Annotated in this window: 242 protein-coding genes, 1 tRNA gene and 9 pseudogenes (1 of these 252 cut by a window edge); 144 read left to right on the top strand and 108 right to left on the bottom strand. The window is 32.6% G+C overall.

The window, feature by feature from the left end; genetic code table 11:
- The 5 genes from RVY88_RS01250 to RVY88_RS01230 all read left to right on the top strand — a co-directional run.
- A protein-coding gene (locus RVY88_RS01250; RefSeq protein WP_162167515.1) for an ABC transporter substrate-binding protein crosses the window boundary here: on the top strand, positions 1-715 show its 3' portion. It extends 329 nt beyond the left edge of the window; the window shows 715 of its 1,044 coding nt (coding positions 330-1,044); the start codon falls outside the window, past its left edge; it ends in the stop codon at positions 713-715.
- Positions 696-1,676: a FecCD family ABC transporter permease gene (locus tag RVY88_RS01245; RefSeq protein WP_011732117.1), complete on the top strand. Its 981-nt coding sequence runs from the start codon at positions 696-698 to the stop codon at positions 1,674-1,676. Before RVY88_RS01250 ends, RVY88_RS01245 begins: the two co-directional genes overlap by 20 nt.
- Entirely contained in the window at positions 1,667-2,440 is a 774-nt protein-coding gene (locus RVY88_RS01240; protein ID WP_002849862.1) for an ABC transporter ATP-binding protein, read from the top strand. The genes RVY88_RS01245 and RVY88_RS01240 overlap by 10 nt, the downstream gene beginning before the upstream one ends.
- 87 nt (positions 2,441-2,527) lie before the next feature.
- Positions 2,528-3,061 carry a hypothetical protein gene (locus tag RVY88_RS01235; protein ID WP_002849861.1) on the top strand — a complete coding sequence of 178 codons (534 nt, stop codon included), beginning with the start codon at positions 2,528-2,530 and terminating at the stop codon, positions 3,059-3,061.
- Between the two features lie 48 nt (positions 3,062-3,109).
- A complete protein-coding gene (locus RVY88_RS01230; RefSeq protein ID WP_162167514.1) occupies positions 3,110-3,553 on the top strand; it encodes a GNAT family N-acetyltransferase in 444 nt (147 codons plus the stop codon).
- A 61-nt stretch (positions 3,554-3,614) separates the two neighbouring features.
- On the opposite strand, the gene ppa is transcribed toward RVY88_RS01230, so the two are convergent.
- From ppa to aspS, 3 genes are read right to left on the bottom strand one after another with little or no spacing between them, the layout of a single operon-like run.
- Positions 3,615-4,133 carry an inorganic diphosphatase gene (gene ppa, locus RVY88_RS01225; protein ID WP_002849859.1) on the bottom strand — a complete coding sequence of 173 codons (519 nt, stop codon included), beginning with the start codon at positions 4,131-4,133 and terminating at the stop codon, positions 3,615-3,617.
- A 4-nt stretch (positions 4,134-4,137) separates the two neighbouring features.
- On the bottom strand, positions 4,138-4,713 hold the full coding sequence (locus RVY88_RS01220) for an adenylate kinase (RefSeq protein WP_038453794.1): 576 nt from the start codon (positions 4,711-4,713) through the stop codon (positions 4,138-4,140).
- A complete protein-coding gene (gene aspS, locus RVY88_RS01215; RefSeq protein ID WP_002849857.1) occupies positions 4,710-6,464 on the bottom strand; it encodes an aspartate--tRNA ligase in 1,755 nt (584 codons plus the stop codon). Before aspS ends, RVY88_RS01220 begins: the two co-directional genes overlap by 4 nt.
- A gap of 178 nt (positions 6,465-6,642) precedes the next feature.
- On the opposite strand from aspS, the gene RVY88_RS01210 reads away from it, so the two are divergent.
- The 14 genes from RVY88_RS01210 (at position 6,643) to mrdA (ending at position 18,426) form a co-directional block, all read left to right on the top strand.
- The gene (locus tag RVY88_RS01210) at positions 6,643-7,506 is read left to right on the top strand and encodes an NAD(+) kinase (protein ID WP_010401859.1); all 864 of its coding nucleotides are present in this window, start codon (positions 6,643-6,645) and stop codon (positions 7,504-7,506) included.
- A complete protein-coding gene (locus RVY88_RS01205; protein WP_134867457.1) occupies positions 7,496-9,019 on the top strand; it encodes an AAA family ATPase in 1,524 nt (507 codons plus the stop codon). The genes RVY88_RS01210 and RVY88_RS01205 overlap by 11 nt, the downstream gene beginning before the upstream one ends.
- Positions 9,020-9,084: 65 nt before the next feature.
- Positions 9,085-10,332: a diguanylate cyclase gene (locus RVY88_RS01200; protein ID WP_002849855.1), complete on the top strand. Its 1,248-nt coding sequence runs from the start codon at positions 9,085-9,087 to the stop codon at positions 10,330-10,332.
- Positions 10,329-11,093 carry a TatD family hydrolase gene (locus tag RVY88_RS01195; RefSeq protein ID WP_002849854.1) on the top strand — a complete coding sequence of 255 codons (765 nt, stop codon included), beginning with the start codon at positions 10,329-10,331 and terminating at the stop codon, positions 11,091-11,093. Before RVY88_RS01200 ends, RVY88_RS01195 begins: the two co-directional genes overlap by 4 nt.
- A gap of 8 nt (positions 11,094-11,101) precedes the next feature.
- Positions 11,102-12,316, top strand: a complete 1,215-nt coding sequence (locus RVY88_RS01190) for a lytic transglycosylase domain-containing protein (RefSeq protein WP_042960308.1) — start codon at positions 11,102-11,104, stop codon at positions 12,314-12,316.
- A 46-nt stretch (positions 12,317-12,362) separates the two neighbouring features.
- Positions 12,363-13,082, top strand: a complete 720-nt coding sequence (locus tag RVY88_RS01185) for a septal ring lytic transglycosylase RlpA family protein (RefSeq protein WP_002849852.1) — start codon at positions 12,363-12,365, stop codon at positions 13,080-13,082.
- Complete coding sequence (hisB, locus tag RVY88_RS01180) at positions 13,083-13,655, top strand: imidazoleglycerol-phosphate dehydratase HisB (RefSeq protein ID WP_162167513.1); 573 nt, start codon at positions 13,083-13,085, stop codon at positions 13,653-13,655. It abuts the gene before it with no gap.
- Positions 13,652-14,140, top strand: coding sequence for a KdsC family phosphatase (locus RVY88_RS01175; RefSeq protein WP_002849845.1), 489 nt, complete (start codon positions 13,652-13,654; stop codon positions 14,138-14,140). Before hisB ends, RVY88_RS01175 begins: the two co-directional genes overlap by 4 nt.
- Positions 14,119-14,652, top strand: coding sequence for a hypothetical protein (locus RVY88_RS01170; RefSeq protein WP_128973651.1), 534 nt, complete (start codon positions 14,119-14,121; stop codon positions 14,650-14,652). Before RVY88_RS01175 ends, RVY88_RS01170 begins: the two co-directional genes overlap by 22 nt.
- Positions 14,634-15,101: an LptA/OstA family protein gene (locus RVY88_RS01165; RefSeq protein ID WP_162167512.1), complete on the top strand. Its 468-nt coding sequence runs from the start codon at positions 14,634-14,636 to the stop codon at positions 15,099-15,101. The genes RVY88_RS01170 and RVY88_RS01165 overlap by 19 nt, the downstream gene beginning before the upstream one ends.
- Positions 15,102-15,104: 3 nt before the next feature.
- A complete protein-coding gene (gene yihA / locus RVY88_RS01160) occupies positions 15,105-15,701 on the top strand; it encodes a ribosome biogenesis GTP-binding protein YihA/YsxC (RefSeq protein WP_002849842.1) in 597 nt (198 codons plus the stop codon).
- Positions 15,702-15,707: 6 nt separating this feature from the next.
- The gene (locus tag RVY88_RS01155) at positions 15,708-16,166 is read left to right on the top strand and encodes an N-acetyltransferase (protein WP_011732112.1); all 459 of its coding nucleotides are present in this window, start codon (positions 15,708-15,710) and stop codon (positions 16,164-16,166) included.
- Entirely contained in the window at positions 16,133-16,621 is a 489-nt protein-coding gene (locus RVY88_RS01150; RefSeq protein WP_065844367.1) for a hypothetical protein, read from the top strand. Before RVY88_RS01155 ends, RVY88_RS01150 begins: the two co-directional genes overlap by 34 nt.
- Positions 16,618-18,426, top strand: a complete 1,809-nt coding sequence (gene mrdA / locus RVY88_RS01145; protein ID WP_317051240.1) for a penicillin-binding protein 2 — start codon at positions 16,618-16,620, stop codon at positions 18,424-18,426. Before RVY88_RS01150 ends, mrdA begins: the two co-directional genes overlap by 4 nt.
- 1 nt (position 18,427) lies before the next feature.
- On the opposite strand, the gene RVY88_RS01140 is transcribed toward mrdA, so the two are convergent.
- From RVY88_RS01140 to RVY88_RS01110, 7 genes are read right to left on the bottom strand one after another with little or no spacing between them, the layout of a single operon-like run.
- On the bottom strand, positions 18,428-18,691 hold the full coding sequence (locus tag RVY88_RS01140) for a FlhB-like flagellar biosynthesis protein (RefSeq protein ID WP_042960315.1): 264 nt from the start codon (positions 18,689-18,691) through the stop codon (positions 18,428-18,430).
- Between the two features lies 1 nt (position 18,692).
- Positions 18,693-20,540 carry a hypothetical protein gene (locus RVY88_RS01135; protein WP_162167511.1) on the bottom strand — a complete coding sequence of 616 codons (1,848 nt, stop codon included), beginning with the start codon at positions 20,538-20,540 and terminating at the stop codon, positions 18,693-18,695.
- On the bottom strand, positions 20,521-21,693 hold the full coding sequence (locus RVY88_RS01130; protein ID WP_049752896.1) for an MFS transporter: 1,173 nt from the start codon (positions 21,691-21,693) through the stop codon (positions 20,521-20,523). The genes RVY88_RS01135 and RVY88_RS01130 overlap by 20 nt, the downstream gene beginning before the upstream one ends.
- A gap of 40 nt (positions 21,694-21,733) precedes the next feature.
- Entirely contained in the window at positions 21,734-22,189 is a 456-nt protein-coding gene (locus tag RVY88_RS01125; protein WP_011732107.1) for a hypothetical protein, read from the bottom strand.
- The gene (locus RVY88_RS01120; RefSeq protein WP_011732106.1) at positions 22,179-22,466 is read right to left on the bottom strand and encodes an AtpZ/AtpI family protein; all 288 of its coding nucleotides are present in this window, start codon (positions 22,464-22,466) and stop codon (positions 22,179-22,181) included. Before RVY88_RS01120 ends, RVY88_RS01125 begins: the two co-directional genes overlap by 11 nt.
- Positions 22,463-23,734, bottom strand: coding sequence for a glutamate-1-semialdehyde 2,1-aminomutase (gene hemL / locus RVY88_RS01115; protein WP_162167510.1), 1,272 nt, complete (start codon positions 23,732-23,734; stop codon positions 22,463-22,465). Before hemL ends, RVY88_RS01120 begins: the two co-directional genes overlap by 4 nt.
- On the bottom strand, positions 23,731-24,087 hold the full coding sequence (locus RVY88_RS01110; protein WP_011732105.1) for a c-type cytochrome: 357 nt from the start codon (positions 24,085-24,087) through the stop codon (positions 23,731-23,733). The genes hemL and RVY88_RS01110 overlap by 4 nt, the downstream gene beginning before the upstream one ends.
- A gap of 78 nt (positions 24,088-24,165) precedes the next feature.
- Between RVY88_RS01110 and folD the strand changes: the two genes are divergently transcribed.
- The 20 genes from folD to RVY88_RS01010 all read left to right on the top strand — a co-directional run bounded on the left by folD (position 24,166) and on the right by RVY88_RS01010 (position 41,116).
- Complete coding sequence (gene folD, locus RVY88_RS01105) at positions 24,166-25,017, top strand: bifunctional methylenetetrahydrofolate dehydrogenase/methenyltetrahydrofolate cyclohydrolase FolD (RefSeq protein WP_010402657.1); 852 nt, start codon at positions 24,166-24,168, stop codon at positions 25,015-25,017.
- A complete protein-coding gene (gene lepB, locus RVY88_RS01100) occupies positions 25,014-25,871 on the top strand; it encodes a signal peptidase I (RefSeq protein ID WP_002849827.1) in 858 nt (285 codons plus the stop codon). Before folD ends, lepB begins: the two co-directional genes overlap by 4 nt.
- A complete protein-coding gene (locus RVY88_RS01095; RefSeq protein WP_162167509.1) occupies positions 25,864-26,508 on the top strand; it encodes a site-2 protease family protein in 645 nt (214 codons plus the stop codon). Before lepB ends, RVY88_RS01095 begins: the two co-directional genes overlap by 8 nt.
- Positions 26,509-26,562: 54 nt before the next feature.
- Positions 26,563-27,009: a ribose 5-phosphate isomerase B gene (rpiB, locus tag RVY88_RS01090; RefSeq protein WP_002849823.1), complete on the top strand. Its 447-nt coding sequence runs from the start codon at positions 26,563-26,565 to the stop codon at positions 27,007-27,009.
- The gene (locus tag RVY88_RS01085; RefSeq protein WP_002849821.1) at positions 27,003-27,335 is read left to right on the top strand and encodes a membrane protein; all 333 of its coding nucleotides are present in this window, start codon (positions 27,003-27,005) and stop codon (positions 27,333-27,335) included. Before rpiB ends, RVY88_RS01085 begins: the two co-directional genes overlap by 7 nt.
- Positions 27,336-27,348: 13 nt before the next feature.
- Complete coding sequence (apt, locus tag RVY88_RS01080) at positions 27,349-27,897, top strand: adenine phosphoribosyltransferase (protein WP_162167508.1); 549 nt, start codon at positions 27,349-27,351, stop codon at positions 27,895-27,897.
- 2 nt (positions 27,898-27,899) lie between these two features.
- Entirely contained in the window at positions 27,900-28,511 is a 612-nt protein-coding gene (locus RVY88_RS01075; RefSeq protein ID WP_002849819.1) for a DedA family protein, read from the top strand.
- Positions 28,492-29,964 carry a leucyl aminopeptidase gene (locus RVY88_RS01070; RefSeq protein WP_065844363.1) on the top strand — a complete coding sequence of 491 codons (1,473 nt, stop codon included), beginning with the start codon at positions 28,492-28,494 and terminating at the stop codon, positions 29,962-29,964. The genes RVY88_RS01075 and RVY88_RS01070 overlap by 20 nt, the downstream gene beginning before the upstream one ends.
- Complete coding sequence (ychF, locus tag RVY88_RS01065) at positions 29,964-31,067, top strand: redox-regulated ATPase YchF (RefSeq protein WP_162167507.1); 1,104 nt, start codon at positions 29,964-29,966, stop codon at positions 31,065-31,067. Before RVY88_RS01070 ends, ychF begins: the two co-directional genes overlap by 1 nt.
- A 211-nt stretch (positions 31,068-31,278) precedes the next feature.
- Positions 31,279-32,007, top strand: a complete 729-nt coding sequence (locus tag RVY88_RS01060; protein ID WP_162167506.1) for an amino acid ABC transporter ATP-binding protein — start codon at positions 31,279-31,281, stop codon at positions 32,005-32,007.
- A gap of 15 nt (positions 32,008-32,022) precedes the next feature.
- Complete coding sequence (locus RVY88_RS01055) at positions 32,023-32,817, top strand: transporter substrate-binding domain-containing protein (RefSeq protein ID WP_024305174.1); 795 nt, start codon at positions 32,023-32,025, stop codon at positions 32,815-32,817.
- The gene (locus RVY88_RS01050) at positions 32,817-33,506 is read left to right on the top strand and encodes an amino acid ABC transporter permease (RefSeq protein WP_002849816.1); all 690 of its coding nucleotides are present in this window, start codon (positions 32,817-32,819) and stop codon (positions 33,504-33,506) included. The genes RVY88_RS01055 and RVY88_RS01050 overlap by 1 nt, the downstream gene beginning before the upstream one ends.
- Before the next feature lie 2 nt (positions 33,507-33,508).
- Positions 33,509-34,171 carry an amino acid ABC transporter permease gene (locus tag RVY88_RS01045; RefSeq protein WP_002849815.1) on the top strand — a complete coding sequence of 221 codons (663 nt, stop codon included), beginning with the start codon at positions 33,509-33,511 and terminating at the stop codon, positions 34,169-34,171.
- Between the two features lie 399 nt (positions 34,172-34,570).
- Positions 34,571-37,348 (top strand): nitrate reductase catalytic subunit NapA, encoded by a 2,778-nt coding sequence (napA, locus tag RVY88_RS01040; RefSeq protein WP_162167293.1) that lies wholly within the window; start codon positions 34,571-34,573, stop codon positions 37,346-37,348.
- Between the two features lie 2 nt (positions 37,349-37,350).
- Complete coding sequence (gene napG / locus RVY88_RS01035; protein WP_002849813.1) at positions 37,351-38,103, top strand: ferredoxin-type protein NapG; 753 nt, start codon at positions 37,351-37,353, stop codon at positions 38,101-38,103.
- Positions 38,100-38,885: a quinol dehydrogenase ferredoxin subunit NapH gene (gene napH, locus RVY88_RS01030; RefSeq protein WP_002849812.1), complete on the top strand. Its 786-nt coding sequence runs from the start codon at positions 38,100-38,102 to the stop codon at positions 38,883-38,885. The genes napG and napH overlap by 4 nt, the downstream gene beginning before the upstream one ends.
- Positions 38,882-39,415 carry a nitrate reductase cytochrome c-type subunit gene (locus RVY88_RS01025; RefSeq protein WP_002849811.1) on the top strand — a complete coding sequence of 178 codons (534 nt, stop codon included), beginning with the start codon at positions 38,882-38,884 and terminating at the stop codon, positions 39,413-39,415. The genes napH and RVY88_RS01025 overlap by 4 nt, the downstream gene beginning before the upstream one ends.
- A 2-nt stretch (positions 39,416-39,417) precedes the next feature.
- The gene (locus RVY88_RS01020) at positions 39,418-39,888 is read left to right on the top strand and encodes a 4Fe-4S binding protein (RefSeq protein ID WP_002849810.1); all 471 of its coding nucleotides are present in this window, start codon (positions 39,418-39,420) and stop codon (positions 39,886-39,888) included.
- Positions 39,885-40,784 carry a hypothetical protein gene (locus tag RVY88_RS01015; RefSeq protein ID WP_162167292.1) on the top strand — a complete coding sequence of 300 codons (900 nt, stop codon included), beginning with the start codon at positions 39,885-39,887 and terminating at the stop codon, positions 40,782-40,784. The genes RVY88_RS01020 and RVY88_RS01015 overlap by 4 nt, the downstream gene beginning before the upstream one ends.
- Positions 40,781-41,116, top strand: a complete 336-nt coding sequence (locus tag RVY88_RS01010) for a chaperone NapD (RefSeq protein WP_002849808.1) — start codon at positions 40,781-40,783, stop codon at positions 41,114-41,116. Before RVY88_RS01015 ends, RVY88_RS01010 begins: the two co-directional genes overlap by 4 nt.
- A gap of 38 nt (positions 41,117-41,154) precedes the next feature.
- Here the strand turns inward: RVY88_RS01010 and RVY88_RS01005 are convergent, their stop codons facing one another.
- Genes RVY88_RS01005 through RVY88_RS00970 form a run of 8 tightly spaced genes read right to left on the bottom strand, consistent with a single transcriptional unit; the run spans position 41,155 to position 47,522 of the window.
- Positions 41,155-41,946, bottom strand: a complete 792-nt coding sequence (locus RVY88_RS01005) for a phosphatidylserine decarboxylase (RefSeq protein ID WP_011732099.1) — start codon at positions 41,944-41,946, stop codon at positions 41,155-41,157.
- Positions 41,943-43,052, bottom strand: coding sequence for a metallophosphoesterase (locus RVY88_RS01000; RefSeq protein ID WP_011732098.1), 1,110 nt, complete (start codon positions 43,050-43,052; stop codon positions 41,943-41,945). The genes RVY88_RS01005 and RVY88_RS01000 overlap by 4 nt, the downstream gene beginning before the upstream one ends.
- On the bottom strand, positions 43,049-44,353 hold the full coding sequence (gene brnQ, locus RVY88_RS00995; protein WP_162167291.1) for a branched-chain amino acid transport system II carrier protein: 1,305 nt from the start codon (positions 44,351-44,353) through the stop codon (positions 43,049-43,051). The genes RVY88_RS01000 and brnQ overlap by 4 nt, the downstream gene beginning before the upstream one ends.
- Before the next feature lie 8 nt (positions 44,354-44,361).
- Positions 44,362-44,973 carry an ATP phosphoribosyltransferase gene (gene hisG, locus RVY88_RS00990; protein WP_010400265.1) on the bottom strand — a complete coding sequence of 204 codons (612 nt, stop codon included), beginning with the start codon at positions 44,971-44,973 and terminating at the stop codon, positions 44,362-44,364.
- On the bottom strand, positions 44,961-45,593 hold the full coding sequence (locus RVY88_RS00985; protein ID WP_162167290.1) for a type III pantothenate kinase: 633 nt from the start codon (positions 45,591-45,593) through the stop codon (positions 44,961-44,963). The genes hisG and RVY88_RS00985 overlap by 13 nt, the downstream gene beginning before the upstream one ends.
- A complete protein-coding gene (locus tag RVY88_RS00980) occupies positions 45,580-45,906 on the bottom strand; it encodes a hypothetical protein (protein WP_002849781.1) in 327 nt (108 codons plus the stop codon). Before RVY88_RS00980 ends, RVY88_RS00985 begins: the two co-directional genes overlap by 14 nt.
- Before the next feature lie 6 nt (positions 45,907-45,912).
- Complete coding sequence (locus RVY88_RS00975) at positions 45,913-46,920, bottom strand: hypothetical protein (RefSeq protein ID WP_002849780.1); 1,008 nt, start codon at positions 46,918-46,920, stop codon at positions 45,913-45,915.
- 2 nt (positions 46,921-46,922) lie between these two features.
- Positions 46,923-47,522 (bottom strand): hypothetical protein, encoded by a 600-nt coding sequence (locus tag RVY88_RS00970; RefSeq protein WP_225893264.1) that lies wholly within the window; start codon positions 47,520-47,522, stop codon positions 46,923-46,925.
- 182 nt (positions 47,523-47,704) lie between these two features.
- Between RVY88_RS00970 and gatC the strand changes: the two genes are divergently transcribed.
- Genes gatC through RVY88_RS00925 form a run of 9 tightly spaced genes read left to right on the top strand, consistent with a single transcriptional unit; the run spans position 47,705 to position 54,971 of the window.
- Positions 47,705-47,992, top strand: a complete 288-nt coding sequence (gene gatC, locus RVY88_RS00965; protein ID WP_002849777.1) for an Asp-tRNA(Asn)/Glu-tRNA(Gln) amidotransferase subunit GatC — start codon at positions 47,705-47,707, stop codon at positions 47,990-47,992.
- Positions 47,993-47,995: 3 nt separating this feature from the next.
- The gene (locus RVY88_RS00960) at positions 47,996-49,057 is read left to right on the top strand and encodes a type IV pilus twitching motility protein PilT (protein WP_002849776.1); all 1,062 of its coding nucleotides are present in this window, start codon (positions 47,996-47,998) and stop codon (positions 49,055-49,057) included.
- Positions 49,057-49,632, top strand: coding sequence for a CvpA family protein (locus tag RVY88_RS00955; protein WP_002849774.1), 576 nt, complete (start codon positions 49,057-49,059; stop codon positions 49,630-49,632). Before RVY88_RS00960 ends, RVY88_RS00955 begins: the two co-directional genes overlap by 1 nt.
- A 3-nt stretch (positions 49,633-49,635) precedes the next feature.
- The gene (locus RVY88_RS00950) at positions 49,636-50,100 is read left to right on the top strand and encodes a Fur family transcriptional regulator (RefSeq protein WP_002849768.1); all 465 of its coding nucleotides are present in this window, start codon (positions 49,636-49,638) and stop codon (positions 50,098-50,100) included.
- A 13-nt stretch (positions 50,101-50,113) separates the two neighbouring features.
- Positions 50,114-51,625, top strand: coding sequence for a lysine--tRNA ligase (gene lysS, locus RVY88_RS00945; RefSeq protein WP_238389021.1), 1,512 nt, complete (start codon positions 50,114-50,116; stop codon positions 51,623-51,625).
- Positions 51,622-52,866 (top strand): serine hydroxymethyltransferase, encoded by a 1,245-nt coding sequence (locus RVY88_RS00940; protein ID WP_002849766.1) that lies wholly within the window; start codon positions 51,622-51,624, stop codon positions 52,864-52,866. The genes lysS and RVY88_RS00940 overlap by 4 nt, the downstream gene beginning before the upstream one ends.
- Entirely contained in the window at positions 52,866-53,408 is a 543-nt protein-coding gene (locus tag RVY88_RS00935) for a DUF1882 domain-containing protein (RefSeq protein WP_002849765.1), read from the top strand. Before RVY88_RS00940 ends, RVY88_RS00935 begins: the two co-directional genes overlap by 1 nt.
- Before the next feature lie 10 nt (positions 53,409-53,418).
- On the top strand, positions 53,419-54,186 hold the full coding sequence (locus tag RVY88_RS00930) for an SPOR domain-containing protein (protein WP_162167289.1): 768 nt from the start codon (positions 53,419-53,421) through the stop codon (positions 54,184-54,186).
- A complete protein-coding gene (locus RVY88_RS00925) occupies positions 54,186-54,971 on the top strand; it encodes a shikimate dehydrogenase (protein ID WP_162167288.1) in 786 nt (261 codons plus the stop codon). Before RVY88_RS00930 ends, RVY88_RS00925 begins: the two co-directional genes overlap by 1 nt.
- Positions 54,972-54,986: 15 nt before the next feature.
- Here RVY88_RS00925 and recR read toward each other — a convergent pair whose 3' ends face one another.
- Genes recR through RVY88_RS00910 form a run of 3 tightly spaced genes read right to left on the bottom strand, consistent with a single transcriptional unit; the run spans position 54,987 to position 57,464 of the window.
- Positions 54,987-55,556, bottom strand: coding sequence for a recombination mediator RecR (gene recR / locus RVY88_RS00920; protein WP_002849761.1), 570 nt, complete (start codon positions 55,554-55,556; stop codon positions 54,987-54,989).
- Entirely contained in the window at positions 55,537-56,796 is a 1,260-nt protein-coding gene (locus RVY88_RS00915; protein WP_011732094.1) for an ArsS family sensor histidine kinase, read from the bottom strand. Before RVY88_RS00915 ends, recR begins: the two co-directional genes overlap by 20 nt.
- A complete protein-coding gene (locus RVY88_RS00910) occupies positions 56,793-57,464 on the bottom strand; it encodes a response regulator transcription factor (RefSeq protein WP_002849759.1) in 672 nt (223 codons plus the stop codon). Before RVY88_RS00910 ends, RVY88_RS00915 begins: the two co-directional genes overlap by 4 nt.
- Positions 57,465-57,658: 194 nt before the next feature.
- On the opposite strand from RVY88_RS00910, the gene dnaJ reads away from it, so the two are divergent.
- Entirely contained in the window at positions 57,659-58,747 is a 1,089-nt protein-coding gene (dnaJ, locus tag RVY88_RS00905) for a molecular chaperone DnaJ (RefSeq protein WP_002849758.1), read from the top strand.
- Positions 58,748-58,778: 31 nt separating this feature from the next.
- On the opposite strand, the gene rpsR is transcribed toward dnaJ, so the two are convergent.
- The 6 genes from rpsR to RVY88_RS00875 all read right to left on the bottom strand — a co-directional run bounded on the left by rpsR (position 58,779) and on the right by RVY88_RS00875 (position 63,904).
- Positions 58,779-59,039 carry a 30S ribosomal protein S18 gene (gene rpsR, locus RVY88_RS00900; RefSeq protein ID WP_002849757.1) on the bottom strand — a complete coding sequence of 87 codons (261 nt, stop codon included), beginning with the start codon at positions 59,037-59,039 and terminating at the stop codon, positions 58,779-58,781.
- A 12-nt stretch (positions 59,040-59,051) separates the two neighbouring features.
- Positions 59,052-59,681, bottom strand: a complete 630-nt coding sequence (locus tag RVY88_RS00895; protein WP_002849756.1) for a single-stranded DNA-binding protein — start codon at positions 59,679-59,681, stop codon at positions 59,052-59,054.
- A 21-nt stretch (positions 59,682-59,702) separates the two neighbouring features.
- On the bottom strand, positions 59,703-60,089 hold the full coding sequence (gene rpsF / locus RVY88_RS00890; RefSeq protein WP_002849755.1) for a 30S ribosomal protein S6: 387 nt from the start codon (positions 60,087-60,089) through the stop codon (positions 59,703-59,705).
- A 92-nt stretch (positions 60,090-60,181) separates the two neighbouring features.
- A complete protein-coding gene (locus tag RVY88_RS00885) occupies positions 60,182-61,174 on the bottom strand; it encodes a DNA polymerase III subunit delta (protein WP_024305204.1) in 993 nt (330 codons plus the stop codon).
- A complete protein-coding gene (locus RVY88_RS00880; RefSeq protein ID WP_038453733.1) occupies positions 61,167-63,095 on the bottom strand; it encodes an RNB domain-containing ribonuclease in 1,929 nt (642 codons plus the stop codon). The genes RVY88_RS00885 and RVY88_RS00880 overlap by 8 nt, the downstream gene beginning before the upstream one ends.
- Positions 63,092-63,904, bottom strand: coding sequence for an HDOD domain-containing protein (locus tag RVY88_RS00875; protein ID WP_162167287.1), 813 nt, complete (start codon positions 63,902-63,904; stop codon positions 63,092-63,094). The genes RVY88_RS00880 and RVY88_RS00875 overlap by 4 nt, the downstream gene beginning before the upstream one ends.
- A 146-nt stretch (positions 63,905-64,050) precedes the next feature.
- Here RVY88_RS00875 and ilvC point away from each other — a divergent pair, with 146 nt between their 5' ends.
- The 5 genes from ilvC to RVY88_RS00850 are packed head-to-tail and all read left to right on the top strand — an operon-like array spanning position 64,051 to position 68,230.
- Positions 64,051-65,073 (top strand): ketol-acid reductoisomerase, encoded by a 1,023-nt coding sequence (ilvC, locus tag RVY88_RS00870; protein ID WP_162167286.1) that lies wholly within the window; start codon positions 64,051-64,053, stop codon positions 65,071-65,073.
- Entirely contained in the window at positions 65,074-66,237 is a 1,164-nt protein-coding gene (locus tag RVY88_RS00865) for a divergent polysaccharide deacetylase family protein (protein WP_011732090.1), read from the top strand.
- Positions 66,221-66,988, top strand: coding sequence for a DNA-processing protein DprA (locus tag RVY88_RS00860; protein ID WP_065843754.1), 768 nt, complete (start codon positions 66,221-66,223; stop codon positions 66,986-66,988). Before RVY88_RS00865 ends, RVY88_RS00860 begins: the two co-directional genes overlap by 17 nt.
- Entirely contained in the window at positions 66,985-67,359 is a 375-nt protein-coding gene (ruvX, locus tag RVY88_RS00855) for a Holliday junction resolvase RuvX (RefSeq protein WP_162167285.1), read from the top strand. Before RVY88_RS00860 ends, ruvX begins: the two co-directional genes overlap by 4 nt.
- 7 nt (positions 67,360-67,366) lie before the next feature.
- Positions 67,367-68,230: an RsmB/NOP family class I SAM-dependent RNA methyltransferase gene (locus tag RVY88_RS00850; protein ID WP_038453728.1), complete on the top strand. Its 864-nt coding sequence runs from the start codon at positions 67,367-67,369 to the stop codon at positions 68,228-68,230.
- Here RVY88_RS00850 and RVY88_RS00845 read toward each other — a convergent pair.
- The 5 genes from RVY88_RS00845 to hemW are packed head-to-tail and all read right to left on the bottom strand — an operon-like array spanning position 68,216 to position 72,792.
- Positions 68,216-69,460 carry a hypothetical protein gene (locus tag RVY88_RS00845; RefSeq protein ID WP_011732089.1) on the bottom strand — a complete coding sequence of 415 codons (1,245 nt, stop codon included), beginning with the start codon at positions 69,458-69,460 and terminating at the stop codon, positions 68,216-68,218. The two genes, RVY88_RS00850 and RVY88_RS00845, sit on opposite strands and share 15 nt — an antisense overlap.
- Before the next feature lie 9 nt (positions 69,461-69,469).
- Complete coding sequence (gene queA, locus RVY88_RS00840) at positions 69,470-70,489, bottom strand: tRNA preQ1(34) S-adenosylmethionine ribosyltransferase-isomerase QueA (protein WP_002849734.1); 1,020 nt, start codon at positions 70,487-70,489, stop codon at positions 69,470-69,472.
- Positions 70,486-71,241, bottom strand: a complete 756-nt coding sequence (tatC, locus tag RVY88_RS00835) for a twin-arginine translocase subunit TatC (protein ID WP_002849731.1) — start codon at positions 71,239-71,241, stop codon at positions 70,486-70,488. The genes queA and tatC overlap by 4 nt, the downstream gene beginning before the upstream one ends.
- Positions 71,241-71,696 carry a Sec-independent protein translocase protein TatB gene (tatB, locus tag RVY88_RS00830; RefSeq protein ID WP_002849729.1) on the bottom strand — a complete coding sequence of 152 codons (456 nt, stop codon included), beginning with the start codon at positions 71,694-71,696 and terminating at the stop codon, positions 71,241-71,243. Before tatB ends, tatC begins: the two co-directional genes overlap by 1 nt.
- 55 nt (positions 71,697-71,751) lie before the next feature.
- Complete coding sequence (gene hemW / locus RVY88_RS00825; protein WP_162167284.1) at positions 71,752-72,792, bottom strand: radical SAM family heme chaperone HemW; 1,041 nt, start codon at positions 72,790-72,792, stop codon at positions 71,752-71,754.
- A gap of 114 nt (positions 72,793-72,906) precedes the next feature.
- On the opposite strand from hemW, the gene RVY88_RS00820 reads away from it, so the two are divergent.
- The 16 genes and pseudogenes from RVY88_RS00820 (at position 72,907) to RVY88_RS00745 (ending at position 87,146) form a co-directional block, all read left to right on the top strand.
- A complete protein-coding gene (locus RVY88_RS00820) occupies positions 72,907-73,377 on the top strand; it encodes an RNA pyrophosphohydrolase (protein ID WP_002849725.1) in 471 nt (156 codons plus the stop codon).
- Positions 73,377-74,591: an aspartate kinase gene (locus RVY88_RS00815; protein ID WP_002849723.1), complete on the top strand. Its 1,215-nt coding sequence runs from the start codon at positions 73,377-73,379 to the stop codon at positions 74,589-74,591. The genes RVY88_RS00820 and RVY88_RS00815 overlap by 1 nt, the downstream gene beginning before the upstream one ends.
- On the top strand, positions 74,591-75,133 hold the full coding sequence (locus tag RVY88_RS00810) for a HobA family DNA replication regulator (protein WP_011732088.1): 543 nt from the start codon (positions 74,591-74,593) through the stop codon (positions 75,131-75,133). Before RVY88_RS00815 ends, RVY88_RS00810 begins: the two co-directional genes overlap by 1 nt.
- An 8-nt stretch (positions 75,134-75,141) precedes the next feature.
- The gene (locus RVY88_RS00805) at positions 75,142-75,759 is read left to right on the top strand and encodes a DNA polymerase III subunit delta' (RefSeq protein WP_162167283.1); all 618 of its coding nucleotides are present in this window, start codon (positions 75,142-75,144) and stop codon (positions 75,757-75,759) included.
- On the top strand, positions 75,756-76,898 hold the full coding sequence (folP, locus tag RVY88_RS00800; RefSeq protein ID WP_010403161.1) for a dihydropteroate synthase: 1,143 nt from the start codon (positions 75,756-75,758) through the stop codon (positions 76,896-76,898). Before RVY88_RS00805 ends, folP begins: the two co-directional genes overlap by 4 nt.
- Positions 76,899-78,836 carry an NAD-dependent DNA ligase LigA gene (gene ligA / locus RVY88_RS00795; protein WP_065843749.1) on the top strand — a complete coding sequence of 646 codons (1,938 nt, stop codon included), beginning with the start codon at positions 76,899-76,901 and terminating at the stop codon, positions 78,834-78,836.
- Positions 78,833-79,534 carry a TlyA family RNA methyltransferase gene (locus tag RVY88_RS00790; protein ID WP_147543025.1) on the top strand — a complete coding sequence of 234 codons (702 nt, stop codon included), beginning with the start codon at positions 78,833-78,835 and terminating at the stop codon, positions 79,532-79,534. The genes ligA and RVY88_RS00790 overlap by 4 nt, the downstream gene beginning before the upstream one ends.
- Positions 79,503-80,384 carry a bifunctional riboflavin kinase/FAD synthetase gene (locus RVY88_RS00785; RefSeq protein WP_002849713.1) on the top strand — a complete coding sequence of 294 codons (882 nt, stop codon included), beginning with the start codon at positions 79,503-79,505 and terminating at the stop codon, positions 80,382-80,384. The genes RVY88_RS00790 and RVY88_RS00785 overlap by 32 nt, the downstream gene beginning before the upstream one ends.
- The gene (cmoA, locus tag RVY88_RS00780) at positions 80,381-81,085 is read left to right on the top strand and encodes a carboxy-S-adenosyl-L-methionine synthase CmoA (protein WP_002849711.1); all 705 of its coding nucleotides are present in this window, start codon (positions 80,381-80,383) and stop codon (positions 81,083-81,085) included. The genes RVY88_RS00785 and cmoA overlap by 4 nt, the downstream gene beginning before the upstream one ends.
- 105 nt (positions 81,086-81,190) lie before the next feature.
- Positions 81,191-82,203, top strand: a pseudogene (locus RVY88_RS00775) (ABC transporter substrate-binding protein).
- Between the two features lie 10 nt (positions 82,204-82,213).
- Positions 82,214-82,942, top strand: a pseudogene (locus RVY88_RS00770) (esterase-like activity of phytase family protein); the annotation flags it as partial.
- Positions 82,943-83,104: 162 nt separating this feature from the next.
- Positions 83,105-83,909: pseudogene (locus RVY88_RS00765) on the top strand (alkaline phosphatase family protein).
- Positions 83,906-84,748 (top strand): ABC transporter permease, encoded by an 843-nt coding sequence (locus tag RVY88_RS00760; RefSeq protein WP_162167282.1) that lies wholly within the window; start codon positions 83,906-83,908, stop codon positions 84,746-84,748. Before RVY88_RS00765 ends, RVY88_RS00760 begins: the two are co-directional and overlap by 4 nt.
- Positions 84,745-85,524 carry an ABC transporter permease gene (locus tag RVY88_RS00755; protein WP_162167281.1) on the top strand — a complete coding sequence of 260 codons (780 nt, stop codon included), beginning with the start codon at positions 84,745-84,747 and terminating at the stop codon, positions 85,522-85,524. Before RVY88_RS00760 ends, RVY88_RS00755 begins: the two co-directional genes overlap by 4 nt.
- A gap of 1 nt (position 85,525) precedes the next feature.
- Positions 85,526-86,527: an ABC transporter ATP-binding protein gene (locus RVY88_RS00750; protein WP_317051239.1), complete on the top strand. Its 1,002-nt coding sequence runs from the start codon at positions 85,526-85,528 to the stop codon at positions 86,525-86,527.
- On the top strand, positions 86,511-87,146 hold the full coding sequence (locus RVY88_RS00745) for an HAD family hydrolase (protein WP_162167280.1): 636 nt from the start codon (positions 86,511-86,513) through the stop codon (positions 87,144-87,146). Before RVY88_RS00750 ends, RVY88_RS00745 begins: the two co-directional genes overlap by 17 nt.
- Before the next feature lie 47 nt (positions 87,147-87,193).
- Here the strand turns inward: RVY88_RS00745 and RVY88_RS00740 are convergent, their stop codons facing one another.
- From RVY88_RS00740 to rpsO, 3 genes are read right to left on the bottom strand one after another with little or no spacing between them, the layout of a single operon-like run.
- Positions 87,194-87,781: an aminotransferase class IV family protein gene (locus RVY88_RS00740; RefSeq protein WP_162167279.1), complete on the bottom strand. Its 588-nt coding sequence runs from the start codon at positions 87,779-87,781 to the stop codon at positions 87,194-87,196.
- Positions 87,747-88,664 (bottom strand): aminodeoxychorismate synthase component I, encoded by a 918-nt coding sequence (locus RVY88_RS00735; protein ID WP_162167278.1) that lies wholly within the window; start codon positions 88,662-88,664, stop codon positions 87,747-87,749. The genes RVY88_RS00740 and RVY88_RS00735 overlap by 35 nt, the downstream gene beginning before the upstream one ends.
- Positions 88,665-88,690: 26 nt before the next feature.
- Positions 88,691-88,963: a 30S ribosomal protein S15 gene (rpsO, locus tag RVY88_RS00730; RefSeq protein WP_002849698.1), complete on the bottom strand. Its 273-nt coding sequence runs from the start codon at positions 88,961-88,963 to the stop codon at positions 88,691-88,693.
- Between the two features lie 171 nt (positions 88,964-89,134).
- On the opposite strand from rpsO, the gene RVY88_RS00725 reads away from it, so the two are divergent.
- From RVY88_RS00725 to RVY88_RS00710, 4 genes are read left to right on the top strand one after another with little or no spacing between them, the layout of a single operon-like run.
- Positions 89,135-89,539 (top strand): Rrf2 family transcriptional regulator, encoded by a 405-nt coding sequence (locus RVY88_RS00725; RefSeq protein ID WP_002849697.1) that lies wholly within the window; start codon positions 89,135-89,137, stop codon positions 89,537-89,539.
- A gap of 2 nt (positions 89,540-89,541) precedes the next feature.
- Positions 89,542-91,713, top strand: coding sequence for a flagellar biosynthesis protein FlhA (gene flhA, locus RVY88_RS00720; RefSeq protein ID WP_024305211.1), 2,172 nt, complete (start codon positions 89,542-89,544; stop codon positions 91,711-91,713).
- 9 nt (positions 91,714-91,722) lie between these two features.
- Entirely contained in the window at positions 91,723-92,739 is a 1,017-nt protein-coding gene (locus tag RVY88_RS00715; RefSeq protein WP_002849695.1) for a DHH family phosphoesterase, read from the top strand.
- On the top strand, positions 92,736-92,969 hold the full coding sequence (locus RVY88_RS00710) for a hypothetical protein (RefSeq protein WP_002849694.1): 234 nt from the start codon (positions 92,736-92,738) through the stop codon (positions 92,967-92,969). Before RVY88_RS00715 ends, RVY88_RS00710 begins: the two co-directional genes overlap by 4 nt.
- Positions 92,970-93,138: 169 nt before the next feature.
- Here the strand turns inward: RVY88_RS00710 and RVY88_RS09165 are convergent, their stop codons facing one another.
- On the bottom strand, positions 93,139-93,285 hold the full coding sequence (locus tag RVY88_RS09165; RefSeq protein ID WP_011732079.1) for a hypothetical protein: 147 nt from the start codon (positions 93,283-93,285) through the stop codon (positions 93,139-93,141).
- 368 nt (positions 93,286-93,653) lie between these two features.
- On the opposite strand from RVY88_RS09165, the gene RVY88_RS00700 reads away from it, so the two are divergent.
- The 3 genes from RVY88_RS00700 to dnaK are packed head-to-tail and all read left to right on the top strand — an operon-like array spanning position 93,654 to position 96,879.
- Positions 93,654-94,442: an HrcA family transcriptional regulator gene (locus RVY88_RS00700; RefSeq protein ID WP_002849691.1), complete on the top strand. Its 789-nt coding sequence runs from the start codon at positions 93,654-93,656 to the stop codon at positions 94,440-94,442.
- Complete coding sequence (locus RVY88_RS00695) at positions 94,439-94,960, top strand: nucleotide exchange factor GrpE (RefSeq protein ID WP_011732078.1); 522 nt, start codon at positions 94,439-94,441, stop codon at positions 94,958-94,960. Before RVY88_RS00700 ends, RVY88_RS00695 begins: the two co-directional genes overlap by 4 nt.
- Positions 94,961-94,998: 38 nt before the next feature.
- A complete protein-coding gene (gene dnaK / locus RVY88_RS00690; RefSeq protein WP_011732077.1) occupies positions 94,999-96,879 on the top strand; it encodes a molecular chaperone DnaK in 1,881 nt (626 codons plus the stop codon).
- Between the two features lie 152 nt (positions 96,880-97,031).
- Here the strand turns inward: dnaK and ppk2 are convergent, their stop codons facing one another.
- Positions 97,032-97,862, bottom strand: a complete 831-nt coding sequence (gene ppk2, locus RVY88_RS00685; RefSeq protein WP_011732076.1) for a polyphosphate kinase 2 — start codon at positions 97,860-97,862, stop codon at positions 97,032-97,034.
- A 133-nt stretch (positions 97,863-97,995) separates the two neighbouring features.
- On the opposite strand from ppk2, the gene dsbD reads away from it, so the two are divergent.
- The gene (dsbD, locus tag RVY88_RS00680) at positions 97,996-99,744 is read left to right on the top strand and encodes a protein-disulfide reductase DsbD (protein ID WP_162167277.1); all 1,749 of its coding nucleotides are present in this window, start codon (positions 97,996-97,998) and stop codon (positions 99,742-99,744) included.
- A gap of 35 nt (positions 99,745-99,779) precedes the next feature.
- On the opposite strand, the gene RVY88_RS00675 is transcribed toward dsbD, so the two are convergent.
- From RVY88_RS00675 to RVY88_RS00635, 9 genes are read right to left on the bottom strand one after another with little or no spacing between them, the layout of a single operon-like run.
- On the bottom strand, positions 99,780-100,838 hold the full coding sequence (locus RVY88_RS00675) for a GGDEF domain-containing protein (RefSeq protein ID WP_167497340.1): 1,059 nt from the start codon (positions 100,836-100,838) through the stop codon (positions 99,780-99,782).
- On the bottom strand, positions 100,780-101,856 hold the full coding sequence (locus tag RVY88_RS00670; RefSeq protein ID WP_167497339.1) for a GGDEF domain-containing protein: 1,077 nt from the start codon (positions 101,854-101,856) through the stop codon (positions 100,780-100,782). Before RVY88_RS00670 ends, RVY88_RS00675 begins: the two co-directional genes overlap by 59 nt.
- 47 nt (positions 101,857-101,903) lie before the next feature.
- Positions 101,904-102,254: a nitrous oxide-stimulated promoter family protein gene (locus RVY88_RS00665; protein ID WP_162167276.1), complete on the bottom strand. Its 351-nt coding sequence runs from the start codon at positions 102,252-102,254 to the stop codon at positions 101,904-101,906.
- A gap of 52 nt (positions 102,255-102,306) precedes the next feature.
- On the bottom strand, positions 102,307-103,029 hold the full coding sequence (gene kdsB / locus RVY88_RS00660; RefSeq protein ID WP_317051238.1) for a 3-deoxy-manno-octulosonate cytidylyltransferase: 723 nt from the start codon (positions 103,027-103,029) through the stop codon (positions 102,307-102,309).
- Positions 103,026-104,768 (bottom strand): threonine synthase, encoded by a 1,743-nt coding sequence (thrC, locus tag RVY88_RS00655; RefSeq protein ID WP_080736717.1) that lies wholly within the window; start codon positions 104,766-104,768, stop codon positions 103,026-103,028. The genes kdsB and thrC overlap by 4 nt, the downstream gene beginning before the upstream one ends.
- A complete protein-coding gene (gene argB, locus RVY88_RS00650) occupies positions 104,765-105,607 on the bottom strand; it encodes an acetylglutamate kinase (protein ID WP_002849668.1) in 843 nt (280 codons plus the stop codon). Before argB ends, thrC begins: the two co-directional genes overlap by 4 nt.
- A gap of 25 nt (positions 105,608-105,632) precedes the next feature.
- Positions 105,633-106,577 (bottom strand): tetraacyldisaccharide 4'-kinase, encoded by a 945-nt coding sequence (locus RVY88_RS00645; protein ID WP_011732071.1) that lies wholly within the window; start codon positions 106,575-106,577, stop codon positions 105,633-105,635.
- Positions 106,570-107,703, bottom strand: coding sequence for a DegT/DnrJ/EryC1/StrS family aminotransferase (locus RVY88_RS00640; RefSeq protein WP_002849665.1), 1,134 nt, complete (start codon positions 107,701-107,703; stop codon positions 106,570-106,572). Before RVY88_RS00640 ends, RVY88_RS00645 begins: the two co-directional genes overlap by 8 nt.
- Positions 107,704-107,716: 13 nt before the next feature.
- On the bottom strand, positions 107,717-108,463 hold the full coding sequence (locus RVY88_RS00635; RefSeq protein WP_002849663.1) for an NAD+ synthase: 747 nt from the start codon (positions 108,461-108,463) through the stop codon (positions 107,717-107,719).
- Between the two features lie 90 nt (positions 108,464-108,553).
- Between RVY88_RS00635 and RVY88_RS00630 the strand changes: the two genes are divergently transcribed.
- Entirely contained in the window at positions 108,554-109,144 is a 591-nt protein-coding gene (locus tag RVY88_RS00630) for an MBL fold metallo-hydrolase (protein WP_002849661.1), read from the top strand.
- On the opposite strand, the gene RVY88_RS00625 is transcribed toward RVY88_RS00630, so the two are convergent.
- Genes RVY88_RS00625 through RVY88_RS00615 form a run of 3 tightly spaced genes read right to left on the bottom strand, consistent with a single transcriptional unit; the run spans position 109,137 to position 110,672 of the window.
- The gene (locus RVY88_RS00625; RefSeq protein WP_002849653.1) at positions 109,137-109,646 is read right to left on the bottom strand and encodes a PaaI family thioesterase; all 510 of its coding nucleotides are present in this window, start codon (positions 109,644-109,646) and stop codon (positions 109,137-109,139) included. The genes RVY88_RS00630 and RVY88_RS00625 overlap by 8 nt on opposite strands.
- A gap of 11 nt (positions 109,647-109,657) precedes the next feature.
- Positions 109,658-110,506 (bottom strand): tRNA 5-methoxyuridine(34)/uridine 5-oxyacetic acid(34) synthase CmoB, encoded by an 849-nt coding sequence (gene cmoB / locus RVY88_RS00620; protein ID WP_162167274.1) that lies wholly within the window; start codon positions 110,504-110,506, stop codon positions 109,658-109,660.
- Positions 110,490-110,672, bottom strand: coding sequence for a hypothetical protein (locus RVY88_RS00615; RefSeq protein WP_010400361.1), 183 nt, complete (start codon positions 110,670-110,672; stop codon positions 110,490-110,492). Before RVY88_RS00615 ends, cmoB begins: the two co-directional genes overlap by 17 nt.
- 63 nt (positions 110,673-110,735) lie before the next feature.
- On the opposite strand from RVY88_RS00615, the gene RVY88_RS00610 reads away from it, so the two are divergent.
- Positions 110,736-112,010, top strand: a complete 1,275-nt coding sequence (locus RVY88_RS00610; protein ID WP_011732069.1) for a M28 family peptidase — start codon at positions 110,736-110,738, stop codon at positions 112,008-112,010.
- Positions 112,011-112,064: 54 nt separating this feature from the next.
- Here RVY88_RS00610 and hpf read toward each other — a convergent pair whose 3' ends face one another.
- The 12 genes from hpf to RVY88_RS00550 form a co-directional block, all read right to left on the bottom strand.
- Positions 112,065-112,595, bottom strand: a complete 531-nt coding sequence (hpf, locus tag RVY88_RS00605; RefSeq protein ID WP_002849646.1) for a ribosome hibernation-promoting factor, HPF/YfiA family — start codon at positions 112,593-112,595, stop codon at positions 112,065-112,067.
- A gap of 43 nt (positions 112,596-112,638) precedes the next feature.
- Positions 112,639-113,118 carry a hypothetical protein gene (locus RVY88_RS00600; RefSeq protein WP_162167273.1) on the bottom strand — a complete coding sequence of 160 codons (480 nt, stop codon included), beginning with the start codon at positions 113,116-113,118 and terminating at the stop codon, positions 112,639-112,641.
- The gene (locus RVY88_RS00595; protein ID WP_317051237.1) at positions 113,118-113,753 is read right to left on the bottom strand and encodes a hypothetical protein; all 636 of its coding nucleotides are present in this window, start codon (positions 113,751-113,753) and stop codon (positions 113,118-113,120) included. The genes RVY88_RS00600 and RVY88_RS00595 overlap by 1 nt, the downstream gene beginning before the upstream one ends.
- A gap of 70 nt (positions 113,754-113,823) precedes the next feature.
- Positions 113,824-114,045, bottom strand: a complete 222-nt coding sequence (locus RVY88_RS00590; protein WP_317051236.1) for a prepilin-type N-terminal cleavage/methylation domain-containing protein — start codon at positions 114,043-114,045, stop codon at positions 113,824-113,826.
- A complete protein-coding gene (locus RVY88_RS00585) occupies positions 114,045-114,719 on the bottom strand; it encodes a type II secretion system protein (protein WP_042960395.1) in 675 nt (224 codons plus the stop codon). The genes RVY88_RS00590 and RVY88_RS00585 overlap by 1 nt, the downstream gene beginning before the upstream one ends.
- A gap of 27 nt (positions 114,720-114,746) precedes the next feature.
- Positions 114,747-115,133 carry a flagellar assembly protein FliW gene (fliW, locus tag RVY88_RS00580; protein ID WP_002849638.1) on the bottom strand — a complete coding sequence of 129 codons (387 nt, stop codon included), beginning with the start codon at positions 115,131-115,133 and terminating at the stop codon, positions 114,747-114,749.
- 109 nt (positions 115,134-115,242) lie between these two features.
- Positions 115,243-116,346 (bottom strand): L-rhamnose mutarotase, encoded by a 1,104-nt coding sequence (locus tag RVY88_RS00575; RefSeq protein ID WP_002849637.1) that lies wholly within the window; start codon positions 116,344-116,346, stop codon positions 115,243-115,245.
- 25 nt (positions 116,347-116,371) lie between these two features.
- Complete coding sequence (fucP, locus tag RVY88_RS00570; protein ID WP_162167593.1) at positions 116,372-117,571, bottom strand: L-fucose:H+ symporter permease; 1,200 nt, start codon at positions 117,569-117,571, stop codon at positions 116,372-116,374.
- 10 nt (positions 117,572-117,581) lie between these two features.
- Positions 117,582-118,358 (bottom strand): SDR family oxidoreductase, encoded by a 777-nt coding sequence (locus RVY88_RS00565; RefSeq protein WP_002849635.1) that lies wholly within the window; start codon positions 118,356-118,358, stop codon positions 117,582-117,584.
- A gap of 20 nt (positions 118,359-118,378) precedes the next feature.
- Positions 118,379-119,626 carry a UxaA family hydrolase gene (locus RVY88_RS00560; protein WP_238389042.1) on the bottom strand — a complete coding sequence of 416 codons (1,248 nt, stop codon included), beginning with the start codon at positions 119,624-119,626 and terminating at the stop codon, positions 118,379-118,381.
- Between the two features lie 265 nt (positions 119,627-119,891).
- Positions 119,892-120,779 (bottom strand): dihydrodipicolinate synthase family protein, encoded by an 888-nt coding sequence (locus tag RVY88_RS00555; protein WP_002849634.1) that lies wholly within the window; start codon positions 120,777-120,779, stop codon positions 119,892-119,894.
- Between the two features lie 226 nt (positions 120,780-121,005).
- Positions 121,006-121,773 carry an IclR family transcriptional regulator gene (locus tag RVY88_RS00550; protein ID WP_011732064.1) on the bottom strand — a complete coding sequence of 256 codons (768 nt, stop codon included), beginning with the start codon at positions 121,771-121,773 and terminating at the stop codon, positions 121,006-121,008.
- A gap of 147 nt (positions 121,774-121,920) precedes the next feature.
- On the opposite strand from RVY88_RS00550, the gene RVY88_RS00545 reads away from it, so the two are divergent.
- From RVY88_RS00545 to RVY88_RS00520, 6 genes are all read left to right on the top strand, one after another.
- Positions 121,921-122,568 (top strand): outer membrane protein assembly factor BamD, encoded by a 648-nt coding sequence (locus tag RVY88_RS00545; RefSeq protein ID WP_002849630.1) that lies wholly within the window; start codon positions 121,921-121,923, stop codon positions 122,566-122,568.
- Positions 122,569-122,576: 8 nt separating this feature from the next.
- Positions 122,577-124,973: an endopeptidase La gene (gene lon, locus RVY88_RS00540; RefSeq protein ID WP_002849628.1), complete on the top strand. Its 2,397-nt coding sequence runs from the start codon at positions 122,577-122,579 to the stop codon at positions 124,971-124,973.
- Positions 124,974-125,238: 265 nt separating this feature from the next.
- The gene (locus tag RVY88_RS00535) at positions 125,239-127,227 is read left to right on the top strand and encodes a TonB-dependent receptor domain-containing protein (protein ID WP_162167594.1); all 1,989 of its coding nucleotides are present in this window, start codon (positions 125,239-125,241) and stop codon (positions 127,225-127,227) included.
- Between the two features lie 256 nt (positions 127,228-127,483).
- Positions 127,484-128,926, top strand: a complete 1,443-nt coding sequence (locus RVY88_RS00530) for a catalase (RefSeq protein WP_144686245.1) — start codon at positions 127,484-127,486, stop codon at positions 128,924-128,926.
- Positions 128,927-129,037: 111 nt separating this feature from the next.
- Entirely contained in the window at positions 129,038-129,556 is a 519-nt protein-coding gene (locus RVY88_RS00525) for an ankyrin repeat domain-containing protein (RefSeq protein WP_002849623.1), read from the top strand.
- Positions 129,557-129,700: 144 nt separating this feature from the next.
- Positions 129,701-130,138: a hypothetical protein gene (locus RVY88_RS00520; protein ID WP_011732063.1), complete on the top strand. Its 438-nt coding sequence runs from the start codon at positions 129,701-129,703 to the stop codon at positions 130,136-130,138.
- A gap of 62 nt (positions 130,139-130,200) precedes the next feature.
- On the opposite strand, the gene glnA is transcribed toward RVY88_RS00520, so the two are convergent.
- The 3 genes from glnA to RVY88_RS00505 all read right to left on the bottom strand — a co-directional run bounded on the left by glnA (position 130,201) and on the right by RVY88_RS00505 (position 132,986).
- A complete protein-coding gene (gene glnA / locus RVY88_RS00515; protein WP_002849620.1) occupies positions 130,201-131,628 on the bottom strand; it encodes a type I glutamate--ammonia ligase in 1,428 nt (475 codons plus the stop codon).
- Positions 131,629-131,716: 88 nt separating this feature from the next.
- Complete coding sequence (locus tag RVY88_RS00510; RefSeq protein ID WP_002849619.1) at positions 131,717-132,496, bottom strand: histidinol-phosphatase; 780 nt, start codon at positions 132,494-132,496, stop codon at positions 131,717-131,719.
- 413 nt (positions 132,497-132,909) lie between these two features.
- Positions 132,910-132,986 (bottom strand) — tRNA-Arg (locus RVY88_RS00505).
- A 496-nt stretch (positions 132,987-133,482) separates the two neighbouring features.
- On the opposite strand from RVY88_RS00505, the gene RVY88_RS00500 reads away from it, so the two are divergent.
- The 9 genes from RVY88_RS00500 (at position 133,483) to RVY88_RS00460 (ending at position 140,846) form a co-directional block, all read left to right on the top strand.
- On the top strand, positions 133,483-134,217 hold the full coding sequence (locus RVY88_RS00500) for a hypothetical protein (RefSeq protein ID WP_011732062.1): 735 nt from the start codon (positions 133,483-133,485) through the stop codon (positions 134,215-134,217).
- On the top strand, positions 134,214-135,470 hold the full coding sequence (locus tag RVY88_RS00495; RefSeq protein ID WP_002849617.1) for a peptidase U32 family protein: 1,257 nt from the start codon (positions 134,214-134,216) through the stop codon (positions 135,468-135,470). The genes RVY88_RS00500 and RVY88_RS00495 overlap by 4 nt, the downstream gene beginning before the upstream one ends.
- Positions 135,471-135,611: 141 nt before the next feature.
- Positions 135,612-136,109 carry a 5-(carboxyamino)imidazole ribonucleotide mutase gene (purE, locus tag RVY88_RS00490; RefSeq protein WP_011732061.1) on the top strand — a complete coding sequence of 166 codons (498 nt, stop codon included), beginning with the start codon at positions 135,612-135,614 and terminating at the stop codon, positions 136,107-136,109.
- Positions 136,110-136,120: 11 nt separating this feature from the next.
- On the top strand, positions 136,121-136,591 hold the full coding sequence (locus RVY88_RS00485) for a DUF3972 domain-containing protein (RefSeq protein ID WP_011732060.1): 471 nt from the start codon (positions 136,121-136,123) through the stop codon (positions 136,589-136,591).
- Between the two features lie 46 nt (positions 136,592-136,637).
- The gene (glyQ, locus tag RVY88_RS00480; RefSeq protein WP_162167617.1) at positions 136,638-137,495 is read left to right on the top strand and encodes a glycine--tRNA ligase subunit alpha; all 858 of its coding nucleotides are present in this window, start codon (positions 136,638-136,640) and stop codon (positions 137,493-137,495) included.
- Entirely contained in the window at positions 137,492-138,214 is a 723-nt protein-coding gene (locus RVY88_RS00475) for a Nif3-like dinuclear metal center hexameric protein (protein WP_162167618.1), read from the top strand. Before glyQ ends, RVY88_RS00475 begins: the two co-directional genes overlap by 4 nt.
- Positions 138,215-138,231: 17 nt before the next feature.
- Positions 138,232-138,945: a zinc ribbon domain-containing protein gene (locus tag RVY88_RS00470; protein WP_162167619.1), complete on the top strand. Its 714-nt coding sequence runs from the start codon at positions 138,232-138,234 to the stop codon at positions 138,943-138,945.
- Positions 138,942-140,072: a lipid IV(A) 3-deoxy-D-manno-octulosonic acid transferase gene (waaA, locus tag RVY88_RS00465; RefSeq protein ID WP_024305186.1), complete on the top strand. Its 1,131-nt coding sequence runs from the start codon at positions 138,942-138,944 to the stop codon at positions 140,070-140,072. The genes RVY88_RS00470 and waaA overlap by 4 nt, the downstream gene beginning before the upstream one ends.
- Before the next feature lie 9 nt (positions 140,073-140,081).
- A complete protein-coding gene (locus RVY88_RS00460) occupies positions 140,082-140,846 on the top strand; it encodes an RluA family pseudouridine synthase (protein WP_162167620.1) in 765 nt (254 codons plus the stop codon).
- A gap of 57 nt (positions 140,847-140,903) precedes the next feature.
- Here the strand turns inward: RVY88_RS00460 and RVY88_RS09160 are convergent.
- Positions 140,904-141,284: pseudogene (locus RVY88_RS09160) on the bottom strand (methyl-accepting chemotaxis protein); the annotation flags it as partial.
- A 1,893-nt stretch (positions 141,285-143,177) separates the two neighbouring features.
- On the bottom strand, positions 143,178-144,581 hold the full coding sequence (locus tag RVY88_RS00450) for an SLC13 family permease (RefSeq protein ID WP_011732054.1): 1,404 nt from the start codon (positions 144,579-144,581) through the stop codon (positions 143,178-143,180).
- Between the two features lie 318 nt (positions 144,582-144,899).
- On the opposite strand from RVY88_RS00450, the gene ffh reads away from it, so the two are divergent.
- The 7 genes from ffh (at position 144,900) to RVY88_RS00415 (ending at position 148,816) form a co-directional block, all read left to right on the top strand.
- Positions 144,900-146,246: a signal recognition particle protein gene (ffh, locus tag RVY88_RS00445; protein ID WP_010400988.1), complete on the top strand. Its 1,347-nt coding sequence runs from the start codon at positions 144,900-144,902 to the stop codon at positions 146,244-146,246.
- Positions 146,247-146,316: 70 nt separating this feature from the next.
- Positions 146,317-146,544 carry a 30S ribosomal protein S16 gene (rpsP, locus tag RVY88_RS00440; RefSeq protein WP_002849606.1) on the top strand — a complete coding sequence of 76 codons (228 nt, stop codon included), beginning with the start codon at positions 146,317-146,319 and terminating at the stop codon, positions 146,542-146,544.
- A 5-nt stretch (positions 146,545-146,549) separates the two neighbouring features.
- On the top strand, positions 146,550-146,795 hold the full coding sequence (locus RVY88_RS00435; RefSeq protein ID WP_002849604.1) for a KH domain-containing protein: 246 nt from the start codon (positions 146,550-146,552) through the stop codon (positions 146,793-146,795).
- Positions 146,785-147,315, top strand: a complete 531-nt coding sequence (rimM, locus tag RVY88_RS00430) for a ribosome maturation factor RimM (protein ID WP_002849602.1) — start codon at positions 146,785-146,787, stop codon at positions 147,313-147,315. The genes RVY88_RS00435 and rimM overlap by 11 nt, the downstream gene beginning before the upstream one ends.
- A gap of 3 nt (positions 147,316-147,318) precedes the next feature.
- On the top strand, positions 147,319-148,017 hold the full coding sequence (gene trmD / locus RVY88_RS00425) for a tRNA (guanosine(37)-N1)-methyltransferase TrmD (protein ID WP_002849600.1): 699 nt from the start codon (positions 147,319-147,321) through the stop codon (positions 148,015-148,017).
- On the top strand, positions 148,014-148,370 hold the full coding sequence (gene rplS, locus RVY88_RS00420; protein WP_002849599.1) for a 50S ribosomal protein L19: 357 nt from the start codon (positions 148,014-148,016) through the stop codon (positions 148,368-148,370). The genes trmD and rplS overlap by 4 nt, the downstream gene beginning before the upstream one ends.
- A gap of 107 nt (positions 148,371-148,477) precedes the next feature.
- Positions 148,478-148,816, top strand: a complete 339-nt coding sequence (locus RVY88_RS00415) for an AraC family ligand binding domain-containing protein (RefSeq protein ID WP_002849598.1) — start codon at positions 148,478-148,480, stop codon at positions 148,814-148,816.
- A 1-nt stretch (position 148,817) separates the two neighbouring features.
- On the opposite strand, the gene RVY88_RS00410 is transcribed toward RVY88_RS00415, so the two are convergent.
- From RVY88_RS00410 to alaS, 4 genes are read right to left on the bottom strand one after another with little or no spacing between them, the layout of a single operon-like run.
- Complete coding sequence (locus RVY88_RS00410; protein ID WP_251149185.1) at positions 148,818-150,755, bottom strand: transglycosylase domain-containing protein; 1,938 nt, start codon at positions 150,753-150,755, stop codon at positions 148,818-148,820.
- Complete coding sequence (gene maf, locus RVY88_RS00405) at positions 150,752-151,297, bottom strand: septum formation inhibitor Maf (RefSeq protein WP_002849596.1); 546 nt, start codon at positions 151,295-151,297, stop codon at positions 150,752-150,754. The genes RVY88_RS00410 and maf overlap by 4 nt, the downstream gene beginning before the upstream one ends.
- Positions 151,297-151,791: a hypothetical protein gene (locus RVY88_RS00400; protein ID WP_002849595.1), complete on the bottom strand. Its 495-nt coding sequence runs from the start codon at positions 151,789-151,791 to the stop codon at positions 151,297-151,299. The genes maf and RVY88_RS00400 overlap by 1 nt, the downstream gene beginning before the upstream one ends.
- Entirely contained in the window at positions 151,788-154,325 is a 2,538-nt protein-coding gene (gene alaS / locus RVY88_RS00395; protein ID WP_162167429.1) for an alanine--tRNA ligase, read from the bottom strand. Before alaS ends, RVY88_RS00400 begins: the two co-directional genes overlap by 4 nt.
- Positions 154,326-154,542: 217 nt before the next feature.
- On the opposite strand from alaS, the gene RVY88_RS00390 reads away from it, so the two are divergent.
- Positions 154,543-154,752 (top strand): alkylphosphonate utilization protein, encoded by a 210-nt coding sequence (locus RVY88_RS00390; RefSeq protein WP_038453548.1) that lies wholly within the window; start codon positions 154,543-154,545, stop codon positions 154,750-154,752.
- 31 nt (positions 154,753-154,783) lie between these two features.
- Here RVY88_RS00390 and RVY88_RS00385 read toward each other — a convergent pair whose 3' ends face one another.
- Complete coding sequence (locus RVY88_RS00385) at positions 154,784-155,704, bottom strand: AEC family transporter (protein WP_162167430.1); 921 nt, start codon at positions 155,702-155,704, stop codon at positions 154,784-154,786.
- 118 nt (positions 155,705-155,822) lie between these two features.
- Between RVY88_RS00385 and rmuC the strand changes: the two genes are divergently transcribed.
- Positions 155,823-157,130, top strand: a complete 1,308-nt coding sequence (rmuC, locus tag RVY88_RS00380) for a DNA recombination protein RmuC (RefSeq protein ID WP_011732048.1) — start codon at positions 155,823-155,825, stop codon at positions 157,128-157,130.
- Positions 157,131-157,233: 103 nt separating this feature from the next.
- The gene (locus RVY88_RS00375; RefSeq protein ID WP_410494520.1) at positions 157,234-158,283 is read left to right on the top strand and encodes a type II asparaginase; all 1,050 of its coding nucleotides are present in this window, start codon (positions 157,234-157,236) and stop codon (positions 158,281-158,283) included.
- A 36-nt stretch (positions 158,284-158,319) separates the two neighbouring features.
- On the opposite strand, the gene RVY88_RS00370 is transcribed toward RVY88_RS00375, so the two are convergent.
- Positions 158,320-158,796: a DUF4405 domain-containing protein gene (locus RVY88_RS00370; RefSeq protein WP_162167432.1), complete on the bottom strand. Its 477-nt coding sequence runs from the start codon at positions 158,794-158,796 to the stop codon at positions 158,320-158,322.
- A 109-nt stretch (positions 158,797-158,905) separates the two neighbouring features.
- Between RVY88_RS00370 and RVY88_RS00365 the strand changes: the two genes are divergently transcribed.
- The 9 genes and pseudogenes from RVY88_RS00365 to RVY88_RS00325 all read left to right on the top strand — a co-directional run bounded on the left by RVY88_RS00365 (position 158,906) and on the right by RVY88_RS00325 (position 164,727).
- Complete coding sequence (locus RVY88_RS00365) at positions 158,906-159,520, top strand: LysE family translocator (RefSeq protein ID WP_011732046.1); 615 nt, start codon at positions 158,906-158,908, stop codon at positions 159,518-159,520.
- An 8-nt stretch (positions 159,521-159,528) separates the two neighbouring features.
- Positions 159,529-160,128 (top strand): LysE family translocator, encoded by a 600-nt coding sequence (locus RVY88_RS00360; protein ID WP_162167433.1) that lies wholly within the window; start codon positions 159,529-159,531, stop codon positions 160,126-160,128.
- 42 nt (positions 160,129-160,170) lie between these two features.
- Positions 160,171-160,650: a 3-isopropylmalate dehydratase small subunit gene (locus RVY88_RS00355; protein ID WP_002849579.1), complete on the top strand. Its 480-nt coding sequence runs from the start codon at positions 160,171-160,173 to the stop codon at positions 160,648-160,650.
- Positions 160,651-160,674: 24 nt separating this feature from the next.
- Positions 160,675-161,745 carry a 3-isopropylmalate dehydrogenase gene (gene leuB / locus RVY88_RS00350; protein WP_002849578.1) on the top strand — a complete coding sequence of 357 codons (1,071 nt, stop codon included), beginning with the start codon at positions 160,675-160,677 and terminating at the stop codon, positions 161,743-161,745.
- A complete protein-coding gene (locus RVY88_RS00345) occupies positions 161,742-161,993 on the top strand; it encodes a hypothetical protein (protein WP_002849577.1) in 252 nt (83 codons plus the stop codon). The genes leuB and RVY88_RS00345 overlap by 4 nt, the downstream gene beginning before the upstream one ends.
- Before the next feature lie 179 nt (positions 161,994-162,172).
- A pseudogene (locus RVY88_RS09155) lies at positions 162,173-162,337 on the top strand (CiaD-like domain-containing protein); the annotation flags it as partial.
- The gene (locus tag RVY88_RS00335; protein WP_002849575.1) at positions 162,297-163,403 is read left to right on the top strand and encodes a CCA tRNA nucleotidyltransferase; all 1,107 of its coding nucleotides are present in this window, start codon (positions 162,297-162,299) and stop codon (positions 163,401-163,403) included. The pseudogene RVY88_RS09155 and the gene RVY88_RS00335, both read left to right, overlap by 41 nt.
- Positions 163,400-164,278, top strand: a complete 879-nt coding sequence (locus tag RVY88_RS00330; protein ID WP_162167434.1) for a phosphatase — start codon at positions 163,400-163,402, stop codon at positions 164,276-164,278. The genes RVY88_RS00335 and RVY88_RS00330 overlap by 4 nt, the downstream gene beginning before the upstream one ends.
- Positions 164,279-164,280: 2 nt before the next feature.
- Positions 164,281-164,727: a GatB/YqeY domain-containing protein gene (locus RVY88_RS00325; RefSeq protein WP_002849571.1), complete on the top strand. Its 447-nt coding sequence runs from the start codon at positions 164,281-164,283 to the stop codon at positions 164,725-164,727.
- 3 nt (positions 164,728-164,730) lie between these two features.
- Here the strand turns inward: RVY88_RS00325 and RVY88_RS00320 are convergent, their stop codons facing one another.
- The 14 genes and pseudogenes from RVY88_RS00320 to rplI all read right to left on the bottom strand — a co-directional run bounded on the left by RVY88_RS00320 (position 164,731) and on the right by rplI (position 178,632).
- Positions 164,731-165,726: a methyl-accepting chemotaxis protein gene (locus RVY88_RS00320; protein ID WP_410494519.1), complete on the bottom strand. Its 996-nt coding sequence runs from the start codon at positions 165,724-165,726 to the stop codon at positions 164,731-164,733.
- Positions 165,727-166,013: 287 nt separating this feature from the next.
- On the bottom strand, positions 166,014-166,529 hold the full coding sequence (locus RVY88_RS00315; protein WP_002849568.1) for a PAS domain-containing protein: 516 nt from the start codon (positions 166,527-166,529) through the stop codon (positions 166,014-166,016).
- Between the two features lie 63 nt (positions 166,530-166,592).
- The gene (locus RVY88_RS00310) at positions 166,593-167,834 is read right to left on the bottom strand and encodes a type II secretion system F family protein (protein WP_002849567.1); all 1,242 of its coding nucleotides are present in this window, start codon (positions 167,832-167,834) and stop codon (positions 166,593-166,595) included.
- The gene (locus RVY88_RS00305; protein ID WP_002849566.1) at positions 167,831-169,627 is read right to left on the bottom strand and encodes a GspE/PulE family protein; all 1,797 of its coding nucleotides are present in this window, start codon (positions 169,625-169,627) and stop codon (positions 167,831-167,833) included. Before RVY88_RS00305 ends, RVY88_RS00310 begins: the two co-directional genes overlap by 4 nt.
- Before the next feature lie 12 nt (positions 169,628-169,639).
- Positions 169,640-170,542 (bottom strand): CDC27 family protein, encoded by a 903-nt coding sequence (locus RVY88_RS00300; RefSeq protein WP_317051235.1) that lies wholly within the window; start codon positions 170,540-170,542, stop codon positions 169,640-169,642.
- Between the two features lie 19 nt (positions 170,543-170,561).
- Entirely contained in the window at positions 170,562-171,377 is an 816-nt protein-coding gene (locus RVY88_RS00295; RefSeq protein ID WP_002849562.1) for an ATP-binding protein, read from the bottom strand.
- Positions 171,374-172,905 (bottom strand): annotated as a pseudogene (gene mshL / locus RVY88_RS00290) (pilus (MSHA type) biogenesis protein MshL). The gene RVY88_RS00295 and the pseudogene mshL overlap by 4 nt, the downstream one beginning before the upstream one ends.
- Positions 172,883-173,299 carry a hypothetical protein gene (locus RVY88_RS00285; protein ID WP_002849559.1) on the bottom strand — a complete coding sequence of 139 codons (417 nt, stop codon included), beginning with the start codon at positions 173,297-173,299 and terminating at the stop codon, positions 172,883-172,885. Before RVY88_RS00285 ends, mshL begins: the two are co-directional and overlap by 23 nt.
- Complete coding sequence (locus tag RVY88_RS00280) at positions 173,278-173,907, bottom strand: hypothetical protein (RefSeq protein ID WP_010404260.1); 630 nt, start codon at positions 173,905-173,907, stop codon at positions 173,278-173,280. Before RVY88_RS00280 ends, RVY88_RS00285 begins: the two co-directional genes overlap by 22 nt.
- The gene (locus RVY88_RS00275; RefSeq protein ID WP_162167437.1) at positions 173,907-175,394 is read right to left on the bottom strand and encodes a hypothetical protein; all 1,488 of its coding nucleotides are present in this window, start codon (positions 175,392-175,394) and stop codon (positions 173,907-173,909) included. The genes RVY88_RS00280 and RVY88_RS00275 overlap by 1 nt, the downstream gene beginning before the upstream one ends.
- Before the next feature lie 67 nt (positions 175,395-175,461).
- Positions 175,462-176,331, bottom strand: a complete 870-nt coding sequence (gene era, locus RVY88_RS00270; protein ID WP_162167438.1) for a GTPase Era — start codon at positions 176,329-176,331, stop codon at positions 175,462-175,464.
- On the bottom strand, positions 176,328-177,650 hold the full coding sequence (gene hslU / locus RVY88_RS00265; protein ID WP_011732037.1) for an HslU--HslV peptidase ATPase subunit: 1,323 nt from the start codon (positions 177,648-177,650) through the stop codon (positions 176,328-176,330). Before hslU ends, era begins: the two co-directional genes overlap by 4 nt.
- Positions 177,647-178,189, bottom strand: coding sequence for an ATP-dependent protease subunit HslV (gene hslV, locus RVY88_RS00260; RefSeq protein WP_002849553.1), 543 nt, complete (start codon positions 178,187-178,189; stop codon positions 177,647-177,649). The genes hslU and hslV overlap by 4 nt, the downstream gene beginning before the upstream one ends.
- The gene (gene rplI / locus RVY88_RS00255; RefSeq protein WP_002849551.1) at positions 178,189-178,632 is read right to left on the bottom strand and encodes a 50S ribosomal protein L9; all 444 of its coding nucleotides are present in this window, start codon (positions 178,630-178,632) and stop codon (positions 178,189-178,191) included. The genes hslV and rplI overlap by 1 nt, the downstream gene beginning before the upstream one ends.
- A gap of 174 nt (positions 178,633-178,806) precedes the next feature.
- On the opposite strand from rplI, the gene RVY88_RS00250 reads away from it, so the two are divergent.
- Positions 178,807-179,823 carry a bifunctional 3,4-dihydroxy-2-butanone 4-phosphate synthase/GTP cyclohydrolase II gene (locus RVY88_RS00250; RefSeq protein WP_002849550.1) on the top strand — a complete coding sequence of 339 codons (1,017 nt, stop codon included), beginning with the start codon at positions 178,807-178,809 and terminating at the stop codon, positions 179,821-179,823.
- A gap of 66 nt (positions 179,824-179,889) precedes the next feature.
- On the opposite strand, the gene RVY88_RS00245 is transcribed toward RVY88_RS00250, so the two are convergent.
- Complete coding sequence (locus tag RVY88_RS00245; protein ID WP_144686267.1) at positions 179,890-180,348, bottom strand: methylated-DNA--[protein]-cysteine S-methyltransferase; 459 nt, start codon at positions 180,346-180,348, stop codon at positions 179,890-179,892.
- A gap of 148 nt (positions 180,349-180,496) precedes the next feature.
- Here RVY88_RS00245 and RVY88_RS00240 point away from each other — a divergent pair, with 148 nt between their 5' ends.
- Positions 180,497-183,055 carry a bifunctional aconitate hydratase 2/2-methylisocitrate dehydratase gene (locus RVY88_RS00240; protein ID WP_038453509.1) on the top strand — a complete coding sequence of 853 codons (2,559 nt, stop codon included), beginning with the start codon at positions 180,497-180,499 and terminating at the stop codon, positions 183,053-183,055.
- Positions 183,056-183,161: 106 nt separating this feature from the next.
- Here the strand turns inward: RVY88_RS00240 and RVY88_RS00235 are convergent, their stop codons facing one another.
- The 3 genes from RVY88_RS00235 to RVY88_RS00225 form a co-directional block, all read right to left on the bottom strand.
- Positions 183,162-183,398, bottom strand: a complete 237-nt coding sequence (locus tag RVY88_RS00235) for a hypothetical protein (protein ID WP_238389031.1) — start codon at positions 183,396-183,398, stop codon at positions 183,162-183,164.
- 188 nt (positions 183,399-183,586) lie between these two features.
- Positions 183,587-183,832, bottom strand: a complete 246-nt coding sequence (locus tag RVY88_RS00230; protein ID WP_162167440.1) for a cache domain-containing protein — start codon at positions 183,830-183,832, stop codon at positions 183,587-183,589.
- Positions 183,833-183,836: 4 nt separating this feature from the next.
- On the bottom strand, positions 183,837-183,977 hold the full coding sequence (locus tag RVY88_RS00225) for a hypothetical protein (RefSeq protein WP_317051234.1): 141 nt from the start codon (positions 183,975-183,977) through the stop codon (positions 183,837-183,839).
- Between the two features lie 1,067 nt (positions 183,978-185,044).
- Between RVY88_RS00225 and RVY88_RS00220 the strand changes: the two genes are divergently transcribed.
- Positions 185,045-185,419: a group III truncated hemoglobin gene (locus RVY88_RS00220; RefSeq protein WP_162167441.1), complete on the top strand. Its 375-nt coding sequence runs from the start codon at positions 185,045-185,047 to the stop codon at positions 185,417-185,419.
- Positions 185,420-185,488: 69 nt separating this feature from the next.
- On the opposite strand, the gene RVY88_RS00215 is transcribed toward RVY88_RS00220, so the two are convergent.
- Entirely contained in the window at positions 185,489-189,001 is a 3,513-nt protein-coding gene (locus RVY88_RS00215) for a DUF3519 domain-containing protein (protein WP_162167442.1), read from the bottom strand.
- Between the two features lie 90 nt (positions 189,002-189,091).
- Between RVY88_RS00215 and RVY88_RS00210 the strand changes: the two genes are divergently transcribed.
- From RVY88_RS00210 to RVY88_RS00155, 13 genes and pseudogenes are all read left to right on the top strand, one after another.
- Positions 189,092-189,679, top strand: coding sequence for a restriction endonuclease subunit S (locus RVY88_RS00210; RefSeq protein ID WP_011732033.1), 588 nt, complete (start codon positions 189,092-189,094; stop codon positions 189,677-189,679).
- A 5-nt stretch (positions 189,680-189,684) separates the two neighbouring features.
- Positions 189,685-191,190: a type I restriction-modification system subunit M gene (locus tag RVY88_RS00205; RefSeq protein ID WP_011732032.1), complete on the top strand. Its 1,506-nt coding sequence runs from the start codon at positions 189,685-189,687 to the stop codon at positions 191,188-191,190.
- Positions 191,191-191,212: 22 nt separating this feature from the next.
- The gene (locus tag RVY88_RS00200) at positions 191,213-191,428 is read left to right on the top strand and encodes a hypothetical protein (RefSeq protein ID WP_002849539.1); all 216 of its coding nucleotides are present in this window, start codon (positions 191,213-191,215) and stop codon (positions 191,426-191,428) included.
- A complete protein-coding gene (locus tag RVY88_RS00195; RefSeq protein ID WP_162167443.1) occupies positions 191,418-191,876 on the top strand; it encodes a restriction endonuclease subunit S in 459 nt (152 codons plus the stop codon). The genes RVY88_RS00200 and RVY88_RS00195 overlap by 11 nt, the downstream gene beginning before the upstream one ends.
- Positions 191,873-191,944 (top strand): annotated as a pseudogene (locus RVY88_RS09150) (restriction endonuclease subunit S); the annotation flags it as partial. The gene RVY88_RS00195 and the pseudogene RVY88_RS09150, both read left to right, overlap by 4 nt.
- A gap of 60 nt (positions 191,945-192,004) precedes the next feature.
- The gene (locus RVY88_RS00190) at positions 192,005-192,661 is read left to right on the top strand and encodes a restriction endonuclease subunit S (protein ID WP_162167444.1); all 657 of its coding nucleotides are present in this window, start codon (positions 192,005-192,007) and stop codon (positions 192,659-192,661) included.
- A 235-nt stretch (positions 192,662-192,896) separates the two neighbouring features.
- A complete protein-coding gene (locus RVY88_RS00185; protein WP_134867693.1) occupies positions 192,897-193,211 on the top strand; it encodes a hypothetical protein in 315 nt (104 codons plus the stop codon).
- A complete protein-coding gene (locus RVY88_RS00180) occupies positions 193,211-194,134 on the top strand; it encodes a hypothetical protein (RefSeq protein ID WP_317051233.1) in 924 nt (307 codons plus the stop codon). Before RVY88_RS00185 ends, RVY88_RS00180 begins: the two co-directional genes overlap by 1 nt.
- On the top strand, positions 194,131-195,024 hold the full coding sequence (locus RVY88_RS00175; RefSeq protein ID WP_238389035.1) for a type I restriction endonuclease: 894 nt from the start codon (positions 194,131-194,133) through the stop codon (positions 195,022-195,024). Before RVY88_RS00180 ends, RVY88_RS00175 begins: the two co-directional genes overlap by 4 nt.
- Positions 194,939-197,203, top strand: coding sequence for a type I restriction endonuclease subunit R (locus RVY88_RS00170; protein WP_238389036.1), 2,265 nt, complete (start codon positions 194,939-194,941; stop codon positions 197,201-197,203). The genes RVY88_RS00175 and RVY88_RS00170 overlap by 86 nt, the downstream gene beginning before the upstream one ends.
- Positions 197,196-197,861, top strand: coding sequence for a M48 family metallopeptidase (locus RVY88_RS00165; RefSeq protein ID WP_002849535.1), 666 nt, complete (start codon positions 197,196-197,198; stop codon positions 197,859-197,861). The genes RVY88_RS00170 and RVY88_RS00165 overlap by 8 nt, the downstream gene beginning before the upstream one ends.
- Before the next feature lie 131 nt (positions 197,862-197,992).
- Positions 197,993-199,063: a flavodoxin-dependent (E)-4-hydroxy-3-methylbut-2-enyl-diphosphate synthase gene (gene ispG / locus RVY88_RS00160; protein ID WP_038453491.1), complete on the top strand. Its 1,071-nt coding sequence runs from the start codon at positions 197,993-197,995 to the stop codon at positions 199,061-199,063.
- 4 nt (positions 199,064-199,067) lie between these two features.
- Positions 199,068-200,456 (top strand): replicative DNA helicase, encoded by a 1,389-nt coding sequence (locus tag RVY88_RS00155; protein WP_024305236.1) that lies wholly within the window; start codon positions 199,068-199,070, stop codon positions 200,454-200,456.
- Between the two features lie 59 nt (positions 200,457-200,515).
- On the opposite strand, the gene RVY88_RS00150 is transcribed toward RVY88_RS00155, so the two are convergent.
- Both RVY88_RS00150 and tgt read right to left on the bottom strand, forming a co-directional pair.
- Entirely contained in the window at positions 200,516-201,247 is a 732-nt protein-coding gene (locus RVY88_RS00150; protein ID WP_002849533.1) for a CorA family divalent cation transporter, read from the bottom strand.
- A complete protein-coding gene (tgt, locus tag RVY88_RS00145; protein ID WP_162167534.1) occupies positions 201,244-202,368 on the bottom strand; it encodes a tRNA guanosine(34) transglycosylase Tgt in 1,125 nt (374 codons plus the stop codon). The genes RVY88_RS00150 and tgt overlap by 4 nt, the downstream gene beginning before the upstream one ends.
- A 37-nt stretch (positions 202,369-202,405) precedes the next feature.
- On the opposite strand from tgt, the gene RVY88_RS00140 reads away from it, so the two are divergent.
- The 4 genes from RVY88_RS00140 to trmA are packed head-to-tail and all read left to right on the top strand — an operon-like array spanning position 202,406 to position 206,794.
- Entirely contained in the window at positions 202,406-203,833 is a 1,428-nt protein-coding gene (locus RVY88_RS00140) for a COG3400 family protein (protein ID WP_011732027.1), read from the top strand.
- Positions 203,834-203,835: 2 nt separating this feature from the next.
- Complete coding sequence (locus RVY88_RS00135; protein WP_162167535.1) at positions 203,836-204,945, top strand: ankyrin repeat domain-containing protein; 1,110 nt, start codon at positions 203,836-203,838, stop codon at positions 204,943-204,945.
- Positions 204,942-205,688 carry an SDR family NAD(P)-dependent oxidoreductase gene (locus RVY88_RS00130; protein WP_162167536.1) on the top strand — a complete coding sequence of 249 codons (747 nt, stop codon included), beginning with the start codon at positions 204,942-204,944 and terminating at the stop codon, positions 205,686-205,688. The genes RVY88_RS00135 and RVY88_RS00130 overlap by 4 nt, the downstream gene beginning before the upstream one ends.
- Positions 205,689-205,690: 2 nt before the next feature.
- Entirely contained in the window at positions 205,691-206,794 is a 1,104-nt protein-coding gene (trmA, locus tag RVY88_RS00125; RefSeq protein ID WP_038453486.1) for a tRNA (uridine(54)-C5)-methyltransferase TrmA, read from the top strand.
- Between the two features lie 25 nt (positions 206,795-206,819).
- On the opposite strand, the gene RVY88_RS09145 is transcribed toward trmA, so the two are convergent.
- From RVY88_RS09145 to RVY88_RS00095, 7 genes and pseudogenes are all read right to left on the bottom strand, one after another.
- Positions 206,820-207,170 (bottom strand): CZB domain-containing protein, encoded by a 351-nt coding sequence (locus RVY88_RS09145; RefSeq protein WP_230454705.1) that lies wholly within the window; start codon positions 207,168-207,170, stop codon positions 206,820-206,822.
- A 66-nt stretch (positions 207,171-207,236) separates the two neighbouring features.
- Positions 207,237-207,524: pseudogene (locus RVY88_RS09140) on the bottom strand (methyl-accepting chemotaxis protein); the annotation flags it as partial.
- 590 nt (positions 207,525-208,114) lie between these two features.
- On the bottom strand, positions 208,115-208,342 hold the full coding sequence (locus RVY88_RS00115) for a YdcH family protein (protein ID WP_002849526.1): 228 nt from the start codon (positions 208,340-208,342) through the stop codon (positions 208,115-208,117).
- Between the two features lie 61 nt (positions 208,343-208,403).
- Positions 208,404-209,591, bottom strand: a complete 1,188-nt coding sequence (argJ, locus tag RVY88_RS00110; protein WP_162167537.1) for a bifunctional glutamate N-acetyltransferase/amino-acid acetyltransferase ArgJ — start codon at positions 209,589-209,591, stop codon at positions 208,404-208,406.
- Positions 209,584-210,714, bottom strand: a complete 1,131-nt coding sequence (locus RVY88_RS00105; RefSeq protein WP_011732024.1) for a potassium channel family protein — start codon at positions 210,712-210,714, stop codon at positions 209,584-209,586. Before RVY88_RS00105 ends, argJ begins: the two co-directional genes overlap by 8 nt.
- Positions 210,715-210,733: 19 nt before the next feature.
- Entirely contained in the window at positions 210,734-210,925 is a 192-nt protein-coding gene (gene rpmB, locus RVY88_RS00100) for a 50S ribosomal protein L28 (protein ID WP_002849521.1), read from the bottom strand.
- Between the two features lie 96 nt (positions 210,926-211,021).
- Positions 211,022-211,795, bottom strand: a complete 774-nt coding sequence (locus tag RVY88_RS00095) for a MetQ/NlpA family ABC transporter substrate-binding protein (RefSeq protein ID WP_038453479.1) — start codon at positions 211,793-211,795, stop codon at positions 211,022-211,024.
- Positions 211,796-212,082: 287 nt separating this feature from the next.
- On the opposite strand from RVY88_RS00095, the gene thiD reads away from it, so the two are divergent.
- Positions 212,083-212,874, top strand: coding sequence for a bifunctional hydroxymethylpyrimidine kinase/phosphomethylpyrimidine kinase (gene thiD, locus RVY88_RS00090; RefSeq protein ID WP_002849517.1), 792 nt, complete (start codon positions 212,083-212,085; stop codon positions 212,872-212,874).
- Between the two features lie 58 nt (positions 212,875-212,932).
- On the opposite strand, the gene RVY88_RS00085 is transcribed toward thiD, so the two are convergent.
- The 3 genes from RVY88_RS00085 to RVY88_RS00075 are packed head-to-tail and all read right to left on the bottom strand — an operon-like array spanning position 212,933 to position 217,157.
- Entirely contained in the window at positions 212,933-213,574 is a 642-nt protein-coding gene (locus RVY88_RS00085; protein WP_002849515.1) for a methionine ABC transporter permease, read from the bottom strand.
- On the bottom strand, positions 213,571-214,539 hold the full coding sequence (locus RVY88_RS00080; RefSeq protein WP_002849512.1) for a methionine ABC transporter ATP-binding protein: 969 nt from the start codon (positions 214,537-214,539) through the stop codon (positions 213,571-213,573). The genes RVY88_RS00085 and RVY88_RS00080 overlap by 4 nt, the downstream gene beginning before the upstream one ends.
- On the bottom strand, positions 214,536-217,157 hold the full coding sequence (locus RVY88_RS00075) for a valine--tRNA ligase (RefSeq protein ID WP_162167538.1): 2,622 nt from the start codon (positions 217,155-217,157) through the stop codon (positions 214,536-214,538). Before RVY88_RS00075 ends, RVY88_RS00080 begins: the two co-directional genes overlap by 4 nt.
- A 174-nt stretch (positions 217,158-217,331) precedes the next feature.
- On the opposite strand from RVY88_RS00075, the gene fumC reads away from it, so the two are divergent.
- Positions 217,332-218,729: a class II fumarate hydratase gene (gene fumC / locus RVY88_RS00070; RefSeq protein ID WP_162167539.1), complete on the top strand. Its 1,398-nt coding sequence runs from the start codon at positions 217,332-217,334 to the stop codon at positions 218,727-218,729.
- Between the two features lie 66 nt (positions 218,730-218,795).
- Here the strand turns inward: fumC and RVY88_RS00065 are convergent, their stop codons facing one another.
- Entirely contained in the window at positions 218,796-219,668 is an 873-nt protein-coding gene (locus RVY88_RS00065; protein WP_317051232.1) for a hypothetical protein, read from the bottom strand.
- Between the two features lie 283 nt (positions 219,669-219,951).
- The gene (locus tag RVY88_RS00060; RefSeq protein ID WP_011732019.1) at positions 219,952-220,137 is read right to left on the bottom strand and encodes a hypothetical protein; all 186 of its coding nucleotides are present in this window, start codon (positions 220,135-220,137) and stop codon (positions 219,952-219,954) included.
- 148 nt (positions 220,138-220,285) lie between these two features.
- Here RVY88_RS00060 and RVY88_RS00055 point away from each other — a divergent pair, with 148 nt between their 5' ends.
- Positions 220,286-222,325, top strand: a complete 2,040-nt coding sequence (locus RVY88_RS00055) for an ATP-dependent helicase (protein ID WP_162167541.1) — start codon at positions 220,286-220,288, stop codon at positions 222,323-222,325.
- Positions 222,326-222,393: 68 nt separating this feature from the next.
- Here the strand turns inward: RVY88_RS00055 and RVY88_RS00050 are convergent, their stop codons facing one another.
- Positions 222,394-223,179, bottom strand: a complete 786-nt coding sequence (locus RVY88_RS00050; RefSeq protein ID WP_011732016.1) for a class I SAM-dependent methyltransferase — start codon at positions 223,177-223,179, stop codon at positions 222,394-222,396.
- A gap of 346 nt (positions 223,180-223,525) precedes the next feature.
- Here RVY88_RS00050 and RVY88_RS00045 point away from each other — a divergent pair, with 346 nt between their 5' ends.
- The gene (locus RVY88_RS00045; RefSeq protein WP_042960580.1) at positions 223,526-223,915 is read left to right on the top strand and encodes a rhodanese-like domain-containing protein; all 390 of its coding nucleotides are present in this window, start codon (positions 223,526-223,528) and stop codon (positions 223,913-223,915) included.
- 39 nt (positions 223,916-223,954) lie between these two features.
- On the opposite strand, the gene htpG is transcribed toward RVY88_RS00045, so the two are convergent.
- The gene (htpG, locus tag RVY88_RS00040; RefSeq protein WP_002849500.1) at positions 223,955-225,802 is read right to left on the bottom strand and encodes a molecular chaperone HtpG; all 1,848 of its coding nucleotides are present in this window, start codon (positions 225,800-225,802) and stop codon (positions 223,955-223,957) included.
- 228 nt (positions 225,803-226,030) lie between these two features.
- Between htpG and RVY88_RS00035 the strand changes: the two genes are divergently transcribed.
- The 6 genes from RVY88_RS00035 (at position 226,031) to RVY88_RS00010 (ending at position 230,365) form a co-directional block, all read left to right on the top strand.
- Positions 226,031-226,732 (top strand): RICIN domain-containing protein, encoded by a 702-nt coding sequence (locus RVY88_RS00035; RefSeq protein WP_002849499.1) that lies wholly within the window; start codon positions 226,031-226,033, stop codon positions 226,730-226,732.
- A gap of 8 nt (positions 226,733-226,740) precedes the next feature.
- The gene (locus RVY88_RS00030; protein WP_002849498.1) at positions 226,741-227,535 is read left to right on the top strand and encodes a cytolethal distending toxin subunit B family protein; all 795 of its coding nucleotides are present in this window, start codon (positions 226,741-226,743) and stop codon (positions 227,533-227,535) included.
- Positions 227,536-227,544: 9 nt separating this feature from the next.
- Entirely contained in the window at positions 227,545-228,096 is a 552-nt protein-coding gene (locus RVY88_RS00025) for a toxin (RefSeq protein ID WP_002849497.1), read from the top strand.
- Between the two features lie 286 nt (positions 228,097-228,382).
- Positions 228,383-229,000, top strand: coding sequence for an RICIN domain-containing protein (locus RVY88_RS00020; protein WP_002849490.1), 618 nt, complete (start codon positions 228,383-228,385; stop codon positions 228,998-229,000).
- 9 nt (positions 229,001-229,009) lie between these two features.
- Positions 229,010-229,804 carry a cytolethal distending toxin subunit B family protein gene (locus tag RVY88_RS00015; RefSeq protein WP_002849489.1) on the top strand — a complete coding sequence of 265 codons (795 nt, stop codon included), beginning with the start codon at positions 229,010-229,012 and terminating at the stop codon, positions 229,802-229,804.
- Positions 229,805-229,813: 9 nt separating this feature from the next.
- Positions 229,814-230,365: a toxin gene (locus tag RVY88_RS00010; protein WP_162167542.1), complete on the top strand. Its 552-nt coding sequence runs from the start codon at positions 229,814-229,816 to the stop codon at positions 230,363-230,365.
- A 28-nt stretch (positions 230,366-230,393) separates the two neighbouring features.
- On the opposite strand, the pseudogene RVY88_RS00005 reads toward RVY88_RS00010, so the two are convergent.
- Positions 230,394-230,588: pseudogene (locus tag RVY88_RS00005) on the bottom strand (fluoride efflux transporter FluC); the annotation flags it as partial.
- Between the last annotated feature and the right edge of the window lie 98 nt (positions 230,589-230,686).

The raw sequence follows: 230,686 nt of genomic DNA, 5'->3' as shown, positions 1-230,686 counted from the left end.
ATTTCAATGGGCACATATGTCTCAAAAGATAGTTGAACCTTTGCAGAAAATAGGTATAAATTTAGTACTTTTAGACTATGGAGACGAGAAAAACGCTATTAATTGGTTTAAAATAATAGGCAAAGCTTACGATTTAGAACATAAAGTAGAAACTATACTTAAAAATAGAAGTTTTGTTGAAAATCAGATTACAACTAGCTTAAAAAATATACGTAATAGACCAAAAGTTCTATATTTTTTAAGGTACAAACAAGCTTTTTTGGTTTCAGGAAAGCAGACCTATCAAGATTATAATATTAAATTAGCAGGCGGGATAAACGTTGCTTCTCATATCGGTCAAAAAACTGTGAATTTAGAGCAGATATTACTTTATAATCCGGATATAATACTATTAAATAATTTCGAGCAAGATCTCAGTCCCGAGGATATCTACTCAAATAAATTTCTAAAACATATAAATGCGGTAAAAAATAGAGCCGTTTATAAAATTCCCTTCGGTGGCGAGAGATGGGATCCCCCGTCTCAAGAGTCTCATCTGTCGTGGATATGGTTAAATAAGATATTTTATGGCAAATCTAGTTTAAATTTAAAAAAAGAGATGATGAATAGTTATAATATTTTTTATAATTATAATTTGAACGATAGTGAAATTTTATCTATTTTGCATTACGAAAAGAATAAAAATAGTAGATATTATGAAGATATATTGGAGTGATAAAATGAAAAAATACGCAGTTGTTTTGACTGCTTTGATTGCGATAGCCGGTTTTTCTCTTTTGGTAGGAAGAATAAGTTTAAGTGAGCTTTTATATAGTTCGCAAAATGAATTTTTTGATATGATATTGTTTGAAATAAGACTCCCAAGACTGATAGCGGCGTTTTTTATCGGAGCTAGTTTATCGGTAGCCGGAGCAGCGTTTCAAGCCATCTTTCAAAACCCCCTAGTAGGTCCAAATATATTAGGAGTGACAAGCGGTGCAGGATTTGGAGCCGTGGTGTTTATATTATTTTTTAACGAGCCGTTTTTGGTTCAAATAGGGGCTTTTGTATTTGGATTTATAGCTGTTTTAATGGCATATTTTATAGGAAATATATCAAATAAAAACTCAAAACTAATGCTAGTTTTAGCAGGCATTATAGTCGGAGCGTTATTCGGAGCTTTGATCGCCATAGTTAAATATTTGGCTGATCCTAATGATAAACTTCCAAATATCATATATTGGCTTATGGGAAGTTTGAACTTTACTAGCTGGTCTGATCTTCTGTTTTTGCTTCCCATATCGTTAGTCGGTCTATTTTTATTATGCTCTTTTAGCTATAAAGTAAATATTCTTTCTTTGAGCAGTGATCACGCAAGATTTTTAGGCGAGAGTAGAATGCTTAGTTTATCTATCATTATATTATCAACTCTTGTCGTATCGTCTAGCGTGGCTGTTAGCGGTATCATAGGTTGGGTTGGACTTTTGGTGCCGCATATAGTAAGAATGATATTTGGTGCAAATAATCTTGTAGTTCTACCTATGTCGGCTTTGATAGGAGGAGGTTATCTAATTTTAGTCGATACCGTAGCAAGGAGCGCTACTCAGTCTGAAATACCGCTTAGCATATTAACAGCACTTATTGGAGCTCCGCTTGTCGGTTTTATAATTATCAAAAAGGCAAATCAGTGGTTTTAAACGTAAATAATCTATCATTTAGTTACGCAGATGATTTAATTTTAAATAGAGTTAGCTTTGATATTTTAAAAGGTGAAACCGTATCGATTTTAGGTAAAAACGGTATAGGTAAAAGTACTCTTTTAAAGATATTATTGTCTTTGCAAAGCTATAGTAGTGGTGAAATATTTATAGACGGCGTTAATATCCGTTCTATAAATTTAAAACATAGAGCAAGATTTCTAGGCTACGTACCTCAAGCAGAGAATTCAACATTTGCATTTTTAGTAAAAGATATTATTTTAATGGGTAGAAACGCTCATTTAGGGCTTTTCCAAAGACCGAGTAAATATGACTTGGATTATGTTTTAGAAGCTGCAGATATCGTAGGTATAACTAATTTGCTTAGTAAAAATATTTATGAGTTAAGCGGAGGAGAGAAACAACTTGTGTTGATAGCTAGAGCTTTATGTTTGTTTCCTAAGCTTTTGATTATGGATGAGCCGATATCCTACCTCGATGTTTTTCACCAAAACAAGATCTTATCTCTTATAAATCTTTTAAATACTAAATATAATATATCTGTTTTATTTACATCTCATTATCCAGATCATACTCTTGCTATATCTCACAAAACTCTTTTGCTAAATGGTGCTAATGGCGCTATATTCGGCGAGTCAAAAGATATTTTAACTGATGTAAATTTAAAAAATCTTTTTGGAATAAGCTTTTTTGGCTTAAAAATCAATGAAAAAGATAGACTGTTGCCAAAATGGAATATATGAAATTAGTATTTAGTTTTTAATCAGATATAAATTATCTTTTATATTTATAATTTTTTTTGTATAATTAACGCAAAAAAAGGAAATTTTATGCATTGGTTAGATAAAGAAATAGTCGTAGTCGAGATAGATGGGAGATTTTTTGCGCTTAATGGATGGGATGGAGAGTGCTATTCGAGGTGTTGGGAGTGCGGTGATAGAAGAGGTGATAAATTTCACAAAGTGGTCGGAGTGGATACTTATAAGATTACTCCGCGCTTTGGAGATGAGTTTGTGTTGGAAAAAAATCCCCTTATCGGAACAATGGATGATATAAAAGAACAGATGTATAAAAGCTTGCTTCCTTATATGGGTCAAGCAAATACTATCAGCGGCGAGATACTGCGTGCAATACAGTTTATAGAACATAGCATTACAAAAAATACAGATATCAGTGGAGCTCTTAAATTTTTATCTTTAAATTTAGATGATGACTCCTGTTTGATTTTGATCGATGAGATAAGAAACAATGATTTTGAAAATTTTTCGGTATTGAAACAAAAGGTTGAAAATATAGTTTTAAAACAGTATGAAAATAATGAACTAGAGATAAATTATGATGATTTTGAGGATATGAACGACTAAAATTTGCGCTTGCAAATCTTGTCAAATTTGATTTGAGGTAAAAAATAAATGAAAATAGTAGAAATAAAAGACAGAAATTCGGTTTTGATAGAACGACTTGTAAACGTCTGGGAAGATTCGCTCAGAATGACACATCTGTTTTTATCTGATCTGGAAATAGAGAATATAAAAAAATACGTCCCGCAAGCTCTATATGATGTTTCAAATTTGATTATTTTAAAAGATGAAAAAGGAAATATACAAGCATTTATGGGGATAGAAGGTCAAAAACTAGATATGTTATTTGTCTCTTCAAAAGAGCAAAATAAAGGTTTTGGAAAGAAACTCATCTGTTATGGTATAAACAACTATTCCATTAACGAAGTGTGCGTAAATGAGCAAAATCCTATAGCTAAACGGTTTTATGAATATATGGGTTTTCGTGTTTATAAAAGATCAGATATTGACGAACAGGGCAATCCGTATCCTATTTTATATATGAGATTAGCATAAATCAGAGATCAAATCAGATATTTAAATTTAAAGGCGCTAAGAAGCGCCGTTTTAAATTTAGTTATTTATAATTTTTAATAGCTTTGTCTAAAATCTCTTCGGCTTTTTTAGCATCTTCAAAGCCTTTTACTTTTACCCATTTTCCTGGTTCGAGTAGTTTATAAGTCTCAAAAAAGTTTTTTATTCGGTTTAGCGTAGCTTCACTAAGGTCGCTTATAGAGTGGATATCTGCGTATCTTGGATCTATCTTAGTAACAGGAACCGCTAAAAGCTTTTCGTCCATTCCAGCTTCATCTTCCATGACTAAAACACCTATCAAACGGCAAGGTATCACGCTACCTGCTTGAAGCGGATATTCGTTTAGCACTAAGATATCTGCAGGATCGCCATCATCAGCCAAAGTGTTTGGTACAAAACCGTAGTTTGCAGGATAGAACATAGCTGAGTATAAAACTCTATCTACGACTACGGCACCGCTATCTTTGTCGATCTCGTACTTTATGTTTGAGCCAAACGGAATTTCGATAACTGCGTTTAGTTTGTCTGGATTGCTTCCGAATTTGATTTTGCTTATATCCATGATTTTATCCTTTGATTAAGTTTTCGATTAAATTTTTCATATCCACTACTATTGTTTCTATAGTGCGTTCGCCATTTATCATGTGAAGTATTTTTTTGTCATTATAAAATGCGCGTATTTCTTTTATAGGGTCAAGATATACTTTCATTCTATTGTTAAATACTTCATTGTTATCATCGGCTCCGCGTGCTCTACCTAAAACTCTGTTTCTCGCTACTTCTTCGCTTACATCTACTTCAATGACGCCATCGAGTTTAACTTCGCTTTGAGAAGCTAAAACCCTATCAAGCTCTCTCATTTGCTCTTCGCTTCTTGGATATCCGTCTATTAAGATATAGTTTTTATCACTTGATCTTATGGCTGAGATGATAGTGTTTACGACTACTTCTAAAGGAACTAAATTTCCTTTAGATATAAAGCTGTCTATGAGCTTTCCTAGCTCACTTCCGCTCGCAACTTCGGCTCTTAAAAGATCTCCGGTTGAATAATGCGCAAATTTATCATCGTTTGCGGCTATCATACTTGCATCGGTTGTTTTGCCGCTTCCTGGCGCTCCGATGATTAAAAATAGTTTTTTCATTTAGTTTCCTTCCCTTTAAGTCTTAGTCCTAGCTCTCTTAATTGCTCGTTTGAGACATTGCTAGGAGCCTTTGTCATAGGGCAGCTTGCACGCTGAGTTTTAGGAAACGCTATAACATCTCTTATGCTAGCTGATTTTGTGACAAGCATGATAAGTCTATCAAGACCTATGGCAAATCCACCGTGTGGAGGCGCACCAAAACTAAGAGCGTCAAGTAAAAATCCGAATTTTTCTCTTTGCTCCGCTTCATCTATTTTTAGTAATTTAAATACTTTTTGTTGGATATCGTTTTTGTGAATTCTGATACTTCCGCCGCCAAGTTCTACGCCGTTTAAAACAACGTCATAAGCTATGCTTGTTATATCTTCAAGGTCTTCTTCGTCTGGGTTGTTTGGCATAGTAAATGGATGGTGCATCGCAGAGTAGCTACCGTCGTCATTTTGTTCAAACATAGGGAAATTCACTACCCATAAAAACTCAAGCTTGTTTTCGTCTATGATGCCAAGCTCGTTTGCAAGGAAAGCTCTAAATCTTCCCATATAATCAAGCACGGTTTTTTTATCTCCAATACCGAAAAATACGACGTCTCCTACTTTAAGTTCGCATCTTTTTATTAGTTCATCTATTTGCTCTTGTTCAAAAAATTTAACTAAAGGTCCTTTTAGTCCGTCTTCTTTAACTTGTATAAATGCTAGACCTTTTGCTCCGAATTTACGCACAAACTCTTCAAAACGTTGCATTTGACGTTTGCTAAAGATATTATCTCCTCCCGGAACTTTTATGGCTTTTGCACGGTTTTTCTTTATATTTTGTGCAGGAGTGCTGAAAATTTCGTTATTTGATTTTGCAAATATATCTATGACATCAACCATAGGTAGATCAAATCTTAAGTCTGGTTTATCGTTACCGTAAGTCTCCATAGCGTCTTTGTACTCCATTCTTCTAAACGGAGTTATGATATCGTGTCCGCAAGCGTAAAATATATCTTTTAGAATTTCTTCGCCGACTTTTATCACGTCTTCTTGTGTGCAAAAGCTCATTTCGACGTCGATTTGAGTAAATTCTGGTTGGCGATCGGCTCTTAAGTCTTCATCTCTAAAACAACGGGCTATTTGAAAGTATTTATCAAATCCTGCACACATCAAAAGTTGTTTGAAAAGCTGCGGACTTTGCGGAAGTGCGTAAAAACTTCCCGGATATACGCGGCTAGGCACAAGATAATCTCTTGCTCCCTCAGGGGTAGCGCGAGTCAAAATAGGAGTTTCAACCTCTAAAAATCCTAGTCTATCAAGAGCGTTTCTACACGCTATAGAAGCTTTTGAGCGTAGTTTAAATTTATCAAAACTCTCCGTGTTTCTAAGGTCCAAAAAGCGGTATTTCAAGCGAATATCTTCGCCGACGTTTGGATCGCCGATAACAAACGGAAGTGCGGCGCTCTCGTTTTCTATGTATAGCTCATCAACTATGACTTCAATCTCGCCCGTTTTTAACTTCGGATTTATTAATCCTTCCCCTCTTGCTCTTATAGTTCCTGTAGCTTTTAAAACATATTCATCTCTTACTTTTGATCCTATTTCGTGTGCTGATTTGCTATCTTTTGGATCGCATACAAGCTGAATAATACCTGTTCTATCTCTTAAATCTATAAAAATGACACCGCCGTGATCACGGTATGAATTTACCCAGCCGCAAAGCTGGACTTTTTTGCCTATATCGTTGCTGCTAAGGTCGGTGCAATAATGACTCCGCATATTTTGTCCTTTCTTAATAAAAACTACTATTATAATACAAGTTTTATAAATTTTTTATCAAACTATAGTTTATATATTTAAATTTAAAATAGATTGTTATGTTTTTAAATTTAGTTATGATTTTATAGTTTAGTTTTTAAGCATTTTTTTTATAAAATACAAAAATTAGGAAAACATAATGATTGAAATTCATAAAAATTTAAAAGCCGTAGGAATATTAACTAGAAACGCAATAGACCAAAAAGACGCTATAAACACGTTAAAAAAAATACTGGAAAAATATGAAGTAAGCGTACTTTTAGAGCATCATATAGCAGCCGAGTTAAATGAAGTAGGCTGCAGTTTAGACGAGATGTTAAAAAATACAAATTTAATAATATCAGTAGGCGGCGACGGCAATTTCATCAGCACTTGCAGAAAATGCGCTAGTAGCGGCGTGTTTGTATTTGGCGTGCATACTGGACATCTTGGATTTCTCACTGATGTTACATTAAATCAGTGTGATAAATTTTTTGAAGAGTTTTTTAGAGGATGCTACGAAATAGAAAAACCATATATGCTTGAAGCTAAATTTAAAAAAGATGATAAGATAATGGAAAAATTAGCTTTTAATGATATAGTTTTGATGAGACGAAAGATCGATTCTACATCTAATATAGAAGCTTTTTTAAACTCAAAATACTTTAATTCATATTTTGGAGACGGCGTTATAATAAGCTCTGCCATGGGATCAACTGCTTATAATATGAGTGCAGGCGGAGCGATAATATATCCGCTTTGCGACGTTTTTAGTCTTACCCCTGTTTGTTCTCATAGTTTAACTCAGCGTCCGCTCATACTTCCAAAAGAGTTTAAAGTAGAATTTAAAAGCTGTGATGATGTTGTAGTTTTGATAGACGGACAAGATAGAGTGGATTTGAAAAATTATACTAGCGTAGAAGTTGGAATTAGCGATGTTAGAGTAAATCTTATCCGCCATAAAGATAGAGATTATTTTGAAATTTTAAAACAGAAGCTTAGATGGGGGCATAATGATAAGTAGAGTTTATATAAAAAACTATCTTGGATTTAGCGAGCTTGAGCTTAATTTTGGATCCGGACTTAGCGTATTTACCGGAGTCAGCGGAGCCGGAAAGTCTGTTTTAATGGGTGCGATTTTATCTGTTTTTGGATTTAAAGATAGTGAAGCAAAGCTTATAGAAGCTGATGTGGAGTATGATTTTTGCGCAGATGAATTTGGCATAGAAACAGCAGATATAAATACGTTTAAGTTATTAAAAGATAAAAGCACGAGATATTTTATAAATAATCAATCTATATCTAAAAAGAATCTTAGTTTGATAGCTGGTTCTCACTTAAAATATCTAAGCGCAAAAGAGATAGGCGAGTTTGAAAATAGCAGACTAATATCCGTTTTGGACGGTTTGGCTAGTAAAAATGATAAAAATTTTGTTCTAAATTTAAAAAACTTTACTACTAAATTTGAAGAGTTTATTCTCATCAAAAAGGAATTGGAAAAGGTTTTAGAAGAGGAAAAAAAAGTAGATGAGCTAAAGGAATTTGCTAGTTTCGAGATACAAAAAATATCAAGCATCAATCCACAAATAGGGGAATTTGATGAGCTTATCGCTACTAAAAAAAAGTTAAGTAAAAAAGACAAGATAGAAGCCGCATGGCAAAAAGCTGATGCTATATTTAACTATGAAAAAGCTGTGCTTGATGCTCTTGAGATCAGCGATATCGAAGGGACATTTTTTAGTGATGCGTTAAATGAGTTAAAGATCGCTAGAAGCAGCGTGAGTTTTGATGAATTTGACGATATTAATATCGAGGAAATTTTAGATAGAATTGAGAATTTAAACGGACTTATAAAACGTTATGGAAGCATAGAAGAAGCCATAGACGTGTTAAACACAAAAAAAGCGGAGTTGGCTCATTATGAAAAAATCGAGTTTGAAAAGAGTGAACTTGAGTTTAAATTTAAAAAACTTCATAGTGAAGTGTTGAATTTAGCAAGTAGTATTTCTAAAGCTAGAAATGAACAAATCACACAATTTGCCATGATTTTAAACGGATATTTAAAAGAGCTTTATATGGATATGGTATCTGTAAAATTATCCCAAAAAGAGTTGGGAAATGACGGCATTGATGCAGTAGAAATCAGTTTAAATAGTTCAAATTTAAAAACTCTAAGTAGCGGCGAGATAAACCGTTTAAGACTGGCTTTTATAGCAAGTGAAGCTAAAATAACAGGTTTTGGAAACGGAGTTTTGATACTTGATGAGATTGATTCTAATCTGAGCGGAAAAGAGGCTATGAGTATCGCAGATGTTCTTTTAGAACTTGCTAAGTTTTATCAGATATTTGCTATATCTCATCAGCCTCAACTCAGCTCAAAAGCGCATCATCACTTTTTGGTAGAAAAAAATGGCGAGAATTCATTTGCAAGAGAATTAGACGCAAATGATAGAATAAAGGAGCTTTCAAGAATGATAAGCGGTGAAGTTATAAGCGAAGAAGCTAGAGAATTTGCCAAAACGTTGCTTAATATTTAAAGATTAAACAAAGTTTAAAATGATACAATAAACAATTATTATTAATAATAATTATAAGGGAGATTATGAAAGAAAGAGTTTTAATAGTCGATGATAATAAGGCTTTAGCAAGATTAATAGCTAAGAAAATGGAAAATAATGTTGACATGGACATAGTTGTTGCTCATACTTTTAATGAAGCAAGAGATATCGTCGATGACAACGATGATTTTTTTATAGCGCTTTTGGATCTGAATTTACCAGATGCGCCAAATGGCGAAATAGTAGATTATATAATATCTAAAAATATTCTTGTTATAGTTCTTACAGGAAGTATAGATAGCGCGACAAAAGATATATTTATGAATAAAAATATAGTGGATTACGTCGTTAAAAGCAATATGAATAATATAGATTATATTTTTGATAGTATAAATAGACTTAGTAAAAACAGATATTATAAAGTTATGGTTGTTGATGATAGTACGCCGATGAGAAATAAAATTAAACAAATTTTACTCTCTCAGCAGTTTAAAGTATTTGCCGCAGCGCACGGAGAGGAAGCTATGAGTTATCTAGCCGATAATCCGGATATTAAACTCGTACTAACTGATTATAATATGCCGGTTATGGACGGATTTGAGCTTATGGGTCATATAAGGGAAAAATATTCTAAAAATGATCTAAGTGTTATAGCTATAACAGGAGATGGAAAAGACGCCGATACTGGAGCAAAATTTCTAAAAAACGGAGCAAACGATTTTATTGTTAAACCTTTTAGTAAAGAGGAGTTAGTTTGTCGTGTAAATAATAGTATCGAGTTTATGGAAAATATCAAATTTATGGCAAAGCTAGCTAATACGGATTTTTTAAGTGGAGCTTATAGTAGAAGATATTTTTATATGGATATGAAAGAGTATTATAAAAACTGTTCAGATCAAAGCTTTGCTGTTGCTATGTTTGATATAGACGATTTTAAAAAGATAAATGATAAATTTGGACATGATATAGGAGATATTATCATACAAAAACTCTCGAGTTTTTTAATAGGCTGGATTAGCGAAGGAGATTTGGTTGCTCGATTTGGTGGAGAGGAGTTCTGTGTAGTTTTGAAAAATATTAATTTTGATGATGCAGTTAAAAAAGCAGTATCTATAAGAGCTAAAATCGCCTCTTCTTTGATAAATATAAAAGGGTTTGATATCAAATTTACAGTTTCTATAGGCGTCACGAACGGAGATTTTTCTAAAAATATCGATCATATTATATCAAAAGCCGATGAAGCACTTTATAATGCTAAAATAGCAGGCAAGAATAGGGTAGAAATACTATGATCATAGATACGCATTGTCATCTTGATGATGAGAGATATGATGAGGATCTAGATGCTGTTCTTGAAAATGCATTTAAAAACGGTATAAAAAAAATAATAATTCCAGGCGCTGATATTAATGATTTACCAAAAGCCTGTAAAATAGCAAATAGTTATGAAAATTTATATTTTTCCGTTGGCGTTCATCCTTATGAAGTAGATGGATATGATAAAAGTCGTTTAGAATCGTTTGCAAATGATGATAAATGTGTAGCCGTTGGTGAGTGCGGACTTGATTATTTCAGGCTTCCTGAGTCCGGAGTTTTGGAGTATAAAAATAGGCAAAAAGAAGTTTTCATAGATCAAATAAAGCTTGCTTGTGAGCTCAAAAAGCCTCTTATAGTGCATATAAGAGATGCAAACGAAGATAGTCTAAATATATTAAAAGAGTATCAAAATGATCTTGTAGGCGGAGTTTTACACTGTTATAATGCAAGTCCGATTTTGCTTGAATTAAGCGATAAGTTTTATTATGGGATAGGCGGAGTTTTAACCTTTAAAAACGGTAAAAAACTAGTTGAAATATTACCTAAAATTCCAAAAAATAGACTTATAATAGAAACAGACGGTCCATATCTTTCTCCAGAACCGCATAGAGGAAGTAGAAACGAACCCGTTTTTACAAATTATGTAGCTCAGAAGATGGCCGACATATTAAATTTGAAAAAAGAAGAAGTTGAGGAGATGACTACAAAAAACGCACAAAAACTATTTAATATTTAAGGAGTTCAATGAGATTTTTTATAGCAATTTTATTATGTTTTTTAACTTATAGTTCGGCTTTTGGATTTATTCAAACTAGAGATGATTATAGTGCACAGCTAAGAATCTTAAAAGAACTTGATATAGACCCAAAATATATGAAAGATCCGCACTTTCTAGCTATGAAAGCCGAGAGATCAAATATAGCTAAAAAAGATTTTGTAAATACTATAAAAGAGGAGTATAAGCATATCTCTATGTTAAAAGAGCTTATAAGTAAAACAGATATGCCAAAATCGTTTTTATATCTAGCTATGGTTGAGAGCGGGCTTTCAAATAAAGCTGTTTCCAATGTAAAAGCCGTTGGTATGTGGCAGTTTATGGAAGGAACAGCAAAGCTTTATGGACTTAGAGTCGATAAGTACGTAGATGAAAGACGTGATCCGGTGGCTTCAACTTTGGCTGCAGTGCAATACTTAAAAAGATTAAAAGATCAGTTTGGTAAATGGTACCTTGCTATAATGGCTTATAATAGCGGTGAAGTAAGAGTAAAACAGGCTATACAAAAAGCAGGTACAGATGAGCTTAGTGTACTTATAGATCCTGATAAAAAATATCTATCATTAGAAACAAGGCTTTTTATAAGAAAAATTTTACTAGCAGCAAATATAGCAGAAGATAGCGATTTTATTATATCCAATGACTCATCAATGTTAAATAGACCAAATCAAATAAGCGTTTCAAAGGTTTTTGTTCCCGGAGGAACTAGCCTCGCCATGGTAGCTAGTAGCATCGGTCTTAGCTTAAAAAAACTAAAAGAGCACAATACTCATTTGAGGTATGATTTTACTCCGCCAAATCAAAAAGAGTATCATATATATATTCCAATCGGCAAAAAAGATCTATTTGCTACAAATTTTAAATCATTCAACAACGATCAGAAGTTTCAAATTTATAGTGTAAAAAAAGGTGACACTATAGCAAAAATAGCTTCAAAATGGCGTGTTGGTACTAAAGATATACAAAAATACAATGAGATAGCAAAACTAAGCCCAAATTCTCAGATAATTATCCCTGTATCAAAAAATACAGCTCCTATTTTTGAAAATTATAAAGTAAAAAAAGGCGATACCTTGATAGGGATATCTAAGAAATTTGATGTAGAAGTAAAAGAGATAATAAAAGCAAATAATATCAAAAATTCTAAAGTAGCAGCAGGAGATAGCCTTGTTATACCTAAATAAAATTTCAATTATAGTTATAACTATCCTATTTTTTACGGGTTGTTCGGTGGTAAAAAATTTACCTTATTATCCAGGTACTAGTGACTTTAAAACAAATAAAGTAAATAATTCCTCAAGTATGCAAAAAGCCACAATGCGTCCTTATACGATAAACGGCAAAACATACTATCCTACTGTTGTTGAAGTGGGTGACACTGCAAGCGGTATAGCTAGTTGGTACGGTCCTAATTTTCATGGCAAAAAGACTAGCAACGGCGAGAGTTATAATATGAACGCTATGACAGCAGCCCATAAAACTTTACCTATGAACACTATGGTTAAGGTTTCAAATTTAAAAAATGGAAAATCTACGGTAGTTAGGATAAATGATAGAGGACCTTTTGTAGCAGGTAGAATAATAGATCTATCAAAAGCCGCAGCAAACGATATATCTATGATAGCGGCCGGCACTGCTCCTGTTAGGCTTGAGGTTTTAGGATTTTATGGCAAGATAGAAACTCCAAGCAATAAATCAGCAACTACGCATACATATTCTGGAGGAAATTTCATGGTACAAATCGGAGCGTTTAGGAAAAGAGACGGGGCTAATACCTATAAAACTCAATACGATAAAACAAGTGGTTATAGAACCGCGGTTAGAAACTATATCTTAGAGGGAGAACCTATATATAGAGTATTCCTTACTGGATTTAGAAGCGAAGATGAAGCTAGAGATTTCATAGGCACTAGTAAATTTAAAGGCGCATTTATAGTAAGGGATAATTAAATGGTAAAAAAACATAGAGAAACTAAAGAGACTGATATTAGCGTAGAGCTTGAAATTTGTGGAAGCGGCAAATGTGAGATAGATACCGGAGTAGGATTTTTTGACCATATGTTAAATGCTCTTTGCAAACATTCGTTGATGGATATAAAGCTTGTTTGTAAAGGAGATCTTTTTATAGACGATCATCATAGTGTTGAGGATTGCGGTATCGTATTAGGATCTGCTATAAAAGAGAGTATATATCCCCTTAGTTGTGTTGAGAGATATGGAAATAGTATAGTCGTTATGGATGAAGCTGCGGTTGAATGTGCAATTGATCTGTCAAATAGACCGTATCTAGTATATGAAAGTAGCTTAAATGAAAAAATAGGCACATTTGATAGTGAGCTTATAAGAGAATTCTTTCAAGCTTTGGCTATGAATGCAGGTATAACACTTCATCTAATAAGACTAAGAGGAGATAACTCTCATCATATAGCGGAGGCAACTTTTAAAGCTTTTGCCGTAGCATTTAGACGTGCTATAAGCAAAAATGATAGAATGGGAACACCTAGTACAAAAGGTGTTTTATGATAGAAATTATATTTTTAGATGTTGATGGCTGTCTTAGCGATGGCGGAATTTACAAAACAAATACCGGCGATGAGTTCAAAAGGTTTGACGTAAAAGACGGTTTTGCTATAGAACAGTGGAACAAACTAGGTAAAATCTCAGCCATCATAACTGGTAAAAGATCACTTATAGTCGAAAATAGGGCAAAAGAACTTGGTATAAAATACTGTTTTCAAGGAGTAAAAGATAAACTTGCTCAAGCAGATCAAATTTTAAAGTTAGAAGGATTTAGCTGGGGGAATGCTGCTGCTATAGGAGATGATTTAAATGACATGAAATTACTTTCTAAAGTAGCCATCAGTTTTAAGCCTATAGATGCTCATAACTCTCTGCAAACAGATATAGAACTTAGCAAAAAAGGTGGTTACGGTGCTGTTAGGGAGATGATAGATATATTAATAGAGCGTTTAAATTTAAAAGATGAGTGGATGAAGCGTTGGTTATAAAAATATTCTATTTTGTGATCGCTCTTTTTAGTGTAAGTATGGTGTTTTTGATGTTGCAAACTCCGTACTCGGCAAATATATATAAAAATGAGCTAAAAGTGGCCAATATGCAAGCTAGTAATGTTGTTAGCTATGAATTAAATTCTACTTTAGTATATGGAAGATATGAAGCTAGTGATGTCACAAGATATGAAACTTATGATCTTTTAAATAGTTTCAGCGGGTTGTTTTTAAGAGGAGATTACACTCACTCTTTGAGTTCAAAATTAGCTATATTAAAAGATGATAATATAACTTTAAAAAATAGTGCAATTTATAGAAATTTAATAACCGGATTAAGATATGACTCAGAGGAAATTGTCTATGATTCTAAAGCAAAAATTATAAATAGCAATGTGCCTTTTAAAATAACTCAAAACGCAGATACTATAGTAGGTCAAAGCGTAATTTACGATATGATGGATAATACGATATATGCACAAAAGGTAAAGGGATGGTTTTACGAAAAATAGTTTTAATTTTATGTTTTTTTACTATTGGTTTAAATGCCGAGCAAGTAGAAGTAACTGCCGATAGTTTTTTTGCCGATGAGAAGTCACTAACCAGTGATCTAAAAGGCAATGTTGTTATAAAAAAAGGAAGTTATGATACTTTAACTTCTAATAGCGTAAAGATATATTTTGATATTAAAAGACAGCCTATTAAGTATGTTGCTACCGGAAATGCTAAATTTAAAGCTATTTTAAATAAAAAAAATTATAACGGCAGCGGAAATATACTTATATATGAGCCGTTAAAAAAAACTTATACATTGAGCGGAGATGCATATTTACATGAAGAGCAGACCGATAAAAAAGTATATGGCGATGAGATCGTTGTAAATCAAGGCGATGGAACATATAAAGTAAGTAGCAAAGATAAAAAGCCGGTAAAATTGATATTTCAAGTAGAGGATAAATAAAACGTGATAAGGATAGTAAGCGCTAAGTTTCTTACGTCATCTGTAAATTCTTTGGACGCTCCTGATTTTGGTATCAGCGAAGTCGCATTTTTAGGGCGTAGCAATGTTGGTAAGAGTTCTATAATAAATGCCCTTACAAATCATCAAGGTTTGGCAAAGTCCAGTTCTACTCCGGGAAAAACTCAGCTGATAAACTTTTTTGAAGTAATTTTTGATAATGATGGACAAAAAATACCTATTATATTTGTAGATTTACCGGGGTTTGGTTATGCTAAAGTAAGCAAAAGTCTTTATAGCGCATGGCAGAAAAATTTAGATGAGTTTTTAAAAAATAGAATTAATATAAAAACTTTTGTTCATTTAGTTGACTCTAGACATGCAAATTTAGAAAAAGATGAGAATTTAGGTGTTTATCTTAATGAATTTATAAGAAATGATCAAAAGATTTTAAATTTATACACAAAATGCGATAAGCTAAATCAGAGCGAAAGATCAAAAGTATTAAAGATGGATAGTTCTGCTATTTTGGTATCTAGTACAAAAAAAACCGGTATAGACAAAGCCAGTGAAACTATATATAATAGTGTTTTTGGACTGTAGGTTTCAATGATAACATATAAAAAAGCAAAATTAAAAAACATACCTCTTATGCAATCCATAGTGAAAAAAGAGATAGAAAACGGAATAATTTTATCTAGAAATGATGATGAAATAGCTACTAATATCCGTTCATATACGCTTGCTTATAAAGATGATGAGTTAGTCGGTTATAGTGCGCTTCACATTCATGCTTCAAATTTAGCTGAAGTAAGAAGCCTTGTTATAAAAGAGAATTTAAGAGGTCAAGGTATAGGAGGCGGGCTTGTAAAAGAGCTCTTAAAAGAAGCTAATGACTTAGAAATTGAGCAGGTTTTTACATTGACTTATCAAAAAAGTTTTTTTGAAAAATTAGGTTTTAATGAGATATCAAAAGAGAAGCTTCCGGCTCAAAAAATTTGGGCCGATTGTATCAAATGCAAACATTTTCCAGTATGCAACGAAATAGCGTTAATTTACTATCTTTAAGATTTATTGTATTTTGTGCTATGCTTATAGCTTATGAAATACTAAGTTCTACTAGCCACATAGTGCCGCCTTTTATCGGGTTATTTTTTGCCTATATAGTTATACTCAAAAATGAGAGCGAAAGAAATATGAATAACTTTGATAAGAGATGGTATCTGGCTATTTTATTTCTTATTTTTGCTGAGCAGATACATGGATTTGAGCTATTTTCTACAATTTTAAATTTTTTGATATTTTACTATTTTATACATGATTGGCTAAAAGTAAATATGAAATGGAGACAATGTCTGCTTATTATATTTGTTTTTAGTGGATATATAGGAACTCTTTTGATGAGCAATTTAATCTTATATATTTTAAATCAACCGCGACTTTGGATAAGTTATGAATATCTTATTTATATAGTTGTTGAATCTGTTATAGCTATACTTCTTTTTAAGGAAAGAGTATTATGAGAATGCGTATTGTTTATGCTATCTTGATTTTAGTATGGGCTATTTTGCTTGTTAGAATATATTATTTAAGTATAAAATCAAATGAATATTATGAAGAAATAGCTGAAAAAAACGCTATTAAAACTGAGCTTATAGCTCCTGTTAGAGGGCAAGTCTTTGATATAAAAGGAAAACCGTTAGCCGTAAATAGGCTTGGTTTTTCAGTGTTAGTAAAGCCTCACTTAAGAAAAAATGAGAAAGTTTTAGATGAAGAGCTAAAAATTTTAACTCATACTTTTACGGATTTAAATGTTACAAAATTAAAAAAAGAGTATTTAAAAAACGACTCTCCATATAATCAAGACTTTGTAGAAGTCATTGAATTTGTAGATTATGATAGTATGATTCCTCATTTTGCGAAGCTGAGTTTAAGAGAAAATATCATGATTAAACCAGCTAGTAAGCGTCATTATCCGTTTAATAATTTAGCAAGCCATGTTATAGGATATGTCGGCAGAGCAAACCAAAAAGATGTAGAAACCGATGAGCTGACTAAGCTTACAAATTATACCGGAAGAAGCGGTGTTGAGAGATATTATAATCAAATTTTACAAGGCAGCAGGGGAGAGAGAAAAACCAAAGTTACCGCGCTCAATCAAGAAGTTGAAGAGGTATCATATTCGCCAGCTACTAGTAAAGATATAACTCTTACTTTAGAATCAGAGTTGCAGCAGTATGTTACTGAAGCATTTAATAAAGACTCCGGAGCAGTGGTAGTGATGAGCCTTAAAGATGGTGCTATTTTAGCTGCAGGAAGTTTCCCGGAGTATGATTTAAATCCATTTGTAACGGGGATAACTCAAAAAGAGTGGGATGCCATTATAAATAATTTAGATCATCCGTTTACCAACAAATTAGTAAATTCTCTATATCCTCCAGGAAGCGTTGTCAAAATGGCTATGGGAATGGCGTTTTTTGATAGCGGGAAGATAGATCCTACTACAAAGATAATGTGTGATCCGTATTTTGAACTTGGTGGCAGGAAATTTCGTAACTGGAAAAATTACGGTTATGTAAATATGACTATAGTCGAAGCTTTAAAAGAGAGTTGCGATACATATTTTTATAGAGGTTCGTATAAAGTAGGCATCGATATTATCGCTCCTGTTTTGGAGAAATACGGATTTGGCGTTAGAAGTGGAATTGATCTTCCAAATGAGTATATAGGTATAGTTCCAAATAAAGATTGGAAAAGAACAAAATCAAAAGAGCCTTGGTATCAAGGAGATACGTTAAACACGTCTATTGGTCAAGGAAGCTTTTTGGCTACTCCTGTGCAAGTAGCAAGAGATACTGCTATCTTTGCTTCTGGTGTTGATATGACGCCACATTTTTTGCATAGCATAGATGGTGAGATCGTAGAGTGGAAAACTAAAGATATCTTAACCCCGCAAGAAAAATCATATCTAAAATATATTAGACGCGGTATGTATGAGGTTGCAAATGTTCAGGGCGGAACTGGTTTTAGAGCTTTAAGTGCGTCTAAAATATCTCTTGGAGCAAAAACAGGAACGGCGCAAGTAGTAGGAATATCTCAAAGCGAGAAAACTAGAATGAAAGAGTCTGAGATGAAACGCTATGAGAGATCTCACGCGTGGATTACTACTTATGGGCCATATGAAGATCCACAGTTTGTAGTTACTGTTTTGGTAGAGCACGGTAGTAGCGGAGGAAGCGCCGGGGGACCTATTGTCGCTAAAATTTATAATAAGTTGCTAGATATGGGTTATATAGATCAAAAATACATAAAGAAAGAGATAAAATAGTTTAGTTTTTTGTCTTTGTTGCTCTATATAAAAAGCTAAATACTTCAGCTACCGCTTTGTATAAATTCGGTGGAATTTCTTGGTTTATATCTATTTTGCTGAGTATTTCTACAAGGTCCAAATCCTCTTTTATAGGTATTTTATGTTTTTGAGCTTCTTCTATGATTTTGCTAGCCATCTCGCCTTTTCCAGATGCTAGTACTTTTGGAGCGTTGTCTCTTTTTTTATTATATCCTAAAGCCACAGCTTTTTTAATTTTCGCCATTTTAAGCCTTCACATTGAATCCAAGATCAAATGCTTTTTCTTCATTGTATGGTTCAAATTTAGATTTGTTAGCAAGCGTAAAACTACTTACTATGAGTCCTAAATTTGTTATGGCTGATTTAAGCTCTTTACTGGAGCTTAAAATTATATTTTTAAACTCATCTGTACCGGTTAATATCGAAATATCTATATATTTCGTATCAAATAGTCCCAAAACTACCGAAATAGATCCAAATTTAATAAAATTAAGATCTATTTTTGCATAGAATTTATTCTTTTTACCATGCTTAAAAGCAACCGTGCTGCTTTCTAATCCATCCCAAGTATACGGCAAATACGTCTGCACCGAATTTTGAGCAAAGCTTATTAATTGATGCATTTCAATTTGAGTTATTAAGCGATTTACGTTTTGATTTATATTGTTTAAGCTTTGCTGATTAGCGGTTGCTTCTTTTATGTTTAGTAATGCTCCTTTTATATCGTTTTGCAGATTTTTAAAACTCGTGTTTTCATCAAAAGGAATGATTTTATCTATGTCGTTTCCAGCTCTTAAAGCGGCTTTTAAGAGATGTTTTATTTCAGTTACGTTATTTTTTGCATCGACGCTATTTTTATCAAAAAAGTTTATTATGTTTGATAGTTTTTTAGCGGCTAGATTAAGCTTTTCTTGTAAATTTAGACTATTAGCATCAGTGCTTATCTCTTTTGTCATTATGGATAAATTTATGTTTGCTACTTGATTTTGTGATGTTTCGCTGCTTAATGAGTTTATTAAATTTGAAAGGTTTATTTGAGTATTCGGTGCTGCTTCTTTTTGTACTGCTTGAACAGCTTGTTTCGTTGTTGCATCAAGCTTTTGCGCAGCTATTTGTTTTAGATCTCTATTTAGTGCTATATCATGATCTTTTTTTAAGCTACTTTTTATATTTTCTATTTCCGTTTTTATGTTGTTTATAGTTTTTATAAACTCGTTTTTTATCTCTTTAATATCTTTTAAATTCGGTAATTCAAAATTAATTTTAGATAAAATTTGTTCCGAATTTTTTACTATTTGCGTTATTTGATCTAGTACTTTTGGCATTTGTACTTCTACGCTTTTTATATTTAATTTGTCACTTTTTGTCTGCATTAAATTTGATAATTTATCTAGGTATTTTATCGCATTTTCTAATTTCGCATGAGTGTCTATAAGACCTTTAAAATTTGAAGTTTGGATTATTTGTTGATTTTTATCTTTTGCATTTTGCAATATATTTTTTAAATTTTCAAAATTTTTTGCTATATCCGTACTTTCATCCTTTGCTAAATTTAAAAAACTATTTTCAAGCTGCTTATTTGAAACATTTTTCATAAGACTTAAAAGCTCTTTTATACTTGTGGGCAGAGTTTGAGGGTTTAAACTTTGAGCTATTTTAGCTTCTAACATAATGCCCGTATCTTTTATGGTTTGAGCCATATTTGTATTTTTTATATGCTCAACAGGTTTTAAAAACTCATCTAGTTTATTTGCAAGTTTTATAAGAGACGGTTCTGATTTTAGTGCTTTTGATAGTTCGTTTAGATCTTTTGCTAAATTTGGAGCCACTTGAGCCATCTTGACTTCAGCTAAAATTTTTGGCTTATATCCGCCCTCTTCATTGCTTGCTTTTAAAGCGTTTAGTAGTTTGTTAGTTAGTTTATTTAATTCTAAATCAAGCTCTGAAAGAGGTATATCTGCGTTTTGTATGACATCTTTTTTAAATATAGTTTTAGACGAGATCTCTGATTTGAGGTCTTTTTTCTCCTCTTTTTTCTCGTCTTTTTGGGTAATTTGGGACTGAGCGGCTTGATTATTGTTTGTGATTATCATCTTTTAGCTCATCAAAAACTACGCTATGACCGCTATGTCTTGTAAATGCGACTTCAAGTTCTTTTGGAATTGATTTTTGAAATATTGCAAATACTATCAGCAAAGCAAGCGTTAAACTATAAAAATATATAAAACCAAAATCCCCAAGCGTATTTATCGCAAATCCGATTATAAGTGGAGAAAAAAATGATCCTAAAAGATAGCTAAATAACAGCGCTCTCCCGACTTCTACGCATCTGCTTTTATCTTCTATAACATCATTTGCTCTAGCAAGAGCTAGTGCATATAATACGAAAATTCCTATACCTAAAAAAAATGCAAAAATATATTGAATATTTATAGACGGTTTTATAACTATAAATAAAAGTGAAGAGATAAGTGCTATACAAGAGGCTAAAATAATGGCAAATTTTCTTCCAAATTTATCCGATAAAACTCCAAAAAACATATGTGATAAAAATCCACCGCACATAGATGAAACTATAAATACGCCGGCTTCTTTTGCACTATATCCTTGAGCTAGTATAAATAGAGCAGACATGGAAAAAAATCCATTTATAAGAAGTCCTGCTACTATGCTAGTTGCTAAGGCCAGAGGAGCTATACCGTAAATTTTAGGTAGGCTAATATTTGCAGTTTGGGGAATTTGCGGTGACCTTACTTTTAAAAAATTAAGAGGAATGGAACCTAGTATAATGAATATAGTTCCTATTAAAAATACTTTTGTAGCATCTAAATTTAGACTCATAATAATAGCTCCTAGACCAAAGCAGCTGTAAAATATAATCTCATAAAACGCTAAAACTCGTGATCTAATAGAGTTTGCGGTTTTTGCATTTAGCCAGCTTTCTATTACCATTACTATACTATAATAACAAAATCCGAGCATAAATCTTAAAAAAGCCCAAACTATAAGATTGCTGCTTAAATCATGCAATAAAGCTGAAATAGCAAAAATTGCAGTAAATATAGCATAAGCTCTCATATGACCGACTTTTGAAATAAGTCTATGAGAAACTACCGTGCAAGTAAGCGCTCCTATGAAAAAAAACGATGTTATCACTCCGATCATCGTTTTATCTGCATTCATACTAGTAAGGAGCACACCAGCAGAACTTACTACTAAACCGTTTGCAATAAAAATGAATGACATTCCAAAAAATAGCGCACTTAGCGATATTATAACTCTTTTGCTACTTACCACGTGTAAAAACTCCAGCTAAAAATACTCCAAGAGGCATCAAAACTAGCCCTAAGAGGAAAGAAAACGGCTCAAATAATTCTCTTCTTAGAAGCATAAAAAATGCTAAAATAAGAGTAATATATCCAAGCAGCCTATATGGTTTAAATGCTCCTACAATATCCATTTTTTTAAATTTAGCCTTTTTTTTGATCTCTTTTATATCTAAATCATTATCATCTTCTTCATTATCGTCAAAAAATGATTTTTCTTGCGCACTTAATTGATAATTTATAGATTTTTCATTAATTCTTTTTTTGTATCCGTAATAACTAGTAAAAAGTATAAAAGTAGAACAGATAAAAGCTACTTGCGAATTTAAAAGATAAATATATCCAAACGCTGCCATAAATAGTATCAGAACAGCGTCTAAAAAAACATAAAATATAATAAGATTTTTAAATTTCATCATCATCGTCTTTAAAATTCGGTGATGGTTTGTTTTTAAATTCCTCATAGCTTTTAATCTGCGATTTGTAAGCTTTATATACGTTATTTATAGCTGCTGCTACGCCTATAAAAATACCTATTCCAAGTCCCCAGTTAGAGCCGCTTAATAGCTTCAAACCCCATCCAATACCAAATCCCATTATCACAGCTACAACCATAGAAATACCAAGACTTAACCCGTCTGCTGCTCTGATTGCTTTGTTTATGTTTGTGGCTCTATTTGATTTTTCACTCATAACGCTTTGAAACTTTCTTCTATCGCATTTGCTGTTTTTTCTAGGCTTTTTTGGCTAAGTTTATCGCATACAAATCCTGTTTCAAACTGACTAGGAGCTAGATAGATGCCGCGCTTTATCATTTGTGCGTGAAATTTAGCAAACATTTTCGTGTCCGAGTTTAATGCGTCTTTATAGTTTTTAACAGGCCTATCATTAAAAAAGTATCCCCACATAGATCCTCTAACTTCGGTTTGCAAAGCTATACCTGCTTTTTTAGCACTATTTTCCAATGCTTCTACTATAAATTTGGATTTGTTTTCTAAATCTTTATATAAATTTGGAGAGTTATATATTTTGCTTAGCGATGCAAGTCCGGCTGCCATGGCTACTGGATTTCCGCTTAAAGTTCCTGCTTGATATACTCCTCCAAGCGGGCTTATCATCTCCATTATCTCGTTTTTTGCCGCAAACGCCGCAGCACTCATTCCTCCGCCGATTACTTTACCGAAAGTTACGATATCGGCTTGTATTTTATTAAATTCATAGCTTCCAGTAGCGCTTGCTCTAAATCCGCTCATAACTTCATCAAATATCAAAACCGCGCCGTACTCATCACAAAGTTTTCTAAGCGCATCTAGAAATACTTGATCTGCTGGGACTAATCCCATATTTCCTGCGATCGGTTCTACTATGATAACTCCTATATCTTCATTTTTAAAGCATTGCTCTACGCTTTGAATATCGTTGTAAATAGCAATGTGCGTGTTTTTTACGATATCTTCAGGTACTCCAAGTGAGCTTGAATATCCAAAAGTCGTAGCTCCGCTACCGGCTTTTACTAATAAACTATCGCTGTGTCCGTGGTAGCAGCCTTCGAATTTAATAATACCGTTTTTTTTGCTATATCCACGAGCCAATCTTATTGCACTCATTGTAGCTTCTGTTCCACTGCTTACAAAACGAATTTTTCCCAACCATGGAAATTTTGATAAAACAAGTTTTGCAAGAGCTGTTTCAAGCAGACACGGAGCACCAAAGCTAAGTCCTTTTTTCGCAGTTTTGATAACAGATTCCTCTATATCCGAGTCGCAATGACCAAATATAAGAGGACCCCAGCTAAGAACATAATCTATATACTCATTTCCTTCAATATCGTATAAAAACTCGCCATTGCCGTGATCTATAAAAACAGGATCTGACCCTACCGATCCAAAAGCCCTTACAGGAGAATCGACACCGCCTGGTATATATGTTTTAGCTTCTAAAAAAGCATTTTTATTAGTCATTTGTTTTCCTTATTAAAAGTTTTTATATATTCGTATAAATTTAGTATCTCGTTATCTGTTAAAAAGTAGCTCGGCATTATACCTTTTGACTCTTTGACTGCTGATTTAAATTTATCAAAATCGAGATTATTTATCCTTGGAGCAATAAGGGATTTTTCTACGTAAACATTGTTTTTCCTATCTAAATTTTTATATTTTACTATGAGGCTTCCCTCTCCTTTTTCACCGTGACATTTATTGCATCCGATGCCGCGTGGATTTTGATATAGCATTTTAGCGTATTCTAATTTTGTTATGAACTCTTCAGCCATTAAAAAACTAAAAGACATTAAAAAAATATAAAGAAATTTCATCTAAAATCACCTGAGTTTAATTTGAATTTTGATATGATACAATTTTTGTAATAAAAAAAGTATAAAAAAGGATGAACTTTGCAGATCATAGATGGAAAAAGCGTAAGTGCAAAAGTCAAAGAATACGTAAAAAACGAAGCAATAAGCTTAAAAAAATCAGGTATAACCCCAACATTAGCAGTAATTTTAGTAGGAGAGGATAAAGCCAGCCAAACATACGTCGCAAGTAAAGAAAAAGCTTGCCTGGCTTGTGAAATGGGTTCGGTGATGCATAGGCTTAGTAAAGAAACTAGTCAAAGCGAGCTTTTAGCTCTTATAGAGGTTTTAAATTTAGACGATAGCATTGATGGTATTTTAGTTCAGCTTCCATTGCCAAAACATATAGACACAAACAGAGTGTTGGAAGCTATCGATCCGACTAAGGACGTTGACGGATTTCACGCTGTAAATGTTGGAAAACTCTCAAGCGGACTTGATGGATTCGTGCCTTGCACTCCGCTTGGCATAATGGAACTTTTAAAAGAGTATGACGTAAATTTGCAAGGTATCGATGCAGTCGTTATAGGAAGAAGCAATATAGTCGGAAAGCCTATGGCGAGCCTTCTTTTAAATGCTGGAGCAACTATAAGCATCGCTCATTCTAAAACTAAAAATCTCCCCGAAATAACCAGACGTGCTAAGCTTGTAGTAGTAGCAGTCGGAAGACCAAATTTCTTAAATGCCGATATGGTGAGCGATGGCGCTATAGTCATTGATGTAGGCATAAATCGTTTAGATAGTGGTAAGTTAGTAGGCGACGTGGATTTTGATAGTGTTGCTCCAAAATGCTCTCTCATCACGCCGGTTCCAGGCGGCGTTGGACCTATGACTATCGCTATGCTTTTAAGTAATACATTAAAATCTGCTAAAAATAGAAAGCGCAATGTATGAAAAAATTTCTTTCTAAAGCGTATAATTTTTCTAGCAGTTGGACCGGGACTATAATTATAGTTTTGTTGTTTATATTTTTTGTCGCTCAAGCTTTTGTTATACCAAGTGGTTCTATGAAAAATACGCTTCTTATAGGTGATCATTTATTTGTAAAAAAATTTGCTTATGGCGTCTCTACTCCGCATATTCCGTTTTTAGAAGTTCCTGTTTGGTTTGATAGTGACGGAGATGGACATATAATAGAAGGAAGTAAGCCAAAACGTGGAGATATCGTTGTTTTTAGATATCCCGGAGATCCTAAAATTTACTATGTAAAAAGAAATTTTGCAAATGGCGGCGATGAGGTGATATTTGCACCAAAAACTATGTATTTAAGACCTTCTGGCGGTGATGCTCAGATAGAAGAAAACTATAATAAAAACGATATTGTTACACTACTTGGTAAGAAATTTGTTAAAGAGCCTTATAAATTTAAAGGTATTCACTATGAAAATAGGGGTGAAAAAGATAATTTTGCCGGGCAAAGCGCAGATACATTTACCATAGCGCTTTATTATCTAAATCAAAATAAATTTGCTATGACTCCAGCACTTATTCAGGAACTTCCGTCCGTGGACGGGCTTCCTTTTAATGCATTTTACTTTAAAGTTCCAGAAAATGAGTTCTTTATGGTCGGAGATAATAGAGAAAATAGCAATGACAGCAGATTTTGGGGAAGCGTACCGTATAAATACATAGTTGGAAAACCTTGGTTTGTATATTTTAGTTGGGATAAAGAGTATAAAGTTAGATGGGAGAGAATAGGCAGACTCGCTAGCACTTTAGAGACTGATGAGACGCTGATACATGAGTAATTTTGATGCGCCTACTATAATAACGCTTGTTGTAGTTTTGATAATATTTGTAGTAGGTCATGAGATAGCCCATGGTTTTGTTGCTTTTAAATTTAAAGATAATACGGCAAAAAATGCAGGCAGACTTAGTATAAATCCTTTAAAACATATCGATATTTTAGGTACGATTGTGGTTCCATCGCTTATGTATTTAGCCGGCGGAGTTTTATTTGGTTGGGCAAAACCTGTTCCTATAAATACATATACAGTGATTAAAAACGGTGGATATTTTGGCGCCATATGTGTTAGCTTGGCGGGCATTGTTTATAATTTTTTACTTGCTTTGGCTTCATTTTTGCTTATATATTTCGGAATCGCTCCAGAGTTTGGCCTAAGAGCGATAAGCATGCTTTTAACTATAAATTTGATATTAGGAATTTTTAATCTTTATCCTATACCGCCTCTTGATGGATCACACGCTCTTTCTTATGTTTTAAGGATTTTTAAATTTGAAAAATTAGCAAATTTATATCAAAGTCTTAGCAGATATGGATTTATAATTCTTGTAATTTTGATCATAAGTCCAGTGGCTAGTTATGTTTTTTCACCTATTTATACTATTTTGGATTTGGTTAGAACTATGCTTATATCACGCTAAATTCAGGTTTTTATGATATAATTATGCGAAATTTAAAGGTTATGGGATGATTTTATGAAAGTTGCTCAGATTTTTATAGCAAGTGATCACGCTGGATTTGATACTAAGGAGTTTGTAAAAAGTTATTTATCAAATTTCGAGTTTGATGTGGTTGATCTTGGAGCATATTCTAAAGATATGAGCGTAGATTATCCTGATTTTGCCGATAAAATGGCTGAAAATATAAATAACGATTTTAAATTTGGTATTTTAATATGCGGAACAGGAATAGGCATATCCATAGCCGCAAATCGCCATCCTCATATAAGATGCGCTCTTTGCCATGATGCTACTACTGCAAAATTAGCTCGTGAGCATAATGATGCAAATGTACTTTGCTTTGGCGGCAGAATAGTCGGAACTAGTATCATTCAAGATATGGTAAAAGTATTTTTTACTACTGAGTTTGCCGGTGGTAGACATGAAAAAAGAGTTTATAAATTAGGAAACTACAAATGCTAGTGGATTGGTTATTTTATACATTTTTAATATGCTTTAGCATATATCTCGTAGTAATGGTGTTTTATTATAAAACTTTGCTTAGAAAAGAGCGCTCAATGCGTGATTTTATGAAAAATAATCTTGATGATACCGAAATAGTTATCAGGAAACTACAAGTTCAGCTCCAACGTTCATTAGGAAATATCGATATTTTAACAGATGAACTAAATAAAATTAAATCAGATGTTACTAGTCTTCGTACTAGAAATTCTCAGTACCGTATAGAAAATGATAAATTAAGATTAAGAATAAAAGAGCTAGAGGGCAAGATAGAAGCTCTACTATAAAGTAAGGATAACAATGAAAGAACTTTCTAAATTTGATAAAGAGTATCTTTTGGGTACTGTAAGAGATATAAAAAATTTTCCAAAACCGGGAATTATATTTAAAGATATAACCACGCTTTTAGGCAATGCTAAAGCTTTTAAATTTCTACTTGATCACCTAGAAGATAGATATAAAGATGAAAATTTAGATTTTATAGTCGGTATAGAGAGCAGAGGATTTATTTTAGGTGCGGCACTTAGTGCGAGACTAAATTTAGGATTTGTACCTGTTAGAAAACCAAATAAACTTCCTTATATAACAATTTCACAAAAATATAGCTTGGAGTATGGATTTGATGAAGTTGAAATGCACATTGACGCATTTGATAGCATCAAAAATCCTAAAGTGCTTTTGGTGGATGATTTAATAGCAACCGGAGGCACGGCAAAAGCCTCGTCTCAGCTTCTAAAAAAATTAGGCGTAAATTTAGTAGAAGCTTGTTTTTTAGTGGATTTAGTGGAACTTGGAGGAAGCAAAGAGCTTAAAAGCGAGTGCCCAGTTTATAGTGTTTTAGAGGTCTAAAGATGGAAGAGACCTTAAAACATATATTATTTGAATACAAAAATTGGGCGTATCTTATTATTTTTGCTTGGTGTATTATGGAAGGTGAGATAGCTCTCATACTTGCTGGAATACTAGCTCACGAAGGACATGTAAATCTTGCTATGATAGTGTTTATAGCCGGTATAGGCGGATTTGTGGGAGATCAAATTTATTTTTATATAGGTAGATATAATAAAAAATATATTCAAAAAAAACTTGTTAAGCAGAGACGAAAATTCGCAGTTGCGCATCTGCTTTTAGGGCGATACGGTTGGCCTATAATTTTTATCCAGCGTTATATGTATGGATTTCGCACGATTATACCTATGAGTATTGGTATAACTCGTTATAGTGCTAAAAAATTTGCATTTATAAATTTGCTAAGTGCTTGGATGTGGGCTGCTATAACAATACTCTTAGCTTGGTATTTCGGTCAGCAGATCTGGAATGCGATTCACTGGGCAGAAGCTCACTGGTACTTTGCTATACCTATCATCATACTGTTCTTAACAGCGTTGATTTTAGGATTTAAACAATTGGAAAAAAATATACTAAATGAAAGGAAAAAACGACATGAAATTCACAATAATTGAAAAACCATTAGATGATATAAAAGCCGATTACGAAATAATTTTTGTTGTCAATAAAGATTTAAATCATAAATTTATAAAAGACGGAGATGAGTTTGATTTTTTTAAATTTAAAGGTGAAAATGTTCTTAATCTAACAACTTTAAGAAGAATTTATGTTGGCATAAAAGATCTTGAGCCAAATAGTATTAGATTAGGTGTTTCAAATGCTTATAACGCATTAAAAGATTTGAATTTAAAAACTATTAAAATGGCTAGTTACGTAGGATGCTGCTTTAAAATGAGTTTTCAGGCTATAGGCGAAGGATTTTTGCTAGGTAGTTACAAATTTGATAAGTATAAAACTGAAAAAAAAGAGAGCTCTATAAGCGAAATTTATATTTCTATCGATGAGTTTAGCGGTAAGCAGATATCTTTATTTGAAGCAAATCTTGGCTTACAACATGCTCAGATAATAGCAGAATCTACAAACTATGCAAAAGATATAGTAAATGAAATACCCGATATTTATACTCCTCAAAAAATGGCAGAAGATGCAAAAAAGCTGTCCCTTAGTTATCCTAGTATAGAGTGTAAAATTCATGATGAAAACTATATAAAATCACAAAATATGAATGCATTTTTAGCGGTAAATAGAGCTAGTATGCATCCTCCTCGTCTAATTCATTTAAAATATACTCCAAAAGATAACAGTCTTAAAAAGGTTGTTTTTGTAGGTAAAGGCTTAACTTATGATAGTGGCGGACTAAGTTTAAAACCGAGTGATTATATGCTAACTATGAAATCAGATAAAAGCGGTGCGGCAGCTGCTATGGCGATCATAATGGGAGCAGCTAGAATGGGGCTTCCTTTCGAGATACACGCTGTTTTAGGTGCAACTGAAAATATGATAGGCGGTAATGCGTATAAACCGGACGACGTGCTGATCACCAGAAGCGGCGTTAGTGTTGAAGTAAGAAACACGGACGCAGAAGGTCGTCTTGTACTAGCCGATTGTCTTGACTGGGCGCAAAGTGAGTTGAAACCTGATCTTCTTATAGATATGGCAACTTTAACAGGTGCTTGCGTTGTCGGTCTTGGTGAATATACTACAGGGATTATGGGAAACAACTATGAACTCCAAAATGAGTTCAAAAATTTTACGAAAAAGAGTGGCGAGTTTTTGACTATTTTAGAGTTTAATGATCATTTAAGAGAACTTGTGAAATCTCAAATAGCAGATATAAGCAATACATCTTCAAGCAGATACGGCGGAGCTATAACTGCCGGTATATTTTTAGATAAATTTATAAAAGACGATTATAAAGATAAATGGCTGCATCTTGATATTGCCGGACCCGCTTATACGGAAAAGGCTTGGGGTTATAATCAGTCTGGAGCTACTGGAGCTGGAGTGAGAGCAAATTTATATTATCTGGTTAAACTTGCTAGAAATGCCGAAAAAGGCTGCAAATAATGGGCTTAGCAGTAGGTATAGTAGGACTTCCAAATGTTGGAAAATCAACGACTTTTAATGCGTTAACAAAAGCTAGCAATGCAGAATCTGCAAACTATCCATTTTGCACTATAGAGCCAAATAAAGCCATAGTTCCGGTTCCAGATATACGCTTAAATGAGCTTGCAAAAATAGTAAATCCAAATAAAATCCAACATTCGACTATCGAATTTGTAGATATCGCAGGACTTGTGAAAGGCGCTAGTAAAGGCGAAGGACTTGGCAATAAATTTCTCTCAAATATAAGAGAAACCGAAGTAATTTTACATATGGTTAGATGTTTTGATGACTCAAATATTACTCATGTAGAAAATAGCATAGATCCTATAAGGGATATAGAAATAATTGAAACAGAGCTGATTCTAGCCGACATCGAACAGTTGAATAAAAAGATAGAAAAATTAAACAAAGAAGCAAAAGCCGGAGCAAAAGGTGCCAAAGAGAGTCTTGAGTGTGCAAGTAAATTACTAGAACATTTAAATGCAGGAAATAGTGCAAGCAGCTTTGAGCTTTTTGATAGTGATATTTTTAACAATCTAAATAAAGAACTCAGGCTGTTATCTGCTAAAGAGGTGATATACGGCGCAAATGTATCAGAAGACGATATATCCAACGATAATGAGTATGTAAAAATGGTAAAAGAGTATGCTTCTCATTCAAATCATGAAGTTATAAAGCTTTGTGCAAAGATAGAAGAAGAACTGATCTCACTAGATGATAATGAAGCTCATGAGATGTTAGAGAGTTTAGGGGCTAAGCAAAACGGTCTTGAAAGTATTATAAAAACAGCATTTGCAAAACTAAATTTAATAAGTTACTTTACAGCCGGAGTTGTTGAAGTAAGAGCTTGGACCATACATAAAGGTTGGAAAGCACCAAAAGCAGCCAGCGTCATACATAATGACTTTGAAAGAGGCTTTATTCGTGCTGAAGTTATAAGCTACGATGATTATGTTGCTTGCGGCGGAGAATCTAAAGCCAAAGAGGCTGGAAAAATGCGTTTAGAAGGTAAAGAATATATCGTAAATGACGGCGATGTAATGCATTTTAGATTTAACGTTTAACCATATATTAAGGAGCTTTTTTAAATTTATAAAAGCTCCTATGTTATAAATTTGACTCATATTTTTGAATTCTATTATTAAATACACTCTTTTTATATAAATTGTTACTATAAGAAACATAGATTAAATTATTTTAATAAAATATTAAACAAATATAATATCATTAATATTTATGTGATATAGTCGTTACATAAAATTATTGGAGTTAAAATTGGTTCAATTAGAAAATGTTAATAAGTATTTTGGCAACTTTCAAGCATTAAAAGATATAAATTTAACAGTAAAAGAGGGCGAGAAATTAGTTATCATAGGTCCAAGCGGAAGTGGAAAATCAACTGCTATTCGCTGTATAAATGGGCTAGAAGAGATCACTAGCGGTAGAGTAATCGTAGATGGAAAAGAGTTAAATAAAAAAACTAAACTTGAAGTTTGCAGACAAAATGTGGCTATGGTATTTCAGCACTTTAATCTTTATCCGCATATGACTGTTTTACAAAATTTAACTTTAGCACCTATAAAACTTCGCAAAAAAAGTAAAGAAGAGGCAAACGAGATAGCTTATAGATACTTAAAAGTAGTCGGTTTAGAAAATAAAGCAAATGTTTATCCATCGACTTTAAGCGGAGGTCAGCAGCAAAGAGTTGCGATAGCTAGAAGTCTTTGCACTCAAAAAAAGATTATTTTGTTTGATGAGCCGACTTCGGCTTTAGATCCTGAGACTATCCAAGAAGTTTTAGACGTGATGATAAAAATATCGGGAGAGAAATCCACAACAATGGTTGTTGTCACTCACGAAATGGGTTTTGCAAAGCAGGTTGCCGATAGAGTTATATTTATGGAAAATGGAACCATTTTAGAAGAAGCAGTGCCTAATGAATTTTTTAACAGTCCAAAAAACAAGAGAACAGAGATATTTTTAAGTAAGATATTAAAACACTAATATAAGGAGAAAGAAATGAATAAATTTGTAAAAGGTTTGCTGATTTTGGGCACAGGACTTGTATTTGCGGCGTGCAGCTCAAATACGAGTAGCGACTCTAAAGAGGCAAATTCAAACTTAGAAAATATAAAATCAAAAGGTATTTTCACAGCCGGAGTAAAAGACGATGTTCCTGGTTTCGGGCTTTTAAATAAGCAAACTGGAAAGATAGAAGGCTTTGAGATTGACATAGCAAAACTTTTATCAAAACATATTTTGGGTGATGAAAATAAAGTTAAATTGGTTTCTGTTACAGCAAAAACAAGAGGACCTATGCTAGATAACGGTACGTTAGATGCCGTTATAGCCACATTTACTATAACAGATGAGCGCAAGAAGACATATGATTATACAACTCCGTATTATAAAGATGCAGTAGGTCTTTTAGTAAGAAAAGATGGCGGTGTAAACACTCTAAAAGATCTTGAAGGCGGGACAATAGGAGTTTCTATGAGTTCTACTAGCAAAAAGAGTATTTTAGAAGCCGCTAAAAATCTTGGAATAGAGCTTAAATTTAATGAATATCCAGATTATCCTTCTATAAAAGCCGCTCTTGATGCAAAAAGAATAGACGCATTTAGCGTTGATAAATCTATACTTTTGGGATATATCGATGATAATAGTGTTATTTTAGATGAGAGTTTTGCTCCTCAAGAATACGGCATAGCTACTAGAAAAAATGATCCTGAGTTTTCAAAATACGTTGATGAGTTTGTAATAGCAAATAAATCTCAGATTGATGAATTGGCAAAAAAATGGGGTCTTAAGTAATGGATAGCCTAAGTCCATTTGCTTTGTGGAAATGGGAAGATACATTAGCTCACTGGCAGATGTTTGCTAGTGGGCTTGGCTTTACTTTAGGAGTAAGCATTTTAGCGCTTATCTTAGCTGGTGTCATAGGGGTAATAAGCGGTATGATGGCTACTGGAAAAATAGCTATTTTACGCTATTGTTCTCGTATATATGTTGAAGTATTTCAAAATACTCCACTTGTAATTCAGCTGTTTTTCTTATATTTTGCTTTGCCTCCTATGGGTATAAATTTAGACGTATTTACTATAGGAGTTTTAGGTATAGGCGCTTATCATGGTGCTTATATGAGCGAAGTAGTAAGAAGTGGTATAAACTCCATTCCTAAAGGTCAATTCGAAGCAGCCACGTCGCAAGGTTTTAGTTATATAGAACAAATGATGTATATCATATTACCTCAATCTATAAAAATCATATTACCGCCAGCCACAAATCAGGCAGTAAATTTGATAAAAAATAGCTCTGTACTTCTTATAATAGCAGGCGCGGAACTTATGTATATGAGCGATTCTTATGCGAGCGACAGTCTAAATTACGCAACTTCATATAGTGTTGCTGGAATTTTATATTTTATAATGTGTTTTCCACTTGCCATGTGGGCTAGAAATTATGAAGAAAAGCTTAAAAATGCACATTTGACAAGGAATTAATAATGGAAGCTGTTCTAAACTACATAAATTTAAAAAATCTATTATATGGACTAAGTCTTACGCTGATTATGGCGTTTTTTGCTGCCGTAGGGAGTATTATTTTTGGATCTATTTTGGCTGTTATGAGAAATTATGGGAATAAATTTATAAGAGGCATAGCAGGAGCGTATGTGGAAATTTATAGAAACACTCCGCTTCTACTATGGATGTATGCCGGATGTTTTGTTTTGCCTACTATTTTTTCATTTTTACAAGGATTTAGTTACGCAGTTTTGGGTACTATCGGGCTATTTTTATATACGTCTTCTGTTATGTCCGAGATAATAAGAGGAGGTCTAAACTCCATTCCTAAAGGTCAATTCGAAGCAGCCGCGTCGCAAGGTTTTGGCTTCTTTTATACTCTTTATAAGATAATTTTTCCACAAACAATCAAAAAAGCAACTCCAGCTATATTATCCCAAGTAATAACCACAGTAAAAGACACGTCTTTTATGGCTGGACTAGGAGTTTATGAACTAACAAATCAAAGTAAGCTCATACTAGCTAGTTTAAAAGAATTTAGCCATATACTCGCTGTTATAGGTTTGGTTGCAGCTATGTATTTTATAGTGTGCTTTAGCCTATCTATTATAGTTAGATATTATAATACTAGAACTACTTATTAATAAGCCATTGGCTTATTAAATTTTTAATTATAAATTGTTTCTTAATTTATTACTGAAATATAAAAATATTTTTTAAATTTTTTAATTAAATTTGCTTAAAGTATGCTATAATAGTGTTATATATTTTTTTAATTTTATTATTTTATTTTGATAGCTGGTATTAAGATATATTTTTTAAATTTAAAGTATAAAAAAATATACTAACTAACTTTTACTATCTAAATACCGTATTCATTGATTTTTAACTTGAGCTTTAAAGGATTAAGTGTTTATTAAATTATATAAAATTATAAAAATATATATTTAAAAACTGTTGGAAATTTTATTATAAACCAATAAATTTTAAATATAATACATTTACGATATTTTGCAATATTAGAGCAAGAAAGGTGTAACGATATGGATAGACGAGAATTTATAAAAAGCTCAGCTGCAGCTGCTGCTTGCTCGGCTGCTGGGATAGCAGTACCAAGCTCATTAAGCGCTGCTGAGAATAAAGATGGTTGGCGCTGGGATAAATCTGCTTGTAGGTTCTGTGGTACTGGTTGTGGTATCATGGTGGCTACAAAAAATGGTAAAATCGTGGCAGTCAAAGGTGATCCTCTAGCTCCAGTTAATAGAGGTCTTAACTGTATTAAAGGTTACTTTAATGCAAAAATTATGTATGGTGAAGACCGTATAACAAAACCTCTTCTTAGAGTTAATGCAAATGGTGAATTTGACAAAAAAGGTAAATTTCAAGAAGTTAGCTGGAAAAGAGCTTTTGACGAGATGGAAAAACAATTCCGCAAAACTTACGCAGAGCTCGGACCTACTGGTATAGGTGTTTTTGGTAGCGGTCAATACACTATACAAGAAGGTTACGCTATTTCTAAGCTAATTAAAGGCGGTTTTAGAAGCCATAATATAGATCCAAATGCACGCCATTGTATGGCTAGTGCCGTTGTTGGTTTTATGCAAACATTTGGTATAGATGAACCTGCTGGCTGTTATGATGATATCGAGCTTACGGATACTATCGTAACTTGGGGAGCAAATATGGCAGAAATGCACCCGATACTTTGGTCAAGAGTTAGTGATAGAAAACTTCAAAATAGCGATAAAGTAAAAGTAGTAAATTTATCTACTTATTCAACTAGAACTTCAAACATAGCTGATATAGAGATTATATTTACTCCGCATACCGACCTTGCTATATGGAACTATATAGCAAGAGAGATTGTTTATAATCACCCAGAAGCTATAGACGAAGAGTTTGTAAAAGCAAATTGTGTATTTACAACAGGACCAGTAGATATCGGTTATGGTATGCGTGCAAATATAAAGCACCCAAAATACCTTCCGAGTGAACTTGATACTGCCGCAAAAGAAAAATCAACAGTACTAAGCGAAAATGAAGGAGTTACTCTTGCTTATTTAGGAATGAAAGCAGGTGATACTTTAGAAAATAAAAGTACAGGCGCTCCGGATAAGCACTGGATAATTCAATATGAAGATTTTAAAAAGGCTTTAGCTCCTTATACTTTGGATTTTGTAGCTAAGCTTGCAAAAGGTGATCCAAACGAAGATTTAGAAGAATTTAAGAAAAAATTAAAAGCATTAGCCGACCTTTATATAGAAAAAAATCGTAAAGTCGTCAGTTTTTGGACAATGGGTATGAACCAACATACAAGAGGTGTTTGGGTAAATGAGCAAAGTTATATGGTGCATTTCTTGTTGGGCAAACAAGCAAAACCGGGTAGCGGAGCATTCTCATTAACAGGACAACCAAGTGCTTGTGGAACAGCTAGAGAAGTCGGTACGTTCTCACACAGACTTCCAGCAGATATGGTTGTTGCAAATCCAAAACATAGAGAAATTACTGAAAAAATTTGGAAAATTCCAGCCGGAACTATAAATCCAAAACCGGGTGCTCCATATATGAAGATCATGAGAGATCTTGAAGATGGAAAAGTTAAATTTGTATGGGTGCATGTAAATAATCCATGGCAAAACTCGGCAAACGCAAACCACTGGATAAAAGCGGCACGCGAGATGGATAACTTTATAGTAGTAAGCGACCCGTATCCTGGAATTTCAGCTAAAGTCGGAGATCTTATACTTCCGACTGCTATGATATATGAAAAATGGGGCGCTTATGGTAATGCTGAAAGAAGAACTCAACACTGGAGACAACAAGTTTTACCAGTAGGTGATGCTATGAGTGATACTTGGCAATATATGGAATTTGCAAAACGTTTTAAATTAAAAGATTTTTGGGGTGAAGTTAAAGTAGACGGCAAACTTACTTTACCAAATGTTTTAGATAAAGCAGTTGCGATGGGATATAATCCTGAAAATACTCTTTTTGAAGTTTTATTTGCCAACAAAAGTGCTATGAAATTTAGTAGTGATGATAAAATTATGGCCGGCTATGATAATACCGAAGTATTTGGTGATAGCAGAAATGTTGTTGGATCAGACGGAAACGTATTTAAGGGTTATGGATTCTTTGTCCAAAAATATCTTTGGGAAGAGTATCGTGAGTTTGGTCTAGGACACGGTCACGATTTAGCCGATTTTGATACTTATCACAAAGTTAGAGGTCTTAGATGGCCAGTTGTTGATGGTAAAGAGACTCTTTGGAGATTTAATACAAAGTATGATGTATATGCTAAAAAAGATAATCCAAACGGAGATTTTTCATTCTATGGAAATAAAAACGGAGCTTTAGTAACCGGAGATCTAGCCAAAGCTACTTCAAAAGAGAAAGAAGCACTTAAGAGCAGAGCTAAGATATTCTTCCGTCCTTATATGGATCCACCAGAGATGCCAAGCAAAGATTATCCGCTATGGTTATGTACGGGTCGTGTTCTCGAGCATTGGCATAGTGGTACTATGACTATGCGTGTTCCTGAGCTTTACCGTGCCGTTCCTGAGGCATTATGCTTTATGAATGAAATAGACGGAAATAAATTTGGTATTAAACAAAATGATATCATATGGGTTGAAAGCCGCCGTGGTAAAGTAAAAGCTAGGGTTGATTTCCGTGGTAGAAATAAACCTGCAGAGGGTTTAATATATGTTCCATGGTTTGATGAAAACGTATTTATAAATAAGGTCTGTTTGGATGCAACAGATCCACTCTCAAAACAAACTGACTTTAAGAAATGCGCAGTTAAGATTTATAAGGCTTAATTATGCAAAGAAGGGAAGCAATAAAACAAGGTTTTAGCTTAGTGGGTCTTTTGGCGGCTAGCGGATTTGCTTATTGTGAATTTGCTGCTGCTGAACCAACACTCAAACTCCGTCCACCAGCAGCAAGAGATGAAAATGAATTTTTAGCTCGCTGTATTCGTTGCGGATTGTGTGTAGAGGCGTGTCCGTTTGATACGCTGAAATTAGCACAGTTTAAAGACGGCGGAATTGGGCTAGGAACGCCATTTTTTAAGCCGCGTGAAATTCCTTGCTTTATGTGTACCGATATTCCGTGTGCAGTTAAATGCCCTACTGGAGCTTTGGACGTAGAAGCTGTTAGTAGCGATGGAAAACTTGATATCAATAAAGCTAGAATGGGTATGGCAGTTGTAGATGATAAAGCTTGTATAGCTTATTTTGGTCTTAGATGTGACGCCTGTTATAGAAATTGTCCACTTATAGATAAAGCGTTAAAACTTGAGTATAAACACAATGAAAGAACAGGAAAACACGCATTATTACTTCCTATAGTAGATACTGATGTATGTACTGGATGTGGTAAATGTGAGCAGTCTTGTATAACCAAGAAGGCTTCTATCACGGTTGTTCCTAGAGAAATTCTAAAAGGCGAAATGAACGATAATTACGTAAAAGGCTGGGATCAAAGTGATGAAAATAGGATCAAAGATAACGATACTAAAATAAAGCTAGATGGCAAGAAAAGTCTAAAATACCTAAATGGAGATGAGCTATGAAATTTACTATTTTAAGACGATTAGTTCAGCTTAGCATTATCTTGCTTTTTATTGCTGGTAATATTTTTGGAATTAAGATTTTACAGGGAAATTTAAGCAGTTCTTTACTGTTTGATACTATAAATTTAAGCGATCCTTTTGCTGTATTGCAAGTAGCTTTAGCTAGTTTTAGCGTATCTTCAGTAGCAATTACTGGAGCGATAATTGTTTTTGCATTTTATGCGCTTATTGCTCCGCGTGCATTTTGTGGTTGGGTTTGTCCTGTAAATATCCTTACGGATTTTGGGGCTTTTTTAAGAACAAAATTGAAAATAGGTAAAAATATCTTAAATATAAGTCAAAATTTAAGATATTATTTGCTGGCTTTAAGCCTTATATTTAGTTTGATTTTTGGTATAGCAGCTTTTGAAAGCTTAAGTTTTGTTAATGCATTTAACAGAAGTCTATTTTATCTAAGTTATAGTGTGATCAGCGTAGGCGTTATTATCATTATAATTGAAACTTTTGTAGGCAAAAGACTCATTTGTTCTCATATCTGTCCGCTTGGAGCGTTTTATGCGATTACCAGTAAATTTAGTCTGATTCGTGTTAAATACGACTTAAATAAATGCAGTAAATGCTACAGATGTAAAGCAGTTTGCCCCGAAGAGAGAGTTTTGGATCTAGTTGGAGTAAAAGATGGTATTATTGGCAGCGAGTGTATAAGCTGCGGCAAGTGTATTGAAGCTTGCAATGATGATGCGATTAATTTTAGTATATTAAAATTTGGAGATAATAAATGAAAACTATTATACTTTGTTTGGCTGCAGGATTATTTATAAGCGCTTGTAGTTTGGCTAATCCTGCCGATAAAAATAAAAGCCCTGTTTCTGATACTGAAATAGGTCTTAGAAACGTTGATTTAAACGATGAAAATAACGTTGCAAATCCTGATATAAAATGGTTAGGAGATGCCCCGGGAACTAATAAAACATTTGATAGAAGTTTCGAAAATGCACCTCCGCTTATTTCTCATAGTCTTGATGGATTGGTTCCTATTACTATCGAGAGCAATAGTTGCCTTAGCTGTCACGTTCCAGAAGTAGCAAAAGACGCTGGAACTATACCGGTTCCAAAGAGTCACCTTGTTGTTTTAAGAACCGGAAAAGATCTAAACGGACAAGTTAGTGATGAGAGATTTAACTGTACTCAATGTCACGTACCTCAAGCAGATGTTAAACCTCTTAAGAAAAACAATTTCAAAGCCGACTTTAGATATAAAGATAGCAATGAAAGCTCAAACTTACTAGATATTTTAAATCAAGGTATCTAAGAATGCCAGACCTTTCTAAAAGGACAATATTTAGTAAAATTTTGGGTCAAAAGAGATCCAATGTAATACCGCCGCCATATTTTGGCGGCAAATTTGATTGTAATGAATGTGATGGAAAATGTACATTTGTTTGCGAACGAGAGTTGCTAAATTTAGAAAACGGTGTCGTAAAATTTGATGCTTCAAATATAGGCTGTAATTTCTGTGAAAAGTGTGCTATAGAGTGTCCGAATGAGGTTTTAAATTTAGAAAATGGTGCGTTTATTAATGCCAATACTGTGATTGATGTGAATTTATGTATATCTTGGAATGGTGTAATTTGCTCAAGTTGTCAAGATGTTTGCGGATTTAGGGCTATTGATTTTTTTGGTATGTTGCGCCCTGTTATCAACGACAAATGCACTAACTGCGGTGAATGTATAAGCAGCTGTTTTAAGAGTGCGATTTCGATGAATTCAAAGGATTGTTTATGAAATTTTTTGTAGTGTTATTTAGCTTTTTTGTAGTTTTGTTTGCCGATTCAAAGCTGGATTTAGATGCAAATGTCGTGGGACTTAAACTAGATCAAAATAGACTTTTTATAGGATTGGATAGTGGCGAACTATATGATTATAATCTAGAAGATAAAAGTTTAGTAAAGCTACTGGAATTACCAAAAATTTCAACCACAACTCAAGAAAATATCGGTTCTAGAATTAGCAGTATAGATAATTTTAAAAATAAAATTGCTTTTATATACGAGACGGATAATAAACTAAAAAGAGTTGGTATTTTTGATGGAGAACTTACTTCGTTTGATGTAGAAGAAGGAATGAAACAACTATTTTTTATAGATGAGAATTTGGTTTTATTAGTTAGTCTTAGTAGCGAAATTTATTATCTTGATTTAAATTCTAAAAAGATTACTTTAAAAGCAAAACTTAGCTACTCATCTTGGATTGCCGATTCTGTTTATTTGTCAAATAAATCATGCCTTGTTTCTGTTAGCGAGGGCGGAGTTGTATATTATTTTGACGTAAAAAGTAAAAAAGTGATTAAAGATCTGCCTATACAAAAAGATATTTTATATAGCGTTGGAGCAGTAGGGGATAAATTTGTAGCTGGATCTGCTGAAAATTTGGCTTATTATTTTGACGGTTTTAAACCTCATATATTCAAAACGGATAATAAGCATGTTTTTAGAGTCGGTTTGAGCGATGAGTTTGGTGCTTATTATACGGAAGACGGCATAGAGATATTTTCTGCTAACGGTAAGAAGATAAAACATATTGATTATGACAAAGATCAGATAAATTATTTGCTATTTTGGAATAATACTTTAATAAGTGCTAGTTATGATAATATAATTTATTTTTGGAGTATAAAATGAATATCTCAAGTGTTGTTGTGAATGTAATAGATCCTGGCTTTGTGAGCGACGTTATAAGCTCTATATCTGACATATATGGTTGCGAAGTTGTTACTCAAAGTGAAAATAAAATAGTTGTAGTGATAGAATCTCAAACATTTGATGATGAGATAAAATCATATAAAAGCATAGAGGCTATAAATGGCATTTCTACTGTGGCTATGATATATAGTTATCAAAATTTAGACGAAGACATAGAAAAATCGAATAATAACCATATAGGAGAAATAGTAAGAAAAATAGATGAAAGCGATGTTGATGATATAGTTTATAGCGGAAATCCAACCGTTTGATTTAACTTATGCTATTTTTCTTTATAAGTGAGATACTTTTATAGTATTTTGCCTATATTTTTTCCAAATTTTAGTGTATCGTCGGCTTTTACGTTATATTCTATACTATTTTTTTCACTTATCATCACAATAGTTGATCCTAGTTCAAAATTTCCTATATGATCTCCTTTTTTTAAATTTAAATTTGAATATTCATAATATACGGCTTTGGCTTCTATATTTGTATTTATTCGCGGTTCAAAATCAAATTTCATTTTACCGACATTCCAAGCCCCTATAAATACTAGCCAAATCTGTTTTTCATTGTTTAATTTAGCTTTTAGTATCACTCTCTCATTTTTGCAATATAGATTATCAACTTTTTCTAGCCAATTTTTTGCTACGCTAAAAAGCTTTCCTGGAATATAGTGCAAACTCATAATATCCAAATCACACGGAGAATGATAATGGTGATAATCCTTAGGAGATAAGTATATATTTATATACTCAAACTGTGACTCTAATTCACCTTTTTTAAGGCTTTTACCAAGAAGCTCATTAATACTATAAGAGTAGTTTTTTATACTATAAGCTGTTTGCTTATCTCCTTTTTTGCACTCAAGGCATATTCCGTCACTAGGGCTTATAAATCCATCTTCTAGCTTTCTTTGTTTATTTAAAGTACGTGTAAATAGCTCATTTAAGCTGTTATATTTATCTGCACTTTTAAATTCTTCCATATTTATATTAAATTTTTTTATATACCAACTATTTATTAAATTTTGAATAGTTTTTGGAAATTTATAGTGAGCTACAAGTCCGAAATAATTTGAAAATTTATTGTAATTCATTTTTTATCCTCTTTTAAATTTATATATACTATTTCGCTTTTACTTAAAATTCTTACTGGAGGACCCCAAAAGCCGATTCCGCTACTTACTAAAAGTTGCATTTTTTTACTTAATTTGTATAGTCCGTAAACGTATTTTTGATCAAGCCATACAAGTAAAGAAAATGGAAAAATCTGCCCAGCGTGAGTGTGTCCGCAGATAACTAAATCAACTTCTTGCTTAAGATAATTCAGAGATTTTGGTTGATGAGTTAGTAAAATAGTCGGTAAATTTGGATCTAAATTTGAAAGCGCTTTATCAAAATTCGGTTCAAAAATACCCATTTTAAGCCCTTGTATATCATAAACTCCGGCTAAATTTATACCTCCAAAACTTACGTTTTCATTTTCTAAAATTTTTAAATTTAAATTTTTAAATTTATTTAAAAGAGAACTTATACCATGATAATACTCATGATTTCCAACAACAAAAAATGTTCCGAATCGTGATTTTAGTTCATTTAAAGGATCTAAAAAGTCTCCTAAGCTCTCAGCGTTTAAATCTACTAAATCACCGACTATAAAAATAGCGTCGGGTGAGAGCGTGTTTATTCTATCAACTGTTTTTTGCAAAAAATCTTTTTGCAAAAATTGACCTATATGAACATCGGTAATTACTACGATATTTAATGGATTTGCAAGATTTTTTAGATAAATTTCTCTAGTTGTTATGTAAGTATTAAAGTTGGCGTTAAACAATCCTTTGAAAAAATATGTAAAAAAACCTATAAGAACGCTGATATCAAGTATAAATTTAATAGCCCTTCTTCTTCCTTTGCTAAATTTAGTTACTCCAAAAAGCAACGTATCATAAGGCAAAATTATACAAAATAGCATAAAACTTATACCAACGCTGATAATCGATATTTTATATAATATACCGCTCAGTTCGCCATTTTTTAAACTTATAAAAAATAGCAGTTCAAAAATAAATAATAACACAAAAAAAGCAGCTAAAATATTTTTAAATTTAGATAAAAGTAAGTTTTGTTTAAGCTTTTTATAGCAGTAAAAATTAATAGCTAAAAATATAGATATAGATACGATACTAAATAAATACGGGTTCAAAAACTACCTCTTTTTCGTAGTATAAAAATTATGTATGAGACGCAAAAACAGATGATTCCGGGTATTACCCAGCCAAGACCGATATCGTAAAACGGTATATTTTTAAATATATTTACTATGACAGGCAGCTTAATTCCTATTTGTTCTAAGGAGTAAGCAAGGCTTATTATCAATGTTAGATATACACAAGAGCGATATATCAGCTTTGAAGAGTTTATAATATTATTTATAAGAGCCAATAGTATCAATACTATAGATACCGGATAGAATGTAGTTAAAATAGGTATGCTATAATTTAATATATCATTTAAGCCTATGTTTGCCATACAAAAACTAGCAAAACTCCAGATGAATACCCAAAATTTATAACTAAGCTTAGGAACTATAGAGCTAAAATATTCGCTTGCTGAGCCTATAAGCCCCACTGTAGTGGTAAGACAAGCTAATAAAAATATAGATCCTAATATAAACTTTCCATAAAAACCAAATAGATAATGTGTTACTAAAGATAGTACGTTTGCACCGTTTACCGCTTCAGGAAATCTGCTAGCGCTACTAGCTCCTATATAAGATAGTATTATATATATACTCATTAATATAACTCCAGCTAAAATACCAGAGCTAATAACCGAGTTTGCAAGTCGTTTATTATCTTTTATACCGATACTTTTCATAGCTTGTATAACTACGATACCAAAAACAAGAGCCGCCATAGCATCCATAGTTTGATATCCGTCTAAAAATCCACTAGACATAGGGCTGATTGCGTATTTTCCACTTGCTTCGCCAAGTTCGCCTAAAGGATTTATAATACTAGCCATAAAAAGAGCAAAGATAAGCACAAGCATAATAGGAGCAAGCCATTTTCCTATAGTATCTATCATAGTGCTTTTGTTGATGCAGATTATATAATTTATGATGAAATAAACTGCGGTATATACAAAAAGTAGACTATCTCCAAAAGACGGCGAAAGACTAACTTCATAAGGCATATTTGCAGCTCTAGGAATTGCTAAAAGTGGACCTATAATTATATAGACAGATATAGTAAAAATTGGCGCAAATAGTCTATCTACACGTTTTACTAGTACATCTAACGTACCGCTTTTTGCTACAGCCGCTATACCAAGTACCGGCAAAGCAACAGCAGTGAGGCAAAAAAATGCTATAGCTTCATATAAATTTTCTCCGGCTTCTTTTCCTACCATTGGTGGAAAAATGAAGTTTCCAGCTCCAAAAAACATGGAAAACAGCATCAAAGATATGATAAGAAAATCACTTTTTAATAGATTCTTTTTCAAATTTATACTTAATTTATAACTGAGTTAATTTTATGGTATAAAGATAGTATCTCATCTCTTTTTGTTATAAAGCTATTTTTATTTGCAATAAGATGAGCAGAGCTTTCCATGATGATATCGGCGACTTTTAGTCCATTTTGCTTCATAGTTGTTCCTGTCTCGACGATATCTACTATAGCGTCACTTAGTCCCACTATTGGAGCTAATTCTATAGATCCGTATAGTTTTATTATTTTTGCTGCAACTGCCTTGCTCGCGAAATAATTTTTTGTGATATTTGGCATTTTAGTTGCTATTTTAAGTTCTGGTTTTGTGTAATCTAGCGTATCGCTATTTTTTATACCTATGCAGACTTTGCATTTTCCAAGTTTTAAATTTAAAAGCCTCAAAACATCACAATTATGCTCTTCTAAGACGTCAAGCCCAACTACTCCTATATCTGCAGCACCTTCTGTAACATATGTAGGAATATCTTGATTTCTTACCATTAAAAATTCAAAATTATCTTTTATCATAGTTAATTTTCTATCTTCAAATTTAAACTCGTCATTAAAAATTTTACTAAAAATATTTAATGTTTCATCGGCAATTCTGCCTTTTGGTAAAGCTACTGTAAGCAAAATATCTCCTTATTTTCATTTATGGCTTTTTCCATACCTCTAAAAACTAAAGCCCTATCATAAATAGAGTTTTTAAAAAATCTCGATAAAAACTCTCCGTCTCCGCCCGTAAAATATATAGGTTTTTCGTTTGAAAGCTGTTCTACTAGTAAGATTATCGGTTTTATAACTCCATAGCTAATGGCGTCATTTGTTTTTTGCGGTAGACACTCAAGATCTATTTGTGAGTTTAGCGTTTGATTCAATCTAGAAGAGATTGTCTTCAAGCTATTTAAAGTAGTAGTTATACCGGGCATTATAAATCCTCCTAGATGAAATCCGTTTGACATTACATCCATAGTTATAGCACTTCCCGCGTCTACTACTAGTCCCGTATCTATACTATAGCAAGCCGCTGCTCTATCTACTCCAAGCCCTATATACGTTGTGTTGAAATTTATCTGTTTTTGTATATCTATAAACATAGGATTTCTTAATTTATCAGATAAACTATCATTTACATTTATATAATACACCGTCTCTTTTGGCTGCCAAGCTCTAAACTCGTCTATTTTGTAGCTCCATATTTTTCTATTTTGATAGAAAGCAGCGGTTGTATTTCCTATATCACATAAAAGCATAAAATTTCCAATCCGTGGCGTTCTTTATCACTTTAGAACAGATCTGAGATCTATAAAGTAGGATCAATTTTTTGATGTTGGTATCAAATTTAGTCTCCACAAGCTTAGTTATATTAACTAGCTCGTCAAGCTCTTTTTTTATAAATTTACTTTTGGCTTCACGCATAAAAACAAGAGTATATAGACTATTTTTATCGATTCCTATAAATAGTTTATATGTACGTTTTTTACTAAACTCACCAAAATCCAGCGTTTTTAAATTTTTTAATAAAATTTTATTTTGGCTAAAAATTTCAGATATTTTATTATCCATATTTATTTAAATTTGATCTAGTTTTAAAACTTTATTATCGTAATAAAATGCATCTTTTCCGGCAAAACTTTTATCTTCGATTTCGTTGTTTAGCTCTATTATTTTGCTATTATTTAAATTTAGATCCGTTTTGATCAAATATCCTGTTTTTTCAAAAATGTAAAGATAATCCCCTTTTGGGATTACGTTTGAAAATATCGCAAATTTAAACTCTTTTTTATTTATAGGTTGAAGATCTAAGTCTGTTATCTCGATATTTCCATCTTTTAACAATATATATATTTTATTTTGATATGCTATTACGTCTTTTATCTGACCGTTGTAGTATTTCGTTCCGTTTGGGCTTATCATAATTAATTTTGTAGCCGTTGCCGCAAACATTTTGTCGTTTAAAACATCTAAAAATATTACATTATTAAAAAACGGATCACTACTCACTACGGCGTCTCTTATTATTCTTGCGTTTTGTTTATCGACTATCATAATTTTTCCATCTAGCGTCGGATATATTATAAGACTAGTAAGAAATACAGGATTGGCTGTTCTTGAGTCTTGGGCGAATGAGTCGCCTGTTCTATACTCAAGCATTGTAGTATCGCTGTTTATGTCTATTAAATATATAGTATTTTCAGAGCTAAGAGCTGCTAGATATCCGTCTTTTAGTGATGCAGATACAACTGTTCCTTGAAATTTTTTTGTATAGATAACGTCTTTACCTTCAATTATTTTCAAATTTCCGTCTAAATTTGCAACTATCAGTTTGCCGTTAAATTCACCTATAAAGTTATCTTTTTTATCTAAATTTAGACCGGGTATAATACTATTTTTTGATATTACATCGCCATTTTTTAATGTAGCTCCGCTTTTTGTCGTATAATTTATAGATGAGCTTAAAGTTTCATTATAGCTAATTTTTCCAGCAATATCTGTAGGCTCAAAATACTCTCTTTTTGTACTACAACCAGCTAATATCAGCACGGCAAAAATAGAAGCTATGATAGTTATATTTTTCATATTTATTTTCCTTGATAGTGTTCTAGATTCTTAGCCACAGGCTCTAATGGCGAATTTGACGGTATTTTTGAAAACTCTATTTTAGCTTCTGGCAGTTTGTTTTCTGCTAACAGCTCATATCCTTTTACAAGCGAATTGTAAGTAGATAAAAGTCCATCACCGCTCTCTCCTTTTGCATTTTGTAAAATTTGTTTTAAAAGCGGATCGATAGTTAGATTTGTTGCTTCATCTAATATCTTAGTGTTATTTGAGTCATAAGCTGTTTTTATAGCATAAAGAGCAAATAAAGATGGATTTTTTTGCATTAAGGTTTGTTTTGCTTCTTTATCGTTTGGATTTGATAAAAGAGCCGCATAAGCTTGGTTTGATTCTGTTATGTTGCTTGATTTTATTTGATCTAAAACCGCATAAGCTATTAACGCTGCTACTGCTACTGCAACTATCGCTATAATTATTTTTTTATTTTTTTTTATGAATCTTTCGCTTCTTATCGCATTTTCTAAAAATTGCTCTTGCGAACTTATCTCTGTTTTTATATAATTTAAATCGTCTTTGATAGCCAAAATAGTATCCTTAACATAAAATTTTGGTAATTCTAGCATAAATTTTCTTAAAAATATAAAACAGGAAGCTATATTATTTGTAAATTTATAAATTGAGCATAATTTTAAACTTCGTAGGTAACTTGCTTATTCAAAATTGAGTTAATTTTGATAATTTATTACTAAAAACCAATGAAAATGTGTTATAATTTTATAAAAAATCAAAAATGGAGTTGTATTCTATGCAAATTGATGACAAAATGCTTGAGAAACTTGAGAAATTAAGCGCACTAAAAATACCAGATCAAAATCGCGAAGAGTTTAAATCTCAGCTCGGAAAGATTGTTGATTTTGTTGATATATTAAATGAGTTAGACTTAGATGGCATAGAAGCTACCGTAAGCACCATAGGAGGCGGAACTCCGTTTAGAGAAGATATTTCAAAAGAAGGTAGCGTTATAGACGGTATTTTGACCCATGCTCCGAAAAAACAAAATAGATATTTTGAAGTACCAAAAATAATAGAGTAAAATATGAATATTGAAACTCTTTTAAAAACTGTGATGCATAACAAGGCGAGCGATCTACATTTAGTCGGTAGAAGTGAGCCTCAAATCAGAATTGATGGTAGCTTAAGACCGCTTGAAGGTAAAGTTTTAGATGGAAGCGATATAGAAAATTTATGCTACACTATTTTAACTGATGCGCAAAAAAGCGAATTGGAAGAGAACAAGGATTTAGATTTTGCTCTAGAATTACCAGGAATAGGGCGTTTTAGAGGTAATTGCTACTATACTATGAACGGAAGCTTAGCGGCTGCTTTTAGAATGATACCTCTAAATATACCAAGTCTTGATGATCTTAATGCTCCGGCTATTTTTAAAGAGTTGGTAAAAAAAGAAAAAGGTCTTGTTCTTGTTACTGGAGGAACGGGAGCTGGAAAATCGACGACTTTAGCGGCTTTGCTAAATGAGATAAATATTACTGAGCGAAAACATATAATCACCATAGAAGATCCTATAGAATTTGTTCATCAAAATAAGAATTCTCTATTCTCTCATAGAAACGTAGGCACCGATACTAAATCGTTTGCTAGGGCTTTGAAATACGCTCTTAGAGAAGATCCGGATATAATATTAGTAGGTGATTTAAGAGATCCGGAGACCATATCTATAGCTATAGCGGCCGCAGAAACAGGACACTTGGTATTTGGTACTTTGCACACAAACTCAGCCGTACAAACAATAAATAGAATAGTCGATAGTTTTAATGAGACAGAGCAGGCTCAAGTAAGAAATATGCTTAGCGTATCTCTAAATGCTATTATATCTCAAACTCTTGTGCCAAAAGCAGATAACGGCAGATTTGCCGTTCATGAAGTTTTGATAAATAATCATGCAATTTCAAATTTGATCAGAGAAAATAAATCTCATCAAATTTACTCTCAAATACAATTAAATCAACAAAATACAGGTATGCAAACACAAACTCAAGCGATGGAAAAGGCGGTGCAAATGGGTATTATAACAAAAGAAAACGCTATAAGATATTCAACAAATCAGCAAGAATTAGCTGGAAAGTTAGGTGCAATTTAATGAATTTTGTAACTTGGTTTGATATTATTGTTATAGCCCTTGTGGTTATATTAGGTATAAAAGGTATAATAAACGGACTTGTAAAAGAGGTTTTTGGACTTATAGGACTTATAGGTGGAGTTATTATAGCAAGCAGAAATGCTCAAAGCGTAGGAGATCTTATAAGCAGCAATATTTATCAATTAAACGATTCTTCTTCATTTTTCTTTGGATTTTTAGTAACTTTAATTCTATTTTGGTTTGTATGCTTGATAGCTGGAAATATATTTTCAAAGATGTTGTCTCTAAGCGGACTTGGGTTTTTAGATAGAATATTAGGATTTTTTATAGGAAGCGCTAAAATATTTTTAGTTTTTGCTATATTTTGCGCTATTATATCAAATATAAGTGTATTAAGCCAAAAAATTGAGCCGTATTTTGAAAATAGCAAGGTTTATCCGGTTCTTTTGGCTAGTGGAAAGTTTATAATGAATATAGATTTAAATAGAACAAAACAAGATGCAATAGACAAATTTGATAATGAGCCTATGAGTGTTGATAGTAATGAGACAAATAGTACAAAGGAGGATAGATAGCTAATGACAAATGTTGATAATATCGAATACGACACGCTTCTTGATCGCTTCAAGAAGGTTTTAAGAGATAATGGTCTAAAATATACAAAGCAAAGAGAGATTTTATTGAAAACTCTTTATAATAATAGTGATCACTTTACACCAGAGCAACTTTATCTTTATATAAAAGATAGTCATCCTGATTTAAATTTAGGTATCGCTACTGTTTATCGTAGTCTAAATTTATTAGAAGAATCCGGAATGGTGACTTCAATTAGTTTTGGGGCTCAAGGTAAGAAATTTGAGTTAGCGACAAAACCGCACCATGATCATATGATATGCAGAACTTGCGGAAATATAATCGAATTTGAGGATCCGATTATAGAAAAAAGACAATCTATTATATCAAAAGAACACGGATTTAAGCTCACTGGTCATATGATGCAGCTTTATGGAGTATGCCAAGAGTGCAACAAGAAAAAGAATTGAGGTAAGATACGTGATATTTGAAAATGAATTAGAATTAACAAGGTTAGCTAAAGCAGATGAGCTTAGAAGCTTAGGAGTAAATCCATATCCTCACTTTTTAAAACGCGATATGAGTATTAGCGAGTTTAAAACCAAATTTGCCTATATCAAAGATTTAAATGGCGATGAAAAAAAAGCAGATGAAGAAGTAACTATTTCAGGGCGTTTGAAACTAAAAAGGGTGGCCGGAAAATCTACTTTTGCAAATATGGAAGATGAAAATGATAATATTCAAATTTACTACTCTTTAGACAGTATAGGCGAAGAAGATTATACTAAATTTAAAAAAAATCTGGAAGTCGGAGATATAGTATTAGTCACCGGATACGCGTTTATAACAAAAACCGGTGAGTTTAGTATCCATGCAAGTAAAATAGTATTAGCTAGTAAAGCTATCAGTCCTCTTCCAGAGAAGTTTCACGGTCTTACCGATATCGAGATGAGATATCGTCAAAGATATCTTGATATGATAATGGATAAAGATGTTAGAGCCGATTTCGTAAAACGCTCACTTATAATAAGCACTATTCGAAGATTTTTTGAAGATAAAGGCTTTTTGGAAGTTGAAACTCCTATGATGCATCCGATAGCTGGCGGGGCAAACGCAAAGCCGTTTATCACTCACCATAACGCACTAGATGTGGATAGGTATTTGAAAATCGCTCCGGAGTTATATCTAAAAAGACTTATTGTAGGTGGTATGGAAGCCGTGTTTGAGATGAATAGATGTTTCAGAAATGAAGGAATGGACCTTACTCATAATCCGGAATTTACAAGCATTGAGTTTTACTGGGCATGGCATAATTATTTTGAAGCAATGGATTTAACTGAAGAGTTATTTGCTGTTTTATTAGATAGATTAAATTTACCACAAGTTATCGAATTTGATGGTAAAAGTATTGATTTTTCTAAGCCTTTTGCTAGAGTAAAATACATAGACGCCATAGTTGAAATCGGTGGTATTAGCAGAGATATAGTTACTAATAAAGATAAAATTTTATCAAAATTAAAAGCAGATAAATTTGAAGCGAATGATAAGCTGGATCTTGGTCATTTACAAGCTGAACTTTTTGATAATTATGTTGAAGATAAGCTAATAAATCCAACATTTATAGTGGATTTTCCTATATCTATAAGCCCGCTTTCAAGAAGAAGTGATGCAGATAAAAATGTAGCCGAAAGATTTGAGCTGTTCATCGCAGGTCGTGAGTTGGCAAATGCATTTAATGAGTTAAATGATCCAGTTGATCAGTATGAGAGATTTAAATCCCAAATAGAAGCAAAAAATGCAGGAGATGATGAGGCGCATGAGATGGATGAAGATTATTGTCAAGCATTAGGCTATGGTATGTCTCCAACCGTAGGATGGGGACTTGGCGTTGATAGGTTAGTAATGCTGCTTCTAAATAAAAAGTCTATACGAGATGTTATACTTTTTCCTGCTATGAAACCACTAAAAACCGAAAATAAGGAGAATAAAAAATGAGTTTGGAAAGTTTTGATAAGGATATTTACTCTTTAGTAAATAAAGAGTTAGAAAGACAGTGCGATCATTTAGAGATGATAGCTAGCGAAAATTTTACATATCCTGATGTTATGGAAGTTATGGGCTCGGTACTCACAAATAAATATGCTGAGGGATACCCTAGCAAAAGATATTATGGTGGTTGTGAGTTTGTAGATGAGATAGAACAAATAGCAATTGATAGATGTAAAAAGCTTTTTGGTTGCGAGTTTGCAAACGTTCAGCCAAATAGCGGAAGTCAGGCAAATCAAGGCGTTTATGGAGCGTTTTTGAAACCTGGTGATAAAATACTTGGTATGGATCTAAGCCATGGTGGACACCTTACTCACGGTTCTAAAGTTTCAAGCTCTGGAAAAAACTATGAGAGCTTTTTCTACGGTGTTGAGCTTGATGGACGTATAAATTATAATAAAGTAGAAGAGATAGCAAATATAACTAAACCTAAAATGATAGTTTGCGGTGCTAGTGCTTATGCTAGAGAGATTGATTTTAAGAAATTTAGAGAGATAGCCGATAGCGTTGGAGCATATTTATTTGCCGATGTTGCTCATATAGCAGGTCTTGTAGTAGCAGGAGAACATAACAATCCATTTCCTCACTGTCACGTTGTAAGTTCAACTACTCATAAAACATTAAGAGGTCCAAGAGGCGGTATCATCATGACAAATGATGAGGAATTTGCTAAAAAAATAAATAGTTCTATATTTCCGGGAATTCAAGGCGGGCCGCTTATGCACGTGATTGCTGGAAAAGCAGTTGGATTTAAGCATAATCTTAGTGACGAGTGGAAAGTTTATGCTAAGCAAGTAAAGACAAACGCTAAAAAACTCGGAGAAGTCTTAATAAACAGAGGGTATGATCTAGTAAGCGGCGGAACAGACAATCACCTTGTTCTAGTAAGTTTTTTAAATAAAGAATTTAGTGGAAAAGATGCAGATATCGCTTTAGGTAACGCAGGAATAACAGTAAATAAAAATACGGTTCCGGGCGAAACTAGAAGTCCGTTTATAACAAGTGGTATAAGAGTAGGTAGCCCGGCACTTACTGCAAGAGGCATGAAAGAGAGTGAATTTGAGCTTATAGCAAACCGTATAGCAGATGTTTTAGATGATATAGATAATTCTTCAAAACAAGAGAAGATAAAAGCAGAACTAAAAGAGCTTGCTCACCAGTTTATTATTTATGACAAGGCGATGTTCTAATGCAGAGTATAGATTTAACTTTAATTAAAATGATAACAGATCACTATTATATAAAACGTGATGCTATTTTAAATAAGATTGAATATAAAGGTAGGCATTTTTTTGATAAATTTGAAAGAATAGACGAGCCTCTTAATTATAATGTACAAAAAGAGCATGAAGAACGTAAGATAATAGCTGCTCATTCATTAATTAGTAAAAATGATAAGATAGAAAATATAGTTTTTGATTATAATGGTAGAACTCCAGAGCGTTTTTGGCATAAGGCACAACTTATGCTTAGAGAAGAGGGTTTTATAAATTTTACAGCGTATGAAAGTAAGACTCCGGGCCATCTTCATCTGTATGTTCATAAAGGTCACACCACTTTAAGCGAAGGATATCAGATAGCAAATAGATTATCTGTTATGTTGGCTCAAAAGTTGCCTCAAGAATGGAGAATGTTTCCTAGTCTTGATTTGCCTCGCGAGTTTAATATTTTAGCGTTGCCTTATGCTCTATATCAAAAAGAGCGTGGAGCTAGCTGGTCAAAGCATATGTAAGGAGAAAGATATGGAAGAGAACAACAAAGGTCTGCAAGATATATTGCTAGATAAAAATGAAGATGATAAATCTAGTAAAATAAGAAAAATTTTAATCAGTGTTGCTGGACTGGTAATACTGTTTGTAATAGTTCTTATAGTCATGAAATTGTTAAATGGTGGCAGTCCTAGTACAGATACTAAAGAAGAGAGTTTAGCTCTTCCAGCAGAACCGGAGCTTAGAGTAGAAACAAATCAGCCGGCTACTACTCCAAATAACGAAATTTTTGAACAAGTCCCTATAATTTCAGACACTAATTCTAAGGATAATTTTGAAAATATAGTAAATGAGTATAAAAATAATCAAGCCGCTATGAATAATAACCAGACAGTTGCCGTTCCTTTAAAAGCACCTGAATCTGTAGTTCCTGCTAAAGATAATACTCCAAAAGCCGAAACAAATAAAAATATAACTCCAAAGGTACCGACTCAGAAAAAAGCCGAGCCTTCAGCTAAACCAGCTCAAAAAGCAGCTGTTACTAAACCGGCTAAAACAGGAAATTTGGCTAGTGGAAACTATATACAAGTAGCGTCTCTTTCTAAGGTAAATTCAAATGATCCGTTTATAAAAAAGATCAAAGAAAATGGATTTGATTATCATGCGTATGAAACAACCGTAAATGGAAAAAATGTGGTAAAAATCTTAATAGGACCATATAATGGAGCAGAGCTAAATACAAATATGGAAAAAATCAGAAAAAATATATCAAGCGGTGCGTTTTTATTTAAGGTGCAGTAGTGAAGTATTTTGCTGTTTTTGGAAATCCTATAAATCATTCTATATCTCCACGCCTACATAACCTTGCTTTACAAGGTTATGGGCTGGCTGGATTTTATGGCAGAGTTCATTTAGAAGATGGACTTGAGTTAATAAATACATTTAATAAACTTGAATTGAGTGGAGCAAATGTCACGGTTCCATTTAAAGAGATTGTTCTAAATCAGTGTGACGAAATAGATGAAACTGCTAAAAGTATAGGTTCGTTAAATACGCTTGTAAAAAGAAACGGTAAAATATTTGGATATAATACGGATGCACCCGGATTTATGCTTGCTATAAGTGAGTTTAAAGATATCGAAAGTGCGTTGATTTTGGGGGCTGGCGGAACGGCTAGAGCTATTTGTTATATTCTTCAAAAAAACGGTATAGATGTAGAAATATTAAATAGAAGCAGCAGCAGAGCACAGAGTTTCAAAGATTGCAGTTTTTTTACACATCAAGACTATAAGCCTAAAGGCTACACTTTAGTTGTTAATACAACTTCCGCGGGACTTGCGGACGACCATTTGCCGGCTAATAGAGATATTTTAAAACAAGTGTTAGATAGTTCTAAATTTGCATTTGATGTTATTTATAGTAAAAATACTCCTTTTTTAAATTTAGCAAAGTCGTGTTCTCTCACTTGCAAAGATGGAAAAGATATGCTGCTTTTTCAGGCTATCTTATCGTTTAATATTTTTTATGAAAATAAATTTGAAAATGAAAAAATTAGATCTTTTATGCAAGAAGCTTTGTTTTTCTAAATTTAAATTTTAACTTTATAAAGATCTTCTATCTTTTATCGCTTTAGTCAGAGATAAAATATCTACATTTTCAAGACTAACTCCAGTAGGTATGCCTTGTGCTATTTTTGTAAAACTTACGTCAAAATCTTTTAATTTATCTTCTATATATAGCATCATACCATCGCTATTTATACTAGGAGTTAAAGCAAAAAGTAGCTCTTTGATTCCATTTTCTTTGATATTGGATTTCAATTTATCAAGTTTATTTGCATCATCGAAAACAAAGTACAAACCGTTAAATGAGTTTGAATACTCTATGGTTAATATATCTTTTGGCGTTTCTACTATACAAAGGGTTTTTTTATCTCTATTTATATCGCTACATATATCACAGATCTCATTTTCGCTTATTCCACCGCACATTGAGCAGTGTTTTAGAAATCTTACAGCATCTTCTATAGTATGTGCTAAATTTAAACCAAAAAACGAGTCTTGTAGGGCTACGTGATACGCATATTTTAGTGCTGATTTTTTACCTACTCCCGGTATTTTTTCAAAACAAGACACAAGCTCGTTAAATTTTTCAAGCTTTTGATTTGGCATTTGTCGGCTTTTTAAAAGTTATGAAAAATGTATGATAACCGTCTGTATATTCATATAAAAATCCAAATTTATGCATTGCGCAAATATGCTCTATGATATATAATCCAAGTCCCATACCCGTATTTTTTGATGCGTTATCTCTTATAAATGCTTGTTTATAATGCTCAATAGGTTTTTCAAGCGGATTTCCCTTGTTTTTTATACAGATGTATTCTTCATCACATATGATGATAGCTTTTTTATCATCTGAATATTTTAGCGCATTGTCGATTAGATTTTTAATTGCCAAAGAAAATAGCTGAAAATCAACCCTTAAAAGAGCATCTTCTTTTATATCTACGCTTACTTTATTGTCAAAATCGTCTAATAACAATATATCTTTTGTTTGATCAAGTATCAAACTAAAATGGTAGTTTTCGTATTGTAAAGCATAGCTTTTACTTAATAGTTGTTCTATTTTTGCAAATTCGTTTATCAAGATATTTAATCTTTCAAATATAGCTACTAATCTATCTTTTTGTGTTTCATCGTCTAACATTTCGCTGACGATTCTACCTTTTCCGATAGGAGTTTTTAACTCATGCATGATAGTTCTAAGAAACAACTGTCTTGACATGATAAGTTCTTTTATTTTACATGCAGCATTATTGAACTCATAAGCGACTTCGGCTATTTCGTCATCACCTTTTATTATATTGTTTTTACAGCATATGCTGTCCATATTTCCAGCAGCAAATTTTCTTATATCGTCTCTTAAATTTTTAAGCGGCAAAAGACTTTTAAATATAGAAACATATAAAGATATAAAAAGTGCTATAGTGATAATAAATCCTATTAAAAGTGAATCATTTGTCCCTTTTAAAGTGCTTTGAAGCATTATAACAACACTTTGATTTTTTATTCTCAAAAATAGTTCGTTTCTATAAAAAATAGTTTCTATTATACCTATTGGAGTATCTACTCTTTCGATCAGATCACCGTTATTTAATATTATTTTTTCTAAATTCGGATCTTTGATATATGCTAGATTAAAATTTTTAAAATACTGCTCCCAATCTTCTGGCATATTTGACTTTTTGTATAGTGAAAGTAGCCAGTTTATGGAGTTATACTGGTTTTCTTTTACTTTATCTAACACGCTTTCATGCTGAAGCTTTGAAAACATAAAAAATAGTGCACAAATTACAGTAAATCCTATGGCAAAGATAACTGTAATTTTTGTGGTTAAAGAGTATTTCATCCTATTAATTTATAACCGATTCCGCGCACTGAGAATATATGTTTAGGAGATTTTGAACTATCGCCTATTTTTGATCTTAATCTTCCTATAATTACATCAAGACTTTTTGAATCTTTGTCTTTCAAGCTTTTGCAGTGATATACTAGCTGTTCGCGAGATACTGAAAAACTATGTTGTTTTATGAGATATTCTAAGATTTCGTATTCGGCAGGGGTTAGTGTTAAAACATTACCGCCATATGAAATTTCATGACGTTTATCATCTACTTTAAATGCCGTATCTGCAGTCTCTTCTTGTATCTCATTTGTTTTTTTATATCTTCTTATTAGACTTATGATTCTAGCGTGCATCTCTTTTGGATCATAGGGTTTTGGCAAGTAGTCATCGGCTCCTATTTGTAGTCCTACAACTCGGTCATTTACATCGCTTCTTGCCGAGCTTATTATTATTGGGATGTCATATTTTTCTCTTATCTCTTTACAGACTTCTAAGCCATCCATTCCCGGTAAAGTTAGATCCAAAATAAGCAGGTCATAGTTTTTAATACCTGCGCTAAGTCCTAAATATGGATCTTCGTAATTAGTAACTTTGATATTAAATTTCAAAAGATATTCAGATAGTATTTGAGCAAACTCTGGATCATCTTCTATCATTAGGACATTTATCATTTTTTACTCCTGTAATTTTATGCTTTATTATATCAAAAAAATAGTAAAAACTTAACCTAAATTTAGTAAATGAACTAAAAATAAGTTAGTTTTATAGGCAGATTTGTTATATATAAATATTTTTAAATTTAGGGATAAATTTATTATTTTTTAGATAGAATACTTGGTTAGAATTTTAATTAAAAGGAAACGGTTTGGAGTTTGATTACTATGAAATTTTAGAAGTTTCAAGAGATGCTGATGGTGAAACTATAAAAAAAGCATATAGAAAACTTGCACTAAAATATCATCCAGATAGAAATCAAGGCGATAAAGAAGCCGAAGAAAAGTTTAAACGTATAAATGAAGCTTATGAAATTTTAAGCGATGAAAATAAACGTAGTATTTATGATAGATATGGAAAAGATGGTTTAAGCGGCAGCGGATTTGATGATGGATTTGATCTGGGAGATATTTTTAGTTCATTTTTCGGCGGTGATTTTGGTGGAACAAGAAGTTCTAGAAATAGCTACAAATACCCATTAGATATAGAAGTAAATATTACTTTAAATTTTAATGAAGCTGTTTTTGGCTGTGAAAAAGAGATAAAATACAACTATAAAGTGCCTTGCGAAACTTGCAGTGCTACTGGAGCTAAAGATGGTAAAAAATCAACTTGCTCACATTGCGGTGGACGTGGAAAGATAAGTCATAGGCAAGGATTTATGAATTTTGTTCAGACTTGTCCTTATTGCGGTGGAACCGGAGAGATTATAAAAGATAAATGTTTATACTGCTCTGGAAATGGATACAATGAAACTAGCGATAATATCAAAATAAATATTCCAGAAGGCGTTGATAATGGAAATCGAATACGCATTCAAGGCAAAGGCAATAAATCTTCTAATGGCGGCGGAGATCTTTACGTAAGAATAAACGTAAGAGATGATGAGCATTTTGTTAGAAATGGAGATGATGTTTATATAGAAATTCCGGTATTTTTTACTCAAGCCATGCTTGGTGAAACTATAAAAATACCAACCTTAAGAGGAGAAAGCGAGCTCAAACTTCCAGTTGGGGCTAAAGATAAACAGCAATTTGTGCTTGAAAATGAAGGAATACAAAATACTCATACAAAATTAAAGGGCAGACTCATAGCGCAGATAGCTATAAATACTCCAAAAAAAATAACTGATGAACAAAAAGAGTTATTAGAAAAACTTCAAAATAGTTTTGGTATAAAAAGTGGTGAAAGTTCAGGCGATGAGGGTATTTTTGATAAGATAAAAAGTTGGTTTAAGTAGTTTTGGTCATAAAGACCAAAACTTTTATGTTTTACATGCCTTCAAAAGGGTTTGTAACTACGTTGTCACGATCCACTATATAAGGTATTAAAGCAACGTGTCTTGCTCTTTTTATAGCTTTTTCTACCATTTCTTGATATTTTTTGCTTGTACCAGTTAAACGTCTAGGCATAATTTTAAATCTCTCTGATAAGCAGTATTTTAAAAGAGTTGTATCTTTGTAATCTATAAATTCAACCTTAGCTTCTGTGTATTTGCAGTATTTTTTACTATATTTTCTTTTTTCTGCCATTATATTGTCCTTTTAAAATGGAATTTCTTCATCATCTATATTGACATCGATATTTTGTTTTGGTTTATTTTGGCGATTTTGGCTTTGGGTAGGTAAATCGCTGTCGATATCAATCTCTGGGATTTTCTCCTCATAAGGCTGCTCGTTCGTAGCTATTTTTGGTGTTTTTTGAGCAAACGACTCTTGCCCTCTATAACCGCTATTCATATTGCTATCATTTTGGTATCCAGTAGGATTTTGGTAGTTACTTGAATAGCTTGTATTAGAGTATTGGCTATTTGTTTGGTCTTGATGAGAATCTTTAAATCCGCCTTGCGTCTGACTTCCTAACATCTCCATACTTTCTACGGTTATGCTATGTTTTGAGCGGTTGTTTCCATTTTGGTCTTGCCACTGATCAAATTTTAATCTTCCTTCAACAAGTATTTTACTTCCTTTGTTTAAGTATTGATTTGCTATTTCAGCTTGTCTACCAAAAAATGTAATGTCAATAAAGCATGTCTCTTCACGTTTTTCACCGTTTGCACCACTAAATTTACGGGTCACGGCTATACCTGTGCTACCAATAGCAGATCCGCTTTGAGCATATCTTAGTTCAATATCTCTTGTTAAATTACCGACTAAAATGACTTTATTAAACATTTTGCAACCTTTTAGTGATTATTATTCTGCTTCAACCGGTTTTTCCGGGGCTTTTAGCTCTTTTTTAGCAGGCATTAGTTTTTGACCTTTGCTTAGCTTGTCCCAAGCTGATATCTCTCTTTTGTTTTCATATTTTACAGTTAAGAATCTTATAATCTCTTCAGTGATTCTTACGTTTCTTACAAGTTCAGCGATTAATTGAGTAGGAGCCATAAAGTATATAACTACGTAAGTTCCTCTTTCATACTTGTCTATTTTATAAGCAAGTTTGCGAGTTCCCATCTCTATTACGCTAGCGATCTCGCCGCCGTTTTTTGTGATAACTTCTTTTATGAAGTCGACTTTAACTTTAGCTTCATCTTCAGTCAATGTTGGCTTTAAGATGAATAAAAGCTCATAATGTTTCATTCGTTCTCCTTATGGATTTTAGCTCTTTTTGGTAATTCAAAGAGCAAGGATTTGTGCATAAAATGCAGCTTATTATAATACCAAAGTCTTGCTTAAGATTTGCTGTTTTTTGCAATTAAATTTTGTATAGATAAAATAGATGATAGTAAAAAACATTCTTTATCTATATCTTTTTTTGTTTTTATATCATACTCTATAGAGTTTAATTTCATAAAAATATCCATATATAACTCTGTTTTTATGCTAAGAGCTTGTGATTTTATCTGGTTTAAAATAGTCGGAGGCGGAGTATATCCTATGGCTTTTTCTATATCAAATTTACCGTTGATTTTAACATAAGTTTGTATCTTAAATAGTCTAAAAAAAGATGAATACAGTGAGTTTATCAGTGCAATTTCATTGAAATTAGAATCATTCGTATAGCTAAAATAATCATCTTTTATGTTTTGCAAAGAGATAAGTTTATTAAAAAATAGTTCAAAACTAATTCCGTTTAAACTAAAAACTAACTTTTTTACGCTATCGTCATTGATAGTTTTAGTTAAATTTGCGAGCTTATTTAATTCACTGCTAGCAAGATATAAACTTTCATTTTGCAAACTGTAAATTTGATAAAGTGCGGATGTTTGTATGTTTAATCCCAGTTTTTCAGCGTGATACATAAGCAAACTAACGCCTTCAGCCGGAGTATTTGGCGAAAAAAACCTAACAAAATTTTCACCAAATGCCTTTTTAGTATCAAAAATTGTTTTCATATCACCTTCATGCAGCTCATATATAAATGCATTATTTGTATTTTTTTTGCACAGATCTATCAGGTATTTTAACTCTTTTGCCGGTATTTTTTTATCTGTTTTTATATGCAGCGTACTTGAATCGCAAAATAACGACGACTCCATTAAGTGCGACTTTGCGCTGATAAAATCATATTCGTCAAAATACAAACTAAGTAAATTTTCACTTTTAAATTTAGAAATCAACTCTTTAGCAAAAATTTCTACTTGATACTCTTCATTCCCAAAAAGCAAAAAATAGTTTGGCAATCTATTAGAATTTAGCAGATTTTGAAACTCTTTTTTATACATCTAGTTTTTGTACTACTTTTCCTATAATTTTTGCACTTGGTATATCTACTTCTTTTATCTGCACCATAACAGAAGCAAGAAGTGGACAAGTAAAGTTTTCTATGTATATTCTAGCTCCTTTTATTTCATCGTCTAATTTAGCTATTGTTTGGTTGCCGACTTCGCTTATGTAGCAGCGAAATACTTTATTGATATTATTTGTAGCCCATCTTGCAAATTTTCTATCCATAAAATCCCACGCTACTCTATCGGCTTCACGTTCAAGTTCGTTTAATCCCCTGCAAACTCCTTCTATATCCAAAAGGAGATAGTTAAAAAGTTTCGCATTATTCGCTAAATTTGCTTTTAAAAGTCTATGTAAAATAAGATCAGAATAACGTCTAATCGGACTTGTAAAATGAGAATACAGATCAAATCCTAAACCAAAATGTCCGGTAGGCTTACTTGCATATTCTGCTCTTTTTTGTGCTTTTATGATGAGTTTATCAACATCTTCTCTGATATTTAAACTATCTGCTTGAGTTTGGATTTTAGATATTAGCGCTACTAAATCACTTTCATAAGTAATTTCTATGCCAAGAGCTGCTAGATCATCTAAAAGCGTGTTTATTTTTTTAAGATCGGCTGGAGCGTGGTTTCTAAATATACCGTGATTTATTCTTTTTGCAGCGGCTTTATTTGCTAAAAGCATACAATCTTCTATAAGAGAGTGAGAAGGAGTCTCTTTTTCATACGTTGTTTTTAAGATATCTCCATTTGTAGAAATACTCATTCTAAGCTCTTTGCTTCTAAAATCAAATCCGTTTTGTAATCTTTTAAATTTCAGCTTTTTAGCAGTCTCAAATAGCGGCAAAATCCACTCTTGTATCTCATCATCTGTTTTTAAATTTAAAGCTAAAATTTCATCTACTTCATCATAATTAAACCGTTTTCTAGAGTGAATAACAGCTTCAAAAAGTTCCTCTTTTATAGACTCTAAATTCTCATCTAAAGATATTTTAAATACAAAAGCCAACCTATCGCAATTTGGTTTTAAAGAGCAGATATTTTCACTAAGTGATCTTGGCAACATAGGAATGGCGATATGAGGAAAATAGATTGAAAATCCTCTAAATTTAGCCTCTTTATCTATACCGCTATAAGCGGCTACATATTCGCTAACATCGGCTATAGCTACATATACGGTTCGATTTTTTACGTCATAATAAATAGCATCGTCAAAATCTTTTGCATCAACCGGATCTATCGTGCAAAACGGTAAATTTGTTAAATCTACTCTATTGGGATACATACTTTTATCTACGTTATCTCCAAAACTTTTTGCTTCGTTTTCGCATATTTTGGGGAAAAGATTTTTTTTATTGTAGATTGCTAATGATATTTTTTCATCTACTGATGGATCGCTTAATACGCCTAAAACTTCTGTTATATCATTATCTAGATTGTTGATTTTTAAAACAGTTCCTATCGGTAGTTCTTTTAATGATTTTTGGCTGGCTTTAAGTGCTATAGTAAGAGAATTTGGGATGCTTACTCCCATTATGACTTGACCGAATTGCTTAGTATAAACTACGCTTGTTTCATTTGCCATAGCCAAAACCGCTATCATGGTTGCGTGTAGTCTGGATTTTTTAGATTTTGTTAATTTTGATAGTACTATATCTCCAAAATGAGCACCGTTTAAATCTCGATTTTCTATTATTATATCTTGTTTAAAACGCACATCGTATGGCATCAAAAATCCTGTGCCCCCACTACTTATATCAAGCTTACCGCAGACATATCCATCGTTTAGGTAATATTTGTTTTTATGCTTTTTAACAGCTTTTATCTGTTCTAGTACGCGCAGAATTTCTCGTTCGTCTATTTTTATAAATTTATCATCTACGCCGTTTACAAGGGCGTTTAAAAACTCTTTCACCCTTTTACTTTTTTAACCGCATCTATAAATTTAGCTTGTTCTAATCCATAAGTATCAAGAAGTGTTAATGTGCTTTGTATATTCTCATCGCTTAATATGCCAAATATATTAACGCTATTTTTTATAATTTTAAGTGCTATAGATGATGCTCTTATATGATTTGGAGCATCATCTGGACTATTTGAGTATAGTATAGCATCTATCATTTCTGCTTCTAAATTCCACTGCTCAAATATTTTTACCGTAACTTCCTCATTTGAAATTCCTACCATATCTATTTCTAAATCAGATAGTTCTGATGGAGTGCTAATGTGTGTTAAAGCATCTTTAAAAGCAGCATTTTTATCATTTTCCAAAATTTCTTTTGCTATAACTATTTTTCCTATTTCCATCATAAAACTAGCAGGAGAGAGTATGTTTAAAAGCTCTCTATCTATCTTGCTGTACCAGTTAAATGCAAGAGCGTTTTGAGTTGTAGCAATCTCCATAAATTGGCTATCTTTTATGTTATAAGGAGATAGATCTATAGAAAAAGATTTTTTAATCGCTCCGCAAAGCGCGAAACCTCTTATAGTAGCCATACCAAAAAGCGTAACTGCTCTATTTATATCTGTTATCTCTCGGCTAAATCCATAAAGCGGGCTATTGGCAGAACGCAATATATTTGCTGTTAGCATAGGATCTTTTTGTATAACTGTTATAAGCTCATTGATATCGCTATTTTCATCGTTACAGATTTGTTGTATTCTTACAATCGTATCATCAAGTGGCGGTAAAGTTTTTATGCTTTTATATATTGCTTGATTCATTTTTCTTCTCGGAAATTTTAATTTTGTATATTTTACAACACTTGGCTTTTTAAATCACTTAAATTTAAATAATTTTTTTAAATTTCAGTGATTTTAAATTTCTACAGTAGTATAATTCCTAAATAAATTTTAAAAAAGGAAAAGTTATGGCGATAACAGTTTATTACGACAAAGATTGCGATTTAAGCTTAATTAGATCAAAAAAAGTTGCTATGATAGGTTTTGGATCTCAAGGTCACGCCCACGCTGAAAATCTAAGAGATAGTGGTGTTGATGTCGTTGTAGGTTTAAATCCAAAAGGTAAAAGCTGGGCAAAAGCAGAAGCTAAAGGCTTTAAAGTAATGAGCGTAAGCGAGGCTACAAAATATGCCGATCTTATAATGATTTTAACTCCTGATGAGTTTCAAGCCGATATTTTTAAAGCTGAAATAGAACCAAACTTAAGCGAGGGCAACGCCATAGCTTTCGGACACGGTTTTAATATACATTACGGTCAAATCATTCCCCCAAAAGGTATCGATTGCATAATGATAGCTCCAAAAGCTCCGGGCCATACTGTTAGAAACGAGTTTGTAAATGGTGGAGGAATTCCTGATCTTATAGCTGTTTCTCAAGATGCGACTGGCAAAGCAAAAGATCTAGCTTTAAGTTATGCAAGCGCAATAGGCGGTGGAAGAACAGGCATCATAGAAACTACGTTTAAAGCTGAAACGGAAACTGATTTGTTCGGTGAGCAAGCCGTTCTTTGCGGCGGACTTTGTGCTCTTATAAATGCTGGATTTGAAACTCTTACCGAAGCCGGATATGAGCCTGAAATGGCGTATTTTGAATGTTTGCATGAGATGAAACTTATAGTTGATTTAATCTATCAAGGCGGTATGGCCGATATGAGATACTCTATATCAAATACTGCTGAGTATGGGGATTATGTAAGTGGAGTAAGAGTAGTAAATGAAAGTAGTAAAGCTGCTATGAAGGCTATATTAAAAGAGATCCAAGACGGTACTTTTGCGAAAAACTTTGTTTTAGAAAGAAAAGCTGGATATACTAAAATGAATGCTGAGAGAAAAATTAGCGAAGCAAGTCTGCTTAATAAAACAGGCGAAAAACTTCGCGGTATGATGCCTTGGATAAATAAAGGCAGATTAGTTAATAAAGACAAAAATTAATTGGCAAAGAGGTCGAGAAAAAAAGCCCCTAAAACTAAAAAAGGGGCTTTTTTAGTTTATATCGGTATAGCTGTTTGTTTGCTTGCGATTTTTGGCGTAATTTATGCTGTTTCAGGCTCTAAAAAAGATCCAAATTTAGATAGTCAAAAGACGATAAAAAAGATAGAGCGTTACTTAGATACGCAAAAAAATGAAATTTCTAAAGATAAAAATATATCGTTCAACAGACCAAATTTAAAAAAAGATAAAAATATTTCCGAGCTTTTTGAAACTTTGAAATTTAAAGTAGATAGCAATATCTCAGATTCCGATAAAAATATAACTGTTGCATTGCCAAAAGAACAGATCGTTTCGCCTTTAAAGCCGAATTTGAAAAAAGAAATATCTATGTTCGTTGATCAAAATATTACTTCAAAACTGGATGAAAATAGTTCAAATTCGAGTTTAAAATATGAACAAAAAAATATCGAAAAAATAGTGAAAAAACAAGATATTCATAAATTTGAAAAGCCAAAGCTCGTTATCATAATCGATGATCTTTCCACAATGGCTCAAGCAAGAGATATAAAGTCTTTAGGGCTTAAGATAACTCCGTCTATTTTTCCGCCGACAGATTTTTATCCAGATAGCGTAAAGATCTCAAAACAGTTTGAGTTTTATATGGTTCATTTGCCTTTAGAAGCGATATTTTTCAAGAAAAATGAGCAAAATACGTTAAATGTAGGCGATACGAAAGATAAGATAGAAAATAGAATATCAACTATAAAAAAGCAGTTTGGGAATGTATCTTATATAAACAATCATACCGGAAGCAAATTTACAAGTGATTACTCGTCTATGAAAATGCTTTTAAAATCCATGAAAAATCATAATATTTTATTTGTCGATAGTCTTACTTCAAAAGGTTCTAAAGCTAAACAAGTCACTAAAGAAATGGGACTTAAATACGTTTTTAGAGATGTGTTTATAGATAATGATCAAAGTAGTGTTGCTATATTTAAACAGCTTGAAATAGCTATAAAAAAAGCAAAGAAAAATGGTTTTGCTATAGCAATAGGTCATCCTTATAAGGTAACTTTTGAAACTATTAAAGTTGCTAAAAAAACTATTTTAAAAGATGTAGAAGTAGTATATTTAAAAGATATTTATGGACTTTATAACTGATATTTTAAGCTTAAAAAAGCTAAAAAAACCTGTAAATAAACTATATTATAAAGGAAATTTAGAACTCTTAAATTTCCCCAAAGTAGCGATAGTCGGCTCGAGAAAATGTACTTCTTATACAAAAAATATTGTTTTGAGTTTAGCCTCTACTCTTAAAAATTACGGTATTTGCGTAGTTAGCGGAGCGGCTATAGGTACCGATATACATGCTCACGAAGGCGCTTTTCCAAATACCATCGCAGTCTTTGGAAATGGACTTAATAATATATATCCGGCTCAAAACTCAAAAATGATAGAAAAAATTTATAAAGACGCATTGGCTCTTAGCGAGTATGAACCTAATACTTTTGCGACTCCTTGGAGTTTTTTAGAAAGAAACAGAATAGTCGTATCTCTAAGCGACGCCGTGATCATAGCAGAAGCGGATATTAAAAGCGGATCAATGTCTAGCGCAAGACTCGCTTTGGATATGGGAATTCCTCTTTTTGTATTGCCTCAAAGGTTTAATGAGAGCAATGGAACAAATGATCTACTTAGTAAAAATAGGGCGAATTTAATAGCCGATTTTGATGAGTTTGCTTCTAAATTCGGAAGTTTAAACAGTGATTTGAGTAAAGACGATGTTTTGGAATTTATAAAAATAAATCAAAACTTTGATGAGTGTTACGCGAGATTTGGAGACGCTTTGTATGAATACGAGCTGGAGGGTAAAATTTCTATAGACGGAGTATATATAAGGATTTTATCTTGATAGTAGCTATCGATGTCGGACTAAAAAGAATAGGAGTTGCGGTTGCGGTTTTACCGACTGTTGTACTTCCTAGCGAACCTATTTTACGTAAAAATCGCAATCAGGCGGCGAAAGATACTTTAAAAATGTTAAAAGAAAAAAATGCGACAAAACTAGTAGTCGGCTTGCCAAAAGGCGGCAGCTGCGAGGATGAAATGGAAAGACGAATTAAGCATTTTATCTCTTTAGTCAGTTTTGATTCAGAGATAATTTATGTTGATGAAGCTTATAGCAGCTGCGAAGCTAGCGAACTGTCAAAAGATTCTAAAGACGGTAGATTTGATAGCATTGCCGCTATGGTGATTTTAAAAAGATATCTAAATATTTTGTGAGATTTGTATGAGTTTTAAAGATGATTTATATGATTTAGTTCCGCACGATAAATTCAGTAGTGTGTGGAATAGTTTTTTTAAGCCAAAAAATGTTGGGTTTTTTATAAATTTATTAAAAGCCGATGAGAAAAGTGTTTTAGACGAACTTAAGATTTTAGGTGTGGAGTTTTCTAAATTTTATGAGAATTTCTATATATGTAAATCAAATTTTAAAAGTATTTTGACTCATTGCGATTTATTTAACAGCGGTAAAATTTATATACAAAATCCAAGTAGTTTTTTAGCTCCATTGACGCTAAATGCAGCCCCTGGTCAAACCGTTCTTGATATGTGCGCTAGTCCTGGGGGAAAGAGCATAGCTCTATCAAATTTTATGAAAAAAAACGGCTATCTGGCTGCTATGGAATCAGATACCAATCGCTTCTTTACATTAAAATCAAATTTAAAAAAATATAACTGCGAATGGGTAAAGACATATAACAAAGATGCAAGAAGCGTTTCTCGCACTTGTTATGAAAAATTCGATAAAATTTTACTTGACGCACCTTGTTCTAGCTACTCTTGTTATAATGAAAACTTTAAAGAAAAATCTTACAAAGAGATAAAAAACATATCGAAGCTTCAAAAACAGCTACTAAATTCAGCTTTAAATGCATTAAAAAGTGGTGGAGAGATAGTTTATAGCACCTGTACTTTTTATAAAGAAGAGAATGAAGAAGTTATAAAAAATGCATTAAATTCGAAGTTTAAAATACAAATTCTTCCTATAGACGTAAATTTACAACAAGTAGTAAAAAGTGAATTTGGAATTAGAATTTTACCTGATGATACGATGGATGCATTTTTTATATCGCACTTAATAAAACTTTAGTTTTTTTTCCGTTTTGTATCCTAAGAAATTCGCCATACCCCCCCCCATAGCTACTTGTTGCGATCTGTTCAGTACGGCTAAAAGAGCATCTTGCGTATAAGGTTGTCTTAATATAAATGTTTCAAAATCCAAAAGTTTATTTACATCATCATAGCTTGAGTTGTTGCTCAGTATTATAAATGTGATGTTTTTTCTCTCTTTATGCTCTTTTAAAACATTAATATCATTTTTTGATAATTTTTTGATAATTTTTGCTTGTATGAATACTAATTCCGGTTTAAAAATAGTATCTGTGATGTGCTTTTTTACTATTTCCCAATTGTGATTTGGTTTTGTTTTGATATCATAATGTCTTAATCCTGCAGTTAATGTATAGAACGAATTTATATCGTCTTCGGCGATAATAGCGCTTATTTCGTTTTTATACTCATTTATAAATTTATGATTATTGTCTTTTTGTATAGGAGTTAAAAGTAGATTAAAACTAAACTCAAATTCGCTAGATTTACTTTGATATCTTAGTTTTGATCCTAAAAGTTTTGCTATATCTGATGCTATAACTAGTTTTTTGTAGTTTATATTTTTTGTTTTTCCTTTTAAAGCATCTTTGATGTTATTGTCCATTTCTATAAGATTTGTATTTGCTTTTAGAGTCACTTTGTATACGTTGTTCGTAGCGTTTATACTTTTTATAGTAAGAACTATAGACGAGTTTGAAATTATATTTATGACAAATTGGGTCAACATATGCACTGCATATGATATAATTTTAAAATCCGCGCTAAAGTATCTGTGCTGTTTTGGATCGTAGTTAAATATAACTACGTTATTATTTTTTGCAGCTTTTATATGGAGTATTTTAAAAAATAGCTCAAGCCTCTCTACGATATCGCCTTGCTGCGGCTTTGATAACATAAATTTTCTATGTATTTTTTCCATATAAAATGGCTCTTGTATTATTTTTAATCTATTTTTTAACTGTAGTTTTTTAGGCTTTTCTATTCTTAAAAATATAATAAACATAATCAAGCTGATAAAAGCTACTATAAGAGCCGTAAAAATAATACTATTCATCAAAGCTGAGTTATTTTTTGTGTTTGAGTATAAATGATACGATGAGAAATATGTCGTTTTTAAATTTGAATTACTATTTACAGAAGTTTTTTCTTCTTTGGCTTGCGCCGTAAATAGAGTTAAAACAAGTAGCAAAATTCCTATAAAAAGCTTCATAAATATCTCCTAAATTATAAGCATACCGTCGCCATAAGAGTAAAATTTATATCTATTTTCTACGGCTTGTTTATAAATTTCCATCGTTTTTTCAAGTCCTATAAAACTTGCTACGAGCATTATCAGTGTTGATTTCGGTAGATGAAAGTTTGTAAGTAAAAAATCCTGTCTCAAAGGCTTGTTGTCAGGATGTAAAAATAGATCGCAAAATCCTTTTGGCTGTTTGGTTCTATAGTAGTACTCGATGCATCTAGTAACAGTAGTTCCGACTCCTAGAAGCTTTATATCTGAATCTATAATGTTTTTTGCTTTTTTGGATATACAGTAAAATTCGCTGTGCATTTTATGCTCTCTTATATCGCAGTGCTCAACTCCTTTAAACGTACCTGCGCCTACGTGTAGAGTGATATATGAGATATCATGAGTTTTGTTTAGATCATCAAGCATTTGATCGTTAAAATGTAAGCTTGCGGTTGGAGCTGCGACAGCTCCTTCATTTTTAGCAAATATGCTTTGATACCAGATCTCATCATCGGGAGTATCTTCTCTTTTTATATACGGAGGAAGCGGCACGTGACCTATATGAGATAAGATATTATAAATTTCACTTGTATTTAAAATTTGCTCATTTTTTTTAAATTTTACTATACGGCTAGAGTCGTCTTTTAGTTCTAAAACTTCAGCTTCAACTCCAAGATCAAATTTAAGTTTAGTTCCAACCTTTACTTTACCTCTTATATAACAGCTAAAAAGTGAGTTTTGAAGCGGCTGATTTAAAAGCATTTGTATTTCTGCACCGCTATCTTTACGACCGTAAATTCTAGCTTTTATTACCTTTGTATCATTAAAAATTATTGCACATTCGGGTAAAATTTCGCTTAGATTTTTAAATTTAAGATGAAATACGCTATCTTTTTGTCTATCATAAACCAAAAGTCTTGCTTCTTCTTTTGGCATAGTAGGAGCGGTGGCTATAAGATCTTGAGGAAGTTTATAATCATAACTTGAAAGGCTGAATATATCGCTCATTGCTCTTCTTCTCGATTTTCTTGCATATCTTCTTCTTCATCTTTTTTTGCCGGATTTACCATTTTTGCTATAAATATAGAAAGAGCATATAACGCTATAAGCGGAATAGCTAGTAAAAATTGACTAAGTACATCAGGGGGAGTCATAATAGCAGCAAATATAAATATAATTACTACCGCATATCTAAAAAATCCTTTTAGCGCTTTATCATCGATCATACCTAGCTTTGCTAAAAAAAATGTAACAACTGGAAGTTCAAAGCTTATACCGAAAGCTACTATTAGTTTCGTAAAAAATCCTACGTAGTCTCCTATGCTAGGAAGCGCTTGAAAAAGCTCTCCGCCAAAATTTATAAGAAAATGAAATCCCACCGGAACTACAAAATAGTAACAAAAAGCAGCTCCTACTAAAAACATAAAAGTAGCGCTTATAACAAACGGAATAACGTATTTTTTCTCATTTTCATAAAGTCCTGGTGCCACAAATAGCCAAAATTGCCAAAATATTACTGGCAATGCTAATAAAAGTCCGGCAAAAAATGCAACTTTCATAGCGGTGAAAAATGGCTCCGCAACTTGAGTAAAGATTATGTTGCTTCCATCTGGCAATACCGCTTTTAAAGGAGCGCTCATATAAGCCAAGATCGGATTCCAGAAGTTAAAACATACTACAAAACATACTATAATAGCAAATGCACTGATGATAAGTCGCTTTCTAAGTTCTATTAAATGTGGTCTTAAATCTTCAAACATTATGCCTCTTTTTTTATTTCTTTATTTTCTAAATTTAAATTTGGTGATGGTTTGCTCGGCTGTTCATTTAAAGTTTCGTTATTTAATGGATCATTATTTAACAGTGTTAAAGGATCTTTAGTTATCTCTTTTTTGATATCTGCTAAACTCTCGTTTATGCTGTTTTTTGTGCCGCTAACCGTACTTTTTAGCTCATCAAGCTCTTCAAAAGTCAGCTTTTTACGCACACTGCTAGCTGCGTTTGTTATATTTTCTTTGTATTTTTTTGCATCTTCTTTGAGTTCGGCTATCTTAACTTCTTGCTCAAATGTACTCTTTGCGCTATTTACAGTCTGCTTAAAGAGTTTGAAAAACTTAGCTATTTTTACCATAGCATCGGGCAATTTATCAGGACCTAAAAAAATAACCGCAATAACCGCTATTATGATTATTTCTGGCAGGCTCATTCCAAACATAGATGTTCCTAATTATAGATTTTTATATAACATTTTACAATCTTTTTTCTAATTGCTAGGTTAAGAATAAATAAATTTCATCACTAAGTAAGAAGTTTTTATTAAAAATGCGTCCATTTTTTATGTAAATTCTATTTTTCTTAGCTAAAATATTTGCTTTTTGGAGTTGTAAATCATTTAAATTTGAAATTTTAACTCCGACTATACTTCTAAGACCAAGAAAAATATGCTCATTTAATTTATCGTTTTTACTTAAATTCTCTACGGATTTTTCGAGCGGATTTTTGATGTAAGCTTCTAAATTCGGTGTAGAATAAAATCGTTTTTCTCCTATAGTTCCTACTGCGTAAGCTCCAAATCCAAGATAATCTTTTTGCTTCCAGTAACCTATATTGTGCAAGCAAGGTTTTCCGAAATTTGATATTTCATACTGTTTGTGACCTATATTTTCCAACTCTTGTATCATAAATTTAGCTAATACAGGACTGTCTTTTTTGAGATTTATACGTTCAAAAAACGGAGTATTTTCCTCTAGCATTAAAGAATATGCTGAAACGTGAGATATATTTAGGTTAAAAATATTTTCAACTTCGGTTAAAAGAAGTTTTTTCGTATCAAGTTTTGTTCCGTACATTAGATCTATATTTATGTTGTTAAATTTAGCTATTTTAGCGTTTTGCACAGCTTTTGAAATACCGTTTTTTGAATGGATTCTACCAAGTAGCTTAAGCTTTTTTTCATTGAAACTTTGAGCTCCGAAACTTACTCTATTTACTCCAAGCTCTCTCATTTCCAAAAGCCATTTTAAGCTTGCTGAGTTCGGGTTTGCTTCGGTTGTTATTTCACAGTTTTTAGCAAGTTTCGGTTTTATAATTTCAAAAATATCCGAATAAAATCCAGCCTCGACACTACTAGGCGTACCGCCGCCTATAAAAATCGTACTTATTTTTTTATTTAAATTTAAAATAGATTCTTTTATTTCACTTTTAAGCGCACTAAAATAGCGCTTTGTTAAACTAAATTTATCGCTGTGAGAACCAAAAGCGCAGTAAGGGCATTTTGATTCGCAAAATGGTATATGTATGTAGATTTGCAAAGTTCCTCTTTCATTAAAAAGAAAAATTGTATAAAAATATCTCTTAAAACTCTTTTATTTATTAAACTTTAAACGCTTTTAGGGTAGCATTTTTTTAAAATTTTAGGAAAAAAAATGGATAAAGAGAAAAACTACAGGCCAAATGTAGCAGCAGTTATCCTATCTCCAACTTATCCGCTTGAGTGTAAAATTCTTATAGCTCAAAGATATGATATAATCGGTGCATGGCAGTTTCCTCAAGGTGGAATTGACAAAGGAGAAGTCCCAAGAGATGCACTTTTAAGAGAACTAGGAGAAGAGATAGGCACTAGTGATGTTGAGATTTTGTGTGAACATCCGGAATGGCTTAGTTATGATTTTCCACAAAATATAGCTAAAAAAATGGCTCCATACGATGGTCAAACGCAGAAATATTTTTTAGTAAGACTTAAGCCGATGGCAAAGATAAACTTAAATACTAAAAATCCAGAGTTTAATGATTATAGGTTTGTTATGCAAAATGAAGTTTTAGAAAGTGTTAATCATTTCAAAAAAAATGTATATAATAAGGTACTGAAATATTTTAAAGAGGAGGGGTATATTTAATGCTTATAGTTCAAAAATACGGCGGAACAAGTGTTGGTACGCTTGAGAGGATTGAAGAAGTAGCAAAAAGGGTGATAGAGACAAAAAAAGCTGGAAATGACGTAGTAGTCGTAGTTTCAGCTATGAGCGGAGTGACTAATAAATTAATTGAATATGCTGAGTATTTTACCAAAAATGAGCCATGCTCCGCTGATATGGATATGCTATTAAGCTCAGGAGAAAGAGTTACTAGCGCACTTCTATCTATAGCATTAAATGAAAAAGGGTATTCTTCTATAGCTATGAGCGGTAGAGCAGCCGGTATACTTACTGATAGTACTTATACAAAAGCTAGAATTATAAGTATAGATAATTCAAATATGAAAAAAGCCATAAGTGAGGGTAAAATCGTAGTTTTAGCAGGTTTTCAAGGCGTTGATGCAAACGGATACGTTACTACTTTAGGGCGTGGAGGAAGTGATCTTAGTGCCGTTGCTATAGCAGGAGCTTTGAATGCTGATTTGTGTGAAATTTATACCGATGTAGACGGAGTATATACAACCGATCCTCGTATAGAACCAAAAGCTAAAAAGCTTGAAAAGATTAGTTATGATGAGATGCTAGAACTTGCCAGTATGGGCGCAAAAGTACTGCAAAACAGAAGCGTTGAGCTAGCTAAAAAATTAAATGTAAGTTTAGTTACTAGAAGTAGTTTTAATAATAATGAAGGAACATTAATAACAGGAGAAGCAAATATGGAAAATAACAGTATGGAACAAGCATTAATCAGCGGCATCGCTTTGGATAAAAATCAAGCAAGAGTAACTATGCGCGGTGTTGTCGATAAGCCAGGAGTTGCAGCTGGAATTTTTAAGAAACTTGCTGAAAAAAATATAAATGTAGATATGATAATTCAAAACACGAGTCATGAAGACGGCACTACAAGTCTCGGTTTTACAGTGCCGCAAAATGAGATGGAAGCAGCTAGAAGCGTTGTAGATGGCGTAGCAAAATCTGTTGAAATAGACAGCGACGTAGTAAAGGTAAGCGTTGTCGGAGTAGGTATGAAAAGTCATAGCGGCGTAGCAAGTCTTGCTTTTTCAACTTTGGCTAATGAGAGTATAAATATACAGATGATCTCTACTAGTGAAATAAAAATATCTATGATAGTGGCATCAAAATATGGAGAGTTAGCAGTTAGAGCGCTTCATAAAGCTTATGAGCTAGATAACTAATGACTGATTTTATCAAGTGGAGCTTAGAAGCTATAAGAGATGAAGGCTCTCTTATGAGCTGGATGGAAGAAAGACGCGTGGAGTGGGCTCCACTGCTTGCTTCTAGAGTAAAATATCTATTTGAAGGCGTTACATTTATAGTTATTAGCGATGAGGAAAGAGATTGGTTCGAGAGCTATTTTTTAAGAAATATTAATCGTAGAGATAATGCTAGGCCGATACTTCCTTTTGTATCTTTAAAATCGCTTTATCCGTCATTTAATGAGATAAACTCTAAAGAGGAGATAAGTCTTTTAGAAGATATGTTAAGTATCGCTTTTCCAAATGGATTTATATATTTTTATGTAGGAAAGTCAAGTTCAAAATTATCTTTGATAGCAAAAAGCAAGGATGATAGCTATATGTGGCTTTTTGATGAGCAAGCGCAAAATAGCTTTTATCTAAGCTCGAATGATGATTTGCTTGATATTAAACTTCTATCTTTATTTAGACTTTTTAATAAAAGTATAGATGCTGTTTTGTTTGGTAAAGTAAGTTTATAGGAGAAGTTTTGTATAGTAAAATCATAATCTCAAGCGATTTTAGTAGCGTTAAAGATGAGCTTATAAGAGATATTAAGCCTAATTTTTTACGTATTTTTGAATATGATAATTTTTTGGTCGATGATGCAAAAGAGATTATAAATGAAGCTTATATAGCTGAGATAGAAGAAAAAGTTATAGTGATAATGGCTTTTAAATTTGGGATTGAGCCGCAAAATGCACTTCTAAAGATACTAGAAGAACCTCCAAAAAATAGCATTTTTATCCTTGTAGCGCCGTCTAAAAATAGTCTTTTGCCTACTATTCGTTCAAGACTTATGATAGAAAATAGAAAATTAAATTTACAAAGAGCGGCTACTGGTTTAAATTTAAAAAAACTAGAGCTTAAAGATATATATAATTTTATAGAACAAAGTATATCTTTAGAAAAAGTCGATAAACTAAATAAAACTTCTTTGCTAAACTTAGTAAAGTCGATAGTTTGCGAAGCTATCGATTCTGGAGCTTCTTTTAGTGTTGAGGATTATAGATATTTTTATAAAATTTACCGTTTAGTTGATCTAAATGCAAAATCGATTCAGGTTTTAACGCCGCTTTTATTACTGATTATGCAAAGGATGCGATGAGAGTTTTTAAGATAGATGCAAATAGTGGATTTGAAAGTATTTGCTATACCATAAAGCCTCAAAAGGCAGGGCTAAATATCATGAAACAAAAGAGCCATTTGAATTTTTTTTATATAAAAGATATAAAAAGAGCCGCAGCAAATATCTTAAAACAAGACGCTTTGAGTATAGGTGCCGAGTTGGTTAGTTCAAAAGAAACGGTTTTAGGCGGAGATGAACTTGAAAATGCACTTCTTATAGCAAATGATAAGCAAATTTCTTATTTAGCTAAAAAAGAGTTAATGCAAGATTTTGGACTGAAAACTTTAGCTAAATTTATCTCAAAAGAGTTCAGAAAACCTGATAATCCTCTTATTATGGGTGTTTTAAATTTTAATGAAGATAGTTTTAATCCGAGTAGTAGAACAAATATACATGAGGCTGTTTTTAAGATAGAAAAAATGATAAATGATGGCGCCAGCTATGTTGATATCGGTATGGTAAGTTCTCGTCCAGGAAGTCAATACATAGGTAGCGAACATGAATTTAATAGAGTTAAGCCGGTTATAGATGAAATTTATTCAAATAAATTGCACGAAAAGGTAAAGTTGAGTCTCGATAGTTTTGATAAAAAGTGTCTTAGGTACGCTTTGGAGCGTGGATTTAGTATGATAAACGATATAAGTGCAGACTGTTCGTTAGCCACGCTTGCAAAGGAATTTGGCGCTAGTTATTGTCTTATGCATAAAAAAGGCGATCCGCAAACTATGCAACAAAATGTTTGCGACTGTGAAATTTTAAGTGAAGTTGATGATTTTTTCAGTAAAAAGCTGGAAATTTTAGAAAGTTTGGGAGCAAAAGATATATATCTTGATGTTGGAATAGGATTTGGAAAAACGCCTAGAGATAATATGATTTTGATAAAGCATTTGGAGCATTTCTTGCATTTTGGTTATCCTCTTTTTGTCGGAGCTAGCAGGAAATCGGTTATTGATTTTTACTCTAAGAGCAGCGTTGAGCAGAGATTAGCCGGAACGCTATTTTTGCATCTTAATGCGTTTTATAACGGAGCTAGTATAGTGCGCGTTCATGATGTTGGCGAACATGCGCAGATGTTTAAATTAGCGCTTGCTTATAGAGATTTAGATATTGAGGGTTAGATGGATAAAAATGATTATTTAAAAGCAGTCGATAGTTTAAATTTATGGGCAAAGGCTTATTATACCGATGATTCTCCGATGGCGTCAGATGATGAGTATGACAAGCTTTATAACGCCGTAGTTCAGTTTGAAAAAGAAAATCCGGATTTAAAACTCTCTTACTCTCCTACAAATAGAATCGGTGGAGAGATTTTAGATGAGTTTAAGAAGATATCTCATATAGAAAAAATGTGGTCCATGGAGGATATATTTAGTGATAGCGAGCTTGTTGCTTGGATTTCTAGAGGAGATAAAACGGATTGCGAGTTTTTTGCCGAACCTAAATTTGATGGAGCTAGTTTAAATTTACTTTATGAAAACGGAAATCTTATAAGCGCTGCTACAAGAGGCGATGGAAGCGTTGGAGAAGACGTCACGAACAATGCAAAGGTCATAAGCTCAGTACCGTTGCAAATAGACTATAAAGATAAAATAGAAATAAGAGGCGAAGTCGTCATAACAAAAGATGATTTTGAATTGATAAATATTGAGCGTAGCAAAAATTCAGAACCGCCTTTAGCAAATCCGAGAAACGCAGCAGCCGGAAGCCTTAGACAGCTTGATAATGGTATAGTAAAACAGAGAAAACTTAAGTTTTATCCATGGGGAGTCGGAGAGAACTCTTTGAAATTTAATAAACATTCTCAGATTATGGATTTTGTAAGAAGTCTTGGTTTTTTACATGATAATTTTTGTAAAGTGATCAGAGGTATCGACGAGTTAAAAATTGCTTATAAAGAGCTTTTAAGCGTAAGAGAGCTTAAGCCTATTTTGATGGACGGAATGGTAATACGAGTAAATGATTTATCAAAAGCTAATCAACTTGGTTATACCGTTAAATTTCCAAAATTTATGGTAGCTTATAAATTTCCTGCCACTGAAAAGACTGCAAGATTGATAGATATATTGCTGCAAGTAGGAAGAACAGGAGTCGTAACTCCAGTGGGATTGCTTGATGGAGTTTTGATAGATGGTGCGTTTATAAAAAATGTCACGCTTCATAATTTTGATGAGATAGATAGATTAAATTTAATGAAAAATGACTTTGTTACCGTGATAAGAAGCGGAGATGTCATACCTAAGATTACTGGAGTATTTAAAGATAGAAGAGACGGTAGTCAAAGTGAGATAATTCGCCCGAAAATTTGCCCTGAATGCGGAAACGAGCTTTTAGACGAAGGTGTTTTTATAAAGTGTCAAAATCTAACTTGCAAAGCTAGAGTCGTGAGTTCTATTATCTATTTCGCATCTAAAAAATGTATGAATATAGACGGTCTTGGTGATGCTATAGTAGAGCTTTTATATCAAAAAAATATTATTAAAGATATCGCTGATATTTATAGGCTTGATGAGCTTAGTTTTATAGGTCTTGAGGGATTTAAAACTAAAAAAATTTCAAATTTATTATCGGCTATTAATAACTCTAAAACTCCAAATTTAGATAAATTTATAGCGTCTTTAGGCATCGAACATATAGGCGAAGTTGCCGCTAAAAAAATAGCAAATAATTATGGAGATAGGTGGCTTGAATTAACTCTTGAAGAGCTTTTAGCTTTAGACGGATTTGGTGAAGCTATGGCTCTTAGTTATCTTGAGTTTATGAGAGTAAATTTAGAAAAAATAAAAGAACTTTTAGAATTTATCACTCCAAAAATGCAAAATTTAGAGTTAAAAACAAATATATTTTCAGGAAAAACAGTAGTTATAACAGGTACTTTGTCTCGCTCTAGAGATGAGTTCAAAGCAGAACTAGAAAGTTATGGTGCTAAAGTATCTAGCTCGGTGTCTAAAAAAACGGATTTCGTATTATATGGAAATGAAGCCGGAAGTAAGCTAGAAAAAGCAAATGAATTAGGTGTAAGAGCAATAGATGAGAGTGAGTATGAAAGTTTAAAATGAGAGCCGATGTTTTCGTATCCGCAACTCTTGGTATCAGCAGAAATCAAGCTAGTGAGCTTATAAAATCAAAAAATATAACTTTAAACGAAAATATGATAGATAAACCGAGTTTAGAAGTAAAGGGCGATGAGAGAGTTGTTGCAAATGATAATATTTATGTGAGTAGAGCCGCTCTTAAACTAAAAGGTTTTTTAGGAGAATTAAAACCGTGTTTTTTAAATTTAAATGCTCTTGATGTCGGCAGCAGTACTGGTGGATTTGTGCAAATTTTACTTGAAAATGGTGTTAAAAGCGTAACCGCTTTAGATGTGGGAAGTGATCAATTAAGCACCGTTTTAAGAAACGATAAAAGAGTTATAGTACAAGAAAATACTGATATAAGAAAATTTAACTCTTCTAAATTTGATTTGGTTACGGTTGATGTTAGTTTTATATCTATTTTACAAATTTTAAACGATATTGACCGTTTAGCTAAACGAGATATAATTTTACTATTTAAGCCGCAATTTGAAGTAGGAGCGAATGCCAAAAGAAGCAAAAAAGGCGTTGTCAAAGATAAAAAGCTAATAAACTTATCTAAAGCAAAATTCGAAATAGCCGCAAGCGAACTTGGCTGGAGTTTAAAAAAGAGTAAAGAGTCTGTAATAACTGGTAAGGAGGGTAACCTTGAGTTATTTTACTACTATGTCAAAAGATAAGATAGAAGCGATTGCGATAGGCCATTTTGACGGTATTCACAAAGGTCACAAAGAGCTTATAAAAAAATTAGGTAAAAACGGCGCGTTGGTCGTTGTAGAAAGCGATAAAGCTTGCATAACTCCCGGAGATAGAAGAGAAGAGTACTCCGGAGTACCCTGTTTTTACTATCATTTAAAAGATATCGTAGAGCTTAGGGGAGACGAGTTTTTGAAGCTTTTACAAAACGAGTTTCCAAATTTAAAACGTATAGTCGTGGGTTATGATTTTAAATTCGGAAAAGATAGAGCTTGGGATAAACACGATCTTAAAAATTTATTTCACGGCGAAGTTTTGGTTGTAAATGAGTTTAGTTTTGATGGTCTCGGTGTTCATAGCTCTGCTATCAGGCGTTTTTTAAGAGATGGCGATATATATAGAGCAAATCGTCTTTTAGGGCGCGAATATAGCATTAAAGGCAGAGTTATAAGCGGTCAAGGTTTAGGAAAAAAAAGTATATATCCGACGCTAAATTTGGTGGTTGAGCCTTATATCACTCCCAAAAACGGAGTTTATGCAACTAGAACAAAAATAGGCGACGATACTTATAGTTCTATAACTTTTATAGGCAATAGATTTACGACAGATGGCGCTTTTAGCATAGAAAGTCATCTTTTTGACGTAGATTTAAAAGATAATATATATGAAGTTAGAGTATGTTTTATAGAGAGAATTAGGGATAATTTTAAATTCAACTCTCTAGATGAGCTAAAAACTCAGATATCAAAAGATATGCTTATAGCAAGAAATGTCGCAAAATGCTGTGATCTGAGTTTACAAGACGATTATATACATGCAAGGGATCTGGTTTGAGAGATGAGGTTTTTAAACGTCCTATAAAAAAGCAGTTTGAGTTTGATGAAAGCGTAGTGAGTGTTTTTGATGATATGGTTAGTAGATCCGTGCCGTATTATTGCGATGTACAGGCTCTTATCTCTTTAATTTTAAGTAAAAATTTGTCACCAAACGCTAAAGTTTTTGATCTTGGTTGCTCTACTGCTACGACTTTACTTGAGATTTTTAAGCTTAGAAACGATCTAAGTTTAAACGGTGTCGATAGTAGTGAAGCTATGATAAAAACCGCAAGAAATAGATCTTTGGCTTACTTGGCAAATTTAAATTTATATGTGAGCGATATTTTGGATTTTGATTTTAGCGGTAGTGACGCTGTTATCTTAAATTATACGTTGCAATTCATTCGTCCTATAAAAAGAGAGGAATTTATAAAGAAGATATATTCAAATTTAAAAAGCGGCGGAATATTTATATTTAGCGAAAAATTGGTTTATGAAGATAAAAAACTAACTCTTGATATGATAGAAATATATGAAAATTATAAACATTCGCAAGGATATTCTAAATTTGAGATTGCTCAAAAGCGTCAAGCTTTAGAAAATATACTTATTCCATATAGCGAAAATGAAAATAAAGAACTCTGTTTAAATGCAGGATTTAAAAGCGTAGAAACGATTTTTAAATGGGCAAATTTTGCTACATTTATAGCTTTTAAATAATTCGGTTATAATTTTGTATCTATTTTGTTTCCAAAAGAAATTACAATTTGTTAATTTCTTAAGGAGACAAAATGAAAATACTTAAAACTTTTTTTTAGCGCGACCATTGTTTTTGGAGCATTAAATGCAGCGGATATCGACGCAAATTTGATAGAAGCCGCCAAAAAAGAGGGCGTTATAAATAGCGTTGCTATGCCTGATACATGGGCAAACTGGAAAGATACCTGGGATGATTTAGCTAGGCTTTATTCGCTTAAACATAGCGATACCGATATGAGTTCTGCTCAAGAAATAGCTAAATTTAAAGCCGAGAAAAAAACGCCACTGCAGATATCGGTGATGTTGGTCAAAGTTTTGGTCGCATAGCGATTTTGGAGGGCGTTAGCGAGCCTTTTAAAACTAGTTACTGGGATCAAATACCTGATTGGGCAAAAGACAAAGACGGTCACTGGATGTTAGCTTATACCGGTACTATAGCTTTTATAATAAACAATCAAACAGTAAAAAATCCTCCTAAAACTTGGAAAGATCTTAAAAACGCAACTTATAAGATTACAGTAGGCGATGTAAGCGTAGCGGCTCAAGCAGTTAGCGGAGTTTTGGCGGCAAATTATGCTTTAGGAGGAGATGAGAGAGACTTAAGTCCGGCTTTAAACTTTTTTGCCGAATTAGCAAAACAAGGTCGTTTAGCCATGGTAGATCCTAGTATTGCAAATTTAGAAAAAGGCGAGATAGACGTAGCTATAATTTGGGATTTTAACGCTCTTAATTACAGAGACAAAGTAGGCAAAGATAGATATTTGGTAACTATCCCGCAAGACGGATCTATAGTGAGCGGCTATACGACTATTATCAACAAATATGCTAAAAATATAAACGCAGCAAAACTTGCTAGAGAGTATATCTTATCTGATCAAGGTCAAATAAATTTAGCAAAAGGTTACGCAAGACCGATTAGAAATGCTTATATAGAGCTTCCCCAAGACATAAAAGACAAACTTATACCAGAAAATGAGTATAAAAATGCTAAACCTATAAAAAATCCGGAAGTTTGGGAAAAGACTACAAAAAAGCTTCCAAGGCTTTGGCAAGAAAATGTTATTATAAATATCAAATAGGGAATAAAATATGAAAAAAATAGTATTTAGTGCTTTATTGATTTATAATTATTTGTTTGCGGCTCAGTATGAGGCAAATTTGGCAGGACATATAGCGATAGACTCAAAAAGCTTTATCGAAATTCCAAAAGACGCTCCCGAATTTTTTCAAAGTTACGGTAAATTTTCAAATTTTATTATAGAAGAAAAAGTTGAAACATATAGATCTAAAGGCGCGAGAGATACGGATTATTATCTACCTTTTGAAAATCAGCCTATACAAGGTTATAGAGGGATTAAATATATCCCGGGAGACGCAACGTACCGAGTTTTACCGATAGTGGTTTAGGAAAAAAAGCATAATTCTTACGATGTTATGCTATATATTAGTTTAAATTTGATTTTAAAAATTTAAAATACCGAATTGTTAAAACTATATTTTTTAAAGATAAATATAAGAAATATTATTATCCTATCACGTCTGAGATAAGTAAAGAGCGTTATTTGGGCGGAGCGGATTTTGATTTGGAAAGTTTTCATATTATTGACGGAGAGTTTTGTGTAGCCGAGGAATTTGGACCTTTTTTACTGAATTTTGATAAAAGTGGAAATTTAAAAGAGGTTTATGATGTTTTTGTAGATGGCGTAAAGCTTCTCTCTCCAGATAATCCAAACGAGGCCAATCCCGGGTAACGTCAAACGCTCACGCGGATTTGAGGCGATGGCAAGTTCAAAAGACGGCTCAAAGCTCTTACTTCTCAAGTAGAGATCCAAATAAAACGTATGGTAACGAGTTTATTTTACTTGAAGTAGGCTTTTCTTAAGGCTAAATGATAGATGAGATATAAAGGTATTTTGATATTTTATACATAAATTTGTATCGGAAATTTAAAATAAATTATTTTTATTGAAGGAAGTAAAAATGTCTAAGGTGGTTTTAGTAATTCTAGACGGTCTTGAATATAGTACGGCACAGCAGTGTATGGGTGGTTTGCTCGCACTTTGTAATGCAAATATGGGTAAAATTTATAAGATGAAAAGCGAGCTTCCGTCTATCTCAAGACCGCTTTACGAGTGTATATTGACAGGAGTTAAACCGGCTTTAAGCGGCATACTAAATAATTATTGTAAACCTTTTTAGCAGCAATAAAAGTATATTTGAGTATGCAAAACTAGCTAATTTAAAAGCCGGCGCGGCAGCGTATTACTGGATAAGTGAACTGTATAATAAAACTTTGTTTGACCGGGTTAAGGATAGAATTATAATAAATGAGCAGAGTTTAAACATACCTTACGGCATTTTTTATTATGAAGACGACTACAACGATAGTCATTTATTTAGTGACGCAGAGTGTTTGAGAGTTAAATTCGATCTTGATTTTACTCTTTTTCATTCTATTAATATAGATGATATAGGTCATAAATTTTCTCACGATAGCAAAGAGTATAGAAATGCTGCTAGAAAAGTAGATACTATATTATCTTCTTTGGTATTAAAATGGCTAGAAGAGGGCGTAAACGTGATAATCACAAGCGATCACGGTATGAATAACGATGGTACTCATGGTGGGAATTTAGATATAGAAAGAGACGTGGCGTTTTTTGTTTTTGGCGATAAGTTTAGTTTTGCTAGAGTTGAGGTAGAACAGAGTGGAATTTGCGGTTTAGTTTGTGAAATTTTAGGTGTAGATCACGATAAAAGCTTTGCTAAAGAGTTATTAAAATGAATAGAGAAAAGTTTATCGCTACTCTATTTTTAATTCCGTTTTTTGTGGTATTTTTTATGTTTATCGCAGCTCCGTTTTTATGGATTTTGATAAATAGTTTTATAGATCAAAACGGCGAGTGGGGGTTTGATAATTATAAAGAGATATTTGATAGTAGATTTTTTATGCAGAGTTTTTTAAATTCATTTTATATAAGTTTGATTTCAAATTTTGTAGCGCTTATAATTTCTCTTTTTGGTTCATATTCGCTTTATAAAATTCAAACCTCGCATTTTGGGAATTTATTTTTGTCTTTAAATACGATGACTAGCAATTTTTCAGGAGTTCCTCTAGCCTTTGCATTTATCATTTTAATGGGTGCAAACGGCGCTATAAATCTGCTTTTTAAGGATTTGGGAATTGATTTTGTTATCGATATATACGGAAGCGTAGGGATAAACTTAGTATATATTTACTTTCAAATTCCACTTGCTATCTTGCTATTGTATCCTGCGTTTAATGTTTTAGATAAACAAAGCAGCGAATCTAGCGATATACTAGGAGCTAGCAGAGCTATTTATTGGCTAAAGGTTGCCATACCTATTATGATGCCCTCTATAATCGGAGTTTTTATAGTATTGTTTGCAAATGCGGTTGGAGCTTACGCTACTATTTACGCCCTTAGCAGTGGAAATTTCAATGTAGTTCCGGTGCGAATAGCGTCTTTGATAGCCGGAGATATCGACTTAAATCCGTATTTAGCTAGTGCGCTTAGCGTTATGCTGTTTTGTTTGATGTTTATCATAGCGTTAATGCTGTTTTACGTGTCAAATTTATTTAATTACAAGAGACAAATATGAGTAGATTATCGAAAATTTATCATTATAGCGTTGTTTTAGTGTTATTTCTTATCATAGTTTTGCCTATGGCGGCTACTTTTATATACTCGATATCCTCAAGCTGGTCAGCAAATATTTTACCGGACGGATTTAGTATTTCTCATTATAAAGAGCTTTTAAGCGATCCTAGATTTTTAAAAGCACTTTTAAACTCGCTTTTAGTATGTTTTGCGGCGATATTTTTAGCTATTTTATTTTTGTTTCCGGTTGTATTTTGTGCAAATTTTTACTTTTTAAATTTAAAAAACGTAATGAGTTTTATATCTGTTTTACCGTTTGCCATTGCTCCTATCGTGCTTAGCACCGGACTTTTAAATTTATATAGCGATACCATAAGTGGAACTCCGTATATACTTATAGGCTGTTATTTTTGTATCGCAGTACCTTTTGTATATAGAACTATTGATAATAATATCGCGGCTTTAAATTTAAAAGAGATAGTTTACTCAAATTATATTCTTGGAAACGGTATATTTAGAGCTATTTTTAGAGTAATAATTCCAAATTTAAAAGATTCGATACTTATAGCAGTATTTTTATCGTTTTCATTTTTGATAGGCGAGTTTTTATATGCAAATATACTTGCCGGTACGCAGTTTGAAACTCTTCAAGTATATCTTTACAATATAAAAAACAGAAGCGGTCACGTTTCAAGCGCAGCTATCGTTAGTTATCTGCTTTTGATATTTATAGCAAATTTTATAAGTTCATATATAAGTCACAGAAAAAAGGTTTAAAATGTCATACTTGCAAGTCAAAAATTTAAAAAAATCATATAAAGAGAAGTTTGTTTTCGATAATATTAATTTTAGCGCAAAAAGAGGTGAGCTGATAACTCTCTTAGGTCCGTCTGGATGCGGTAAATCCACTCTTCTTAGATGCATTTGCGGACTTAGTACTCCGCAAAGCGGAAAGATAATTTTAGATGATAAAGATATAACAAAAATTAGCATTAAAAAGCGAAATATCGGTATGATATTTCAAAACTACGCTCTTTTTCCGAATTTAAATGTTTATGAAAATATCGCTTATGGATTAAAAATAAAAAAAATAGATAAAAAAGATATAGAAAAAAGAGTTAAAAAGATGCTTGAGACGGTTGGACTTGAAAAAGAGATAAAATCATATCCGCATCAACTCTCCGGCGGTCAGGCTCAAAGAGTGGCCCTTGCTAGATCTCTTGTTACTAAACCAAGTATGTTGTTGCTAGATGAACCTCTTTCGGCTCTTGATGCAAAGATAAGAAAACATCTAAGAGAACAGATAAAACTGATAACTAAAAAGATGAGTTTAACTACGATTTTCGTAACTCACGATCAAGAAGAAGCTCTTGCCATGAGCGATAGAATAATTCTTATGCAAGATGGTAAAATAGCTCAAAATAGCGACGCTTTAGAGTTGTATCACAAACCAAAAAATAAATTTGTAGCTAGTTTTATAGGAAGTTATAATATACTAAGCTCCGAGGCGCTTTTAAATTTAGTAAAACATGATTTTAAAAGAGATCTTGCGATCAGACCAGAAACTATAGAAATAACAAAAAACGGATCTATACAAGCAGTGGTAAAAGAGAAGATATTTTTAGGAAATATCATAAGATATTCCATGGATGCTAAAGGTATAAGCTTAAAAGTAGATACTTTGAATCACTCTCTAAACTCTTTGTATGAAGTGGGCGATAGTGTATTTTTAGAAATTCATTTAGAAATGATAAAGGAGTTGGATGATTTACCTGCATGATCTCGATAAAACTATTATAAAAGAAGATAGTGCTAAACTTTGGGTTGATTTTATGTATGAAAACTCTTTTGTAGGGTATGATTTTGTTTTAAAACAAGCTATTTTTGAAGAGGATTATGCAAAAGGAGTTCTTGATATGAATGCATATCAAGAACATTTTTTGATGCCTTTAAAAGGTATGAAAAATAGTGATTTAAAACCGCTTTTAGATAGATATATAAAAGATAAAATAGAACCGATTATTTACAAAGATGCTCTAAATTTGATAGATCAAAACGGCGGCAGAAAGATAGTTATCTCAGCTACAAACGATTTTATAGTGAAAGCAATTTGTCGGTTTATTTGTATAGATGAGTTTTTAGCCACAAACAGCGAGATAATAAATGGAGTTTATAGCGCGCGGATGAACGGAATTCCCGCATTTAAAGAGGGAAAAGTGAAGCGTATAAAAGAGTTGTTATCGCAAGACGAGTTTAAAGATACTGTTTTTTATAGCGACAGTATAAATGATCTTCCGCTTTTAAAAGCGGCGAAAATCGGAGTTTTGGTCAATCCTGATGATATGCTTTTAGAAGAGAATAAAAAGTTAAAATTCGGTGTTTTGAAATTTAAAAAATAGAACGAACTTATCTCGTAAAGATATAAATTTGATCTATTTATTTAAATTTAGTAGCTAAATTTAAATAATTTTAGCTCTAAAAAACCTATCATAGCATTCATAATGGCAAATCTTTTTGTTTTTAAAAGATCATTTAAGTCTATATCTTTTTGTTTTAAAAATCGATTTTGAAGCAATCTATCTCTTGTCGTACCTTTTAGCAGCGGAGTTTTCGGCGTTAACCATGTATCGTTGTAGCTATCAAATACGGCGATATTTGCTATACTTGTATCTGTGATGAGACCGTTTTTTATCATTATTATCTCATTGAAGTTGGATTTTGCTGCTTCTATCTTGCTTCTATCGAGATATTTTTTATCGTAGTCAAAGTCTATATTTACTAGTTTGAACTCATAAAAATTACGTATTTCATATGGAAAATACTCCACATTTTTTAAATTCCCATTTATATCATAAATCACTTTTGCTCTAATAGTTCCGTTAAAAGAAGGCTGCAAAATATCCTTAAAATCAAATTTAAGACCGTTTATTGTAGAGTTTTCGGCTCTTTTTATATGAAAATTTAAGTTACAAATCTCTTTATCGATGATTTTTATCGTTTCAAAAAGGAAAATAGACTTTTTGTATGAGTTCATCATACTCCTTTTTTACGTCACTTCTAGTTGTTATACCTCCGCCGCTAAAAAATGATAATCCATTATCATCTCGTTTTACAAATCTTATCATGACAAAACTCCTGCAAATTTTACCATCAAAATATATAAAAACTCCACTATAAAATCCCCTGGGTTCATTTTCACACTCTTTTATGATCTTGCAAGTTTGGATTTTTGGAGTTCCTGTTATGGAACCAGCAGGTAAAAGTTTACTGAAAATATCGCCTAATTTAAGCTCTTTTCGCAACTTTCCGCTTATATGCGAGCTGGTTTGATATAAATTTTTCACACGCTCTATATATCTAAAACGCTCTACTTTTACATCTGTGGCTACCATGTTTAGATCATTTCTCATAAAATCTGTCATCATAGCTTGTTCGCTAAATTCCTTTTGATCATTTAAAAGCAACTCTTTTGCATTTGGTATATCGGCATTTATCGTGCCTTTCATAGGAAACGTATGGATAAATCCGTCTTTTATGACCACGAACGGTTCTGGAGTGAAACATACAAAATCATCTTTTTTATAGATAACAGCAGCAGCATTTGAGTGATTATATATATCTTCTAAGTTTAAATTTGTTTTTATTTTTGTTTTGAAACATAAATTTAAAAGATAACTGTTTCCGTTTCTTTGATGGTTGATAACTTTATCAAAACTTTTTTTATACTCATCAAAACTAATCGGATATTTTTCTAAAAAATAGCTTATTGGTGTTTGATTTACAGCGTTTAATTTAAATTTGATTCCTAGTTTAATGGCATTTTGTGGGGAGCAAATTATACTATCATCTGGTTTATCATAGCTGATAATTGCTATAAAAGGCGTATTTTGAAATGAATTTAAAGCAGCTTTTATCATAGTTAAAGCCCCAAAATAGGGCTTTATTATTTATCTCTGATGCCCAACTCAGCGATAAGTTTTGTATAAGATTCGTAGTTTTTAGCTTTTAAGTATTTTAAAAGTCTTTTTCTTCTGCCGACTAGCTTAAGAAGACCTAGACGAGAACTAAAATCTTTTTTATTGATTTTTAAGTGTCCTGTAAGTTCTGAAATCCTTGTTGTAAGAAGTGCTACTTGAACTTCTGGAGAACCTGTATCTCCGCTTTTTCTAGCGAATTTCGCAACTATTTCTGCTTTTTTAGCCGAATCTAAAGCCATTTTTGACCTCCTGAGCGGTATTTGAATTTTGAACGAAAATTATATCTAAGTAAAGCAAAAAGAAAGCTGAAACTAAATTTAACCTACTAAATTTAAAAGAGTAAGCGTTATATCAATCAAAATTTAATAAAATTTGGTAAAATATTAAAATCAAAAATTTAAGGAGTCCATGTGCTATTTACTAAAGCTAGTGAATATGCTTTGTTATCTTTGATACTTTTATCACAAAGTAACTCTCCAAAAGACGTAGATACTATGTCGACTGAACTTGGAATTTCAAAAAGCTTTTTAGCTAAAATCTTGCAAAATCTTGCAAAAGAGGGAATACTAAATTCCTTTAAAGGTGCAAACGGCGGATTTATTTTAGCTAATAAGCCGGCAAACATAAGTATAAAAAAGATTTTAGAAAGTGCCGAAAAAAGAAAAGCCTCTGTATTTGAGTGCAGCAATGCAAGAAGTGATTGCCCTAGCAATAAAGGTGACATTTGTAAAATGTGGCCTATGTTCAATTCATTACAATTAAAAGTCGACGACTTTTTAGACAACATTAGCTTAGCAGATATTATTAAGAAGTAAAATTGGCAAAACGTAATATATTGACGATGGTTGCTCCGTTTTTAGCACCATTTGTAAAGGCTAAAAGCCTAACCGTCGTTTTTGTTATTATAGCTATTTTAGCTATTATCATAGTTCCGCTCCCAAGCCCGGTACTTGATTTTTTCTTAGCGCTCTCACTATCAATTTCTGTATTGATAATATTAATTTCTATATATATACCAAAGCCGACAGATCTTAGCACGTTTCCTACTTTAATACTTATAATAACACTGTTTCGTCTATCTTTAAATATAGCCACAACGCGTATGATTTTAAGCGAAGGCCATAATGGTCCAGAAGCGGTTAGTGAGATTATCGCTAGTTTCGGACAGTTTGTCGTTGGTGGAAATTATGTTATAGGTATTATAGTATTTTGTATATTGGTTCTTATAAATTTTATGGTTGTAACAAAGGGCTCAACGAGAGTTAGTGAGGTACAAGCTAGATTTACTCTTGATGCTATGCCTGGAAAACAGATGGCTATCGATGCGGATTTGAATGCCGGATTGATAGATGAACAAACAGCGCGCTCACGTCGTCAAGAAATTATCGGAGAGGCAAACTTTTATGGAGCAATGGACGGTTCGTCTAAATTTATAAAAGGTGACGCGGTTGCCGGTATTATCATAACAATTATAAATATAATAGGTGGATTTTTAATAGGTACTTTTCAGCATGATCTTGATATGGCAAATGCTGCTCAAACATATACTATTTTAACTATAGGCGATGGTTTGGTCAGTCAAATTCCCGGTTTGATAACTTCAACCGCTACTGCTATTATCATAACTAGAGCTAGTAAAGATGAGGATAATTTTGCAGAAGGCGTTATAAGCCAACTTTTGGGTGAGTATAAAACACTTTTGATAGTAGGATTTATACTGTTTGTGTTTGCTTTAGTGCCAGGACTTCCTACCTTTTCGCTTGGGTTTATGGCGATTTTATTTTTGAGTATAGGTTATATTATGAAGCAAACAGAAGAAGGGAATCTTGATTTTTCTAATATAAACAAAGATGAAAAAAAACCTCAAAAACAAGGCTCATCTACTTCTGCTGATACAGGTGGAGATATTAAACCTGCTAAAAAGAGTGAAGAAGAGATAGCAAAAGAAGAACAGATAAAGATAGATGATATATTGAAAATAGAGATTTTAGAACTCGATCTTGGATATGGACTTTTGAAACTAGCCGACGGGGATTTAATAGAAAGAATACGTGCTATGAGAAGAAATATAGCCGGACTTCTTGGATTTTTAATGCCAAAAATCAGAATACGAGATAATCTCCAACTTCCGCCAAATGAGTATAGATTTAAGTTAAAAGGCGTTGTAATCGGTCAAGGCGTTATATACGCCGATAAGTTTTTGGCTATGGATAGCGGATATGTGAGCAGTGATATAGATGGTATCGCAACAAAAGAGCCGGCGTTTGGACTTGATGCTTTATGGATAGATCAAGGATTAAAAGAAGATGCGATTCTTAGCGGATATACGGTTGTTGATCCAGCTAGTGTTATATCGACTCATATGAGTGAGCTTGTCAAACAAAACGCAAGCGAACTTCTGACCAAACAAGAGGTTCAAAATATTTTAGATAAAGTAAAATCAGAATATCCGGTCGTAGTAGAAGATACTTTAAAAGTAGCTAGCGTGGGACTTATACAAAAGGTTTTAAAAACTCTGCTTAAAGACAACATACCTATAAAAGATATGCTTAGCATACTTGAAGCAGTAGGAGATGTATCAGAAGTAAGTAAAAACTTAGATATGATAATCGAGCATGTAAGAGCCGCTCTTTGCCGAGTTATAACATCACTTTACGCAGATGAGAAGGGGCAGCTGAACTTCTATATATTAGACGCTCCTGCACAACAAAAGCTTATAGATAGTTTAAATTACAAAGACGGCGCTTATCATCTAATGATAAATGTGGCTCAAACTTCAGCCATAGTAAATGCTTTGCGTCAAAAAAGAGCAAATCGAAATATCAGCGAACAAGGCGATATGCTGCTTTGCGTTGAGCCTAGTATAAGAAAATTTATAGCAAATATAGTTCAAAATTTTGCTATAGATATAGTAATACTAAGCTTTGCCGAGATCGCGCCAAATACGCAGTTTGAAACGTTAGGCGTTATAGAAATACCAGAATTATAAAGGAAAAATATGAAAATTTACCACCTTAGTCACACAGATTTAGATGGATATTCAGCTCAGTTAGTGACTAGTTTTTATCTTAAAAATATAAAATTTTATAACTCAAATTACGGAAAAGAGATAGATGATAAATTTGCTCATATTTTATCTCAAATAGGGGATGAAAAAGCTATTATATTGATAACTGATCTAAATTTAACTATACAGCAATGTGCATATTACGAGAATTTAATAAGCGATAAAAATATAAAACTTATACTACTAGATCATCACCAAACAGGGCTTGAGTGTGCGGATAAATTTGGGTGGTATTACATGGATTCTAAAAGATGCGCAACTAAGATTACGTATGATTTTTTTAGTTCTATGTTTGGTGCGGATGAAAGGCTTGAGTCTTACTGTAATGTTGTAAATGCGGTAGATATATGGCTAAAAGATGATCCAAATTTCGAGCTTGGCAAGGTTTGTATGGGCATTATAGCCGGAGCAAGAGAGATAAATAAAGTGCTTTTTGAGGACAAGCATATGGAATATATGTTTTATTTGATGAACTCTTTTATGGAATTTATAGGGCAAAATAATGCTCACATAAAGCTAGATAATGAGATACATCAGATAAAAAAGGCATTTTTTAAATTTAAAAATGATGATACACTTAGTAATCTAAACTCATCTTATCTTGTAAGACTTTTAAGCTTTGAAAAAGATAAATTTACTATAGATTATAGAGGTCACAAAGGTATTTTAACTCATAATATAGGTAGTACATCGATTATCGGAAATGACTTTTTGGTGGCGAATCCGGATTATGATTTCTTTTTAGATGTTACTAGTAAAAAAACATTTAGTTTTAGAGCAAATGGAAATTTAGATGTTAGTTTGATGGCAAAAGAGTTGGTGGATGGAGGAGGGCATGTAAATGCTAGCGGCGGATTTTTTACAGGATTTAAGGATAGTTATAACTATGAGTTGGTAAAATCTCAAATAATACAGCTTATAGAGAAAAAAACAGGAGTCGTAAAATGAAAGATTATGAAAACGAAATCACGCAAGAAGAGATGAGTTACGAGCTAGATATAATGATGCAAGGAATGTTGTATTTTGCCGGAGTAAAAAAAGACAAACTTCTTGATGCTTGTGATATTTATATCGAAAATATCGATGATGTATTAGAAAATTCAGAAGCACAAGGTGTAGGCGAAGTCATAGAAGTAATTGAATTTATGAAAAAAAATTATAAAGAATTATTTAATTAATGGCTTATATCGCTTAGCTTTTTTATAGAGTTTTATTCTAATTTTCTTGACTATTTTGTGACAGTCTTTATAAAATTGTTTATAAAACTCTATTAATTTACAATCATTGTCTTTAGTACATATTAGCGAAAAGATGCTTTCTAAGTCGGTACGTTCTTTGTTTGTTAATTTACTCAAAGCGGTTTCCTAAAGCCTTTTTTATTTTTTTAATAGTATGAAGAGCCTCTTCATCATCAAGTTCGCAAAGCATTTTGCATATAGCCATAGCAGCTTGCGGATTTGTAGTACCTAATCTCCAGTCTTGGTATGTTCTCATAGATACTCCTAATCGTTCAGCCATTTGTGATTGAGATATTTTATTTCCAAGATTTTGGCTCTCAACAGCATTATGTAATATATTAAAAATATTGCTAACTTTTATCATACGTAAAATTATACAAGAATTGTCATTAAATATACTTTAAAAAATATATTATATACTATATATGATATATAAATATATTAAATACGTTTGTTTTTACGCTATAATATATATTTTATACGAAAAAACGTGTATGTAGCCTAAATTTATGTTGATAGATATAAATTTTTGCAAATATTTTAATATTTTTATTTAAAAGACTTGACAAAGATAGGCTCAATGTTGTATAATTCACTTAGCAATTGAATAGGAAGAGTGCTAAGATGAAGGTAGATAAAAGAGATCTAATATTAGAATCAATCATACATGCTTACTTAGAAGCAAATGAGCCTATAGGCTCAAGCGAACTTGGAACGCGTATGAGTACTAGTATACCGGCATCTACGATTAGGGTTTATTTTAAAAAGTTAAGCGATGAGGGAGCTATAACTCAGCTTCACATAAGCGGCGGACGGATTCCTACAGTTCCAACTATGCAGTTTTACTGGCAAAATAGACTTAAATTTGATGATAATTTTATCATAAATGATAGTGATATTTTAAATTTTTTGGTCTATGATTTTGGTATTTACTGTATGATTTTTGGCGCAGGAAAACTAACATTGAAAGAGATCTTGAATTTGAAAGATAGATTTTTAGTTCTGGATTTTGAAAGCGAGAGTATAGTTATTAAATTTAATCCTAGAGTAGAGAAATTTTTAAATAACTTAGTAGGAATTAGTCTTGAAGAGCTTGATAGGATATCTATACAAGTGGGTCTTAGTGAGCTTAGAGCTAAAATAAAAGAGTTAAAAAGAAGTAGAATTTACTTCCAAGAAAATGAAAAAGTTGCATTTGAGATATGTAAGGATGAGAGGATAAAAACTATCTTAGATCCTGCTTTTGAACACTATTTTAGATCAAATTTGGCTTTCAAACCGGTTTTTAACTCGGGTTATATGGGGATTAAAACCGATGTTATTTATGAGGGTAAAAATGCCGTAATGATCTGTGCTGGTAGTGTTTATAGCGATTATGAGAAATTTTTAAATAGTATTAAGGAGGCAGCATGAGCGAAGATACCAATAAAAACGAAAATGTAGATAATATACCCGATAATTTTGATGATAATGTGAGTTTTACTAAACTCAATGAAGATGTAAAAGATGAGTTAGCTTTAGCAAAAGAGAGCTTGATGAGGGCTACTGCGGATTTTGAAAATATCAAAAAGCGCCTTGAAAGAGAAAAGGGCGAAGCGGTTAAATTTGCAAACGAGAGCTTTGCAAGAGATCTGCTGCCCGTCATTGATGCTTTAGAGATCGCTTCAAATTTGCAAAGCGGAGATGATGAAATAGCAAATAAAATAAAAGACGGTATAAACTTAACGATAGAACAGTTCAAAAAATGTTTTGAAAAATATGGAATTAAGGAGATTAGAACGGATGCAGAGTTTAATCCGGAATTTCACAACGCCATAAATTATATAGAGAGCGATGAGGTAGAAAGCGGTAAGATAGCTGCTGTTTATCAAAAAGGTTATCTATATAATGATAGGGTTTTAAGACCGTCTATGGTCGTAATTGCCAAGTAAATAAGAATTAAGTAAATTAAATTTAAAAGGATAAAAAAATGAGTAAAGTAATAGGAATAGATTTAGGAACAACAAATTCATGCGTAAGCATATATGAAAGAGGAGAAAGCAAAGTTATACCAAACAAAGAGGGTAAAAATACTACTCCTTCAGTGGTAGCTTTCACTGATAAAGGCGAGATCTTAGTAGGTGATACGGCAAAACGTCAAGCAGTAACAAACCCTGAAAAGACTATATTTTCTATAAAAAGAATTATGGGTCTTATGATGAACGAGAAAAATGCCAAGGAAGCAAAAAACCGCCTTCCGTATCATATAGTAGATAGAAATGGTGCGTGCGCCGTTGAGATAGCTGGTAAAACATATACTCCGCAAGAAATTTCGGCTAAAGTTCTTATGAAATTAAAAGAAGATGCAGAGGCGTTTTTAGGAGAGAGCGTCGTGGACGCCGTTATCACGGTGCCTGCATACTTCAATGATAGTCAGAGAAAGGCTACAAAAGAAGCAGGAACTATCGCAGGACTAAACGTACTTCGTATCATAAACGAGCCTACGGCTGCGGCTCTTGCTTACGGGCTTGATAAAAAAGAGGCTGAAAAAATCGTAGTTTATGACTTAGGCGGTGGTACGTTTGACGTAACCGTGCTTGAAACAGGCGATAGTGTAGTTGAGGTTTTAGCAACTGGTGGTAACGCTTTTTTAGGCGGTGATGATTTTGATAATAGACTTATCGACTTTTTAGTAAGTGAGTTCAAAAGTGAAACAGGGATTGATCTAAAAAACGACGTAATGGCACTTCAAAGACTAAAAGAAGCTGCTGAAAATGCTAAAAAAGAGCTAAGTAGTGCTATGGAGACAACTATAAATCTTCCGTTTATCACAGCTGATGCGACAGGACCAAAACACCTTACGAAAACTCTTAGCAGAGCTAAATTTGAAGGTATGATAGACGACTTAGTAGGCGAAACTATCACAAAGATAAACGAAGTAGTAAAAGACGCCGGTATAAGCAAAGGCGATATAAAAGAAGTAGTTATGGTGGGTGGTTCAACTCGTGTTCCGCTGGTACAAGAAGAGGTCAAGAAAGCATTTAGTAAAGAACTAAACAAATCAGTAAATCCTGATGAAGTAGTCGCCATCGGAGCTGCTATACAAGGCGCTGTTATAAAAGGTGACGTAAAAGACGTGCTTTTACTTGATGTTACTCCGCTAAGTCTTGGTATCGAAACTCTTGGTGGAGTTATGAGCAAACTTATAGAAAAAGGAACTACGATCCCTACTAAAAAGTCTCAAACTTTCTCAACTGCCGAAGATAATCAAAGTGCGGTTACTATAAACGTGCTTCAAGGCGAGCGTGAGTTTGCAAAAGACAACAAAAGTTTAGGTAACTTCAATCTTGAAGGTATAATGCCAGCTCCTAGAGGCGTTCCGCAAATCGAAGTTACGTTTGATATAGACGCAAACGGAATTTTAACTGTTTCGGCTAAAGATAAGGCTAGCGGTAAAGCTCAAAATATCACTATAAGCGGTTCAAGCGGTCTTAGCGAAGAAGAGATAAATAAAATGGTAAATGACGCCGAAGCTCATAAAGAAGATGACAAAAAAAGAAAAGAAGCCGTAGAAGCTAGAAATGCAGCAGATAGTTTGGCTCATCAAACCGAAAAATCTCTAAGCGAGATGGGTGAAAAAATTCCGGCCGAAGATAGAGCAAAGATCGAAGCTGCTTTGAATGATCTAAAAGAGGTATTAAAAGATGAAAGTGCTTCAAAAGAGCAGATCGATGTAAAAGTAAAAGCTCTAAGCGAAGTTAGTCATAAACTAGCCGAAGCTATGTATAAAGATCAAAATGCAGGTGCAGCGGATGGTGGCGCAGAGAAAAAGAAAAAAGACGATGATGTTATAGACGCAGAAGTCGAATAAATTTATCTATAAATTCTATAAATGGAGTTGCGATTAAATTCGTAACTCCAAATGCAAAGATATATAAATTCAGTTATAGTTTTTTGCTTATTAAATGTTTTAAATTTAAGTATAATTTTAAGTGTCAAATTCGCAAGACTATTAAAAATTTACTACCCGTTTATACGTTTTAAATTCTCATTTCTGAGATTTTCTTCCATAAGTCTTATCTCCGTACTTCCTGTTTTGACTATTTCATCATCTATTTTCATCTCGTCATTGCTTATTTTTTTATTATATTCGACATTGTTTAATAGATATCTAAATGTGTTTAATCTAGCTTTTTTCTTATCGTTACTAACTATGATGGTCCATGGCGCATAAGGCGTATTTGAAGCTAGTAGCATTGAGTACTTTGCGACTGTGTATTGATCCCATAGTTCTTGACTTCTTTGATCTACTGGAGATAGTTTGAACTGTTTTAGTGGATCTGTTTTTCTATCTTTGAAACGTTTTTTCTGTTCATCTTTTGAAACCGAGAAGTAGAATTTAAACAGTAAGATTCCCGAACTTACCAGCATTTCTTCAAATTTAGGAACTTGCCTTAAAAATTCTTTATGTTGCTCTTGAGTACAAAATCCCATCACAGGTTCAACTCCAGCACGGTTATACCAGCTTCTATCAAATATAACTATCTCACCGGCACTTGGAAGATGGTCTGAGTATCTTTGAAAATACCACTGAGTTCTCTCAACATCGCTTGGTTTTTCCAAAGCGACGACTCTACATCCCCTAGGATTTAGATGTTCGGTAAGTCTTTTGATGACGCCGCCTTTTCCTGACGCGTCTCTTCCTTCTATTATAATCAATACTTTTAGACCAGTTTCTTTTACATGGTTTTGAAATTTGAGCAGTTCAATTTGTAATTGTCTAAGCTCTTTTTCGTATTTTAATTTAGATTTTTTTACTTTCACCATAATAAAATCATCTTTTTTTTCTTCCATTTTTGCTCCTTTTTAAAGTGTATATAATTTTATACTTAGTTAATTAAAAGTTTCATTAAAGTTTACCGCTTTTGATGAAGATATTTACAAATATGAAGTAGAATTGACAAATATTTTTTTACAAGGAAATGCATTGCATAAGCTACTTATTTCATTTATCTTGCTTTTTAGTACTGTTTTTGCTGAGCCTCTTAGCGTAGAAGATGCTTTTAAAGTCAATATCACAGGCGATAAAACGCAAGGGATAAATATCAATCTCGTAGTAGATAAAAGTGTTTATTTATATAAAGACAAACTTAAAGTTAAGGTTTCAGATACCGATATAACCGAGTTTTTAAATTTTCCTAAATACGAAAAACACGATGAGTATGATATATACGGCGGTACGTTTGATCTATTTATACCGGAGGGTTTGCTCAAAAATTTTGTAAATAGTAATGAGTTTGACATACAATTAAATTATCAAGGTTGCTCTTATAGTGGATTTTGTTATCAGCCTATAGAGAGTCATTATGTCGTTACTTATGATGGCGATAAAGCTCAAGTAAAAGAGGTATCTGCTTCAAAAATTATATCTTCAAATTCCAAGATAGATAAAAAAAATATCGGTGACTCGCAGCAAGATAAGATAGCAAAATCATTTACCGACGAGGGCAAACTTTTTACTATCATCACGTTTTTTGGTTATGGTTTGCTTTTATCTCTTACGCCTTGTATCTTTCCTATGATCCCGATAGTTTCAAGCATAATAGTATCAAAAACAGGTCAAAAACCATCGGCTAAAACAGGTTTTTGGATAAGTTTTGTTTATGTATTTTTCATGTCATTAGCTTACGCTTTGGCCGGAGTTTTGGCAAGTGTATTTGGTGCAAGCGTCCAAGGATTGCTTCAAATTCCAAGCGTTATTATAGGTTTTAGTATCATCTTTGTTTTGCTATCGTTTTCTATGTTTGGATTTTATAACATCGAGATGCCAAAAAAAATTCAAAACTATATAAATTTAAAGAGTGAAAAAAAAGGTGGAATAATCGGTGTCGGAATTATGGGGTTTTTATCCGCTCTTATAGTGGGACCTTGCGTTGCTGCACCTCTTGCCGGAGCTCTTTTATATATAGCTGAAAGCGGAGATGCTCTTTTTGGAGGTATAGCTCTATTTGTTATGAGTGTCGGTATGGGAGTTCCTCTTTTATTGATAGGTATTGGTAGTTCAAAACTACTTCCTAAGCCCGGATTTTGGATGGAAGAGATAAAAAGAATATTTGGATTTTTGATGCTTGCGATGGCTATCTGGATGCTTGATAGAGTAGTTGGATCTGAAATTTCAAATGCGCTTTATGGAGTTCTCGGAGTATTTTTTGCGGTATATTTAGGCGCGTTTAACGAAGCAAAAGACGGTGCTGCGAAGTTTTTAAAATCGTTTGGAATATTGATATTCGTAGTTTCGATAATCTTAGTTTCTATATTTAGTATTTCCACTTTTGCTCCGAATTTAAGCTCATATAATAATTCTACGATATCAAAAAACAGCATCGATAAAATAGAGTTTAGTTATATTTCAAATTCAAAAGATCTTGAAGCCGTTATAAATAGCAGTCAAAAACCTGTTATGATCGATTTTTGGGCGACTTGGTGCGTAAACTGTAAAGAGCTTGATGAGAAAACATTTACAAATCCGGATGTTATAAAAAGATTAAAAGATTTTACTCTTATCAAAATAGATGTCTCTGATAATACGCCTGAAGATATAGCTATGATGAGAAAATACAATGTTTTTGGTCCGCCGGCACTTATATTTTATAAAGACAAAAAAGAGCTGAACTCAAAACAGCTTGTAGGCTATGTGTCTTATGACGAATTTTTAAAACATATAGAAGATATTTAAATTTAAGCGGCTTTAAAAAGCTGCTTATTTTTAGTTTATTTTGAAACGATGCAGTTTTTTGTACTATTTTTACCTTTATACAATCTTTCATCTGCTTGTTTTATAAGTAAATTTCTATCATTTCCAACTTCAGATACTCCAAAAGTAACACTAAAATTAAATGTTTCATTACCTTCTTTTATTATGGTTTCGCTAATTTGAAATTTTATTTTTTGAATTTTGGTTAAAAAGTCATTTTTACTTATATCAAAAGATACTATTACAAATTCCTCTCCGCCCCATCTGCAAACTATATCTGTTTTGTTTGTATGATCTAAAAATATATTTGAGAGTGTTTTTAAAACAAGATCTCCGGTATTGTGTCCAAACTGGTCATTTATCTGTTTAAAGTTATCTATATCGCACATAGAGATTACCATGCTGCTTCGTCTTTTATTGTCTATTATTAAATTTAATGTTCTTTTATTTATAAGTCCGGTTAGATCATCTGTTTCGGACGCGTTTTTAAATTTATCGTTATCGTCTTTTAATTGATAAAAGTATGCGATATCTGTAGATTTTAATATCTTAGATATGATAAGAAGCATAACAATAAGAAATATAAAATTTGCCACATAAAAGTAGTCTTGATAATATGATACAGACTGCTCTCCTTCATTTGAGATATGTACCAAATATAGTGCTATATAGATAATAGATTCTGATAAAACCAATATATAAGATATAAGTCTATTTCTAAATATATCAATATACATGATAGATATTAAAGCTATCAATATAATTTGAAATCCATATCCCCATCCAAGTATCAAAACACTTATGCTAGAGCTAAATAAAATTTGTATATGAGCTATAAAAAATGCTTTTTCAAGCTCGTTTTTACCAACCGTTTTAATGCAGAAAATATATGTAAATACGCCGACTATGCTAACGATTGCTAAGTCGTACATTTTCAAACTAATAAAAGATATGAAGTAACTTATGCTGGCTACTAAAAACATAATTAGTACGGTTCTTAAATTTGTTGATAAATTATCACTTTTTATATTCATAATTTTTAAATACCAGTCTATTTTTTCCTTGACTTTTTCCATAATACATAAGCTCATCGACAATGCTAATAGCCGGTTCTAGCTCAAAGTCTGCTTCGATTTTGGTGAGATAGAGCGCCCCAAATGTTACGCTTACTTTTATTCCTTCCGGATTTAATTTTTCTACTTTTAGTCTTGCTGATTCTATGATGTCTTTTATATCCGTAGCATTTTTATTTTCTAAAATTATTAAAAATTCCTCTCCGCCCCATCTGCAAAGTTTGCCGTATTTTATAAAGCTGCTTTTTAAAGAAGCTGCGACTCTGCTTAGTATAGTATCACCAAAAATATGCCCCAACGTATCGTTTATATTTTTAAAATTATCAAGGTCGCATAGGATTATACATATGGATTTTAACTCTTCGTTTTTTAGCATACTTAAACGACTAGTTAGCATCTGACGCATAGGAGCCCTAGTATAAAATCCTGTTAAAAAGTCATGTTCTGCTATACGCTGATAATCTTTTTTCTTTCTTTGTAAATTTAAGATATCTACCGCGCCTACTATATTTAAATTTTGATGTAAAAAGAAGAATACAAATACGATTGCTAAAAATCCAGATATATATGATATATGTTTTAAATCATCATTTCCGTAGTTTATATCTTGATGAGCAAATAGATAGTGTAAAACAAGATAAGTTATGGATTGTGCTACTACAATTATGATTTTAAAATAACTATTTTTTATAGCAGATGAGTAGTATATCGCGATTAGACCGACTAAAAATAGTTCAAATCCATATCCCCAGCCCATGACTATTATATCGCAAACTATATTATAAGTACCGCTTAGTTGTATCCAGATATTTATCAGTGATTGGTATTTTTCTTCATATAATTCATCATAGATTATTATGGATATTGCAAATGTTATAGCACCATTTATAAGCAAAAAAGACATACCAAAATAAGCAAATACAATGCAATATGCAAATAGCAACAATAAATATATCACAAGTAGTTTATGATATACGTTTTGTGCTGATTCTAATTTGATTTCTTGTATAATTTGTTTCATATTTTTTATTTTATGATATCACAAAATAACTTAATCTAGTATATATACTAACTTTTAAAAAATGATTTTATCTTTGATAATCCAAGCTTTATTCCGCTACTTTTCATCACTTTTATAATATGTTTTAGTTCATTTTTTTCATAACAGATGTGTGGACATTTTCTGCATTTTGGTTTTTCTTTGTGTGGACAGTTTTGTAGTCTCTCATTGGCATATAAAAGAAGATGCTCACACTCTTTGCATAAGTTATACTCTATAAATTTATCTAAATTTACTCCTTTATAAATAGTTTTAAATTTAGATATAGTTTTTGGCTCATTTTTGTGATTATCATCGCAGTAAATTTTTGTAAATTTGGCTACGGTCGTTAGTTGCTCTAAAAAATGTTCATTTGTCATATTTGCCTTTTCGTGGCTATTGTATCACAAATTTATATAGTTAAATTTGATTTTAGTCAATCCTAAAACCGAATTTATCCGCTGCGGTCTTAAGATCTTCTTTTGTATCTATTCCGATACTTTTTGTTTGTATTTGCATCATTTTAATTTTTTTACCGCTTTGTAAAGCCCTAAGCTGCTCTAGTTTTTCTATATTTTCTAACTCTTTTGTCTCTAAAGTACAAAACTCTTTTAAATTTACTACGCTATATGCGTAAATTCCTATATGTGCTTTAAAAACCTCACATTCGTTTCCAGGATATGGCAGAAGTGAACGTGAAAAATACAGAGCGTTATCGTTTGTGTCAAGAACGACTTTTACTAAATTTGGATTTTGAGCGTCCTCTTTTTTGACTAGTTTAAAACAGCTTGCCATAAACGAGCCGCTTGCAATGGATTTACTTGCAAAATTTTTAAATTTAATCAAATTTTCTACTTCAAAAAACGGCTCATCGGCTTGAACATTTATAATGATCTCGTTATCTTTTAGATTAAATTTATCCGCTGCTTCATTTATGCGGTCGGTTCCGCTTTCGTGATTCACGTTTGTTAAAATAGCATCTAAGCCATAACTTTTTGCTATGTTTGCTACTTTTTCATCGTCACATGCTATTAGCACGTTATCCGCATTTTTGGCGTTCATCGCGGTTTTTACAAACATAGGAACGCCATCAATGGTTCTTAGAATTTTATGTTCAAAACGAGTTGAAGCGAGCCGAGCCGGTATGATTATCATTTTTTAAGCCAATTTATGATGTTTGATTTTATCTTATCTTGTTCTATAACGTCTTTATGAAGCTCTTTTTGTGAAAATAACTCTAAGATGGACTTTGGAATTTTTACGTCAAACTCTTTTGCAAGCTCTTTCATATCTACTAATTCATCTTGTGTAGGTTTATTTTTGATAGCTTTTACCATGCTTGGAGTAAATTTTACCCATTGAGCTGTAGATGTTATCACGCTAAGTTTATCATTGTCAACTAGTTTTAGGCAAGTTGCCGTATGAGGATCTATCAAAATACCTTTGCTTGAAACGTTTTTTATATAATTTTCACACTCTTCATCGCTACAAAAATCTGCTTCAAAATCTGCTTTTAGCTCCTCAAGTTCTTCTTGAGCGAGTTTATAAAATCCACTGTTTTTCAAACTATCCATAAGCTCTTTTGTTCTAATACTTCCAAACTTATCAAACAAAAGTCTTTCGACATTTGAGCTAATTAGTATATCCATAGCAGGGCTTATAGTTTGAATTAATTTTTTATCTTGCAGATTATAAATTCCTGTTGTGAAAAGTTCCGTTAATATATTGTTCGCGTTCGAAGCAATTTTTATTTTTCCTATATTTGCACCCATTTTTTTAGCGTAATACGCCCCTAAAGCATTACCGAAGTTGCCGCTTGGAACAACGATATCTATCGGTTTTTTATTACTGTTTATTTTTATACAAACATAGATATGATAAATAATCTGAAATAAAATTCTGCCGAAATTAACAGAATTCGCAGCACTTAAGTTAAGCCCCAAATTTGATAGCTCATTTTTAAAAGATTTATCGTTTAATAGCGCTTTTAAGGCTTTTTGAGCATCATCAAAATTACCTTTTATCCCTATGGATTTTAAATTTTTACCTTTTTGATTTACCATTTGTAAGCGTTGAACTTCGCTTGTGCCGTCTTTTGGATATATGCATACGACTTTTATATTTTGAACATCGCTAAATGTATTAAGTGTGGCAGGTCCGGTATCGCCGCTTGTTGCACACATAATGAGATATTTTTTATTATTTTGTTTGGCAAGCTCTTTTAAAATTACACCAAAAGGCTGAAGCGCCATATCTTTAAATGCTCTTGTAGGTCCGTGCCATAGCTCATTTATATATAAATTTTTATTTAATTTTTTTATTTCCACTGCTTCTTTATCAAATTTAGCGTATCTTTTTAATGCTTTTTTAAAAATATCTTTGTCTATATCAAATTTAAACTTTTTAATAACCATCATAGCTATCTCATCATACTTTAATTTAGATGCTTTTTTAAAAAAGTTATCATCTAAAATAGGTAAATTTATAGGCGCGTAAAGTCCGCCATGTTTTGCTGCTGGTTGCAATAAAGCTTCGCTTAAACTAACGCAAGAAACTTCTTCGTTGTTATTTAACCTTGTACCTACTAACATAGGTGATATTTTTGTACTTTTTTCTAACCATTTTTTATAGCTTTTTTCTATTTTTTTAGGTTTTATAGCTATGACTTCCGGTATTTCATAAGGGTGATTTTTTAAAATAACATCTTTTATTTTCTTATAATTTCCTTTTATCATCATAAGAACTTCAGAGTCGTTTTGTACTTCATTTTTCCAAGTATAAAAGCTTTTCAGATCTTTTATACAATTCACACAAGCCGCAGCTTTTTTATCTACTAACTCTTTAGCTAACTTATTTGCTATTTTTTCATCTGGTGTTGTACTTAATACTATCATTTTATAACGCTCCCTATACCTTCATCTGTAAATATTTCAAGCAGCAAAGAGTGAGGAATTTTTCCATCTATTATGTGTGCTGCACCAACTCCGCTTTTTATACATTCTAAACACGCGTCTATCTTCGGTATCATTCCACCGCTGATTGCTCCGTTATTTTTCAACTCATTTATAGAAGTTTCGTTTAACTTGCTGATAAGTTTTTCATCCTTGTCTAAAACCCCCTTGATATCACTTAAAAATATAACTTTTCTAGCTTTTAATTTGCTAGCAATAGCACTTGCGCAAAGATCTGCGTTTATGTTATATGTTTCATACTCGCTTCCTATAGCTATAGGGGCGATGACTGGTATGAGTCCATCGTTTATTATGGTTAATATAACATTTTCATTGACGTCTGTTATCTCTCCTACAAATCCGTATTTTCCATCATCTAAGCTTTTTGCCTTTAACATATTATCGTCTTTGCCGCTTATGCCGATAGCCCTTGCGCCGTGTTTGTTTAAAAGACTTGTTATTTCTTTATTTATAAGTCCGCTCAAGGTCATTTCTACTACTTCCATAGCATCTTTATCCGTGACTCTTAAGCCGTCTATAAATTCACTTTTCAAATTTAGTCTTTCTAAAAATGAATTTATCTTTTTTCCGCCTCCATGTACAATGACGGCTTTAATGCCTACTAGTTGTAAAAGCACAATATCTCTTGCAAAATTATTTTTCAATTTTTCATCTATTTGAGCTGCGCCGCCGTATTTTATGACAAAAATTTCATCTCTAAATTTCTGAATATAAGGCAGGGCACTTAATATTATCTCAGCTGTTCTTATGCTTTTTAACACAACTTTTCCTTAATTTATTTTATTATTATTTTATCATATTCTGGTTGTAATTATCTATAAACTTATCTAATTTTAGCTTGAATTGAGATGAAATTTCAGTACGCAGTTCTAAAATCGAAACATTAAAGCCGAAATCTCGTATTTTAACATAATCCTTTTGGGTCACCAAAATAGTTGTTGCATTCCATTTTTTAAATATATCTTCTATTTCTGATTTTTTAAATTTATGATGATCTTCAAACAACTCTATACCTAAGCAGCTATCAAATAGTTTTTTTAACCTTAATGGATTTGCTATAGCTGTTACTAAAACCATATTCGTTGTTTTGTTTATTATATAATTAGAGCTTATTATATCATCTTTTGTCGGAATAAAATCTGCAAATTTATAAAAACTTTTTGGATATCTATATGCGCCGCTAGGCAAAACTAGTTTAAAAATAGGTTCTATAGTAGGTTTCAAAATAATATTAAATTTAAAAATATCAAACTTTCCAAATCCATCATCAAGCAAAACAAGCTCTGCGCCGTATTTTATCGCTTCTTCTATGGCTAATTTTCTATTTTCGCTTACTATAACATTTGCATTTTTAAGGCTTAACGCATACTCCATAGCTTCATCGCCGCTCTCATCTACGCTGCATAATATTTCACCATCTATGCAGACTTTTAGCATACCTTTGCTGCTTCTTTTATATCCTCTTAATATGATAAAAGTTTTAAATTTGGTATTGTATTCATTAAAAATAGCTTTTGTAAGCGGAGTTTTGCCTGTGCCGCCGACTATTAAATTTCCAATACTTATTATAGGTATATCAAATTTGATCTGTTTTGAGAGTCTAAATTTAATAACTACTAAAATATAATATATCAAAGCCAACGGGCTTAAAGCCATAGAAATTAGCGTTTCAAGATACCTTGGACGATAAAAATATCTATTTATCCAGCTATGCAGTTTTCTATCAAACACGAGTTTTTGCTACTGATTTTATTGTATCACAAACATATTTTACTTCATCGTTACTCATAGCGGCATAGATAGGTAAAGATAGCACTTGTTGATATACCTTTAATGCTTTTGGGAAATCATTTACCCTAAGATTGTATTTTGTTTTGTAATAGCTTAGCAGATGAAGCGGTATGTAGTGAAGACCTGTATGAATTCCTGCATCTTTTAACTCTCTTGCGAAGCCATCTCTGTTTTTATCTACTTTTATTATGTATTGATTATATATATGATCTCTTTTTATAACAGGAGTAGTTATATGCGGGCATGTTTTTAACTCTTCATTATATATTGCTGCTATTTCTTTTCGTCTTCTTATAAATATCTCTAGTTTTTCAAACTGAGCTATACTAAAAGCAGCACAAAGAGAATTTAAATCATATTTTTGTCCTATATCTACTACATCATAAACATATCCTAAATTTCCATCTTTATCAAAACTATCATTTACTATTGCGTGATTTCTTATAAGCCTGGCGCGTTTTGCCATCTCATCGTCATTTGTCAATATAATACCAGTTGATGCAATAGCATGTTGTACTTGAGGATTTATCTGAAAACAAGACATATATGAGTCTAAATTTCCTATAAGCTTTCCTTTATATGTAGCACCCATAGCGCGACTAGCATCATCTATGATTTTTATACCGTTTTCTTTTGCTAAAGCATATATGGTATCCATATCCGCACTTTGTCCTGCGACGTGAGTTATGAATGCGGCTTTTAGTTTTTTATGTTTTTGTTCTTTTAATACCTTTTCTAGCTCGGTCGGACTTATGTTAAAATCATCTTCGTCTATATCTACAAATATCGGCTCAGCATCAAAGTGACGGATGACTTGAGCTATGCTAGGAAAAGCATTTACTGAGCAAATTATCTTGTCTCCTCTTTTAAGATCCATAGCACAAAGTGCTAAATGATTTGCCGCAGTTCCGTTATTTGTAGTTATAACGTGTTTTACCCCGAAATACTTCTTTATGTTATCTTCTAAATTTGTTACCATATAAACGGCGTTTTTATCAAGACTCTCTTTTACTAGTTCATGTTCTCTTTCGGTAATATATGGTCTAAAAAATGCTATATCTCTCATCTCTATCCTTTATTTAACTGATATTTGCAATCGGTACCGGATTTAGCTTAAAGCTATTTTTTTCTACTCTATCAAGTACGCTATCTACTAAATTTTTGTTAAAAATAGCGTATAAATTCTCTCTTTGATCGTTTTTTTCAAATTCTTTTAGCACGGCATCAACGCTAGAATAAGCAAAACCGATCTCATCTTCGTCTTTTTGACCTTCCCAAAGATCTGCACTTGGGGCTTTATTTATTATATTTTCATCTATTTCTAAGTATTTTGCAAACAAAAATAGGTCACTTTTATAAATATCTCCGATAGGATTTAGTGCGCAAGCCGTATCTCCGTATATAGTTCCATAGCCCAGTAGTCTCTCGCTTTTATTGCTTGTTCCTGCTACTAATGTGCCTAATTTAGCCGAGTTGTCGTATAATAGTATCATTCTAACTCTTGCTATTATATTGGCTTTTCTTAGTTTGTCCGTAACATCTAAAACAGATATAAAGCTTTGTACAATCGGTTCTATATTTATAACTTCATACTCTAAATCAAGCTTTTCACATAGGATTAAACCATCTTCTAAATTCAGATTATTTGAGCTATTTGTAGGCATTAAAAGAGCGTGAGTTTTGGCTACTTTTGAACATAACGTGGCGACTATGGCAGAGTCAAGTCCGCCGCTCACTCCTATGCTAAATCCGCTAGCACCGGATTGTTTTAAATATTTATCTAAAAAGCATAATAATTTATTTTCTAAAAATTTAAAATCTTTCATTAAATTTACCTATAAGAAATTAGTTGCATTATAACGAAAAAATGTTAAAATAAAACTTTTAATTCGCTCTTGTGGGCAAAGGAGGGGAAAATGCAAATTTTATCAAAGTCTTTTGGAATTTATGATACAAATTGTTACATTTTAATAAATGAATCCGGTGAGGTTATAGTCGATCCAGGCGATGGAGCTTTTGAATGGGTGAGTAAAGTTTGCAAAAATCCGCTTGCTATTTTAAATACGCATGGACATTTTGATCATATTTATGATGATAATGCGATAAGGGATAAATTTAAAATACCTATTTATATACCAAAAGACGACGCTTTTTTATGTGAACAAGATCCGTTTACATATTTGCAAACTACCTTTAAACCCGATTTTTTAGTAGAAGATAATCAAATCATAGAAATAGGCAGTTTTAAATTTACATTTCACCATTTTGCGGGACATACTCCCGGATGTTCTATGATCGAGATAGGAGATGTTATGTTTAGTGGTGATTTTATATTTAAAAACTCTATTGGACGATATGATTTTCCTTTTTCAAATGCTGTTGAAATGAGAAAAAGCCTTGAGAGGGTTTTAAATTTCAAAGACTTCAAGCTATATCCAGGACATGGAGATCAAACTAGCTTAGAGAGTGAAAGACGAAATTTAAAACGCTGGATGCAGGCTATTTAGCAGCTTTTGAGGCTGCTTGCTCATTTTGTTTTTCTTTGTTTTTTTTCTGAAGTTTAAATATATGATCTTCTAAAACTACTATTTGAAAAGTTCCTTCGAAAACCTTTATTTCTTTGATTTTTCCTATAACTTTTATTTCTCGTTTTTTGGATTCGTCAAAATAAGCATGTGCTTCAAATTCTATGATATCTCCTACTTTAGCTGGAGCAAAAAAGCTTACTTTAGAACCTATTGTTACGCTAAAAGGCTGATTTACTGCTACTTGAGCAGACCAGTCTGCCGCGCTAAATATAAATCCGCTGTGAATAAGCCCCTCATCGTCATATATCATATCATTATTTGTTTTTAGAACTGTTTTTGAGTAGTTTTGCTTGGCGTCTATTATACTTCCGTTGAAGATCGTATTTATCGCCTGAGGTATATTCAAAGAATTTTGAAATAGACTTTCATCTATCACCGTTGCGCTATCTTTTATGCTATCACTATAGACATTTTCAGCCATTAAACTACCTTTTAACTTAATCTTACATAAACACGTTTTGGAGCAGGATAACCCTCTATAGTTAATTTAGGATTGTTTGGATCTAAAAAATTTTCCAAACTTTCCCCGTATATCCACTGTGTTTTTCTCTGCTCGTTAAAATCCGTATTTTTAATACCGAGTATATCAAAAGTTTTAAACTTAGCTCTCTCACACCAATTTCTAAGAGCTTTTATACTAGGTATAAAATAGATATTTGGTATCTTTGAGTAGGTGCTTTTCGGACTTAAGACAAACTCATCGTCTCTTTGTATAAACATAGTATCTATAAATACTTCACCGCCTTTATTTAGGCTACTTTTTAACTCTTTTAACGTTTTTATAGGATCACTTCTATGATATAAAACTCCAAGACAGAGTATCGTATCAAATTTGATATTATAATTAGGTAAATCTTGCACTCCAAGAAGCTCAAATTTGATATTTGATTTCACAAAATGATTTATAAAACTAAATTGCAAAAAGCTAAGTACGCTAGGATCGAATCCTACTATGCTTTTTGGCTCAAGTTCTAGCATTTTAAACATATAATATCCGTTATTGCAGCCTACATCGGCTACAATTTTATCTTTTAAATTTAAAAAAGGCTTGAGCCCATTAAATTTTATAAAGCTTTGCCATTCGCTATCTATAAGTGTAGCATTTAGCTTAAAAGGACCTTTTCTCCATGGTTTAAGGTCTTTTGCAAGATCTATTATGTTATCATCGAAATCATTTATTTCTATCTCTATGGCATCACTGAATTTAACTTGACAGCTATAATTTTTAAGATTATTTATTTTTTCAAAAAGCTTTTTGTTTGCATTATTTATTAGATTCATTTGACCAATCCAAGAGATTTTCGTCGCATTTTTTATGATAAATTCCGGCTCCGTCATAGTACTCTTTGCAGTCGTTATAATATTTATTTGAGATACCGCGTTCATTTATCCAAAGGCAACCTTGTAACAAAAAAACCAAAATAACAAAACTAACGATACGTTTCATAGCCGATATATTATCATTAAAATGCTATAATTTTTGTTAAAAAATATGCAAAGGCATTATAAAATGAAAGTTTTTGATTATTTTAATGAAATTTGCTCTATTCCGCATTGCAGTTTTGAAACAGATAAATTAAAAGAGTACCTAATGCAATTCTCAAAAGATAGCGGATTTAGCGTAAATAGCGATGAGTTTGGCAATATATATGCTATAAAAGGTAAGCCAAATATCTGTTTACAGGCTCATTATGATATGGTTTGCGTAGGAGATGCTCCAAATATAGAGATCATAAAAGAAAACGGTTTTTTAAAAGCAAAAAATTCAACTCTAGGTGCAGATAACGGAATCGGCGTAGCTATAATTATGGATATGATGAGAGAATTCGAGAGTCTTGAAGTTTTATTTACAAACAATGAAGAAGTAGGGCTTCTTGGTGCAAACGGATTTAATACTAAGTTAGTAAGCGGACGGATTTTAAATTTAGATAGCGAGCATGAAGACGGTGTTTTTATAGGATGCGCAAGCGGAGTTGGTATTTTTGCTAGTTCGAAAATAGAAACAAAAAATGAAATAAATAATGTTTACGAAGTAGAAATAAGTGGATTAAAAGGCGGTCACAGCGGTATAGAAATAGTAAAAGATATACCAAACGCTATAAAACTTTTAGCCGATTTTTTAGCTAAAAGCAAAGCAAAAATAGTTAGTATAAATGGTGGTGAAAGAAATAATTCTATACCGGTAAAAGCCGTTGCTACTGTGATTTGTGATGATTTAAATTTGCAAGGTAATAGTCTAATAAAAGTCAAAAAACTAGGTAAAAAAGATGCACTTGTGCTGAAAAATTCGGATTGTATTTTGAGCTTTATAAATTCATTTGCTCAAGGAGTAAGAAGTTATGATGAGAGTTTAAAAATCGTCAATGAGAGTATAAATTTGTCTATTATAAAGCAAGATAAAAATATGTTAGAAATAGAATTTTTTGCAAGATCTATGAGCGATTTAGGGCTTGAAAGAATTAAATCCGAAACAGAAGTTTTAGCTAAAATGGCTGGATTTGATGTGCGTTTTGCCGAAGAGAGCAGGGCTTGGACTCCTAAGGTTACTGATTTTGCTAAAGAAGTATTATCTTCTATGCAAGAATTTAATAAAAATGTTAAATTTGAAGCTGTTCATGCAGGACTTGAGTGCGGAGTTTTACTATCAAAGCAGAGCGGTTTAGAAGCTTGTTCGATTGGTCCAAATATTTATTCGCCTCATAGTATCAACGAGTGTTGTGAGATAAATTCAGTGGATTTGATAAGTAGAGTTGTAAAAAATATAGTAAGAAAATATCAAAATTAATATATAAATTTAAAAAAAGCTTTCCGGAGTTAATACCCCAGAAAGCAAACTTTTCTAATAAAGTCCGAATTTGCCGTCGTTTCTTTTATAAATGATACGCATTTTGGCTTCCATATCATTAAATACATAAAATTGTGCACCTGAGTTTTTTAGTTTTTCTAAAGCTTCTTCTATCTCAATAGGCTTATAAAGTTCAAGTTCAGCCGGAACTATCTCGTCTACTCCATCTATATGAGGTTCGTCTATGATACCGTTTATACTTGCTTTTTCATCATCTTTGTTTTTATGGGTTGTTAGTTTATCGTGATGTCTACGTAAAACTTTGCTTGCTCTATCAACCGCTAAGTCGATAGCCGCGTAAAGATCTTTATCTTTTTGTCTTATGACGATCGTATCTTTTTTTGCAAGGTTTATAGCAAATTCAACATCAAAGCCTTTTTTACCTTGTTTTTCATCTGCTGATATGATAACCCTACTTGAAATAATATCAAGATTGTATTTAGATAATGACTCAAATGCATTATCTATATAGTTTTTTATAGCTTGTGTTAATTCAAATTGTTTTCCTACAATACTTGTATTCATTTCATGCTCCTTTGGAATAAAGTTAATATATTATACCATAAAATCACGGTTTTTGGATAGTTGTACGCTTTATGGAGATCTGTTCTTGAGTAATACTTGCGTCTGAGATTACGCTTGTATCTAAGATGACTGCTTGGATAGAAGTTTTAGGTTTTCCATCAGCGTCTTTTAGCTCTTGACCGTCTTTATCTTGTGTAATACCGGAATCTATCCATTCTGTACACTTGGTAGGCGGATTTGCTCCTATATACGTTACATCTACAGTAATTGTAAAAATGGTTTCTTTTGTTGTTGGATAGGATAAAGTGAAATTATTGTTACAGCCTTCTTTAAAGTCTTTTTCTTGAATTCTTAGTATAGCGTACTCAGTTCCGCTAATAGCTAAAAGTTTTGCTTGTTCATATAGATATAAATCCGCGCTCTCTTTGCTACCTCCGGCTATGATTCTTAATGTAAGAGTTCCTACTATCCCAAGCATAACTACAAAAAATATCGCCATAATCAAACTAAAAGCTTTTTTCATCACTGCACCACCTGGGTTTTACAAACTTCTAATTTTTGACCTTTTATTTTAAAATTTGGATCTTCTAAGCAGAGTTTTATAGAGATAGAGTCGCTTCCGCCTAGATACATAAATCTAAGTGAGCTTACGTTTTCGGCTAATACGTTTTTCCTAACTTCTTTGTGCGTTCCATTATCATTTCCAAATGGAATAAATTCGGTTAGCCAAAGATTGTTATCCTTATCTATACTAAGTTGATTTATGGAGTGAGATAGATAGTATAGCTCAGATATTTCTAATTTATTAGTATCTTTCTTTTCAAGAAATTTCGGTTTATCTATATTTAAATTCGTATCATTTTTAATTTTTATTTTATGTGCTAAAGGATTTTTATCATCTGATTTTATATTATAGTATTGATCATTGTTGTTTCCCTGATCTACTTTAAATACTATAAAAAGATCACTAAAACCCAAATCTTTTATAATATTTTCAATCTTTGAAAAATTACTTCCCGGTGAGTTGATAGTTAGTACTTCTTCATTTTTATCTGTTTTATCTGGATGTGTTTTATCTTTATCTAAATTTATAAATCCGCTCCAGCCGAGTATTCTTTTATCATCGTTAAATATTCTTTGTGTTTCATAGCTTTGCATATACCATATAATCGGATATTTTTTATTAGTCTTTATATCGTCATCCGTTAGTTTGTCTAAACGCTTATATTTATTTTCTATATTTACTGATAAAGTCGGTTTTATGCGGTATGATAGTCGTTTTTCTATCTGCTCTATAACTGTTTTTGATATAGATTCTAGCTCTACTATACTTTTTTTGTCTAATGTAATTTGTATAAATTACATCAAATATTTTAACTCCTATAGATAGCAATATACCAGAAATTACTATAGCTACGACTAGTTCTATCATAGTAAATGCGCGTTTCATTATTTAAACTCACTATTCGCAAAAGATTTTGTAATAATCTTAGGCGTTCCTATATTAAAACTATAAGCTCTCATTACTACGTTTTTTTTCTTATCTGAAAGAGTTGCTGTTGTTTCTATCTTTACTGAGATTTCATTTGTTGTATTTTTAGTATATGCTCCTTCTAGATTTCCTTCATTGTCAGGTACGTAAAGATAGCTTACTGTTACGGTATAATCTAATTTTAGAATATTTTTACGCTCATTGAATTTTGGATTTGATATATCTATACTTCCTTTGTCTTGATCAAATTGATTTATTCCTTCTTTTTTAGCAGCAGTTCCTACGATTTCTGCATTGACTTCTTCTGTGGTGCCATCATCCTTTAATCTTGTAATATCCCTTTTGTTATAAAAGCTATTTAAACCCGGTCTTTTTTCTGCCAGATTGTCTACAGATGATGTTTTTAAGATAGGGAAAGACGATGTATTTGAGTTTGATTGATTCAACGCACTGTTCCAAGGATATAATAATATTTGAGAGAGTTTTGTTTTTGATGAGGTTATGGCTTCTTGTAGTAAAACAGCTTCATTTGTTTTTGTGCTGGACATCACTAGTGCAGGTACAGCTGCCGCGCTAATTCCTACTATAACAATAACTAAGATAAGCTCTAATACCGTAAAAGCATGTTTCATAGTAGTTTAGTGGCTTTTGCCACTAAACTATTTCTTTTTAAGAAGCGTGCTTATTTTTTCAGCTTGACTATACTGAGGGTAATTCACAGGATCTAGTATAACTTGCGAAAGAGTCATATTTGTAGTATTACAAACTATAGGAGCCATAAAATTTACGCTTGATTCTTCTATAGGGCTAGAAATAACTAGCATATTATATACTTGTAATTCGCTTTTGTCGCTTATTTGCATTAAATCTTGATAGTATGTAGGTATATCAAATTCATAATTTCTTAGTGAATATGGATTTATCATAGTAAATGACGTATCTCCGTCTTTGTCTTGCATTTTAACAAAAAAATCATCAATCTTTGTAATTTCTACGTTTTTAATACCTTCAAAACCTAATATTGGACTTTTAACACTGAATGTCATCTGCATGCTCCTTTTTTAAATTTAGTATATTCTACCATTTTTTATCGTAAATTTAAAGTATTTTTTTTAAATTTTAGACTTAATGTTGAGAATTTCTTTAAATTTAAAACTATTTTAGTCGATAAACTAAATCCATAGCTGCCCACCACTCATCTTTTTTAGCATCTTCGATTCTTTTTTGGCATGGATCAGTTAATTTCCACCATTCTTTCGTAGCTTCATCATTAGCCATTTTTGTCATATCATAATCAAAATCATCTCCGTTGTACTCCATAATAGAAAAAAGCATATCATCTCTATGATAAATCTCATATCTGGTTATACCGCACTCTTTTATCATTTTATTTACTCCTGATAGCGGATTTTCATGAAGTTTTTTGTAGGTATCGATTTTGTCTTTTCTTATTTTTATCACACTTGCGAATTTCTGTGTTTTGTTGATTTTGTAGAGTTTTTTTGCGTTTTTTGAGAAAAAATCAGCGTCGTCTGCGAAGTACTCTCTTAAGATTTGTAAATGTTCGTCGAAATTTGAATACAGCTCGACAACCGGGAAATTCGAAGCATATAGAAGTTTACTTTTATCGAATTCTCCGGTTACAAAGTTAAGAAGATTTTTTACAAAACTTTTATCGTTGGTCGCAAATCCGGAAATTTTTAGATATGCGTTTGGAAGTTTTGCTATTTTAGACATTGTTCTTTTATATTCGCTATTTAGTTCTTTTACGTTTGCGCAGTGGTTTATCACTACTTTTAAATCAGGAACTAAAGATAGAGCACTATAGATATCTTCTATTTCATCAACTCTGTTACAGCTTTCAAATATCAGATCCATTTGGCTTAAAACTTCAAGCCCGGATATGAAACTTTTCTCTAAGCATCTTCCGCGCTTAGAGCTATCTATATGCAAAGGTTCTCTAACTCCTGCTATTCCAAGAGGTAGTCTCATATGCTCACATAGTTTTGCTCTCATAATTTTGGCTAATATAAAAGGACTGTTTAAACTAAATATATGTTCATCCTCTTTTACCCTATCATCGCAATCCACCTCGACATAAATTCCTCCTTTAAAGCAGAGATCGTATTTGCCATAAGCTTTGCATATATCATCTATATCAAAACTTCTGTTTATAACTCCTTTATAAGAGTTTAGCCAAGGTAAATGCAGTATATCTAAATCCCAGATATGAAAGTGAGTATCTACTATTTCAAGCATATTTTTAACCTTTTTAAAATTTAAATTAATCTAGTTTGCTTCCTTTAAATCCATACCAAGCAACAAATAAAAAGCACGGAAATAATACTAAAAATCCAGCGGCAGTTTGATGCGTTACGTCTGCTATTTTACCCATAATAAAAGGCATTATAGCGCCGCCTACTATACTCATTACAAGTATGCTAGAAGCAGGTTTTACTAAATTTGAAGGTATATTTACTATGCTTAAAGCAAATATAGTCGGAAAACTTATACTCATAAAGAAAAACATAGCTATAAGAGCATATACGCTTATAGGTCCGCTTAATATATAAAGCAAAATTATGATGATAGAGTTTATGAGTGCATATATTCCAAGTACGTTATTTGGACTAAATTTTACCATAAATGGAGTAGTTGCAACTCTTCCTATCATAAATGCTACTAAAGCCGTACTAAGATACCAAGCTGCATTAGCATCACTAAGAGTATCCCAGTGTTCTACTGAGTAATTTATAAAAAAAGCTCCGGCTCCTACTTGAGCAGCTACATATAAAAATTGTGCTAAAACGCCTATTTTAAAGTGTTTATAGTTTAATAGATCTTTATATCCTCCGCTATTTTGTTGTTTTTCATCTTCGTTTGTTATCTCAGGCATTTTAATGATTATAAAAAGCAGCATGATAAACAAGACTATAGCCGCTATTCCTACGTATACCATTTGTACGTTTTTCATATTTTCATCCAAATTTCCATGACTTAAAGATAAAAATAGACTTCCGCCGATTATCGGTCCGATAAACTGCCCAACGCTATTAAAACTTTGAGCTAAATTTAGGCGAAAAGAGGCTCTTTTGTCACCTCCTAATTTTGTGATGTATGGATTTGCATTTGTTTCAAGACTTCCAAGTCCGCAAGCTAAGATAAAAAATGCAAGTAAGAATAGATCGAAATTCGCACTATTGCTAGCCGGAATTATCATCAAAGATCCAATAGCATAAAGCAGCAATCCTACTATGATACCGACTTTATAACTATATTTACTAGCTATAAGCGAAGCCGGTATGGCGATGATAAAATATGCACCAAAATACGCAGCTTGTAGAAGTCCAGAGTTTGCTTTTGTGATTCCAAGATGAGTTTGAAAGTTTTTGTTCATAACGTCTAAAAGTCCGTAACTAAGCCCCCATAGCAAAAATAGAGACGTAACTAGTATAAAAGTTATTTTGATATTTTTGTTTTGCATATTTTCTCCTTTATAATGCTCTATCAAGATGCACGTATCCGCCGTCTACAAATATCCATTGACCGGTAGTATGACTAGATAATTCGGATAATAAAAAAATAGCCGTATCGGCTATCTCTTTGACTGTGGTAAATCTATGTTCAAATGGAATTTTTTCTGTTATCAGCTTTAGTCTGGCTTCTGGATTTTCAAAGTTTTTTATCCAGTTTTCATAAAGCGGCGTGTAGCACTCCGCTACTATTATCGCGTTGCTTCTTACGCTATCTTTAGCCAAAGCCGCCGCCCACTCTCTACTAAGAGCTAGTATAGCTCCTTTTGCAGCAGCGTAAGCGCTAGTTTTGCCTTGTCCTGTAAGTGCTGTTTTGGAGCTGATATTTAGTATGGAGCCTTTGCTTGCTTTTAAGTACGGAAGCGAGCTATGAACGACTTCATAATAATGGGTTAAATTTGAATGCAAGCTTTTTTCAAATTCCATCCAGCTTGTCGATTCTAAATCTTTATTATCGTTTGCTCCTGCGTTATTTACTACTGCATAAATTCCTCCATATTCCTTAGCGGCATAATCGATAACTGGTTTTATCTCGTCTGTATTATTTAAATCTATCTGAATAAATTCAAATTTAGAAGTTAAACTTTTCAAGCTATTTTCAAATTCATTTGACGCTTTTGATCTAGATAGTATAATAGGAATAGCACCTTCTTTAGCCAATCCAAGAGATATACCCGCTCCTATGCCTTTTGCGCCGCCAGTAACTATGACAACTCTATCTTTTAAATTTAGATCCATGTTTTATCCTTTAAATTTAGTTAAACCGTTGTGGCAAGCCGCCATACCGAAAAGTCGTTTTGGTCATTTTGTTCAGCTTTTGTGAGTTTTCCTTTTGAGATGGCAACTATAAAATCTAAAATTTCTTCACCTACCTCTTTTATATTTTTTTGACCGTCTATTATGCTGCCTGCATTTATATCTATAGCGTCATTCATATTGTGATAAATGGCACTATTAGACGATACTTTTATAGTCGGAGTTATGGGACTTCCTGTAGGAGTTCCTCTTCCTGTAGTAAATACACATATATTACATCCTCCAGCAACCATTGCGCTTAACTGCTCTATATCGTTTCCGGGGGTATCCATTAGAGTAAGACCTTTTTGGGTGATAGGCTGCGCATATCTTTTTACGCTTATTACCGGTTGATTTCCTGCTTTGTAAATGCAGCCAAGAGATTTTTCCTCGATTGAGCTTAATCCTCCTTCTATGTTGCCCGGGCTAGGATTTGCTCCTCTTATATCTGCTTTTGAATCCAAAACTCTTTGTTCAAAGCTTGTTATGGTAGATATTACTTGTTCTTTTATATCTTCATTTATACTTCTAGCCGCTAATATATGCTCGGCTCCTATAAGCTCTGTAGTTTCAGCTAAGATAACGCTGCCGCCTTTTTGTATAACTATATCGCTAGCTACTCCTAAAGCAGGATTTGCGCTTAAACCTGAAAAACTATCGCTTCCTCCACACTCAGTACCTAAAATCAAATCGCTTAAATCACCGCGACTTTTTTTAAATTTAAGAGCATTTTGTAGCATATTTTTAGCTATTTTTATACCTTTTTCTATGCTTTTTCTAGTTCCTCCGCTTTGTTGAATGGTAAAATACTCCACTTCCTTATAAGGTGCTCTATCTTTTATCTCTTTTGCCACGTTTTGAGCGCTTATTACTTCACATCCAAGTCCTATTACTAAAACTCCATAAACATTTGGATTTGCACCATTTCCAACCAGTGTATCCATAGTCTGTCTTGCATCAAATTCAAGCTGGCTGCATCCGTGTTGATGAGTCACATATACTATTTTGCACTCATCATTTCCTAGTCTTAAACCATAGTTTATAGCAGCTGCTATCTTTTCTACTACTTTATTTGCGCAATGTACGTTAGGAAGGATTAAAATATGATTTCTAAGTCCAAAGCTGCCATCGCTTCGTCTATAGCCTTGAAGCTCGTATTTTTTATCGTTTGACGCTGCTTGTTTCTTATTTTTTAATTTTTGAGAAGCGATATGTAAATTTCCACTTATGTCTCCTCTGCCTCTAGTACCTTCGATATTGTGTACATGTATCCATGCGCCTTTTTTAATATCTTGATTTGCTATGCCGATGATTGATGAGTATTTTATTATAGCTTCACCTTTTTTAATATCTTTTGTAGCGAATTTATGCCCTTTTGAGATATCTTCTATTATCGTTACGCCAAGTTCTACACTGTTTTTTGAATGAGCTTTAAAGCAGTTGCCGCATTATCCTTTTCATCTACGTGAATAGCGTTCATTTTACTAACCTTCTCGCATCTTCTAATATCATTTTTGCTTTTTCAAATTTAATCTCGTCTAAAGAGTTAAACGGAAAAATAGCATTTTCATTTAAATTTAATCCATTTAAATTTAAAAGCTTTTTAAATATTAGTGAGAAATTAGTGTCTAGTGTATATAATTGCATTAGTTTATTTATGGCCGATGAACAGTTTTTTAAATTTATAAAATCATTATCATTTGCAGATTTTACAAGCTTTGTCCATATGTCCGGGGCTATATTTGATAATCCAGATATACAGCCGACTCCGCCAGCAAAAATATTATCTACAAAATGATCGTCAAAACCGGAGTATACGCTGAAATTATGTTGTTTTGTTGCTTCTATTATCTCTTTTGTATGAGAAACCATAGGAGTAGTATCTTTTATACCTTTTATATTTGTATTTCGTTCTATAAGCTTTAAAACTGTTTTTGAGCTTATATCATTTCCTGTTCTAGCCGGATAATTATATATAAATATGTTTCCATGCACCATTTTTGCTAGTTTATCATAGTAGTCAAAAAGATTTTCCTGCGAAGCGGCGTAATAGTACGGAGATACTACTAAAACGCCTTTTGCACCGTTATCTATAGAGTAATTGCTAAGTTCTACGCACTCTTTAAAGTTTAAAGAGCCTGTTCCTACAAATAGTGGATATTTTGATATTTTTAAGTATAAATCTATGAGCTTCTTTTTTTGTTCGGTATCAAAAGCTGTAAATTCTCCGGTACTTCCAAAAAGCACAAATCCATCTAAGCTAAATTCGCAAAGATACTCCAAAAGTCTTGCATTTGCTTTTAAATCTATATTTTGCTCATCATCGAAAATCGTTACGGTAGGAGTATATATAACACTTTTCATAAATTCATCTTTCTAATTTATTTATCGTATATACAAACTAATATTTAATATACGATAAAATATAGTAACAAATTTATACTATAATGTCAATAAAATCGCAAATAATTATCATAAATAGCGTAGAAATGAAACACTTTATACGGTATATTAAAAATAAATTTATGTTCAATTATTTTATATTTAATTTTGTATATACGAACTATATGAGAAACTTGATAAATTTGAATTATTTTGATTTATAAATTAGGCTATTTTCTTTTTCTATAAGAGCGGCTTGAAGTTTTAAAATTTCTATAATAGAGCGAATTTTTTCATTATTTGATCGATATATCGGTAGGCTAACGCTAATTGAAGCTATGATTTTTCCATCAGATCTAAGAGGAACCGCCACGCATTCTATATCTTTATCGCTCTCTGCTATTTCGTGCGCGTATCCATTTGCCCGCACTTCATAAATTTGTTTTAAAAGTGAGCTTATATCCGAAACTGTATTTTGTGTATATTTTTGAAATGAGTTTTTATCTAAATATAGCTTTCTTATCTCATCATCATTTAATCCGCTAAGCAAGCACTTACCGAGCGCAGTAGCGTACGCAGGTAGATTTTTTCCTACGTATGATTCTAATTTGATGGCTTGTTTTGGTTCTGTTTTTTCTATATATAAAACATCTGACCCGTCAAGTACGCCTAGTTGGCATATTTCGCCGCAAACAAAGACTATATCTTTCATATGAGGTTTTATAGTATCTATAAAATCTAGCGAATGCACGTAAGCGTTTCCGATTTTAAAACAGTTTTTGCCGATATTTATCTTATTTTCATTTATTTGTAAAAAATCTTCATAAATGAGAGTTGTTAAAATAGGATGAAGAGTACCTTTTGATATACCTGTTATTTGTGAAATTTCAGAAAAACTAAGTCCGTTGTTGTTTACAAAAAGTACTTTAAATATCTCTAGAACTCTAAGAGTTGGATTGTGCAGTTTCTTTTCCATTTGCGGATTATAGCATAAATAATTTCAAATTTAAATATAGATTTTTTCTAAATTTACTAAATATTGATATAATCATTTACCATAAAATTTAAACCGATTTTATACTTTATTTATAGTAAAATATTGCATTACTAAAAAAGGAAACAGATGAAAATAAATTTAAAAAGTGTCATCTTTGCAGTTAGCTTACTTGTTTTTGTCGGCTGCAGCGATAAAAATGACAATGAACTTTTTAATCTAACGCCAGATGGCTGGTATTCTCAGATTATCGAAGATATAAAAAGTAACGATTTAGATAGCGCCGATAAACATTATGTCTCATTTGCTAGCGAACACGTAGCTTCACCGCTTTTAGAGCAGATGCTACTTATATTAGCTCAAGCTCACGTAGATGAAGAGCAGTATATTTTAGCGAATTTCTATCTTGATGAATATATAAAAAGATATGGAACAAAGCAATCTATAGAATTTGCTCAGTATCTAAAGATAAAGGCAAATTTCGATTCTTTTACAAAACCGAATAGAAATCAAAAACTTATGCAAGATAGTATTTATGAGATAGAAAAATTTCTAAACGCATACCCAAATACGCAATACAGACCTCTTATAGAAACTATGTTGGTTAAATTTAGGTTAGCAAAACAGTATTTAGATACCCAAATTTATGATCTTTATGAAAGAACAGACAGAGGCGAGTCGGCTGAAATTTATAAAGATAAATTAGAAAGTTCGCCTTTAAATAACGTAGATTCTATAAAACCAAAACTTCCTTGGTATATGAGACCTTTTGAGTAGGAGATTTGATGCAGATAAATAGTATAAGAACTTTTCCGGCAAATTTACCGGTTATCGTGGAAGATGAGCTGTTTTTGTACCCTTTTATGATAACACCTCTTTTTTTAAATGATGAGAAAAACATAAAAGCACTTGACTTGGCTCTTAGAGATAATACTCCTATTTTGGTTGTATCATCAAAACCGCAAAATGAGGGTATGAGAGAGTTTGATACTTGCTATAGCGCTGGAGTTATAGGAAGTGTTATGAGAAGGATATCTCTTCCTGATGGTAGAGTAAAAATACTTTTTCAAGGCTCACAAAAAGGCAAAATCATAGCCAACATAAGCTCTGATCCGCTTATAGCGCTAGTAGATACTATAGATATAGAAAGACCTTCTAATCAAAAAGTGGATGCACTTTTGAGCGTGTTAAGAGAAAAGGTAAAAAGCTTAAGCTTATTAAATCACTTTTTTCCTCCAGATCTCTTAAAAACTATAGATGAAAGTATAGAAGCTACTAGGGTTTGCGATCTTATTTCAAGTGCTTTAAGACTTAAAAAAGGTGTAGCTTACGACTTTTTTATAGAAGAAAATTTAGAAAATAGAGTACTTAAAATAATTGATTATTTAATAGAGGAGATAGAGGCTAATAAACTCCAAAAAGAGATAAAATCAAAAGTTCATTCTAAAATAGATAAAGTAAATAAAGAGTATTTCTTAAAAGAGCAGTTAAAAGAGATACAAAAAGAGCTTGGTAGTGATGTTGGGCGTGAAGAAGAGATAAGTGAGTATAAAAATAAATTAGAAGCCAAAAAACCGTATATGGGAGAAGATGCTTATAAAGAGATAAATAAGCAAATTCTAAAACTATCACGTATGCATCCTGATGGCTCAGAAGCTAGCATGACAGGAAGCTACTTGGATTGGGCTTTAGATGTGCCTTTTGGAAATTTCTCTAAAAAAAAGCTAGGTGTAAAAGATGTGGCTAATCAGCTTGATAGCGATCATTACGGACTGCAAAAGCCAAAAAAACGCATAGTCGAATATTTTGGGCTAAGAGAACTTTTGGAACTTAGAGGACTTGATTCTAAAACAAATAATGGAGTTATACTATGTTTTGCGGGACCTCCTGGAGTAGGTAAAACAAGTCTTGCAAACTCTATTTCAAAAGCTTTAAAAAGAGAGCTTGTGCGAATAGCCTTGGGCGGGCTTGAAGACGTAAATGAGCTAAGAGGTCATAGAAGAACTTATATAGGAGCTATGCCGGGGCGAATAGTGCAAGGATTGATAGAAGCTAAAACCATGAATCCAGTCGTTGTTTTAGATGAGATAGATAAGCTTGCAAGATCATATAAAGGAGATCCAACCGCTGTTTTATTAGAAGTTCTAGATCCCGAGCAGAACTCTAAATTTAGGGATTATTATCTGAATTTTAATGTAGATTTAAGTAAGGTTATATTTATAGCCACCGCAAATGATATAGGACTTATACCAGCTCCGCTTAGAGATAGGATGGAGTTTATATCGTTAAATAGCTACACTCCGCAAGAAAAGTTTCAGATAGCAAAAAAATATCTCATTCCTTCAGAGCTTAAAAAACATGGATTAAAACCATCTGAAATCAGTATAACAAAAGAAGCTTTAAGCTTGATAATAGAAGAATATACAAGAGAGAGTGGAGTAAGAAATTTAAGAAGAAAAATAGCCGATATCTTAAGAAAAGTCGCTCTTGAGATTTTGGAAAATAAGATACAAAAAGTATCCATAACTCCTAAAAATTTAAAAAACTTTTTGGATAAAAAAGTATTTGAGATAGATAGCGTAGACAGCACGGATCAAGTAGGTATAGTTAACGGGCTTGCGTGGACGAGTGTCGGTGGAGATGTACTAAAAATCGAAGTTGTACGCATAAAAGGCAAAGGATCTATGCAGATCACGGGACAGCTTGGAGATGTGATGAAAGAGTCTGCCCAGATATCTTTTAGCCTAGTTAAGACTCTTATTGATACAAATAAGATAAAAGTTCCAAAATCTATGCTTGCAAAAGACGATAAAGGCAAAGAAATGGCGGTTTATAACTCATTTGATCTTCATATCCACGTTCCTGAGGGAGCCACTCCAAAAGACGGTCCTAGCGCAGGTATAACTATGAGTACTGCCATAGCGTCTATACTTAGCGATACTCCTATAAAAAGCGATGTTGCTATGACAGGAGAGATCACTTTGAGTGGAAAAGTTCTTCCTATAGGAGGATTAAAGGAGAAGCTCATAGCAGCTTATAAAGCTAAAATAAAAACTGCTTTGATTCCGCGTAAAAATTATGATCGCGATCTTGAGGAGATACCAAGCGAGGTCAAAGAAAATATGCAGATAATTCCTGTAGATACGATAGAAGATGTCCTAAAGTTATCGTTTTCAAAGTAAATTCATACTCAATTTTATTTTATTATTATTTTGATTTTATTAAATTTAAACGCCTTTAAAAGGCGTTTAATATTATATTATTATATTAATATATTTAATCTATATATAAGATAATATTAGATACTATCATATCCTAGACTTCGTTTATTTGCAGTTTAAAACTAAAATATAGTGCAAGTTACTATATTTATTTTTAACAATAAAATTTAATTTAATAATAAAAATATCTATTTACTAATAGTTATAAATTCATAAAAGGATTAAAATGCGTTTTTCATCTGTCATTGCAAGCTCTTTGCTATGTGCTACTGTTTTAAATGCTAGTTCAGACACTCCTAGCAAAAATTCAGTCGTGGTGTTAGATAAAATCAGTGTTAGCTCGAAGATAGAAAAAAATATCTTAGATGAGCCTACAAAAGTAGAAATTGCAGGAAAAGAGACTATTTTGGAATCTCCGGATCTAGCAAAGTCGCTTTTAAACGTTAGCGGATTTTCTATGACTAGAAAAGGTGGCGGAGGAAGTGAAATTTTATATCGTTCTCAAGGCGCCGGAAGGCTTCCTATATTCATAGATAACTCTTTATTGCATGGAGGTTGCGGCGGTAGAATGGACACTGCCGTTACTTATATATCTCCTGAAAATTATAGATCAGTTAGGATCATTAAAGGACCTCAAGACGTAAGATTCGGAGCTCTTATAAGCGGCGCGGTGTTATTTGATAGAGATATGCTTCGTCTTAGCGAAACTACTTTTAATGGAAATTTAAATGCGCTTTATGGTAGTTTTGATAGAAGAGAAACAAGCGTAAATTTATTAGGCGGAAATGATCTAGGAAGCTTGCAAGCAACCGGCGGAATTTATAAAAGTGGTGATTATAAAGATGGCGATGGTAACAATGTTCATTCTAAATATTCAAAAAAGACAGGCGCTCTTATAGCTACATTTACTCCTTTAGATGATACTGCTTTAAGCTTTAGTGCTGATTTTGGAAGCGGAAAAGCCGCTTACGCAGATAGAGCTATGGATGGAGTAAAGTTTGACCGCACGTCTTTTGGTTTTGGATTGGAGCAGGGCTTTGGCGAGCATCAGCTAAATATGCAAGCTTTTTATCATGAGATAGATCACGTTATGGATAATTTTTCTCTACGACCAAATATCAACAAAGGAAATAGTTATAATTATAGCAACCCAAAAAGAGAGATAAAAGGTATCAGAGCCGAGGGAGTTTTAAATTTCGGTGATTTAACAGGATTTATAGGTGCCTCATATAGTACAGACGAACATAGCTCAAGAAACGGCATGGGGTCAAGCGGCGGAATAGTAACAAATTTAGTTAGTAGTATGCCTTATAGAAAAAATGCAGTAATAGACTATACTTCTGGATTTGCTCAAGGCGAATATATAGAAGGCGATTATGGAATATTTAGCGGCGTTAGGATAGATCACGTTAGCATAGATAAATATAACGCAGGGCAATTAGCCACTACAAAAGATCAAAATCTGGTATCTGCGTTTGTTAGGTATGAGCGTTATTTAAATGATTTGACTTTATATGCGGGTTTAGGACATGCTCAAAGAGTTGCTGATTTTTGGGAGTTTTCAAAAGTAGGCGGTATGGATTTAAATAAAGAAAAAAATAGCCAAATCGACTTAGGAAGCGTACTTAAAAATGATAATTCCGAGGTGAGTTTCAATCTTTTTGCTTCTAAAATAGATGATTATATAATACTTCGATACGGTACTGCTACGAGCGCGTTTAATACCGATGTTATGATGCTTGGCGGAGAGCTTGATGCAGAGATATTGCTACAAGATCTATTTAAAATAGGCGGTGGCGCTTCATATACATACGGAAAAAATTTAAAAAATACAAACGGTTTAAGAGACGGCGATCCTCTACCTCAAATTTCACCGCTTGCATTTAAATTTTTAGTTGGACTTGAGCAAAAATCATGGTTTGCAAATGCACAATTTTATGCTAATGCAGCTCAACATCGCTATAAAGAAGGTTATGGAAATGCCATAGGAAAGGATTTAGGATATAGTGATGATTTTTGGACGGTTGGACTGTATGGCGGATATAAATATAAAAATTATCAATTCTTGGTTGCGGCTGAAAATTTAAATAACGCACTTTATAGTTACCATAACTCCAAAAACGGAGCAGCAATTTCTACTTTAGATATCCCTGCTACTACTAGAGTTTATGAACCGGGACGAAGCTTTTGGATAAAATTTAAAGCGCATTTTTAATCAATATAAATTTAATTAATACAAAATTCCATACTCTATATACCAAATATTTATCTAGAGTATGGAATTTATTTCTATTTAGACTTTTAAATTTCCTGTATTTAAGCTATAATAACCTTAATATATAGAGTTAATCAGCTATATAACAAAAATAATATTAAGAACTGTAATCAATAAAAATTATTTCTATTTAAAATTTATTATCATTTAATAGATATAATTCTCAAACAATAAAATTTATTATAAAGGAATAAATATGGCAAAGTTATTAAACACAGCTAGCGGCAATCCAATCGCTGATAATCAAAATAGTTTAACAGCGGGCGTAAGAGGTCCTGTTTTATTACAAGATTATCAATTACTTGAAAAACTTGCATTTCAAAACAGAGAGAGAATCCCTGAAAGAACAGTACATGCAAACGGTAGCGGAGCTTATGGAGAGTTAGAAATCACTGAAGATATCAGCAAATATACTAAAGCTTCACTTTTCCAAAAAGGTGAAAAAACAAAACTATTTTTAAGATTTTCAACAGTTGCAGGCGAAGCTGGTGCTGCTGATGCTGAGAGAGACGTTCGTGGTTTTGCTATCAAATTTTATACAAAAGAGGGTAACTGGGATTTAGTGGGTAATAATACTCCTACATTCTTTTTAAGAGACGGTTTTAAATTTCCAGATTTTATCCATACTCAAAAAAGAGATCCAAAAACTCATTTAAGATCAAATAGCGCAGCCTGGGATTTTTGGTCATTAAATCCTGAAACACTTCATCAAGTAACTATACTTATGAGCGATCGCGGAATTCCTGCAAGCTACCGCCATATGCATGGTTTTGGAAGCCATACTTATAGCCTTATAAATGCAAAAGGTGAAAGATTTTGGGTTAAATTCCACTTTAAAACAAGACAAGGAATTAAAAATCTTACAAACGCAGAAGCTGGTGCTATAGTGGCAAAAGACAGAGAGAGCCATCAAAGAGATCTATATAATAGTATCGATAAAGGTGATTTTCCAAAATGGGATTTCAAAATACAAATTATGACTGAAGAAGAAGCTAATAACTGTAAATTTAATCCATTTGATTTAACAAAAATTTGGCCTCATGCAGAGTATCCGCTAATCCCGGTTGGCGTAATGACTTTAAATAAAAATCCTGAAAATTATTTCAACGAAGTAGAGCAAGCCGCATTTAGCCCAAGTAACATAGTTCCTGGCATTAGCTACAGCCCAGATCGTATGCTTCAAGCTAGAATTTTCAGCTATCCAGATGCTCAAAGATATAGAATAGGCGTACATTATCAACAACTAGACGTAAATAAACCGATAGTAAACGTAAATAATTATTATGTAGGTGGATCTATGAATAACGGTAGCTATAAACAAGAGCCGCACGCTTATTATGAGCCAAATAGTTTTGGCGGTCCTGCTGAAAACAAAGATTATCTTGAGCCTGATCTTGCTATATCAAATGCAGCTCAAAGATTTGATCATAGAGTAGATACAGATTATTATAGTAATGCAGCAGCGTTATTTGCGATACTTCCGGCTGATGAAAAAGAGAGACTTTATTCAAATATCGCTGAGAGTATGGATGGAGTCGAGGATTTCATCATAGAAAGAGCGCTTGGTCACTTTGAAAAAATTAATCCGGCTTACGCATCAGGAGTAAAAGCGGCACTTTCTTCTAAGAAAAGTTGTTAATACGACTAAATAAAATAATTAAATAATTCTTAAGCTGCTTATTTTTAAGCAGCTTTTCAAATTTAAAAGTCTTTTTTGGAAGTTTTTCAAATTTGAAAAAAAGGAAATAATATGGAAAATATAAACTTAACGCCAGAAGAAGAAAAAAGATATGAAGAACTTTGCGGATATGCTTTTAATTTTGCTAGAAATAATGAATATAGCGAACTTGAAAAGATGATAAATTCAGGACTTAGTCCAAATTTAAAAAATCATAAAGGCGATAGTTTGATTATGCTAGCAGCTTATAATGGTTCATTGGAAACTACTAAAATGCTTATTCAAAAAGGCGCTAGAGTAGATGAAAGAAATGATAGAGGTCAAACTCCGCTTGCTGGAGTATGTTTCAAGGGAAATTTAGAAATAGTAAAACTTCTAGTTGAAAATGGTGCGGATATAGATGCAAATAACGGCATGGGACTTACTCCGTACAGTTTTGCAGTTATGTTTAATAGAGGCGAAATAGCCGAGTATTTACTTACTAAAAGTAGAAAAAGAACTATTTTGAAGATAATAAGCGCTAAAGTCTTAAAACTATTTTCAAAGAAAAAATCTGCAAATTTAAATCAAACTCCTAGTACTGCTATATAAAAAAAGGGTTTTATAACCCTTTTTTACTCTATTTTTATAATATTTTAAATTTAATTGTATAGCTTTTAATTCTATCAAAATTTTTATATTCGTAATTTTTGGAATATATTTTGCTTATAATTTTCAACTAAAAAAGGAGTTAAAATGCAAGTAACTGATAGTATTATCACAAAATATGTCGGCTCAGCCTATAAAAGTATCAACAATGATGATGATAATAGTTTTGGAGATACTTTGACTAATCTAGTTAGTCAATCGTCTAGTAATGACAATCCTTCAAATAGCAATAAGATAGACACCGTTGAAAAATTCTTAGAAAATTTGAGTAAATACGGTTCTGCCGTAACTCTAATAAATATAAATCAACAAAAAATTGATGAGAAATTAGAGCAAAAAAGACAAGAACTTATGGCTAGTTTGGATGTTGAGAACTTAAGCGATGAAGACAAAGCTAAAGCTATAGCAAGTATAAATGAGACTCTTGAGGATTATAAAAAACAGCTTGAAAAAGAGATGAATGAAAAACGTATGGCAGAACAAACCGACAAGGATAAGCTTAAATCCATACTTTCAAATTTATAATATTTTTATATTGATATTTATTTAGTTTTAGGGTTTTTGCCCCAAAACTAAATTTACATAAACTAACAAGAAAATGAAGTTTTAAACTCAAACGGAGTAGGTCTTTGCTCATAAGGCCATACTTGAGTTTCAAATTTATAATGTTGATATGTTTCTATAAATAAATTGCTCATTGCGGGACTTAGATATTTATTATCACGGATAACTGCTTCAAGGCTGCCTCTTAAAGTGTGAGGAAGTTGCTCTATACCTCGATCTCTTATCTCATCAAGAGTTAGCTCAAACAAATCTTCATCCATAGGACCGACAGGTTCCACTTTATTTTTTATACCATCAAGCCCTGCTAGAAGCATAGCGGCAAACGCTAAATATGGGCAAGCCGTGCTATCTGGAAATCTAAACTCTGCTCTAACGCTTTTCTCTCCTGAACCATAAGGAATACGACAACTAGCGCTTCTGTTTTGGCAAGAATAAGTTAAAATGCTAGGAGCTTCAAAACCCGGAATTAATCTTTTATAACTATTTGTACTAGGGTTTGTAAATGCAGCCACGCTTCTTGCGTGTTTTAAAACACCACCTATATACCACCTTGCGATATCGCTAAGATTTGCATAATTTCCATCTTTATAAAATAAATTTTTACCGTCTTTCCAGATAGATTGATGTACGTGCATACCGCTTCCGTTATCTCCATAAAGCGGTTTTGGCATAAATGTAGCTGTTTTACCGTTTAGATGAGCTACCATTTTTACTACATATTTATAAATTTGAACATTATCCGCAGCCTCTACAAGTGTGCCGAATTTGACGCCTATTTCGCCTTGTCCTTGAGCAACTTCATGATGAACCACAAAAGTTTCAAGTCCTACTTGTTCAAGTACATTTACCATTTCAGCTCTTAGATCCACCATGCTATCGACTGGTTGAACTGGAAAATATCCACCTTTGGTGCGTGGTCTGTGACCCGTATTGTATCCATCTGTATACTCTTTACCATCATTCCACTCGCCTTCTTCCGTATCTACTTCATACATAGCGCAATTTGGTTTATCTATAATGCGAACATTGTCAAATACAAAAAACTCATTTTCAGGTCCAAAGTAAGCTACGTCTCCTACGCCGCTATCTCTTAGATATTGCGATGCCTTTTTTGCTATACTTCTAGGACATTTTTCATATAATTCACCTTTGTATATGTCATAAACATCACATATTACTATAATAGTCGTATCTGCAGTAAAAGGATCTAAAAACGCAGTTTCTACATCTGGTTTTAGCATCATATCTGATTTATGAATCGGCTGCCAAGCGTCTATAGAACTACCATCAAACGGAAGTCCGTTGAATGAATCTTCATTAATCGCTTTTATATTATACGATACGTGATGCCAAGTACCTTTTAAGTCCGTGAAACGAAAATCCACAAATTTGACTTCATTTTCCTTGCAGAACTCAAAAAATTCTTTTACGTTATTTACAAATTTGCCCATATCGGCTCCTTTAAAAATTTAAATTTTAAGAATTATACCATAAAATTTCAATTTTAAGCTTAGTTTTATATTAAAAATATAGTCTTTTTTAAATTTTAATCATTTTCCTATTTCTATTTATAAAAATCGCAGCTTCATTAAATCCAAATTCTTTCGCTTTTTGCATAGTTTTTTCCATATTTGCTCCGACATGATCGACTGCGTGAGCGTCGCTTGAAAAAGTTATAGGTATGTTAAACTCAGCTAGCATTTCTAAAATTTCATCACTAGGATATAACTCACTGACTGGTTTTCTATATCCTGCACTGTTTAATTCAACTACCAAATTTGCTTTTTTTATCTCTTTTATGGCATTTTTTGCTATGATTTTTATCTCTTTTGTTGGTTTGAAATTAAATACTTTTATAAGATCTATATGACCGACTATATCAAATTTTCCGCATTTAGCTAAATTTTCTATAGCATTAAAGTATTGTTCCCAAATTTGGTTTATATCTTTGTTTTTGTACTCGCCTATGAACTCTGGATTATCAAATCCCCATCCGCCGATAAAATGTACCGAACCGATGAAGTAATCACACTTTGCATTTAAAACTCGTTCATCCATATAGCCATCTAAAAAATCAACTTCATAACCAAATAAAATTTCCATTTTGCTATCAAATTTGGCTTTGACTTCATCTATTATTTGTCTATAAAGTTGCATTTGCTCAAATTTCATTCTGTATTTTTCATCAAATTTCATTGGATTGTGGTCACTAAATCCGTAGTATTTACACCCCATTGAGTAAGCTTTTTGTGCGTATTGTATAGGTGAGCCTGAAGCGTGATTACAAAGTGGTGTATGGTTATGTAGGTCTATTATCATTTTCTTTCTCCTAAGTTATTAATATATTTTTATTGTTCATAAAACCTTTATTAAATATATTTATTATTTAGCTGTATATTTAATACATTTTATAAGTAACAAATATATAAATCGAAAAAATCATTCAAATCAGCTAAAACTTTAAAATTAACTACATATAAAAATATATATAGCTAATTTTATTTTAAATTTTAAATTATACCGATAAATTAAATATCATAAAAATACTAAAATTACATGATCAAGACAAAAGTTATATAAAATATCGAATTAAAAGTTTAACTAAAATTATGTTGGAAAACACTTAATTTCATACGAATTGATTTAAATTTTGATATTAAAAAAAGACAATGATTTTACAGAAATGTGTTAAACTGCAATAAATTAAGATAGAATTAATTAAAATAATAGAATGGTGCGCCCTAGAGAATTCGAATCTCTGACCTTTTGAACCGCAATCAAATGCTCTATCCAGCTGAGCTAAGAGCGCACTAAATAAGAAGTCGCAATTATACAGAACTTTTCCTTAAAAGAAACAAAATATTTTTATAGAATATACTATAAATTTAATATTATACATTAGAATATGCTGATTAATTATTATAAAATTTGTTAAAATATTTTGATTTAAAGCGACAGATATTTATCAAATCTTGACTTATTTATAATAAATTAATAGATAAATTTATTGTTTTAATAAATTTAAAAAAGCAGTATAAATAATCCAAATATATCATGAAGTATTATAAATATTAGAGTTACACAATCGATATTTTTTAAATTATTAAAAGATTTATAATACATTTTTTTATGTTTTAGAGGCTATTTTTTACAGCTATTTTTGTATTATATTATAAGTATTTTATATATTTTATAAAGTATATTTTTATAAAAATAGGAGTTGAAATTTAAAAAAAATGTTGCTTGTAAAGCAATTTTTAGAAATTTTAAGCTACAATATGGGAATTAAGTTTTAGGAGTTTTTGATGACGCAAGAAGAGTTAGATGCTTTGATGGCTGATGGTCTTGATGGTGATGAACAAACGTCTGAGGTAAATGATGATATTTTAGATGAATCTTCTCAGAGTAGTAGTAATTCAAATTTAGAAACAGAGCAAGAGACAAGTAAATGTAAAGATAAAGATGAAGACAGTAGTTATAGAGTATCATCTACTAGTGCGTGGCCACCGCCTCCTCCTACGGATGATCACAAAATGGTTCGTCAATTAGATGATGTAACAAAAGACTCTGAAGAAAAAGCTACAGAGATGTTTGATAAGCTAGAAACTATAAATAATTTTTTTATGGACGCTGAAAATGTTTGTAATGAAGCAAAAGATTTAGCTACTAAAAATATAGAAGTATTTGAAAAACTTCTTGATAAATTTCCAAACGTCGCAACATTTGCCCAAATGCTCGAGTCAAATAAAGACTTAGAAGGCAAATTTGAAGATATCGTAGGCAATTTGCAAATGGGTCAAGATGAAGTGATGATGACTATGGATATGATGCAGTATCAAGATATTCATAGACAAAAAATAGAACGCGTTATAAACGTTATGAGAGCACTTAGTAAGTATATGAATAGCCTATTTGAGGGCAAAGTCGATGATGAGAAACGAGTTAGCTCTGCTGTGCATATAGAAGGCGATACAACTACTGAAAATATCGTAAGCAATGAAGATATAGAAGCTTTAATTGAAAATTTAGGCAAAAAGTGAAAAAACCCGAGCTTCTGAGTCCTGCTGGAAATTTAACAAAATTAAAAATAGCATTAAATTACGGTGCAGACGCTGTATATGCTAGTGTAGGCAGCTTTTCTTTACGCCAAAGAAGTGCAAAAGAATTTAATTTAGAAAGCTTTGAAGAGGGCGTGAGACTAGCTCATAAGCATAATGCTAAATTTTACGCTACTATAAATGGATTTCCTTTTAACGGTCAAATAGAACCGTTAAAAAGACATATAAAAACGGTGTCTAGTTTTGGTGTAGATGCATTTATCATAGCAACTCCGGGAGTTATGAGTTTAGCTAAAGAGATAGCTCCTGATATCGAAGTTCATTTATCAACTCAAGCAAATGTTATGAACTATCTTGATGCTTCTATCTATCATCAGATGGGCGCTAGTCGTATAGTAGCCGCGCGTGAAATGAGCTTAAAAGACGCAGTTTTAATAAAAGAAAAAATTCCTAGTCTTGAAATAGAAATTTTTTGTCACGGCTCTATGTGTTTTGCATACTCTGGACGTTGTTTGATATCTGCTGTGCAAAGCGGACGTTTTAGTAACCGCGGAAGTTGTGCGAATGACTGTAGGTTCAAGTATGAATTGTATGCTAAAAGTGAAGATAACGGAGCTTTATTTAGATTGGAAGAAGACGAGAGTGGAACTCATATAATGAACTCAAAAGATCTAAATTTAGCCGTTCATATAGAAAAGATTATAAAAACCGGAGCGATCGATAGCTTAAAGATAGAAGGTCGCACAAAAAGTGAGTATTACGCTGCTTGTACGACAAGAGCTTACAGAATGGCTATCGATGATGCGATAAACGGTAAATTCGAACCATCTGTATATGAAGCCGAGCTCAATACATTAAAAAATCGCGGATTTAGCGATGGATATTTGATACATAAACCTTATGAGAGATCAAATACTCAAAATCATATTTCTAGCATAGAAGAGGGCACTCATCAAGTTCATGCTATAAGTGAAGACGGCGAGTATTTTAAAACTAAATTTAAAATATCACCAAATGAAGCTTATGAGATAATGGCACCGATTGGGTCAGATATAAATTTAGGTCAAAATGAGCTTGGAATGGTTTATGAAAATGGTGGTAAGTATTTTGTGGAATTTACAAAACTCATTAGTAAAAAGGGTAAAGAATTTGACGAGATCCATAGCGGTAATGAAAATGAGATAAAACTTCCGTTTAAGCTACCTGAGTTTAGTTTTTTGCGAAAAGAGATCTAAAAAAATTCGTTAAGTTAAAGCGTTAAAATTTGATTTATAATGAAGTTTTGATTAAATTTGATAACTAATTTATATAAATTTTTATAAGTTTGAAAATAGCTTAACTCGGCTGTAAAATAGAAAATAAAAAGGAGTTTTGGAATGAAATTTGTTAGTATTATTATGGGAAGTAAAAGTGACTATGAAATAGTAAATGAAGCTGCTAAAATTTTAGAGAGTTTCGGTGTTAAATTTGAGATGATTATCAGTTCGGCTCATAGAAGTCCTAAGCGTACGCATGATTATGTTATAGATGCAGATAAAAGGGGCGCGACGGTATTCATCTGCGCTGCTGGTATGGCAGCTCATTTAGCAGGTGCAGTAGCTGCAAATACAGCCAAACCAGTTATCGGAGTACCTATGGGTGGTTCAGCCGTAAATGGTATAGACGCTCTTTATTCTACTGTTCAGATGCCAGCTGGTATGCCGGTTGCGACTCTTGCTATAGGCAAAGCAGGAGCAAAAAATGCAGCTTACTTGGCTATGCAAATTCTAGCACTAAATGATGAAAGCTTAAGTCAAAAATTATTAGACGATAGAACAAAACAAGCTTTAATGCTTGAAGAGGATTCTAAAAAAATAGAAGTTTTACTAGGATAAAAAGGAGCAAAATGAAAACCTATCTTGAAATCGACGAGTTCTGCAAACTAGTTCATCTAAACCGTGATGTTGTGGATGAAATGATCGAAAGAGGAGTTCTAAAAACAAAAACCGAAAACGATACTATCTATATAGAAGCGAATGAAGGCACTATGAGCGTTGTCCCAACTAGCTTAAATGAGATGAATATTACTTCAAATCCAACTCTTCCTGGGGAAAGTTTTGTAGAAAAAACTATAGGTACGATTTTAAATTTGCATGAAAAAGTTTTGGACGCCAAAGATGAGACTTTAGAAGCTTTGCGCAATGAAAATAAATTTCTAAAAGAAGCGCTTTATTCTATGCAAGATTTATATGATGAAGATAGAAAAACCGTTGAAACTCTTACTAATCAGCTTAAAATTTCTCAAGATGAAGTTGAATTTCTCAAAAGGAAATATAAACTTATGTGGAACAAAGCTGTAGAAAATTTTAAATCTTAAGTTATTTAAATTTAAGCTACTAAAGTGATAAAATTAAAGGAATTATATGACATTTAGCGAGATAATACTTACTCTTCAAACGTATTGGCATGAGCAAGGCTGCATTATAGTCCAGCCTTACGATATGCCTGCTGGCGCAGGAACTTACCATCAAGCAACATTTTTAAGAAGTCTTGGTGATAAACCGTGGAACGTAGCTTACGTAGCACCTAGCCGCCGCCCGACTGATGGTAGATATGGTGAAAATCCAAATCGTCTTGGGAGCTATTATCAGTTTCAAGTGATAATGAAACCAAGTCCAAAAAATATACAAGAACTCTATCTAAAAAGCTTGGAGCGTTTAGGTCTTGATATAAATAAACACGATATACGTTTCGTAGAAGACAACTGGGAAAGCCCAACTCTTGGAGCTTGGGGTCTTGGTTGGGAAGTTTGGTTAGACGGTATGGAAATTACGCAATTTACGTATTTTCAGCAAGTAGGCGGAATTCCTTGCGAGTTAGTTAGTGCTGAAGTAACTTATGGAATTGAGCGTTTAGCTATGTATTTACAAGATAAAAATAACGTATATGATATAGTTTGGGATGAAAGAGACGGTAAAATCGTCACTTACGGTGATGTTCATAAACAAAGTGAATATGAGTTTAGCAAATACAACTTTGAGATCGCCGACACTGCTATACTTTTTAAACATTTTGAAGATTATGGTAAAGAGTGTAAAGCGATACTAGAACACGGCTTAGCCCTACCTGCTTATGACTATTGCATGCTCGCGGCTCATACATTTAACGTGCTTGATGCAAGAGGAGCTATAAGTGTTACGCAGCGTCAAGATTTTATACTAAAAATTAGAGAGTTAGCAAAGGGCTGTGCTTTAGCTTATAAAGAGAGCTTGCAAAAGTGAAAATATCCGAGATTTACGCTATTTTAGATAGTATCGCTCCATTTGAAAATCAAGAAAATTGGGATAATTCGGGACTTATTATAGGAAGTATGAACAGTGAGTTTGATCAAGTTGTTTTAAGCCTTGATTTAGATACGAATATAGTAAATAATGCTAAAGAAAAAACTCTTTTTATAACTCATCATCCGCTTATTTTTAAGGGTTTAAAGAGGCTTGAATTATCTAAATTTCCATCAAATTTAATAAATATAATGCTTAAAAAAGATATAAGTCTTATATCTATGCATACAAATTTTGATTTGCATGTGTTAAATAAGTATGTTTTGAGCGAAGTTTTAGGATATAGTGATTTTATAGAGGACGGTTTTATACTAAAATTTGACGTAAATAAAAGTTTTGAAAAATTTGCAAATGAGATAAAAACGAAACTTAAAATATCAAATTTAAGAGTTGTAAAATCAAATGAATTTATAAAAACAGCTGCATTTTGTACAGGAAGCGGAGCAGATCTAATAGGTGATTTTGAAGCCGACTGTTTTTTAAGCGGAGATTTTAAATACCATACGGCTTTAGAATGTTATGAAAATTCTCTTAGTCTTATAGATATCGGACATTTTGAAAGTGAGCGGTATTTTGGGGATTCATTGGCTGCTTACTTGCAAAAAAACGGAGTTTTTGCTACAATCACAAATTCAATCAATCCATTTGAATATCGTTAATCAAAAAAAGGACATATATGAACAAATACCTAGAACAGCTAGTTAATCTATCTCAAATTGACCAAAAAATAGATAGCTATGCGCCGCGTATCGAGAATATTAATAAAAACTTAAACGTTAAAAAAGAGGAAATCTTATCTATAGATGAGAAGGTAGAAACTATACAAACAGAAATAGAAGAGTTAAAAAGTCAAATTTCAAATACAAACTCTCATATAGTTGAGTTTGGTGCGAAAATAAAAGATATCGGTAAAAAAAGCGGATCTGTAAAAACTGAAAAAGAGATAAAGGCTCTGAATTTAGAAGAAGATTTAGCAAAAGATCAACTAGAAGCGGCAAACGAAGAGATAACTAGATTGGAAAGGATTATAGAGTCAAAACTTAATTATGAAAATGAGTTTAAGCAAAAAAAAATAGAGATATCTAAAACTCTTAGCGAACTTGAAAATGAAGTTTCTGAAGAGCTTTCAAATATAGAAAAAGATAGAAATGAAGTATATACTCAAAAAGAGGATCTTTTAGCTAAGATGAATCAAAAAGTTTTGACTTTTTATGAAAAAATTCGTAAATGGGCTAAAAATACAGCCGTAGTTCCTGTAAGAAAACAGGCATGTTATGGTTGCTTTATGAAAATAAACGATAAAACTTATGCAAACGTTATAAAAAGCGAAGATATAATTACTTGTCCGCACTGCGGTCGTATTTTATACAAAGAAGAAAATGGCGAGTGATCTATACATTTTTAAGCTTTGTCATTTTGATTTTAGCATCGCCTTTTCTGGCTTTGCTAAGCTTTAAGTCTAAATTTAAAAATAGTATTCCTGCTAGATTTTTTTTAAAAAACAGTAAAAAACTTCCGGTTTCAAATTTCCATTTCCATGCATGCAGTCTAGGTGAAGTTGCTAGTATAGAGCCGTTTTTTAATTCTTGCGAGAGTTCGCGTATATCTGTTGTCACGCAAACAGGATTTGATAGGGCTAAAAAGTTTACTAATGATCTATGTTTTTTACCATTTGAATGTTTTTTGCCGTTTTGGTGGTCTCATTGTAAAGTGCTTGTGGTTTTTGAGGCTGAACTCTGGCTAAATTTATTTAAAATAGCAAAACAAAATGGTAGCAAAACCATACTTTTAAATGCTAGGATTAGCGATAAATCTTATAAATCTTATTTGAGATTTAAATTTTATTATCAATGGATTTTTACCTATGTGGATTTGGTATTGGCTCAAAGCGATACTGATAAAATTCGCCTTGAGAGTCTTGGCGCAAAGAACGTAAAAGTGATAGGAAATATAAAGTCTGCAAACTTACTAAAACCAACTAAAATATATCAAAAACCTCAAAAAAGAGTTATTACTATAGCTAGTAGTCATGAAAACGAGGAGAAGCAGATACTCTCTTTATTGAATTTAAAAGATAACGATATGCTTTTTATAGCTCCTCGTCATCCTGAGAGATTTCAAAAAGTAGGTATTTTAGTGAGTGAATTTGCCAGCAAAAACAATTTGAGTTATGAAAAATTTAGCCAAAACTTAGGCTTTAAAAGCGATGTTGTGCTTATCGATACTTTAGGAGAACTTGTAAATATCTATAATATCAGTGATATAGTAGTGCTTTGTGGTAGTTTTGAAAAAGGTATCGGCGGACATAATCCTATAGAAGCGGCTCAGTTTAATTGTTCTATAATAAGCGGTGAGTTTGTTTATAATCAAAAGCCGCTATTTGAAGCGGTAGATGGCGTGGTGATGAGCGATTATAAGAGTTTAAATACGGCTCTAAACTCAAATTTAAAAAAATGTAGTATAAAAAATAGATGCGATTTTAACACAGTATTACAAGAGATAAAAAGCTACTTATAAGAGGTAAAAATGAAACAAGAAAAAGCATATAAACTTCTTGCTTTGCAAGAAGGTATTTCAAACAATGAAGCAAAAGAGTTGATAGATTCAGGTCTTGTGAGTGCAGGCGGCAAAAGACTCGTGCTCGCAAGAGGACTTTTAAACGAAAACACCTCTTTTAAAGTCACAAAACTCGCAAAGCCGGTTATGATTTATGAAGACGACAATATCGTAGCTGTAAATAAACCGCCTTTTATAACGAGTGAAAAAGTAGCAGAAATATTTAAATTTACGCTTTTAAATAGACTCGATAAAGAGACTAGCGGCGTGATTTTGTTATATAAAAATGAAGAGTTTCAAAAAGCAGCTATAAAAGAATTTGCCAATAACAAAGTAAAAAAAACATATCTTGCTATAGTTAGAGGAATAGTAGTAGATGAATTTAGCGTAGAACTTCCTATAAGTACAGTAAAAACAAAGTCTGGAGCATTTTCTAAAATAGATTTAAGTCGTGGAAAAACAGCTATAACTCATGTAAGTCCTCTTATGGTAGAGGGTAAAAAATCACTCATAAAAGTCGGTATAGAGACCGGAAGAACTCACCAGATAAGATGTCATTTAGCTTACTCTGGTTACGGCGTGATAGGTGATGAAAAATATGCTAAAAATAGCTCAAAAAGAGTATATTTGCATAGTTTTGAAACTGCTCTTTTAGGTTATAAATTTAAAGCTTTGCCCGATAGAAGTTTTTGTGATTTTGGATTTGAAATTTCTAATGGAATTTTAAACCCATAGTTTTTAAAATAAATTTATAAAAAGATACTCCAAATAATTTCGGAGTATCTTAAATTTTTAGAATTTCTTTTTATTTACGTCCGCTAATATATTATCGGCTATGGTATTTACGTTTTGTGTAATATCGTTAGTAGTATTTGCAATTCCGACATTTGTTTGAGTTACGCTTTCTAACTGAGCTATAGATTCATTGATTTGTCCAAGACCTATAGTTTGCTCTTTTATAGATTCACTCATATCATTTACACTTTGTACTAAGATATTTACATTGACTTCAATTTCGCCTAAAGAGTTATTTGTTCTCTCAGCTAGTTTTCTAACTTCATCCGCAACAACCGCAAATCCACGTCCGTGTTCTCCTGCACGCGCCGCCTCTATAGCTGCGTTTAGCGCAAGAAGATTTGTTTGATCTGCGATATCTTTTATCACGCCCACGATATTTTTGATATCTTCGGCTTGTTTTGTAGTTTCAACAGTTCTATCGCTGATACTTTGCATAGAGCAGCTTATTTGTTCTACCGCGGCTGCGGATTGCTCAAGAGAATGTGCTTGTGTGCGCGATCCGTCTGTTAATTTTTGCATAGATTCTCTAAGCTCTTTGCTTTGCTCGGCTAGATCTTTGGCAAAACTTAAACTAGATCTTAGCATTTCTTTTATCTCATCTCCTAATACATTAGTGGTTACTTCTACTTCTCCTTTTGCGTTTGCAATATTTGTTGTAAAATCAAGAGATTTATAAGAGTTAAATACGCGATTTATCTCATTCATATTGCTTCCTACTTTATTTTGAAGCACTAACAACATTTTGTTTAATACGTTTTTGAGTTCGATTAACTGCGGATTTGCAGGATCTTTTACTATCCTTGCGGTAAGATTTCCACCTTCTATTTCTTTTGCTGTTTCTACTGATTGTTGTACTGCTTCTTGATCTTTTATTAAACTATCTCTTGTTTTTGCTATATTTGCATTGATCATATTTCCCATAGCTCCTAGCTCATCGTTTGCATGGATTTTGATCATTTGTACTTCTTTGCTTTCATGATTTATAAATTTAAAGAACGAGTCTAAAGCATTTAATAAAATTGGAAGCCTCATAGCAAGATTTGCTTTGATATAAAAGTAGATAAACGCTAAAGATACAACTAAAAATATCAATGACGCGACAAATATAGTTTTTTGTAGACTGTATAAAGGAGCAAATACAGAATCTATCGGCGCTGTGGTTACAATTGCCCAGTTGCTAGAGTCTCTTGCTGTAGTAAACGGAGCGACTATGGCGTAACTACTTACTCCTGTTGAAGTTGTATAATTTGAGAATATCTTAAATTCATTTTTAGCAACTGCATCTGCCAATGCTTTAGCATGAGGATTGATATCTTGAATCTTTTTTAATATTATATTAGAGTTATCATGCACTGCTATTGTACCATCTTTTGCTATAATGGCTTTTGTATAACCGCTAAATGAATCTAATTTATTATCTAAAAGAAAATTTGAAATCTCTTTAAAATTAAGTGAAAATGCTATCACTCCGATCGGTTTTTTACTATCATTATTAAAAATAGGTAAAGCTACGTTAATTCCTATAAAACTATTTGATCCAAAAGATATTTTTTCGACATTTCCTACAAAAACTCTATTGCCATTAGGGTTTCCTTCAATTAAGGCTTTTTTTAAGATTGAGTCGTTGATCGCAGTATCTGAGGCTTGCATCGATTCTATGCCGCCTTTTTTGCTTGTGTCTTCATCGCGGAATAATATTAGAAATTTTCCGCTTTCTGTAGTATATTTATTAATACCTTTAAACTGCTCTGGAGGATTTGTGAGATATAACATCGCATAATTCGCATAAAGACTACTGTCAAATACGTTCGATAGTATGCTCTCTATGTTTTCAAGTTTTATCTCATTCATAGGAACTCTATGAAAAAAGTCATCTATTACGGCGTGAGCACTTTGAGTAGTGGCTATGATTTCATTCATCATTCCTTCTATAGTAGCTGCGTATTTGAAAGCATCGTTTGTAATGATATATTCAGCATTTTTTGTCATATTACTGCTAGTTTGCCTAGCGACAATATAGCTTAAAATCGCAATTCCTATAGTGATGATAATACCGACTATAAGAACTAATTTGGTTCCGAGTTTTAGGTTTTTCAACGCACCCCCCCCATCATTTTTCTCTCCTTATGATTTAATGATATCAAACTTAACATAGCATAATACCAGATATTAAATTTAGCCAAAATCATATTATAGTACAATAAATATATTATTAATAATAAATAAAAATATAATAACTCATTATGGTATATTAATAAAACAAAATACTTACAAAAACCATCTCCAATAAAGCATAGAAAGTATAATTATAAATGTAACTCCAACTAAACTAAGCAAAATCCCAAAGCGAAACATGTCCCAAATTTTAATCTCTCCTTTACTAAAAACGATAGCATTTGGTGGAGTCGATATAGGAAACATAAAAGAAAAACCAACGCAAATAGTCGCTACAAGCATAACTAAACTTTGCATTTGAGGATCTAGAAATCCTTTTGTAGAGGCAAATATAATAGAAAGCAAAATTGCTATTAATGCAGTTGAGCTTATGAACATAGTTAAAAATAGCACAACCATACAGACGCAAAGCAGAAAAACCAATATAGGAAGAGTGCCAAAAAATTCAAAAATAACTTTAAACGAATTTCCGAGTTGCATTTCAGATATCGCCATTGCTATGCAAAATCCAGCTCCGAATAAAAAATTTATTTCATAAGGAATAGACTTTGAATCCTCCCATTTTAAAAATCCTATTTTTGGTATAAACATTAAGAGTCCAAACGCCAGTAAAATCACATTTTCATTCAATCCAAGTCCGGGATAAATAGGTTTTATAGGCGAATTTAAAAGTAAAATTATAAGTAGAGCGGCTATCATTACGATAAGTCTTTTGTGTTCTAAATTTATGCTTATATCTTTAAAAATATCATTTTGTAAAGTATGATCTCCTATATTATAAGATAAAATTTTTACCATAGCATATAACATACATAGCGTTAGTGGTAGCATCATAGCTATCCAAGTTACAAATCCTATACTTTCAAATAGAGCCGTTTCTAGAAATCCTATAAAAATTAGGTTCGGAGGCGTTCCGATAGGAGTAGTAATTCCGCTTATACTTGCACCAAAAGCTACTGATAGCAAAAAACGAGTTTTTAAAATCGGATCATTAGATATAGACATTGCCACTGGTATAAGAAGTAATGCTACCGTGGAGTTTGAAAGCGCACTTCCAAGCATCACGCTAATAAGTCCTAATGCTGTTATAACTCCTTTTGGAGTTGATGGAAAATAACTTAAAACTTTTTTAGCTATGATTCGATGCAGGCCTATTTTTTCAACAGCAGTTGCCAACATAAAACCGCCTAAAAATAAGAATATTATAGGATTTGCATAGTTTCCAGTTGTGCTTTTTACATCTAAAATTCCAAAAGCAGGAAAAAGTATGATAGGTAGCAATGATACGATGCCTAAAGGTAAAGCTTGATTTGTCCATAATATGATAAGCAAGGTCAAAATACCTACAAAAGCTCCTATCTGTAAAGAAGCTTCAAAGTACGCTATACTAAGAATTGCTACTAGTAGAGCAGGGAGTATAGCGGCTATCAAGCCTAATGAAATTTGTTTTTGTGTTTTTGATTTTATTGTCATATAAATTTTACTTTTTAATTTCATAAGTTTACCTCGTATTTACATTAAATATATTTTATAATATTTTATTTGCATTATTTTTCAAATTTATAAATATTTATGTGTAATAAAATTATCTTTTTATTAATATATTTTATTATATTTTTTCTTTATGTATAATAAATTTTTACCATAAAAATATTATAATTATATATTTATAGTATTATTTTAAATTTTATTAAATTTTTGTATATAGATACTTGCTAAACAAAAATAGATTTACATCAAAAAAGCATTTAAACAATTTCAAAGTAAATAGAAGCTATAATTAGCACCTTTTAATAAAATTTATAAAGGTAAATTGTGTTTGAACTTATAGGTGAATCATTAAAATCAGCTGTTAATAAACTTAAATTTGTCGATGATGAAAAGGCGCTTAAAAATGCGCTTGATACCCTAAAAAAAGCACTTTTAAAAGCAGATGTTCATCACAAAGTTACTAAAGAATTAGTGAATTTAGTAGAATCCGACCTTAAAAAGACTTCAATTGGTCAAAAACAATTTTTAGATAGCATTAAATCAAATTTAACAAGTATTTTAACTGCTCCAAACGACGGAAATAAAGGTAGCGGCTTTGTTTATGCGAGCAATCCTCCAACCGTAGTTTTGATGGCCGGACTTCAAGGTGGCGGAAAGACGACTACTACCGTAAAACTAGCTAATTATCTAAAAGTTCGTAAGAAAAAAGTTTTAATCGCAGCTTGCGACTTGCAGCGTTTAGCCGCAGTTGAGCAATTGCGTCAGCTTTGCACCGCAAATGAGCTTGAGCTATTTTATATGGAAAATGAAAACGATCCTATAAAAGTAGCTAAAAATGCCTTACAAAAAGCAAAAAACGAGTTGTATGACGTTCTTTTAGTCGATACCGCAGGTCGTCTTGCTATAGATGAAACTCTTATGAGTCAGATAAAAGATATTAAATCAACTATAAATCCGCATGAGATATTTTACGTAGCTGATGCTATGAGCGGACAAGACGGCGTAAAAACTGCTGCTAGCTTTAATGAGGCGCTTGGCATAACAGGCGTGATTTTAAGTAAATTTGACGCTGATACAAAAGGCGGCGTTGCTATTGGCATAGCAAAACAGATAAATATTCCGCTTAGATTTGTCGGTGTAGGTGAAAAACCGGCGGATCTAGAGAGCTTTATACCAGATAGAATCGTCGGTCGTATAATGGGCGAGGGCGATTTGGCAACGCTTGCTGAAAAAACAAGCACGATAATAGATGAAAAAGAAGCAAAAAGATTAAACAAAAAAATCAAAAAGGGTGAGTTTAATTTTAATGACTTTTTAGCTCAGCTTGAGAGTGTTAAAAAACTTGGAAGTATGAAAAGCCTTATAGGGATGATACCGGGTCTTGGAAATATGGCAAATCAGATAAAAGATATAGATCTTGATAATAGCAAAGAGATAAAACATATAAAAGCTATGATAGATTCTATGACTCCAAAAGAGCGTGAAAATCCGGATCTTTTAAATAATGCTAGAAAGCGTAGAATTGCAGCTGGAGCAGGAATAGGTCAGATAGAAGTAAATAAATTTTTAAAACAGTTTAGCAATGCAGCAAAACTTGCTAAAAGATTTTCAAATAAAGACAGCATGAAAGGATTTGCTTCTATGATGGCAAATTCAAATCGCCCTAGATAAATTTAGGGCTTACTTATGGCTAAAATTTAGCTATAATTAAGCCTTAAAAAAAATAATGAGGAGAAAAATAATGGCAACAGTAGTTAGACTAACAAGAATGGGGCGTAATAAAAGACCATTTTATCGTATAGTTGTTACAGATAGTAGAAAAAGACGTGATAGCGGTTGGATAGAGAGCATAGGATACTATAATCCAATGGTAGAACCAGAGGTTGTTAAAGTTGATGCTGATAGGCTTGCGTATTGGAAAAGTGTTGGTGCAAAACTTAGCGACAGAGTTGCTCGAATAACAAAATAATCACAATGGTAGAAGAATTTTTAAAAGAGTACGCAAAACTCATAGCCGATTGTCCTGAGCTGATAAAAACCGAAAAAATACATCTTGGTGAAAATTTCGATGAGATAATCATATATGCAAGTAAATCCGATACGGGTAGACTTATAGGCAAAGACGGAAAAATGATAAATGCTATTAAAACAGTGATTATAGGCTGCAAAGCAAAAGATCCAACATCATATAGAATTACGGTAAAAGCTATTGAAGAGTGATTTTGTAGAGGTTTGCATACTTGGAAAGACTGTTGGTTTAAAAGGGGCTTTAAAGCTCCATGACCGCAGTGATTTTCCTAATCAATTTAAAAATGGTGCTAAATTCTATGATATAAATAGTAAAGAATTTGTCATAAAAAGTTATGATAGAAATAACAATCTGGTAATTTTTGAAAATTATGATAGCATAGATCTTGCTAAAACGCTTGTGAATTATATCTTATACAGAAGTATTAATGATACTATAAGAGATTGTAAGCTCGCAAAAGATGAATTTTTCTATTTTGATATCATAGGTTGTAATGTTTTTGAAGATAAAATTTTGCTCGGAGAGGTAATAGATATATTAGAAGTTGGAGCTGGATTTTTATTCAGTATAAAAACAGAGGGCGATCTCGTAAAAGCCGGTTTAAATTCCAATTTTTATATACCTTACAATGATAATTTTACTCAAAATATAGATATAAAATCTAAAAAAATTCAGGTTAAAAATTCGTTAGATATATTAAAAAATTCATAAATTATGCAGTTTAACTTTATAACTATATTCCCAAATTTAATTAAACCGTACTTTGATGACTCCATACTTTCAAGGGCGATCAAGAGTAGTATTATAAAGTTAAACTTCATAAATCCAAGAGATTTTAGCGCAGATAAGCATTTAAAAGTAGATGATTATATGATAGCTGGAGGTGCAGGGCTTCTTATGAAAGCTCAGCCCGTATTTGATGCTATTGACTCATTGGATAGTACTCACATTATCTATCTTACTCCAGCAGGTAAAAAATTTACTCAAAATGACGCAAAAAGACTATCTAAATTTGAAAATATTACTTTTATTTGCGGAAGATACGAGGGTATTGATGAGAGAATTATAGAAGAAAAAGTTAATGAGGTATTTTGTATAGGTGATTTTATAATGACCGGCGGGGAGCTTGGAGCACTTTGTATGTGCGATGCTATCACAAGAAATCTTAATGGAGTTTTAGGCAATCCGAATTCGCTTGACATCGAGAGTTTTGAGTATGGAATGCTAGAATCTCCGAGTTTTACTAAGCCAAACGTATATAATGGTTTGAGCGTTATTTCAGCTTTTTTAAAGGGTAATCATGGTAAAATCAACGCTTTGAAAAACAATATGGCGTTGTGTAAAACTAGGTTCTTCCGCCCTGATTTATATCAAAAACTCAGATCGCCAAAAAAACAGAAGGAAAAAAGATGAGAAACAAATACATAGAAGCATTTGAAAATGCTCAAATTGAAAACAAGTCTGTGCCTGATTTTCGTGCTGGCGATACTTTAAGAATTGCTATTCGTATCAAAGAAGGCGATAAAACTAGAGTTCAGAATTTTGAAGGTATCTGTATAGCTAGACGCGGTAGCGGTTCTGGGGAGACTTTTATCATCAGAAAAATAGGTGCAAATAGTGTTGGAGTTGAGAGAATTTTCCCTATTTATAGCGAAAGTTTAGAGAGTATTACGGTTCTTAGAAGAGGACGTATAAGAAGATCTAAGCTATTTTATCTAAGAGATAGACGCGGTAAAGCTGCAAGAATTAAAGAACTTAAAAAATAATTATAACTTTTATAATATCACGTCAAAAAAGGCGTGATACTCTTAATCTATATCAATCAATTTTATCTTAAAATTTACTATAATATTTTAAAATTTAAAGGAATATTATGGAAAAAATAGTATTTAATACAACATCTTTTGATGGCGTAAAAGCAATAAAACTAGTCGAAACTAATTTTAGCAAAGAGATTAGAATATCTATGCAAAGTGGATCTATAATGGCCGAACATAAAGCTCCAGCTACTATCATAGTGCAGGTTTTGAAAGGCTCTATTATGTTCTATGTAAATGAAAAAGAAAGTAGGCTTGATGAGTTTGATCTCATAACTCTTGATGCGAATATTCCACATTCTTTAGAAGCTTTAAGTGACTCTATAATTAGACTTAGTTTGGCTAAATCTGATAGTGAAAGTCGTGTTTTTAATGTTACAAATTTAAAACATTAAATTAAAATATTAACCCATCGCTCTCTTGAGTAGAGATTGCATCTGTTTTTTGTGAAGGCAGTGGAGAAGTACTTGTATATATTTCATCTATGCCTTCATAAATTTTATGATATACTCCATTTGGGGTTTCAAATTTACGTTTAGTTTGAGGAAATGCTTCTATATAATTTGTCATAAACTCCTTGAATACAGGAGCTGCGGTTCTTCCGCCACCTTCTATTTTTCTCATAGGTAGATTATTATCGTTTCCATACCAGATAATGGCTTGGACTTCAGGAGTAAATCCGCAAAACCACGCATCTACGTTATTATTTGTAGTTCCTGTCTTTCCTGCTACTTCTATACCTTCAACTTTTGCATTTCGCCCGGTTCCGGCATTTACGACATCTTTTAGCATATCTATCATTAAATACGCCTGCTGAGGATCTATGATTTTAGAACTTTCTTGCTCATATGTTGTTAATGTGCCGTTTGTGCTTTCGATGGATTTTATTAGCCTTGATTTGCTCTGCTCTCCTAAACCTGCGAACATTGAGTAATATTCGCTAAAGTTTATAAGGCTTACTCCAAAACTTCCAAGTGCTATTGAAAGATTTTGAGGTATATTATTAAAACCAAAATATGAAAGTTTTTGCTGAACTACGTCTAATCCTATAGAATTTAAAAGATTTATGGTGGCTAAATTACGAGACTGTCTTAAAGCATGTTTAAGAGTTATGTATCCTTCAAAATTTCCACCATAATTTTTTGGTTTCCAGTCTTTATCCTCTTCGCTTCTATTTACATTTTCAAATACTCTTGATATATCTGCTACTTTACTCATAGGAGAGTAGCCAAGATCAAGAGCGATTTGGTATATGAATGGCTTGAAGCTAGATCCTGGTTGGCGCTCACTTTGCGTGGCACGGTTGAAGTTACTTTTTGCGTAGTCGATACCTCCGACTAATGCTAGTATTTCACCATTTGCAGGATTAGTTACTATCATAGCGCCGTTTAGATAATTTTGATCTGCATTTTTATCTCTTTTTAATATCTCGTTATATCCAAATTTAAGCGCATTTTGCGCTATTTCTTGTACTTTGAGATCGGCATTTAATGTGATTTTATATCCACCGTATTTTATATCCGGAAATATTTTATAAGCTTCTTTTAATGTTTCATCTACTAGATACGGAGCCCTGTTTTGTGTTAATGTCTCATCATATACTACAGGAGTTTCTTTTAAGGCCTGAGTGTATTCGTTTTCACTTATCCAGCCTAATGCATACAGTCTTGTAATAACTCCATTAGCACGTGACAAAGATAGATCTATGTGTCTAGTAGGATCATAGTTACTAGGTGCTTTTGGGAGTCCTACTAGTATAGCAGTCTCTTTTATAGTAAGTTCATTTAACTCTTTTTTAAAATATCCGAGTGCTGCTGTTTTTATACCATAATAGCCGTGTCCAAAATATACTTGATTGAGATATCTTTCGATAATTTCTTCTTTGGTCAGATCTTCTTCTATCTTGAATGCTAAAATAACCTCTTTTAATTTACGAGTAAATTTTTTATCGCGTGTTAGAACCATATTTTTTATCAGTTGTTGAGTTAAAGTGGAGGCTCCTTCTACTAATGACATTGCTTTTATATCTTTTATGGCTGCTCTAAAAATAGCTTCTACATTTATACCTCCATGCTCAAAAAAGCTTGTATCTTCAACTGCGACTAATGCTTCGACAACTCTTGGAGGTATCTCTTGATATTTTGCATATTGTCTATTTTCTTCGTCAAAAACATTAGCTACAAGGTCTCCATTTCTGTCAAAAATTTGAGTTGTTAGTTTTGGTTTATACTCTACTATGGCAGATATATCTACTCTGATTTGTGAGTAAAAATATATAAGAGCTGCAAATATCGCAATTGCAATTATAGTAAAAAAGCCAAAAATATGCTTCATAAAAATACCTTTAAACTCTTTATATCAAGTCCCATGGCAGTTTGTTTATTACCATAGCTTTTTTGTATATATTTTTCATTAAATCCTTCTATCATCATAGCCCCCGCCTTTTTTTGCCAAAGACCACTACTTAGATAGTTTTGCATATCGTCTTTATCAAAAATATTAAATTTATACGTAGCAACGCTAAGCATATCTATGCAAAATTTATTCCCAAAAAACTTCATCGCTGTATATACGCTAGTAAAGTTACCGCTTTGCAAGTTTAACATCCATCTTGCTTCGTCTATATCTTTTGCTTTATTTAGTATAATATTATTGCAAATAACACTACTATCGGCAAATAAAACATTTGCAAATTCATCTTTAAATTTAGAAAAAAACTGCTTTGATTTTTCTGTAACAACATTCATAGAGTATGATTTTGCCGATGTTTTTGGTATGGAGCTTTCGTCATATTCCATGATAATTTGTTTAAATTCTATATTGAACTGAGATAGTATATTCGCTCTTGAAGGAGAACTAGAAGCCAGTATAATCATCAAATTCCTCTAAAAGTTATACCAAGATATATGCTTATAAACGATAAAACTATATTTAATGGAGTAAAGTAATATATGATTAAAACTAAATTTTCATGAGTTCCGATAACCTCATCGTTTAAAAATGCATTTTTGGCTAGATTAAATTTGTGCCACATATATGCGATGTTTGATAATATAAATAGCATCAAAGCCCATTTTGTAGCAACTATCGCCTCTATCATAGGATCTGAGATTTTGAACTCATCTCTGCTAAGAAGAAATATTCCGCTTATGCAAATAACTGATATTAAGCATAGTTCACTTATCATAAAACGCCTAAATTCTTTCAAAATAGTTTTGTATCTATGTGTGTTTTGCTCAATATCTTTGAAAAAATATCTAGAAAATATAACTACGCTTAATTGTACAGCTATAAATAACACTGAACTGCTTATATGTATAAACGGTGCTATTTGATCAATTCTTGCAAATGCGGTATTTGTTACGTTCAAAGTTTCTCACTTATAAATTTAGTAGCAGCATTTAGAGCTTCGTCTATTTTGCTTTCATCTTTACCTCCGGCAGTGGCAAAATCATCTCTTCCGCCTCCACCTCCACCGACTATAGGAGCCACTGTTTTTACTAATTCTCCGGCTTTTATGCTTGTGTTTTTGCTTCCTGATCCTAAGCTTACTTTGCCGTCTTTTACACCGGCTAAAAATACGACTACTTTATCAAATTTATTTTTTAGTTCATCTATTTTGCTTTTTATATCTCCATCAAATTTAGATACTACAACCTTTACGCCGTTTATATCTTTCACGTCTAAATCTTTTGTATTTGAAGCGTTTTTTAGATCGTTTTGCAGTGATTTTATCTCATCTTTTAGCTTTTTTATAGAAAGCAACGGATCTGCACCTTTTAAACTATCTTTTATATCGTTTATCTCTTTTCTGAACTCTTTTGATAGCTCAAGTGCCGCTTTAGAACAAACCGCTTCTATACGCCTTACTCCTGCGCTTACTCCGCTTTCACGGACGATAAAAAAACTTCCTATCTCATTTAAATTTTCTACGTGAGTTCCTCCACAAAGCTCTTTTGATGGGCCAAGTGTTAAGACCCTGACTTTATCTGCGTATTTTTCACCAAATAGAGCTATAGCTCCGCTTTTCTTAGCATTTTGTATATCCATAATTTCTATCTTTGCTGGTGCACCTTTTAAGATCGCTTCATTTATGAAATTTTCGATTTTTTCTAATTCTTCTTTTGTTACTGGTTTTGGATGAGAGAAGTCAAATCTAAGCTTATCGGCTTCTACGCTACTTCCGGCTTGAGCTATATGAGCACCTAAGACGTTTCTAAGTGCTGCTTGAAGTAGGTGAGTGGCTGAGTGGTGACGGCGAATCTCTAGTCTATTTAAGCTAACTTCACAAAGTACTATATCGCCTATTTTTATGCTGTTTTTTGCTTCTATCATGCTTAAATTTAGACCGAAATACTTTTTAGTATCAAGAGCTTGATTTTCACCTAACATACCGGTGTCTCCACACTGTCCACCGCTTTGTGCATAAAATGGAGTAGAGTCTAGCATCACGTATCCGATTTCACCGTTTTTTAACTCATTTACTCTTTTAAATTCGCTATTTAAAAGTGCTAAAACTTTGCTGCTGCTTTTTAGATTATCATATCCTATAAATTTATTTTCTCCAAATTCTTCAAGTAAGGTTTTAAAGTCTCCGCTCTCTTTTGCGGCGTCTCCGCTACCTTTCCAGCTAGCTTTTGCGCGTGCTTTTTGCTCATTCATAAGAGCGTCAAATTTAGCTTCGTCTACGCTAAGTCCTTTTTCTCTTAACATATCAGCAGTTAGATCAAGCGGAAATCCGTAAGTATCGTATAGTTTAAATGCTACTTCGCCGCTAAAGACGTTGCTAGAGGTTTTTGCTAGCTCTTCGTTAAATAGATCAAGCCCCGCTACTATAGTAGCTAAAAATCTCTCTTCTTCAAGTTTTATAAGCTCTTTTACATACTCTTTTTTCTCTTTTAGATACGAGTAGTGTTCGCCCATTAGCTCTACTACTTTATCAACTAGTTTATACATAAACGGTTCTTTTATACCAAGTAAGTATCCGTGGCGAACGGCTCTTCTTAATATACGTCTTAATACATATCCGCGTCCTTCTTTGTCAAAATTTACGCCTTGAGCTAGTAAAAACGTAACAGAGCGGATATGATCGCTGATCACTCTATAGCTAGCTCCTGTTTTATACTCGTACTGCTTATGACAAAGCTTTGCAACTTCGTTAATAAGAGGCATAAATAGCGAGCTGTCGTAGTTGCTAAATTTATCTTCTTTTATGGCCGTAACTCTCTCAAGCCCCATTCCTGTGTCTATAGAAGGCTTTGGAAGAGGAGTCATAGTGCCGTCTTTGCTTCTTTCAAACTGCATAAATACAAGATTCCAAATTTCTAAAAATCTATCTCCATCACCACCCATATAGTCTTCATCGCTGTTAAAATGCTCACTTCCTTGATCATAAAATATCTCACTACAAGGTCCACAAGGTCCAGTATCACCCATGGCCCAGAAGTTATCTTTATCTCCAAAGCGGTAAATTCTATCTTTTTGTATAAATTTTTGCCATAATTCATACGCTTCGTCGTCTTTTTCATGAACCGTAACATAAAGTTTGTCTTTTGGTAACTTTAACACTTCTGTGACAAACTCCCACGCGTAAGATATGGCGTCTTTTTTAAAGTATTCGCCAAAGCTGAAATTTCCCAGCATCTCGAAAAAAGTATGGTGGCGCGCTGTATAACCAACATTGTCTAAATCATTGTGTTTTCCGCCGGCCCTTATGCAGGTTTGACAGCTTGTACGAATAGGCGGATTTGGTCTTGGAACGTCTCCTGTAAAAATACTTTTAAAAGGTACCATTCCAGCATTTGTAAAAAGTAAGGTCGCATCATCTGGTACTAGGGGAGCCGATGCTATAATCTCATGTCCTTTGCTTTTAAAAAAATCCAAATATTCTTTTCTAATATCCATATTAAATTTCCTATAATTTATAAAATAACTCCAATTCTAGCACAATTTTATTAAAAAATTAGTGAATTTGTATTTTTTGGTCTGATTTTCTACTATTTTTATATTTAAGTATATTTAATTGTGCTTAAAGTATGGAAATGGATTATGTATTAGTTGTAAAATATTAATATTTCAGAATAAAGATTGTATAATATTTTTAAATTTACAAAGGTCTAAAATGGCTAAAGATAGCAATCAAAATGAACTAAACAATGCAGATAGCGTAACTGTTATCAAAGATTTGAAAATAAAAGGTGCTAGCGCCACTATAAAACGCGGTACAACTGTAAAAAACATCAAACTTATAAGCAAAGATAATGAAGTCGAATGCAAGATACCGGGTATAGGAACAGTTGTTTTAAAAACGGAATTTCTAAAGAAAATTTAAATTAATACACTAGAAATTATTTAAATTTAAACTACATAGATCCAAGCATCGGTATGATAACAAAAAGCGTCGCCATAGAGAGTAAAATCTCAAAAGTTGTGATAGAACTCATCAAATTTACATCTCCACCAAGCTCTCTTGATAGTATGTGAGACGTCGGAGCCGTAGGCATCGCAGCGTATAAAGTAGCTACCGCTAGATATAAACCGTTTGCTCCCATGAGTTTAGCTAGCAAATACGCTATGATAGGCAGCAACACTAGTTTTGCAAATGAGCTTACTAAGATCTCTTTTTTGGCCGAGCTTATCGATCTTAGCTCAAAGCCTATACCCACAGATAAAAGCCCCATAGGCAATGCGGCGTGACTTACTATAGAAAGACTTTTAAAGATAAAAGTAGGTATATAGGCATTTGCTAAATTTAAGATATATCCGACTATACAAGCAACTATAAGTGGATTTTTTACTATCGTTTTTATGAAGTTTTGTATAGAAAACTTGCCGTTTTTGATGTATATGGCAAAAATTGATATGCAAAGTATATTTACAAAAGGTATCGCAAACGCTATGATTATGGCTGCGACAACTAAGCCGTCTTTACCGTATATCGCAGATGTAAGAGCTAAAAATACGTATGTGTTAAATCTGATTCCGCCTTGTACGACGGACGTGAATTCGGCGTTTTTAAAGCGGATTATTAAATTTAAAAGCACCAATATAACTAGCATTATTCCAAGGGAGCTAAGTGAAGAAAATACTATATTTATAGTACTTTTTATATCCAGATCCACGCTTCCTAGCTCATATATCAGCAAACAGGGCATTAAAACATAATACGTAAATTTATCCATCTTAGGCCAAAACTCAGTAGATGGAAATTTGATACTTTTAAAAAAATACCCAGTGCTTATTATCAGGCAAATAGGCAAGAGCGCATTAAATATATATTCCATGTTTTACTCCGGATCTGGTTTGCAAAAAGCGCCATTATAGCACTTTTGGTATATTAAATCAAAGTTTTTAAGAAAATCTAAGATATAATTTTATCTAAAATAAAATTCGGGAAATAATATGGAAATTTATATACTTTTATCTTTGGTTATTTTTGTTTTTGGAGCTTTGATTTTTTATCAGTTTTTAAAGATAGATAAGTTTAAATTTGAGCTTAAATTACAAAACGAAAGATTTTTAAATTTACAGATCAAATTTGATGAAAATAGATCTGAACTACTCAATTTAGAAAACAAAATCCAAAATTTAAACGAGCAAAAAATGGAAGGCGAGATAGAAAAAGCAAAGCTAAAGACTAAATTAGATGAGCAGATCAATCTAAATTTGGAGTTAAAAGCAAGACAAGACGAGCTGGATTTGAAAACTAGAGAGTATTTTGAGCTAAAAACAAAAGAGATGAGCCAACATCTTTTGAACTTAAATACGAAGTCTCTTGGCGAAAATTCACAAAAGATTCTTGAAAATCTGATAAATCCTCTCAAAAACGAGATAGAAAAATATCAAAAAGAGAGCGTAAATACAAGTACGATTTTTAAAGCAAATTTTGAAAATCTCAAAACAGAAACAAAAAACATAATCTCACAAGCCAAAAATCTCGCAGATGCGCTAAACGGTAACAAAAAAGTGCTAGGAAATTGGGGTGAGATACAGCTTGATAGCGTACTAGAAGCTAGCGGATTGATAAATGGAAAAAACTATTTTAAACAAGTCGGCTACAAAGATAAAGACGGAAATCAAAAATACCTAGACGTGGTTGTGGATTTTGGCGAAAGTAAAAAAGCTATCATAGATTCGAAATGTTCTCTTGTGAATTACAACGCGTATTTTAATGCTCAAAGTGACGAGCAAAAAAACCAATTTGCAAAAGCTCTAGCAGGAGATATCAAAAAGCACATTGAGCTACTTAGTTCAAAAGAGTATCAAGACTACGATACTAAAACGTATGAATATATATTTATGTTCGTGCCAAACGATAGCATATTTTACACCGCGTTAAATCAAGACAGCACGATATACGAGTATGCTTATGAAAAGGGCATTTTCATCACAACTCCGCTTACTCTTTTGATGGCGTTAAAAACGGTTTATATATGTTGGAGAAATTTAAAAAGCGATGAGAATGCTATGAGAATTCTTTCTGAGGCCGGTAGAATGTATGATAAATTTAGAGTATTTACTGAACAATTCGATAAGTTAGAGAGTCAGTTGAACACGGTTATAAAAACAGTAAGTTCTAGCAAAACAACTCTATATGATGGCAGCGGAAATTTGCTAAGCAGATTTGAGAATTTAAAAAAACTTGGTGCAAAAACTAATAAAAATATATCTAAAATTTATAACGAATCAGCTGAAAATAATTTAATTTAATTTTTAATATAAATTTATCTTGACTAAATCATTATAAAATTGTATAATTATATTGCAAAAACTGGGATCCTAGATTTTAAACTTTAAATTAAAATCAAAGGAGATAACTATGTGCTTAAAAAAGGTGTTTATACTTATGCTGATTACGATATCCGCTATGTTTGCCAAGCCTACTATTTATATACTTGCTACTGGCGGAACTATCGCAGGCAGCTCTTCAAGCTCTCTTAGTAGCGGCTATACTTCAGGAACGGTTACGGTAGATAAACTTATAGCTGCAGTTCCACAAATCAATGAAATAGCTACGATAAAAGGTGAGCAAGTAAGTAATATCGGCTCTCAAGAGATGAATAACGAAGTTTGGCTAAAACTAGCAAAACGCGTAAATGAGCTTTTAGCTAGCAAAAACGTAGATGGTATCGTGATCACTCACGGAACAGACACTATGGAAGAGACCTCTTATTTTCTAAATTTAGTCGTTAAAAGCGACAAACCTATAGTTATGGTCGGAGCTATGAGAAACTCAGACTCTTTAAGCAGTGACGGTCCGCTAAATCTATATAACGCCGTAAATGTCGCAATTGATAAAGAAGCAGCAGGCAAAGGTGTTTTGGTTGTTATGAACGATGAAATTCACGCTGCTAGAGAAGTCGCTAAGACAAACACTACTGCGGTAAATACTTTCGTTTCTCCAAATACCGGTAAAATCGGTACCGTTATCTATGGAAACGTTAAGTTTTATATGCAGCCGACTAGAAAACATACAAAAAATAGCGATTTTGATATATCTAAAATCAGCTCTTTACCTAGAGTGGATATAATCTTTAGTCATTCAAATGACAATCCTGATTTTGTCAATGCTTCGCTTGAAAATGGAGCAAAGGGTATAATTAACGCAGGAATGGGAAATGGAAACATATACCCATCCGCTCTAGAAGCTTTAGCAAAAGCCGTCAAAGACGGTGTAATTGTTGTTAGAGATAGTAGAGTAGGTAGCGGAGAGACTATGAATCCGGGTGAAATAGACGATGCAAAATATGGATTTTTAACAAGTGATAATTTAAATGCTCCAAAAGCTAGAGTGCTTTTGATGGTAGCTTTAACAAATACAAGCGATCCTAAAAAGATTGGGGAGTATTTTTTAACTCACTAAGCGATACAGCCCCTTGATTTGGGGCTTTATTTGATTTTATTTATTTAATAGTTTTTTTACTAAATCATTTTCTTTTATATTGTTTTTAGCGGCAAATTCTTTTACGCTTATATCTTCAAATTTAAGTCCGTTTTTATTTAGGTATTCATTAAATAAGCTTTCATTCGTGCCGAAAATTTTCTCTGCAGTACTTAAATTTAGATTTGTAAAGTTTTGATATACGTCTTTAAGCGGCGGTTTTGGATTATTTGGTGTAGCAGCTATAAAAACTACCGACGCCGCAAATAAAACTCCCATTATAGCCAGTTTTTTTCCTGCGAAGTACTTTTTGAACGGTGTTAAATTTGCCATTATATGCTGCACACAAGCTATCACCATTGCCATACCTATATACTCGTGTAAAACTTTTATACCGCTAGATTTTATATCAAAAAACATAAGAACTCCGGTTATTCCTACTACTATAAACGTAACTATCGTAGCTGTCGTGCCGATCGGTTTTGATGCTTTCATTTTTTCCCTTTTTTTATAAATTTGATGAAATTATTATAAAATAGTGTTAAAAAGTTGTGAATTTATATAAGTTTTTGATACAATACCACGCAAAAATTGAGGTAATTTTATGGATTGGATTTTATTTATCACAAGTTTCTTTTTGGCTGCTTTAAGTCCCGGCCTAAATATGCTTATGGCGCTTACTATCGGGCTTAGCGCAGGTTATAAAAGAGCGTTTTTATTTATCTTGTCATCTACTGTTTGTATAGCTGCTATCGTGTTTTTAAGCGGAATTGGGATAGGATTTTTGATAACTAAATTTCCGTTTTTCTTTACTGTTCTTAGGATTTTTGGTGCGTTTTATCTATTTTTTATAGCTTATAAGATGTTTTTAGCTACTAAAATAAATAGCAATATAAAGATAGATGTTAGAAATTTAAGTTCAAAAGCTATAGTTTTTCAAGGATTCGTAAGCTCTTTTGGCGATCCTATTATATGGGGATTTATGATAAGCTTATTGCCTAAATTTATGGATGTTCATAATCCTTTTAACTCTACTTTTGCTGCGTTTATCATAGTCATAGCTTGTATAGAGTTTGCAGCTACAAATATCTATGCTACTTTTGGCTCAAGCGTGAAGAAGTTTTTTAGTTCAAACTTTAAAGTCATAAATAAGATTAGCGCAACGCTGTTTTTACTACTTGGAGTCTGGATGCTTTTTGACGTGTTTAAATCTTTTTAGGTGTTATTATGGACTGGCTACTTTTTATAACTACATTTTGGGTGATTTCACTACTTCCTGGGCTAAATATGACTTTGGCTCTTAGTCTTGGTATGAGCGTTGGATATAAAAAAACGCTTTTTATGATGGCAGGAGCGACGATAAGCCTTGGTATAGTCGCTTTTGTATGCGCTGTTTCAGTAGGAGCGGTGTTGGCTAAATTTCCGATATTTTTTCAAATTTTTACCGTTATTTGCGCTTCTTATCTTTTGTATCTGAGCTATAAAATGTTTCTCGGAAGCAAATTTAACTTTGATGAAAAAGCAAAAGATATAAGCTCTAAAGCTCTGTTTTGGCAAGGCTTTATGAGCTCAGTATCAAATCCAAAAGCGTGGGCATTTTTTACCGCTTTATTTCCGCTTTTTATAGATAGCGTTTCGCCCTTTGGTATAAGACTGTATATGATGATACTCGTCTTGATGTTTATAGAAATCATAGACTTTAATATCTATGCTCTTGGCGGAGTCGCGTTTAAAAAACTGCTTAAAACTAAAGCTTATCTGATAGAAAGAGTAAGTGCGGTTTTGATAGCTATCATAGCAGTTATGATGATAATTGAGCGATTTTAAGTTTAAATTTGATATAATCGACCAAATTTTTAAAGGAAAAGTATGTCTAAAGTATGGAAATTTAAAGATAATATTGATACAGATATAATAATAGCCGCAAGATACTTAAATACTAGCAATCCAGATGAATTAGCCAAACATATTATGGAAGATGCGGATAAAGATTTTTATAGCAAAGTCACAAAAGGCGATATCATAGTAGCTGGAGAAAATTTTGGTTGCGGAAGTAGCCGTGAGCATGCTCCTCTCGCTTTAAAAGCTGCTGGTATAAGTGTAGTTATAGCGAGGTCTTTTGCAAGGATATTTTATAGGAATAGCTTTAATACGGGACTTTTGATATTAGAGTGTCAAAAGACTGATGATATAAGTGAAGGAGATAATCTAGAAGTTGATTTTAGCGGTGGAATTATAAAAAATTTAACTCAAAAAACTGAGTATAAATTTGAGCCGATTCCGGAATTTATGCAAGAGCTTGTTAGATCTGGCGGTCTTATTAATTATGCTAAAAAAAGTCTAAATTAAATTTAAAAATAAGGTAAAACATTTATGAATCGATATAATATTTGTGTTATAAAAGGTGATGGAATAGGTCCAGAGATAGCAGAAGAGGCTATAAAAGTACTCGATAGTGTTAGTGCTAAGTTTGGATTTGAGTTAAATTACGAATATTTTTTGATGGGCGGAGCGGCTATAGATGTATTTGGCGTACCGCTTCCTGATGAGACTTTGGAGTCTGCTTTAAAAAGTGACGCGGTTCTTTTTGGGGCTATAGGTGGATCAAAATGGGATAATTTGCCAAGAGACCTTCGTCCAGAAAGCGGTCTTTTAAAGCTTAGAAAATCTCTTGGAGCGTACGCAAATTTGCGTCCAGCGCTTATTTTTGACGAGCTTATAAATGCTTCTACTTTAAAACCAGAAGTATTACAAAACGTAGATTTGCTTGTAGTTCGTGAGCTTACTGGGGGACTTTATTTTGGTGAGCCAAGACAAAAAGATACAAATAGAGCTTTTAATACCATGGTTTATACTACTCAAGAGATAGAAAGAATATCTAAAATCGCTTTTGAAGCTGCTATGAAAAGAGATAAAAAAGTCTGTTTAGTAGATAAAGCTAATGTTTTAGAAACGTCTCAACTATGGAGAGAAGTAGCTTCTAAAGTAGCAAAAGATTATCCTGAAGTGAGTTTGGAGTTTATGTATGTTGATAACGCTTCAATGCAGTTAGTTAGAAATCCAGCCCAATTTGATGTTATTTTGACTGAGAATTTATTTGGCGATATTTTAAGTGATGAAGCAAGTATGATATGCGGCTCTATCGGTCTTCTTCCAAGCGCTTCTATAGGTGGAAAAGTAGGAATTTATGAGCCGATACACGGAAGTGCTCCTGATATTGCAGGACAAGGAATTGCCAATCCTATAGCTATGATACTTTCTGCAGCTATGATGTTGAAATATGCTTTAAATAAAAACGAAGCCGCAAACGATATAGAAAAGGCCGTAAGAGCTGTTTTAAGAGATGGATATAGAACAAAAGATATTGCTAAATTTGATGCTAAAGAAATTTGTACCACAAGTGAAATCGGCTCAATAATTAGTGATTACGTAAAAAAGATATGAAAAATACAATCACAGAAGCTTTAATTTATGAAAATCAAGGGCTTAGAAATGACGCCCTTGAAGTTTATAAAAACATTTTAAAAGCTGAGCCGCACAATCAAGAAGCTCAGTCGGCCGTAAGACGTCTTAGCGGTCTTAGACGCAAAAATGTTTATGTAAATGAGCAGATGCTTGATTTTTTTCTAAATTTAAAAACCGATGACGAAATAGGCATAAGAGAATTTAAAAGGTGGCTAGTTAAAATATGAAACTTGAAGATATCGCAAAAATTACTATAGATGAAGTTACAGCTGAACTTGAAAAGATACAAAAATTAGATGAAATTCGCGGCGATATTGTAAGCGTTGAGGAATCTGTTGCAAATAGAGTTGAAAACGATGATAAGTCAACTATTAAGCCTGAGTTTAAGGATGAAAGCGTAAATAGCGAAATTATTTTTCTAAAAAATTTAAAAGAGAGAATAGGCGTTTTATTTGAAGGCTTAAATAGTTCCGATAATAGCAATATGGAATTGAAGCTTGATTTGACAATAAAATTTTTGGAATTCGCACTTGCAAATATCGAACATCGTCTCACAAATCTTTCAAAATAACGAGTTAAGCACTCTAAAAAATATACTTAAACACCGGACTAAACGCGCTTATCTTGTTGGAGGATGCGTTAGAGATATGCTTCTTGGAGCTAAAAATATTGATTTTGATATAGAAGTTTATGATATAGATCCTTTCAAATTTGAAAATATTATGCATGATATCGGTGCTACTGGAGTTGGAAAAAGCTATTTTGTATATAAATATAAAAATTATGATATAAGCCTACCTAGAACTGAAAGTAAGAACGGAATAGGTCATAAAGCTTTCATAGTTTCATACTGTAACGATGAAAAAATTGCGAGTAAAAGACGCGATTTTACTATGAATGCTATGATGATCAATATATTTAATGGCGAAATACTCGACTTTTGGGGCGGTCGTAAAGATATACAAAACAAGATTTTGAAAATAGTTGATAAACATAGTTTTTGCGAGGATAGTTTAAGAGTTTTAAGAGCAGTGCAATTTGCTGCAAGATTTGGTTTGAAAGCGGATGAGCAAAGCTTAAAAATTATGCGCAATATCAGTATAGACGATCTTAGCAAAGATAGAATCAGATCTGAACTTGAAAAGTTTTTTATAGCTCCTCATAAAACTTTTGGAATAGAACTTTTGAGCGATTTGGGGCTAGATAAAAGACTTTTTGGAGTTAAATTTGAACCAGATAGTTTTGGTAAAATAGTTCAGCAGCATTTCAATATAACGCATGATTCAAGAAGTTTTTTATATGATCTTATAAACTTTTATAAATTAAATCCAAAAGAGATTTTAGATAGTTTGTCTCTCGGTAAATTCTATAAAAAATTGATAAACGAGCCGTTTTTAAAGCGAGCTAGCAGATATGAAATGATGAAAATAGCATTAAGTATGCCGCTTTCAAATTGGCTTGGGTTAAATACGAAAAATAGGGTAAGAATGGCAGTTGATTTAGGATTTTATGATAAAACATTTAATCCAAATATCGATATAAGCAAGTTATCTCATCTAAGAGGCAAGGACTTAGGAGAGCATTTAAAAGTGTTAAAAGAACTCGAAATTAAAGCTTTTTTAAAGGATAAAAGATGATCTGCATAGATCTTGGCTCAAATACTATACGAGTTTGCGCTATGGATGATAATCTTGAGATTACCCAAAGTTATGAAAAGATAGTCGGCTCAGCTAGAAATTTAAGCAGCGAAGGTCTTAGTATGGCAGCAAAAATGCGTATTACTGAGGCTCTTGGTGAAATTATCGTTACGTTTGATTTTAAAAATGATAGCCATATAGCAGTTGCCACTGAGGCTTTTAGGCTAGCATCAAATGCTAAAGATTTTTTTTATGATGTTGAACGTGATTTTGGTATTAAATTTAATATCATTAGTGGAAATTTGGAGGCTAAATTAGCAAGATTGGGTGTGGAAAATAGAGCTTTGAAACTTGGATTTCATATAGATGAATCTTTGCTGATAGATCTTGGCGGTGCTAGCACTGAGATAAGTTTTGCAAATGAGTTTAAGAGTTTTAAATTTGGAATTGTAAGGTTTTGCGAGGAGTGCTGTAGCGATGAAGCAAAGTTTAAAATAGTCGCTAAAGATAAAATTCAAGATGCTTTTAGCTTTATTTCTAAATTTAATTTTAAAAATATTATTCTTACGTCTGGAGTTCCAACTAGCGTGGTTGCCTTAAAACTTGGACTAAAATATGAGAATTATGACGCTAAAATGATAAATGGAGCTATTTTAGATCTTGAGGATTTTGACGCAGCTCTATTAAAACTATCTTTATCAAATGACAAAGATAGTTTAGTAGGTAAAAATAGGACTTCTTTAGTAATAGCCGGAATTTATCTTTTAAAACCGATATTAGAAGAATTTAGCGTTCCATATATAGTTATAGACGATGGGTTAAGAGAAGGAATCGCAGTAGCCAGTAAGCTTGGATTATTAAATTTAAAGGAGTAAAAATGAGTGTAAAAGAGCGTATTTTAAATGATATAAAAGAGGCGATGAAATCAAAAGATAATTTTCGTCGCGATACTTTAAGAATGATTAGCTCAGCTTTTAAACAGATCGAAGTTGATGAGAGAATTACTCTTAGTGATGAGAGAATCTTTGCTATTTTACAAACCGAGATAAAGCGTAGAAATGAGTCTGCTTCTCAGTATAAAGCAGGCGGTAGAGAGGATTTAGAACAAAAAGAGCTTGAAGAGGTAAATATCATAAGTTCATATTTGCCAACGCAACTAAGCGACTGTGAGCTTGAAGAAAAACTACAAAATTTAATAAGCAAAAATAATTTTGCTAGTATTAAAGATCTAGGCGCACTTATGAAAGTTGCAAAAGAAGAGCTTGGCGCTAGTTGCGACGGCAAGAGAATGAGTGATTGTGCTAAAAAAATGCTGACAAAATAATTATTATTTTTTGTTCTGACTACTATTTGCTATCATTTGATCTATGTTTGAGAAAATGGTAGCGCTTTTATCCTCTATTTTTATAAATTGATTTATAAATTTGTCTATATTTTGCAGATTATATCCTGATTTCGACTCTGAAACATTTTGCTTTACCATATCTGTTATGGCATGTAGTTCTTCTTTGGTTTTAATGCAAAATTTATCCTTTGTGAATCTAGATTCAAAACTATTTTTGTAATTATTTATGATATCTGATTCTTGATCTGATAGTTCCTGAGTGCATCCTAGCTGGTTTAAAGTGTTGTTATACGCAGCTGTTTTATACATAACGATATCAAGTTTAGTTAGAATTCCCATAGTTTTGTTTTGAGTTAGTTCTGCAATTTGTGCGGTATTTTGCGCATCAAAACTAAATTTGCTTAATGCGTCTTTTAGATCTTGCGTATTTTTTGTAGCAGTTTGAGCTATTTTATTTATCATATCTGAGTTCTTATTTAACTCATCTGCTTCTTGAGAGAGTAAATTTACGTTTAAATCGATATCGTTTGTAGCTTTTGTAGTATTTTCGGCTAGTTTTCTAACTTCATCTGCAACAACCGCAAATCCACGTCCGTGCTCACCTGCACGTGCTGCTTCTATGGCTGCATTTAGAGCAAGAAGATTTGTTTGATCTGCGATATCTTTTATCAGACTTATGACATTGCTTATTTCATTCGCTCTTTGGTTTATTGTTTGTGTTGTTTGATTTGAGTTTTTTGTTATATTATCAAAATTTACGCAAAGTTCATTAACATTTTTTATGCTATCTTGCGCCAATGTTGCCGTTGTTTGCGATGAGCTTACTACTTGATTTAGATCTTTTACGCTTTTTTGAAGATCTTTTTTGATATCTGCTATACCTTTGTTTCCGTTTCCTAACTCACATAATTTTTGTGATAATATACCTCTGATTTTGCCTTTTTCACCTTCCAATACCCCAGATACGCCCTCGCTCATTGATTTAGCATTTACTTTAAATAATCCTTTGAATCCTTGAGTGTAGATATTTCTATATTCAAGTCCGTTTCTTGAAGCTTTTATGCTTGTATCGATTTCTCTTTGTAGCGCTTCTATTTGATCTAAAAGATTGTTTATACATACTGCTATTTGTGTTAGTTTGGAATTTTTATCTACATCTGTAATCCTAGCTTCCAGTTTTCCGTTTGCAGCTTGAGTAGCGACATATAAAATTTGCTCATATAGTTTTTCATCAAAACTACTATTTTTGCTAAATATTGACATTTTTATCCTTTAGAACGCTGTAAATTATTTATGAAACAATCATAAGTGGTATTGTTTTGAGTTAGAAAACTATTTATAAATTTAGAAGAAGCTTCTACGCCTCCTGTTTTTTCCAATTCAACCATTTTTTGATATATCGGGACTATGGTTTTTATCGCTTCTTTGCTTGCTTTGCGCCTTACTGAGTAGTAGCCGATTATATTTCCGTGTTCATCAATGGATGGTGTAACATTTGCGCAAACCCAGTAATAAGCTTGATCGAAAGTTCTATTTTTAACAAATGCAAAGATTTCTTGTTTGTTTTTTATTCTTTTCCATAGCAGTTGAAAGACAAATTTAGGCATATCTGGATGTCTTACTATGTTATGATGTTTTCCTATTAGATCTTTGTTTTTTGAATTTACTACTTCTAAAAAAGTTTGATTGCAGTATGTAATGTCGCCTTTTAAGTCTGTTTTAGAGACTAAAAACGCCTCTTCATCTATATCCTTTTCTAATAGCCCGAGGCTGTCTTTCATATGATTCCTTTATTATAAATTTAAGTTTATAATATTATCATATGTTATATTAAAGTTATATTATTATTTTACAGCATTCGCCATATCCCACATCGGTAAAAATATACCTAGACCAAGGAGTATTATGGTAGCAGCTATAAATACGAGTAGTATCGGCTCAATATAGCTTGATATGTTGTCAATTAGAGTATTAAATTTCTCTTTATAGTAGTCTGTAACTTTCTCAAGCATAGAGTCTAAACTACCGCTTTTTTCTCCGGCACTTATCATTTGTAAAAGCATACCTTCATATAGTTTGGTTTCGCTAAATGCATAATTTAGTGGATTTCCTCTTTGTACATTTACTTTTACGCCTAAAAGTTTATTTTTAATATATGAATTTGAAATCGTCACACAAGCCGTATCAAGAGCGTCATTTATAGGTATACCTGCTCGAACAAGTTCAGTAAATATGAGATTAAATCTACTCATAGATGAAAAAAATATAATATTTTTTATTAGATAAACTTTTAAAATATATTTATCAAATATATTTTTAAATTTTCCATTTTTCTTATATAAATTAGTTAAGATAAATAGAAATAAAACGATACCTCCTAAGCAGATAAATCCATAGTTTGTAATAAGATATTCTATATTTAGGAGTATTCTAGTAGGCAAAGGAAGTTCTGCATTTAGCTGTTCAAAAATATCTCTAAATGTCGGAACTACAAGCACCATAAGCAGTACAAAAGCTATTGCTATAGCGCAAATAACTAAAGTAGGGTATCGAATGGCTTTTTTAAATTTTCTTTGATTATCCCAAATTTCTTGTAGTATTTCAGCTAATTTTTGTAGAGATTCTGCCATATTTCCGGACTCTTCACCAAGTCTTACCATTGCTATAACAACATTCCCTAGTTCATCGCTATATAAATTTAAAGACTCTGTGATGCTCATTCCGGCGTTTAAATCATCATTTACATTTTCAAAAATTAGTTTTAGCCTTTTATCCGTTGTTGATTTTATAACCTCTTTTATACTATCGTGTATTGATATACCGGCATTTGTCATAACGCTTAACTGTCTTATACAAGCTACTAAATTTGGTATTTTTACCTTTGGATATAATAATTTTTGAGTTAGTTTTTGTTTTATTTCGCTTATTTGCATATCAAGAGGTACAGTTTTGGTTTCTGTTACTTTTATTACGATTCCTCTGTTTTGTTTCATAGCGGTTTCTTTTGCTTCTACTCTATTTTCAGCTTTTATATATATCTTATTGCGTTTAGCTTTTATTATTTGTTCTACTTCATATATCTTCATACTTTTGCTACTCTATATATCTCTTCTATCGTTGTAATTCCGTTTGCCGCTCTTATGATTCCATCATAAAACATATCCGTAAAACCCTCTTCATATGCAACTTTTTTAAGCTCGTCTTTTGAAGCTTCACTTGCTATCATAGACGATATTTTATCACTTATAGGCAAAATTTCGCTTATCATTTCACGCCCTAAAAATCCTGTTTGAGAACATAGCTCACATCCTACGCTTTTATAAAATTGATACTCGCTAGGAAGCTGTTTTTGTATGTCTTTTATGATGTTTGCAGATAGAGCTATTTTTTGTTTACAGTGAGGACAGAGTTTTCTTATTAGACGTTGAGCTTCTATAGCTATCAAAGCTCCGCTTACTAAGTAGCTTTCAACGCCCATGTCTATCATACGAGTTATCGCTGAGATTGCATCGTTTGTGTGTAGTGTAGAAAATACAAGGTGACCAGTTAATGCTGCTTGTATGGCGATTCTTAATGTATCTTGATCTCTTATTTCTCCTATCATTATGATATCTGGATCTTGACGTAATATCGATCTTAACGCTACAGAAAACGTAAGACCCGCTTTTTCGTTTACATGCACTTGTTGGATCATATTTAATTGGTATTCTACTGGATCTTCTACGGTAATAATCTTTTTTTCTACGCTTTTTATATCGTTTAAAGCACCGTATAAAGTAGTTGATTTACCGCTTCCAGTAGGTCCTGTTACTAAAATTATGCCATAAGGTTGATGCATCGAGTGAGTAAATTTAGAGAAATTTTGTTGACGCATACCTAAATTTTCTAAGCTTATTACCACTTTGGATTTATCAAGTATTCTTAAAACTAAACTTTCTCCGTTTAAAATCGGCAAAGTCGATATACGAAAATCATATTCTCTGTTTAATATATGAGCAGAAAAACGCCCGTCTTGGGGTTTTCTACGTTCGGCTATATCCATATTTGATAAGAGTTTTATGCGGCTTATTAAAGGTGGATATATATCTTTATCAAATACAAAAGTCTCAGCGAGCATTCCATCGATCCGGCTTCTTACGATACAGTTTGTTTCTGTAGGCTCTATATGGATATCGCTTGCTCTGTTTTGTATAGATATCCTTAAGATCGTTTCAATGAGCTTTAAAATACCGCTGCTATCGCTATCTTGTGTAGTTTGGCTGCCGAGTTCTTTTCTGATTTCGTTGATTATGCCTTTTACGCTCTCATTTAATTCTATTTTGCTCATGTATTTATCTATGTTATTTGGATCACATACTACTACTTTGAGTAATTTTCTATTAAAAATATGACCGATTCTATCTTGAGCGTCTAAATCAAATGGATTTTTTAGTGCAACATATACATTTATCTCATCTTCTTTTATAGGAAGTGCACCGAGCTTTTTTAGCTGTACCGCAGATACTTTTTCAATGAGATTATAATTGAGTTTGATGTTTTCTAAATTTAAATACTCCAGCCTAAACTGTTTTGCAACATCTTTTAAGAACTCCTCTAAATCTAATAAAAAATGGTCTGTAATATCTTTTAGAGTTACTCTATCGCGCCTATAAAGATCTAAAATAGTATTTATAAAATCATCATAAGATATATTTGCATACTCCATCAAAATATCTTTTATGTTGTTGGCGTTTATCTTTGTTTCTAAATCATTTGCATTGTTTTGACTGAGTTTTCCATCTCTGATTAGAGTGAGTAAAACTTGTTTATCTATTTGACTTAGTTGGGCGTTTTTGTTTTGATAAAACTCAGGTCCTGAAATATCATTTTTTTCATTCATATTTTTTTACCATTATAAAGTTTCTTTTTTGATCTGCTCTATAAGCTCTTCTATGCTAGCTGATCTATTTTTCTCTTGTAGTGCATTAAGAACTGTTAGCGCGTCTTCTTTTTTGCCTATTTTATACTTCGCTTTAGCAAAGATAACCCAGCCTTTTACCTCGTTTTCATCTATACTATTTATCGTAAAAGCCCATTTTATAGCATTTTCATAGTCGTTTTGTTTGTAAAACTCTTCAGCTAGTAAAATAGCGTATTTTATATCATTCGTACTATCAAATTTAGATTTTAGAGATTCTACTGACATATTTATGGTTTGAGATTCAATTTTTATGCTGTTTTGTGCTTGGTTTTTATTTTGCGCCTGATTTTGATATTGATTTGATTCGCTCTGATTTGTTTCTGAAAATTCCAAAATTTTAGTATCTTGAGGTAGAGGCAAATCAGAAATGATACGCTGATTTGTAATTTCAGAATCGTTTAAATTTGGTAAAGCGTTTTGAGAGATGATTTTTGGTATTAAGACATTGTTGTTATCTGCAGTTTTTATATCTTTTATTTTTTGCTTTGTTTGCTGATTTGGCAACGATTCATCTAGAGTGGTTTGTTTCTCGATATCTAGATTAAAGCCTACATCATCTTTTTTAGCTTGTTCTAGTAGCTCTTTTTCGTCTTGAGCTCTTTGTTGTTCTAGCTTTTGTTTAGCTATTTTTGCTTTTTCTTTTAGTTCATTTACGTGTTTTTTTAAATTTATATTTGCTATTTCATTTTGAAGCATATCGCTTTGTTTTTTCATATATAGATCTATAAAATACCCAGCAGATATACTAATGCTTAAGCATATAAGTATCGTAGCAGATAACATATATAGTTTTTTATTTCTATTTCTGTTATATTTTTTCCATTTGTTTTCCATTTCTTGTATTTCATAAGAATCAAGCATTTATAAGTCCCGAGTCTATGGCAGCCATTTCCACTACTTTTTTTAATAGACGTCTATTTTTTATGGTTGATGGTCTGCTTTCTTCATAATATTCATAAATTTCATATATTTTATATAACAGCTTATTTAGTACTCTTAAATTTCCATTAGTTAATTTATATATAAGTTTTATATGATTTATATTGTACATATCAAAATAACTATGGAGATTATGAAAAACCAACTTTTTTTCTATATATAAGCATATTTCATCCAGACTCGAGCTTTCTAATTCGATATTTTCCCAAATTCTGGTACGAAAATAATCCTTAGCCAGTGTGTCTTCCTCATCTGTTTTATGTACGGTAAAAAGTATCTTAAATAGCCTAGTATCTGCCATTAGTCTTATTTTTTCTATTAAAAAATTAGGATAAAGTTGCGCCTCATCTAAAAGTAAAATTATATATTTACTTTCATGTTGATCCGTTTTTAAACTATTTTTATAATTTGCTATAAGGTTCTCGTATGTTGGATTTTCAATTTTTTGATTAAAAATCTCTAGACTAAGAGCATTTATGAAGTCTGCTTCATTGAAAAATGGTTGAGGGAAAAATATCACTTTATCTTTTTGAGATATATCTTTATAAATTTTATGCAGTAAAAATGTCTTTCCGGATCCTGGTTTTCCATAAAATAACACTAGCTTTAGAGGTTTTTTAAGAGCGTTTAAAATTTTGTAATATGTGATAGTGGATTTATCTAAATTTACATAATCAAAAATACCGTTATCATCAACAAAAACCTCTTTTAAAGCAGTGTAGTTATTCATAAGACAGACTCTGAAAATCCAAGTTCTTTTAATGAATTTCGTATCTGTTTTGGAGTTTCGTTATTGATAACTTTTGGTGTTATTATAAAGATAAGCTCTGTTGTGCTAACTGAATCCTTAGTGCTTTTAAAAAGATTTCCGAACAGAGGTATATCTCCAAGAACCGGAACGCTTGTGTTGTCTTTACCTTTTGTTTCACCGATCAAACCACCAAGAATGATGGTATCTCCACTATTTACTTGAACTACTGTAGATAGTTTCTTTTGTAAAGTATCCGGGGCAATCTCTCTTATATTTGCTTGTCTTCTATTATCATCGCCGTATTTAAAGCTACTCAAACTAGGATTTATTCTTAGCATTATCCTGCCATCATCGCTTACTTCTGGAAGCAAATTTAAAAGTATTCCGATAAATATTGAGTATAAGTCGTATTAGTTACTGCTGTTTGCGTGTTGTTATTTGTTGTGTCCTCTTGTACTCTATAGTTTATATTGTCTCCAACCGTAATTAGAGCTTGTTGGTTATTCATAGTCATAATTTTAGGACTTGAGACGACTTTTGTTCTACCTTTTGTTTCGAGGAAATTTAAAACTCCGTCCATGCTTAGATTGATTCCGCCTCCAAGCACAAAACCGCCTGTTATATTTCTTAGACTTTGAGCCGGATTTCCTGCTGAGCCAGTACCAAATTGTATACTAGATGGAGCTCCTGTAACAGGATCGTTTCCAAGATAGCTGTTAAATCCAAGCTCAAATTTAGACCAATCTATACCTTTTGTATATGAATTACTTAGTTCTACTGCTATTATGGATACGTCTATCATTACTTGTTTTTTAAGTCTGTTTTCAAGCTGATTTAAGTAATCGCCTACTCTTTTTAGCTGAGTATTTGTACCAGTAACTGTTATGAGCCCCGCATTTGTATTTATAACAGGATCCGGTGCTATCAGTTTTTCGCTTCCGTTGTTTAGTATAGCTTTTAACTCTGCATTTAAATTTTGCCAAAAGTCAAATTTTTCGGTTGTTTTTATATGATTATCAAGTCCGTATCCGGCTTGATCGTTCGTATTTGAGTTATTGTTATTATTATTGTTTCCGCCAACCTCAGACGGAGATGAATCAACAGAAGCTTTTATGATAGCAGTTCCTTCTCTCACCGAAGTTATATAATCTATCTTAAACATTTTAGTCTGCATAGATGAAATTTTTAGTATATTTTTATAAAATGTATAGTCTAAATTGTTTTGATTTATTAATATATCAAATATCTCTTTTAACGTCATATCTTTGATATTTATACCAGATATCTGATTTTGCAGTACCTGACTTGCATATTCGTCATTTTGTATAATGCTAAAATGACACATATCCGAAAGTTGATTTAGTATCTCTGCTGTAGATACGCTGTTTGAGATTTTTATATTAAAAACTCTGCTTTTGCATTCATTTGCTAATGCTTCAGTACTAAAAAATATTGCTAAAATTGTTAATATCTTAAATATATTTTTATTTGTAATTAATAAGGACATTGCTGCTACCTTTTTTTAAATTTAATTTTATAGTTTGCGTTTGGTTTTGTAAAATTACACTATCTTTTTGGATACTAGATATAGTGTATATATCTATCGTGTCTTTTATACCATACCAGCTTTGATTTATTTTTACTTTGTTTTGAACTATCGCATATAATACATACGGATCTTGAGCTGTTTCGTTAGTATCGATCTGTTCTTGGTCAATATTTCTTTGGCTTACGAATGGATCTTTTATATCTTTTAGTTCAGATGGGCTTAGAGTTTGCCTTGATTGAGATATGTTTTTTGTTATATCCATATATTTTTTCATGATTTCTTCATCGGCTGATAAGGTATATGATATAAGCATCAAAAATACATATTTTTTCATATTGATTTTATACCCCATACTATGATATTTAAATTTCCGTTTAGGTTATTTTGAGAGACATTTATATCTAAATTTTGTATATCTATTACGTTGTTCGATCGCTCTAAATTGCTTATGTATCTTACTATATTATTGAAATTTGCTTTAAACGATACATTTACATCGTAAAATTTTTCTACAGATAGAGGCTTTATCTTACCTGTGTTGTTTATGATATCTATCACTGATATATTGTTATTTTTAGCTTCTAACGCTAAATAATCTAAAAATTTGTTTAAGTCTCTTTCATTGAAAATTGATTGAGATAGTATTTTTAACTCTTTGCTTAGATATGAGTTTTCATCTTTTATATTTTGCAAATTAAATATATTTTGATTATATGTTTTTTTAGACATAGCTATGTTGTTATTTATTTCATCCGTATTTTTTAAATTCAGATATTGTTCTTGAGCAGAGTGATATCCGCTTAGTTTTTCTTCATAAAAATTTGATGTTTTATCTAGCACAAACATATACACAGTATATGAAATAATCAAAAACATAGCGACAAAAATGAGATAAACTTCGTTTTTTTTCTTTTTTGCAAAATATTCATCTAGTCTTGATAATATATTTTCAATATTCATTATCTTATCTCCACTGTTATATTGCTATCATACTGACCATTGCCGGTTAACGCTATCTGTTTCGTGCTTACTTTATAAGATTTTAGATTATCTATGTTTGTTATAAGCTTAGTTATTCTTTTATCATCATTGCTTATTAAACTTATAAGCGCTGTTTTATCATTTATCTTTATACTCGTCGTTTTAACTCCAAGCGCATTTATCTCTTTAGATATCTCATATAGCGCGATACTCTTTACTGGGTAATCTCGTTTTTTACTATAAATTTGATTTAGTAATCTCTTTTTTAGACCTAATTGCTGATCTTGATCGTAAATATTTTGCTTTGTGACTTGTATATCGTAGTTGATTTTATTTAGTTGATTTTCTAAGTTATTTACTATAATTTCTTGTTCACTTATGATTATATTTTGATCATTTATAAGCTTTGTAAGGTAGATTCCGCTGATTAATTGATAGATTGGATAGATTAAACTTATGATTAAAGTGCTTGTTGCTATTATCAAAAATATTCCGCCATCTCTTTGATATATGGCTGGAGGTCGCAAAAAAGGTGAAAAATTTAGTTTTGTTTTGGAGGATATATAATATTTTGCGTATAAAGTCATCAATACATGCAAGAAGGAGGGGTCTAAATTTGATGATTTGATATTGTTAAAAAAGTTAAAATCGGATGTATTTATAAGAATTCTGTCTTGAATAAATTTTGCAAGTCCCGGTATATTGCCAACGCAACTTGTTGCATATATATTTTGTATGGAAAGTCCTTGGAATTTCGATACACTGTTTATAATATCTGAAACGTAGTAAAATGCATCATCAAGAACATAATTTAGACCATCTTTTTGTTCGATATTTATCCCTTTTGTTTTAAGTTCGTCTAAAAAATCAGCAATCTCCACTTTATCTCCGGTCAGCTCACAGAATTTACTATTTATCTGTCCTAAAGACTGCCTTGCAAGCGATCTGCTAAGTACATATTTACCGTTATCGTATATAGTTAAAAACGCGTCATTTTCATCAAAATATATAAAACAATCCGTTTGACTACCCGATAGTAATTTTTCACTGTATAAAGATTCCATAAGCAGAGGTGCTATGGTTATACAATCTATATAATCTACTTTTTCTATAGTATTTTGATATAAATTTAGTATATTTTGATTATTTACTATAAATACAGTGTAAGAGGTATCTGAATCGTTCTGTTTTATATATTTTATCGTGTATTCCAAATTTGGATCAAGATCTAGTTCTTCATAGGCTTTTTGTGTTATTATGGCGTCTATTTCATCTGAATTTGAAGTAATGGAATTAGTGTTTATTTGACTTATAATGACATCTTTATGCTCAATATACGATATATAAAATCCACTGTTTTTATTTAAATTGGATAGGCTTTTGGTTGTGAAAGTACTATCGAATTCATATATTTTTTCTTTAATAGGATTTATAGATATTATCGGTTTATGATTTTTATTTTTCATTCACAACCCTATATTTTATTCTTTGTCAATTCTGAAGCTATCATTGTAATATAAAAATAATAAAAAGTCAATACAAAAAGTTTTTTTTAATAATTGATTCATTGCTATTCCAATTTTTATCTATTTTGACGTTGATTTTTAAGAATATCTTATTATTTAATAAAGTATTAATAATTTTTCTAGCGTTTATACCTATTCTTTTAATTGTTTGACCGTTTTTACCTATTAATATAGCTTTATGATGCTCATTATCCGTAATTATAGTTGCATAAATTTCCGTAATATTTTGTTTTTCTACTACTTTATCTACATTTACGTCTGTAGAATAGGGCACTTCATCGCTTACGCATTCATAAACAGCTTCAAGTATAAAATCTCTAAAAATCTCACGTTCGTTTGCAGTAGTCAAGTACTGAGGATCATAGAAATATTCGTGTTCTGGCAGATATTTGTAAATTTCATCTAAAAGTATATTTTTGTATGCTTGTTTTTTTACGCTTAAAGGTATGATGGCTTTAAATTCATCAGAGTATATTTGATATTCGTTTAATTTAGCGAAAATCTCTTTATCGCTAGCTTCATCTATTTTTGTAATAGCTATGAGATGAGGAGCGTCTTTTTTTAAATTTAAAAACTTTTTATAGTTTTCTATGTTATCAAATACGCTTGCTACAAAAAGCAGTAAATCACAGTCTCCTATAGATTTTGTTGCGGCTTCTACCATTAGTTTATTCATGGTTTTATTGCTTTCGTGAAGTCCTGGAGTATCTATAAATATAGCTTGAGAATCTTTGTGCATAACGATACCGTTTATTTTTCTTCTAGTAGCATTTTGCTTGTGAGAGACCATCGATATTTTTTCATTTAAGAGATAATTTAGCAGGCTACTTTTGCCTGCATTTGTCCTGCCTATAAGGCTTATAAATCCACTTTTCATAGTATATATTTCGCAAGATCTTCATTTTGACAGATATCGCCAAGCTTTTTGTCTACTAACTCTTTTGTGATAGTTACTTTTTCATTTTTATAGCTATCTGCATCAAAACTTATATCTTCAAGAACCTTTTCAATGACCGTATGAAGTCTTCTGGCTCCTATATCTTCTACTTTTTGATTTGTATTTTGAGTAACCTTTGCTATCTCTTTTATGCTTTCATCGCTAAACTCGAGTTCTACTCCTTCAACTCCTAAGAGTGCTTTGTACTGAGATAGAAGTGAGTTTTTAGGTTTTGTTAGTATTTCATAAAGTGCTTTTTCGTCTAAGCTATCTAAATTTACACGTAGTGGAAATCTTCCTTGAAGTTCTGGTATAAGATCGCTTGGTTTACTTATATGAAATGCTCCTGCAGCTATAAATAAGATGTGATCTGTTTTCAAATTTCCAAATTTAGTACTTACGTTCGAACCTTCCACTATAGGTAAAAGATCTCTTTGAACACCTTCTTTGCTGGGATCTTGACGTCCTGAGTTTCCGCTAGAAACTGCTACTTTATCTATCTCGTCTATAAATATAATACCTTCATTCTCGGCTCTTTTTAAAGCTTCTGTTTTTATACTTTCCATGTCTAAAATTTTTTCGCTAGCTTCATTTTTTAGAGCTTCTCTAGCATCTTTTACTTTAAATTCTTTTTTCACTTTTTTATTTGCTATACCTATGACTTTGATAAAACTTTCTTGCATAGCAGCCATATCTGGAGGCAAATTTCCACCGGCTTCAAAAGTAGATTGGTCTATGTCTAATTCGATATTTAAATGATCTAGTTCGCCTTTTTGGAGTTTGTCTTTCATACGCAAATAGCTAGATTCGTAATCTCTTAATTTATCCTCACTAGCACCTTTTGGAAGAGGAGGAAGAAGTTTTTCAAGTATCTTTTTTTCTATATACTCGTTTATTCTATCTGAATTTTTTTCGCGTTGCTCTTTTTTTACTAAATTTAAACTAGCCATAGCCAAATCTCGCACCATAGATTCAACATCTCTACCCACAAAGCCAACTTCGGTATATTTGCTAGCTTCTACTTTGATAAATGGCAAACCAAACATCTTTGAGAGCCGCCTTGCGATCTCGGTTTTACCGACTCCCGTAGAGCCTATCATCAAGATATTCTTTGGTATAATATCTTCTTGAATACTTTTATCAAGTTTCATTCTTCTATAACGGTTTCTAAGAGCTACTGCGATAACTCTTTTTGCGTCATCTTGTCCTATAACATAATCATCTAAAAATTTTACGATCTCTTTTGGTGTAAGATTCATTTTTCATCCCATAAAGCATAAGTTTTTATATTTGTATTTGTGTATATGCAAATTTCGCCTGCTATTTTAAGACTCTCTTTTACGAGTTCTTCTTCATTTATATCAGCAAATTTATCAAGAGCTCTTGCTGCGGCTAAAGCGTAATTTCCACCGCTTCCTATTGCTGCTATTTTTCCGTCTTCTGGCTCGACTACATCTCCCGTACCGCTTAGTAAAAATATATGTTCTCTATCAAGAACTAGCATCATAGCTTCAAGTTTACGCAGTACTTTATCTTTTCTCCACTCTTTACTAAATTCGATAACGGCTTTTAAAAGATCACCTTTAGTGCTTTCAAGTATACGCTCAAACATATCAAATAGATTAAACGCATCGGCGGTACTTCCCGCAAAACCCGCTAAAATTTTACCCCCTAAAAGCTTTCGGATTTTTACTGCGTTTCCTTTTAAAACGGTATTTCCAAAACTTACTTGGCCGTCTCCACCTATAATAGAGCCTTTGTTGCCCTTATAAGCTAAAATAGTTGTAGCATGAAACATTATTCACCCGCTACTTCAACTTTAAATTTAGCCGAAATTCCATGTTTTAGTTTCAACGCTACGTCATAAATTCCGGTTGCTTTTATATGATCACACTCAAGCGCTTTCTTATCTACTTCATACCCTTTTTGCTCTTTTAGAGCGTTTGCTATCTCGTCTTTTGTTATACTGCCAAATAGAGCTCCGTTTGCACCTAGCTTTGTTTTTATAATTATTTTTATATTTTCAAGTTCGGCTTTGAGCTTTTCGTTTTGGTTGATTTCATAGTTTATCTCTTCTTGTGCTCTTTTTTTGGCTGCTTCGTATTGTTTTAAAACAGCGTCGGTAGCAGACTTTGCAAGACCTTTTCCTATCAAAAAATTATTACCATAACCATCTTTTACGTCTTTTACTTCCCCGGCTTTTCCAAGTCCTTTTACATCTTTTATCAGCAATACTTTCATAACATAATCCTTATTTTAAATTTAAAGTACATTCTAACATAAAACATTTAACATAACCATAAAGTAGTATTTTGGAAGCTAAATTTAAACTTTTTTACACAATATTAATATTAATTTAGTATTTCAAATATCAATGTATAATTTTACAAAATTTTTTAAAAAAGGTATGGAAATATGGCTTTTGATAGGGTTTTGCAAGCTATTGATGATATAAAAAATGGCAAAATGATTGTTATGGTAGATGATGAGGATCGTGAAAATGAAGGGGATATAGTTTACGCTGCTTGTTTTAGCGATATAGAAAAAGTAAATTTTATGATAACTCATGCAAAAGGTGTTTTATGCACTCCTGTTACTAGAGAATTAGCAGATAAATTTGAACTTTCTCCAATGGTAAGTTCAAATACTAGTTGTCATGAAACAGCCTTTACAGTAAGCATCGATGCTAAAGAGGCGGCTACTGGAGTAAGTGCTTATGAACGTGATATGACTATAAAAATGCTAGTTGATTATAATACTAAAGCCGATGATTTTGTGCGTCCGGGGCATATTTTTCCTCTTATTGCTAAAAAAGGCGGTGTTTTGGAGAGAACCGGACATACCGAAGGAAGTATAGATCTGTGTAAATTAGCCGGAGTTGCTCCGGTTTCTGTTATATGCGAAGTTGTAAATGATGATGGAACTATGGCTAGAAGAGTAGACTTGGAGAAGTTTTGTTCTAAATTCGGATTAAATATGGTGAGTGTTTCGGATATAATCGAATACCGTTTGCATCATGAAAAACTCATAAATATAGAAGATGCGAAACGGAGCTCTATAGCTGGTTTTGAAGCTTTAAGATACGATGTTAGTGATCATTTAGGAAATAAACATATTGCATTTGTGTTTGGAGATATTAAAGATAAAACAAACGTTAAATTTCATAAGATTAGAACAGATATAGAGCTTCTTAGCTCTCCAAAATATAAGGAATTTATATCTCACCTTAATATTTTAGATAAAGAAGGCGGAATTTTGATATTTCTTGATGGCGAGGATTGTAATTCAAATTTATTTAAAAATTACGGTGTCGGTGCTCAGATCGTAGCATATTTTGGTGTTAAAGATATAGAAATTTTAAGTTCAAGCGAGTATAAAGAATTTGTTGCTATAAAAGGTTTTGGATTAAATATACTTGGATATAGAAGTTGATATTTTCATAGTTTTGTCGTGGTATAGAAATGGCAAAACTATAAAGTTATTTTTATAAACTAAATTCTATAAATAAGATTTTTCTAAATTTAGTAAAATTTTCTTTGTTTCAATCCCATTTCCACCGCTATATCCGCCTAAATTTGATACTCCTACAACTCTATGGCATGGAATTATAATAGGAATTTTGTTTTTAGAATTCGCATTTCCTACGGCTCGAGCTGCTTTTGGAGAGTCGATTTTGTCGGCTATATATTTATAAGTTACAGTGTTTCCATATGGAATTTCAAGTAGTGCTTTATATACTTTTTGTTCAAATTCGCTTCCTGCTATATTAATTTTAGTTGTAAAATTTATTAATTTTCCTTGAAAATACAGCTCTAATTCGTGTATGCAAAGGCTTAAGTTTTTGTCATTTACTTCTAAATCTAGAAATTCATCACAGAAATCTATATTTGTAATTTTTCCATCATGACAGCTTATTTTTAAATTTCCAACCGGAGTTTTCATATATGCTATTTTCAAAATTTAATCCTTTTTTATACTAAATTTAAATTTTAAATTTACTTTTTCTTTAAAGTATCATAAAATATCAAATTTAAGTTTAATTTTTCTTTTTTCATTTTGTTAATTATGATAGAATTATATTAAAAATTTTATTAAAGGAAAAATTATGGGCTTTTTTGATGATTATAGTGTAGCTAAAGAAGAGCGTTCAAAACTCGGTATCCCACCGCTTCCACTTACGAAGGAGCAGACTAAAGAGGTTTGTGAATTGTTAAAAACCTGTCCGACTAAAGAACTTGTTGATTTGCTTGCAAATCGTGTAAATCCCGGGGTAGATGACGCTGCAAAAGTAAAAGCCGAGTTTTTAAACGAGATTATAAACCATGATTTAAAATGTGATTTGATCGATAAATTTACAGCTATAAAAATGCTTGAGCCTATGCTTGGCGGATATAGCGTGATAGTTCTTGTAGCTAGCCTTCATAATAGTGACGAGAGCATTCAAAAAGCATCGGCTGAAGTATTAAAAAACACTATTTTCGTACATGATTATTTTAATGATATTGCAAAACTTGCAAAAGATGGTAATAAATACGCTAAATCAGTTCTTGAGAGCTGGGCAAACGCCCAATGGTTCAAAGCTAGAGCAGATATACCAGAAAAAATCGAAGCTGTCGTTTTTAAAGTAGCAGGAGAGACAAACACCGATGATTTAAGTCCTGCAAGTGAAGCATTTAGCCGCTCAGACATACCGCTTCATGCAAATGCTATGTTAGTTAAGCGTCAACCAGGCAGTTTAGAAAAAATCGCCGAGCTTAAAAAGAGCGGCTTAGAAGTTATATATGTAGGCGACGTAGTTGGAACCGGAAGTTCAAGAAAAAGCGGTATAAACTCTATCCAGTGGCATTTGGGTCATGAGATAGATGGCATACCAAATAAAAAAACAGGCGGCATTATACTTGGATCTATCATAGCTCCTATTTTCTTCAATACTGCAGAAGATAGCGGCGCTTTACCTATCGTAGTAAATGTAGATGGCTTAGAAATGGGCGATAAGATCGAAATTTATCCATATAAAGGTGAGATAGTAAAAGACTCTAAAGTAGTAAAAACATTTAAACTTGAGCCAAATACCTTAAAAGACGAAGTAAAAGCGGGCGGCAGAATCCCACTTATAATCGCTAGAAGCCTTTGTTCTAAAGCTAGAGCCGAGCTTGGTTTGGGAAATGAAGATATATTTATAAAACCGTCTCAACCGGCAAATAACGACAACTCAGGTTATACTTTAGCTCAAAAAATGGTAGGTCGTGCGTGTGGAGTGCAGGGCGTGAGAGCTGGAATGTACGTAGAGCCTATGACTTTAACAGTTGGCTCTCAAGATACGACCGGACCGATGACGAGAGATGAGATAAAAGAGCTCGCTAGTCTCGGATTTTCTGCTGATTTCGTTTTGCAAAGTTTTTGCCATACTGCAGCCTACCCAAAACCTACAGATGCTTTGATGCACAAAACTTTACCTGATTTTATGATGAGTCGTGGCGGTGTCAGCTTGAAACCTGGTGATGGTGTTATCCACTCATGGCTAAATAGAATGGTTTTACCTGACACCGTAGGAACAGGTGGCGACTCTCATACTCGCTTTCCTATCGGTATAAGCTTTCCCGCCGGTAGCGGTTTGGTTGCGTTTGCGGCTGTTCTTGGCTCAATGCCTCTAAACATGCCAGAATCCGTTTTAGTAAGATTTAAAGGTAAAATGCAACCTGGTATCACTTTAAGAGACCTTGTAAATGCGATCCCGTACTACGCTATCAAAAAAGGTCTTTTAACAGTCGAGAAAAAAGGTAAAATCAACGTATTTGCCGGTAAAATTTTAGAAATAGAAGGCTTGCCTGATCTAAAAGTAGAGCAAGCATTCGAGCTAAGCGACGCAAGTGCCGAAAGAAGTGCCGCAGCTTGCGCTGTAGCGCTAAACAAAGAGCCAGTCATCGAATACTTAAATTCAAACGTAGCTTTGATAGACGCAATGATAGAAGCCGGATACGGTGATGAGCAAACACTAGCTAGAAGAAGAGATAAGATGAAAAAATGGCTTGAAAATCCTACTCTTTTAGAGGCTGATAAAGATGCGAAATATCATACCGTTATCGAGATAGATATGAATGATATCACAGAGCCGATCCTTGCTTGCCCGAATGATCCAGATGACGTAGCTACATTAAGCGAGATTTTAGCCGATCCAAAACGCCCTAAAAATATAGATGAAGTTTTCGTAGGTAGTTGTATGACAAACATCGGTCACTACAGAGCCTTAGCAGAAGTTCTAAAAGGCGAAGGACAAGTTCCTGCTCGTCTTTGGATAGCACCGCCTACAAAGATGGATGAAAAACAGTTAAGAGTAGAGGGCAAATACTCGCTATTTGGCGCGGCAGGCGCTAGAACCGAAGTTCCTGGATGCTCACTATGTATGGGTAATCAAGCTAGAGTAGCTGATAATGCGATAGTATTTTCAACTTCTACTAGAAATTTTGATAATCGTATGGGTATGGGAGCTCAAGTTTATCTGGGTTCTGCCGAACTTGCGGCGGTTTGCGCAATGTTAGGTAGACTTCCAAGTGTAGAAGAATATATGAAGATAGTTCCGGCAAAACTTGCTGGAAAAGAAAATGAAATTTATAAATATTTAAATTTCAATCTAGTACCGAACTTCAAGCTAGAATGTTATTAATAAAAAGGGCATTTTTGCCCTTTTTATAGATTTTTGAATTTATAACCTAGTTAAACTTCTTCCTTTTAACTTCACTAACCACTTCATTATCTATAGTTTCTGAACTCTATGTATTGCTAGCTTCTCTACCGTGATCTCCGGCTAATGCTAGTAAGTTTGTTTGATCTGTTATATCGCGTATATTAGTTATCTCATTACCTAAAAGATTAGTAACCTTTTCAACCTCTCCTTTGGCATTAGGTATATTAGAGGTAAAATCAAGATTTTTAAAATCATCAAATGTTTTTTTAATAACATTTATATCAGATCCTATCTTGCCTTGAAGAGTATTTAGGATTATCATTTTTATGGTTTTAAGAAGTCAAAGAAGTTTTTGAGACGATATACTATCTTATTTAACGGTTTGAAATTTAGTTTTATAACAAACCAAACTATCAGTGATGAAATAATAATAGATATGATATTAAAGGCCGATGCTTTTTTATAATTGAGTTTGTCTGATCTGTAAAAATTTAGCGTCTAAGTCATTGTTTATAAATAATTCACTAGACTCTTAAATGCTACATTATCCATATCTGCACCAAGTACGCCTATAAATTTACCTTTTATATAGATAGGTTTTACCGCACTTATAGATACAAGATTATTATATGCGTTTGTGTAAGGCTCGGTTATTATGAGTTTGTTTGCATTTTTTGCACTTGTATACCGTTTTCTTTCTCTTGCGTCAAAAGTAGAAGCCAGAAGTCCTTTTATACCTCCTGTGCTATACATCATTCCGTTAATTATCTAATACCATATATATAAGTGTCAAATTTGAAGTTTTATCTATCGTAGATAATAAAAATTCTGTATTTTCATTCATATAGTCTTGATTATCTGATTCTATAATATTAGATAGATGCTCTATACTTGAAATCAATCTATTTCTCTTGTTTTTCGGTATTAGCTTACTTCCTTCTACCGATCTTTTTTCTTTCGTTTTCGACTAGATGTATTATTTTAATTTACGAATCTTTGTAATTTATATAGGATAGAACAGTTAAAATAATTATAAATATACCAGCTACGCTAAGTGTTATTTTATTTGCTATACTGCTGCTTATAAAAGAGGATTTTTTAAAATTACCATAATTGTCGTTTATTTAATTGATTTGACGTCGTCATTCACTTTTATTATTATGATTAAATAGTTATTATTTTATCATAAGTATTTTTAAATCTAAATTTAGACAAAGAGTAGTAATATATAAAATTTAGTAAAATTTTAAAAAGTAAATATATTTATATAATGTTTAGGATACTGCTGATAAATCAACTCCAAAGGTTAGAGTAGGATTTGCCATAATTTTCCTTTTTTTATGTTATAATAATTTAAAAATAAAAGGTAGCCAAATGACAACCAAAAAAAGCCATACCCCAAAAAAATGTTTTGTATCTTTTGGGATTTTTTAATACTCTTTGGATTTAAGGCTGCGATTAAATATCTTTTTACAAGAGAATATTAACTCTCATTTATCCTTTTAGCTATCTCAAAATAATCAATAAACTCATTTAAGCTCATTGATAAAATTTCATTAAAACCAAAATGCAGGGTATAACCGATTAAGGCTATACCATCACTTAGTTTTTTGTTTCAACGCCAACTAATTTACTTATTTTTTCGCTTAATGCGGCGATTTCGCTCATAGGTAGGGCGTTTATAAAATATGTATTTGAAAGGATTTTTCAAGGTATAAAAATAAGCCGAGATGATGCTTATTTGCTCAAAATAGTTATTACACAAAATCACCTGATAAAGTCGTCTATTTATAATATGATTTGGAATGGTGTATTTGTTTTTTAAGAGTATTTCCGCTTTGGATTTTTAGTGGATTTTACATTTTATTTTATTAAGTAAATCGCAGAATACAAAAATTTACTCTTGATATAAAACAACTTTTATCTGTTTCAAATTTGTTATAATCGTTCAAATTTAAAAGGATAAAAATGAAAAATAACACGATAAATGAGCAAAACATTGAGACTCTTATGGATAGCTTTTATGACAAGATCAGAGTAGATAAAGATTTGGGTGACATATTTAATGCGGTTATCGGTACGAGCGATGAGGATTGGGAAGTTCATAAACAAAAAATAAGCGACTTTTGGAAAGGAATACTTTTTGGCTCGGGCGTTTATAACGGCAATTCTTTGCAAAAGCATTTCGAGCTGCTGCCTTTTCCAAAGGTGTTTTTTACCATCTGGCTAGGGCTTTTTGAAGATAGTTTAGATGAGATTTATGATGAAGAAAACAAAATTATCATTTTACAAAAAGCTCAAATGATAGCAAATAGATTTATGCATATGCTTTATAATGACTAATTAAATTTAAACCTATATAATAAAAACTTAAGTGTTATTTATAGTATTATTTTGCTTTTATGCATCTTTTTACTCCAAAAACAGCGCATGAAATAATGATTTTATATTCTTATTACTAAGCGTACTTAGTCCTTTATAAATTTTTGATGATAAACTAGAGTTTTTATATGTAAGCTCACGGTAGTTTTGAAACACTTCCCCAACAGCCTTTCCGCCAGATTCAAAATCAAGAAAGTTATTTAGGATTTTGCTCACTGCCCCGCCTGGTAAATCAACTCCTTTTTTGACTGTATTTTTGACTAACTCCTCTAATTTGTCAAATCCTCTATCTACTAGTCTCTCATAGCTATCCCACGCCTTAGTATATGTGCTATCACCTTTTGGCTTAGCAAACTCACCAGCTTTGATACTTGTATCTGTTATTTTAGAGTTTGCTTCTGCCACCGGCTTTATGCTTTTTTGCTCTTTTAAATTTATACCGTGATAGTCATCTTTAGCCAAATTTTGGCTAGCTTTTATAACATCTTCAGGGCTTACACCTTTTTCGTTTGGCACTATGTAGCTGTTTGTATCAAGAGTTTTAAGCAGTGGATTTTTAGCTTTTGCATTTTCCCAGCCGTTGCTTAGAGTTTTTGCTAGCTCATCTTTAAAGGCTTGTTTGAATTGTGGATTATCAGCTAGAAATTTATTTGCTCTTTTTATACCAGCCACTCCACCAGCACCAGCTAAAAATCCCAGTGCAAACTTAGCAGGATCAAAGCTGATATTTCCATTCTCATCAGTTTCTACGCCATTAAGCGTACCACCTACTAAGCCACCACCGATATGCTCATTAGCAAAGACTTTATTTGAAGTTGGATTTACTTCTTTAGTGTTTTGTGGTATAATGTTGTTATGTTGAGTTGTAAAAGAATAATTCTCTTTACTTGGCGTAATGCTACTAGCAGAGTTGATTCCCTTGCTGGTCTCAACTTTTTTAGTATATGAGCTTATTATCCAAGGGGCGGTTTCATTACCTAACCAGTTTTCCCTAAGCCCTACTATATCATCATTATATTTTATATTTAACCTACCTTTTTCATCTTTGTAAAATTCGCCTTTAGATATTATATTATCAAGCTTATCTACAGCCTCAGGGTGGTATTTTGCTATCTTAGCAAGTCCATACCCATCACTATGGCTAGTCCCTTCAATTCCCAAAACTAAAGTTATATCTTTGCCATCTTTATTAAACGCTCCAGCTACTTGTCCTTGTTTTTCTACTAATAGCTTTTTGATAGCATTAGATCCGTCGTGGTAAAACTCTGCGTAATTAGTGCCAAACTCTTTAATAGGGTTGATATTTAATATTTTTTCTAAGCCTCGCCTATTTTCTTGAAGCATATTTTTAAAGCCATTTTCATCTATGCCGTGAGTTTTAGCTATGCTATATTTATAAGCACCTTTATCAGAATAATCTTTAGCAAACATCTTTTTAAGCGCTATTAATCCATCACTTAATTTTTCATTATTGCGAAGTACTTCGGGGATAGAGTATAAATTTAGCTCATTTTCTCTTTTTTGTTTTATCTCTAAATCTTTGTTAGCTTGTGCATTGGCTTTGTTTAATTCGGCTTGTTTTGCTTTTAACGCTTTTAATTGATTTAAGTCTTCAAGGATATTATCTGTTATTTTTTTAGCATTAGAATTAGATATTATTGCGTTAAACTGGTCACCTCTTATACGAAGTTTCATTAATTTTTCTAAATCTTTTATACTCTCTATACGTTTAATATTTTTAAATTTGTAGTTGCCATTATGGTCGACGTATTCTACTCTCATTGTATCAATTCCAAAATCTCTATTTATAGACCTATTAATAGATATTTTCTCATCTATGTATTCGTTTAAATATTTAGAAACTTGTTTAAAATCATCATTTATTTTATTACTCAAACCCACAATATTATCTGCTAAACTTAGCTCATTGCTTTTTGCTGCTTTTTGGGATATAATGTTGGTATTAGAGTTTAAAGGCAGAGTCTCGCCTTTAGTAAAGCCTTTAGAGTTGATAATCTTATGGGCTTCTCTGATATCATCATACGCAGTAACTATCCATTTGTTTTCTGTCGGATTACCTTGCCAATTTTGCTTTAATCCTATTTTATAAACTTTATCATTTTTATTATAAACGATTGTTGCTCTGCCGTTGTTGTCTATTTTTATCTCACCTTTATCTATTATTTCGCTTATACCATTTATCATCTTTTCAGTAGGATTTGCTCCGTTAAAATTTGCAAAATCATTTAAATGTTTAGCTTCTATTTTAGCAAGACCATAGCCGTTTAGTTTTTTATCTACTTCTCCCCAAACCAAATCAATATCGCCTAGCTCTTTTCTTTGAAACGCTCCAGCTACTTGTCCTTGTTTTTCTACTAATAGCTTTTTGATAGCATTAGATCCGTCGTGGTAAAACTCTGCGTAATTAGTGCCAAACTCTTTTATAGGGGATATGTTGTAAGCTTTTTCTATTCTATTTCTAAATGAGCTATCCAAAAGATATTTTCTTGTTTCTGGAGTATTAGCCATAGGGTCATTAAAAAGGCTAACAATCCCGCCTTTGGTTTTAACTATTTGCTCATCGCTTATAATGCCATCTTGATATACTTCTTTAAAGCCACTCAGCATTGATTTGCCCATATTAATGCGTTCTTGTTGCGCTTTAATCGTCTGCGATGTTGCTTTATCGTTTGCTTCTTTTTTGCGTAATAAAGCTAAAAATGGGGCTAACTCTTTGTTGTCTTTTTCGATTTGTTTTATTATTTTATCTCTTGCAATAATTAATTCGTCTTTGCTAAATCCGTGCGTGAAGAGAATTTGCCTTTCTTTGTTTTTAAGCGTTAAGCCTTGTAAGAAGCTATCAATATCTTTTAAATATTGTTGTTGATTTTGAAGGGCTTTTTCTTGCTTTTGGACTTCTGCGTAAAATTTATTTGTGGATATATCTTTTAGCCCATCTAAAAACTCTACATTATCACTTCTTAGGATTTGTTCTGCTTTAGCTGCCTTTGTAGTTTGTGGTATAATGTCATCATTGGACAAGGTAGCATTTGGGTCAGGTTGTTGCTTGATATTTGCTACCTTGTCTTTACCTATAAAGTTTCTATCGCTATAATAATCAAATATCTTTTTACCGTCGTTAAATTCATCAACTACTACGCTATATTTTACGCCGTTATTTTCTACGCTATAAGCATATCTAAGGCTATTTTTTCTCATCTCAAAGCTATCTTTATTTATTTTGCCTTTTAATAATACTTCTTCTATGCTTACAAGCTCATCCCCACTAAGCCCACCAGTTTTATCTTTTCCTGCGTGTTTGATGATTATCTTTCTAGCGCCAGCATTGCGACTTCCTTGCTCTAGTGTAGCTAAATCGTCGATATCATTTACTTTTAATGTAGTTTGGCTTTTATTTCCAGCAAATACATCATAAATATTTTTTTGAGTTGTATTCAAGCTTTCATAATTTACTTTTTCAAGCTCTTCTATCCCAACAGTAAATTTATTATCTTTTTTAGCCTGATTTACTTTAGAGTGCAAAAACTCTTGACTTTTACATTCTCATTTGTTATACTTTCACAATTAATGTATTATTATAACAATAATACATTAATTATAAGGATAATTTTTATGGAATTAAAGCTAAATGATACGGCAGATATAAAAACCGGATTAGTTCTCAATAGAAAAAAAGCCAGTATGAGTGAAATATCGAAGTTTTATTATGATGTTGTTTCCTTAAAATCATTTAATGAAAATGGTATATATGAACATATTTTTGCAGATAAATTTATCTCAAATGAACAAATCAAAGAGGATTATTTAGTGAAACAAGGAGATATTCTCTTAAGGCTTAGAGAGCCAAATTTTGCAATATATATAGATAAAGAATACAAAAATCTTATATATTCTTCTTTAGTTGTTCGCATAAAACTTTATGATAACAGACTCGATGCAAATTTTTTAACTTATTATTTAAATAGTAATATAGTTAAAAAAGCACTTCATTGTGAAGTATCGGGTACAACTATACCGATGATAAAAGTTTCTGATATAAATGATATAAGGATACCTATTATAAATTTAGACAAACAAAAAAATATAGCAAAATATCTGAAACTTGCTTACCAGGGAAACGAGCTTTTACGAAATCTTATAGATCAAAAACAAAAATACTCAAAAGAAATTTTTGAAACATTAGTACTACAAGGAGAATGATCAAAATGCAAAATGCAGTCACTTTAGAAAAAACAACCAAAAAAACGATAGAAAACATCATCTGGAAAGCTTGTGATACTTTTCGCGGTACGATGGACGGAAGCAATTATAAAGATTATATCCTTACTATGCTTTTTGTCAAGTATCTATCTGACTTTTACAAAGAAAAACTAGAACTTCTAAAAGCCGAGTATGGCGATAAACTTGAACGTATAGAAGCCAAGCTTAAAAAAGAGAAATTTAGACTTGATGAGTCTTGCACGTTTGATTATTTTATAGCCAACAAAGAAGCATCAAACCTTGGAGAAATCATAAATAAAGCTCTTGAAAAGATAGAAGAAGACAACAGACAAAAGTTAAATGGGATATTTCGCAATATAGATTTTAATAGTACCGCTATCCTTGGCGACACAAAACAAAGAAATATCATACTTAAAAATCTCATAGAAGATTTTAGCGATGATAGACTTGATCTGCGTCCATCTATGCTAGAAAACAACGACATCATAGGCGATGTTTATGAGTATCTTATAGCGCACTTTGCTAGCAATGCAGGCAAAAAGGGCGGTGAGTTTTACACTCCTAGCGAGGTTTCAACTCTCCTAGCTAAGCTTGTAAATCCGCAAGAAGGAGATATGATATACGATCCTACTTGTGGTAGCGGCTCACTGCTTATCAAGGTTTCAAAAGAGATACATAGTAAAAATTTCCGTCTTTACGGACAAGAAAAAAACGGACAAACTCATGCGCTTTGCAAGATGAATATGTTTTTGCACGAGATAAATGATGCGGTTATCGAGTGGGGCGATACGATACGAAATCCCTTGCACTTGCAAAATAATCTTCTTAAAACATTTGATATAGTTGTGGCAAATCCACCATTTAGCCTAGATAAATGGGGTGAAGAGATAGCGAGTGGCGATAGTTTTGGAAGATTTAAATTTGGTATCCCGCCAAAGAGCAAGGGGGACTATGCTTTTGTACTTCATATGCTAAGCTCACTAAACTCACATGGTACGATGGGTGTTATCTTGCCTCACGGTGTACTTTTTAGAGGTTCTAGCGAGGGTAAGATCCGCCAAAAACTCATAGAACAAAATTTGCTAGATGCCATCATAGGACTGCCTGCAAATTTATTTTATGGTACTGGGATACCTGCTTGTATCATGATATTTAAGAAAAACCGCACAAATAATGATGTGCTTTTCATAGATGCGAGTAGTGAATTTTACAAAGATAAAAACCAAAACAGGCTAAATGACGCCCTTATCGCTAAAATTGCAAAAACATATAACGACAGAATAAGCGTAGATAAATACGCCTATCTAGCCACTATTGAACAGATCGAGCAAAATGATTACAACCTAAATATACCAAGGTATGTAGATACGTACGAAGAAGAAAAGCCTATCGACATACAAGCTACAAAAGACGAGATAAAACGCATCGAAAACGAGCTAAATTTAGTTCAAAACAAGATGACCGCATATCTAAAGGAGCTTGGGTTATAAATAAAGTATCAAGGATAAAATTATGAATCTTTCCAAAAAAGATATAGCCGCAAGTACGATGTATAGCGAAGTCATAGACGCGGCGATCCCAGGTCTTGAAGACAGAATTTCTCAAATCATAAAATTTACAAAAGATTTGCTTGAAGAAATTTTACGCGATTTGGTTTATAAATTTGAGCTAAGCCAAACGACGAAAATAAAATTATATATATCGATAGGTGGATACGATGAGCAATAGCTACAAACAAACAGCCATAGGAGTAATTCCAAAAGAGTGGGAAGTTGTTAGGTTGGGGGATATTGGGGAAGTTGTTAATGGATTAACATATAGTCCTGAAAATATTTCAGACTATGGATTACTTGTGCTACGTTCTTCTAATATTCAAAATAATATTATTGTTTCTAATAATAGTGATGATATATATTTAAGCGGTATAAATCAATTTAATAAAACTATTGAAAATGATATTTTGATTTGCGTAAGGAATGGAAGTAAAAATTTAATCGGGAAAAACGCTTTAATTACAAAAAAGTATTCAGATGTGGCTTTTGGAGCTTTTATGACAATATATAGGAGTAATTTTAACTTGTTTTTATCTCATATTTTTAAAACTAATATATTTTTTAAACAAGTAAGTTCGAATTTGGGTGCTACAATTAATTCTATAAATAATAGTGATTTATAAAATTTAAAATCCCGCTTCCGCCGTTAAAGGAGCAGGAGAAGATAGCGGATATTTTATCTACTTGGGACAGGGCGATATCAAATTTAGATGAACTAATCATCCAAAAACAAAAGCTCAAAACTGCCCTAATGCAAAATCTACTCTCCGCCAAAATCCGCTTCAAAGAATTCACCGACCCTTGGCAAGAAGTTAAATTGGGCGATATAGGAGAAACTTATAATGGTTTAAACGGTAAAACAGCAGAAGACTTTGAAAATGGAAATTCTAAATATATCACCTATAAAAATATTTTTGATAATTTTTCCATAAATATAAATATTTCAGAAAAGGTAAATATAAAGGAAAATGAAATTCAAAATTTAGTTAAATTTGGAGATATATTTTTTACAACCTCATCTGAAACACCGGAAGAAGTTGGAATTTCATCTGTTTTACTGAAAAATTTAGAAAATGTTTATTTAAATAGTTTTTGTTTTGGATATAGATTGTATAGCTTTGAAATCCTTAGTCTATATTTCGCAAAATTCTATTTTAGAAGTCAAATTTTTAGAGAAAAAATTATTCATTTAGCACAAGGAAGTACAAGATTTAACATTTCTAAAAACCAAATGATGAAATTGAAGATTAAACTTCCAAATTTAGCCAAACAACAAAAAATCGCAGAAGTGTTATCGGCGTGTGATGATGAGATAAATTTACTCAAAGATAAGTTATTGAATTTAAAACTCCAAAAACAAGGCTTAATGCAAAATCTACTAACAGGAAAGGTCAGGGTAAGGGTGTGATAAAGTTTTTATTGAATTTAGCATCATTTGTATGGATTGTTATGCTTTTTTTGATAGTTAATGATATAAAATTTAATATAAAAATATTTGAGTATGAAATAGTTTTTTCATTGGCATGGTTATTTTTGTCTTTTTTATAAATTTTTTATTGTATATTTTTATAAGATATTTGTCAAAAAAATCAACGCGAGATAACTTGAAATTCATAAAAATATACCCAGTGTATAGCGAGTATGTGGCAAGTTATTTTGCTGTTTGTGTTGTAACTTTTTCTATGTCATTTTTGACACATACAAATTCAATTGTAGAAACAAGTCTAATCGGAAAGATAATTATTGTCTTATTTCTTTTTTATATTTTCCATATTAATAATATTGGGTATTTGAATCCATTTTTATATCTTATTGGAAAACGAGTTTATAAAGTTGAATCTGAAAATTCAAATTTCATAATAATTGCAGATAAAATTAATGAACTCAAAAATACAATGAAAATAGATAGCTTGATTAAAATAGATGAAAATACATTTTATAAAATAAAGGAAAATTAATGAATTCAAAATTGATGTCTAGGGTTGGAAATAATTTTTTTAGTGTATTTAGTGAGCAATCTCAAGAGAATGAGATTATTGAAAACAATGAATTGTTTTTCTCAAGCACCACGGTATCCAATGAACATAGTTATATCAGTAATCCGCAAAGAGGAAATCTTGAGCAAGATGAATGGTTTTATATGGATTTTAGCAGTATAATCTTTGGCAAAGATTTGTTAAATATGTTTGATATTTTTGATAATACGGGCAGATATTCAAATTTAAATTCAAATAATATAAAAGATGTAAATTTGTTGTTTTATGCAAAAGAGATTGATGATGATAAATATATAAATTTACAAGTTATTAGAGAAAAAAATTATATAAAACCTGGTCGAATAATTCAATATATCAATGATAATATAAAGTATCAGAAAAATGATAAATCATTAATTTTTAGAAATGAGATAGATATTTTTATACAAAAAAATTTAAATAGAATTTATTTTAAAAAATTTAATGATTTGAAATATTTTGATAAAAGATTTATCGATATTTATAGGGAAGCTACCAAAGAAGAAGTGGAAAGTTTTAAAGAATTAGTGAAAAAAATAGATAGTTTTTCTATATCAATTATAGACGATATAGTAGGACAAAGGAATAGAAAAAAGATTAAATATATTATAGATAATAATATATTAGATAAATTTATTGGAAAAGGAAATTTAATACAAAATTATATAAAAAAATACAATATTCAAAGTAAATTAGATTTTCAAGATGATAAATTTATTATAAATACAAATTTACATCTTACATGTTTTATGGATATAATCTTTGAGGCTCATTATACCGGAGAAATAACATCTACACGTCTTTTGGCAAGTTCTAACGAAGAAGTTGCTTTGGAAAATGAATATAATATAAAGGAGCCTAAATGACGCCAAACGTATCTGAGAACCAAATCCAGCAAAACTGTATAAATTTGCTCCGAAATATGGGCTATGAGTTTATCGCTAGAGAGCAAAACATATCTTTTAGAGACGGTAAGACGTCCGGCGTACTGCTCAAAGAGATGTTGGCTAAAAAGCTTTATGAGATAAACAGCTATGAGTACAAAGGACAAAAGTATAAATTTAGCCAAAACAACATCGCTAAAGCCATAGAAGATATAGACGTGTCACTAAACGAAGGCTTGATGGTGGCAAACGAAAAGATCACGAATCGCCTGCTTTTAGGCACTAGCTATGAAGAGAGCTTGACAGATGGGAGTAAAAAGAGCTTTTCTTTTAAGTACATAGACTTTGACGATATAGAAAATAACCATTTTTTGATCACGGAAGAATTTGCCCTAGAACGCATAAATCAAAACGAAACGATAAAGACGCGTCGCCCTGATCTGGTGATATTTATAAACGGGATACCGCTTGTCGTGATAGAACTCAAAAAATCAAGCGTAAGCTATGAAAACGGCGTAAGACAGCTTGCCATGGAGCAAAAAAATGATGAAATCCCGCAGCTTTTTAAATTTATCCAACTCACGGTAGCCGGAAATAGCAACGAAGCAAGATACGGCACCACCGGCACTCCGGCTAAATTTTATGGTATATGGAAAGAAGATGAGCTAAGAGAGTCAAATTTGGCAATGATAGTGCATGATAGGCAGATCACGAGTCTTGATAGGACGCTTTTTGCGCTAGTTAGCCGAGATAGACTCTTAAGACTAATAAAACACTATATTTTGTTTGATAAAAAAGCAAAAAAAGTCTGCAGATATCAGCAGTTTTTTTGGTATAGAAAAAACATTGCAAAGAGTAGAGCGGACGGATAACGGCATGAGAGCCGGCGGGCTTATCTGGCATACTCAAGGAAGCGGTAAGTCTCTCACGATGGTGATGCTCACAAAACTACTCAAGCTAACTTATACAAAAGCAAAGATCATAGTAGTGACTGATCGCATAGACTTAGATGAGCAGATACATAGGACTTTTGAAAATACAGAGATAAAAGCGAGTAGGGCGAGTAGTGGAAGCGACTTGATAGACAAGCTACAAAGCGGCGTAAGCGTGATAACTACTCTTGTGCATAAATTTGAAAAAGTGTCAAATTCGAAAGTTTGTATAAATGACAATAGCATATTTGTCCTAGTAGATGAATCCCACCGCACGCAAAGTGGGGATTTGCATAATGCTATGAAAAAAGCCTTGCCGTTTGCTTGCTATCTTGGATTTACCGGGACACCACTGCTCAAAAGAGAAAAAAGCAGCTTTAATAAATTTGGCGGTGAGATACATAGATATACGATAGGTGACGCGGTAAAAGACGGCGCTGTTTTGCCTCTGTTATATGAAGGTAGGCTAGTAGATCAAGAGGTTCTTAGCCCTGAAGGGCTGGTACGTAAATTTGATATGATATCAAGAGATCTAAGCGACGAGGCCAAAAGAGACTTGCAGCGTAAATGGGCTAGATTTCAGCGTGTGGCATCTAGCGAGCCAAGACTTGAATTTATAGCGATGGATATAAATGAGCATTTTAAAAAGACTTTAAAGATGCAAAACGGCGGATTTAAAGCGATGCTTGCGACAAGTAGCAAGTATGAAGCTATCAAGTATCATGAGATATTTGAAGAGTATGGAGATATCAAGACAGCATATATCATCTCTAGCAACGAACATGAAGAGCTTGAAGGCGGACATAAAGAGTATGTGGCGAAGTCTTGGCAAGAGACTATAAAAGACTTTGGTAGCGAAGAAGAATATGTAAAATATGTAAAAGATGAGTTCATCCATGGCGATGAGATAGATCTGCTAATAGTAGTCGATAAACTCCTAACTGGTTTTGATGCGCCAAGAGCTAGCACGTTATACGTAGATAAACAGCTCAAAGAGCATAATCTTTTGCAAGCTATCGCTAGAGTAAATAGGCTTTATGATGGAAAAGATTATGGATATATAGTCGATTATCGTGGGCTTTTGGGTGAACTGGATCAGGCTTTGAGCGATTATGCTTCTCTTAGTGAATTTGACATAGATGATATAAATGGTGCGGTTATAGACGTTAGAAACGAGATAGCAAAAGCAAAGACTTATTATGCAAATTTAGATAGCCTGTTTTGTGAAGTCAAATTTAAAGATGATCTTGAAAGCTATGTAGAAGTATTGTCTGATATCCAAAAAAGAGATGATTTTAAAGAGTGGCTATCTTACCTTGCTAGAGCCTTTAAGCTGGCACTTTGTAGCGAAAAGGTGAGTGATATACTAAGTCAAGATGAGATAAAAACTTATAAAAGCAAGATCAAATTTTATAATGAACTAAGACAAGTGGCACAGCTAAGATATCATGAGACTTGCGATTTTGGTAAATATGAAGCGCAAATGCAAAAACTACTAGATACCTTTGTCAATGCAAATGGCATAAATGAGCTAACAAAGCTTGTAAATATCTTTGAGACAGAATTCGATGAAGAAGTACAGAGGGTCGAGGGTAAAAACGCCAAAGCCGATACGATCTTAAGTGCTATAAGTGCCGTGATACAAGAAAGGATGGAGTCAAATCCTGCATTTTACAAATCTATCTCAGACCAGATCGAAGATGTGATCAGCAAATACAAAGAAAAAAGACTTAGCGAAGAAGAAAAACTAGCCAAGGCAAAACAGCTAAAAGGTCTCATAACCGGCGCGATAAAGCCAAACATAGATAAATATCCAAAGGAATTTGAAAATAAAAAATCTATATTTGCGATCTATGATAATCTAGTTGATATCTTAGGCGATATAGAAGTCCCAGACTCAAAGCTCATAATCAAAAATTTGACTATCAAATTTGATGAAATCTATGAAAAAGCATCAAAAAAGCCAGAATGGATCAAAAATAAAGATGTCGAAAATGACATTACTAGCGCTATGGAAGACATGCTATGGGATATAGAAGATGAGTACGGAATCTCTATCGAGAATAAAGAAATGATTTATCAAACAATCAGAGGTATCGGGATCGGCTTTTATGCTTGAAAATATTTTAATCGTTAAAAAAGATGTAAAAAACATCACATTAAAGGTAAAGCCTACAGGCGAAGTTGTTTTGACTACTCCAAAAGCTGTAAGTGATGAGTATACGGAGTATATCATCAAAAAAAGAGCTAAATGGATAGAGCAAAAAAAAGAATTTTTCGCGTCGTTTCAAACCAATCAAAAAGAGTATGTAAGTGGTGAGGAGTTTAGATATTTAGGTAAGAGTTATAGGCTAAAAGTCATTAGCTCAAAAGACGAAAATGTCAAACTCCAACGCGGCTATCTAGAAATTCGCACCAAAAACAAAAATGACCTAAACAAGAAGCAAAATTTGTTATATGAGTGGTACTATGAAAAGGCTTTGCTTCATTTTTTTAGCATTTTGCAAGAGTGGAACAAGATAGTAAAGCGTGATATAAAAGATATCAAGATAAGGCAAATGAAGACAAGATGGGGGAGCTGCAATCCATATAAATCATATATAAATCTCAATATCGAGCTTATCAAAAAGCCTAAAATTTGCATCGAGTATGTTATATTTCATGAATTAACTCATCTGATATATCCTGATCATTCAAGCAAATTTTATGAGTATTTATCGCTTTATATGAGCGACTGGGAAAAACGAAAAGAGATTTTAGAGCAATCGAATTTATAATTTAATTCATAATCGGTTGCTATTTATTTTTAAATTTAATATTTGTCAAGTAACGGATTTGAGTTTTAAACTTATCATATTTTTATCCAAATTTAGTTACACTTTGCGTATCAAATTTACGGAAGAAAAATATGCAAAGATACCCTACAAAACAAATTTTAGTCGGAAATGTCAAGATAGGCGGCGATGCTCCTATCAGTGTTCAGTCTATGACATTTGCAAAAACTAGAGATGTGAAAGAGTGCTTAGAGCAGATAAATAGGCTTTATTTTGCAGGTTGTGATATAGTTCGTTGCGCAGTGTTTAACAAAGAAGATATTGTTGGTCTTGAACAGGTAAAAAAAGAGAGTCCGTTGCCTATAGTAGCTGATATACACTTTAATTATAGCTATGCTGTGGCTGTTTCTAAATTTGTAGATGCTATTAGGATAAATCCTGGGAATATCGGTGGAAAAGATAGGATAAAAGCTGTCGTGGAAGCATGTAAAGAGCGAAATATTCCTATTAGAATAGGCGTAAACTCAGGTAGTCTTGAAGAGCAGTTTGAAAATAAATACGGACGCAGCGTAAAAGGTATGGTGCAAAGCGCTTTATATAACATAGGATTACTTGAAGAGCTTGAATTTACCGATATCGCAGTGAGTTTAAAGTCTAGTGACGTGTATAATACCATGCAAGCTTATAGAGAGCTTCGTCCACTTACTTCATATCCGTTTCATCTCGGAGTTACTGAAGCAGGGACTACTTTTCATGCAACTATAAAATCAGCTATCGCTCTAGGAGGTTTGCTGCTCGAGGGTATCGGCGATACGATGAGAGTTAGTATAACAGGTGAGCTTGAAGAGGAGATAAAAGTTGCTCGCGCCATACTTCAAGATACCGGACTTCAAAAATCAGGATTAAATATCATATCTTGTCCTACTTGTGGAAGACTACAAAGTGATCTTGTGAGTGCTATAAAAATAGTTGAAGAAAAAACTAAGCATATAAAAGAACCTTTAAATGTAAGCGTGATGGGATGTGTGGTAAATGCGATAGGAGAAGCAAAAGGAGCTGATGTTGCTATAGCTTTTGGTAAAGGAAATGGACTGGTGATGAGGCACGGTGAAGTCGTAGCAAGACTAAAAGAGCATGAGCTAGTAGATAGATTTTTAAGTGAAATAGATGATGAGATCAAGCAAAGGGCTAGTAATAATGGCTGAGATAATAGGACAAAATTTATACGATCTTGATATGGAAAGATCGATTTTAAGTGCGATTTTATTTAGTGAGGATAATCTTGGCGAGATTTATGATCTTATAAATCCTAGTGATTTTTATTTAAAAGGTCACGCTGATGTTTACGGCGCTATGATAGAATGTTTAAATCATGATGAACCGGTTGATATGGCATTTGTTAAAAAACGACTTGCAAATAATTTTGATGATACTGTTTTTACCGAGATTATTACAACAAATTCTATATTGGATATAAAAAAATATGCTACGGAGCTAAAAGAGAAGTCTATAAAGAGATCTTTGATTAATGTAGCCCATAAAATTCCTAATAAAGTAAATGAAGATAAAGCAAGTCGCGATATGGTAGATGATATAAGCGGTGAAATTTACTCGCTTGTGGATAATTCAAATAACGGAATTATTAAAGAAAGTAAAGAGATTATTACCGATGTTATCAAAGAGTTGGAAAAACAAAAAAATCTAATTGATCGTGATATAGTCGGAATTGATACCGGATTTAAGGTATTAAATGAGAAAACAAAAGGCTTTAAAGACGGTGATTTGGTTATTATAGCTGCACGTCCTGGAATGGGAAAGACTACTTTTGTATTAAATCTTGTGCAAAAAGTGTTAAATCAAGATTTGGGCGTTGTATTTTTCTCTTTAGAAATGCCGGCAACTCAGCTTATGTTAAGGCTTCTTAGTGCTAAAACTTCAATTCCGCTTCAAAATTTAATGACTGCGGATATGGATAATGATGAAATCTCTAGGCTAAGCGATGCTTGCGACGAGATGTCTAGAAAAAAACTGTTTGTTTATGATAGCGGAAATGTGACCATTCATCAAGTAAGAACTCAGATGAGAAAACTAAAAGCGTCTCATCCCGAAATCAAACTTTGCGTGATTGATTATATCGGTTTGATGACAAATTCTTCGGCTTACACTGATAGACATCTACAAATAGCCGAGATTTCTAGAGGCTTAAAGCTTTTAGCTCGTGAGTTAAATCTTCCGGTAATTGCTTTATCTCAGCTAAACAGAAGTTTAGAAGCAAGAGCAAATAAAAGACCGATGTTAAGTGATTTAAGAGAATCAGGAGCCATAGAGCAAGACGCCGATACTATTTTATTTGTTTATAGAAATGATGTTTATATGGAGCAAGAAGAGAAAGAAAGGGAGCAAAAAGCAAAGCTTGATGGGAAAGAGTATGTGAGAAAATTTGTTCCAAATAAGATAGAAGAAAATGCTGAGATTATCATTGGGAAAAATAGAAACGGACCAACCGGTACCGTTGATGTGATATTTCAAAAAGAATTTACTCGTTTTGTCGATAAGAGTTTTTCAGCTCCTAGTATGAGCGTAGAGTTTAATGGATAGTAAAAAACAATAAAACCGCTTTTGGTTCTTTTAGCGGTTTTAAATTTATCTCGTTTTATTTAAATTTTGTGATTTTTTTGAGTTTGTATTATATAAAAAATCGCCGTTATAATTATAAATATAATAGATAAAAGAACTATTGTAGTACCGTATTTACCACTTAAAAACATATCCCCGGTGTTCATTCCGAAAAACCCTGTTATTAAATTTAACGGTAGAAAAAATGCCGAGATAACTGTTAAAATATATAAATTTTTATTATGTTTTTTATCTTTTAATGAATTATAATAACTAAAAGTTATAGCCAATCTTGAAGCGGTATCATCTATGATCTTGTCTATCCTTTTTAACGATTGTATATCGTTTTTAAACTCTTTTTTATAATTTATAAATTCATCTACAAATTCGTTTAAAGCTATCATAAAATATTGATGCAATATCGTAAAAATAGAAAAATTATGCTTTAATTTAAAGTATTTTTCTAAAAAATTGCTATCAAATTTATTTTTATATATTAGATTTTCAGTACTTAAAACTTCTTCTTCATACTTATCAAGATTCGTTCTAAAATAGTTTATAGCACTTTTTACCGCTGTTTCAAATTTAGCAAAATCAACTTTTATAAACTCTTTGCCGTTTTTTTCAAATATCTCATCTCCTAAAAATACAAATCCCGCATTTTGACTATGAAAATCCGTGCTTATGATAAGCAGTTTGTAGCCTTCCCCACTGAAATATCCGCTTCTACTAGATGCTTTTTCTAGCTTTTTTCTATGTTCGTCATTTATCATATCATGCCTCTTTTTGCGTAGAATTCTCTTTTAAATTCTTTAAATTTACCTTGCATTATCGCTTCTCTCATCTGTTTTACTAAATTTAGATAATAATGCAGATTATGAAGACTTGCAAGCCTAAAAAACGTAAGTTCTCTAGTTTTATAAAGGTGATTTAAGTATCCGCGGCTAAAGTTAGAGCAAGTATAGCAGTCGCATTCAGGATCGATCTTGTTATCGTCTTTGATAAACGCTGCAGATTTTATGTTTATCTTCCCGAAACTAGTAAAAAGCGTACCGTTACGCGCGTTTCTAGTGGGCATAACGCAATCAAACATATCTACGCCTCGCTCCACGTTTTGTACTAAATCCTCAGGAGTTCCCACGCCCATTAAGTAGCGCGGGCGATTTTTGTCTATGAATGGCATAAGGGCTTCAACCGTGTCATACATCTCTTCATTGCTCTCTCCGACGCTTAGTCCGCCTATAGCAAGTCCGTCAAACTCCATCTCGCAAAGTGCCTCGGCGCAGAGTTTGCGCGCATTATAGTCGGTTCCGCCTTGAATGATCCCAAAGATATTTTGATCTATCCCCACGCCTTTTTGTTTGTTTGATTTGTGATATTCACACGCTATTTTCGCCCAGTTTATCGTCCTTTTTATGCTTAGATCAATTCTTTCTTTAGTAGCAGGGAGCGCTACAAGATCATCAAGTATCATCATGATATCGCTACTCAAATCATACTGAGTATCAAGTACACTTTTAGGTGTAAAATAGTGCATACTGCCATCTATATGGCTTTTAAATTTGATTCCGTTTTCATCCGGTTTTGAAATTTTTGATAGTGAAAATGCTTGAAATCCACCGCTGTCTGTTAAAAAACTTCTATCAAATTTACTAAAACCGTGCAATCCGCCAAACTCCCTTACAACCTTACTTGTTGGCCGTAAATATAAATGATAGGTGTTTGCTAGTATTATTTTTGCATCTAAAATTTCTTTTAAATCTATGGCATCCAAGCTTTTAACCGCTCCAAGTGTTCCGACAGGCATAAAAATAGGAGTTTGGATCGTCGAATGAGCTGTTTGCAAAGTGCAAGCTCTGGCGTTGCCGTCTGTTTTATCTATTTTAAAATTCATTTATGATACAATTCCTTTTTTAAATTTTGGAGATTTTATGAAAAATATCTTGATAATTGCGGATGGTATTTTAGCAAAACATTTCTTAGAAAGGCTTTTTAACACTAAATTTAATAGCCTTCACAACTATACGATTATAACTTATAATGAAGAAACTTTGCCAAAAACAGACGTAAATTTTGAAAATTTTAATTTTTATAGCTTTGATCCGACTAGTTTTTCAAAGCTTAAGTTGCATATGAAAGATAGTTATGAAAAAGCTATGGTAATTATGCAAAGTGAGTTTGACAGTAAATCCGTTTATGAAAATTTGAAAAAAATAAATTCCAAAATCGAGATAGACATAATGGATTTATGGGGATTTGATGAGGAGTTCAAGAGCGATCATAGGCTAAAACTTATAGATGCTAGGAAAATTTTAAGCTCGAGATTTATGGATTTTTTACCGGATGTTCCTGTCATTGCCGATAATATCGGTCTTGGTATCGGCGAGATAATGGAGGTAAAAGTACCTATAGGAAGCAGTTATGTATATCGTCACGTAGGAAATATCCGTAAAAAAAAGTGGAAAATAGCAATGATTTATCGGCATCAAAACTACATTATAGCTGCTCCGGATACAATAATTTTGCCAAATGACGTACTTCTTATAGTCGGAGAACCGCGCGTTTTGCAAAGCGTATTTAGAGCGGTAAAAAAAGAGCCCGGACAGTTTCCAAATCCGTTTGGAAACAATATATATCTAATTTTAGATATGAAAAATATGAGCGATGACGAGATGGATAGTCTCATAAAAGACTCTTTGCTGATTCATTCTAAGCTAAATAGCAAAAAATTATTTATAAAAGTTATAAATCCAACACTTTCTAATATGTTTAATAAGATCAAAAATCTTGCTACAAATAGCGTTTACGTTATAATTGATTATTTTAGTTTCGGGATAAATATAACCAAATCCAATATGGGCGAGTTCGATATCGGACTTATTATCACGGATACAAAGACGTTTAAAAGAAAAAAAGAGCTATTTTACTCCGTAAAGTTGCCCCTGCTAAAAATAGGCAATGCGGGATTTTGTACCATAAAAAACGGAGTTATAGTGGGAAATGAAGAGGATGCAGAAAGACAGTCTAGTGTCATAATGGACTGTTGTAAGCAACTAGATTTTAATATCGATTTTTATCATTTTAATTCTAAATTTAGTGGAGATGACAGTGGTTTAATTGAACATTTCGAGAGTCTTTCAAAACTATTTAATAAAAATGTTAATATAATAAAAGATATCGGAAATCCTCTTTTAAAACTTAGAAAAAGAAGTGATGTTTTGCAATTTTTATCTTTTAGTCAAAAAATTTTAGACGATGGGTTTTTGTCTATTTTTTCAAAAGATACAGATAGATTGCATTATATTCTTGATAAGAATTATCAGATGTTTATACCGCAAAATGATAAAATTAGGGAGTAAATATGAGATTTTTATTTTTTATAATTTTTTCTACTTGTTTATTTGCAAATGAAAATGATATAGTAAAAGATATATATAAATTAAGTCTTGAAGTAAGAGGAAATACTCATATATGCGGTTCTAGCGGCGATGAGTATTTTGTAAATTTAAACGAGATAATAACTCTCGGTCTTAATGATCCTATAAAATATGAAAAACAACTTCCAAATAAGCAAGATTATGAAGAGGCTACGTCAAAAGATAGGGAGTATTTTCGTTTTTGGGCTGTTAGAAGTATAAGCAATTTCATCCTTTTTAATGATTTTAATGACGCATATACAAAGTTAATTCCTAAATTAACGGATTATTATATAACTAAATTTGGATTTAGCAAGCAAAGAGCTATATTTTTTGCTATTCGTTTAGCAAATGAATTTTTATATATGTCCGTGGGAAATTATGAAAAGGCGTACAAGCTAAGTACTTTAGAGAGAATGGCTACGAATCCAAATTTAAATAAAGAGGAATTTATATCTCTTATTTATACTAATAAACCTACTAGAAATGAGATAACAAATTTATTAAATATTGCTTTGCTATATAATCAAAATGAAGATATATTGCAAACTCTTATAGATTTTGGTGCTAGCATAAATGGAGGTGATGAATCAGCTCTGTTTTTTGCTCTAAAAAATATGAAAAATGTTGAATTTTTGATAAAACATGGAGCAAATATAAATTATGAAAATTCATTCGGAAAAACTGCGCTATTTTATGCGATTGATTTTGGAGATATCGATTTAATCAAATTTTTGGTAGAAAATGGAGCTAATACAAATCATAAATATATAAACAAATCAGGAAAAGACGCTATAGCATCTGGATTTAGAAATATCCCGTTTTATCAAAATCTTTGTGCTTTAGAACATACTTCAAGAACCGTTTTTATGCATGCTGCATTTCATAGCGTTCCTGAAGTGCTAGATCTGCTTATAAAAAATGGAGCTAATATAGATGATATAGACGATATGGGATATAATGCCCTTGATTACGCTATTTGGAGCAAAAATAAAGAAAATATAATGTTTTTAGAAAGTTTGCAATTAAAATCAAATTTAGAAGGTGAAATATGAAAAATACAGCTTTTATAACCGGAGCAACGTCCGGTTTTGGAGAGGCAGTCGCTAGAGTTTTGGCAAGCGAGGGATATAAACTCATACTTCTAGCAAGAAGACTTGATAGACTAGAAAATCTCAAAAAAGAGCTGAAAAACGTACATATAATCAATGCCGATATAAGAGATAAAAATGCTATTTTTAAAGCTATAGATGAACTTCCTGAGCAATTTAGAGATATAGAAATATTGGTTAATAATGCAGGTCTTGCTCTTGGTCAAGAAAGAGTTTTAGAAGCAAATTTGGACGATTTTGAAACTATGATAGACACAAATATAAAAGGCTTATTATACGCTATAAAAGCCGTTTTACCTATAATGAATAGGAGAAAAAGCGGATATATCTTTAATCTTGGTTCGGTAGCTGGAGCATGGCCGTATCCGGGCGCTAATGTTTATGGAGCCACAAAAGCATTCGTAAAACAGTTTAGTTTAAATCTTAGAAATGACGTAAAAGGCAGCAACATACGAGTTACAGAAATAGCTCCTGGTATCGCAAAAACTGAGTTTAGCGTTGTTAGATTTAAAGGTGATGAAGATAAAAGCGACAGTGTTTATAACTCTACGCAGTATTTGAAAGCTGAAGATATCGCTAAAATAGTTCTTGATTGCATTAATTTACCAAAACATGTAAATATAAATACGCTTGAAGTAATGCCTACTACTCAGAGTTGGGCTGGATTTTTCTTTGAAAAAGAGTAAGTTTGCAAGAAAATAGCTGTGAGTACTTAAAACATTGCGGAAGTTGTACTTTGGATATGCCTTATAGTGAGCAGATTGATTTTAAAAAGAATTTTATAAAAGAGCATTTTAAAGATTTTCACAATGGCGAAATTATATTTTTCAGATCACCGATTTCTAAATTTAGAAGTAGGGCGGAGTTTGGCTTATATCACGATGATAATAGTCTTAGTTATACAATGAGAAGAGCCGATGGCGGCTATTTAAAGATAGATAAATGTTCTATAGTCGATGAGAAAATATCCGTCATCATGCCGGTTTTGTTGGATTTGTTAAAAGAAAATCAAAATTTAAAAGCAAAGATTTTTGGGGTTGAGTTCATAACTACAAGAGATGAAATTTTGATTATTTTACTTTATCACAAAGACGCATCTACTATAATTCAAGAGCTTACTTGGTTGCAAAGTAAGCTTAAAGTCGGTTTGATAGCAAGAAGCAAAGGTAAAAAACTTGTATTTGGAAGTTCAAGTTTAAATGAAAAATTATTTATAAACGGTAAAAGTTATCATTATGTTTTTGGAGACGCTGCTTTTATCCAGCCAAATAGAAATATAAATGAAAATATGATTTCATGGGTTTTAGACCATACTACGGATTGTAAAGATCTCCTTGAGCTTTACTGCGGACACGGAAATTTTACCATTCCTCTTAGTTTTAAATTTAACAAAGTTTTGGCTACGGAGATAAGCAAAGCTTCTATTAACAGTGCTTTAAAAAATTGCGAGTTGAACGGTGTAGATAATATCAAATTTACAAGATTAAGTGCCGAAGAACTTATGGAAGCTTTTCTCTTTAAAAGAGATTTTCGTAGATTACAAGATATAGATTTAAGAAGTTATGAATTTAGTCATATTTTAGTAGATCCGCCGCGAGCAGGATGCGATAAAAGCGTGTTAGATTTCATACGAAATTACGAAAATATAATTTATATATCTTGTAATCCGTTGACCCTAAAAGAGAATTTAAAACTACTTTGCAAAACGCATAGTGTAGATAAATTTGCTATTTTTGATCAGTTTGTTCATACAAATCACATCGAATGCGCAGTAGTTTTAAAAAAATATTAGAAGCCATTTAAACTGGCTTCCAGATTTATTTATCTATTTTACGTACTTTAGCAGCAATCATATTATTAAATATATTAAATAAATTTATTGATTGCTCTTCTGCGTATTTGAATTTTTCTATAACATCCATAGGATTTGCATGTTTGCTAGCTAGATCGATAGCTTTATTTACATATTCGTGGATTGTTTTATGCGGATCAAGTATTTGAGCGAACTCAACAGTATCTTCAAATATATCTTTGCCTCTTGATTCGTACCATTTTCCTAGACGACATGATGTGTGATCTGCTAGTTTTTCGTAATTTTTTGTTAGAACATTGCCATATCCGCCTACTTTAAATACAACGTGATCTAGTTTAACTAAAGATACGAAAATATCATATGATATGGCTTGAGCATTGTTTTCGATGTGTTTTGTTCTATCTACAAGGTCTTTAAATTTAGATATAAAACCTTCTACGTGTTTGTTTGACTCTATAGATATATTTTCAACTTCTTCGCTTTGAGCAAACATGTCGCTAGCATTTTGTTTTAGTAAGTTTATGTTCATCTCTACTTCAGCGGTTGCTTTTTGAGTACGCTCAGCTAGTTTTCTTACTTCATCTGCAACAACCGCAAATCCACGTCCGTGCTCACCGGCTCTTGCTGCTTCTATAGCTGCATTTAGAGCAAGAAGATTTGTTTGATCTGATATGTCTTTGATCAAATTTATCACGTTTGTGATCTCATCAACGCTTTTATGTAGATTTTCCGCTGTTGCGCGTGATCTATTTGATGAGTTTGTTATTTCGTTTAGGGATTCTATTAATCTATTGCTAGTTTGAGAAAGCTCTCCGATATTTTGTATATTTTCATCTATAGTTGTGATACAGTTATGCGATAATTCGAGATTTCTTTCTATTCCGCTTTGTATATTTTTAGCGCTATTTTTAATACCATCCACCATAACATGCGCCATAGAAGATATAGTATCGCAATCTTGCGATTTTTCTATTTTTTCTTTTAGTCCTTGAATCTCCGTTTTTAGATCTTCATTTTCTTTTGTCTTATTTTCCAGCTCTTTTTTAAGAGCATCTATTTTTAATTCGTACTGTTTGTTTACATTATTTGATGAACCAAACACTTTCTACCCCCTTTTTTCATACCTTACTTTTACTTAATATTCTATGCTAATAATTATTTATATAGAATAATTATCAAACTTTATGAATACAATAATATAAAAATTTTGATTAAATAATACTTAAACAAAATAAAAAGATAAGGGGTGAGTATAGAATTGAGTTTGAGTAACACTCAAACTCGTAGAAAAGTGTTTAGTTAGTTTGATTTAGATTTTTTATATTCCATTAAGATATTATAAGCTTCATCTTTTAATCTTAATTTTTCTTTTTTAAGAGTTTCTAATTCATAAGGATCGGCGTATTCTCTGCCTTCTTCTATATCTGATATTCTTTGGTCAAGTTCATTGTGTTTGTCAAAAACGCTATCAAATCTTGCATTTTTACCTTTTAGTTCCGTGATTAAATCTCTGTATTCGTGTAGCATATTCTCTCCTTTAAAAATAATAATATCTTAGCATTGTATCATTTGCTTACTTAAAACTCATTTATGAACGGTAATCCGCGTTTATTTTAACATACGTGTGTCCTAAATCACATCCGTAAGCCGTAAATTTAGCGTCTGCTATACCCAAAAAACAGCTTATTTTATAGCTGTTTTTTTTCATAACATTATGAGCTTTTATCTCTCTTTCTTGATCTAATTCGGGATTATTTTTGTCGAATACAAGCACATCGTCATAATATATAATTAACTTTTCTTCATCACATTCTACGCCGCTAGCTCCTATGGTTGAAGCTATTCTACCCCAGTTTGGATCTTCTCCAAAAATTGCTGTTTTTACTAAAAGAGAATTCGACAAAGCCTTTGCTGCCTTTTGCGCTTCATCATAGTTTTTTGCTCCATTTACTTCAAATGCTACTACTTTTGTACTTCCTTCCCCATCTTTTACTAAATTTAAAGCCATAGTTTTTGTGATAGTTTCAAGTGCAAATTTAAAAGCATCTTTGTCATAAACTCCGCTTTTTTGTGAGCTTAAAAGCATTAAAGTATCATTGGTGCTGGTGTCGCCATCTACGCTTATCGCATTGAAGCTCTCTTCTACGCAGCTTTTTAAAAGTTCATCCATATCTTTTTGCGGTATATTTGCATCTGTTAAGATAAAGCATAACATCGTCGCAAATGCTGGATTTATCATACCTGCACCTTTGCAGATACAAGCTATGTTAAAGCTTTTGCCATCTTTAAGTTCAACTCTAAAAGCTATCTCTTTTTTAAAGCTATCTGTTGTCATAATCGCTTGAGCTGTTGCGTCAGAATTGCGTGAGATAAGATCAAATTTGTTTGCGGCTTCTATTATTTTGTCTTTTTTAAGACGATATCCGATAACTCCGGTTGAACTCATGATAGGATTTATCAAATTTAGCTTCTTACCAAGTTCTTTAAATATATCATCTATATCATCTATACCGGCTTTTCCGGTCATTGCGTTTGCATTTTTTGAATTTAATAAAACAAAGTTTGTTTTGAAGTTTTTACCGTATTTTTTAAAATGCTTTATCGGAGCTGCTTGAAATTTGTTTGAAGTAAATATAGCTGAAACCATTACCGGCTCATCGCTTCTTATGAAGCCTAGATCATTATCTCCGTTTGTCTTAAATCCGGCATTTACTCCGCCGAAATAAAACCCTTCAACATTCTCAAGTCCATTTTTCAGGCTTATAAGATTAAACATATTTAAATTCCTCCGGTTTGTGTTTACTGAAAATGAGTTTTTTAGTAGCTCTTATACTCTCGGCAGTTCCTATAACTAGCAGTCTTGAGCCTGTTCCTATAAGAGTATCGCCTTTTGGCATAGGAGTAAATTTATTATTTTGATCTCTGATACCTACTACATCGGCGTTTGTGATATCTCGCAAATGAGTTTCTTTTAATCTTTTGAATCTTAGCCAAGATAGATCGGGAACTTTTATCTCCTCTATATCGATCGGCGAATCTTTTTTATATAAAAATTGCTCTAGCATATTTTCCATATCCGGTCGTACGCTCATAGCCGAAAGTCGTTGCGCTACTAATTTTGATGGAGATACTACCGAGTTTGCACCTAATTTTTTTAGTTTTTGCGTGTCATCGTCATTATCTGAATTTGTCATTATAAAGTATGGTTTTATTCTACCAAGCTCTTTTTCATACAGTCTAACGGTTGCTATAAGAGCTATATTGTCAGCGATATTTGAACTTAAAGTTATAAGTCCTTTTGCGCTTGAGAGGTGAGTTTTTAACATAGCGTTTTGCGTGTGCGGCTCATCTACTATGTAATACGGATATTTATATATTTCAGCTAGACTAGGAAGATCTTCTCTATTATCTACCACAACAAACGGTATATGATTTTCTCTAAATTGTCTTGTGAGTTCTATAGTATAGATATTGTGATAGCAAATCACAAAGTGGTTTTTGAGTCTGGCTATTTTATATATCATATTTCTCTCCTTTAAAACCTTCGTTAAAGCACCTTTTTTAAGTACTTCTATAAAAAGACCCATAGAAAATGTAAAAACTCCAAATCCCATGAGAATAAAAGTTATAGTAAAAAGTCTCCCTGATGGACTAATAGGCGCAACTTCGGTAAAACCAACAGTCGTAAAGGTCATACCGGCTTGATAAATACCGTCTATTAAAGTAAATCCATCGATAAAAACATATCCTAAAGCTCCAAATAGCATCATAAGAACAACGGATATCAAAGGAAGCCTAAATGATTTTAACTGCTGGTAAAGTTCTGTATTTAGATCGTATTCTGGTTTGGACTCATCAGTCCAATTGAGGAATTTTTTAATCTTTTGTAGTAAAGACATTAATTCCTCTTTTTATGTATTAGTGTGATTGTTTTTTCATTGTTCTTAAAGTAGAAGCTGCAACTCTGATTTTTCTTGTTGTACCATCTTCAAGCATAACACGAACCGTACGAAGGTTTGGCATAAATCTTCTTTTTGTTCTATTATTAGCGTGACTTACGTTGTTTCCAACCATAGGTCCTTTTCCTGTTATTGCACATCTTTTTGACATATTTTTTTCCTTACAAACAAAAATTTGGGCTGATTATATCTAAAATAATTGTAAATTTAGCTTAAATTTGGGCATCATAAGCCCAAATTTTAGAAATTAAAACGCAGGAACTACAGCGCCTTTATAATTATCAGATATAAATTTTTTAACTGAGTCTGTGTTGATAGCATTATCAAGTGCTTTTATTTTTTTGCTATTTTGATTTCCGTCTTTAACAACTACTATATTAACATACGGACTCTCTTTGCTTTCTATAAGAAGCGCATCTTTTGTAGGATTTAAATTTGCGTTCATAGCGAAATTCGTATTTATAACGGCTATATCAACATCATCTAAAGTTCTTGGAAGAGTGGCGGCTTCGATCTCTTTAAATTTAAGATTTTTAGGATTTTTAGTTATATCAAGCGGAGTTCTTAATTTAGCGCTCAAATCTACTTCTATAAGTTTAGCATTTACTAAAACATCAAGAGCGCGACTTTCGTTTGTAGGATCATTTGGTATACTTACTATAGCACCGTCTTTTAGATCTTTAAGAGATTTTAGTTTTTTACTATAAACTCCCATCGGCTCAAGATGTACGCCTACTGTTTTTACTAAATGAGTGCCTTTGTTTGCATTAAACTCATTTAAATACGGTATATGTTGAAAAAAGTTTGCATCCAAATCACCGTCTTCAACCGCTAGATTTGGAATTACATAATCATTGAATACTTTAATTTCAAGATCATATCCTGCTTTTTTTAGCTCAGGCTTTATAAACTCTAAGATCTCTGCGTGAGGAACTGGAGTAGCTCCGACTTTGATAACTTCTCCAAATGCTGCGCTTATAAGGCTAGAAGCAAGTAGCGCTGCGATAGTTAATTTTTTCATTTCGTCTCCCTTTTTTAAATTTGGCGGTATTATACTAAAAAATAGTTATGTAAATCAAGTGCTTTGATATAATTTTTTAAATTTTTACTAAATTTTATATTTAATTGCCTAAAAAAGGGAATATAAATTTATATATCTATTAAATATATTTATATATTTTCAGATAAAATTTAGTTGTAAAAACGATTTTAAATTTAGAAAATATTTATTAAATTATTTTATTTTCATAAAAATAGGATAATTTAACTCTAAGCTGATATAATAATATTAAAAAACAAGGAAATAAAGTGCAAAAAATTTTAACCATAGCAGGTTCTGATTGCAGTGGAGGAGCTGGCATACAAGCAGACATCAAAACTATAACTGCTCATAAAATGTATGCAATGAGCGTTATCACAGCTCTTACTGCACAAAATACAATGGGTGTTTATGGTGTTCATGAAGCTCCTAGTGAGTTTGTTAAAGCTCAAATAGACGCTTGTTTTAAAGATATCGTTCCAAATGCAGTTAAAATCGGTATGGTATCAAACTCATATATAATAAAAGCTATAGCAGCAAAATTAAAAGAGTATAACGCTAAAAATATAGTTATAGATCCGGTTATGGTAGCTACTAGCGGTGGTAAATTAATGCAAGATAGCGCCATAGAAGATGCTATAAGCGAGCTGTTTTGTCTAGCCGACATTATAACGCCAAATATAGCCGAAGCCGAGATTTTAAGCGATATAAAGATAATAGGCATACATCATATGAAAGAAGCTGCTTTAAAGATATCACAACTTACAGGCGGAGCGGTTTTAGTAAAAGGCGGGCATCTAAGAGATGATGCAAGCGATGTTTTGTATTACAACGGCAAATTTGAGGTGCTAAGCGAAGAAAGAGTTCATACAAACGATACTCACGGTACTGGTTGCACTCTTTCAAGTGCTATAGCATGTGCTTTAGGAGCAAATAAAGATATGTATTATGCAGTCAAAAGCGCCAAAAAATTCGTCACAACTGCTTTAAAAGGGGACTTAAAAATAGGCAACGGTAATGGCGCGATAGATCATTATTTCAGGATACCTGAGATTTTTTGATCTAGCTCGAAATGAGCTAGATATTATTTGAAAATATATTCAAAATTTTCGTATAAATTTATTTCTTAGTGATTTTATAGAGTAGGTTTCCTATCATCTGGATAACTTGAACTAAGACTATCAAGATGATTACCGTATACGCCATGATATCTGGACGAAATCTTTGAAAACCGTATCTCATCGCCACGTCCCCAAGTCCGCCTCCGCCAACGGCTCCGGCCATTGCGGTAAATCCAATCACTACTATAAGAGTTAGAGTTATAGCGTTTATAATACTAGGAAGTGCTTCTATAAACATAATTTTAAATAAGATTTGAGTTTTGTTTGCACCATAGCTAAGAGCAGCCTCTATGACGCCATAATCCACTTCATTCATAGCGTTTTCTATAAGACGCGCTATAAACGGAGCCGAGCCGATAGTAAGAGGAACGATAGCCGCACTTGTTCCTATGCTAGTGCCTACTATAAATTTAGTAAGAGGAAAAAGCACTATAATGAGTATTATAAACGGAAAACTTCTAAGCACATTTACTATTAAATCCAATGTGTTATAAATCCCTTTATTTGGTTTAAGACCGTTTGGTTTTGTCAAAACCAATATAATAGCAAGCCCCAAACCGATCATGAAAGCTAAAAACGTAGATATAAAAGTCATATAAAGTGTATCTATAGTCGCTTCTAAAAGAAGTTTTGGTATCATTTTTGCTCCTTTACTATCTCGTATAACACGCCTGATTTTTTTATAAATTCTTCTACTTTTATTTCATCTTTTGGATCTACGTTTATAACAAGACTTCCAAGCACGTTATTGCCCAATCTTTCTAGTTTTCCCCATACTATGTTGAAGTCTATATTAAGTTCTCTAGCCATTGATGTTATAACGCTGTTAAAAGCGACTTTAGGCGGAAAAAATAGTCTGATATTAACTCCGGTTGTAGGTAAAATTTCCTCTGCTCCTAAGAATTTTTTCATATTTTCATCCGGTTTCAAAAATAGGTCTATTATGTTACCTTGATTTGTTATGATACCTTGTTCAAGTAAAATAGCGCGGTTTGATATGCTCTTTACAACTTCCATTTCGTGAGTAACTAAAACTATAGTTATACCTAAGGTTTCATTTATTTGTCTTAAAAGAGTTAAAATTTGATTTGTAGTATTTGGATCAAGCGCACTTGTAGCCTCATCGCTAAGCAAAATTTTTGGTTTTAATGCTAGAGCTCTAGCTATCGCAACTCGTTGTTTTTGACCTCCGCTTAGCGAGTTTGGATAGCTGTTTGCTTTATCGCTTAGCCCTACAAGCTCTAAAAGTTCATGAACTCTTTTTTGGATATATTCTTTATCGTATTTCCAAAATTTAAGCGGAGTGGCTATATTTTCAAATACCGTTTTTCTGCTCATAAGAGCAAAATGTTGAAATATCATGCCTATATTCCGTCTTAACTCTCTAAGCTCATTTTCGTTTAAGTTTGAAACTTCTTTGTTATCTACTTTTAAACTTCCGCTTTGATAGCTCTCAAGTCCATTGATGCAGCGAAGCAGAGTGCTTTTTCCGGCGCCGCTGTGTCCAACTATAGCAAAAATTTCACCGGCTTTGATTTTGCATGAAACATCATTTATGATAAGATTTTTACCGTAGTATTTTTTTAAATTTGTTATTTGTATCATATTACGCCTAAGGTTTTAAGTTCGCTCATTACTTTTTCAAATTTATCTTTTGCCGTTGTTAATCCTTCGCGGTTGGCGCTTAAGACGGTCTCTGGAGCGTTGGCTACGAATTTTTCATTATTTAGCATACCTTCTAGTTTAGCTATCTCTTTTTCAAGCTTTGCTTTTTGCGAACTGAGTCTAGCGATGATAGGAGCGGTATCTACACCATCAAGTGGCACAAAGCTCTCAAGGTTTTCGCTTACGTCTCTGGCTGAGTTCGGTACTATCTCATCTGTTAGCTCTATCTCTTCGCATTTTGCAAGTAGTTTTATGTAGTTCGTAACTCCGTTTATATCTATTTTATTATTAAATTTAATATAAGCTTTTTTTACTTTTGCGTTGCCTTGATCTACAGTCACTTTTGCGCGCCTTAAACTTACTATAGCTTCTATGACTGCGCTCCAAGTTTCGACTATTTTTTGATCTGGAGTGCTGATTTTAGGGTATTTCATCACCATTATAGATCCGGAATTTTCTAAGTTCGTACCGCTTAATTCGTGATACAAATACTCGCTGATGAACGGCATAAATGGACTTAGTAGTTTCATGCTCTCTTTAAATATCATTCCTAGCTCGATCACGCTACTTTTATCTACTTTTGATAGCTCGATTCCCCAGTCGCAAAACTCGTCCCAAAGGAATTTATATATATCGTTTGCCGCGTCGTTAAACCTATATGCGTCTAAATTTGATCTTACTAAATTTACGCAGCTTTTAAATCGGCTTAGCATATATCTACCAAGATCTGTTTTTATACTATTTTCATCAAAATCAGGAAAATTGCCCGCGTTTAGAAGTAGGAATTTACTTGCGTTATAAAGCTTGTTCGTGAAGTTTCTTACTAATACCATTTTTTCTTCGCTAAGTCTGATATCACGACCTTGCACGCAAAGCAAAGTGAGCGTAAAACGCAAGATATCGGCTGAGTATTCGTCTATTTTGGTAAGCGGATCTATCACGTTTCCGCTACTTTTACTCATCTTTTTACCGTCTTTATCTTTGACAAGAGCGTGAAGATAGATATCTTTAAACGGAAGCTCGCCCACTGCATTCCCGCATTGAAACATCATTCTAGCGACCCAGAAAAATAGTATATCAAATCCTGTTATAAGCATAGTGTTTGGATAAAATTCACTCAAATCTCTCTCAAACCATTTCTCATTTTTCAGCTCGTCCGCGTTTCCCCATCCAAGTGTCGAGATAGGCCAAAGTCCTGAACTAAACCACGTATCAAGAACGTCTGGATCTTGAGTAAATTTATTTCCGCCGCATTTTGGGCATTTTATTGGTTTTTCGTTTTCGTCTGCCCACTCATGTCCGCATTCACAGTAAAATACGGGAATTTGATGCCCCCACCACAGTTGCCTTGAGATGCACCAGTCTTTTAGCTCTCTCATCCATGCATTAAAGCTATTTATCCAATGAGACGGGAAAAATTCCGCTCCGCCATCATTTACATTTTGTATCGCCTCGTTTGCGATATCTGATTTTACAAACCATTGTTTTGATATGTATGGTTCTACTACGTTTTTGCAGCGATAGCAGTATCCGACTTGATTTTCATAGTCTTCTATCTTTTCTATAAAGCCCAAAGACTCTAGTTTAGCTACTACTTTATCTCTTGCTTCAAGTCTTTCAAGTCCTTCAAACTCACCGCACTGCTCATTTAATATGCCTTTTTCATCAAATACAGTTATGAACTCCAAGCCGTGTCTGTTACCGACTTCATAGTCATTTGTATCGTGAGCTGGAGTGACTTTAACTATGCCTGTTCCAAAGTCCATATCTACGTGATCATCGGCTATGATTTTTATGCGGCGATCAATGATAGGAAGAGTGACGAATTTGCCTACAAGACCCTTATATCTCTCATCTTTTGGATTAACCATTATGGCGGTATCGCCAAAGTACGTTTCTGGTCTAGTCGTTGCGACTATTACAAATTTATTGCTATTAACTATAGGATATTTTATATGATAAAGTTTGCCCTTATTTGCTTTGTGTTCGACTTCTACGTCGCTAAGTGCGCCATCGTGAGTACACCAATTTACCATATAATTTCCGCGAACTATCAAGCCTTTATTATATAAATTTACGAAAGCTTTTCTTACGGCGTTTTTAAGTCCCGCGTCCATAGTAAAGCGCTCTCTGCTCCAAGCAGGAGTTATACCAAGACGACGCATTTGATGAACTATACTTCCGCCACTTTTTTCTTTCCATTCCCAGGTTTTTTTAAGGAATTCTTCGCGTCCAATCTGTTCTTTTGTAACTCCGTTTGCTAAAAGTTGTTTTTCTACGACGTTTTGAGTGGCGATACCTGCGTGGTCAAGTCCGGGTTGCCAAAGCGCTTTGTATCCGTCCATTCTTTTATATCTTGTCATTATATCTTGTAAAGTAAATGTAAGCGCGTGTCCTATATGAAGTACTCCAGTTACGTTTGGCGGTGGCATCATTATACAAAATTTCTTATCTTTTTCTAAGATAGCTTTGTTTCCGTCTATCTCGAAATACCCGCGATCTTCCCAAATTTTATAGAATTTTTCTTCAATTTCTTTTGGATTATAAAACTCAGCCATAAATTTACCTTTAAATTTAAAAAATGCTAGATTTTATCTAAATTTAACTAAAGTATCGTTTAATAGTATTTACTGTTTATAACTTTTGTATATATTATCTAGTAAATTTCAAGATATTTATAAATTTTAAATGATATAATACTTGAGAAAATCCAAAAATTGAAAGGAATAGTTATGGAGTATCGTATCGAAAAAGACACAATGGGTGAGATCAAAGTTCCAAACGACAAGTACTGGGGCGCTCAAACAGAAAGAAGTTTGGAGAACTTTAAAATCGGCAAAGGAACTATGCCAAGCGAGGTTATAGAAGGTTTTGCTTATCTTAAAAAAGCTTGCGCTATCGTAAATAATAAATTAGGTCGCTTAGACGACTCAAAAACAAAAGCTATCGGAGAAGCTTGCGACGAGATATTAAGCGGCAAACTAGATGGAAATTTTCCTCTTGTAGTATGGCAAACAGGAAGCGGAACTCAGTCAAATATGAATTTAAATGAAGTTATCGCTAATCGCTCTACCGAGCTTTTAGGCGAGGATTTTAGAACAAAAAAATTAGTTCATCCAAACGACGACGTAAATAAAGGTCAAAGTTCAAACGATACCTATCCGACAGCTATGAGAATCGCCTTTGTTTTAGAGCTGCAAAAACAACTTTTTCCGGCGATCGATAAACTTTTAGCTACACTTGAGGCAAAAAGTAGAGAGTTCAAAAATATCGTAAAGATCGGTAGAACTCACTTACAAGACGCTACTCCTTTAACTTTAGGTCAAGAGTTTAGTGGATATGCTCATATGTTAAAAGCTAGCAAAGCTCAAGTTTTAGCTACTCTTCCGTTTTTAGAAGAGCTTGCTATCGGCGGAACTGCTGTTGGTACGGGTCTAAATTCTCATCCTGATTTTAGTCCTATGGTGAGCAAAGTTTTGAACGATTTAACAAAAACAGAGTTTAAGTTTAAATCTCATCCAAACAAGTTCCACGGCTTAACAAGTCATGATGCAGAAGTTTTCTTAAGCGGTGCATTAAACGGACTTGCATCAAATTTAATGAAAATAGCAAATGACGTTCGTTGGTTAGCAAGCGGTCCAAGATGCGGTATCGGTGAGATAAATATCCCTGAAAACGAACCCGGAAGCTCTATCATGCCAGGTAAAGTAAATCCTACTCAATGCGAAGCCGTAACCATGGTAGCCGTCCAAGTAGCAGGAAATCACGTAAGCGTTGCGATGGCTGCGTCTCAAGGTAACTTTGAGCTAAACGTATTTAAACCTGTACTTACTCATAACTTGCTTGAGAGTATTCGTCTTTTAAGCGACGCTATGGTTAGCTTCAACGATCATTGCGCTTTAGGAATCACTGCAAATGAAGCCAAAATAGATAAACTTCTTCATGAAAGCCTTATGCTAGTAACTGCGCTAAATCCGCATATCGGATATGAAAATGCGGCAAAAATAGCAAAAACTGCTCATAAGCACGGTACGACTTTAAAAGAAGAAGCTATAAATTTAGGTCTTCTAACAGCTGCTCAGTTTGATGAGTGGGTAAAACCTGAAGATATGACTGCTCCTAAGAAGTAATATTATAAGTAACATTTATGTTAAGCTCAGAATTAATCGAGCTTAACGTCCTAATATCTTTTTTATCTATTTAGCTTTTTGCATAATTAGATCTGAAATAACCTGACTTGAGTTTCCAAGATTATATATTTCTTCATTTCTATATTTAAGTATTTTATCGTTCCACTCTTTTAAATTTAAATTTTCTATATGATTTACTAATTCATCAACACTCCTAGAAATAATATGCAAGTTTTCATCTGCAAAACTTAGCATTTTACCGTTTATATTCTCTTTTTCAAAATCATCTCCCATAATATCAGATGGGTAAAATAGCATGCAAGGCTTAAGTGTAGTAAGCGGAAAGATAAAAATCGTAGAAGAGTAGTCCCCTATAGAACAAATAGCTTTTTGCAGAGTTTCATTCGTAAGCTTTGGGGAGTCGTCATAGACAAATCCTTTTTTGCCTTGAAAAAACTTAGTTATTTCTACATTTTCTTTTTGGTTGTGAAAGTGAGGATTTGGTCTAAAAATTATTTCATATTTTAAATTTAGAAGTTTATCGATAGCTTCCATAACCTTTTTGTACGATTTAAAATGATGAAACATTACTAAGACAGATTTTTGCGGCTTTTTTGGAGTATAATTTTTAATCTGCTTATCGATATTTGGATAACCTAGCTTTAAGAGTTTAGCCTTGCTATTTAAAGCGTTAAAATAGATCTCATCGCTTTTCATAGCAGCTATATAGTAACACCCTATAGCCATTCCAAAAGTATCTATGCTCTCTTTTTTTGTTATATCGCAAAATTTATGTGCTATAAGATAGCTTCTTAACATGGTCATATGATGAGAAAATACCATGGCAAATGTATTTTGATGCGCAAAACACTCACCTTGATAGCTAATATTTACACTAGAAAGTAGAACATTGAAATTGTAATATTTTAAGCAATTCATAGGTATCAAGATATTTTTTAATCCCATAAAATTTCTATCTTTTTCATAATTTTCTATTGTTGTATTTACTATAAAAAGATTTTGATTGTTTTTTATAAGAATATCGAAAATATCGCCAAAATGTCTATTTCCATAGATACCGTAAGTGAGAATGGCAATGCTGTTTTTTAAATTTATATTCTCAAATTTAAGTAAATCTTCAGCTATAAATTCAAATCCGTCAGCCCAGATTAAATTTAGATTTTCTAGATTAGATATAAGTTTAGCTCTTATTTCTCTAGACTTATAAGTGCAAGTATCCGTGGCTAAAAGAACCGCCGTACCCCCCCCCTACTATTTTTTCTAAGTTTTCTTCTAGCTTAGCACCGGTTTTAAAATCGTCTAAAAACGAGCATGTATGACCTAGTAAGTTTAGATTATAAGCTAGTATATGCGAGTGTCCGCCATTTGGATAGACAAAGTAATGCATTTTTCTCCTTTATAAATTTAAATAAAAAAATCAAGGATATCATAATTTATTTAAATTTGATTAGTTGGGTGCTGTATTTTCTATCTCTTTGACTGAAATTTAAGAACTAGTTTGATACAATTGCTACTTTTGAAATTTAAGGAATAAAATGGCGCTTAGCAAACTAAACCGCGAACAATACACAGCCGCAACCGCTCCAACGGGGTATAATCTAGTAATAGCTAGCGCAGGCACCGGAAAAACTAGTACGATTGTGGCTCGCATAGCTCATCTTTTAAATTTAGGTATGAAACCAGAGCGGATACTGCTACTTACTTTTACAAATAAAGCCGCAAGTGAAATGATAGATAGATTATCAAATTATTTTAGTGCAAAAACGGTCGGTTCTATCATGGCAGGGACTTTTCATTCTGTTTCAAATTCGCTTTTAAAAAAGTTAAATAAAGGCGTTATCTTAAAACAACCAAGCGAGCTGAAAACTCTTTTAAAAAGCTTGATAGAAAGACGCGAATTTCATAGGATAGGTGAAGTAAAAGCTTACAGCGGCACATATCTTTATGATGTTTATTCTCTTTTTTGCAATTCATGTGTGAATGATGAAAGTTTTGCCCAGTGGTTTAGTGAAAATTACAGCGATCAAACTGTTTATGCTGAGGTTTATGAGGATATTTTAAGAGAATTTGAGGAGCAAAAATCACGTTTTAATTATGCGGATTTTAATGATTTGCTTATTAAAATGAGAAACGAGCTAAAAAAGGGCGCAAAGGTATTTTATGATGAAATTTTAGTAGATGAGTATCAAGATACAAACTCGCTTCAAGGCTCTCTTATAGATTCTTTTAATGCAAAAAGCTTATTTTGCGTGGGAGACTTTGATCAGAGTATTTATGCTTTTAATGGTGCAAATATTGATATAATAGGAAGTTTCACTCAGAGATATAAAGATTCGAAAGTTTATTCTTTAAATGTAAATTATAGAAGTAGCGCAAAGATATTATCTTTGGCAAATAAAGTAATAGCGCAAAATCCTAGACTATATCCAAAAGAGCTTACGGTTAGCAGAATCGGAAATTTCAAATCTCCAAGTTTGCTCATTTATGATGAGTTGTTTTTGCAGTATGAAAATATATCTGAGATTATTTTAAATTCTCATTATAAAAAAGACGATATCGCGATAATTTTTCGCAATAATTCGAGCGCGGACGGACTTGAAGTCGCTTTGAAAGAGCAAGGAATTAGTTGTAAAAGAAAAGGCGGCGTTAGCTTTTTTGAATCACGCGAGATAAAAGCACTTATAGATTTGATCGGAATTTATATAAATCCAAAAGATATTATGGCGTTTATCCATGTTTTTGAATATGCTAGGGGAGTCGGAAACGCCTCTGCAAAGGAGATATTTGATACTCTTTTGGCTTTGGGTGATAGGAGCATTGTAAAAGGTCTTTTAAATCCGGATAAATCAGTTAAGGTTTTTGAACGTTCAAAAAAGAATCATCAGCTAGGACTTTTTGATGATTTTAGTGAGTTTATGGATAGTGCTAGATTTACTAGTCTTGGTCTAAGTAAAGAATTTATGGAAAATCCGGTTTTGAATTACTCGAATTTAAATACCAACGGAGCGATTTTTTTATACGAACTTTATAAATTATTGATGCAGATACAAGGAAAAACAAATTCATACGAAGTGGTTAATTCGGTGATAAACTCAGGAGTGTATTCTATTATTGTTGATTTTTTAGCTACTAAAAGAGCTACTTTAAAAAACGGAAATGTCGATGCAAATTTAAAAGATGAAGCAAAGGATAGAATTTATGCAAAATCAAAAGTGCTTTTAGAGATGAGCAAACGTCATAATTACTGTGATGTATTTTATAATTTTTTAACTCTTGGAAGAACTGAAATGAGTGAAGGTGAGGGCGTAAGTTTATTAACAGTGCATGCTAGCAAAGGTCTTGAGTTTAGCTTGGTTTTTGTAGTAGATCTAGCTCAAAATCGTTTTCCAAATTTAAAACTTATGGGGATGGGCGGGAGTCTTGAAGAAGAAAGAAGACTTTTTTATGTTGCGGTTACTAGGGCCAAAGATGAGCTATATCTAAGCTATGCAAAGTACGACAAAATCAGAAAAATAGACTACAAGCCAAGCTGTTTTTTAGAAGAAGCCGGGATGGTGAAACGTTTTGGAATTTAATATTTAGTAACAAAAGTATAAAAAAATAGCTTTGCCAACAGAGTTTAGCCGGCAAAGTTTTTTGGATTTTAGCTGAAATATTTTTTCTTAGCAGAGTCCGAAATAGCATATAAAATTATGCTTTTTTGAGCGTCTGTGCTTATAATTACTTTGTCGTTTTGCTGAAACTTTGCTAAAACTTCATCTATAATTTTGCTATCTGGAATTAGCTCACATCTTTTTAGTATCGCATTTGAATAATTTATAGCTTGATCCATACTTAGCTTATTTTCCCATGAACTTTCAAAAGATGTAGTTTTAAACAAAATACCGTTTTTATCTAAAATATCTTTAAATTGAGCCGCTTTTATACAGCCGCGTACTGGTTTTTGCGGAGTTTGCTTATGCGAATCTATCAAAATATCAAGAAATTTACTTTTTTTATAATCTCCCCATCCTACGTAAATTCCTATATCTTTAGCTGCGCTAAATGCTTTTATAACATTTTCATCACTATGCAAAGCCGGAGTTAAAGAGGTCAAAACTATATCAAATTTATCTTTTATTTCGTAACTATCCCAGTCGCTTATAAAAGTTGTTATCAAAGAGTCTATACCTAGTGTTTTAGCGTCGTTTTCTAACACTTCAAGCATACCGGGCGACAGATCTATGCCGCATACTTTAGCGCCTTTGCTTGCAAGAGGAATTGCTACCGTTCCTGTTCCGCAACCTATATCTATGATACTTTTTCCTTCAAATCTTACACCTATTTCTTCACACCAGTTAAGTACAAAATTTACGTCTTTTTTCATTGCTGAGTCATTGTAGCGAGGGTAAGAATTTGACATATCGTCCCATGCGTTTGCGTTACTCATAAATCTCCTTTTTGTTGTATTGTATAATTTAAAATATATTAAACTATAGTTTTATATATTAAAATAATTTATGCATATAATTTTCTGTAAATTTATATACTATAAGAAGCACTAAAAATCATATTATATCACAATAAATTCTAAAAATTTAGATATATAAATTTATTTTTATCTACATAATATAATTTAGTATATTATGTATTGATTAATTTTTTAGTTAAATATATAAATAAAATAATAAATAAACTGAATTTATAAATAAAAACATTTCTTTCAAATTTATATTTTATAAAGCAATACTTGATATGCTTAGACTTTTTATTTAATATTATAGGAGTGTATGACGATGAAAAAGATTTTGCTGATTTTGACGGCTTTGAGCGTTTATCTGTTTGGAGAAGTTACTACTGTGGATTTTAACGAGGAGATTTTGAATGACAAAGATATTCAAATAGTAGATGTTAGAACTCCATCTGAATGGGCACAAACCGGAGTATTTAAAGGAGCTATTTTGGTTACTTATAAAAATAGCGATGGAAGTATCAATCCAAATTTCGTTAATGAGGTAAAAAGTAAGCTAAACACAGATAAAAAAGTAGCAGTTATATGTAGAAGCGGAAATAGAAGCCGCCCGGCTTCGGTTTTGCTAGATGAGGGCGGCGTAAAAAATGTTATAAACATAGACGGCGGCATGAATAAAGCAGTAGATAAAAACATACCTACAATCAAACCTTAAAAATCAAAATAAATTTGATAAAGTAGTAAAAGTGCCTATTTAGAGCGCTTTTACCATAATATTCGTAAGCTTTTTAGCAAATTCATTTGGGTTATCTACTGGCATTCCTTCGCTTATTTTAGCCATATTTAAAAGTAAATTTGACACATCATTTACCATTATCTCGTTTTTTTCAAGTTTAGTAAATAGCTCGTGATTAGGATTTATCTCAAGTATAGGTTTTACTTTTATGGCTTTTTCACCCATCTGTTTAAATATGCTTTGCATAGCGTAATCCGGATCATTTTTATCAAATATAAGACACGCTGCTGAGTCATTTAGTCTGCTTGAGAGTTTTACGTCTTTTACATCATCTTTTAAAGCTTCTTTTATCTTTACAAGAAGCTCGGCGTGTTTACTCTCATCTATATTCTTATCATTTTTAATTTCATCATCTATATCGGAGCTATTTACGGCTTTTACCTGCGTTTTATCATATTCGTATACCATCGGCATTACTATAGTATCTATCTCTTCATCACAAATCAGAACGTCTATTCCTTGCTTTTTAAAGCTTTCTAGTAAAGGCGAGTTTCTAAGCATAATTTCATTTTGACCGCTTATATAGTATATGGATTTTTGATCTTCTTTCATAGAAGCTTTATACTCTTTAAGAGATATTAAACCGTCTTTATTGCTTGATTTAAATAAGCATAAATTTAGAATTTCGTCTTTATTTGTACTAAATCCGTAGAGTCCTTCTTTTAATACTTTTCCAAATAATGTGTAAAATTTTATGTATTTTTCTCTATCGTTATTTAGCATTTTTTCAAGTTCGCTCAATATCTTCTTAATGCTTTGATCTTTTACCGTTGCTAAAATGCGGTTTTCTTGCAGAATTTCACGACTTACGTTTAGCGGAATATCTTCTACGTCCATCACTCCTCTAACAAATCTAAGATATGGAGGAAGCAGTTCTTTTGCGTCATCGGTTATAAAAACTCTTTTTACGTAGAGCTTTACGCCGCTTTGATAATCAACTCTAAATAGATCAAACGGTTCGGTACTTGGGATATAAAATAGGGTTGTGTACTCTATCTTTCCCTCGGCTTTTGTATGTATATGCATAAGCGGATCGCTGTTATCGTGACTTAGCTGTTTATAAAAATCGTTATAATCTTCGACTTTTAAACTAGATTTAGACATTCTCCAAAGAGCTGAAGCTTTGTTAATTTGAGAATTTTTGCTCTCGTAATGACCTTCTTTCTCATCTCCGCTTGGCGCTATCCATTCGTCTTTGTCCATAAAAATAGGGTACGCGATATGATTTGAGTATTTCTTAACTATGCTTTCTATGCGGAAACTATCATTGAATTCATCGTCGTTTAAATATAGTATGATGTCTGTTCCTTGGCTATCTTTTGTAGTGGGCTCAATACTATAATTTTTTGTATCGCTTATCCACTTATAGGCTTTATCATCTAGTGCTTTACGGCTTATGACTTCTATTTTATTAGCTACCATAAATGCCGAGTAAAATCCAACTCCGAATTGTCCTATTAAAGAACTATCTTTTTTTGAATCTCCGCTCATTGAGCTTAAAAATCCTTTTGTTCCGCTTCTAGCGATAGTTCCTAAGTTATTTATCAGATCATTTTCATCCATACCTATACCGCTATCGCTAATGATCAAAGTTTTAGCATCTTTGTCTAGTTTTATATCTATTTTTGGTGTATAAACTAGACTTTTATAATTATCATCGGTAAGACAAAGATAGTTTAACTTATCAAGCGCGTCACTTGCGTTTGATATAAGTTCTCGTAAAAATATCTCTTTGTTTGAGTATAATGAGTGAATCATTAAATTTAAAAGATCGCTGACTTCTGTTTGAAATTCATGTGTAGCCATTTTCATTTCTCCTAAAAATTTTTAGCAAATTATATCTAAGAGTGCTAATTTTGTCAAGATATAATCAGCAAAGTTGATAGTAATTATATCAAGTTTTCTAAATTTTAAAAATTAAAATTGAGTATTTTTATTAATACTTTATAATTTTTTTAATGAATTTATAATAATAAATATCAAATTATGCTATTATTATGTACAATTTAAATTTAAAATAAAAAAGGAATTGCAATGAAGCGATTTAAATTTAAAAATATAATATTTGCGATATTTATAGGATGTTCCAGCAGTGCCTATGAACAAACAAATAAATTTCCTAATACTATAAAGAATCCTCTAAACTCAGCCCCTACGACTGCTCATTATAAACCGGTTTTGTTAGCCGCGGCAAACGACCTTGTTCGAGGTCCAAATAAACCGGTAAATCCGTCTAATCCTTTTGACGATACTAAGGTTTTTTATAACACTCCATCAGTCTCGGATTATGTATCTATCATCGGACAAAATGACGCTCTTATAACTATCTGGGCACTTGCACCGCTTAATTGGGTGTGGGGTTATTCTCCTTTAAATAGCCGTTCTTTCGGAGATGCTAGAATTTGGAGGTTTATTATTTATCCTAAGAACTTTGTGCAAATTCAAAATAAAAAGACCGGTACTTGCATAAATGCATATCAAAACGGTATTGTTCATATACCTTGCGAGGATACAAATCAAGCACAATTTTGGGAATTAAAACCGTTTAGTAACGGTACTGTTTTGATAAAAAATTTTGCTTCTCAGACTTGTTTGCAGTCAAACTCTACAAAGGGTTATAGTTATTATGGTTTATATTTAGTTGATTGTGCAGAAAAAGCTATAAATTTAGATCAACAGTGGCAGATAATAGCTCCTGCTATGACTACATCACCCATACCATTACCATCTAGATAAGGATTTGCATGAAAAATATTTATTTAATATTATTTTGTTTTAGCTTGAGTTTTGGAGCTATTGAGAATTATAATCTAGCTACTTGGAATATGCAAGGATCATCAGCTTCTACTGAAAGCAAGTGGAACGTAAATGTAAGGCAGTTAATAGCTGGAAGTAACGCTGCTGATATTTTATTTATACAAGAGGCGGGCAGTTTGCCGCATAGTGCTGTTCAAAGCCAAAGAGTAGTTCAAAGAGGCGGTATACCAGTACATGAATATATATGGAATTTGGGTACTAATTCACGTCCAAATATGGTTTATATATATTATTCTCGTGTTGATGTTGGTGCAAATCGTGTTAATTTAGCTATCGTATCTCGACTGCAAGCCGAAGAAGTTATAGTGCTTACTCCTCCTACTACTCTTTCAAGACCGATTCTTGGTATTCGTATAGGAAATGACGCGTTTTTTTCTGCTCACGCTCTTGCTAATGGAGGTACCGATTCTGCGGCCATAGTAGAAAATGTATATAGAAATTTTATATCTAGTCCGAATGTAAACTGGGTTATCGGCGGGGATTTTAACCGTGAGCCGAGTTCTTTGGTAAATATTTTAGAAAGTAGTGTTCGGCAAAGAGTTAGCATTATCGCTCCAAACGCTCCGACTCAAAGCAGCGGCAGAACGCTTGATTATCTTGTTGCTGGAAACTCCGGAGCAAGTGCTTTTTCGGCTCCTGCTATAGCTGCTATACTTATGCTAGCAAATATGAGATCTCAGATTACCTCAGATCATATTCCCGTGAATTTTAGAAGATTTTAAGGAGTAAAAATGAAAATTTATAAATTTATGCTATCGATTTTATCTGTATGTTTTTTAAATATATCTTTGCAAGCCGATGACGATGAGACTAATTTTACGCCTTTGGTTAGTATAAGGAGTCTTTATTCTGGAGTTATTTTGAGTATGGAAGATAATCCGAGCAGCCTTATAAAAACAAATTGGAATTTAAGAGAGATAACTCTTCCTTATATCATCTCAAAAGACTATCCTTTTGGAACCGTGCAATTTGTATCTCCTGTAAATGATAATGTTTGCCTAGGACTAAGTTTAGCCGGAAAACTCACTACTATGTCTTGCGAGAGTACTGCGGTAGGAAACTATGGAAGCGTGTTTTCTATATTGCCTACAAATACTTCTGCTGTTCAGATAGAAGCTGTTGCCGGATTAAACGAGTGCCTTAGTATAGTAAATTCATACGCTAGTTCATCTATGGATAAGTTTGGAGTTAGAAAGTGTATTAAAGATCCTAATAAAAATATTTTACTTGAAAATTTGATTGTTATCGGCTCCGCATTTATGCCTGCAAAAGTCGTGCGATAACTTATATTAAAGCCGTGAAAAATATTTTTTCGGCTTATTTAATTAAAATTTCTAAATTTAAATATCCAAATTTAATATTTGTTTCTATTTATCGTTTTAAATTTGAATATAGTAAATAACATATTTATTTACTATATTAAAGTTATATTATTACTAAATAATAAGATTATATCTACTGTTATAAAAATATATTAAGCTAATTTATTTATTTTTATTATTTATAGTAAATTTAATAATTATTTAAGATTATATAAGATAGAATGACTCCATATTAAAAAGGACTAAAATGAACTTATTTAAAAAATCGCTCATTGTGGCGTATATTTCTATTCTTAGCTACTCTATTATGAGTGCTAATTCAAATGTCGATCCGGTGCATGGACCAAATAGAAGTGATGATCCGTATAATCCTGTTCCGGTATTTTACAACACTCCTTTTAACTCTGATCTTGTATCTATAATGGCTCAAAATGGAGTCGTTATAACCGTATGGGCTACCGCGCCTTTGAATTGGGTGTGGGGGTATAGTGCAAGAGATAGCGTACCTTTTGGTTATCTTAGAATTTGGAGATTAAAGCTTTATCCAAAAAATTATGTTCAAATCGTAAATGAATCCACTAAAACATGCCTAAGTGCTTATTTGAGTGGAGTTGTTCATACTACGTGCGACGTTAAATCCGCACCTCAATTTTGGGAAATGATACCATTTGATAATGGCGCCGTTCAATTTAAAAATTTTAGCGATGGAAGATGCTTGCAGACTGATTTTGAAAGAGGTTTTAAGTTTTATAACATAAATTTAACTCCTTGCGTAGAGAAAAATAGAACAAATATAGATCAGCAGTGGATGATAACGGCCCCAACCATAAAAACGCGCTCTGTAAAAGAGCCGCTTAATTTTTAAAGGATAAAAATGAAAAAATTTATAATATTAGCACTGCTTAGCGCAAGTCTAAGTTTTGCAGCTATAGAAGATTATAAAATTGCTACTTGGAATATGCAAGGATCATCGGCTTCTACTGAAAGCAAGTGGAACGTGAATGTACGACAGTTAATAACGGGAGACGCTGCAGCTGATATACTTATGTTGCAAGAATCGGGCAGCATACCGACTACAGCAGTAAATACTCAACGTGTTTTTCAAGGCGGCACCCCAGTAGATGAATATACGTGGAATTTAGGCACTAACTCACGTCCGAATATGGTTTATATCTATCACTCTAGGATAGATGTCGGTGCAAATAGGGTAAATTTGGCTATCGTTTCAACCAGAAGAGCCGATAACGTAAGTATAATATATCCTGAAATCGCTGCTGCTAGACCTGCCATAGGCATACATATAAGAAACGATGTATTTTTTACAGCTCATGCTTTGGCTAGCGGAGGACCAGACGCTCCATCTTTGATTCACCGCGTACACGACTCTTTTATAGGACAAGGAGGTATAAACTGGGTTATCGGCGGGGATTTTAACCGTGAGCCGAGCTCTTTACTAGGAGCTTTAGAAGGCGGACTTAGAAATAGAGTTAGCATTATCGCTCCAAATGCTCCGACTCAAAGCAGCGGCAGAACTCTTGATTATCTTGTTGCTGGAAACTCCGGAACAAGTGCTTTTTCGGCTCCTGCTATAGCTGCTATACTTATGCTAGCAAATATGAGAGCTCAAATCACATCTGACCATGTGCCAGTAAATTTTAGAAAATTTTAAGGAATAAAAATGAAATACATATATAAAAAAATCGCACTTGGTTTGGCTATTTTAATATCATCAATATCTTTATATGCTATAGACGAGCCTTCGGATTATACACCAATAGTAGCTATAAGAAGCTTGTTAACAGGAATTCCCATAACAAGAGATGATGGAGGAAAAGCTGCTTTAGGATCTAACTGGACAATAAGCGAAATACAACTTCCATCCAGAGTCGGGAAATTTCCGTTTGGAGTAGTTCAATTCGTATCTGTTATCAAGCCAGGAGATTGTTTAAGTATAGATATCAGGGATAAATTCAGCGTAACTCGATGCGAGAGTACAGCGGTCGGTCTATATGGAGTTGCATTTAGCATACTTCCTACTATTTCATCTGCAGTTCAGATTGAAAGTATAGTAAAACGAGGTTTTTGCCTTAGTGTGGTAAATCCTTACGCCGAACAGATGATAGATCAAATAGGACTTAAACCTTGCGTAGTAGATGAAAATCAAGATATACCTCTTGAAAATTTGTTTAATATCTCTCCTGCGTTTAATCAAGCTAGAATTACTCGTTAAAAACTGCTAGGAGATCTCTCTCTCTTAGCTATGCGTACATAACTTTAACTATCCAAAATCCAAAATAACAAAACAGCAAAGATAATAGTAAATTTGAAGCGATATTTAAAAATGCGTTCGTATAATTTCCTGATTGAAGTAAAAGCATATTTTCATAACTAAATGTAGAAAATGTCGTAAGTCCTCCTAAAAATCCTGTAACTAAAAATGTGTAAAGAGTTATTTAAAATCTAACTGATATAAAAATAGCTTAAAGATTGATTTTAGCGATATTTGAGGGTATTTTTAGCAAAATCAAACTAATGAATTTAGCTTTACACT

This window comes from Campylobacter sp. TJR-1, from assembly GCF_032840035.1.
GTDB classification, from domain to species: domain Bacteria; phylum Campylobacterota; class Campylobacteria; order Campylobacterales; family Campylobacteraceae; genus Campylobacter; species Campylobacter fetus.
This window is presented reverse-complemented; position numbering and strand designations above follow the sequence as displayed.

What these genes read in the sequence shown, in the direction of transcription:
- RVY88_RS00165 (WP_002849535.1), top strand. Translation starts at nt 197,196, where the DNA reads ATGCTTGAAAATATTTTAATCGTTAAAAAAGATGTAAAAAACATCACA.
- RVY88_RS01210 (WP_010401859.1), top strand. Translation starts at nt 6,643, where the DNA reads ATGATTGAAATTCATAAAAATTTAAAAGCCGTAGGAATATTAACTAGA.
- rpsF (WP_002849755.1), bottom strand. Translation starts at nt 60,089, where the DNA reads ATGAAACATTATGAGCTTTTATTCATCTTAAAGCCAACATTGACTGAA.
- RVY88_RS00885 (WP_024305204.1), bottom strand. Translation starts at nt 61,174, where the DNA reads ATGTATAAAAAAGAGTTTCAAAATCTGCTAAATTCTAATAGATTGCCA.
- RVY88_RS00910 (WP_002849759.1), bottom strand. Translation starts at nt 57,464, where the DNA reads ATGATAAATGTCCTAATGATAGAAGATGATCCAGAGTTTGCTCAAATA.
- RVY88_RS00300 (WP_317051235.1), bottom strand. Translation starts at nt 170,542, where the DNA reads ATGGAAAACAAATGGAAAAAATATAACAGAAATAGAAATAAAAAACTA.
- RVY88_RS00325 (WP_002849571.1), top strand. Translation starts at nt 164,281, where the DNA reads ATGAGTGTAAAAGAGCGTATTTTAAATGATATAAAAGAGGCGATGAAA.
- RVY88_RS00240 (WP_038453509.1), top strand. Translation starts at nt 180,497, where the DNA reads ATGGGCTTTTTTGATGATTATAGTGTAGCTAAAGAAGAGCGTTCAAAA.
- RVY88_RS01195 (WP_002849854.1), top strand. Translation starts at nt 10,329, where the DNA reads ATGATCATAGATACGCATTGTCATCTTGATGATGAGAGATATGATGAG.
- gatC (WP_002849777.1), top strand. Translation starts at nt 47,705, where the DNA reads ATGCAAATTGATGACAAAATGCTTGAGAAACTTGAGAAATTAAGCGCA.
- RVY88_RS00410 (WP_251149185.1), bottom strand. Translation starts at nt 150,755, where the DNA reads ATGAAGCATATTTTTGGCTTTTTTACTATAATTGCAATTGCGATATTT.
- RVY88_RS00510 (WP_002849619.1), bottom strand. Translation starts at nt 132,496, where the DNA reads ATGATAATAGACCTACATAACCATACACCACTTTGTAATCACGCTTCA.
- RVY88_RS00305 (WP_002849566.1), bottom strand. Translation starts at nt 169,627, where the DNA reads ATGAATGAAAAAAATGATATTTCAGGACCTGAGTTTTATCAAAACAAA.
- RVY88_RS00010 (WP_162167542.1), top strand. Translation starts at nt 229,814, where the DNA reads ATGAAATACATATATAAAAAAATCGCACTTGGTTTGGCTATTTTAATA.
- RVY88_RS00345 (WP_002849577.1), top strand. Translation starts at nt 161,742, where the DNA reads ATGAAAAATACAATCACAGAAGCTTTAATTTATGAAAATCAAGGGCTT.
- RVY88_RS00470 (WP_162167619.1), top strand. Translation starts at nt 138,232, where the DNA reads ATGAACAAATACCTAGAACAGCTAGTTAATCTATCTCAAATTGACCAA.
- RVY88_RS00695 (WP_011732078.1), top strand. Translation starts at nt 94,439, where the DNA reads ATGAGCGAAGATACCAATAAAAACGAAAATGTAGATAATATACCCGAT.
- RVY88_RS00035 (WP_002849499.1), top strand. Translation starts at nt 226,031, where the DNA reads ATGAAGCGATTTAAATTTAAAAATATAATATTTGCGATATTTATAGGA.
- RVY88_RS00820 (WP_002849725.1), top strand. Translation starts at nt 72,907, where the DNA reads ATGGATAAAGAGAAAAACTACAGGCCAAATGTAGCAGCAGTTATCCTA.
- RVY88_RS00590 (WP_317051236.1), bottom strand. Translation starts at nt 114,045, where the DNA reads ATGAAACGCGCATTTACTATGATAGAACTAGTCGTAGCTATAGTAATT.
- RVY88_RS00500 (WP_011732062.1), top strand. Translation starts at nt 133,483, where the DNA reads ATGACGCAAGAAGAGTTAGATGCTTTGATGGCTGATGGTCTTGATGGT.
- fliW (WP_002849638.1), bottom strand. Translation starts at nt 115,133, where the DNA reads ATGACATTCAGTGTTAAAAGTCCAATATTAGGTTTTGAAGGTATTAAA.
- RVY88_RS00415 (WP_002849598.1), top strand. Translation starts at nt 148,478, where the DNA reads ATGGAAAAAATAGTATTTAATACAACATCTTTTGATGGCGTAAAAGCA.
- RVY88_RS00630 (WP_002849661.1), top strand. Translation starts at nt 108,554, where the DNA reads ATGCAAATTTTATCAAAGTCTTTTGGAATTTATGATACAAATTGTTAC.
- RVY88_RS00365 (WP_011732046.1), top strand. Translation starts at nt 158,906, where the DNA reads ATGGATTGGATTTTATTTATCACAAGTTTCTTTTTGGCTGCTTTAAGT.
- fucP (WP_162167593.1), bottom strand. Translation starts at nt 117,571, where the DNA reads ATGCAAAACAAAAATATCAAAATAACTTTTATACTAGTTACGTCTCTA.
- RVY88_RS09165 (WP_011732079.1), bottom strand. Translation starts at nt 93,285, where the DNA reads ATGAGAACATACCAAGACTGGAGATTAGGTACTACAAATCCGCAAGCT.
- RVY88_RS01045 (WP_002849815.1), top strand. Translation starts at nt 33,509, where the DNA reads ATGGAAGCTGTTCTAAACTACATAAATTTAAAAAATCTATTATATGGA.
- RVY88_RS00790 (WP_147543025.1), top strand. Translation starts at nt 78,833, where the DNA reads ATGAGAGCCGATGTTTTCGTATCCGCAACTCTTGGTATCAGCAGAAAT.
- RVY88_RS00940 (WP_002849766.1), top strand. Translation starts at nt 51,622, where the DNA reads ATGAGTTTGGAAAGTTTTGATAAGGATATTTACTCTTTAGTAAATAAA.
- RVY88_RS00585 (WP_042960395.1), bottom strand. Translation starts at nt 114,719, where the DNA reads ATGAAACATGCTTTTACGGTATTAGAGCTTATCTTAGTTATTGTTATA.
- hisB (WP_162167513.1), top strand. Translation starts at nt 13,083, where the DNA reads ATGGTAAAAAAACATAGAGAAACTAAAGAGACTGATATTAGCGTAGAG.
- RVY88_RS00600 (WP_162167273.1), bottom strand. Translation starts at nt 113,118, where the DNA reads ATGAAAAAAGCTTTTAGTTTGATTATGGCGATATTTTTTGTAGTTATG.
- mrdA (WP_317051240.1), top strand. Translation starts at nt 16,618, where the DNA reads ATGAGAATGCGTATTGTTTATGCTATCTTGATTTTAGTATGGGCTATT.
- RVY88_RS00360 (WP_162167433.1), top strand. Translation starts at nt 159,529, where the DNA reads ATGGACTGGCTACTTTTTATAACTACATTTTGGGTGATTTCACTACTT.
- RVY88_RS00850 (WP_038453728.1), top strand. Translation starts at nt 67,367, where the DNA reads ATGAGTTTTAAAGATGATTTATATGATTTAGTTCCGCACGATAAATTC.
- RVY88_RS00670 (WP_167497339.1), bottom strand. Translation starts at nt 101,856, where the DNA reads ATGAAACAAATTATACAAGAAATCAAATTAGAATCAGCACAAAACGTA.
- htpG (WP_002849500.1), bottom strand. Translation starts at nt 225,802, where the DNA reads ATGGCTACACATGAATTTCAAACAGAAGTCAGCGATCTTTTAAATTTA.
- rplS (WP_002849599.1), top strand. Translation starts at nt 148,014, where the DNA reads ATGAGAAACAAATACATAGAAGCATTTGAAAATGCTCAAATTGAAAAC.
- ychF (WP_162167507.1), top strand. Translation starts at nt 29,964, where the DNA reads ATGGGCTTAGCAGTAGGTATAGTAGGACTTCCAAATGTTGGAAAATCA.
- RVY88_RS00220 (WP_162167441.1), top strand. Translation starts at nt 185,045, where the DNA reads ATGAAAAATAACACGATAAATGAGCAAAACATTGAGACTCTTATGGAT.
- lepB (WP_002849827.1), top strand. Translation starts at nt 25,014, where the DNA reads ATGAAAAAATTTCTTTCTAAAGCGTATAATTTTTCTAGCAGTTGGACC.
- dnaK (WP_011732077.1), top strand. Translation starts at nt 94,999, where the DNA reads ATGAGTAAAGTAATAGGAATAGATTTAGGAACAACAAATTCATGCGTA.
- RVY88_RS01070 (WP_065844363.1), top strand. Translation starts at nt 28,492, where the DNA reads ATGAAATTCACAATAATTGAAAAACCATTAGATGATATAAAAGCCGAT.
- RVY88_RS00330 (WP_162167434.1), top strand. Translation starts at nt 163,400, where the DNA reads ATGATCTGCATAGATCTTGGCTCAAATACTATACGAGTTTGCGCTATG.
- ppk2 (WP_011732076.1), bottom strand. Translation starts at nt 97,862, where the DNA reads ATGGAAGAAAAAAAAGATGATTTTATTATGGTGAAAGTAAAAAAATCT.
- queA (WP_002849734.1), bottom strand. Translation starts at nt 70,489, where the DNA reads ATGAGCGATATATTCAGCCTTTCAAGTTATGATTATAAACTTCCTCAA.
- napH (WP_002849812.1), top strand. Translation starts at nt 38,100, where the DNA reads ATGAAATTTACTATTTTAAGACGATTAGTTCAGCTTAGCATTATCTTG.
- RVY88_RS01125 (WP_011732107.1), bottom strand. Translation starts at nt 22,189, where the DNA reads ATGAAATTTAAAAATCTTATTATATTTTATGTTTTTTTAGACGCTGTT.
- RVY88_RS00960 (WP_002849776.1), top strand. Translation starts at nt 47,996, where the DNA reads ATGAATATTGAAACTCTTTTAAAAACTGTGATGCATAACAAGGCGAGC.
- RVY88_RS00135 (WP_162167535.1), top strand. Translation starts at nt 203,836, where the DNA reads ATGAGATTTTTATTTTTTATAATTTTTTCTACTTGTTTATTTGCAAAT.
- RVY88_RS00045 (WP_042960580.1), top strand. Translation starts at nt 223,526, where the DNA reads ATGAAAAAGATTTTGCTGATTTTGACGGCTTTGAGCGTTTATCTGTTT.
- RVY88_RS00310 (WP_002849567.1), bottom strand. Translation starts at nt 167,834, where the DNA reads ATGAAGATATATGAAGTAGAACAAATAATAAAAGCTAAACGCAATAAG.
- RVY88_RS00230 (WP_162167440.1), bottom strand. Translation starts at nt 183,832, where the DNA reads ATGATGTATAGCACAGGAGGTATAAAAGGACTTCTGGCTTCTACTTTT.
- rpsR (WP_002849757.1), bottom strand. Translation starts at nt 59,039, where the DNA reads ATGGCAGAAAAAAGAAAATATAGTAAAAAATACTGCAAATACACAGAA.
- RVY88_RS00745 (WP_162167280.1), top strand. Translation starts at nt 86,511, where the DNA reads ATGATTTACCTGCATGATCTCGATAAAACTATTATAAAAGAAGATAGT.
- RVY88_RS00175 (WP_238389035.1), top strand. Translation starts at nt 194,131, where the DNA reads ATGACGCCAAACGTATCTGAGAACCAAATCCAGCAAAACTGTATAAAT.
- ispG (WP_038453491.1), top strand. Translation starts at nt 197,993, where the DNA reads ATGCAAAGATACCCTACAAAACAAATTTTAGTCGGAAATGTCAAGATA.
- leuB (WP_002849578.1), top strand. Translation starts at nt 160,675, where the DNA reads ATGAATCGATATAATATTTGTGTTATAAAAGGTGATGGAATAGGTCCA.
- tatC (WP_002849731.1), bottom strand. Translation starts at nt 71,241, where the DNA reads ATGTTTGAAGATTTAAGACCACATTTAATAGAACTTAGAAAGCGACTT.
- RVY88_RS00015 (WP_002849489.1), top strand. Translation starts at nt 229,010, where the DNA reads ATGAAAAAATTTATAATATTAGCACTGCTTAGCGCAAGTCTAAGTTTT.
- RVY88_RS01200 (WP_002849855.1), top strand. Translation starts at nt 9,085, where the DNA reads ATGAAAGAAAGAGTTTTAATAGTCGATGATAATAAGGCTTTAGCAAGA.
- fumC (WP_162167539.1), top strand. Translation starts at nt 217,332, where the DNA reads ATGGAGTATCGTATCGAAAAAGACACAATGGGTGAGATCAAAGTTCCA.
- RVY88_RS00980 (WP_002849781.1), bottom strand. Translation starts at nt 45,906, where the DNA reads ATGGATAATAAAATATCTGAAATTTTTAGCCAAAATAAAATTTTATTA.
- aspS (WP_002849857.1), bottom strand. Translation starts at nt 6,464, where the DNA reads ATGCGGAGTCATTATTGCACCGACCTTAGCAGCAACGATATAGGCAAA.
- napA (WP_162167293.1), top strand. Translation starts at nt 34,571, where the DNA reads ATGGATAGACGAGAATTTATAAAAAGCTCAGCTGCAGCTGCTGCTTGC.
- RVY88_RS00065 (WP_317051232.1), bottom strand. Translation starts at nt 219,668, where the DNA reads ATGAATTGCTTAAAATATTACAATTTCAATGTTCTACTTTCTAGTGTA.
- ppa (WP_002849859.1), bottom strand. Translation starts at nt 4,133, where the DNA reads ATGGATATAAGCAAAATCAAATTCGGAAGCAATCCAGACAAACTAAAC.
- RVY88_RS00140 (WP_011732027.1), top strand. Translation starts at nt 202,406, where the DNA reads ATGAAAAATATCTTGATAATTGCGGATGGTATTTTAGCAAAACATTTC.
- glyQ (WP_162167617.1), top strand. Translation starts at nt 136,638, where the DNA reads ATGACATTTAGCGAGATAATACTTACTCTTCAAACGTATTGGCATGAG.
- RVY88_RS00055 (WP_162167541.1), top strand. Translation starts at nt 220,286, where the DNA reads ATGGCGCTTAGCAAACTAAACCGCGAACAATACACAGCCGCAACCGCT.
- RVY88_RS00975 (WP_002849780.1), bottom strand. Translation starts at nt 46,920, where the DNA reads ATGAAAAATATAACTATCATAGCTTCTATTTTTGCCGTGCTGATATTA.
- tatB (WP_002849729.1), bottom strand. Translation starts at nt 71,696, where the DNA reads ATGTTTGGAATGAGCCTGCCAGAAATAATCATAATAGCGGTTATTGCG.
- ligA (WP_065843749.1), top strand. Translation starts at nt 76,899, where the DNA reads ATGGATAAAAATGATTATTTAAAAGCAGTCGATAGTTTAAATTTATGG.
- rpmB (WP_002849521.1), bottom strand. Translation starts at nt 210,925, where the DNA reads ATGTCAAAAAGATGTGCAATAACAGGAAAAGGACCTATGGTTGGAAAC.
- RVY88_RS01120 (WP_011732106.1), bottom strand. Translation starts at nt 22,466, where the DNA reads ATGAGTGAAAAATCAAATAGAGCCACAAACATAAACAAAGCAATCAGA.
- RVY88_RS01055 (WP_024305174.1), top strand. Translation starts at nt 32,023, where the DNA reads ATGAATAAATTTGTAAAAGGTTTGCTGATTTTGGGCACAGGACTTGTA.
- RVY88_RS00105 (WP_011732024.1), bottom strand. Translation starts at nt 210,714, where the DNA reads ATGTCTTTACTACAAAAGATTAAAAAATTCCTCAATTGGACTGATGAG.
- RVY88_RS00715 (WP_002849695.1), top strand. Translation starts at nt 91,723, where the DNA reads ATGAAAATTTACCACCTTAGTCACACAGATTTAGATGGATATTCAGCT.
- RVY88_RS00190 (WP_162167444.1), top strand. Translation starts at nt 192,005, where the DNA reads ATGCAAAATCTACTCTCCGCCAAAATCCGCTTCAAAGAATTCACCGAC.
- hpf (WP_002849646.1), bottom strand. Translation starts at nt 112,595, where the DNA reads ATGAATACAAGTATTGTAGGAAAACAATTTGAATTAACACAAGCTATA.
- RVY88_RS00520 (WP_011732063.1), top strand. Translation starts at nt 129,701, where the DNA reads ATGCAAGTAACTGATAGTATTATCACAAAATATGTCGGCTCAGCCTAT.
- RVY88_RS01020 (WP_002849810.1), top strand. Translation starts at nt 39,418, where the DNA reads ATGCCAGACCTTTCTAAAAGGACAATATTTAGTAAAATTTTGGGTCAA.
- RVY88_RS00565 (WP_002849635.1), bottom strand. Translation starts at nt 118,358, where the DNA reads ATGGATCTAAATTTAAAAGATAGAGTTGTCATAGTTACTGGCGGCGCA.
- RVY88_RS00320 (WP_410494519.1), bottom strand. Translation starts at nt 165,726, where the DNA reads ATGAGCGAGGGCGTATCTGGGGTATTGGAAGGTGAAAAAGGCAAAATC.
- RVY88_RS00180 (WP_317051233.1), top strand. Translation starts at nt 193,211, where the DNA reads ATGAATTCAAAATTGATGTCTAGGGTTGGAAATAATTTTTTTAGTGTA.
- RVY88_RS00275 (WP_162167437.1), bottom strand. Translation starts at nt 175,394, where the DNA reads ATGAAAAATAAAAATCATAAACCGATAATATCTATAAATCCTATTAAA.
- RVY88_RS00485 (WP_011732060.1), top strand. Translation starts at nt 136,121, where the DNA reads ATGAAAACCTATCTTGAAATCGACGAGTTCTGCAAACTAGTTCATCTA.
- RVY88_RS00675 (WP_167497340.1), bottom strand. Translation starts at nt 100,838, where the DNA reads ATGGAAAAAGTCAAGGAAAAAATAGACTGGTATTTAAAAATTATGAAT.
- RVY88_RS00130 (WP_162167536.1), top strand. Translation starts at nt 204,942, where the DNA reads ATGAAAAATACAGCTTTTATAACCGGAGCAACGTCCGGTTTTGGAGAG.
- RVY88_RS01190 (WP_042960308.1), top strand. Translation starts at nt 11,102, where the DNA reads ATGAGATTTTTTATAGCAATTTTATTATGTTTTTTAACTTATAGTTCG.
- RVY88_RS00085 (WP_002849515.1), bottom strand. Translation starts at nt 213,574, where the DNA reads ATGATACCAAAACTTCTTTTAGAAGCGACTATAGATACACTTTATATG.
- RVY88_RS00535 (WP_162167594.1), top strand. Translation starts at nt 125,239, where the DNA reads ATGCGTTTTTCATCTGTCATTGCAAGCTCTTTGCTATGTGCTACTGTT.
- RVY88_RS00710 (WP_002849694.1), top strand. Translation starts at nt 92,736, where the DNA reads ATGAAAGATTATGAAAACGAAATCACGCAAGAAGAGATGAGTTACGAG.
- purE (WP_011732061.1), top strand. Translation starts at nt 135,612, where the DNA reads ATGAAATTTGTTAGTATTATTATGGGAAGTAAAAGTGACTATGAAATA.
- RVY88_RS00615 (WP_010400361.1), bottom strand. Translation starts at nt 110,672, where the DNA reads ATGAAACGTATCGTTAGTTTTGTTATTTTGGTTTTTTTGTTACAAGGT.
- lon (WP_002849628.1), top strand. Translation starts at nt 122,577, where the DNA reads ATGCAGATAAATAGTATAAGAACTTTTCCGGCAAATTTACCGGTTATC.
- kdsB (WP_317051238.1), bottom strand. Translation starts at nt 103,029, where the DNA reads ATGATAATCATACCGGCTCGGCTCGCTTCAACTCGTTTTGAACATAAA.
- RVY88_RS01165 (WP_162167512.1), top strand. Translation starts at nt 14,634, where the DNA reads ATGGTTTTACGAAAAATAGTTTTAATTTTATGTTTTTTTACTATTGGT.
- cmoB (WP_162167274.1), bottom strand. Translation starts at nt 110,506, where the DNA reads ATGAATCTAATAAATAATGCAAACAAAAAGCTTTTTGAAAAAATAAAT.
- RVY88_RS00525 (WP_002849623.1), top strand. Translation starts at nt 129,038, where the DNA reads ATGGAAAATATAAACTTAACGCCAGAAGAAGAAAAAAGATATGAAGAA.
- RVY88_RS00315 (WP_002849568.1), bottom strand. Translation starts at nt 166,529, where the DNA reads ATGAAAGACAGCCTCGGGCTATTAGAAAAGGATATAGATGAAGAGGCG.
- RVY88_RS00530 (WP_144686245.1), top strand. Translation starts at nt 127,484, where the DNA reads ATGGCAAAGTTATTAAACACAGCTAGCGGCAATCCAATCGCTGATAAT.
- RVY88_RS00060 (WP_011732019.1), bottom strand. Translation starts at nt 220,137, where the DNA reads ATGCATTACTTTGTCTATCCAAATGGCGGACACTCGCATATACTAGCT.
- RVY88_RS00845 (WP_011732089.1), bottom strand. Translation starts at nt 69,460, where the DNA reads ATGAAGCTTTTTATAGGAATTTTGCTACTTGTTTTAACTCTATTTACG.
- RVY88_RS00595 (WP_317051237.1), bottom strand. Translation starts at nt 113,753, where the DNA reads ATGCAAAGCTATGAAACACAAAGAATATTTAACGATGATAAAAGAATA.
- recR (WP_002849761.1), bottom strand. Translation starts at nt 55,556, where the DNA reads ATGCCAAATCAAAAGCTTGAAAAATTTAACGAGCTTGTGTCTTGTTTT.
- RVY88_RS01010 (WP_002849808.1), top strand. Translation starts at nt 40,781, where the DNA reads ATGAATATCTCAAGTGTTGTTGTGAATGTAATAGATCCTGGCTTTGTG.
- RVY88_RS01025 (WP_002849811.1), top strand. Translation starts at nt 38,882, where the DNA reads ATGAAAACTATTATACTTTGTTTGGCTGCAGGATTATTTATAAGCGCT.
- RVY88_RS00935 (WP_002849765.1), top strand. Translation starts at nt 52,866, where the DNA reads ATGCAGAGTATAGATTTAACTTTAATTAAAATGATAACAGATCACTAT.
- RVY88_RS00700 (WP_002849691.1), top strand. Translation starts at nt 93,654, where the DNA reads ATGAAGGTAGATAAAAGAGATCTAATATTAGAATCAATCATACATGCT.
- hemL (WP_162167510.1), bottom strand. Translation starts at nt 23,734, where the DNA reads ATGACTAATAAAAATGCTTTTTTAGAAGCTAAAACATATATACCAGGC.
- apt (WP_162167508.1), top strand. Translation starts at nt 27,349, where the DNA reads ATGAAAGAACTTTCTAAATTTGATAAAGAGTATCTTTTGGGTACTGTA.
- RVY88_RS00030 (WP_002849498.1), top strand. Translation starts at nt 226,741, where the DNA reads ATGAAAAATATTTATTTAATATTATTTTGTTTTAGCTTGAGTTTTGGA.
- RVY88_RS01205 (WP_134867457.1), top strand. Translation starts at nt 7,496, where the DNA reads ATGATAAGTAGAGTTTATATAAAAAACTATCTTGGATTTAGCGAGCTT.
- napG (WP_002849813.1), top strand. Translation starts at nt 37,351, where the DNA reads ATGCAAAGAAGGGAAGCAATAAAACAAGGTTTTAGCTTAGTGGGTCTT.
- RVY88_RS00025 (WP_002849497.1), top strand. Translation starts at nt 227,545, where the DNA reads ATGAAAATTTATAAATTTATGCTATCGATTTTATCTGTATGTTTTTTA.
- RVY88_RS01110 (WP_011732105.1), bottom strand. Translation starts at nt 24,087, where the DNA reads ATGAAATTTCTTTATATTTTTTTAATGTCTTTTAGTTTTTTAATGGCT.
- RVY88_RS00610 (WP_011732069.1), top strand. Translation starts at nt 110,736, where the DNA reads ATGAAAGTTTTTGATTATTTTAATGAAATTTGCTCTATTCCGCATTGC.
- RVY88_RS00640 (WP_002849665.1), bottom strand. Translation starts at nt 107,703, where the DNA reads ATGAGAGATATAGCATTTTTTAGACCATATATTACCGAAAGAGAACAT.
- RVY88_RS00080 (WP_002849512.1), bottom strand. Translation starts at nt 214,539, where the DNA reads ATGATACAAATAACAAATTTAAAAAAATACTACGGTAAAAATCTTATC.
- RVY88_RS00435 (WP_002849604.1), top strand. Translation starts at nt 146,550, where the DNA reads ATGGTAGAAGAATTTTTAAAAGAGTACGCAAAACTCATAGCCGATTGT.
- RVY88_RS00915 (WP_011732094.1), bottom strand. Translation starts at nt 56,796, where the DNA reads ATGAAATACTCTTTAACCACAAAAATTACAGTTATCTTTGCCATAGGA.
- RVY88_RS01220 (WP_038453794.1), bottom strand. Translation starts at nt 4,713, where the DNA reads ATGAAAAAACTATTTTTAATCATCGGAGCGCCAGGAAGCGGCAAAACA.
- RVY88_RS00735 (WP_162167278.1), bottom strand. Translation starts at nt 88,664, where the DNA reads ATGATAAAAGCTGCTTTAAATTCATTTCAAAATACGCCTTTTATAGCA.
- argJ (WP_162167537.1), bottom strand. Translation starts at nt 209,591, where the DNA reads ATGTTTAATCTTATAAGCCTGAAAAATGGACTTGAGAATGTTGAAGGG.
- RVY88_RS00280 (WP_010404260.1), bottom strand. Translation starts at nt 173,907, where the DNA reads ATGAATATTGAAAATATATTATCAAGACTAGATGAATATTTTGCAAAA.
- RVY88_RS00740 (WP_162167279.1), bottom strand. Translation starts at nt 87,781, where the DNA reads ATGAACTCATACAAAAAGTCTATTTTCCTTTTTGAAACGATAAAAATC.
- RVY88_RS00355 (WP_002849579.1), top strand. Translation starts at nt 160,171, where the DNA reads ATGTCTAAAGTATGGAAATTTAAAGATAATATTGATACAGATATAATA.
- RVY88_RS00115 (WP_002849526.1), bottom strand. Translation starts at nt 208,342, where the DNA reads ATGCTACACGAATACAGAGATTTAATCACGGAACTAAAAGGTAAAAAT.
- glnA (WP_002849620.1), bottom strand. Translation starts at nt 131,628, where the DNA reads ATGGGCAAATTTGTAAATAACGTAAAAGAATTTTTTGAGTTCTGCAAG.
- RVY88_RS00875 (WP_162167287.1), bottom strand. Translation starts at nt 63,904, where the DNA reads ATGAATCAAGCAATATATAAAAGCATAAAAACTTTACCGCCACTTGAT.
- hslV (WP_002849553.1), bottom strand. Translation starts at nt 178,189, where the DNA reads ATGTTTCATGCTACAACTATTTTAGCTTATAAGGGCAACAAAGGCTCT.
- RVY88_RS00200 (WP_002849539.1), top strand. Translation starts at nt 191,213, where the DNA reads ATGAATCTTTCCAAAAAAGATATAGCCGCAAGTACGATGTATAGCGAA.
- RVY88_RS00235 (WP_238389031.1), bottom strand. Translation starts at nt 183,398, where the DNA reads ATGATAATCCTAAATACTCTTCAAGGCAAGATAGGATCTGATATAAAT.
- RVY88_RS01130 (WP_049752896.1), bottom strand. Translation starts at nt 21,693, where the DNA reads ATGTCATTCATTTTTATTGCAAACGGTTTAGTAGTAAGTTCTGCTGGT.
- RVY88_RS00810 (WP_011732088.1), top strand. Translation starts at nt 74,591, where the DNA reads ATGACTGATTTTATCAAGTGGAGCTTAGAAGCTATAAGAGATGAAGGC.
- tgt (WP_162167534.1), bottom strand. Translation starts at nt 202,368, where the DNA reads ATGAATTTTAAAATAGATAAAACAGACGGCAACGCCAGAGCTTGCACT.
- RVY88_RS00020 (WP_002849490.1), top strand. Translation starts at nt 228,383, where the DNA reads ATGAACTTATTTAAAAAATCGCTCATTGTGGCGTATATTTCTATTCTT.
- RVY88_RS00050 (WP_011732016.1), bottom strand. Translation starts at nt 223,179, where the DNA reads ATGAGTAACGCAAACGCATGGGACGATATGTCAAATTCTTACCCTCGC.
- RVY88_RS00210 (WP_011732033.1), top strand. Translation starts at nt 189,092, where the DNA reads ATGGAATTAAAGCTAAATGATACGGCAGATATAAAAACCGGATTAGTT.
- RVY88_RS00285 (WP_002849559.1), bottom strand. Translation starts at nt 173,299, where the DNA reads ATGGGGTATAAAATCAATATGAAAAAATATGTATTTTTGATGCTTATA.
- RVY88_RS00075 (WP_162167538.1), bottom strand. Translation starts at nt 217,157, where the DNA reads ATGGCTGAGTTTTATAATCCAAAAGAAATTGAAGAAAAATTCTATAAA.
- RVY88_RS01150 (WP_065844367.1), top strand. Translation starts at nt 16,133, where the DNA reads ATGCAACGAAATAGCGTTAATTTACTATCTTTAAGATTTATTGTATTT.
- RVY88_RS00815 (WP_002849723.1), top strand. Translation starts at nt 73,377, where the DNA reads ATGCTTATAGTTCAAAAATACGGCGGAACAAGTGTTGGTACGCTTGAG.
- RVY88_RS00930 (WP_162167289.1), top strand. Translation starts at nt 53,419, where the DNA reads ATGGAAGAGAACAACAAAGGTCTGCAAGATATATTGCTAGATAAAAAT.
- RVY88_RS01050 (WP_002849816.1), top strand. Translation starts at nt 32,817, where the DNA reads ATGGATAGCCTAAGTCCATTTGCTTTGTGGAAATGGGAAGATACATTA.
- RVY88_RS01075 (WP_002849819.1), top strand. Translation starts at nt 27,900, where the DNA reads ATGGAAGAGACCTTAAAACATATATTATTTGAATACAAAAATTGGGCG.
- maf (WP_002849596.1), bottom strand. Translation starts at nt 151,297, where the DNA reads ATGATTATACTGGCTTCTAGTTCTCCTTCAAGAGCGAATATACTATCT.
- RVY88_RS01085 (WP_002849821.1), top strand. Translation starts at nt 27,003, where the DNA reads ATGCTAGTGGATTGGTTATTTTATACATTTTTAATATGCTTTAGCATA.
- RVY88_RS00755 (WP_162167281.1), top strand. Translation starts at nt 84,745, where the DNA reads ATGAGTAGATTATCGAAAATTTATCATTATAGCGTTGTTTTAGTGTTA.
- RVY88_RS00555 (WP_002849634.1), bottom strand. Translation starts at nt 120,779, where the DNA reads ATGAAAAGTGTTATATATACTCCTACCGTAACGATTTTCGATGATGAG.
- RVY88_RS00955 (WP_002849774.1), top strand. Translation starts at nt 49,057, where the DNA reads ATGAATTTTGTAACTTGGTTTGATATTATTGTTATAGCCCTTGTGGTT.
- hslU (WP_011732037.1), bottom strand. Translation starts at nt 177,650, where the DNA reads ATGAATCTTACACCAAAAGAGATCGTAAAATTTTTAGATGATTATGTT.
- rplI (WP_002849551.1), bottom strand. Translation starts at nt 178,632, where the DNA reads ATGAAAGTATTGCTGATAAAAGATGTAAAAGGACTTGGAAAAGCCGGG.
- RVY88_RS00545 (WP_002849630.1), top strand. Translation starts at nt 121,921, where the DNA reads ATGAAAATAAATTTAAAAAGTGTCATCTTTGCAGTTAGCTTACTTGTT.
- RVY88_RS01245 (WP_011732117.1), top strand. Translation starts at nt 696, where the DNA reads ATGAAGATATATTGGAGTGATAAAATGAAAAAATACGCAGTTGTTTTG.
- RVY88_RS00575 (WP_002849637.1), bottom strand. Translation starts at nt 116,346, where the DNA reads ATGCTTGAAATAGTAGATACTCACTTTCATATCTGGGATTTAGATATA.
- RVY88_RS01005 (WP_011732099.1), bottom strand. Translation starts at nt 41,946, where the DNA reads ATGAATTACAATAAATTTTCAAATTATTTCGGACTTGTAGCTCACTAT.
- RVY88_RS01230 (WP_162167514.1), top strand. Translation starts at nt 3,110, where the DNA reads ATGAAAATAGTAGAAATAAAAGACAGAAATTCGGTTTTGATAGAACGA.
- RVY88_RS00370 (WP_162167432.1), bottom strand. Translation starts at nt 158,796, where the DNA reads ATGAAAGCATCAAAACCGATCGGCACGACAGCTACGATAGTTACGTTT.
- RVY88_RS00860 (WP_065843754.1), top strand. Translation starts at nt 66,221, where the DNA reads ATGGACTTTATAACTGATATTTTAAGCTTAAAAAAGCTAAAAAAACCT.
- era (WP_162167438.1), bottom strand. Translation starts at nt 176,331, where the DNA reads ATGAAAAGTGGATTTATAAGCCTTATAGGCAGGACAAATGCAGGCAAA.
- RVY88_RS01175 (WP_002849845.1), top strand. Translation starts at nt 13,652, where the DNA reads ATGATAGAAATTATATTTTTAGATGTTGATGGCTGTCTTAGCGATGGC.
- RVY88_RS00895 (WP_002849756.1), bottom strand. Translation starts at nt 59,681, where the DNA reads ATGTTTAATAAAGTCATTTTAGTCGGTAATTTAACAAGAGATATTGAA.
- RVY88_RS00550 (WP_011732064.1), bottom strand. Translation starts at nt 121,773, where the DNA reads ATGGAAAAGAAACTGCACAATCCAACTCTTAGAGTTCTAGAGATATTT.
- RVY88_RS00150 (WP_002849533.1), bottom strand. Translation starts at nt 201,247, where the DNA reads ATGATAAATGACGAACATAGAAAAAAGCTAGAAAAAGCATCTAGTAGA.
- RVY88_RS00665 (WP_162167276.1), bottom strand. Translation starts at nt 102,254, where the DNA reads ATGACAAATGAACATTTTTTAGAGCAACTAACGACCGTAGCCAAATTT.
- thrC (WP_080736717.1), bottom strand. Translation starts at nt 104,768, where the DNA reads ATGATAGTATTAAGTACAACACCAGATGAAAAAATAGCAAATAAGTTA.
- RVY88_RS00385 (WP_162167430.1), bottom strand. Translation starts at nt 155,704, where the DNA reads ATGGAATATATATTTAATGCGCTCTTGCCTATTTGCCTGATAATAAGC.
- RVY88_RS01135 (WP_162167511.1), bottom strand. Translation starts at nt 20,540, where the DNA reads ATGATAATCACAAACAATAATCAAGCCGCTCAGTCCCAAATTACCCAA.
- alaS (WP_162167429.1), bottom strand. Translation starts at nt 154,325, where the DNA reads ATGGATATTAGAAAAGAATATTTGGATTTTTTTAAAAGCAAAGGACAT.
- RVY88_RS01140 (WP_042960315.1), bottom strand. Translation starts at nt 18,691, where the DNA reads ATGGCGAAAATTAAAAAAGCTGTGGCTTTAGGATATAATAAAAAAAGA.
- rpiB (WP_002849823.1), top strand. Translation starts at nt 26,563, where the DNA reads ATGAAAGTTGCTCAGATTTTTATAGCAAGTGATCACGCTGGATTTGAT.
- RVY88_RS00625 (WP_002849653.1), bottom strand. Translation starts at nt 109,646, where the DNA reads ATGGCTGAAAATGTCTATAGTGATAGCATAAAAGATAGCGCAACGGTG.
- RVY88_RS00985 (WP_162167290.1), bottom strand. Translation starts at nt 45,593, where the DNA reads ATGCTTTTATGTGATATAGGAAATACAACCGCTGCTTTCTATCAAAAT.
- folP (WP_010403161.1), top strand. Translation starts at nt 75,756, where the DNA reads ATGAGAGTTTTTAAGATAGATGCAAATAGTGGATTTGAAAGTATTTGC.
- RVY88_RS01095 (WP_162167509.1), top strand. Translation starts at nt 25,864, where the DNA reads ATGAGTAATTTTGATGCGCCTACTATAATAACGCTTGTTGTAGTTTTG.
- rpsO (WP_002849698.1), bottom strand. Translation starts at nt 88,963, where the DNA reads ATGGCTTTAGATTCGGCTAAAAAAGCAGAAATAGTTGCGAAATTCGCT.
- rmuC (WP_011732048.1), top strand. Translation starts at nt 155,823, where the DNA reads ATGGAAATTTATATACTTTTATCTTTGGTTATTTTTGTTTTTGGAGCT.
- RVY88_RS00095 (WP_038453479.1), bottom strand. Translation starts at nt 211,795, where the DNA reads ATGAAAAAATTAACTATCGCAGCGCTACTTGCTTCTAGCCTTATAAGC.
- RVY88_RS00970 (WP_225893264.1), bottom strand. Translation starts at nt 47,522, where the DNA reads ATGCTAGAATTACCAAAATTTTATGTTAAGGATACTATTTTGGCTATC.
- ilvC (WP_162167286.1), top strand. Translation starts at nt 64,051, where the DNA reads ATGGCGATAACAGTTTATTACGACAAAGATTGCGATTTAAGCTTAATT.
- RVY88_RS00205 (WP_011732032.1), top strand. Translation starts at nt 189,685, where the DNA reads ATGCAAAATGCAGTCACTTTAGAAAAAACAACCAAAAAAACGATAGAA.
- RVY88_RS00760 (WP_162167282.1), top strand. Translation starts at nt 83,906, where the DNA reads ATGAATAGAGAAAAGTTTATCGCTACTCTATTTTTAATTCCGTTTTTT.
- trmD (WP_002849600.1), top strand. Translation starts at nt 147,319, where the DNA reads ATGCAGTTTAACTTTATAACTATATTCCCAAATTTAATTAAACCGTAC.
- RVY88_RS00195 (WP_162167443.1), top strand. Translation starts at nt 191,418, where the DNA reads ATGAGCAATAGCTACAAACAAACAGCCATAGGAGTAATTCCAAAAGAG.
- rpsP (WP_002849606.1), top strand. Translation starts at nt 146,317, where the DNA reads ATGGCAACAGTAGTTAGACTAACAAGAATGGGGCGTAATAAAAGACCA.
- RVY88_RS00450 (WP_011732054.1), bottom strand. Translation starts at nt 144,581, where the DNA reads ATGAAATTAAAAAGTAAAATTTATATGACAATAAAATCAAAAACACAA.
- RVY88_RS01235 (WP_002849861.1), top strand. Translation starts at nt 2,528, where the DNA reads ATGCATTGGTTAGATAAAGAAATAGTCGTAGTCGAGATAGATGGGAGA.
- RVY88_RS00460 (WP_162167620.1), top strand. Translation starts at nt 140,082, where the DNA reads ATGAAACAAGAAAAAGCATATAAACTTCTTGCTTTGCAAGAAGGTATT.
- RVY88_RS00950 (WP_002849768.1), top strand. Translation starts at nt 49,636, where the DNA reads ATGACAAATGTTGATAATATCGAATACGACACGCTTCTTGATCGCTTC.
- RVY88_RS00250 (WP_002849550.1), top strand. Translation starts at nt 178,807, where the DNA reads ATGGCTTTTGATAGGGTTTTGCAAGCTATTGATGATATAAAAAATGGC.
- RVY88_RS01155 (WP_011732112.1), top strand. Translation starts at nt 15,708, where the DNA reads ATGATAACATATAAAAAAGCAAAATTAAAAAACATACCTCTTATGCAA.
- RVY88_RS00750 (WP_317051239.1), top strand. Translation starts at nt 85,526, where the DNA reads ATGTCATACTTGCAAGTCAAAAATTTAAAAAAATCATATAAAGAGAAG.
- RVY88_RS00390 (WP_038453548.1), top strand. Translation starts at nt 154,543, where the DNA reads ATGGCTAAAGATAGCAATCAAAATGAACTAAACAATGCAGATAGCGTA.
- RVY88_RS00635 (WP_002849663.1), bottom strand. Translation starts at nt 108,463, where the DNA reads ATGAAAGATTTTAAATTTTTAGAAAATAAATTATTATGCTTTTTAGAT.
- RVY88_RS01015 (WP_162167292.1), top strand. Translation starts at nt 39,885, where the DNA reads ATGAAATTTTTTGTAGTGTTATTTAGCTTTTTTGTAGTTTTGTTTGCC.
- RVY88_RS00295 (WP_002849562.1), bottom strand. Translation starts at nt 171,377, where the DNA reads ATGAATAACTACACTGCTTTAAAAGAGGTTTTTGTTGATGATAACGGT.